Source organism: Archangium gephyra (assembly GCF_049060025.1).
GTDB classification, from domain to species: domain Bacteria; phylum Myxococcota; class Myxococcia; order Myxococcales; family Myxococcaceae; genus Archangium; species Archangium gephyra_A.
In genome coordinates this window covers 10753774-10940639 of record NZ_JBMEQQ010000002.1, presented here as the reverse complement: position 1 = coordinate 10940639, position 186866 = coordinate 10753774, and the positions used below count along the sequence as shown (strand labels likewise).

General features: G+C 68.9%; 147 protein-coding genes, 2 tRNA genes and 13 pseudogenes (1 of these 162 running past the window's edge). 68 read left to right on the top strand and 94 right to left on the bottom strand.

Translation table 11 applies throughout. The features are described 5' to 3' along the window. From ACN28I_RS47880 to ACN28I_RS47870, 3 genes are all read left to right on the top strand, one after another. Nucleotides 1–501: hypothetical protein (locus tag ACN28I_RS47880; RefSeq protein ID WP_420948526.1), on the top strand; the 501-nt coding region annotated here is incomplete at its 5' end. Further along, entirely contained in the window at nucleotides 491–1165 is a 675-nt protein-coding gene (locus tag ACN28I_RS47875; protein WP_420948525.1) for a hypothetical protein, read from the top strand. The genes ACN28I_RS47880 and ACN28I_RS47875, both read left to right, overlap by 11 nt. A gap of 284 nt (nucleotides 1166–1449) precedes the next feature. Next, nucleotides 1450–2037: a YfhO family protein gene (locus ACN28I_RS47870; RefSeq protein WP_420948524.1), complete on the top strand. Its 588-nt coding sequence runs from the start codon at nucleotides 1450–1452 to the stop codon at nucleotides 2035–2037. Here the strand turns inward: ACN28I_RS47870 and ACN28I_RS47865 are convergent. The 4 genes and pseudogenes from ACN28I_RS47865 to ACN28I_RS47850 all read right to left on the bottom strand — a co-directional run bounded on the left by ACN28I_RS47865 (nucleotide 2010) and on the right by ACN28I_RS47850 (nucleotide 7417). After that, nucleotides 2010–2474 (bottom strand): SRPBCC family protein, encoded by a 465-nt coding sequence (locus tag ACN28I_RS47865; protein ID WP_420948523.1) that lies wholly within the window; start codon nucleotides 2472–2474, stop codon nucleotides 2010–2012. The genes ACN28I_RS47870 and ACN28I_RS47865 overlap by 28 nt on opposite strands. Nucleotides 2475–2540: 66 nt before the next feature. Further along, a complete protein-coding gene (locus tag ACN28I_RS47860; protein WP_420948864.1) occupies nucleotides 2541–2792 on the bottom strand; it encodes a sigma factor-like helix-turn-helix DNA-binding protein in 252 nt (83 codons plus the stop codon). A 124-nt stretch (nucleotides 2793–2916) separates the two neighbouring features. Further along, nucleotides 2917–6564, bottom strand: a pseudogene (locus ACN28I_RS47855) (tetratricopeptide repeat protein); the annotation flags it as partial. 91 nt (nucleotides 6565–6655) lie between these two features. Beyond that, the gene (locus tag ACN28I_RS47850; protein ID WP_420948522.1) at nucleotides 6656–7417 is read right to left on the bottom strand and encodes a cytochrome P450; all 762 of its coding nucleotides are present in this window, start codon (nucleotides 7415–7417) and stop codon (nucleotides 6656–6658) included. A gap of 209 nt (nucleotides 7418–7626) precedes the next feature. Between ACN28I_RS47850 and ACN28I_RS47845 the strand changes: the two genes are divergently transcribed. Further along, a complete protein-coding gene (locus tag ACN28I_RS47845; protein WP_420948521.1) occupies nucleotides 7627–7782 on the top strand; it encodes a hypothetical protein in 156 nt (51 codons plus the stop codon). A gap of 274 nt (nucleotides 7783–8056) precedes the next feature. After that, nucleotides 8057–8554, top strand: coding sequence for a PilZ domain-containing protein (locus ACN28I_RS47840; RefSeq protein WP_420948520.1), 498 nt, complete (start codon nucleotides 8057–8059; stop codon nucleotides 8552–8554). Between the two features lie 22 nt (nucleotides 8555–8576). On the opposite strand, the gene ribD is transcribed toward ACN28I_RS47840, so the two are convergent. From ribD to plsX, 10 genes are all read right to left on the bottom strand, one after another. Next, a complete protein-coding gene (gene ribD, locus ACN28I_RS47835; protein ID WP_420948519.1) occupies nucleotides 8577–9749 on the bottom strand; it encodes a bifunctional diaminohydroxyphosphoribosylaminopyrimidine deaminase/5-amino-6-(5-phosphoribosylamino)uracil reductase RibD in 1173 nt (390 codons plus the stop codon). A gap of 6 nt (nucleotides 9750–9755) precedes the next feature. Beyond that, entirely contained in the window at nucleotides 9756–10253 is a 498-nt protein-coding gene (gene nrdR / locus ACN28I_RS47830; protein WP_047856817.1) for a transcriptional regulator NrdR, read from the bottom strand. 42 nt (nucleotides 10254–10295) lie between these two features. Beyond that, nucleotides 10296–11552 carry a serine hydroxymethyltransferase gene (gene glyA, locus ACN28I_RS47825; RefSeq protein ID WP_420948518.1) on the bottom strand — a complete coding sequence of 419 codons (1257 nt, stop codon included), beginning with the start codon at nucleotides 11550–11552 and terminating at the stop codon, nucleotides 10296–10298. Nucleotides 11553–11584: 32 nt separating this feature from the next. Next, nucleotides 11585–12034, bottom strand: coding sequence for a ribose 5-phosphate isomerase B (gene rpiB, locus ACN28I_RS47820; protein ID WP_420948517.1), 450 nt, complete (start codon nucleotides 12032–12034; stop codon nucleotides 11585–11587). Between the two features lie 99 nt (nucleotides 12035–12133). Continuing rightward, a complete protein-coding gene (fabF, locus tag ACN28I_RS47815; protein WP_420948516.1) occupies nucleotides 12134–13390 on the bottom strand; it encodes a beta-ketoacyl-ACP synthase II in 1257 nt (418 codons plus the stop codon). A 77-nt stretch (nucleotides 13391–13467) separates the two neighbouring features. Then, the gene (gene acpP, locus ACN28I_RS47810; RefSeq protein WP_375772602.1) at nucleotides 13468–13710 is read right to left on the bottom strand and encodes an acyl carrier protein; all 243 of its coding nucleotides are present in this window, start codon (nucleotides 13708–13710) and stop codon (nucleotides 13468–13470) included. A gap of 105 nt (nucleotides 13711–13815) precedes the next feature. After that, complete coding sequence (fabG, locus tag ACN28I_RS47805) at nucleotides 13816–14562, bottom strand: 3-oxoacyl-[acyl-carrier-protein] reductase (RefSeq protein WP_420948515.1); 747 nt, start codon at nucleotides 14560–14562, stop codon at nucleotides 13816–13818. 1 nt (nucleotide 14563) lies between these two features. Then, complete coding sequence (fabD, locus tag ACN28I_RS47800) at nucleotides 14564–15496, bottom strand: ACP S-malonyltransferase (protein WP_420948514.1); 933 nt, start codon at nucleotides 15494–15496, stop codon at nucleotides 14564–14566. A gap of 30 nt (nucleotides 15497–15526) precedes the next feature. Next, entirely contained in the window at nucleotides 15527–16510 is a 984-nt protein-coding gene (locus ACN28I_RS47795; protein WP_420948513.1) for a beta-ketoacyl-ACP synthase III, read from the bottom strand. A gap of 47 nt (nucleotides 16511–16557) precedes the next feature. Next, a complete protein-coding gene (plsX, locus tag ACN28I_RS47790) occupies nucleotides 16558–17622 on the bottom strand; it encodes a phosphate acyltransferase PlsX (RefSeq protein WP_420948512.1) in 1065 nt (354 codons plus the stop codon). A gap of 250 nt (nucleotides 17623–17872) precedes the next feature. On the opposite strand from plsX, the gene rpmF reads away from it, so the two are divergent. Both rpmF and ACN28I_RS47780 read left to right on the top strand, forming a co-directional pair. Beyond that, nucleotides 17873–18061, top strand: coding sequence for a 50S ribosomal protein L32 (gene rpmF / locus ACN28I_RS47785; RefSeq protein WP_047856808.1), 189 nt, complete (start codon nucleotides 17873–17875; stop codon nucleotides 18059–18061). 118 nt (nucleotides 18062–18179) lie between these two features. Beyond that, nucleotides 18180–18584, top strand: coding sequence for a DoxX family protein (locus ACN28I_RS47780; protein WP_420948511.1), 405 nt, complete (start codon nucleotides 18180–18182; stop codon nucleotides 18582–18584). 15 nt (nucleotides 18585–18599) lie between these two features. On the opposite strand, the gene ACN28I_RS47775 is transcribed toward ACN28I_RS47780, so the two are convergent. Then, complete coding sequence (locus tag ACN28I_RS47775; RefSeq protein WP_420948510.1) at nucleotides 18600–20543, bottom strand: glycoside hydrolase family 15 protein; 1944 nt, start codon at nucleotides 20541–20543, stop codon at nucleotides 18600–18602. A gap of 427 nt (nucleotides 20544–20970) precedes the next feature. Between ACN28I_RS47775 and ACN28I_RS47770 the strand changes: the two genes are divergently transcribed. Continuing rightward, nucleotides 20971–21792 (top strand): mechanosensitive ion channel family protein, encoded by an 822-nt coding sequence (locus ACN28I_RS47770; protein ID WP_420948509.1) that lies wholly within the window; start codon nucleotides 20971–20973, stop codon nucleotides 21790–21792. 303 nt (nucleotides 21793–22095) lie between these two features. On the opposite strand, the gene ACN28I_RS47765 is transcribed toward ACN28I_RS47770, so the two are convergent. Next, nucleotides 22096–22302, bottom strand: a complete 207-nt coding sequence (locus tag ACN28I_RS47765) for a hypothetical protein (protein ID WP_420948508.1) — start codon at nucleotides 22300–22302, stop codon at nucleotides 22096–22098. 194 nt (nucleotides 22303–22496) lie between these two features. Between ACN28I_RS47765 and ACN28I_RS47760 the strand changes: the two genes are divergently transcribed. From ACN28I_RS47760 to ACN28I_RS47750, 3 genes and pseudogenes are all read left to right on the top strand, one after another. Beyond that, on the top strand, nucleotides 22497–24533 hold the full coding sequence (locus ACN28I_RS47760; protein ID WP_420948507.1) for a heparinase II/III domain-containing protein: 2037 nt from the start codon (nucleotides 22497–22499) through the stop codon (nucleotides 24531–24533). Nucleotides 24534–24651: 118 nt separating this feature from the next. Further along, nucleotides 24652–26438 (top strand): annotated as a pseudogene (locus ACN28I_RS47755) (thiamine pyrophosphate-requiring protein). An 839-nt stretch (nucleotides 26439–27277) separates the two neighbouring features. Further along, nucleotides 27278–28228, top strand: coding sequence for a hypothetical protein (locus ACN28I_RS47750; RefSeq protein ID WP_420948506.1), 951 nt, complete (start codon nucleotides 27278–27280; stop codon nucleotides 28226–28228). A gap of 283 nt (nucleotides 28229–28511) precedes the next feature. Here the strand turns inward: ACN28I_RS47750 and ACN28I_RS47745 are convergent. Then, nucleotides 28512–28664: pseudogene (locus ACN28I_RS47745) on the bottom strand (DUF6891 domain-containing protein); the annotation flags it as partial. 756 nt (nucleotides 28665–29420) lie between these two features. Between ACN28I_RS47745 and ACN28I_RS47740 the strand changes: the two are divergent. Beyond that, entirely contained in the window at nucleotides 29421–30005 is a 585-nt protein-coding gene (locus tag ACN28I_RS47740) for a M57 family metalloprotease (RefSeq protein WP_420948505.1), read from the top strand. 1200 nt (nucleotides 30006–31205) lie between these two features. Here ACN28I_RS47740 and ACN28I_RS47735 read toward each other — a convergent pair. Then, nucleotides 31206–32093, bottom strand: a complete 888-nt coding sequence (locus ACN28I_RS47735) for a LysR family transcriptional regulator (RefSeq protein ID WP_420948504.1) — start codon at nucleotides 32091–32093, stop codon at nucleotides 31206–31208. A 127-nt stretch (nucleotides 32094–32220) separates the two neighbouring features. Between ACN28I_RS47735 and ACN28I_RS47730 the strand changes: the two genes are divergently transcribed. After that, nucleotides 32221–33291: an SDR family oxidoreductase gene (locus ACN28I_RS47730; protein WP_420948503.1), complete on the top strand. Its 1071-nt coding sequence runs from the start codon at nucleotides 32221–32223 to the stop codon at nucleotides 33289–33291. Between the two features lie 353 nt (nucleotides 33292–33644). Here the strand turns inward: ACN28I_RS47730 and ACN28I_RS47725 are convergent, their stop codons facing one another. Beyond that, complete coding sequence (locus ACN28I_RS47725; RefSeq protein ID WP_420948502.1) at nucleotides 33645–34127, bottom strand: hypothetical protein; 483 nt, start codon at nucleotides 34125–34127, stop codon at nucleotides 33645–33647. A 148-nt stretch (nucleotides 34128–34275) separates the two neighbouring features. After that, the gene (locus tag ACN28I_RS47720; protein ID WP_420948501.1) at nucleotides 34276–35568 is read right to left on the bottom strand and encodes a methyltransferase; all 1293 of its coding nucleotides are present in this window, start codon (nucleotides 35566–35568) and stop codon (nucleotides 34276–34278) included. Nucleotides 35569–35710: 142 nt separating this feature from the next. Here ACN28I_RS47720 and ACN28I_RS47715 point away from each other — a divergent pair, with 142 nt between their 5' ends. From ACN28I_RS47715 to ACN28I_RS47705, 3 genes are all read left to right on the top strand, one after another. Beyond that, a complete protein-coding gene (locus tag ACN28I_RS47715; RefSeq protein WP_420948500.1) occupies nucleotides 35711–36172 on the top strand; it encodes a carboxymuconolactone decarboxylase family protein in 462 nt (153 codons plus the stop codon). Beyond that, on the top strand, nucleotides 36162–37052 hold the full coding sequence (locus ACN28I_RS47710; protein WP_420948499.1) for a sigma-70 family RNA polymerase sigma factor: 891 nt from the start codon (nucleotides 36162–36164) through the stop codon (nucleotides 37050–37052). The genes ACN28I_RS47715 and ACN28I_RS47710 overlap by 11 nt, the downstream gene beginning before the upstream one ends. 77 nt (nucleotides 37053–37129) lie before the next feature. Beyond that, nucleotides 37130–39004, top strand: a complete 1875-nt coding sequence (locus ACN28I_RS47705; RefSeq protein WP_420948498.1) for a two-component system sensor histidine kinase NtrB — start codon at nucleotides 37130–37132, stop codon at nucleotides 39002–39004. Here the strand turns inward: ACN28I_RS47705 and ACN28I_RS47700 are convergent. The 3 genes from ACN28I_RS47700 to ACN28I_RS47690 form a co-directional block, all read right to left on the bottom strand. After that, nucleotides 39001–39297, bottom strand: a complete 297-nt coding sequence (locus ACN28I_RS47700) for a hypothetical protein (protein ID WP_420948497.1) — start codon at nucleotides 39295–39297, stop codon at nucleotides 39001–39003. The genes ACN28I_RS47705 and ACN28I_RS47700 overlap by 4 nt on opposite strands. Before the next feature lie 172 nt (nucleotides 39298–39469). Then, nucleotides 39470–39880, bottom strand: coding sequence for a PilZ domain-containing protein (locus tag ACN28I_RS47695; RefSeq protein WP_420948496.1), 411 nt, complete (start codon nucleotides 39878–39880; stop codon nucleotides 39470–39472). Between the two features lie 144 nt (nucleotides 39881–40024). After that, nucleotides 40025–40603: a YceD family protein gene (locus ACN28I_RS47690; protein WP_420948495.1), complete on the bottom strand. Its 579-nt coding sequence runs from the start codon at nucleotides 40601–40603 to the stop codon at nucleotides 40025–40027. Nucleotides 40604–40780: 177 nt separating this feature from the next. Between ACN28I_RS47690 and ACN28I_RS47685 the strand changes: the two genes are divergently transcribed. The 17 genes and pseudogenes from ACN28I_RS47685 to ACN28I_RS47605 all read left to right on the top strand — a co-directional run bounded on the left by ACN28I_RS47685 (nucleotide 40781) and on the right by ACN28I_RS47605 (nucleotide 55801). Further along, complete coding sequence (locus tag ACN28I_RS47685; RefSeq protein WP_420948494.1) at nucleotides 40781–41665, top strand: hypothetical protein; 885 nt, start codon at nucleotides 40781–40783, stop codon at nucleotides 41663–41665. Continuing rightward, nucleotides 41662–42162, top strand: coding sequence for a hypothetical protein (locus ACN28I_RS47680; protein ID WP_420948493.1), 501 nt, complete (start codon nucleotides 41662–41664; stop codon nucleotides 42160–42162). The genes ACN28I_RS47685 and ACN28I_RS47680 overlap by 4 nt, the downstream gene beginning before the upstream one ends. A gap of 115 nt (nucleotides 42163–42277) precedes the next feature. After that, nucleotides 42278–42964 (top strand): response regulator, encoded by a 687-nt coding sequence (locus tag ACN28I_RS47675; protein WP_420948492.1) that lies wholly within the window; start codon nucleotides 42278–42280, stop codon nucleotides 42962–42964. A 6-nt stretch (nucleotides 42965–42970) separates the two neighbouring features. Continuing rightward, nucleotides 42971–44335 carry a sensor histidine kinase gene (locus tag ACN28I_RS47670; RefSeq protein ID WP_420948491.1) on the top strand — a complete coding sequence of 455 codons (1365 nt, stop codon included), beginning with the start codon at nucleotides 42971–42973 and terminating at the stop codon, nucleotides 44333–44335. Between the two features lie 12 nt (nucleotides 44336–44347). Beyond that, complete coding sequence (locus ACN28I_RS47665; protein WP_420948490.1) at nucleotides 44348–45301, top strand: metallophosphoesterase family protein; 954 nt, start codon at nucleotides 44348–44350, stop codon at nucleotides 45299–45301. Nucleotides 45302–45478: 177 nt separating this feature from the next. Beyond that, nucleotides 45479–46168, top strand: a complete 690-nt coding sequence (locus ACN28I_RS47660; RefSeq protein WP_420948489.1) for a response regulator — start codon at nucleotides 45479–45481, stop codon at nucleotides 46166–46168. A 108-nt stretch (nucleotides 46169–46276) separates the two neighbouring features. Beyond that, a complete protein-coding gene (locus ACN28I_RS47655; protein WP_420948488.1) occupies nucleotides 46277–47098 on the top strand; it encodes a phosphate ABC transporter substrate-binding protein in 822 nt (273 codons plus the stop codon). Between the two features lie 78 nt (nucleotides 47099–47176). After that, nucleotides 47177–48175 carry a phosphate ABC transporter permease subunit PstC gene (pstC, locus tag ACN28I_RS47650; protein ID WP_420948487.1) on the top strand — a complete coding sequence of 333 codons (999 nt, stop codon included), beginning with the start codon at nucleotides 47177–47179 and terminating at the stop codon, nucleotides 48173–48175. After that, nucleotides 48172–49083: a phosphate ABC transporter permease PstA gene (gene pstA, locus ACN28I_RS47645; RefSeq protein ID WP_420948486.1), complete on the top strand. Its 912-nt coding sequence runs from the start codon at nucleotides 48172–48174 to the stop codon at nucleotides 49081–49083. Before pstC ends, pstA begins: the two co-directional genes overlap by 4 nt. A 45-nt stretch (nucleotides 49084–49128) precedes the next feature. Beyond that, nucleotides 49129–49874: pseudogene (gene pstB / locus ACN28I_RS47640) on the top strand (phosphate ABC transporter ATP-binding protein PstB). A 20-nt stretch (nucleotides 49875–49894) separates the two neighbouring features. Continuing rightward, entirely contained in the window at nucleotides 49895–50587 is a 693-nt protein-coding gene (gene phoU, locus ACN28I_RS47635) for a phosphate signaling complex protein PhoU (protein ID WP_420948485.1), read from the top strand. Nucleotides 50588–50748: 161 nt separating this feature from the next. Further along, the gene (locus ACN28I_RS47630; protein WP_420948484.1) at nucleotides 50749–52002 is read left to right on the top strand and encodes a ceramide glucosyltransferase; all 1254 of its coding nucleotides are present in this window, start codon (nucleotides 50749–50751) and stop codon (nucleotides 52000–52002) included. Nucleotides 52003–52092: 90 nt separating this feature from the next. After that, nucleotides 52093–52926: a metallophosphoesterase family protein gene (locus ACN28I_RS47625; protein WP_420948483.1), complete on the top strand. Its 834-nt coding sequence runs from the start codon at nucleotides 52093–52095 to the stop codon at nucleotides 52924–52926. Nucleotides 52927–53034: 108 nt separating this feature from the next. After that, on the top strand, nucleotides 53035–53415 hold the full coding sequence (locus ACN28I_RS47620; protein WP_420948482.1) for a response regulator: 381 nt from the start codon (nucleotides 53035–53037) through the stop codon (nucleotides 53413–53415). A 71-nt stretch (nucleotides 53416–53486) separates the two neighbouring features. Then, a complete protein-coding gene (locus ACN28I_RS47615; RefSeq protein WP_420948863.1) occupies nucleotides 53487–54764 on the top strand; it encodes a hemolysin family protein in 1278 nt (425 codons plus the stop codon). A 118-nt stretch (nucleotides 54765–54882) separates the two neighbouring features. Next, nucleotides 54883–55668 carry a TIGR00730 family Rossman fold protein gene (locus ACN28I_RS47610; protein WP_420948481.1) on the top strand — a complete coding sequence of 262 codons (786 nt, stop codon included), beginning with the start codon at nucleotides 54883–54885 and terminating at the stop codon, nucleotides 55666–55668. Then, nucleotides 55658–55801, top strand: coding sequence for a hypothetical protein (locus ACN28I_RS47605; protein WP_420948480.1), 144 nt, complete (start codon nucleotides 55658–55660; stop codon nucleotides 55799–55801). The genes ACN28I_RS47610 and ACN28I_RS47605 overlap by 11 nt, the downstream gene beginning before the upstream one ends. A gap of 75 nt (nucleotides 55802–55876) precedes the next feature. On the opposite strand, the gene ACN28I_RS47600 is transcribed toward ACN28I_RS47605, so the two are convergent. Next, nucleotides 55877–55950, bottom strand: a tRNA-Arg gene (locus tag ACN28I_RS47600). A gap of 246 nt (nucleotides 55951–56196) precedes the next feature. Here ACN28I_RS47600 and ACN28I_RS47595 point away from each other — a divergent pair. After that, nucleotides 56197–57627, top strand: coding sequence for an FAD-binding oxidoreductase (locus tag ACN28I_RS47595; RefSeq protein ID WP_420948479.1), 1431 nt, complete (start codon nucleotides 56197–56199; stop codon nucleotides 57625–57627). Between the two features lie 224 nt (nucleotides 57628–57851). Here ACN28I_RS47595 and ACN28I_RS47590 read toward each other — a convergent pair whose 3' ends face one another. From ACN28I_RS47590 to ACN28I_RS47540, 11 genes are all read right to left on the bottom strand, one after another. Next, nucleotides 57852–59525 (bottom strand): HesA/MoeB/ThiF family protein, encoded by a 1674-nt coding sequence (locus ACN28I_RS47590; protein ID WP_420948478.1) that lies wholly within the window; start codon nucleotides 59523–59525, stop codon nucleotides 57852–57854. Nucleotides 59526–59627: 102 nt separating this feature from the next. Further along, the gene (locus ACN28I_RS47585) at nucleotides 59628–60656 is read right to left on the bottom strand and encodes an SMODS domain-containing nucleotidyltransferase (RefSeq protein ID WP_420948477.1); all 1029 of its coding nucleotides are present in this window, start codon (nucleotides 60654–60656) and stop codon (nucleotides 59628–59630) included. Next, nucleotides 60653–61594 carry an SMODS domain-containing nucleotidyltransferase gene (locus tag ACN28I_RS47580; RefSeq protein ID WP_420948476.1) on the bottom strand — a complete coding sequence of 314 codons (942 nt, stop codon included), beginning with the start codon at nucleotides 61592–61594 and terminating at the stop codon, nucleotides 60653–60655. The genes ACN28I_RS47585 and ACN28I_RS47580 overlap by 4 nt, the downstream gene beginning before the upstream one ends. Nucleotides 61595–61631: 37 nt before the next feature. Next, nucleotides 61632–63359: an SAVED domain-containing protein gene (locus ACN28I_RS47575; RefSeq protein ID WP_420948475.1), complete on the bottom strand. Its 1728-nt coding sequence runs from the start codon at nucleotides 63357–63359 to the stop codon at nucleotides 61632–61634. Between the two features lie 38 nt (nucleotides 63360–63397). Continuing rightward, nucleotides 63398–64270 (bottom strand): serine/threonine-protein kinase, encoded by an 873-nt coding sequence (locus tag ACN28I_RS47570; protein WP_420948474.1) that lies wholly within the window; start codon nucleotides 64268–64270, stop codon nucleotides 63398–63400. Next, nucleotides 64267–65079 (bottom strand): RNA polymerase sigma factor, encoded by an 813-nt coding sequence (locus tag ACN28I_RS47565; protein WP_420948473.1) that lies wholly within the window; start codon nucleotides 65077–65079, stop codon nucleotides 64267–64269. The genes ACN28I_RS47570 and ACN28I_RS47565 overlap by 4 nt, the downstream gene beginning before the upstream one ends. Nucleotides 65080–65337: 258 nt before the next feature. Then, nucleotides 65338–66138 (bottom strand): hypothetical protein, encoded by an 801-nt coding sequence (locus ACN28I_RS47560; protein ID WP_420948472.1) that lies wholly within the window; start codon nucleotides 66136–66138, stop codon nucleotides 65338–65340. Next, on the bottom strand, nucleotides 66098–68707 hold the full coding sequence (locus ACN28I_RS47555; protein ID WP_420948471.1) for a protein kinase domain-containing protein: 2610 nt from the start codon (nucleotides 68705–68707) through the stop codon (nucleotides 66098–66100). The genes ACN28I_RS47560 and ACN28I_RS47555 overlap by 41 nt, the downstream gene beginning before the upstream one ends. A gap of 316 nt (nucleotides 68708–69023) precedes the next feature. Then, a complete protein-coding gene (locus ACN28I_RS47550) occupies nucleotides 69024–70322 on the bottom strand; it encodes a S8 family peptidase (protein WP_420948470.1) in 1299 nt (432 codons plus the stop codon). Nucleotides 70323–70468: 146 nt separating this feature from the next. Continuing rightward, nucleotides 70469–71179 carry a PKD domain-containing protein gene (locus ACN28I_RS47545; protein ID WP_420948469.1) on the bottom strand — a complete coding sequence of 237 codons (711 nt, stop codon included), beginning with the start codon at nucleotides 71177–71179 and terminating at the stop codon, nucleotides 70469–70471. A gap of 598 nt (nucleotides 71180–71777) precedes the next feature. Continuing rightward, the gene (locus ACN28I_RS47540) at nucleotides 71778–72584 is read right to left on the bottom strand and encodes a hypothetical protein (RefSeq protein WP_420948468.1); all 807 of its coding nucleotides are present in this window, start codon (nucleotides 72582–72584) and stop codon (nucleotides 71778–71780) included. A 50-nt stretch (nucleotides 72585–72634) separates the two neighbouring features. On the opposite strand from ACN28I_RS47540, the gene ACN28I_RS47535 reads away from it, so the two are divergent. Next, nucleotides 72635–72979 carry a DUF3703 domain-containing protein gene (locus ACN28I_RS47535; RefSeq protein WP_420948467.1) on the top strand — a complete coding sequence of 115 codons (345 nt, stop codon included), beginning with the start codon at nucleotides 72635–72637 and terminating at the stop codon, nucleotides 72977–72979. 30 nt (nucleotides 72980–73009) lie between these two features. On the opposite strand, the gene ACN28I_RS47530 is transcribed toward ACN28I_RS47535, so the two are convergent. Then, complete coding sequence (locus tag ACN28I_RS47530) at nucleotides 73010–74443, bottom strand: aldehyde dehydrogenase family protein (RefSeq protein WP_420948466.1); 1434 nt, start codon at nucleotides 74441–74443, stop codon at nucleotides 73010–73012. A 33-nt stretch (nucleotides 74444–74476) separates the two neighbouring features. Next, nucleotides 74477–76114, bottom strand: a complete 1638-nt coding sequence (locus ACN28I_RS47525) for an acetolactate synthase large subunit (RefSeq protein ID WP_420948465.1) — start codon at nucleotides 76112–76114, stop codon at nucleotides 74477–74479. 100 nt (nucleotides 76115–76214) lie between these two features. On the opposite strand from ACN28I_RS47525, the gene ACN28I_RS47520 reads away from it, so the two are divergent. Further along, nucleotides 76215–77099, top strand: a complete 885-nt coding sequence (locus ACN28I_RS47520) for a LysR substrate-binding domain-containing protein (RefSeq protein ID WP_420948464.1) — start codon at nucleotides 76215–76217, stop codon at nucleotides 77097–77099. A 6-nt stretch (nucleotides 77100–77105) separates the two neighbouring features. Here the strand turns inward: ACN28I_RS47520 and ACN28I_RS47515 are convergent, their stop codons facing one another. Then, nucleotides 77106–78626 (bottom strand): acetyl-CoA hydrolase/transferase C-terminal domain-containing protein, encoded by a 1521-nt coding sequence (locus tag ACN28I_RS47515; protein ID WP_420948463.1) that lies wholly within the window; start codon nucleotides 78624–78626, stop codon nucleotides 77106–77108. A gap of 302 nt (nucleotides 78627–78928) precedes the next feature. On the opposite strand from ACN28I_RS47515, the gene ACN28I_RS47510 reads away from it, so the two are divergent. Next, nucleotides 78929–79690 carry a class I SAM-dependent methyltransferase gene (locus ACN28I_RS47510; RefSeq protein WP_420948462.1) on the top strand — a complete coding sequence of 254 codons (762 nt, stop codon included), beginning with the start codon at nucleotides 78929–78931 and terminating at the stop codon, nucleotides 79688–79690. Nucleotides 79691–79948: 258 nt separating this feature from the next. Then, a pseudogene (locus ACN28I_RS47505) lies at nucleotides 79949–80521 on the top strand (transposase); the annotation flags it as partial. On the opposite strand, the gene tnpC reads toward ACN28I_RS47505, so the two are convergent. From tnpC to ACN28I_RS47490, 3 genes are all read right to left on the bottom strand, one after another. Then, nucleotides 80506–81834, bottom strand: a complete 1329-nt coding sequence (tnpC, locus tag ACN28I_RS47500) for an IS66 family transposase (protein ID WP_420948862.1) — start codon at nucleotides 81832–81834, stop codon at nucleotides 80506–80508. The pseudogene ACN28I_RS47505 and the gene tnpC overlap by 16 nt on opposite strands. A gap of 204 nt (nucleotides 81835–82038) precedes the next feature. Beyond that, the gene (gene tnpB, locus ACN28I_RS47495; RefSeq protein ID WP_420948461.1) at nucleotides 82039–82419 is read right to left on the bottom strand and encodes an IS66 family insertion sequence element accessory protein TnpB; all 381 of its coding nucleotides are present in this window, start codon (nucleotides 82417–82419) and stop codon (nucleotides 82039–82041) included. Beyond that, the gene (locus ACN28I_RS47490) at nucleotides 82413–82814 is read right to left on the bottom strand and encodes a hypothetical protein (protein ID WP_420948460.1); all 402 of its coding nucleotides are present in this window, start codon (nucleotides 82812–82814) and stop codon (nucleotides 82413–82415) included. Before ACN28I_RS47490 ends, tnpB begins: the two co-directional genes overlap by 7 nt. A 79-nt stretch (nucleotides 82815–82893) precedes the next feature. Here ACN28I_RS47490 and ACN28I_RS47485 point away from each other — a divergent pair. Continuing rightward, nucleotides 82894–83253, top strand: a pseudogene (locus tag ACN28I_RS47485) (DDE-type integrase/transposase/recombinase); the annotation flags it as partial. Between the two features lie 98 nt (nucleotides 83254–83351). Here ACN28I_RS47485 and istB read toward each other — a convergent pair. Beyond that, complete coding sequence (gene istB, locus ACN28I_RS47480) at nucleotides 83352–84110, bottom strand: IS21-like element helper ATPase IstB (protein WP_420948459.1); 759 nt, start codon at nucleotides 84108–84110, stop codon at nucleotides 83352–83354. A 146-nt stretch (nucleotides 84111–84256) separates the two neighbouring features. Continuing rightward, nucleotides 84257–85778, bottom strand: a pseudogene (gene istA / locus ACN28I_RS47475) (IS21 family transposase). A gap of 233 nt (nucleotides 85779–86011) precedes the next feature. Between istA and ACN28I_RS47470 the strand changes: the two are divergent. Next, nucleotides 86012–86353 (top strand): annotated as a pseudogene (locus ACN28I_RS47470) (IS3 family transposase); the annotation flags it as partial. Nucleotides 86354–86651: 298 nt separating this feature from the next. Here ACN28I_RS47470 and ACN28I_RS47465 read toward each other — a convergent pair. From ACN28I_RS47465 to ACN28I_RS47430, 8 genes are all read right to left on the bottom strand, one after another. Then, nucleotides 86652–89003: a DEAD/DEAH box helicase family protein gene (locus ACN28I_RS47465; RefSeq protein ID WP_420948458.1), complete on the bottom strand. Its 2352-nt coding sequence runs from the start codon at nucleotides 89001–89003 to the stop codon at nucleotides 86652–86654. After that, nucleotides 89000–91102, bottom strand: a complete 2103-nt coding sequence (locus ACN28I_RS47460; RefSeq protein ID WP_420948457.1) for a site-specific DNA-methyltransferase — start codon at nucleotides 91100–91102, stop codon at nucleotides 89000–89002. Before ACN28I_RS47460 ends, ACN28I_RS47465 begins: the two co-directional genes overlap by 4 nt. Nucleotides 91103–91815: 713 nt before the next feature. Next, a tRNA-Leu gene (locus ACN28I_RS47455) sits at nucleotides 91816–91897 on the bottom strand. Nucleotides 91898–92030: 133 nt separating this feature from the next. Then, complete coding sequence (gene secG, locus ACN28I_RS47450; protein WP_420948456.1) at nucleotides 92031–92513, bottom strand: preprotein translocase subunit SecG; 483 nt, start codon at nucleotides 92511–92513, stop codon at nucleotides 92031–92033. 82 nt (nucleotides 92514–92595) lie between these two features. After that, a complete protein-coding gene (gene tpiA, locus ACN28I_RS47445) occupies nucleotides 92596–93369 on the bottom strand; it encodes a triose-phosphate isomerase (RefSeq protein WP_420948455.1) in 774 nt (257 codons plus the stop codon). Nucleotides 93370–93402: 33 nt separating this feature from the next. Continuing rightward, nucleotides 93403–94590 (bottom strand): phosphoglycerate kinase, encoded by a 1188-nt coding sequence (locus ACN28I_RS47440; protein ID WP_420948454.1) that lies wholly within the window; start codon nucleotides 94588–94590, stop codon nucleotides 93403–93405. Nucleotides 94591–94625: 35 nt separating this feature from the next. After that, nucleotides 94626–95636 carry a type I glyceraldehyde-3-phosphate dehydrogenase gene (gene gap / locus ACN28I_RS47435; protein WP_420948453.1) on the bottom strand — a complete coding sequence of 337 codons (1011 nt, stop codon included), beginning with the start codon at nucleotides 95634–95636 and terminating at the stop codon, nucleotides 94626–94628. A gap of 121 nt (nucleotides 95637–95757) precedes the next feature. Further along, nucleotides 95758–98574: an N-acetylmuramoyl-L-alanine amidase gene (locus tag ACN28I_RS47430; protein ID WP_420948452.1), complete on the bottom strand. Its 2817-nt coding sequence runs from the start codon at nucleotides 98572–98574 to the stop codon at nucleotides 95758–95760. An 86-nt stretch (nucleotides 98575–98660) separates the two neighbouring features. Here ACN28I_RS47430 and ACN28I_RS47425 point away from each other — a divergent pair, with 86 nt between their 5' ends. Next, a complete protein-coding gene (locus ACN28I_RS47425) occupies nucleotides 98661–99341 on the top strand; it encodes a diacylglycerol kinase family protein (RefSeq protein ID WP_420948451.1) in 681 nt (226 codons plus the stop codon). A 134-nt stretch (nucleotides 99342–99475) separates the two neighbouring features. Here ACN28I_RS47425 and ACN28I_RS47420 read toward each other — a convergent pair whose 3' ends face one another. After that, the gene (locus ACN28I_RS47420; RefSeq protein ID WP_420948450.1) at nucleotides 99476–99670 is read right to left on the bottom strand and encodes a hypothetical protein; all 195 of its coding nucleotides are present in this window, start codon (nucleotides 99668–99670) and stop codon (nucleotides 99476–99478) included. Between the two features lie 314 nt (nucleotides 99671–99984). Between ACN28I_RS47420 and ACN28I_RS47415 the strand changes: the two genes are divergently transcribed. From ACN28I_RS47415 to ACN28I_RS47405, 3 genes are all read left to right on the top strand, one after another. Continuing rightward, nucleotides 99985–101580 (top strand): NAD(P)/FAD-dependent oxidoreductase, encoded by a 1596-nt coding sequence (locus tag ACN28I_RS47415; RefSeq protein WP_420948449.1) that lies wholly within the window; start codon nucleotides 99985–99987, stop codon nucleotides 101578–101580. A 16-nt stretch (nucleotides 101581–101596) separates the two neighbouring features. Further along, nucleotides 101597–101968 (top strand): hypothetical protein, encoded by a 372-nt coding sequence (locus ACN28I_RS47410; RefSeq protein WP_420948448.1) that lies wholly within the window; start codon nucleotides 101597–101599, stop codon nucleotides 101966–101968. A 150-nt stretch (nucleotides 101969–102118) separates the two neighbouring features. Continuing rightward, entirely contained in the window at nucleotides 102119–103258 is a 1140-nt protein-coding gene (locus tag ACN28I_RS47405; RefSeq protein ID WP_420948447.1) for a class I SAM-dependent rRNA methyltransferase, read from the top strand. Between the two features lie 16 nt (nucleotides 103259–103274). Here the strand turns inward: ACN28I_RS47405 and ACN28I_RS47400 are convergent, their stop codons facing one another. Continuing rightward, on the bottom strand, nucleotides 103275–103892 hold the full coding sequence (locus ACN28I_RS47400; protein ID WP_420948446.1) for an START domain-containing protein: 618 nt from the start codon (nucleotides 103890–103892) through the stop codon (nucleotides 103275–103277). Nucleotides 103893–103938: 46 nt separating this feature from the next. Between ACN28I_RS47400 and ACN28I_RS47395 the strand changes: the two genes are divergently transcribed. From ACN28I_RS47395 to ACN28I_RS47380, 4 genes and pseudogenes are all read left to right on the top strand, one after another. Further along, the gene (locus ACN28I_RS47395) at nucleotides 103939–105453 is read left to right on the top strand and encodes a 3'-5' exoribonuclease YhaM family protein (RefSeq protein WP_420948445.1); all 1515 of its coding nucleotides are present in this window, start codon (nucleotides 103939–103941) and stop codon (nucleotides 105451–105453) included. 1 nt (nucleotide 105454) lies between these two features. Next, a pseudogene (locus tag ACN28I_RS47390) lies at nucleotides 105455–106588 on the top strand (HD domain-containing phosphohydrolase); the annotation flags it as partial. Between the two features lie 400 nt (nucleotides 106589–106988). Further along, entirely contained in the window at nucleotides 106989–107420 is a 432-nt protein-coding gene (locus ACN28I_RS47385; RefSeq protein WP_420948861.1) for a DUF4388 domain-containing protein, read from the top strand. Between the two features lie 143 nt (nucleotides 107421–107563). Continuing rightward, a pseudogene (locus ACN28I_RS47380) lies at nucleotides 107564–108707 on the top strand (PepSY-associated TM helix domain-containing protein). 28 nt (nucleotides 108708–108735) lie between these two features. On the opposite strand, the gene ACN28I_RS47375 reads toward ACN28I_RS47380, so the two are convergent. From ACN28I_RS47375 to ACN28I_RS47325, 11 genes are all read right to left on the bottom strand, one after another. Beyond that, complete coding sequence (locus ACN28I_RS47375) at nucleotides 108736–109971, bottom strand: MxcI (RefSeq protein WP_420948444.1); 1236 nt, start codon at nucleotides 109969–109971, stop codon at nucleotides 108736–108738. 51 nt (nucleotides 109972–110022) lie between these two features. Further along, nucleotides 110023–110943 (bottom strand): energy transducer TonB, encoded by a 921-nt coding sequence (locus tag ACN28I_RS47370; RefSeq protein ID WP_420948443.1) that lies wholly within the window; start codon nucleotides 110941–110943, stop codon nucleotides 110023–110025. Continuing rightward, entirely contained in the window at nucleotides 110943–111374 is a 432-nt protein-coding gene (locus ACN28I_RS47365; protein WP_420948442.1) for an ExbD/TolR family protein, read from the bottom strand. The genes ACN28I_RS47370 and ACN28I_RS47365 overlap by 1 nt, the downstream gene beginning before the upstream one ends. Nucleotides 111375–111376: 2 nt before the next feature. After that, the gene (locus tag ACN28I_RS47360) at nucleotides 111377–112090 is read right to left on the bottom strand and encodes a MotA/TolQ/ExbB proton channel family protein (protein ID WP_420948441.1); all 714 of its coding nucleotides are present in this window, start codon (nucleotides 112088–112090) and stop codon (nucleotides 111377–111379) included. Beyond that, nucleotides 112087–114813, bottom strand: coding sequence for a TonB-dependent siderophore myxochelin receptor MxcH (mxcH, locus tag ACN28I_RS47355; protein WP_420948440.1), 2727 nt, complete (start codon nucleotides 114811–114813; stop codon nucleotides 112087–112089). The genes ACN28I_RS47360 and mxcH overlap by 4 nt, the downstream gene beginning before the upstream one ends. A gap of 122 nt (nucleotides 114814–114935) precedes the next feature. After that, on the bottom strand, nucleotides 114936–116840 hold the full coding sequence (locus ACN28I_RS47350; RefSeq protein ID WP_420948439.1) for an IucA/IucC family protein: 1905 nt from the start codon (nucleotides 116838–116840) through the stop codon (nucleotides 114936–114938). Nucleotides 116841–116877: 37 nt separating this feature from the next. Continuing rightward, on the bottom strand, nucleotides 116878–118434 hold the full coding sequence (locus ACN28I_RS47345; RefSeq protein ID WP_420948438.1) for an MFS transporter: 1557 nt from the start codon (nucleotides 118432–118434) through the stop codon (nucleotides 116878–116880). Then, the gene (locus ACN28I_RS47340; protein ID WP_420948437.1) at nucleotides 118431–119792 is read right to left on the bottom strand and encodes a lysine N(6)-hydroxylase/L-ornithine N(5)-oxygenase family protein; all 1362 of its coding nucleotides are present in this window, start codon (nucleotides 119790–119792) and stop codon (nucleotides 118431–118433) included. Before ACN28I_RS47340 ends, ACN28I_RS47345 begins: the two co-directional genes overlap by 4 nt. After that, nucleotides 119789–120379, bottom strand: coding sequence for a GNAT family N-acetyltransferase (locus ACN28I_RS47335; RefSeq protein ID WP_420948436.1), 591 nt, complete (start codon nucleotides 120377–120379; stop codon nucleotides 119789–119791). Before ACN28I_RS47335 ends, ACN28I_RS47340 begins: the two co-directional genes overlap by 4 nt. Then, the gene (locus ACN28I_RS47330) at nucleotides 120376–122163 is read right to left on the bottom strand and encodes an IucA/IucC family protein (RefSeq protein WP_420948435.1); all 1788 of its coding nucleotides are present in this window, start codon (nucleotides 122161–122163) and stop codon (nucleotides 120376–120378) included. Before ACN28I_RS47330 ends, ACN28I_RS47335 begins: the two co-directional genes overlap by 4 nt. Further along, nucleotides 122160–123722 (bottom strand): pyridoxal phosphate-dependent decarboxylase family protein, encoded by a 1563-nt coding sequence (locus ACN28I_RS47325; protein ID WP_420948434.1) that lies wholly within the window; start codon nucleotides 123720–123722, stop codon nucleotides 122160–122162. The genes ACN28I_RS47330 and ACN28I_RS47325 overlap by 4 nt, the downstream gene beginning before the upstream one ends. A 532-nt stretch (nucleotides 123723–124254) precedes the next feature. Between ACN28I_RS47325 and ACN28I_RS47320 the strand changes: the two genes are divergently transcribed. Further along, entirely contained in the window at nucleotides 124255–126516 is a 2262-nt protein-coding gene (locus ACN28I_RS47320) for a hypothetical protein (protein ID WP_420948433.1), read from the top strand. Continuing rightward, nucleotides 126513–127853, top strand: a complete 1341-nt coding sequence (locus tag ACN28I_RS47315) for a hypothetical protein (protein ID WP_420948432.1) — start codon at nucleotides 126513–126515, stop codon at nucleotides 127851–127853. The genes ACN28I_RS47320 and ACN28I_RS47315 overlap by 4 nt, the downstream gene beginning before the upstream one ends. Nucleotides 127854–127902: 49 nt before the next feature. Here the strand turns inward: ACN28I_RS47315 and ACN28I_RS47310 are convergent, their stop codons facing one another. The 3 genes and pseudogenes from ACN28I_RS47310 to metG all read right to left on the bottom strand — a co-directional run bounded on the left by ACN28I_RS47310 (nucleotide 127903) and on the right by metG (nucleotide 131784). Next, complete coding sequence (locus ACN28I_RS47310; RefSeq protein WP_420948860.1) at nucleotides 127903–128694, bottom strand: TatD family hydrolase; 792 nt, start codon at nucleotides 128692–128694, stop codon at nucleotides 127903–127905. A 165-nt stretch (nucleotides 128695–128859) separates the two neighbouring features. Further along, a pseudogene (locus tag ACN28I_RS47305) lies at nucleotides 128860–129462 on the bottom strand (HEAT repeat domain-containing protein); the annotation flags it as partial. Nucleotides 129463–129675: 213 nt separating this feature from the next. Beyond that, on the bottom strand, nucleotides 129676–131784 hold the full coding sequence (gene metG, locus ACN28I_RS47300) for a methionine--tRNA ligase (protein ID WP_420948431.1): 2109 nt from the start codon (nucleotides 131782–131784) through the stop codon (nucleotides 129676–129678). A 115-nt stretch (nucleotides 131785–131899) separates the two neighbouring features. Between metG and ACN28I_RS47295 the strand changes: the two genes are divergently transcribed. From ACN28I_RS47295 to ACN28I_RS47280, 4 genes are all read left to right on the top strand, one after another. Further along, nucleotides 131900–132697, top strand: a complete 798-nt coding sequence (locus tag ACN28I_RS47295) for an NRDE family protein (protein WP_420948430.1) — start codon at nucleotides 131900–131902, stop codon at nucleotides 132695–132697. A gap of 217 nt (nucleotides 132698–132914) precedes the next feature. After that, complete coding sequence (locus ACN28I_RS47290) at nucleotides 132915–133331, top strand: hypothetical protein (protein ID WP_420948429.1); 417 nt, start codon at nucleotides 132915–132917, stop codon at nucleotides 133329–133331. A 9-nt stretch (nucleotides 133332–133340) separates the two neighbouring features. Beyond that, entirely contained in the window at nucleotides 133341–134270 is a 930-nt protein-coding gene (locus tag ACN28I_RS47285) for a DUF2381 family protein (protein WP_420948428.1), read from the top strand. Nucleotides 134271–134281: 11 nt separating this feature from the next. Continuing rightward, entirely contained in the window at nucleotides 134282–134779 is a 498-nt protein-coding gene (locus ACN28I_RS47280) for a serine/threonine protein kinase (RefSeq protein ID WP_420948427.1), read from the top strand. Between the two features lie 340 nt (nucleotides 134780–135119). On the opposite strand, the gene ACN28I_RS47275 is transcribed toward ACN28I_RS47280, so the two are convergent. From ACN28I_RS47275 to ACN28I_RS47265, 3 genes are all read right to left on the bottom strand, one after another. Then, nucleotides 135120–136361 (bottom strand): trans-sulfuration enzyme family protein, encoded by a 1242-nt coding sequence (locus ACN28I_RS47275; protein WP_420948426.1) that lies wholly within the window; start codon nucleotides 136359–136361, stop codon nucleotides 135120–135122. 128 nt (nucleotides 136362–136489) lie between these two features. After that, nucleotides 136490–137677: a sensor histidine kinase gene (locus ACN28I_RS47270; RefSeq protein ID WP_420948425.1), complete on the bottom strand. Its 1188-nt coding sequence runs from the start codon at nucleotides 137675–137677 to the stop codon at nucleotides 136490–136492. Between the two features lie 19 nt (nucleotides 137678–137696). Further along, nucleotides 137697–138254, bottom strand: a complete 558-nt coding sequence (locus ACN28I_RS47265; protein WP_420948424.1) for an alpha/beta fold hydrolase — start codon at nucleotides 138252–138254, stop codon at nucleotides 137697–137699. A gap of 467 nt (nucleotides 138255–138721) precedes the next feature. Here ACN28I_RS47265 and ACN28I_RS47260 point away from each other — a divergent pair, with 467 nt between their 5' ends. Continuing rightward, entirely contained in the window at nucleotides 138722–139279 is a 558-nt protein-coding gene (locus ACN28I_RS47260) for an Lrp/AsnC family transcriptional regulator (protein WP_420948423.1), read from the top strand. On the opposite strand, the gene holA is transcribed toward ACN28I_RS47260, so the two are convergent. The 3 genes and pseudogenes from holA to ACN28I_RS47245 all read right to left on the bottom strand — a co-directional run bounded on the left by holA (nucleotide 139239) and on the right by ACN28I_RS47245 (nucleotide 142671). Continuing rightward, nucleotides 139239–140558 (bottom strand): DNA polymerase III subunit delta, encoded by a 1320-nt coding sequence (gene holA, locus ACN28I_RS47255; protein ID WP_420948422.1) that lies wholly within the window; start codon nucleotides 140556–140558, stop codon nucleotides 139239–139241. The genes ACN28I_RS47260 and holA overlap by 41 nt on opposite strands. Further along, entirely contained in the window at nucleotides 140555–141583 is a 1029-nt protein-coding gene (gene holB / locus ACN28I_RS47250) for a DNA polymerase III subunit delta' (RefSeq protein WP_420948421.1), read from the bottom strand. The genes holA and holB overlap by 4 nt, the downstream gene beginning before the upstream one ends. Nucleotides 141584–141737: 154 nt before the next feature. Next, nucleotides 141738–142671 (bottom strand): annotated as a pseudogene (locus ACN28I_RS47245) (TIGR02757 family protein). A 190-nt stretch (nucleotides 142672–142861) separates the two neighbouring features. Here ACN28I_RS47245 and ACN28I_RS47240 point away from each other — a divergent pair. Then, nucleotides 142862–143638: a hypothetical protein gene (locus ACN28I_RS47240; RefSeq protein WP_420948420.1), complete on the top strand. Its 777-nt coding sequence runs from the start codon at nucleotides 142862–142864 to the stop codon at nucleotides 143636–143638. Between the two features lie 138 nt (nucleotides 143639–143776). Further along, complete coding sequence (locus ACN28I_RS47235) at nucleotides 143777–146773, top strand: kelch repeat-containing protein (RefSeq protein WP_420948419.1); 2997 nt, start codon at nucleotides 143777–143779, stop codon at nucleotides 146771–146773. On the opposite strand, the gene ACN28I_RS47230 is transcribed toward ACN28I_RS47235, so the two are convergent. The 4 genes from ACN28I_RS47230 to ACN28I_RS47215 form a co-directional block, all read right to left on the bottom strand. Further along, complete coding sequence (locus ACN28I_RS47230) at nucleotides 146694–147488, bottom strand: hypothetical protein (RefSeq protein WP_420948418.1); 795 nt, start codon at nucleotides 147486–147488, stop codon at nucleotides 146694–146696. The two genes, ACN28I_RS47235 and ACN28I_RS47230, sit on opposite strands and share 80 nt — an antisense overlap. After that, nucleotides 147485–149299 carry a protein kinase domain-containing protein gene (locus ACN28I_RS47225; RefSeq protein WP_420948417.1) on the bottom strand — a complete coding sequence of 605 codons (1815 nt, stop codon included), beginning with the start codon at nucleotides 149297–149299 and terminating at the stop codon, nucleotides 147485–147487. Before ACN28I_RS47225 ends, ACN28I_RS47230 begins: the two co-directional genes overlap by 4 nt. A 128-nt stretch (nucleotides 149300–149427) precedes the next feature. Next, nucleotides 149428–150453, bottom strand: coding sequence for a hypothetical protein (locus tag ACN28I_RS47220; RefSeq protein ID WP_420948416.1), 1026 nt, complete (start codon nucleotides 150451–150453; stop codon nucleotides 149428–149430). A 35-nt stretch (nucleotides 150454–150488) separates the two neighbouring features. Beyond that, on the bottom strand, nucleotides 150489–150779 hold the full coding sequence (locus tag ACN28I_RS47215; RefSeq protein ID WP_420948415.1) for a hypothetical protein: 291 nt from the start codon (nucleotides 150777–150779) through the stop codon (nucleotides 150489–150491). A 341-nt stretch (nucleotides 150780–151120) separates the two neighbouring features. Here ACN28I_RS47215 and ACN28I_RS47210 point away from each other — a divergent pair, with 341 nt between their 5' ends. After that, the gene (locus ACN28I_RS47210) at nucleotides 151121–151969 is read left to right on the top strand and encodes a tetratricopeptide repeat protein (RefSeq protein WP_420948414.1); all 849 of its coding nucleotides are present in this window, start codon (nucleotides 151121–151123) and stop codon (nucleotides 151967–151969) included. A 283-nt stretch (nucleotides 151970–152252) separates the two neighbouring features. Here the strand turns inward: ACN28I_RS47210 and ACN28I_RS47205 are convergent, their stop codons facing one another. The 6 genes from ACN28I_RS47205 to ACN28I_RS47180 form a co-directional block, all read right to left on the bottom strand. After that, nucleotides 152253–154031 carry a serine/threonine protein kinase gene (locus tag ACN28I_RS47205; protein WP_420948413.1) on the bottom strand — a complete coding sequence of 593 codons (1779 nt, stop codon included), beginning with the start codon at nucleotides 154029–154031 and terminating at the stop codon, nucleotides 152253–152255. A 486-nt stretch (nucleotides 154032–154517) separates the two neighbouring features. Next, nucleotides 154518–155183 (bottom strand): hypothetical protein, encoded by a 666-nt coding sequence (locus ACN28I_RS47200; RefSeq protein ID WP_420948412.1) that lies wholly within the window; start codon nucleotides 155181–155183, stop codon nucleotides 154518–154520. A 661-nt stretch (nucleotides 155184–155844) separates the two neighbouring features. Further along, nucleotides 155845–157461, bottom strand: a complete 1617-nt coding sequence (locus ACN28I_RS47195; RefSeq protein WP_420948411.1) for a mucoidy inhibitor MuiA family protein — start codon at nucleotides 157459–157461, stop codon at nucleotides 155845–155847. Between the two features lies 1 nt (nucleotide 157462). After that, nucleotides 157463–159700: a DUF4139 domain-containing protein gene (locus ACN28I_RS47190; protein WP_420948410.1), complete on the bottom strand. Its 2238-nt coding sequence runs from the start codon at nucleotides 159698–159700 to the stop codon at nucleotides 157463–157465. A 155-nt stretch (nucleotides 159701–159855) separates the two neighbouring features. Then, nucleotides 159856–160323 (bottom strand): MogA/MoaB family molybdenum cofactor biosynthesis protein, encoded by a 468-nt coding sequence (locus ACN28I_RS47185; RefSeq protein ID WP_420948859.1) that lies wholly within the window; start codon nucleotides 160321–160323, stop codon nucleotides 159856–159858. Between the two features lie 239 nt (nucleotides 160324–160562). Then, a complete protein-coding gene (locus ACN28I_RS47180; protein WP_420948409.1) occupies nucleotides 160563–160880 on the bottom strand; it encodes a Rieske (2Fe-2S) protein in 318 nt (105 codons plus the stop codon). A 144-nt stretch (nucleotides 160881–161024) separates the two neighbouring features. Between ACN28I_RS47180 and polX the strand changes: the two genes are divergently transcribed. Genes polX through mrtX form a run of 3 tightly spaced genes read left to right on the top strand, consistent with a single transcriptional unit; the run spans nucleotide 161025 to nucleotide 164123 of the window. Continuing rightward, entirely contained in the window at nucleotides 161025–162767 is a 1743-nt protein-coding gene (polX, locus tag ACN28I_RS47175) for a DNA polymerase/3'-5' exonuclease PolX (protein WP_420948408.1), read from the top strand. Nucleotides 162768–162801: 34 nt separating this feature from the next. Continuing rightward, nucleotides 162802–163404, top strand: coding sequence for a S1 family peptidase (locus ACN28I_RS47170; protein WP_420948407.1), 603 nt, complete (start codon nucleotides 162802–162804; stop codon nucleotides 163402–163404). Then, complete coding sequence (gene mrtX / locus ACN28I_RS47165) at nucleotides 163401–164123, top strand: myxosortase MrtX (RefSeq protein WP_420948406.1); 723 nt, start codon at nucleotides 163401–163403, stop codon at nucleotides 164121–164123. The genes ACN28I_RS47170 and mrtX overlap by 4 nt, the downstream gene beginning before the upstream one ends. Nucleotide 164124: 1 nt before the next feature. On the opposite strand, the gene ACN28I_RS47160 is transcribed toward mrtX, so the two are convergent. Next, complete coding sequence (locus tag ACN28I_RS47160; protein WP_420948405.1) at nucleotides 164125–164958, bottom strand: class II glutamine amidotransferase; 834 nt, start codon at nucleotides 164956–164958, stop codon at nucleotides 164125–164127. A gap of 228 nt (nucleotides 164959–165186) precedes the next feature. On the opposite strand from ACN28I_RS47160, the gene dnaK reads away from it, so the two are divergent. From dnaK to ACN28I_RS47145, 3 genes are all read left to right on the top strand, one after another. Further along, the gene (gene dnaK, locus ACN28I_RS47155) at nucleotides 165187–166803 is read left to right on the top strand and encodes a molecular chaperone DnaK (protein WP_420948404.1); all 1617 of its coding nucleotides are present in this window, start codon (nucleotides 165187–165189) and stop codon (nucleotides 166801–166803) included. Nucleotides 166804–167331: 528 nt separating this feature from the next. Beyond that, nucleotides 167332–168333: a J domain-containing protein gene (locus ACN28I_RS47150; protein WP_420948403.1), complete on the top strand. Its 1002-nt coding sequence runs from the start codon at nucleotides 167332–167334 to the stop codon at nucleotides 168331–168333. Between the two features lie 20 nt (nucleotides 168334–168353). Next, nucleotides 168354–169109: a CvpA family protein gene (locus tag ACN28I_RS47145; RefSeq protein WP_420948402.1), complete on the top strand. Its 756-nt coding sequence runs from the start codon at nucleotides 168354–168356 to the stop codon at nucleotides 169107–169109. A gap of 12 nt (nucleotides 169110–169121) precedes the next feature. Here the strand turns inward: ACN28I_RS47145 and clpX are convergent, their stop codons facing one another. Then, nucleotides 169122–170195 (bottom strand): ATP-dependent Clp protease ATP-binding subunit ClpX, encoded by a 1074-nt coding sequence (gene clpX / locus ACN28I_RS47140; RefSeq protein ID WP_420948401.1) that lies wholly within the window; start codon nucleotides 170193–170195, stop codon nucleotides 169122–169124. 223 nt (nucleotides 170196–170418) lie between these two features. Here clpX and speA point away from each other — a divergent pair, with 223 nt between their 5' ends. Further along, complete coding sequence (gene speA / locus ACN28I_RS47135) at nucleotides 170419–172440, top strand: biosynthetic arginine decarboxylase (protein ID WP_420948400.1); 2022 nt, start codon at nucleotides 170419–170421, stop codon at nucleotides 172438–172440. Between the two features lie 131 nt (nucleotides 172441–172571). Next, nucleotides 172572–174440, top strand: a complete 1869-nt coding sequence (locus ACN28I_RS47130; RefSeq protein WP_420948399.1) for a penicillin-binding transpeptidase domain-containing protein — start codon at nucleotides 172572–172574, stop codon at nucleotides 174438–174440. A 22-nt stretch (nucleotides 174441–174462) separates the two neighbouring features. Here the strand turns inward: ACN28I_RS47130 and ACN28I_RS47125 are convergent, their stop codons facing one another. From ACN28I_RS47125 to ACN28I_RS47095, 7 genes are all read right to left on the bottom strand, one after another. Then, the gene (locus ACN28I_RS47125; protein ID WP_420948398.1) at nucleotides 174463–175254 is read right to left on the bottom strand and encodes a hypothetical protein; all 792 of its coding nucleotides are present in this window, start codon (nucleotides 175252–175254) and stop codon (nucleotides 174463–174465) included. Then, complete coding sequence (locus ACN28I_RS47120; RefSeq protein ID WP_420948397.1) at nucleotides 175251–175892, bottom strand: hypothetical protein; 642 nt, start codon at nucleotides 175890–175892, stop codon at nucleotides 175251–175253. Before ACN28I_RS47120 ends, ACN28I_RS47125 begins: the two co-directional genes overlap by 4 nt. Before the next feature lie 64 nt (nucleotides 175893–175956). Then, nucleotides 175957–177309, bottom strand: a complete 1353-nt coding sequence (locus tag ACN28I_RS47115; RefSeq protein ID WP_420948396.1) for a TAXI family TRAP transporter solute-binding subunit — start codon at nucleotides 177307–177309, stop codon at nucleotides 175957–175959. A 140-nt stretch (nucleotides 177310–177449) separates the two neighbouring features. Continuing rightward, a complete protein-coding gene (locus ACN28I_RS47110) occupies nucleotides 177450–178214 on the bottom strand; it encodes a hypothetical protein (protein ID WP_420948395.1) in 765 nt (254 codons plus the stop codon). 172 nt (nucleotides 178215–178386) lie between these two features. Next, nucleotides 178387–180099 carry a sodium:solute symporter family transporter gene (locus ACN28I_RS47105; protein WP_420948394.1) on the bottom strand — a complete coding sequence of 571 codons (1713 nt, stop codon included), beginning with the start codon at nucleotides 180097–180099 and terminating at the stop codon, nucleotides 178387–178389. Next, a complete protein-coding gene (locus tag ACN28I_RS47100; protein WP_420948393.1) occupies nucleotides 180096–180266 on the bottom strand; it encodes a hypothetical protein in 171 nt (56 codons plus the stop codon). The genes ACN28I_RS47105 and ACN28I_RS47100 overlap by 4 nt, the downstream gene beginning before the upstream one ends. Then, on the bottom strand, nucleotides 180263–182749 hold the full coding sequence (locus ACN28I_RS47095; RefSeq protein ID WP_420948392.1) for a PIG-L family deacetylase: 2487 nt from the start codon (nucleotides 182747–182749) through the stop codon (nucleotides 180263–180265). The genes ACN28I_RS47100 and ACN28I_RS47095 overlap by 4 nt, the downstream gene beginning before the upstream one ends. Before the next feature lie 51 nt (nucleotides 182750–182800). Here ACN28I_RS47095 and bshC point away from each other — a divergent pair, with 51 nt between their 5' ends. Next, entirely contained in the window at nucleotides 182801–184486 is a 1686-nt protein-coding gene (bshC, locus tag ACN28I_RS47090) for a bacillithiol biosynthesis cysteine-adding enzyme BshC (protein ID WP_420948391.1), read from the top strand. A 52-nt stretch (nucleotides 184487–184538) separates the two neighbouring features. Then, nucleotides 184539–185701, top strand: a pseudogene (gene bshA, locus ACN28I_RS47085) (N-acetyl-alpha-D-glucosaminyl L-malate synthase BshA). 29 nt (nucleotides 185702–185730) lie between these two features. On the opposite strand, the gene ACN28I_RS47080 reads toward bshA, so the two are convergent. Both ACN28I_RS47080 and ACN28I_RS47075 read right to left on the bottom strand, forming a co-directional pair. Beyond that, on the bottom strand, nucleotides 185731–186579 hold the full coding sequence (locus ACN28I_RS47080) for a DUF2911 domain-containing protein (protein ID WP_420948390.1): 849 nt from the start codon (nucleotides 186577–186579) through the stop codon (nucleotides 185731–185733). 83 nt (nucleotides 186580–186662) lie between these two features. Further along, on the bottom strand, nucleotides 186663–186866 hold the 3' portion of the coding sequence (locus ACN28I_RS47075; protein ID WP_420948389.1) for a metallophosphoesterase. It continues 969 nt past the right edge of the window; 204 of the gene's 1173 nt are visible here — the last part of the coding sequence; its start codon lies off the right edge, out of view; the stop codon is at nucleotides 186663–186665.

The following is a 186866-nucleotide window of genomic DNA, read 5'->3' as shown; positions in this document are numbered from 1 at the left end:
TGGGCGGCGCTGCTGGCGGGGCTCACCTACGCGCTGTGCGGCTACATGGTGGGCATCAGCAACAACCTGCTCTACCTCATGGCGGCCAGCACCTTCCCCTGGGCCCTCTGGGGCGCCGAGCGCTTCCTGCGCGCGCCCTTGGCGGGCCGTGCCGCCGCCGCCGCGCTGCCGCTGAGCCTCGTCCTCCTCAGCGGGGATGCCCAGAGCTTCGCCCTGTGCAACGGCCTGCTGCTGGTGCTCGTGCTGCTGCGCCCGGATCGCGCGGGCGCGCTGCGACCGCGCCCCGGGCCGGCCTGCTCATCGTGCTCGGCGCGCTGCTGTCCGCGGTGCAGATACCTCCCCGTCCTCACCACGGTGAAGAACGCCTGGCCCAGCGCCCCGACGCCCCAGTGGGCCACCTACTTCTCGTTCCATCCCCTGCGGCTGCTCGAGCTTCGCCCTCGGGGCGCTCTACCTCGACCCGGAGTCGGGGACGGCGGCCTCCAGCGTGATGGCCGATGAGCTGTTCAAGTCGGGCATGGGGGGCTTCTGGGTGTCCTCGGTGTACATGGGGCTCCCGGCCGTCCTGCTGCTGGGAGGCGCCCTGTGGATCTGGCGTCGCCACCCGCTGACGTGGAAGGTGTCCGGCGTCACGCTCGCCATCCTCGCCCTGACGATGGCGCACCAGGTGCCGCTCTACCGCTGGTTCTACGAGTGGATTCCCCTCTGGAACGCCTTCCGCTACCCGGAGAAGCTGCTGCCCTACATCCTGTTCCCGTGCGCCCTCGGCGCGGGGGCCGGACTGGAGGCCGTCCTGCGCGAGCCCTCCGTGGCACGGCGCCTCGCCCGGGCCGGGTTCGTCCTCGCGGGGGTCTGCGGGCTGCTCGCGCTGGGCGAGTGGCAACTGCGGCTGTTCTCCCGTGGGGTGCTCCATTCCCTCTGGAAGAGGGCGGATCCCACCATCCTGGAGGTGCTCCACGGCAACTTCATCCAGGCCGCCGGGGTGGGCGCCATCACGCTCGGCCTCATGGGCGTGGTGCTCGCGCGAGCCCTCCCCCCGGCCCGGTGCGCGGCGGCCATCCTCGGGCTCCAGTTCGCCGTCCTCTACCAGGCCAACGAGGGCACCTACCATGTGACCTTCACGGACGTGCTGGAGCAGCCCACCTCCTTCGTGGAGGCATCCTGAAGCGGGAGGCGGACGCGGGCCCGGTGCGGCCGCGTGTCTTCGGGGCGCGGATAATCTCTCGCCGCGCCACGTGCCCGAGGGACTCCATCCCGTGGACCTCATGTCCCTCAACTTCGCCGTGGGGCTCTCGCCGGACACGCCCGCCCTCTGGCACCTGGAGAGCGCCGGGCCCTACCTCCCCGCCGCCTCCCGGCGCATGGCCGGGCTGCTCTACACCCCCGACTCCGCCAGCCTCTGGGTGGGACGCCTCTCCGGCCTCTACCACGTGCGCTACCTGGCCCTGGATGCGCGGGCCTATCAGCAGAATCTCCGGCAACCGGGAGGTCATCCTCGCCAAGGAGCCCCGCGTGGGGGCGGGCGTGGTGCTGCTGCGCAATCCCAACACGCTGCCTCGTGCCTATCTGGCCACGCCCGTCTGCGTGCCGGACGAGCCCGCCGCGCGTGCCCTCGTGCTCTCGCGCTCCTTCCGCCCCGGCCAGCAGGCCGTGTTGGAGTGCCCGCCCGGCACGCCTCGCGACGAGTCACCTCCCGCCACGGGAGAGCCCGGCCAGGTGCGCATCGTCCACTACGCGCCGGAGTCCGTGGAGCTCGAGGTGGAGGCACGCACCCCGGCGGCCCTGGTGCTCAACGACGCCTTCTACGACGGGTGGAGCGCGACCCTGGACGGACAGCCCACGCCCATCCTGCCCGCCAACCTCGCGGTGCGCGGGGTGCGGGTGCCCGCGGGCACCCACCGCGTCTCCTTCACCTACCGCACTCCGCGGCTGGGGCTCGGGGCGCTCCTCTCCCTCGGCACCCTGGGGCTGCTCGGGCTCGCGGTGCTCGTGGAGCGCCGGAGGCGGGCTCAGGCCTTCTTCGGGCCCTCGAGGTAGCCCACCATCGCCTCCAGGTCCGAGACGATGGCCTTCTTGAAGCTGCCCAGCATGAGCCGGCCGAACAGCTCCAGGAGGAACCCCATCCCGCCGATCTCCGCCTCCATCGTCAGGGCCGTCTTCCCGCCCGCGGGCTCGAGCCGGTACCGGAAGCGGTAGTGCCCGCGCTTCGAGCTGCCCTGCGTCCCGTCCACGTACAGCTCGAGCGACTTGTTGGGCTCGAGGCCGGTGACCTCGAAGAACTCGCCGGCCTCCCTGCCGAACATGCGCCGCGTCTCGCGCCACTTCGTCCCCACCCCGAACTTCCCGGGCGAGAGCTTCTCGATGCCCACCAGGTTCGGCATCCACTTGCTCGCGGCATCCAGGTCCTTCAAGGCACTGAAGACCCGCTCCGGCGACGCGGCGATCTCCTTGCGCACGGTGAACTCGATGGGCATGTGTCCTCTCCGCCAACAGGGGCCGGGCACCCTACCGGCCCCGCGCGGACGGGCTCAAGTCCCGTCTCAATCCATCAACCGGTGGAGGCTGAGATCCAACCGGCTGCGCACCAGGCCCAGCAGGCTCTCCAGCTCGGAGCCCTCGAGCTTCAGCCGGGAGGCCAGCTCCCCCCGGGTGAGCTTCAGCAACCGCTCGCGGGCCTGCATCACCCGGCGCGCGATGCTGGAGCGGGGCTCGCCGTACATCGTCGCGAGCCGGTCCATGGTGAGGCCATGGATGTGGTGCAGGCGCAACAGGGCCCGCTCCCGCTCGGGCATGACGGCCAGGGCCGTGCGCAGCGCGGTGACGAGCGCCTGGCGTGAGTCCTCCTTGAGGAGGCTCCTTCTCCGGGTCGTCCGGCGCCAGCATCCGCGCGAGCGTCTCCGGCGGCTCGTCGAAGAGCTCCTGGCGCTCGTCCTGGCTCGCCAGCTCGCCCACGATGCGCACCCCGATGATGCGCACCCAGGCCAGCAGCGGTCCCCGGCCCGAGTAGTCGGCGATCCTCGGAGGCGTGTCGCCCCGGCCCAGCAGCAGCCGCTGGCGCATCACCTGCAGCACCTCGTCCACGGTGGACGCGGAGACCTGCCCCAGCCGCGCGGGCACCTTCTGGAGGACCTGCTGCTCGAAGGCGAGCAGGGCCTGGCGCTCCCCCACCGCGCAGGCGCACGCGAGGTACAAATCGGCCCCATGGAGCTGGCGCAGCACCTCGGTGACACCTTCCGCGGGCAGGTGCCGCGCCAGGTGCCGCACGAAGGTCTCCGCCGTGAGCGAGACGGCGGGCCACGCTCCCCTCCCCTTCTCCAGCAGCTCCCGCAGGAGCGTCTCCAGGCCCTCCGCCGCCTCCAGTCCGGCGCTCCGCTCGGGCGGCACCTGGGCCCGCAGCAGCGCCGCGAGGGAATCCGCTTCCCGGGGCTCGCTCATGGCGTCCCCGCCTTCTGGGCCACCGAGGACGGAGCCGGGTGCCGCTCCTGCCAGTCCATCACCTGCTTCAGCTCCAGGCGCGCCCGCGTGCCCAGGCGGGACATCTGCACCCGGGCCTCTTCCGCCAGCGCGGCGGCACGCGCGAAGCTCCACGGCGGGCTCCCGCTCTCCGAGGGCCCGGGCCAGCAGGAAGGAGCCCCAGGCCTCGTCGAGCGGATCCCTCGGGGCCCGCGCGTGGACCCGCCGGGCGCGCTCGAGCAACGGCACGGCCTGCTCCGCGTCACCGAGCGCCAGCCGGGCCTCGGCGATGCACGTGAGATCCACCGCCATGTCCGGCGTATCCGTCCCCTGCACCTGCTCATCGTTCCCCAGGGCGCGCTGGCAGTACTCGAGCGCCTTCTGGGGCGAACCCGCCGTCAGCTCGAGCCGGGCCAGGGGCAGCAGCGCGTTGTTGACCGTGGCGCTGTCCGGGCCGTTCTCCTTCTCCCACAGCCGCAGGGCGCGCAGCAGGTGGCGCCGCGCCTCGTCGAGCTGGCCCATCCGGTGCTGGACGAGCCCCAGGTACATCAGCGGCGCGGCGGTCCGCGGGGAGTCCGGACCCAGCGCGCGCTGGATGCGCTCCAGGGCCTGCCGCTGGTAGCCGAGCGCCTCCTCCAGATTCTGGGCGTCGTAGGCCACCATCCCGAGCGCGCAGAGCGCGGTGGCGGTGTTGGGGTGGTCCGGGCCCTTGCTGCGCTCGAAGATGGCGAGCGCCCGCTGGAGGTACTGCCGGGCCTCGTCCAGCCGGCCCTGAGCGCGCAAGGCCGCGCCGAGGTTGTTGAGCGGGGGGCCGAGGCTGGGATGGTCCGGGGAGCGCGACGTCTCCAGGAGCGCCAGGGAGCGGCGCCAGGCGGCGACCGCCTCCTCGCGCCGTCCCAGGGCCAGCAGCTCCGTGGCGAGGTTGCTGAGGTTGAGGGCGAGCGCGGGGTGCTCGGAGCCCCAGAGGCGCTCGCGCAGCTCCTGGGCCTGACGGTAGAGCGCGAGCGCCTCCGCGGGCCGTGCCTGGCGGGAGCGGACCCGGCCCAGGCTGGAAAAGAAATAGGAGGTGCGCAGGCTGTCGGGCCCGTACGTCTTGCGCGACAGCTCCAGGCCCTGGGAGAACTCCTCGTCCGCCTGCTCCAGCTTGCCCTGCACCAGCCGCACCCCTCCCAGCCGCAGGTGGAGATCCGTGGCGATGGCCGGGAAGCGCTCCCGCCCCAGCCGCTCCACCACGGCCCGGGCGTGCTGGACGAGCCGATCCGCCTCCCCCACCCGCGCCATCTGATCCCCCACAATCCACACGAGGAGGACCCACGCGCGCCACCGTCTCATCGTCGCGGCCGGCCTTGGCGGCCCAGAGGGCGCGGTAGAGGATGTCCTCGGCCTCCTTCGACTTGCCGGCGTGGCCGTGGAGCTGGCCGTGGAGCAGGAGCACCTCCGCCTCCAACGGACGGTAGTCGAGCGCGTCGATCTCCGAAGGAGGCCCGACGTCATCTCGATGCCCTTGGCGTGCCTGCCCGCTTCCATGCGGGCACGGGCCTCGGCCAGCTTGCGGCGAGCGGCATCCACGCGGGGGCGGAGCACCTCGGGCGGCTGGGGCCGGGTGGAGCTGGCCGGGGCGTCCCTGCACCCGGCGAGCCCCTCGAGGGAGGCCACGAGCTGCGGCACGTTCTGCACCGTCTGCGCGTCCGCCTTCTCCAGCACCTCGGTGACGGCGGCGAACTGCCACAGCCGGGCATCGAGACACGCGGCCGTCTGCCAGGCGAGGCCCGAGGAGTCCTTGTCCGCCAACACGCAGGACTCGGTCCGCAGCGAGCGCCAGAGGGAGGCGTGCGCATCCAGCGCGGAGGAGAGCTTCTCCCAGGCGGCCGCGGCGTAGGGCTTGTCCGTGGCGAGGAAGGCCGCGCGCACCCGCTCCCGCCGTTCGGGCCCCCAGGCCGCGTCGAGCTTCTCCGCCTCCTGGGCGCAGCGCGCCTCGCGCCGGTGCGCCACCACGTAGCCCATGGCCACGCCCACCAGACAGGCCGTGGCGGCGGACACGGCCACCCAGGTGCGCACGCGGCGGGGCCCCGGGGCGAGCGCCTCCAGCAGGGCCTCCATGGAGGGGAAGCGATCCTCGGGACGGGGCCTCAACCCGCGCAGCACCGCGTGCCGCACCCGCGCGGGGACCTTCGTGTCGCGCCCGGGCGCCTTCACCCTGCCCTCCCGCGCGGCCCGGCCGAGCTCCGCCAGGCTCAGGCCCTCGAAGGGACGCACCCCGTGGAGCGCCTCGTAGAGGGCCACGCAGAAGCTGAACTGATCCGAGAGTGCGTCCACCCCCTGGCCCTCGAGCTGCTCCGGAGCCATGTAGGCGGGCGTCCCCAGCAGCGCGCCCGTCCGGGTGAGCACCTCGAGGGAGTCCTCCTCCGGCACGGGCACCTGCGCGAGGGGCGTCTCCGGGAGCGCGCCCGCACGCCGGGCGGGACGGGCCAGCCCGAAGTCCGTCACCCGCGCCCGGCCATCCCGGCCCACCAGCACGTTGGCGGGTTTGAAGTCCCGGTGCACCAGTCCCGCCGCGTGCGCGGCCGCCAGCCCCCGCCCCGCGTCCAGGAAGACCCGCAGCACCTCGCGCCAGGGCCGCGGCTCCTTCAACCAGTCCGCCAGCGTGGTGCCGTCCACCAGCTCCAGCGCCAGGAAGACGCCGTCGCCGCACATCCCCACGTCGTGCACGGCGACGACATGGGGATGGGAGAGCCGGGCCAGCGCCTGGGCCTCGCGCAGCAGCCGCAGCCGCAGCTCCTCCACACGGCGGCCCTCGGGGCGCAGCAGCTTGAGGGCCACCTGCCGGTCCAGCTCGGGGTCATACGCCGCGTACACCACCCCCATGGCCCCGGAGCCGAGCCGCTCCAGCACCACGTACCGCGAGAGGGTGGCGCCCCGGGCCAGCGGCGCGTTGCTCTCCGCCGCGCACACCTCCGGGACACCGGCCGCCGGCGTGGAGTCACCGCCCGCCGCCAGCGCCCGCTGGCACCCGGGACAGCCCTCCACGTGCGCCAGCACCTCCTGCCTGCGCGCCTCCGGCAGCAGTCCCACCAGGAAGTCGCTCAGCGTCGTTTCGTCCGGGCACCCCATCCAAACCCCAAATTATCAGGGTCTTGGATTTCCGGGGTAACGGAACTAACCGATTGAGGGCACTGATAAGGAAAGTTTATTTTCCTATGGTTCACGGGGAGAGCTTGACTTCCAGGTCTCTCATCTGGCGGATGACGGGGTGGGGAGCGAACGAGGGGGGCTTGATCAGCCGCAGCTCCGGGAAGCGCTGGAGGAGCGAGCCCACGGCGATCTGCACCTCGAGCCGGGCCAGGCCCGCCCCGATGCAGTAGTGGGCGCCGTGGCCGAAGGCGAGACTCGCGTTGGTGTTGCGCCGCACGTCGAAGACCTTGGCCTTGTCGAAGGCGGTCTCGTCGCGCTGGATGCTGGTGAGCAGGATGAGGAGCATCTGCCCCTTGCGGATCTTCACCCCGCCCACCTCCACGTCCTCGAGCGGGTAGCGGGAGACGCCCACCTTGCCGAAGTGGTCGAAGCGGAGCACCTCCTCGATGGTGTTCTTGAGGAGCTCGGGCTCGGCCTTCACCTGCGCGAGCACCTCGGGCCGCTGCAGGAGGTGGAACACGGTGAAGGCGATCAGGTGCATGGTGGTCTCGAAGCCACCCACGATGAGGCTGGACACCAGCGAGAGGAGCTCCTGGGTGCTGAGCCTGTCGCCCTGCTCCTTGGTCTGGATGAGGGTGGTGAGGATGTCGTTCTCCAGGGGGTTGCGGCGCCGCTCCTCGATCGTCGCATGGAGCAGCCGGACGCCCTCGGCGAGGTCGGTGCGCAGCGCCGGCACCTCCTCGGGGCGAAGCAGGCTGGGGATGATGCTCTTGACCACCGCGTACGTGAAGCGCAGGAAGAGCGCCTCCTGGCCCTTGGGCATCTTCAGCATGGTGCCGATGACGCGGGACGGGACGTGCTCGGCGAGCTTCCGACACCACGTCGAGGCTGCCCTTGGCGGCCGCGGCGTCGAGGAGCTCATCGACGATGGCCTGGATCTCCGGCCGGAGCCGCTCGACGGCGCGCGGGGTGAGCGCGGGGCTGACGAACTTGCGCACCCGGGCATGATCCTGGCCGGACAGCGAGAGCAGCGAGTACTTGTTGAGCTCCACGAGCTCGGGAATCATCCCGGTGGAGCCCGCCATCGCGGCGAACTCCCAGTCCGCCCGGCTGGAGGAGAACCGCTTGTTGTCGCGGAGCACGGCGATGGCATCGTCGTACCGGGTGATGATCCAGCCACGGCCCTGCTCCCAGTAAAAGATCGGCGCCTCCGCCCGCAGCTTCGCGAGCGTGGGATGCGGATGGGCGTCGTACCCGGGCGCGTACGGGTTGAACTGCACCGCGGGGCGGGCCTCGGGGTTCGTCGGGGGGGTGGACATCGGGACACTCCTTGGGGGGAAACCCTGGGGGGACCGTCAATCTCCTGCGGCCGAGGAGAGACAGTCCAGGAGCCCGGGGTAACGGGGGCCTCCACTGCCCGGCGAGAGCCCCGGGTTCCGGAAATGTCCTGAAAAACGCTATAATGGATGGCATGGATCTGTCCGTCTGGCTGACGAACTTCCGGGAGCTGCACGAGCGGGCGCGCCGTCGGCTGCACACGAGCGATGAGCGCGCGCTCTACCTGGAGGCTCGCGAACAGCTCGCCCGCTCGCTGCTCGCGGCCCAGGGCCACAACCTGCAACCCGGGGCCAGCGCCCGGCGCAACTTCCGCGTGCCCAAGGGGATGCACGTGGACGTGAGCTTCCGCTCCGGCGCCCTGCGCAGCCGCACCCTGGACATCTCCTCCGGGGGCTTCTCGTGCCTGCTGACGGGCGCGCCCGGCGAGGGCGTGCTCGGCGGCTTCGTGCTGTGGATGCCCGGGCAGGAGGAGTCGCCCGTGGTGGGCCGGGCGCGCGTCGTCACGGCCGCCCCGCCTTCGGAGCAGGGCACCCAGCGCGTCTCCTTCTCCTTCTTGGACGTGAGCGACGAGGACCAGGAGCGGCTGGAGATGCTGATCTTCGATCTGGCGCTCGGCTACATCGTCGCCTGAGCGGCCGCGCGGGCCCGGGCCTTCACTTCGGCTCGGAGAGCCGGGCCCGGAGCAGCAGATCCTCGCCGACCTGCTCGAAGGAGAGCTTGCCCACCGTCAGGGCACGGCCCATCTGCTTGACGCCCAGCGAGCCCGACCAGGACAGGCCCTCGCTGCCGATGAGCTTGGGGGCGACGAAGAGCAGCAGCTCGTCCGCCAGCGACTCGCGCAGGAACGAGCCGTACATCTCCGCCCCACCCTCCACCAGCACGTGGTTGAGGCCCTCCTTGGCGAGGCGGCGCATCAACGCCTCGAGGTCCACGCGGCCGCGCTTGCCGGGCATCCGCCAGACCTCGGTGCCCGCGGCGAGGAAGCGCTTCGCCTTGCGGCTGGCGGGGTCCTCCAGCGTGGCCACCACGGTGCGGGCCGGGGAGCGCTGGGTGAAGACGGTCAGCTTCGGAGACAGGCGCAGGTGCGAGTCCACCACCACGCGCACCGGATCCTTCCCGCCGCCCTCGGCGAGCCGGGTGGTGAGCTGCGGATTGTCCCGCTCGACGGTGGTGGCGCCCACGAGGATGACGTCCACCTGGTTGCGCAGCCGGTGCACCCACGCCCGGGCCTGCTCTCCCGTCACCCAGCGCGAGTCACCGGTGGCGGTGGCGAGCTTGCCATCCAGCGTCACCGCCGCCTTGAGCGTGACGTAGGACAGGCCGGTGCTCATCGCCTTGAAGAAGGGCCGGTTGAGCGTGTCGGCCTCCTCCTTGAGGACGCCGGTGACCACCTCGACGCCCGCGCGCCGCAGCCGGGCCACGCCCTTGCCATTCACCTTGGGGTTGGGGTCGGACGAGCCGACGAAGACGCGGCGCACGCCGGCATCGAGCACGGCCTGGCTGCACGGCGGGGTGCGCCCGTAGTGGTCGCACGGCTCCAGCGTCGTGTAGAGATCCGCGCCGCGCGCCTTGGCGCCCGCGGCCTCCAGCGCCACCACCTCGGCGTGCGCCGTACCGGCCCGCCGGTGGTAGCCGCGCGCGATGATGCGGCCACCCTTCACCAGCACCGCGCCCACCACCGGGTTGGGGCTGGTGCGGCCGAGTCCCTTCGCGGCCTCCTCCAGCGCCAGGCGCATGAAGAACTCCGCCACTGCCCGGTCGAAGTCCGCCGCGCGCTTCGCCCTGGGAGTGCGCCGCTGCATCCGCGCTCGCGTCAAGAGCCGCATCGCCCGTCAACCGTCCTTGCCCGCGGGACGCGGTGGCTTGAGCTCCCGCGTCCGGTCCGACAGCAGATCCTTCAGCTCCTCCATGAACTCGGAGATGTCGCGGAAGCTCCGGTACACGGAGGCGAAGCGGACATAGGCCACCTCGTCCAGCCCGTGCAGCCGGCGCATCACCTCCTCGCCGATGACCGACGAGGGCACCTCCTTCTCCCCCATGCCCTGCAGCAGCCGCTCGATGGCGACCACCGTCTCCTCGAGCTGATCCGCCGACACCGGCCGCTTCTCACAGGCCTTCTTCAGCCCGGCCAGCAGCTTGTCCCGGTCGAACGTCTCGCGCCGCCCGTCCTTCTTCACGATGAGCGGGTAGAGCTCCTCCACCCGCTCGTACGTGGTGAAGCGCCGCTTGCACTGCAGGCACTCGCGGCGCCGGCGGATGACGGACCCCTCGTGAGACTCGCGCGAGTCGATGACCTTGTTCTCGGCGTCCTGGCAGAAGGGGCAACGCATGGTGGGGGGCCTCCCCCTCCCCGAGGGAGAGAGGGAGGAAGGTTACTTCAGCCGCGAGGCGTAGAGCGGGAAGCTCCGGGTGAACTCCTGGATGCGCCCGCGGATGCTGGCCAGCCGATTCTCGTCCGACGCGTGATCCAACGCCTCCACGAGGAAGGCGCCGATGGTGGCCATCTCCGCCTCCTTCATCCCGCGAGCCGAGACGGCCGGCGTGCCGACGCGCACGCCCGACGTCACCATGGGCTTCTCCGGGTCGAAGGGAATCATGTTCTTGTTCACCGTGATGCCGGCCTTGCCCAGGACCTCCTCGGCCACCTTGCCGGTGAGGTTCTTGGGGCGCAGGTCCACCAGCATCAGGTGGTTGTCCGTGCCGCCCGAGCACAGCCGCAGGCCGCCGCGCTGGAGCGCCTCGGCCAGGGCCTGGGCGTTGGCGACGATCTGCCGCTGGTAGGCCTTGAACTCGGGGGTGAGCGCCTCGCGGAAGGCCACGGCCTTGGCGGCGATGACGTGCATCAGCGGACCGCCCTGGATGCCCGGGAAGATCTGGCTGTTGAGCGTCTTGCCGTACTGCTCCTTGCTCAGCACGAGGCCGCCACGCGGGCCGCGCAGCGTCTTGTGCGTGGTGGAGGTGACGATGTCCGCCAGGGGCACCGGCGAGGGGTGCACGCCCGCGGCCACCAGGCCGGCGATGTGCGCCATGTCCACCATCATCGCCGCGCCCACGCTGTCGGCGATCTCGCGGAACTTCGCGAAGTCGATGGTGCGCGGGTACGCCGAGGCGCCCACCACCACCACCTTCGGCTTGTGCTCCTTGGCGAGCGCCGCGGCCTGCGCGTAGTCCAGCGTCTCGGTGTCCCGCGTCAGCCCGTAGTGGACGATCTTGTAGAGCTTGCCGGAGAAGTTGAACGCGGCGCCGTGGGTGAGGTGGCCTCCCGAGTTCAGGTCCAACGAGAGGAGGGTGTCACCGGGCTTCATCAGCGCCATGTAGGCGCCCATGTTGGCCTGGCTGCCCGAGTGCGGCTGGACGTTGACGTAGTCGGCGCCGAACAGCTCCTTGGCGCGGGAGATGGCGAGGTTCTCCGCCACGTCCACCACCTCGCAACCGCCGTAGTAGCGCTTGCCGGGGTAGCCCTCGGCGTACTTGTTCGTCAGCACCGAGCCCATCGCCTCCATCACGGCGGGGCTCACGAAGTTCTCCGAGGCGATCAGCTCCAGGCCTTCCTCCTGGCGGCGCGTCTCCTCGTGAACGACCTTGGCAATCTCCGGATCGACCTCGGCCAGCTTACGGATGTTCTCCATGGACACGCTCTCCTCGGGTGGGAACGAGGGCCTCAGCGTCCGCTCTCGGACTCGGCCTCGCGAATCTTGTCCAGGCGCTTCTGGTGCCGGCCGCCCTCGAAGGGCGTGGCCACGAAGGCCTCCACGATGCTGCGCGCCAGGCCCGCTCCGACGACGCGCTGGCCCAGGCACAGCACGTTGGCGTCGTTGTGGGCCCGCGTCATGCGCGCCTCGAATTCACTGGTGCACAGCGCCGCGCGGATGCCCCGGTACTTGTTGGCCGTGATGCTCATGCCAATCCCGGTTCCGCACACCAGCACGCCGTACGAGTACTCGCCCGCGGCCACGGCCTTGCAGACGGTCCTGGCGAAGTCCGGGTAGTCCACCGAGGCGTTCGTGGTGGGCCCCACGTCCTCGACCTCGACGCGCAACTCCTGGAGTGCGCTCACGAGCTCGCGGCGCAACTCCAGGCCCGCATGATCCGACGCGATGATGACCTTCACGTGAGCCACCCTCCTCCACGCGGACACGGGGGGCAACCCGGGAGCCGCCCTACCCTCACCCCGGCCCTCTCCCGGCGGGAGAGGGAGTGGCGGGGTGTTCTACTTGAAGCGCTTGAAGACGAGCACCGCGTTGGTGCCGCCGAAGCCGAACGAGTTGCTCATCACCGCGTCCACGCGCTGCTCCCGCGCCTGGTTGGGCACGTAGTCCAGATCGCAATCCGGATCCGGCGTGGTGTAGTTGATGGTCGGCGGGAGGACGCCGCGCAGCAGCGTCTGCACGGCCACCACGGCCTCGGCACCACCGGCCGCGCCCAGCATGTGGCCGGTCATGGACTTGGTGGAGGACACGGCCACCTTGCGGGCGTGCGCCCCGAAGACGGCCTTGATGGCCTTCGTCTCGTTGGCGTCGTTGAACGGCGTCGAGGTGCCGTGCGCGTTGATGTAGCCCACGTCCTCGGGGTTCATCCCCGCGGACTGGAGCGCCAGACGCATGCAGCGCGCCGCCCCCTCGCCCTCGGGGGCCGGCTGCGTCACGTGGTGCGCGTCCGAGTTGGCCCCGTAGCCCACCAGCTCCGCCAGGATGTTGGCACCGCGCTTCTTCGCGGCCTCCATCTCCTCGAGCACGATGATGCCCGCGCCCTCGCCCATCACGAAACCGTCGCGGTCCTTGTCGAACGGCCGGCTGGCCGCGGACGGGTCCCCGTTGCGGTTGGACAGCGCCTTCATCACCGAGAAGCCACCCATGCCCAGCGGGGTGATGGCGGCCTCGGAGCCTCCGGCGATGACCGCGTCCGTCTCACCCAGGCGGATGGACTTCCAGGCCTCGCCGATGGCGTGGGCGCTGGTGGCGCAGGCGGACACGGGCGCCCAGTTGGGCCCCTTGCAGCCATAGCGCATGGAGATGAGGCCAGGCGCCATGTTGATGATCATCTGGATGATGAAGAAGGGCGACAGACGGTCGAACCCCTTCTCCAGCCCCTTGCGGTGCTGCTCCTCGAGCGAGGACAGGCCACCAATGCCCGAGCCGACGATGACGCCCACCTTCTCGGGCGCATAGCCGTGGGGCGCGTCCGGCCCGACGGGCAGGCCGCTCTCCTTCACGGCCATGTCGGCCGCGGCGAGCGCGTACTGGGAGAACAGGTCCATCCGGCGCACTTCGCGCTTGTCGATGAACTCCTCGGGCTGGAAGTCCTTCACCTCACCAGCGAAGCTGGTGTCGATCTTCTTCGTATCGAAACGGGTGATGGTGCTGATTCCAGACTTGCCGGCGAGCATCGCCTGCCAGTTCTTCTCGGTACCGGTACCCAGGGCCGTGATGATTCCGGTGCCGGTGATGACGACTCGTCGGTTTGACACGTTGCTCTCCACTCAAATACGCGCTGCTGCCATGGAACGCTGGGCGGGACCAGCGCTCCCCGGCCCTACGGTGATGCCTACTTCTTGTGGGTGTTGATGTAGTTGATGGCGTCGCCGACGGTCTTGATGTTCTCGGCCTCCTCGTCGGGGATCTCGACCTCGAACTCCTCCTCCATCGCCATCACCAGCTCCACGATGTCGAGGCTGTCCGCGCCCAGGTCCTCGATGAAGGAGGACTCCGGCTTGATCTCGTCCTCCCCCACGCCCAGCTGATCGGCGATGATGTTCTTGACCTTGGCCTCGATAGCAGAAGTCGACATAGGTATTGAACCCTCCAGGAACCACGTGGCGGCCCGGCATACTCCCCGGACCTATGTAAAGGTGGGCGCGGTATAACCCACGACCGTCGCCGATCCAACCCTTGGCTACATGTACATGCCGCCGTTCACCTTCAGGACTTCTCCGGTGATGTAGGCGGCGGAATCGCTGGCGAGGAAGAGGACGGCGTTGGCCACGTCCTCCGGGGAGCCCAGGCGGCCGAGGGGAATGGCGGCCTCCATCTTCTCCCGCGTCTCCCCGCCGAGGTGCGAAGTCATGTCCGTGCCGATGAAACCCGGGGACACGGCGTTGACGCGGATGTTCCGGCTGGCCAGTTCGCGGGCCACGGACTTGGTCAGGCCGATGAGGCCCGCTTTGGAAGCCGAGTAGGCGGCCTGTCCGCCGTTCCCCATCTCCCCGACCACGGAGGTCAGGTTGATGATGGAGCCGCCCTTCTGCTTCATCATCGGCCGGCTGGCGGCGCGGATGAGGGCGAAGGCGCCCTTGAGGTTGGTGTCGAGCTGCTTGTCCCAGTCCTCGTCCTTCATGCGCATGACCAGGCCGTCCACGGCCACGCCCGCGTTGTTGACGAGCACGTCCAGGCGGCCGTGCGTCTTGACGACGTTCTCCACGGCGCTGGCGCAGGCGGTGGAGTCGGCCACGTCGAAGCGCACCGCCTCGGCCTTGGCCCCGGCCGCCTGGAGGAGGCCCAGGGTCTCCTGCGCCGCCGCCTCGTTGCCCGCGTAGCTGATGACCACCGTGGCGCCCTGCTTCGCGAAGCCCACCGCGATGGAGCGGCCGATGCCTCGCGAGCCGCCCGTCACCAGCACCACCTTGTCCTTGAACGCGCTCATCTCAGGCTCCCAGTGCCGCGAGGGTCTTCTCCAGGCTCGCGGAATCTTCCACGTTGAACGACTCGATGTCCTTGGTGATGCGCTTGATGAGTCCGCTGAGCACCTTTCCGGGGCCCAGCTCGATGACGCGCGTCACGCCCTGCGCCTGGAGGGCCTGGATGCTCTCCACCCAGCGAACCGAGGAGCTCACCTGCTCCAGCAGCAGCGGCACCACGCGGGCCGCGTCGCTGTTGGGGGCGGCCTCCACGTTCGTCACCACCGGGACGGAGGGGGCGGACACCTTCACCTTCGCCAGCACCTCGGCCAGCCGCGGCTTCACCGGCTCCATCAGCGCGCAGTGGAAGGGGGCGGACACCGGCAGCAGCTTCGCCTTGCCCCCCAGCTCCTTCGCCTTCGCGATGGCCCGCTCCACGGCCTGGGCATTGCCCGCGATGACCGTCTGCTCCGGCGAGTTGTAGTTGGCCGGGGACACCACCTGGCCCTCGCCCGCCGCGTCGCACGCCGCCTTCACCTTGGCCGGCTCCAGGCCCATCACCGCGGCCATGGCGCCCACGCCCTCGGGCACCGCCTCCTGCATGAAGGTGCCGCGGGCCCGCACCGCCCGGACCGCGTCCGCCAGGTCCAGCGCCCCCGCCGCCACCAGGGCCGAGTACTCCCCCAGCGAGTGTCCCGCCACGAAGGCCGGCACCGGTCCCCGCTTGGAGAAGACGGCATGGGCCGCCACCGACACCGTGAGGATGGCCGGCTGCGTGTTGGCCGTCTGCTTCAGCGAGGCCTCCGGTCCCTCGAACAGCATCTGGGAGAACTTCTCGCCCAGCGCCGCGTCGGCCGCCTCGAAGACGGCCCGGGCCTCGGGGAACTTCTCGTACAGGTCCTTCCCCATGCCGACAGCCTGGCTGCCCTGCCCGGGGAAGACGAACGCGATTTTCGACATGCTCCTGCTCCCTCCCTGATTACCAGCGCCTCACCAGCGCATCACCGCGCTGCCCCACGTCATCCCCGCGCCGATGGCCATCATCGCCACCACGTCCCCCTGCTTGAGCCGGCCGGCGCGGTTGGCCTCGTCCAGCGTCATGGGCAGCGACGCGGAGGACGTATTGCCGTATTCGTGCAGGTTGAGCCAGCACTTCTCCACCGGCAGCTCCAGCCGCTGGAGCACCGCCTCGAGGATGCGGATGTTGGCCTGGTGCGAAATGACGTGATCCACGTCCCGCACGTGCAGCCCGTTGGCCTTCAGGGCCGTGTGCGTCGAGTCCGCCAGCGCGCGCACCGCGAACTTGAAGACCTCGCGGCCATTCATGTGCAGCGTGTGCAGCTTCTCCTTCAGCACCGCCTCGCAGGTGGGCTTGCTCGTGCCACCCCCCGGGATGCAGAGGATGTCCGCGAAGGAGCCGTCCGTGTACAGGTGCGTGGAGAGCAACCCGCGCTCCGCGTCCTCGGTGGGCGCGAGCACCATGGCGCCCGCCGCGTCCCCGAAGAGCACGCACGTGTTCCGGTCCTCCCAGTTGACCGCCCGGCTGAGCATCTCGGCGCCGATGACCAGGGCCCGCTTCACCTGACCGTTCCGGATGAACTGGTCCGCCACGTTGAGGGCGTAGAGCGAGCCGGAGCAGGCCGCCGAGATGTCGAAGGCGAAGGCGTTCTTCGCGCCCAGCTTGGCCTGCACCACGGCCGCGCAGGAGGGCATGGGCATGTCCGGCGTCACGGTGCCCACCACGATGAGCCCCAGCTCTTCCGGCTGGACACCCGCCATCTCCAGCGCCCGCCGGGCCGCCTGCACGGCCATGTCACTGGTCGCCTCGCCCGGAGCCGCCACCCGGCGCTTGCGGATCCCGGTACGCGCGGTGATCCACTCGTCCGTCGTGTCGACGATCTTTTCGAGGTCGGCGTTGGTCAGGACCTTCTCCGGTGCGTACGAGCCGGTACCGATGATTTGCGTGCGTGCCAAGGTGCCCCCTGTGGGTGTACCGGACACGAACGCCTCGGGCGCGCTCTCTAATCGGAAAAGGCGTCGGCTGTCGCCCCCTTTCCCCGCTGCCGGGCAGGAAGCCAGGCGGCGGCGTCCGCGATGCAACGCGTCAACTCGGTGTGCAAACCGGCCTGGGCCGTCTGCAGAGCGGCCTCCAGGGCCTTCTGGAGCGCTCGGGGCGAGCTGCGGCCATGCGCCACGATGCCCACGCCTTCGATCCCCAGCAGGGGCGCACCGCCATACTCGGCGTAGTCCATCACCTTCTTCAGGCCGGCGAAGGTGGGCTGGAGCAACATCGCGCCCAGCTTCTCCGGGATGCCCCCGCGCCGCTCGATGGCCGAGCGCAAGAGCCCCGTGACGGCCGCCGCCACCCCCTCGGACGTCTTGAGGACCACGTTGCCGGTGAAGCCGTCGGTGACGACCACCTCCACGTCCCCGGAGAAGAGATCCTTCCCCTCCACGTAGCCGGTGAAGTCCAGATCCGAGGCCCGCAGCAGCTCGGAGGCCTCGCGGGTGAGGGAGGTGCCCTTGGAGGGCTCCTCTCCATTGGAGAGCACCGCCACCCGGGGACGGGGGATGCCCAGGCGGGCACGCACGTAGGCGGCCCCCAGCACCGCCCACTGGGCGAGGTGGACGGGCCGGCACTCCACATTGGCCCCGGCGTCCAGCAGCAGGCAGCGCCCGACCCCCTCCAGGGCCGGCAGCAGCGTGGCGATGGCCGGACGCTCCACCCCGGGGATACGGCCCAGCACCAGCAGCCCTCCCGCCATCACCGCCCCCGAGTGCCCCGCCGACACCAGCGCCTCCGCCTCCCCCCGGCGTACCAGCTCGAACCCCACCCGCAGGGAGGAGTCCTTCTTGCGGCGGATGGCGGAGATCGCGTGATCCTCCATCTCCACCACCTGGGAGGCGGGGTGGAGGCGGACGTTGGGCGGCAGTCCCCCGGCCCGGGCCAGGGGCTCGCGCAGGCGCGCCAGGTCCCCCACCAGCACCACTTCATGCGCCGGGTGCTCGCGCGCGAACAACAGGGCCCCCTCCACGGGGGCCGCGGGGGCATGGTCACCCCCCATCGCATCCAGGACGAGCCTCATCGCGGGCGCATCCTTCCATGGACGCCCGGGGGCTGGGAGCACGGAGAGCAGGCAGGTGGACACCTCCGGGCCCCGGGACATAAGAATGTGGGCGGCCAGGTCGGGGTTGGACAGGGCACGGCGAACCCCGCACAGGCGCGTTGACTCACACGCTTTGAGCGGCTAGGGTCCGCCGCCTTCCGAGTTTTTGCCGGTCGGGACTGGTGGGGAAGCCCCGGAGTCCAGGGCCGTGACGATATAGAGGTGAGCCGTGGGTGTTCCCAAGAAGCGTACGTCCAAGATGCGTCGTGACCGCCGCCGGGCGGCCAACAACAACCTGCGGAGCGCGGTGCAGGTGATCCAGTGCGCCAACTGCAAGGAGCCGGTGCTTCCGCACCGCGCCTGCGCGGCGTGCGGCCACTACAAGGGCCGCGAGACGGTGCCGGGCGCTCAGGCTTGATCACCTGACTCCAGTTGCACTGGAAGGCACGAAGGCCGCTCCCTCTCGCGAGGGGCGGCCTTTCTGCTTTGGAGCAAACGGCCCTAGTGTCCCGGCGCCACAGGGAGGCACACCACAGATGAAGCTGAAGATCTCGTACTGGGCCATCACGGGCCTGTTCTGCCTGATGATGACGTTCTCGGGATTCATGTCCGTCAGCGGCAACCCGCAGGCGTTGGAGGGAATGCGCCACCTCGGCTACCCGGCCTACTTCGGCACCCTGTTGGGCGCGGCGAAGCTGCTGGGCGTGGTGGCCCTGCTGGTGCCGCTGGTGCCGCGCACGCTGCGCGAGTGGGCCTACGCGGGTTTCGCCATCGACCTCGTGGCGGCCGCCGTGTCGCACGCGGCCGTGGGAGACCCGGCGAGCAATGTGGTGTCGCCGCTCGTCATCCTCGGCGTGCTGCTCACCTCGCACCAGCTCTGGCACCGGTGGGAGCGTGGCGCCACGGAGCCGCAGGCGGCAGCCCGTCCCGCGATGGGCTGAGAGACCCCGGCCCCCTCACAGCCCGGGCCAGGAGTCATGGCAGGAGCTGCCCGGGATGGCGGGCGGCTCGGTCTCGAGCAGATGCGGAGGCGCCAGCTCGCCCTCGTCCCGCATCCGCAGCGCCAGATCGATGCGCGCCGCGGCGTTGATGAGCCCCAGGTGGCTGAAGGCCTGGGGGAAGTTGCCCAGCTGCTCGCGCGTGAGGGGATGGACCTCCTCGGCGAGCAGCCCGAGGTGGTTGGCCGCCTCCGCGTGGTACATGAAGACCTTCTCGGCCTCCTCCAGCCGGTTGGACAGCGCCAGCGCCTCCACGAGCCAGAAGCCGCACAGGAGGAAGCCACCCTCCGGTCCCGCCACCCCATCGTCCATCCGGTAGCGGCGCAGGAAGCGGCCCGCGCCCAGCTCCGAGCGCAACCAGTCGATCGTCCCCTGCACGAGCGGCTCGCAGGCCCGGAAGCACCCCGCGATGGGCAGCAGCAGCAGCGAGGCATCCGGCTCGTTGCCGCCATAGAAGCCCACGAAGTGCCTGCCCGAGGGGTCCACGCCGTGGTGGAGGATGTCCTGGCGGATGAGCTCCGCCTCGCGGGCGCAGAAGGCCTGGAGGTCCGGCTCGGCGAAGAGCCGGGAGAGGTGCTGGCCCCGGTGGAGCGCCAACCAGCACATGAGCTTGGAGTGCACGTTGTGACGCTTCTCCCGGCGCGGCTCCCAGATGCCGTGATCCGGCTCGCGCCAGCGGCGGGCGGTGGTCTCGATGACACGCTTGAGCAGCGCCCAGGTACGCAGCGGCAGCCGGCCCCCGAACCGCTCGTAGAGGTAGGCCGCGTCGAGCAGCGCGCCGGCGGTGTCGAATTGGAGCTGATCCCGCGCGTCGTTGCCGATGCGCACCGGGCTCGAGCCCTGGAAGCCGGACAGGTGCTGGAGGATCCGCTCCTCGGGGACCGGGCCCCCATCCAGCGTGTACATCACCTGGAGGGGATCGCCGTGCTTCAACGTGTCGCGCACGAAGTGGAAGAACTCGCGGGACTCGTCCGGGTAGCCGATCAGGTTGGTGGCCCGCACCGCCATGGCCGCGTCACGCACCCAGCTATAGCGGTAGTCCCAGTTGCGAGGCCCTCCAATCCACTCGGGAAGCGAGGTGGTGGCCGCGGCCACCACGGCGCCGGTGGGGGCGTACATGAGCAGCTTCAGCGCCAGCGCCGAGCGCAGCACATGGTGCCGCCAGGGACCCTCGTACTGGAGCTGCCGGGACCAGTCCCGCCAGGCCTGGCGCGTGGCCCGGAGCAGCTCGTAGGGCCGGTACGCGGCGACGGGCTCCGGATGCTCCGAATCCCAGGCGAGGATCATCCAGCGCCGCTCTCCCCTGCCGAGCCGGATGCGCGCCCGCATGCCCGCCGTGCCCTCGGACTCCCAGCGCGCCTCTCCCTCGAGAACCGCGACCATCCGCTCGCCGAGGGAGCCGCGCGCGACCAGGCCATGCTCCTCGCGATCCAGCCGCGTCTCCGACTCGCCGTACCGGAACCGCGGCGCGAAGACGACATCCAGCTCCAGCGAGCCCTCCACGCACTCGATGCGCCGGTGCACCTCGTGGATGCTGGCCCGGGGATCATTCGTCCACGGCATGTAGTCGATGATCCGCACCACGCCCTGGCGCTCGACGCGGAAGAGCGTCTCCAGGACGTTGGTGTCCGGGTCGTAGCGCTGCAGGCTCTCGAAGGGCCAGACGGCCGGGGTGATGCCGGTGAAACCGCCCCGCTCGTCATCGAGGATCGCCGCGAAGACGCTCGGGCTGTCGAAGCGGGGGAAGCAGAGCCAGTCGATGACCCCATCGGGCCGGACCAGGGCGCACGAGATGCCGTCGCCAATCAGCCCCCGGCTGGCCAGGGAGATCTCCCGGTACGACGCCGGATTCGAGAACCGGAACGGCCGGTTCATCCGCTTGGCGGCACTGTAGAGGTCCATGCCCGCTGCCCTTTCCTATCCCCCAAGGGTAGGGACCCTCACGGGCAGTGAGACCAGCCCGGGCGGACACCAGCCGGGCGTCCACGCCGCGAGCGCACGAGGCTGGGGAATCAAATGCGAGCACCAGGCTCCCGGCCGCGCTGACGCGTCAGCCCGCGGACTGACATGTCAGCCGCCGTGTCAGCACGGCCTCCCGTTTCCACCGCCGGACCCGAAGCACGTGGCTTCGCGGGCTTACGGGCCGGGCGCGCTGGCCTGGCCCGTGCAGAAGTCACCGCGTGAGGAGCGCACGTCCTGCTTTTTGAGGACCTGGAAAACCCTGCCCCCTCCTATCTCGGAGAGGTCCGCTTCTATAGATTGCATAACGTTTTCTAAAAAACACTTTCACCCCAAACAATAATCAGACGCCGTCCTCCTCAGGAACGCCATGGAAGCCATCATCAATCAATTGAAGTCGCTGGCCCTCACGGAGGCCCTCCCCTTCATCCTCAAGGCCGTGGGCGCCTTGGTGCTGTGGTTCGTGGGCCGCACGATCATCACGGGCTTCCGGCGCGTGCTGAACCTCGGCCTGCAGAAGCGCCAGCTCGACGCCACGCTCATCCGCTACATCGAGTCGCTCTTCGCCGGCTCCCTCACCATCCTCCTGCTGCTCGCCATCCTGGGCATGATGGGGGTGGAGACCACCTCGTTCGCCGCGCTGCTGGCGGCCGCGGGCATCGCCATCGGCACGGCCTGGTCCGGCCTGCTGGCCAACTTCGCCGCGGGCGTCTTCCTGCTCGTGCTGCGCCCCTTCCGAGTGGGGGATGAGATCTCCGCGGGCGGCGCCACCGGCATCGTGCAGGAGATCGGCCTGTTCGCCACCACCATCGACACCGGCGACAACCTGCGCATCTCCGTCGGCAACAACCGGATGTTCGGCGACAACATCGTCAACTTCACCCACCACGCGCACCGCAAGGTCACCGTCAAGGTGCCGCTGCTGCACGGCGTGGACGTGCCCACGATGATGCGCGCCCTGCAGGAGCGCGTGGCGGTGGTGCCCGGGGTCCAGGAACAGCCCGCCCCCGGCGTCGAGGTGGTGGAGTTCACCCCGCTCGGGCCCGTGCTGGGCGTGGGCGCGTTCTGCAAGCCCACCCAGGCCGGGCCGACCCAGGCCGCCATCGCCCAGGCTGTCGCGGAGCTCCTCATGGCCTCCGGTTACGCCGTCCCCCAGCAGACCGCCCAGCAGCTCCTCGCCAAGGCGGGCTGAGTCTCCTGAGCACGGCCGGGGAGCACGTCCGGGCCCGAGGGACAACCCCCGGCCTGGCGGGCGGGCCCTCCACCGCCCCCGTGTGTGAAATGGACGGAATAAAGGGTGGCATCCACCCCGCATGAAGCACTTCCTCACGCGTGGGTGGGCTCCGCCCTGGCTGGTCCTGCTGGTGTCCCTTCCCGCGCTCGCGGGGCCACACCCGAGCCTCTTCTTCGGGGCCTCCCAGGTCGAGGCGCTGCGCCAGAAGGCCCAGACGACCCATCAGGCCATCTACCAGCCCCTGTTGAAGGGCGCGACGAGCTACCTGGACAGCACCGTCTCGCCCTCGGGGCTCGTTACCTGGAAGACGACGGGGAAGACGCTCCAGTTGGATCGCCGCGAGGTGGGCAACCTGCTGGTGGTGCTCGCCTTCGTGGGGCAGCTCTCCACCGACCCCCGCCACCTCGAGCTGGCCAGGAGCTGGCTGCTGACGGTCTCCTCCTGGGGGAACCTGGACCTCGACGGCACGCATGACCTCATCCAGGCGCACCTGCTCGGAGGCGTCGCGGTGGCCTACGATCTGGTGGCCCCGAAGCTCTCCGCCACCGAGGCCTCCCGCGTCCGCGCCACCCTCCAGCAGAACGCCAACGCCCTGATGCAGGCCTCCAAGGGCGGCGAGTGGTGGGCCGACGAGTACATGCAGAACCACAACTGGGTGAACCATGCCGCCCTCGGGCTCGCGGCGCTCGCCACCCGGGGAGACCTGCCGGACAGCACCACCCAGCCCTGGCTGGAGCTTCGCCACCGGCAACGCGCGCAAGGTGAAGCGGGTGTTGGACCTGGTCACCGATGGCCTCTGGCACGAGGGCTTCGGCTACGTCACATACGGGCTGAGCTGGCACCTGCCCTTCGTCAGCGCGCTCGAGCGCGTCACCGGCACGAACGTGGGCGACCTGGCCCTGGTGAAGGCGATGCCCCGCGCCCTGGCCGCCACCCAGCTCCCGGAGCGGCCCTACCAGTCCGTGCTCCTCCACGGGAACTTCTACGCCATCAGCAAGGACATGGGACTCATGCCCCTGCGCTACGCCGCGATGCGCTACCGGGATCCGGTGGCCCAGGCCGCGGCGGACACCTGGCTGCGCGGCACGACCTTCAGCAGCTACGCGCCCGAGCTCAACCAGCGCGTCTTCGAGTTCCTCTTCTACGACGCCTCCCTGCGTGCCTCGGACCCGCGCACGCTGCCGCTGGACTGGTACGGCGACAACCAGCAGGTGGCGGTGTTCCGCGGCGGATGGGACAAGGGCTCGCTCCTGTTCGCGCTCAAGAACGGCCCCTATGGCGGCATGGCCGGGTGGCAGTGGCTGAAGAGCGGCATGGAGCCTCGCGGCACCCTCAACATCAGCCACGACCACGCCGACGACAACGGCTTCTACCTGTACGGCCAGGGCTCCTGGCTGGCCCCCGAGGCCCCCGGTTACTACATCGGCCACTCGGGCTCGCCGGGGCCCGCCGCCAACCAGACCGTCTTCCACAACTCGCTGACCATCGACGGCGTGGGCCAGCTCGGCGAGGGCGTGCGCGACCGGAGCGACTCCGCCGCCTCCTATGGCTGGTACCTCGAGCGCAAGGGCGGCATCCCCTTCTTCGGCTCCAGCGAGCACTTCGGCTACACCATCGGCGACGGTGCCTCGCTCTACGCCTCCTCCTTCGGGCTGCGCCGCTGGGACCGCCATGCCCTCTTCCTCGACCGCAAGTGGGTGGTGCTGCGGGACGTGGTGCAGGCCTCGCGCCCCCACGTGTACCGGTGGTCCTGCCACTTCATGAATGGCGCGTCCCGGGAGGGCGGCTGGCTCCATGGGCGCGGCGAGAACGGGCAGGCGCTGGGCGTCGCGGTGGTGGCCCCCGAGGCCTTCGACGTCTCCTTCACCGAGCAGCGGCCCGTCCACATCCAGAAGTTCAACGCCACCGGCGCCGTCACGAACGCCGAGGTGAAGCCCACCACCGCCGCCGCCAACGTCACCTTCCTCACCGCCCTGGTGCCCACGCCGGAGTCGGCCTGGGCCTCGCGCCCGGTGGTGAAGGCGCTCGATGCCCGCACGCCCGATGCCGGATTGAAGGTGACCGAGGGCACCTCCACCGTCTACGCCCTCTTCAACGACCTTCCCGGGCAGAGCCGCGATGCGGGAGGCTTCCGGCTGACGGGCCTCGCCGGAGTCGTGCGCTACGAGGGCACCACGCCCACCCGCGCGCTGCTGGTCCAGGGCACGAGCCTCTCCGATGCCTCGCGCACGCTCATCAGCCATGCGGACGCCATCCGGGTGCTGGAAGCGGACGGGCTCGCAACCGAGACGGTACGGCTGTCCGGGAACGGCCAGGGCACGCCCCGCATCCATGCGCCCCGCGCCACCCGCGTCCTGTGGAACGGCGTGGAGGTCCCCTTCCATCGCGAGGGCGACGCCATCGTGGTGGGGAAGACCGACGCGCCGCTGCCCACCGGCGCCACGCCTCCGGCCCTCCCCGCGTCCCCCGCCCCGGCCATCCTCGAGCCCTCGTCTCCGCATGACGGCGAGCACGCGTTCCCGGAAGGCCCGGGCTCGGCGATGCCGCCCCTCGAGGAGCCCGAGGCCTCCCGCTTCCGGGTGGGCCCGTCCTGTGCCACCACGGGCGGAAGGCAGCTCCCCTTCACCTGGGGCCTGCTCGCCCTGGGCGGAGTGCTCTCCCGCTGCCGGCGTCGGCGGACACGCCCGCCCGCGCGCTGAGCCAGGGGACGGGCGAGGAGGCGCCCGGCGGGACGTCGGCTGCGCGCCTTTCACGGCCTCGCCGGGGATGTCCAGGTTGAACGGGGCAACACCACCGCTCGAAGGATGAGGAGCCCCGATGAGTGCCACCGTCAGCGACTACCTGCTCTATCGCCTCACGCAGTGGGGCGTCCGCCGCATCTACGGGTACCCGGGCGACGGCATCAACGGCATCCTCGGCGCGCTCGGGCGCAACTCGGAGCCTCCAGTTCATCCAGACGCGCCACGAGGAGATGGCGGCCTTCATGGCGTGCGCCCACGCCAAGTTCACCGGCGAGCCCGGCGTGTGCCTGGCCACCTCGGGCCCCGGGGCCATCCACCTGCTCAACGGCCTCTATGACGCGAAGCTGGACCACCAGCCCGTGGTGGCCATCGTGGGCCAGCAGAAGAGCATGGGGCTGGGCGGCCACTACCAGCAGGAGGTGGACCTGGTCTCGCTCTTCAAGGACGTGGCCTCCGAGTACGTCACCCAGGTCAGCCACCCCTCGGCCATCCGCCACGCGGTGGACCGGGCCCTGCGCATCGCCCGGGCCGAGCGCACCGTGACGTGCGTCATCATCCCCAACGACGTGCAGGAGGAGCCCTACCAGTCTCCCCCGCACAAGCACGGCTCCATCCACTCCAGCGTGGGCTACTGCGAGCCGCGGGTGATTCCCCAGGAGAAGGATCTCCGGCGCGCGGCGGACGTGCTCAACGCGGGCAAGAAGGTGGCGATGCTGGTGGGCGCGGGGGCGCTGGGGGCCGCGGAGGAGATCATCGAGGTGGCGGACCTGCTGGGCACGGGCGTGGCCAAGGCGCTGCTGGGCAAGGCGGTGCTGCCCGATGACCTGCCCTTCGTCACCGGCGCCATCGGCCTGCTGGGCACCCGGCCGAGCTGGGACATGATGATGGGCTGCGACACGCTCCTCATGGTGGGCACCAGCTTCCCCTACTCGGAGTTCCTCCCCCCGGATGGGCAGGCGCGCGGCGTGCAGATTGACCTGGACGGCCGCATGCTCGCCATCCGCTACCCCATGGAGGTGCCCCTCACGGGGGACTCCAAGGAGACGCTCCGGGCGCTGATTCCCCTGCTCAAGCGCAAGGAGGACCGGAGCTGGCGCGAGTCCCTGGAGAAAGGCATCCGCCAGTGGTGGAAGGCGATGGAAGGACAGGCGATGACGGCCGCGGACCCCATCAACCCGCAGCGTGTCTTCTGGGAGCTGTCTCCGAAGCTGCCCGACGAGGTCATCCTCACCGCGGACTCGGGCTCGGCGACGAACTGGTATGCGCGCGACCTCAAGGTGCGCAAGGGGATGATGGCGTCACTGTCGGGCAACCTGGCCACCATGGGCTGCGGCGTGCCGTATGCGATTGGCGCCAAGTTCGCGTTCCCGCACCGGCCCGTCATCGCCATGGTGGGCGACGGCGCCATGCAGATGAATGGCAACGCGGAAGCTCATCACCGTGGCCAAGTACTGGAAGGAGTGGACGGACCCGCGCTTCATCGTGCTGGTGCTCAACAACCGCGACCTCAACCAGGTGACGTGGGAGCAGCGCGTGCTGGCGGGCGATCCGAAGCTCCCGGCCACGCAGGACCTGCCCGACTTCCCCTATGCGCGGTACGCGGATTCACTGGGGCTCAAGGGCATCCGGGTGGACCGGCCCGAGCAGCTCGCCCGCGCGTGGGATGAGGCCCTGAGCGCGAACAAGCCCGTCGTCCTGGAGGCATACGTGGATCCGAACGTGCCGCCCCTTCCCCCGCATATCTCCCTCGAGCAGGCGAAGCACTTCGCCCAGTCCATGCTCAAGCGGGACGTGGACACCGGCGGCATCCTCAAGCAATCCATCAAGGGCATGATGGAGCAGCTCAAGCCCCGGAAGGATTAGCCTTGGGAATCACGATAGCCGAGAATGCAGTCACAGCCCAGCTGCCCCGCCAGCCCCTCCGGATTCCCGGAAGCTGGGCTGTCGATCACAACGAACTGAGGCAGTTGGAGCCCTCCCTGCTGGGCGCGGAGGATCCACTCTGGTGCTTTTTCACGGAGGATCTCCTCCAACTGCGTGAGCTCCACCGTGGACTCCTGCTGGACGTGGGGTGGTATCCAGACAGCAGACCTGAAGGAGGTTTCCGAGCGGTCTTGCTCCGGAACCAGGACTGGGCTCACCCACTCCGCACCTACGAGACGCGTACGTTGTCGGAATTGGTTCAGCAGGTCGAGGAGTGGCTGCTGAGGCGTGGCGACTGAGCGCCGGGAAGGTGTCAATCCAGCGCACGACCTTCTCCCCAACGGGTTCGAATCCGTCGGGGACAACCTGGGAAGCCTGGCAATCTCACACGCCTGCTCAGGCGGCACTCCCCTCAGGGGCGAGGCGGAGGGCTTGGGCCTGTACTCGCACTTCCGGTCACATCCAGGGGCTGTCCACTCCCTCCTGGATGGAGGAGTGCACCGATGGATGCCGCTGGCCCAGCTTCCGCCCAAGAGCCGTGCCCCCGCGTCCCGGAGTTCAGCAAGGGGGTGCTCCGGGCGAAAGTCGAGAGCCTGGAGTCCTCCCTGCGCTTCCTGCGAGCTCGACTGCGGGAAGTTCCGGAGGGAGTCCCGAGCGTCGATCAACTCCTCGCGCGTCTGGCACAAGCGAAGGCTTGCATCACTCAGGAAGGCAGGACACTGCGCCGCTCGAGGGACAACGCCCTGTTCTGGATGCATGTCCACGAGGTCGCCGCGGACATGCTGCTCCTCCTGCCCGTGGACATGCTCGCCGCCGAGGCCCTGTCGGTGGAGTCGCACTTCCGGCGCAACATCCACGAGCCCGTCGCGCGTGCGACCTGGCTGGGGGCGGACGAGCGGTCGGGCCCGCTCTGCCAGGCCGTCCTGCACGTCACCCGGCACGCCCAGCGAGATGACCTGAAGCCCGACAAGAAGCTGGAGCACGCCCGCGGCATCCTGCGGGGGGCGCTCCGCATGGTGAACAAGCAGGCGGACAGGTACTTACGGCAGCTCTCCTTGAACATGCTGCTTCGGAGCCTGAGCGGTGGCCTGCTCCTGTTGTCGTTTGGCTTGACGTACGTCTTCTCGCTGCCCAAGGCACTCATCGACTTCCTCCAGGAGAAGGAGCTGGTGTTCCCGGGGGTAGCCATCCTGGCCCTGGCCCTGCTCGGCGCGGGAGGAGCCATCGTGGCCAACATGCTCTCGGAACACCCGGTGCTCGACTTGAACGGTGCCAGGTGGCGGCAATTCGCCTACCAGCTCTTCATCAAGCCCTCCATCGGAGGCTTCGCCGCGTTCCTGTTCTACCTGCTGGCACAGTCGCAGATCCTCTTCCTGATGGAGTCCCCGGACTCCCCTTCGGCTCCTCCGTCCTCTTCGGCCCTCATGGCCCGAGTGGGGTCCGAAGCGAACACCGCGGCGCCCGTGGCCACCCCGGAGATACAGCCCCCCGTGCGCATCACGCTGGGCAGCGAGAAAGCCCTGGTCTGCGCCTACGTCCTCCTCTTCATCGCGGTGGGCTTCTCCGCCGAGAAATTCCTGGGACCCACCATGGACAAGGTGCTGAACAAGCTGTTCTACACGGCGGAGAAGAACGCGCGCTCGCCGGGCACGGACACGGGCACGGCGCCTCTGCCCGGTGCGCTCGGGCAGCGCCCCGGAGCGTTTCCCGAGGAGAACCGCGACGAGTGAGCCGCGACGAAGCCATGGTCCTGCCCGTGCAATGAAGACGCTGCAGCTCCAGGGCCCGGCAGGCCCGAGCCTCCTGGCATGGGGGTTGCTACCAGGTGAGGGAAGCCAGCCTGAGCGCCGGGCGGGTGTCGGCGCTCGAGCCGAAGCGGCGGCGCGGCTCGCTGCGCCAGCCTCGAGCCACCCTCTGGCTGGCCTGGCGGCGCGCGGCGGCTCCGACCGCACGACTCCTCGCGGTGCGTGACTGGCTGCTGGGAGCAGCCCGGCGTGAACCGCATCGCGCAGCTCAGCGGGTGCCGCTGGCGGGCACCCGGGTCCAGCGCCGCTTGCGCCACTCGAAGGGCGGAATCGCGATGCGCTCGTCGAGGGAACCATTCCATTCCGTCTTCACCCCATGGCGCGCGAGCGTCTCGCAGATGTCTCGCGAGACGGCGAGGCTCGCCGCCTCACGCTTGCTCTCGTCTGGTCGAAGTCGTCCTCGTCATAGTCGTCGCTCATATGCGGGCGACTCTATTCGGCCTCAGTTCCCCGGGCCGCCTCCCTCCTGCTCCACCTTCTTGAGAGAAAGACGCATACGCGACGCAACCCGGGTACGCGTCCGCCGATAATTCCCTCGAGGACCCAGAGGCTCCGGCGGAAGTACCCGGGGTGCGTGGTGGGCAATACCCACCGGACGAGGACTGTCATGAGCGCGAATCGCATCGTGGTGGAGCTCCTTCCTCGCAGCGGACCCAGCCTCGTGTGCAGCCGCGGGCCGAGACCGCCGCGCCAACGAACACCCCTCGGCCATCACCCGGCAGCAACGGGTAGAGGTGGGGCCGCTCCCTCTCCCGGAGCCGCCCACCCCCTGAGAGGGCCCCCGTACCGGGGCCAGCGCCGAAGTTCGCTTACAGCGGTCTCCTCCAATTCTTGGGAAACCCGATAATGGCTAGCTCCCTTGCACGAGTCGTCCAGGGCTTACTGCTCACTACCGCATGCGCGTGCAGCACGAGCTCGGACAATGAAAGCGATAGTGAGCTGTACGATCCACAGGAGGAATGGCAGGCGTTCAGGGCCAGCATGTACCGCGAGCCCTTCGAGCACGGCGTATTCATCGTCGAGGGGGACATCCCCATTTCTGACGAAGCTGAGCTTCCGGCGTTACTTCGATACCTACGTATCCCGAACTGCCCAACCACTCACCGTACTGACTGCCTTGGGTGCGGACGTTGTCTGGACAAGCACTGGCAAGTTCGACCTCACCTACTGCATCAGCAACGGGTTTGGGCTCCGCAAGACGGACGTCATCAACGGCATGGAGACTGCGGCCCGCTCGTGGAGCGACCGGGTGGGGATACGCTTCCGTTACGTGCCCGATCAGGATTCTGACTGCACCGCACTGAACACGAATGTCACCTTCGACGTGAACCCAGTGACAGCATCGTATTTCGCGCGGGCCTTCTTCCCCAATGATGAGCGGACACATCGGAACCTGCTCATCACCGACGCCGCCTTCACCAGCACGGTGGGTGGACGGGACTTTCAGGGTATTCTCCGCCACGAGTTGGGTCATGCGCTCGGCTTTCGCCACGAGCATATCTGGAGTGCAACGTGTGCCGGCGAGTCAACGAGCGATGCAAGGCAACTCACGGAGTATGATGTAAACTCCGTCATGCACTATCCGCAGTGCCGCCCCGTGGCCGCGGGAGGGTATCGTCAGACGGAAACGGATTACCAGGGGGCAGTGTCCCTCTACGGACTGGCGCCCGCGCTCATCATGTCGAGCATTTCAATTCTCTAGGGATGATCGCTCCGTGAGTTGCCATGAGTCCCCAGCTTTAGAGGAGAACATAAGATGAAGAAGCTCGCTTTGCTCAGTGGCCTGATGGCTCTACTCCCTGTCAGCACCGCCTATGCGGCTACGTGGAGCAGCGAAGTAAAACTCGCAAGCATAGAGGCGTCAGATACTGGCACGGGTGGTGGTGTCTCGCTCACGTTCACCACTGCTCCATTCGCCAGTCACACATGCCCGATCAGAAGCGGCCAGTATCGACTGGGTGGAACTGCAGACAGCATCAGGCAAATGAGTTCGCTTGCTGTTTCAGCGATGCTTGCCTCTCGCCCCGTCCGCGTACTTTGGAGCGATGGTTGCGACGGTGGCGGCTACCCCAAGCTTATCGGGGTCGAACTCCGATAAGCGTAGGTCGTATGGGACACATGAGGGTAACTGGTGCCGCCTTTTGAGAGGCGGCCCATCGTCTCTTTGCCCCACACTCGGACTCAGGAGGCTCCCATGTCGCCCTCGCGTCTCTCGGGGATGGTACTCGTCGCGCTGGTGTTTGGCTGTCACTCTGGAGCGCCAGGGAAGACGGAGACTCGAGCTGGAGGCGTGCCCGATTCGGGCACTCCGGCGGACACGCGCAACTCCGCTGCCAGGATATGGGACGAGGAGGGGCAACCGCTGCCGCTCCGCGATGCGGAAGCCCGGTCCAAGCCTCGCGGACCGGATGCCCCTTGCTGGGCCCCTGAAGAGCCGGGTTGTAATCCCTGCTGCGTGATCGCTCCCAATGGCTCCTGCACCGCCAGGAGCTGGGAGCCCGGCCCCGAGCTCCCACCGATGTCGCATGTGCAGCCCTGGTACAACGTCAGTGCGAGAGGCTGCCCGGCTCGCTGCCGTCCCTGTGCGCGGTGCACACGGCGCGACGAATGGGAATTCCGGCAGCTCCGTACGCGGACCGAGTGCGACTGCACCCAACCTCCGGGCATCGACCCCTGCATCAGTCCCAACTCCTGTGAGTGCTACTGCAAGGGGATGAACCACCTCGCTGAAATCTGCCCCGAGCTCATTGAGCACAGGAAGAGGGAGGAGCGGAAACAGTGATGGCCTCCATTTGATGACCCGACGGCTCCTGGACTCGGGAGCGCTCACAGCACCAGGACTGTGCGCCGGGCCGGTGGAGAAGCAGTGCAGCCCTCTTCAGGCACACGCACGGATAGGGTGTCAGCGCACGCCCAGCATGACGGAGCGGGACTCCTCGAAGCGTTCGGCGAGGAATCCCATCAACGCGCGCACCCGTGGCACCTTTCGGGCCTCGCGCGAGGCCACGAGCCACACGTCCTCCAGGGGCAGCTCCACCTCCGGGAGCACGGGCCGCAGCTCGGGGTAGAAACTGGCCAGCGCGCACGGCAGCGCCGCCACGCCCTGGTGGGCCGCCACCGCGCCCGCGACGGCCATGGCCGCGTTGCTGCGAAAGACGAAGCGCCCCGTCCCCCACTCCTCCAGCGCGCGGAACTGCGGCATCCGCGAGAGCACCGCGTCGAAGCCCACCAACGCATGGCCCCTCAGGTCCTCCGCCGAGCGCAGGGGCGCGGCGCGCTCCAGGTAGCGGGCGCTGGCGTAGAGCCTCCAGGCGAGTTGCCCCACCTTGCGCGCCACCAGCGAGTCCCCCTTGGGACGCACCGTGCGCACGCCCAGATCCGCCTCCTGGCGCGCCAGGTCCAGCACCCGCGCATCGGAGGACAGCTCCACGCGCACTCCCGGGTGCTGTTCCCGGAAGCGCGCCAGCCAGGGATTGAGGAACGCGACGAAGCCATCCCCCACCGTCACGCGCACCGGCCCCTCAAGCACCCCCTCCTCGCGCTTCAGCCCGCGCTCGGCGCTGTGGAGCTGGGATTCGATGGCCGCGGCCGTGCGCACCAGCGCGCGGCCCTCGGGCGTCAACCGGACTCCCTCGGGAACGCGGGCGAGCAGCCGCGTGCCCAGGCGCCGCTCCAGCGCCGTCATCCTCCGGCCCACCGTGGACGTGACGACGCCCAGCGCGCGCGCCGCCGCGGACAGGGAGCCGGAGCGCTCCACGGTGAGGAGGTAACGGAGGTCATCCCAGTTCATTCGAGGCCCCTTGCATGGATGCAACACCAGTTTGCCCGGGTGGCGACTGGCGCAACAGGGGGTGCATAACCCGGGGCATCAACGCGGACGGCCCCACCGGGCCCCCGCCTGCACGGAGGCACCTCTCATGAAGACCGCATTCGTCACCGGCTCCACCGGCCTGCTCGGCAACAACCTCGTCCGCCTGCTCGCGGCTCGCGGCGTGCGGGTGAAGGCCCTGGTCCGCTCGCCCGAGAGGGCCCGGAAGCTGCTGGCCGGCGTACCGGCGGAGCTCGTCCAGGGCGACCTGGAGAACGTGGCGTCCTTCGCTCCCGCCCTGAGGGACGCGGACGTGCTCTTCCACACCGCCGCCTATTTCCGGGACAGCTACAAGGGCGGCAGTCATGCCGCCGGGCTGATGCGCATCAACGTGGAGGGCACGCGCGAGCTGCTGGAGGCGGCGTACCAGCAGGGCGTGCGGCGGGTGGTCCACACCAGCTCCATCGCCGTGCTGGCGCCCCGCCCGGGCCAGCCGCTCACCGATGAGACGATGCGGCGTGACGCGGAGCGCGAGCAAGACGCCTATTACCGCTCGAAGATCCTCGCGGACCGCGAGGTGGACGCCGCCCTGGAGCGCCACCCGGACCTGCATGCCTCACTGGTGCTGCCGGGCTTCATGAATGGGCCGGGCGACGCGGGCCCCACGACGGCGGGACAGCTCGTCCTGGACTTCCTGCATGGCCGGCTGCCCGGCATCCTCGACACGCGCTTCGCCTACGTGGACGCCCGGGACGTGGCCGCCGCGCTGGTGGCCGCCGCCGACAAGGGCCTGCGCGGCGAGCGCTACCTGGCCGCGGGGAGGGACCTGCACGTGAGCGAGGCCCTCGCGGTGCTCTCGTCGGTGACGGGCCTGGCGGCGCCGGGCCGGCGGGTACCGGACGCGCTGCTGGGAACGCTGGCGCTGCTGAACGAGGCCTGGGCCCGGCTCTCCGGGCGCCCCGTGCTGGTGAGCTGGCAGGGCTTCCGCACGCTGCGCCGCGAGCGCACGAACACCGCCTTCGACTCGTCCAAGGCCGAGCGGGCGCTGGGCCTCCGCTTCCGGCCGCTCGAGGAGACCTTCCGGGATGCCGTGGAGTGGTTCGTCACGCACGGGTACGTGGACCGGGCGCGCCTGCCACGGACCGCGGGTTCCCTGGCCGCCCCGGCCATGCCGCGGTAGGGACAGCCGGCGGCTCACGCGCGACCCGCTCAAGGGGGAGGCGAGTCGAGGAAGATCGTCCCCACGTCCGTGTCCACCTCCTCGCGGACCGCCACGGAGTGCCGCACACTGGGGAGGACGCCTTCGTGGGCGTTCTCCGTATCGGTCAGCTGTAGTTGGAGCGTGCCCGTACACCAGCTCGAGCAGCTCACCACCCAGAGCGCGTTAGCGGCCCGCCTTCAGTCCCTCCAGCGAGAAGGATCCATCCTCCCCGGAGGTGGCCCGGGCGAGCTCATGTGCCTTCCACGGGGAGCGGTGCGCCAGCGGGGGAAGCATAGCGTGGCGCGACTGGAGACCCATGGTGGCCGTGTTCGTTACTGCGCCTCGAAGAAGTGCTTCAGGCTCCGCCGCGTGGCCGGAGAAGCCGGAGCCTCGAGCATCTTCTCGAGGCAGGCCCGGACGACGGGATCCTGACGGCCCGTGGCCTTGAAGTACTCGATGTACCTGTCGCGCATGTCCTCGTCATCGCCCAGGCGCATCAGGACTGTATCGCGCAGGCGCAGGTCTCCTGCGTCGGCGAAAGCATCCAGGATGGTGTTCTCCACCGACAAGAGCCGGTTCAGGCGCATGACGCCAGCCTCGAACGACTCCTGCTCGCCCGGAGGGGCCGTGGAAGAGAGGCGGCGACTCCGCTCCTTCAACTCCGGTGAGAGTACGTCCCGCTTCTGCTGCAATTCCTTCAACCGCGCCACCAGCATGTTCCGCCCCTCATCGCCACCCAGGAGGACAAGGTACTTGACCGCATTCAGGATGCCGCGCAATTGCTCCTTGTCCGTGGCAGCCTCAGTGCGCTGCATGGTGATCTGCGCCTCCAAGGCGGGGAGATAGGGCCTGGGATTCCGTTTCATCTCCTCCCAGGTATCGCGCAACTCCTTGCTCGCCATCTCGGAAACGCCATGGCGTGAATGGATGAGCCGCTCGACGGCCTCCTCGGGACTGCGGGAGTCAGCTCTCGAGAATGGAGCCACGAGCACCAGACTCACGATGACCATGACATGATTTCGCATGGCTTGGATTCCTCTCAGTGTCCGCCCTGGATGCGATGAGGGCGATGTTGCGGGGGGAGAGGCGCGGTTCGAAGACCTGCAGGAGCTCGACCTGAAAGCCCATCTCTTCGAGCAGTAGCGCGCGATCGAGCAGAATCACGACCTCCAGCGCCCTCGCGAAGCGATCCCTCAGCAGATGACAGTGGAAGATGCGCCTCGTCTCGGGGCGAACGGACACTTCAAAGGAATTCAGCCCGGCTTCCGTCATGCCGGCATCGAGTCGCAGGCGCTCCAGGCGATCACGCGCATAGCCAGCGAAACTCCCGGCATAGAGCGTCTTGGGTGCATCCCCCGCCGGCACGAAGCCGAGAGCGGGAAACTTCCGCCTCAGCAGGAGATCGAGCGCGAACCGCTGCTCGTTGACGCGTTTCATCAGCGCGAACTCAGCCTCGGTCTTGTGGTGCCGTCCACGCGTCGCCAGGAACAGGGCCCGCCGGGTGATGGGAGGCGCATGGGCCTTCCCGAAGCGGGAGACCGGGTAGTCCCGTGCGGCATCCATCTGGTCGTAGCAGCAGCCAAAGTTCAGGAGGAGCCCGGCCTTCTGGCTCTTGCGAATCTGCGTCAGCGCGAGCGGCCCGCAGGTGTGTAGACCCATCGAGACCCGGTCCTGACCGGAAAAGAGCGGATCAATCCCGCTCTGCGGCGTGTCTTCGACGGAGGCGTGGATGAAACACAGCTTTTCTCGCGGCAGGCTCCGGGCCCTTCGCAGCCAGTCCCGGCCCTTCTCCTGCAACGCCGCATCACGATCGATGCTGTGGAAGGTCCAATCGAAAGTCCTGACACAGAGACGAGCGAGATGTCCCATGCCGCCACCGATGTCGACCGCCTGGCGAATCGCCGTCGTTCTCGGCCCGAGCAGGGAGAGGACCCGCTCGATCTCATGGACTTTCTTGGCATTGAGTCCCTGCGCATCCGCGGTCGTCAGGCGTTGAACGCCTTCATGCCAGGGCAGCGCTGTCAGTTCACGAAGCCCGAGCACGAGCGAATGCAGCGACCGGGGAGGCTCACCTGGAAGCTCCCCAGCATCCAGCATCCGTTCGCCCTCTTCGTCGAGTGATTCAGCGTAGAGCAGCCAGGATTCGGGATAAGCGGCTCCGGATTCCGGCCAATTCTGGAGGATGGAACGTGACCAGAGCTCGGACCACGGCCCGAGCAGACAGGTGAGCGCTTTCAGCCGATCTTGAAGGTTCATCCCATTCCACCTCCCTCACCGCGGCGCTCCATGGCGTCGAGCTTCATTGGCAGCCGTACATCCATGAGGACGCCATGTCACACCCGGCCCGGGTATCTCGTCCTGGGGCGGGCAGGCGATTCTGCCCGGAATGGAGCCGCACATGAACCCGAGGTTGAATCCCTTCACGACCGAGCCGGAACTGATGAAGGCCATGATCACCCTGAGCGAGAAGGTCGAGAGCAGTGGGCTCGAGAAGAGCCTCCTGGAGCTGGTGAAGATCCGCGCCTCCCAGCTCAACGGGTGCGCCTTCTGCATCCACATGCACACCCGTGACGCCCGCGCCCACGGAGAGACCGAGGAGCGCATCTACCTGTTGGCGGCCTGGCGCGAGTCGCCCCTCTACACGGACCGCGAGCGGGCGGCCCTGGGCTGGACCGAGGCCCTGACGCTCGTCTCCCAGACCCACGCGCCGGACGCGGACTACGAGGCGCTTCGGGCGCACTTCTCCCAGGAGGAGGTGGTGAAGCTGACCCTGGCGATATCCACCATCAACGCCTGGAATCGGATCGCCATCGGCTTCCGGAGCATTCATCCGGTAGCCTCACGCAGTGATGCCGCCTGAAGACACCCCCACGAGTACCTTCGAGCCGTTCCGCCCGCGCCTGCTCCGCATCGCCTACCGGATGCTGGGAAGTGGCGCGGAGGCGGAGGACGTGGTGCAGGAAGCCTGGCTGCGCTGGCACCAGACGGACCGGGCCTCGGTCCGGGACACGGGCGCCGTGCTCGTGCGCACGGTGACGCGCCTGTGCCTGGACGTCCTCAAGTCCGCCCGCGTCCGGCGCGAGCAGTACACGGGCACGTGGCTGCCCGAGCCCATCGTCGAGCCCATGGAGGGTGATGACTTGACGCTGACCCTGATGATGGCCCTGGAGCGCTTGTCACCCCTGGAGCGGGCCGCGTTCCTGCTCCACGACGTGTTCGGCATGGACTTCGACGAGGTGGGCCGGGCCATCGACCGCGAGCCCGCCGCCTGCCGGCAGCTCGCCAGCCGGGCACGCAGCCACGTGCGCGAGGCCCGGCCCCGCTTTCCCGTGACGGAAGAGCAGGGCCGCGAGCTGGCCTCCGCGTTCTTCACCGCGACCCGGAGCGGAGACCTGGGGGCGCTCCAGGCGCTGCTCGCCCAGGACGTGGTCCTGTACTCCGACGGCGGTGGCAAGGCGAAGGCAGCCCTCCATCCCATCTACGGACGGGAAAAGAACCTGCGCTTCGTCGCGGGGCTGCTGCAGCGCACGGGCCCCCATGCCTCCCGCCTCGTGTACGAGGGGAAGATCGACGGGCTGCCCGGGTTCGTGACCGTCGAGGCCGATGGGGTGTGGCAGACCACGGCCCTCGCCATCGAGGAGGGCCGGATCGTCACCATCTACGTCACGCGCAACCCCGACAAGCTGCGCGCCATCCTCAGGACCTTGCGTGAGGACACGCCGCGGCCCCTTCCCCGGTAGCAGCCCTCAACGAGCCTTCCATCCTTATACTCCTCCGGGCACGCGGCGGATGTCGGCCCCCGCTCGCGTCCCCGGCCATGGAAACCCTTCCTTCTCCCCCGCCCCCCGTCTCTCGCTCCTGGCTCCTGGAGCGGCTGGACTCCCTGCTCTCGGAGTCCCTGCGCCAGGGGTCGCCCACGGAGCTCGTCCGCTACCGGCTCGTGGTGGGCACCGCCTGCTTCTTCGTCGCATTCAACCTGATCTACATGGTGGCGGCCGTCTTGTCGGGCCTGCCTCCCTACCCCAGCCTCGCCGCCGGCCTGGTCTACGCCGGCGTCCTGCTGCTCACGCGCCGCTCGGCCACCATCGAGCCGCCCACGGCGCTGCTGTTGATGGCCTTGTCGCTCGTGCTCATCGCCGCCGCCTTCGATGGCAATGCCCCCTATGTCAGCACCCACGCCATCTGCACCCTGATCCCCGTCATCGCCGTGTACCTGTCCGGCGCTCGCGTGGGGCTGTTCATCACCCTGTTCCTGCTCGTGACCCTCAGCCTGGGCTTCCCGCTCTACGTCACCTTCGCCCAACCCGCCCCTCCGCCGCCCTCCCCCTACCTGATGTGGATCGGGCACATCTCCGCCGGTCTGTCCCTGGTGGGAGCCTGGGGCGTGGGCTCGCTGCACAACGCCGCGCGGAACTCCGCCCAGGGCTCGCTCGAGCGGACGCTGAAGGCGCTCCGGCTGAGTGAGAACAAGCTCAGCAACCTCCTGGAGAGCACGGATGATCCGGTGCTCTCCCTGGACAAGAAGGGCCTGCTGCTGACCGCCAACTCCGCGGCGAGGCAGATGCACCTCCAGCGTTTCGGCCATGAGCCCGAGGTGGGCCAGCCCTTCTGGATGGAGCCGGAGCGCCGCGAGCGCTGGGCCCCGCACGTGGCCAGGGTGCACGCCGGCCAGCGCGAGCGGTTCGAGGACGAGTTCGAGGTGCAGGGCTCTCGCCGCCTCATGGACATCAGCCTCAGCCCCCTGCGGGATGGGGACGGAGAGGTCGTGGGGCTGACGCTCTTCGCGCGGGACATCACCCCCCGCAGGCAGGCCGAGACCCGGCTGGGAGAGCTGCACCGGACGCTGCTGGATGTGTCCCGGCAGGCGGGTATGGCGGAGATCGCCACCGGCGTGCTCCACAATGTGGGCAACACCCTCAACAGCGTGAACGTCTCCACCAGTCTCGTCATGGACCGGCTGCGCCTGTCGCGTGTCTCCAGCCTGGCCCGGGCCGCCCAGCTCCTGCGCGAGCACACCGTGGACCTGCCCACCTTCCTCACCCAGGATCCGCGGGGCCGGCAGTTCCCGGCCTTCCTCCTGGCCCTGTCCGAGCAACTGCTGGAGGAGCGCAACACCCTGCTCCAGGAGATGCGCTCCCTGAGCGAGGGGGTGGATCACATCAAGTCCATTGTCAGCATGCAGCAGCGGCATGCGAGCTCCGCGGGCGTGAGGGAGCAGGTGGCCATGCCCGTCCTCATCGACGAGGCGCTGCGCCTGCACGCCGCGTCCTTCGAGCAGCTCGGCATCCGCGTCGAGCGCGACTACGCCCCGGTGCCGCTGCTCTCCGTGGATCGGCACAAGCTGCTGCAGATCCTCGTCAACCTGCTGAGCAACGCGCGCCATGCGTTGATGGACAGCCCGCGCAAGGACAAGCGGCTGAGCATCGGCATCCAGCCGGCGCCTGACGGAGAGCGGGTGCTCATCGAGGTGAAGGACAACGGGGTGGGCATCGCCCCGGAGAATCTGCCGCGCCTGTTCACGCAGGGCTTCACCACCAAGAGGACAGGCCATGGCTTCGGCCTGCACATGAGCGCCCTGGCCGCCGAGGAGTTGCACGGGCGGCTCACCTGCGACAGCCCCGGCCCCGGCCAGGGCGCCACCTTCACCCTGGCGCTGCCGCTGGCGGAGGAGCCTGGGCCCGGGTTCAGCTAATGCGCGAGGTGCCGCTCCAGGGCGGCGAGCAGCGCCCCCTCCTCCACATCCTCGCCGCGGTCGCTCGTCGTGAAGTGGTCCGGCCCGGCGCCGGTGGGGACTTCACATTCGTAATCGTAGCGCCCGTTCTCCTTCTTGAACGTGCTCACGTAGACGAGACGGCGCACGTCGCTCGGATGGGCAATGCCAACCGCCATCAGGTCGGCATCCCAGTGATCCACGATGACCCAACCCCGCTCATTCATGGGGAGCCGCGCGAGCAGCGCCAGGATGCGCTTGTCCTTCTGAATCATGGGGCGAACCTACCGTCGCTCAGGCTCAATCCCCATCACCCAACTGGCAAGGCTCCCATGTCGCCAGCCGCGAGGCCTCGTCCCAGCTCGGGGGAAACTCGCTCCAGAAGAGGAAGACGATCCACTCCCATGGAGGCAAGGGACCCGAGCGGTCGGACGCGTAGGAGCGGTCCTACTCGTCCTGCGCCTGCTCGACGGCCTTGTTGATGCTCATGCGGACATCCACCGGCATCGCCTCGAACAGGACACCGAAGCCGTATTGACCCTGGGGCGAGGGCACGGTCGTGCGCCACATGACCAGCGCCGTCACATGCACGTACCGGTGCTCCTGGAAGTTGAACGCGAGGCTCACGCGCGAGAGCAGCGGCGGCTGCATCGTCGACGTCAAGCCGGCACCATTGAACGAGACGTCCACCATCTCGGCATCGAAGAACTCGCCCGCGCCCTCCGTGGAGAGCTTCACGCGCTCGATATTCTTTTCCGCGTCACTTTGAGTTACCGACGCGGGCACGTCGTCCATCACGCTGACCTGCACATCGATGTTGACCGCGATCCGTTTTGCCCGGCGATTGGCCTTGGACATGGAAGCTCCCCCTCAGAGGCGTTGATTCAGGATTCGCGGCATCAATGCACCTGGACCCTGGACCGTCAATGACGGCGGAAAGACGAAAGGCCGCCCCTCGCGGTGAGGTGGCGGCCTCCGTCCTTCCCGAGCCCCGGGCACGGACTAGCCCTGGATCTTGATGTTCTTGAGCGCCGCCAGCCGCGGGTCCACGAACGTCATGTCGCAGCCGCACTTCTTCTCGTTGAGGTTCTGGCCGCACTTCACGCACAGCCCGCTGCAGTCCTCACGGCACACGGCGTTCATCGGCAGCGCCAGCAGCACCTGCTCGCGGACGATCGGCTCCAGGTCGATCACCTTTCCGTCGAACAACTCCTCGTCCGCCCTTTCCAGCGCGAACGAGCCGCCGCTCTCGCCATGGCCCTTGTCGTCGTCCCCCTCCTTGTCCTTGTCCAACAGGCCCTCACCCCGGGCGAGCGACTCGGGAACGAGGTTGAGGGAGAAGGACACCGGCAGCTCCAGCTTCGACTCCGTGAGGCAGCGCTTGCACTCGGCCACCACGCGCGAGGTGAACTTGCCCTCGAGGAGTACGCCCCCGCTCACCTTGCGCAGGTTCGCCGAGACGATCAGGGGCTCGAGCGGCCGGAAGCCGGAGCCCTCCATGGCGGCTCCGAGCAACTCCAGGCTCATCTCCTTCTTCGTCTGGAGCCCTGCGTCGCGAATTTCTTCAATCTTTACGCGCATCTACCCGAGTTCCTATCCAAAAGGGGCGCGCATCATGGTGAGGGTCCCCCCCGCAGTCAACGCGCCCGAACCTCTATAGATGTCACTGGCCCTTCACCGTTGCGGGAGTGTCCTCGCGGTAGAGGGGTGCCTGGCCGTCTGCTAGGGTAGGTGCCAATGTACGACCGGCGGAAACGCGTGGTAGCCAGCATCGTGGTGGCGAGCCTGCTGTCCCCCGGCGCCTCGCTCGCCCGGCCTCTGTTCCCCGCGCCCCTGCTCTTCCAGGCGGCACCGGCCCGGCCGGAGATCGCCCGGGCCCAGGAGCAGATCAGCGACGGCGACTTCGAGGAGGCGGTGAAGACGCTGGAGGCGGGCCTCGACGCCCCCGACGTCACCGATGATCAGCTCGTGGAGCTCTACCGCCTGCTCGGGCTCACCTCGCTGTACCTGGGGGACGAGGCGCGGGCGCGCGAGGCCTACGAGATGCTCCTCCAGGCCCGGCCCGACTACGAGCTGCCGCGCACGGCGCCTCCGAAGATCCGCACGCTCTACGCGCGCATCAAGGAGGACATCAAGAACCGCCGGGTGCGGCCCGTCACCCTCCAGGTGGACCCCATCCCGGACCCCCAGGGCGGCACGCCGGTGCGGGTCGAGGCGCGCATCGAGGACATGGCGCTGGGCGCGCGGGCGCGGCTCTTCTACCGGCGCGCGGGCGCGCAGGCGTACAGCTCGGTGGACTTCACGCGCGAGGATCGGGCCCGCAAGGAGCACTTCACCGCCACCATCCCCGCCTACGAGCTGCCCGCGGCCGCCTCGGCCTACGAGGTGGAGTACTACTTCGAGGTGGCGGACGCGGCGCAGCGGCGGCTGGCGGGCCGGGGTGATGCCTTCAACCCGCTCGTCTTCCAGGTGACGCCCGAGCCGGGCACGGTGGCCACGCCCGGCGAGCGCCCCTGGTACAAGAGTCCGTGGCTCTGGGTGGCGGTGGGCGCGGTGGCCGTGGCGGGCACCGCCGGGGCCGTCGTCTACGCCACCTCCGAGGAGCGGGGCCGCGTCCCCATCACCATCCGCGTCAATCCATGAGCCCGCGACCCTCCCTTCTCCTCCTGCTGGGCACCACCCTCGCCGCCGGCTGCGGGGCGGAGCCGCCCTCGTCCGGAAACCGCCTCGGCCTGGAGCTGAGCATCTCTCGAGCCGTCGCCGAGGAGCTGGGCGCCTTCCAGGTGGTGGTCCTCCCCGAGGGCCAGTCGCGCCGGTGTGGCGACCTCCAACGCACCTGCCTCAACCAGCAGGTGGAGCAGCGGGAGGCCCTCGTCCTCCAGGGGCCGGATGGGACGATGGCGCGGGCCCTGCGCTTCCCCGCGGGGCTCCAGGGCGGGGCCCAGGAGCTGGCCGTGGACATCCCGGTGGGCCGCGACTACGTCGTCGTCATCGAGGCCCTCTCGCGCGCCAACCCGCCGCGCTTCCTGGGCAGCTCCTGCAACTACCTGGAATCCGTGAGCGCCGCCCGCAACGAGCCGCTCATCGCCGCCGCCATCACCCTGACGGCCGTGGAGTGCGATCCCACCTTCGCCCCCTGAACGCGGGGCGGGCGGACGGACGAGCCCTGTCACAGAGGCGTCACCTGCTCGTCATTCAACCGCCACCACCAATCTGGTACGCCACGGGTGTTCAACCAGGGGGCTGGGAGGGACGATGGCGCGCATCCTCATCATCGAAGACGAGCAGGACCTGTCCGGACTGGTGGAGTACAACCTGCGGGCGGCGGGATTCGAGGCGGAGGTCGCGGGCACCGGTGCCAACGGCCTGGCCCGGGCGCGCGCCCATACGCCGGACCTGGTGCTGCTGGACTTGATGCTGCCGGACCTCGCGGGCAGCGAGGTGCTGCGCATGCTCAAGAGCGACACCGAGCTGCGCAAGGTGCCGGTCATCATCGTCAGCGCCAAGGGCCAGGAGTCCGACCGCGTCCAGGGCCTGGAGCTGGGCGCGGATGACTACGTGGTGAAGCCCTTCTCGGTGCGCGAGCTGCTGCTGCGCGTCCGGGCGGTGCTGCGGCGCGCGGACGTGGACGAGAGCCCCGCCGCCCAGCTCTCCGTCGGGGACATCCAACTGGACACCTCGCGCCACCAGGTGCGCGTGAAGGGCCAGGAGGTGGTCCTCACCGCGCTGGAGTTCCGCCTGCTGCGCACCCTGCTGGAGCGCGCCGATCGCGTGCAGACGCGCGAGGTGCTCCTCTCGGACGTGTGGGGCATCCAGGCGGAGATCCACACCCGCACGGTGGACACGCACATCAAGCGCCTGCGCGAGAAGCTCGGCCCCGCGGGCGACATCATCGAGACGGTGCGCGGCGTGGGCTACAAGCTCAGCCCTCCGCCACGGTAGAAGCCCATGCCCCTGCGCCTCTTCCTGCTGCCCCTGCTCGCCCCCGCGCTCGCGGCGCTGCTCCTCTTCCTGCTGCTGGGCTGGAAGCTGGACGCGCTCTTCGTGGCGCTCGCCACGCTCTCGGGCTCCCTGCTGACGCTGTTGGCGGCCCGGGGCGCGCTCAAGCGGCAGCTCCTCACCCTGGCCCGCCAGGTGCGCACCCGCGCCGAGGGCTCCCCCGCCCCCGGCGGCCGCGAGGACGAGCGGGACAGGCTCGAGGAGGTGGCCAACCTCCAGGGCGCCATCGACTCGCTCCACCAGCAGCTCTCCGCGCGCAACGCCGGCCTCAACCAGGAGTCGCGCACCCTCACCGCCGTGCTGGACGGCATGACGGAGGGCATCTGGGTGACGGACGCCGAGGGCACCGTGGTGCGCCACAACGACGCCCTGCGCGGCATGCTGCAGACGGCCGGGAACATCACCGGCCAGCGGCCCCTGGCGCTGCTGCGCAACGACGTGCTCAACGAGGCCGTCATCCGCGCCTGCCGCGAGGGCGCCTCCACCCGCCTCGAGCTGACGCTGGAGGGCTTGTTCCCTCGCACGCTCGCCATCCGGGTGACGCCCCTGGGGAACGATCTGCCCGGCAGCGCCGCCGTCTTCCACGACGTCACCGAGCTGCGCCACCTGGAGAAGGTGCGCAAGGACTTCGTCGCCAACGTCTCCCACGAGCTGCGCACCCCCATCACCGCCATCCGCGGCTACGCCGAGACGCTCCAGGGCGGCGCCCTCCAGGACGCCGTCATGGCGCCCAAGATGGTGGACATCATCCACCGCCAGTCCGAGCGCCTCTCGGAGCTCGTCGAGGATCTGCTCGAACTGTCCCGGTTGGAGTCACGGGAAGTGAAGTTGACGGGGGTGGACGTGCCCCTGGCGGTGTCCGCCTCCCGGGCGGCCGAGGTGGTGCGGCACAAGGCCCAGGGCAAGAAGATTACGGTCGAGCTGAACATCCCCCCGGGGCTGATCGGCCGGGGAGACGAGCGGGGGCTGGAGCAGGTGCTGCTCAACCTGCTGGACAACGCGGTGAAGTACACGCCCGAGGGCGGCCGGGTGCTGGTGACGGGCGCTCTAGAGGAGGGACGGTGCGTGGTGCACGTCCGGGACACCGGGGTGGGCATCGAGCCCAGGCACCTGGCCCGCATCTTCGAGCGCTTCTACCGGGTGGACAAAGGGCGGAGCCGGGACATGGGGGGGACGGGCCTGGGCCTGTCCATCGTCAAGCACCTGATGGGCGCCATGGGGGGCGAGGTCCGGGTCGAGAGCCAACCAAACGAGGGCTCCACCTTCACGATTTTCCTTCCAGCAGCGGTGCCCTCGGCCTCGGCGACGGGTTAGGATGGGGCGGCCATGCGGGTTGCCATCCTCGCCGACATTCACGGGAACCTCCCCGCCTGCGAGGCCGTCCTCGAGGACATCGCCCGCGTTGCGCCCGACTACATCGTCGCCGCCGGGGACCTCGCCCTGCGCGGCGCGCACCCGAAGGAGACAGTGGAGCTGCTCTTCGATCGCTGCGATGCGATCCTCATGGGCAACACCGACTGCTACCTCGCCGGCCACTACCTGGGCGGGGCCTACCGCGAGCGCGACCACTGGAAGACGGAGCTCCTCCAGTGGACGAGGGATCAGCTCGGGGAGCCGTGGCTGAAGAAGCTGGGCGCCCTGCCCTTCTCCCAGCGCTACTCGCCGCGCAAGGGGCAGGATCTGTTCGTCTGCCACGCCAACCCGCGCAACCTCGAGGACTCGTTGGATCCGACGTTGGACGAGGCCACCGTCCGGCGCTACTTCCAGAACCTGGACGCGGCGGCGTGTGCCTTCGGCCACCTGCACTTCCCCTACCGCCGCCGCGTGGGCCGGCTGCTGATCGCCGACGTGGCCAGCGCCGGCATCCCCCGTGACGGCGACCTGCGCCCCGCCTACGGTGTCTTCACGTACACGCCCAAGGGCTGGCGCGTGCAGATCCGCCGCGTGCGCTACCCGGTGCGCAAGGCCACCCAGGCCCTCACCGCGAAGCGCGTGCCCGGCGGCCCGCTGCTCATCCACAAGCTCGTCGAGGCGCGCTACCGCCACCACAAGGCGCTGATGGAGGCCGCGCGCCGCCACTCGGGACTGCCTCCGCCGGGCCCGGTGTTGCGCCCGCCGCCGGGGGCCAACATCCCCCACTCGCCCATCCCGCTGGAGCTGCCGATGGTGGCCCCGCCCATGCTGCTCAAGCAGGCCGCGGGCGGCGAGGAGCACCACCACGCCGCCCCCGTCGAGGGTGAGCCGGTGCCGCTCTCCACCGTGACGGACCTGGACGGCTGACGCGGAAACGTTGGTCGAGGACGTCCCTCCTCTCGCACTTCTCCCTCCCGTGGCTGGCGGCCCCGGGCTGGACCCTTGTGCGTGACAACGATTCCCACGCTCAGTGACAGATGTTACACAGTTGTCGCAAGCACGACACCTCAGTGCAAACACCGGGGTCCAGAGTGCGCCGCCGCCATGCCCCACGTCCTCATCGTCGATGACGAGCGAGATCTCGCCGAGCTCATCGACTTCAATCTCCGCGCCGCCGGGTTCTCCACCCGCGTGGCCCCCACCGGTGAGTCGGCGCTGTCCGCCGCCCGGGATCAGCGCACGGACGTCGTCCTCCTGGATTTGATGTTGCCGGACATGTCCGGCGTGGAGGTCTGCCGCCAGCTCCGCGCCGCCGCCAACACCCGTGACGTGCTCATCGTCATGCTCACCGCCAAGGGCGAGGAGTCCGACCGCGTCCGCGGCTTCGAGGTGGGCGCCGACGACTACGTCACCAAGCCCTTCAGCGTCCGCGAGCTCGTCCTGCGGCTCAAGGCCATCCTCCGCCGCAGCGGCCCGGCCCGGGACGAGTCCGCGCCCGTCAAGATCGGCCCCCTCACGCTCGACACCTCCGCCCACCGCTTCCACGTGGATGGCAAGGAGGTGACGCTCACCGCGCTCGAGTTCCGCCTGCTCGAGTACCTGATGACGCGCGTGGGCAGGGTGCAGTCACGCGAGCAGTTGCTCGAAGAGGTGTGGGGCCTGTCCAGCAACCTGGAGACGCGCACCATCGACACGCACGTCATGCGCCTGCGCGACAAGCTGGGCCCGGCGCGCGCCTACCTGGAAACGGTGCGCGGCGTGGGCTACCGCATCGTCGAGCCGGGCATCGCCTGAGCTTCGTTGCGCAGTTGTCACGCCCCGTTCGTCAAACAGCCACGGACGCCGCATACAGGGTGCCTACCGTTGTTCCACACCGAGTGGAACATGCCGGGAGGCATCCATATGAAGACGTTCATCGCTTCGATCGCCGCGGTGCTGCTGCTGGCCCTGCCCGGCGCGGCGCGCGCGGGCACCGTCACCGTCAAGGGCTCCGACACCATGGTCATCCTCGGCCAGCGCTGGGCCGAGGATTTCATGAAGAAGAACCCCAACACCCGCCTGCAGGTGACGGGTGGCGGCTCGGGCACCGGCCTGGCGGCCCTCATCAACGGCACCACGGACGTGGCCATGTCCAGCCGCCCCATGAAGAAGGCCGAGGAGGACAAGCTGCGCGGCGTCACCAAGAACGCCCCCGCGCAGATCTCCGTGGCCAGGGACGGCGTCACCTTCTACGTCCACGAGTCCAACGCCGTGAGCGCCCTCACCCCCGAGCAGCTCAAGGGCATCTACCTGGGCGACATCACCAACTGGAAGGACGTGGGCGGCAAGGACGCCCCCATCGTCGTCTACTCGCGTGAGAACTCCTCGGGCACCTACGTGTTCGTGAAGGACAACGTGCTGGAGGGCGAGGACTACGTGGCCAGCGCCCAGACGCTGCCCGGCACCGCCGCGGTGGTGAACGCCGTCTCCAAGGAGAAGAACGGCATCGGCTACGGCGGCTCCGCCTACGCCAAGGGCATCAAGGAGCTGAAGGTCAAGAAGGGCAACGAGGAGATCGAGCCCAGCGAGGCGAACATCAAGAGTGGCAAGTACCCGCTCTCGCGCGACCTCTACTTCTACCTGCGCGGCGCGCCGGCCGGCGACGTGAAGGCCTTCATCGACTTCGCCCTGTCCCCCGAGGGCCAGGCCATCGTCACCAAGGTTGGCTACTTCCCGGTGAAGTAGCCCCCGAGGGTGAAGCCCCGCGCGCGTCACCAGATTGTCACACGAGGCTCGAGAACAATGATGGATAGACAGGCGGCCATGCAGAGTCAGGGTCTCGTGGAAACGGTCACCGCGGCACCGCGGCTCTCCTCCGCTGCCCGGCGCCGGCAGCTCCGGGAGAAGGTCATCGCCGGAGTCATCACGGCGGTGGCCTTCACCGGAATCGCCGCGCTGGTGCTCATCCTCGTCTTCATCGCGAAGGAGGCGCTGGCGCTCTTCCTGGACGCCCACGCCCGCGAGGAGGCGAGCCTCTCCAAGATGTTCCTGCCGCAGGTGGTGCGCCAGGGCCGCCCGGCCGCCTTCGTGTGGCAGCCGGTGTCCAATGTGCCCAAGGTGAGCATGATTCCGCTCTTCATCGGCACGCTGAAGACGACGCTGGTGTCCATGGCGGTGGCGGTGCCGGTGGGGGTGATGGGCGCGCTGTACGCAGCCGAGTTCGCGCCCCGGCGGCTGCGCGAGGTGCTCAAGCCCACCATCGAGCTGCTGGCGGGCATTCCCTCGGTGGTGCTGGGCTTCTTCGCGCTGATGGTGCTCGCCTCCTTCCTGCAGGACACCTTCGGCCTCACCACGCGGCTCAACGCGGTGGTGGCGGGCCTGGCCCTGGCCCTGGCCATCGTCCCCGTCATCTTCACGGTGTCCGAGGACGCGCTCACCGCGGTGCCGCGCAGCTACCGCGAGGCCTCGCTCGCGCTGGGGGCCACGCCCTGGGAGACGGCCTGGAAGGTGGTGCTGCCGGCGGCGGCCCCGGGCATCCTCGCCGCGTGCGTGCTGGGCTTCGGCCGCGCCATCGGCGAGACGATGATCGTCCTGATGGCCTCGGGCAACGCGGCCATCACGTCGTGGAACTTCACGGACTCGGTGCGCTCCATGTCCGCCACCATCGCCGCGGAGATGGGCGAGGTGGTGGTCGGCAGTCCGCACTACTCGCTCCTGTTCTTCATCGGAGTCGAGCTCTTCCTCTTCACCTTCATCCTCAACATGGTCGCCTCCACCTGGACGCGGAAGGTCCTCAAGCGGCTGACGGGAGCCGGAGCGTGAAACACACCATGCGCCGGGCCGTGGGCGGAGTGCTCACGTCCCTCACCGGCTTCGCCGCGCTGCTCATCGTGGCCATGCTGGCCCTCATCCTCTTCGACGTGGTCCGCGGGGGCCTGGGGCACGTCTCCTGGACGTTCCTCTCCCAGCCGCCCTCGGACGGAATGATGGCGGGCGGCATCTTCCCCGCGCTCTACGGCACGGCGGCGCTCACGCTGCTGATGACGCTGGCGGTGATGCCGGTGGGCGTGCTGACGGCGGTGTACCTGCACGAGTACGCCCCCGCGGGCTCCCGGCTGGCGGCCGCGGTGCGCATCGCCGTGGCCAACCTGGCCGGGGTGCCCTCCATCGTCTTCGGCCTCTTCGGCCTGGGCTTCTTCATCCACTTCGTCGGGGGGAACATGGACCGGCTGCTCGGCTACCAGGAGCTGAACTGGGGCCAGCCGGGCATCCTCTGGGCCTCGCTCACCCTGGCCGTGCTGACGCTGCCGGTGGTCATCGTCTCCACCGAGGAGGCGCTGCGCGCGGTGCCCATGGACCACCGCACGGCGAGCCTGGCGCTGGGAGCCACCCAGTCCCAGACGCTGGCCCGGGTGGTGCTGCCGGGTGCGCTGCCGGGCATCCTCACCGGCGCCGTGCTGGCGGTGTCGCGCGGCGCGGGCGAGGTGGCCCCCATCCTCTTCACGGGTGCCGCCTACTTCCTCCCCGACCTGCCCGACACGCTCAACTCCCAGTTCATGCACCTGGGCTACCACACCTACGTGCTGGCCACGCAGTCCCCGGACGTGGAGGCCAGCCGGCCCCTGTTGTACGCCACGGTGCTGGTGCTGCTCGCGCTCACCTTCGCCCTCAACCTCGTCGCGGTGCTCATCCGCGCCCGCACCCGCCGGCGCGCCTCCGCGTCCCACTGACACCGAGCCATGTCCCTCTCCCCCGCCGTCCCCGCGCGCATCAAGATGGAGGCGCGCCAGCTCACCCTCCTCTACGGCTCCAAGGTGGCCGTGAAGACGGTGAGCCTCACCCTGCCCGAGCACCAAGTCACCGCCCTCATCGGCCCCTCCGGCTGCGGCAAGTCCACCTTCCTGCGCTCGCTCAACCGGATGAACGATCTCATCCCGGGCTCCAGCCACCAGGGCACCGTGCTGCTGGACGGCACCAGCATCCACGACCGCCACGTGGACGTGGTGGATCTGCGCCGCCGCGTGGGCATGGTCTTCCAGAAGTCCAACCCCTTCCCGAAAACCATCTTCGAGAACGTGGCCTACGGCCTGCGCGTGGGCGGGATGAAGGACAAGACGGAGGCCTCGCCGCGCGCGTGGAGAAGTCCCTCAGGGGCGGAGCGCTCTGGGACGAGGTGAAGGACCGGCTCAACGACAGCGCCCTGAGCCTGTCCGGCGGCCAGCAGCAGCGCCTGTGCATCGCGCGCGCCCTGGCCGTGGAGCCCGAGGTGCTCCTCATGGACGAGCCCGCCAGCGCCCTGGATCCAATCGCCACGGCGAAGATCGAGGAGCTCATCCACGAGCTGAAGGAGCGCTACACCATCGCCATCGTCACCCACAACATGCAGCAGGCGGCGCGGGTGAGCGATCGGACGGCTTTCTTCTACATGGGAGAGCTGGTGGAATGCGGGCCCACCGAGCAGATCTTCACCAACCCGCGCGAGAAGCGCACCGAGGACTACGTCACCGGGAAGTTCGGGTAGGCGCGAGGGAGAGCGGGCACATGCCGTCAACGCATACGGACAAGGCATTCGAGGCGGACCTCAGGGATTTGCGCGAGAAGCTGCTGGCCATGGGCGCCAAGGTGGAGGCGCTCATCGCCGACAGCATGCGCGCGCTCACCGACCGGGACTCGCCCCTGGCCGAGCGCGTCATCCAGGCGGACAAGGAGGTCAACCGGCTGGAGGTGGAGATCGACGAGACGTGCCGCCGCATCCTCGCGCTGCGCCAGCCGGCCGCGAGCGACCTGCGCCTCATCACCACCGCGCTGAAGATCGTCACCGACCTGGAGCGCATCGGGGACCTGGCGGTGAACATCGCCGAGCGCGCCAAGGATCTCAACGAGGCCCCGCCGCTCAAGCCCTACGTGGACACGCCCCGGCTGGCCGAGCTGGCCCAGCAGCAGGTGAAGAAGGCGCTGGATGCCTTCGTGTCCTCGGACGTGGCCAAGGCCGAGGCGGTGCTCAAGGAGGACGAGCACCTGGACATCCTCTACCTGAAGATCTTCAACGAGCTGCTCAGCTACATGATGGAGGACTCGAAGAACATCCGCCGCGCCACGGCGCTCATGTTCATCGCCAAGCACCTCGAGCGCATTGGCGACCACGCCACCAACGTGGCGGAGATGGTCGTCTATATGGTGCGCGGCACCGACATCCGCCACCCGCGCAGCCGCAACCTGACGACCACGTCCTGACGCCCGGGTCCTGACGCAGGAGGTCATGTCCTGGCGCTGTCACTGGAATTTCTCCCGGCTGCCGAGCGAGCGTCACAGGGGGGACTTGGGGCTTCGCGAACGCAGCGGGTAGGATGCGCGTCCGAACGCGCCCCCCCCGCTTCAGGAGACAGCCCGCGCCCATGACCCACGCGCTCAGCCTCACCCTCCTCACCCTCGCTGGTATCGGAGCCTTCGTCCTCTTCGTCCAGCTCTTCTTCGTGCTGAGACGGCAGTGGACCCTGGCCCGGACCCCCGTTCCCGAGGCCAGCGGAGGGACGCCCGCGGGCATCTCCATCCTCAAGCCCCTGTGCGGCGTGGACGACGACCTGGAGGCGAACCTGGCGTGCTTCGCCACGCTCGGCTACCCGGCCTATGAGGTGATCCTCGGGGTCAAGGACACGCGCGACCCGGCCTATCAGGTAGCCCAGGCGGCCGTGGCCCGCTGGCCCCAGGTGATGAAGCTGGAGCTGCAGCACGGCGAGCCCGGCCTCAACCCCAAGGTGAACCAGCTCATCACCCTGGCCGGCGTGGCCCGCTACGACATCCTGCTCATCAGCGACTCCAACACGCGCGTGGAGCCGGACTACCTGCAGGAGATCTCCCGCACCTTCGAGGATCCGGAAGTCGGCTGCATGTCGCACCCGGTGAGCGGCATTGGCGAGCAGACGCTCGGCTCGCTGATGGACAACCTGTACCAGAGCACCACCACGGGCGCGGGGCAGATCGCCGCGAAGCAGGCCGCGGACCAGGACATCGTCGTGGGCAAGTCCATGGCGCTGCGCCGCGAGGTGCTGGAGGCGCTGGGCGGCTTCTACTCGGTGCGCAACGTGCTGGCCGAGGACTTCGTCATCGGCCGGTGGGTGACGCGCGGCCTGGGCAAGCGGGCCGTGGTGGCGCGCGCGCCGGTGTACAACGTGTCGCAGAAGAAGAGCGTCAGCGCCTTCTTCAAGCGCTACCTGCGCTGGTGCATCATCCACCACTCCTGCATCCCCACGCCGGTGTACCTGGCGCAGTCGCTGCTCAACCCGCTGCCGTATGCGCTGCTGGGCGCGATGCTGGAGCCCTCGCTCCGGGCGCTCGGGGTGGTGGCCGGGGTGACGGCGGCCAAGCTCATCCACGACGTGTCCGTCTTCCGCGCGCTGCGGCCCGGGCAGCCCACCCCGGCCATGGCGGTGCCGGCGGTGCTGCTCAAGGACATGCTGCTCTTCGTGGCCTGGGTAAACGGGCTCTTCGCCCGCTCGGTGGACTGGCGCGGCAACAAGCTGCGCGTGATGGCCGGCTCGCGGCTGGTGCCGCCCACGTCCGCCCCGGTGCAGTCGCTGCCCACCGCCGAGGCCACCCCCGGCGCCAAGTCCGAGTCCGAGTCGGACTCCAACGAGCTGCTCGCGGGCTGACGGTTTCACCGCGAAGTCACCTGGCTCCCCCGGAAGGTTCACCGGGGAGCCATCTCCGTGTTTCAGCGGCTGGGTACTCATGAAGTACCCATGCTCATCCGCAAGCTGGCACACCTGTCGGACCTGCATCTGGACCTCACCCGCGAGAGCGACGCGACGGCCACCGCGCTCGTGGAGACCCTCCTCGCCGAGCGCGTGGACCACGTGGTGGTGACGGGAGACCTCACCCACCAGGGCAGCCGGAGCGAGTACCGGCGTTTCCGGGAGCTCTTCGCCCCGCTGCTCGAGGCCGGACGGCTCACCTTCATCCCCGGCAACCACGACCGCACCGGCGAGGACGCCGGCGGCCAGTGGATGAATGGCCGGAAGGTGCGGGTGGAGCGGCACGAGGATCTCTTCCTCGTGTGCGTGGACTCCACGGGCCCGCACAACCGCAACTACTTCGCCTGCCATGGCGAGCTGAGCCGGACCGTGCTGGACGAGGTGGACTCGGCCCTGAGCGCCGCACCGACGGGTGCGCTCACCGCCGTGCTGCTGCACCACCACGTGCTGCCCCTGCCCGAGGAGAGCCTCCCGGAGCGCTTCGCCACCCGCATGGGCTGGCCGCATGCCTCGGAGCTGGCGCTGGGCGCCGAGCTGGTCCGCCGCGTCCAGGGCCGGTGCGATCTGATCCTCCACGGGCACCGCCACGTGCCGCGCGAGTTCGACCTGGGCCCCGTCCGGGGCCGCGGGCTGCGCATCTACAACTCGGGCAGCTCCATTGAGCTCGGCCGCTTCCGCCTCTTCCAGCACGCGGCCGGTCGGCTGGTGGGCGAGCCTGGCTGGCAGCGGACGGCGCTGCCCCCGGTGCGCAAGCGCTCGGTCCCCAACGTCATGCCCGCCCTGCAGTATCTCGCCAGCCAGTTGACGGTGTCCCTCCTCTGAAGGGCCTGCTTCCGCTCTGCCCCCTCCCCTGCCCTCCAGCCGGCCCTGTTGCTTTCATGAAATGCCGCGTTGCCGTCAGCGCGTTGTCCCCACGGACCAGGAGGCGACTTGGGGAGAAGGGCATCCGAGGACGACGGACGCAAGGTGCTTGTCGTTGACGACGACGCGGACTGGCGGGAGTTCCTGAAGCTGTGTCTCGAGGATCTCGGCTACGAGGCCATCGAGGCCGCCAACGGCCAGGAGGCCCTCGACTCGCTGGCGAGGCAACGCTACGGCGTGATGCTGCTGGACCTGAACATGCCCGGCATGAATGGCTTCGAAGTGGTGGAGCGGATGCCCCGCAGCGGCACCCCGCCCCGGGTGGTGTTCCTCACCGCCGCGGCGGCGCAGGAGGTGGGCGGCGCCCTCCGGACGGGGCCGCACTACTACCTGCCCAAAGGCGCCAGCCGGGATCAACTCTCGCTCCTGCTCCAATCTCTGGACGCCTGAGGCGCCCCTGCTGCTATAGGTCGATGCCCGGAGGTTGAACGGCCATCGCAACGGAATTCGCCATCATCTTGGTGCTGATCCTCGCCAACGGCATTTTCGCCGGGGCGGAGCTCGCGCTGCTGTCGGTGCGCAAGACACGCCTGAGCGAGCTGCTCGAGGAGGGCAACCGCGCCGCCCTGGCGGTGAAGGCGCTGCGCGAAAACCCCGAGCGCTTCCTGGCCACGGTGCAGATCGGCATCACCGTGGTGGGGGCCTCCGCCGCGGCCTTCGGTGGCGCATCCATCGCCCAGCGGCTGGTGGGTCCGCTCACGGAGCTGGGGTTGAAGGCGGAGACGGCCGAGAGCCTCGCCTTCGCGGGGGTGGTGGGACTGGTATCCTATCTGTCGCTCGTGCTGGGCGAGCTGGTGCCCAAGTCCCTGGCCCTGCGCTTCTCCGAGGGCTACGCGCTGTTCATCGCCCGCCCGCTCCTGGGTGTCTCCTGGGTGGTGCAGCCGATGGTGTGGCTCCTCACCGCCAGCTCCAACCTCATCCTTCGCTTCTTCGGCGACAAGACCAACTTCACCGAGTCGCGCCTGTCCCCGGACGAGCTGCAACAGTTGGTGGAGGAGGCGGCGAAATCGGGCTCGTTGGATCCCCGGGCCGGGGAGATCGCCTCGCGGGCCTTCGATCTGGGCAACATCCCCCTGTCGGCGGTGATGGTGCCCCGCAGCCGCATGGTGGCGCTGCGCCGGCACGCGAGCCCGGAGGAGATCAAACAGGTGCTGCTGGAGCACGGGCACTCGCGGATGCCGGTGTACGAGGGCTCGCTCGACAACATCGTGGGCTATGTCATCGCGAAGGATCTGCTGGGGGTGGCGTGGGAGGGTCCGCTCATCGTGCTGGAGGACGTGATGCGGCCGGCCTGGTTCGCCTTCGAGTCGATGAGGGCCATCGACGCGCTGAAGGAGCTGCAGCAGCGGCGGATGCAGTTGGCCATCGTGGTGGACGAGCGCGGAGGCGTGGCGGGGCTGGTGACGGTGGAGGACATGGTCGAGGAGCTGGTGGGGGAGATCGCCAGCGAGTTCGAGAAGCCCGAGGAGCTCATCCGGCGAGAGAGCCCCACCTCGGTGGTGGTGCAAGGCACGGCGGCCCTCCGGGACGTGAACCGGGCGCTGGGGTTGGAGCTGGAGGAGGGCCAGGGCTGGTCCACGGTGGGAGGGCTGTGCTCGGCCCAGGCGGGGACCATCCCCGGGCCGGGCACGAAGCTGACGCTGGAGGACGGGACGGTGCTGGAGGTGCTGGACGCGAGCCCCCGCCGGGTGCGCACGGTGCGCATCCACCTGCCGCCCCCGGAGTCCGCCAAGGTCTGACAGCCAGCAACAGCCCAGGAGAGGAGCGCGAGATGAACCTCGCCGCCGCGGTCCTCGAGAAGGCCAGGCGTCCCCAAGAGCCCTCCCATGTGAGGGAACCCGGACTACACTCGTCGCCGTGCCAGCGGATGACGACCAGAGACCGGAGCCCACAGCGCCACCCGACACGCACTGGGGAAAGGGAGCGCGGACCCACGAGGAGCGCAACTTCCTGGAAGGAGCGCGGCCTCGTGGCTCGGAGCTGGGCCGGGCGTTGCGCATCTTCGGCGAGTGCATCAAGGGCTTCCGGGCGCTGCACTTCGTGGGCCCGTGCGTGACGGTGTTCGGCTCGGCACGCTTCGGCCCGGAGCATCGCTATTACGAACAGGCGCGGCGCCTGGGGGCGGAGCTTGCCCGGCTGGGCTTCACGGTGATGACGGGCGGCGGACCCGGCATCATGGAGGCGGCGAACCGGGGCGCACGTGAAGCGGGAGGCCGCTCGGTGGGGTGCAACATCCAGCTTCCCCATGAGCAGAAGCCCAACGCGTACCTCGATACCTTCGTCGAGTTCCGTTACTTCTTCGTCCGCAAGCTGATGCTGGTGAAGTACTCGTACGCGTTCGTGGCACTCCCGGGTGGCTTCGGGACGATGGATGAGCTCTTCGAGACGGCGGTGCTCATCCAGACGGGGAAGATCCGGAGCTTCCCACTGGTGCTGATGGGCAGGGACTACTGGGAGCCCCTGGTGGACTTCCTGCGCGGGACGATGCTGGCGGCGGGGACCATCGACGCGGCGGACGTGGAGCGGCTGGTCATCACGGACTCGGTGGAGGAAGCGGCCGAGTGCATCCGCGGATGCATGGAGGGGAGGCCGGAACTGCTGCGCCCCAGGCCCACGCGAAGCAAGATGCTCGGTGAGCGCTGATCTCTGGGCGAGCACCCTCACCACCCAGCAGCACTACGTGGTGGACGGGGTCGCGGGGCTGCTGCTGGCCGTGGGCGTGTGGGCCCTCTTCTACGCCCGGCCCGCCGCGGTGAAGCGGCTGACAAGTGCCTGACGGCAGCGGCCCGGAAAGGCGAAGGGCCTGGAACCCACGGGGGATTTCCCCAAGGATTCCAGGCCCTTCACGGTGCGCGCGATGCAGGATTCGAACCTGCGGCCTTTGGCTCCGGAGGCCAACGCTCTATCCAGCTGAGCTAATCGCGCAGACGGCGACAGCGGGTGGGTAAGTAACTGACTTCCCCCGCCGACGCAAGCACGCTTTCTTGGAACAGCACCGGGCGAGGACATCCTCCCCGGAGGAGCCGGTTCCACTGTTGGATACCCACCTGACTGGCTGCTGGGGAGGCGGGAGTCACCCGCTGGCCACGAGGAACAGGCCAGGAGGCACCAGAGCGGGGTATGCACCGGGAGCCTGGCGAGTGGAGTGCCAGCCCAGACGAAGAGCGGACGATGCACGAGAACGAGGAGCTTCGAGGTTGGGGGGAGTCCATGACGAGCCACAGCCTCGTCCACCGGGTGGAAGGCTCGGCGCAGCTGGCCGAGCTGATGGTGACGGCGGGTGGGCGCGGGGAGACGGTGGCCTTCCGGGGCGGAGGGCGGAGCTACGGCGACGCGGCCCTGAACACCGGAGGCGCCATCGTCGAGCTGGGCCGGCTCGATCGCATCCTGGAATTCGACAGCACGGAAGGCATCGCGCGGGTGGAGCCCGGCGTCACCATCGCGGCCCTGTGGCGCATGAGCATCGCCCACGGCTTCTGGCCGTACGTGGTGCCCGGCACCATGCACGTCACCATCGGTGGCGCGCTGTCGATGAACATCCATGGGAAGAACCAGTACAAGGTCGGCTCGTTTGGCGAGTACGTCCGCTCCTTCCGCCTGCTGACGCCCTCGGGAGAGGAGCTGCGTTGCAGCCGCACCGAGAACGCCGAGCTCTTCCACGCCGCCATTGGAGGCATGGGGCTGCTCGGGTGCATCCTCGAGGTCGAGCTCCAGCTCAAGCGAGTCTCCTCCGGACGGCTCCTCGTGCACGCGCGCAGCACGAGGGATCTCGGGGAGGCGATGCAGGCGCTCGACACCTCCCAGGCCGACTCCGACTACATGGTGGGCTGGATTGATGGCTACGCGAGCGGCTCGCGCCTGGGGCGAGGGATCCTGCACCTGGCGCGGCACGTCCCGGCCCAGGAGAACCCGGATCCCTTCCTCGCCCCCGCCCGGCAGGACGTGCCTGGACGAGCCTTCGGCGTGGTTCCGCTGGGCTGGCTGTGGCCCGGATTGTGGCTGACGGTGCACGGCCGGGCGATGCGCTGGGTCAACATGGCGAAGTTCTACGCCGGCATCCACGAGGCGAGCCGCCCGGCGTACCTGCAGACCCATGGCGCGTTCCACTTCCTGCTCGACTACGTGCCGGGCTGGAAGCGCGCCCTGCTGCCGGGAGGGCTGCTGCAGTTCCAGCCGTTCGTGCCCAAGGAGCAGGCCCACGCCGTCTATACGCACATCCTGGAGCGCTGCCAGCGCGAGGGGCTCATCCCCTACCTCGGGGTGCTCAAGCGCCACCGGCCAGCCCCGTTCCTGATGAGCTACTACGTCGACGGCTACTCGCTGGCGCTCGACTTCTCGGTAACGGGTTCCAACCGGGAGCGCCTGTGGAAGCTCTGCCGGGAGCTGGCGGATCACGTGCTGGCCCACGGTGGGCGCTTCTATTACGCGAAGGACTCCGTCCTCACGGCGGAGCAGTTCCGGGCCAACCACGCGCCGGGAGCCATCGAGCAGTTCCTGGCGCTCAAGGCGAGGGTGGACCCGAAGAACGTCCTGCAGACGGACCAGTGGCGGCGGCTGACGACGCCCGGGAAGGGCTCGTCCCTGCTCGCGCGGGCGGGTTGAGAGGAATGCACGAGCCGGGGATCGAACCCTGGGCAGGGCGGTAGAAAACCTCAAGCAGGACGCGCAGTTACCCGCTACCGCCTTGATTTTACTGGGGTCGTCATCCCGTCTCGTGCCGTGTCGTTCCCTCTGGTTCCCCCTGAATCCACGCTGGAGGGGCACATACGGGGCACATGAGAGTGCCCCATGGCACAGAGTCGCAGAGAGGGGGCCTGCTCCACTGATCAAGACCTCTTCAAACGGTCCACTTGCAGGGCAGACAACTCTTCTTCCTCCTCCGAGGCCAGGGGGAGCTCATCCCCAATCCCACATACGGGGCATGCACGATCTCGTGGGATGCGCTCCACCCTCGCCTGGAGCGGACCATCGACTGCCCATCCTCCGTGATTGGACCAGATCAGGTGATCCCCGTGAGCCTTCGGGTAATCGAGCCCACCGTCGATCCGCTCTCCGAGAGTCTGCAACGTCATCCGCGCGGTGATCAGCGCGACTTGTTCAACGTCCATCCCGAGCCCGGGGAGCCCTGGTTGCTGATAGGCAGGGACGCCCATGTCAACGCGGTCGAAGCGCGGAAATCGACCGGGCTCCGCGTTTTGAGCGTTCAGCACACACTGGTAGCAGGGTGTTACACCCGGCAGGACCCTGAATACCCGTCCGTGCTCCGCGCGTCCCAATACGGCGGCGAAGATCCCGGGGCATGCGCCGGTCACACACAGATGGTTGACCACGCTTTCCGCCTCGGTCGTGGCGGTGGCGCAGACGACGATGCCCAGCGGGTTATGCGTCACCTCGATGAGGTGCTGCGTCGGATCCATCCCCCAGCCAACCGGATCCAACGAGAGCGCGGCTTGAACTTGGACCACTTCCGCGGCGGGGTTGATCCGGCGGATCGCTCTGCTCACGACCTCCACCTTGGGCAAACAGATCTCGTCCACGCCGCCCACGTGCCGAGCCACGTTTTCCGGGTCGAGGAACTCCGGGTCGAGGAGCACGAACCTCCCCACGCCGGCCTTCGCAAGCGCGACCGCGACACTGCTACCAATGCTGCCTACCCCGACGATCGCGACCTGCGCGCGCTGGAGCCCCCTGCCGCTCCCCAGGCGATCGTCAACGCGCCGGAATATGCGCTCCTCGAGATTCTCTTCAAAGGGTTTTACATAGACCAACCTCTCTTCAGCATTCGTGTCCGGAGAGGCCCCGGTCCTCATGAGGACGAATCTCAACCCATCGTTCAACACCACCAGGATCAGCGCCTGCTCCATGAACAACTGTCGTGCTTGTTCGTTCGGGAGTTGCTGTCGAATCCACCCTTCGAGCGTGTGCCGCGACGAAGGGAGCTGATCCACGGTCTTGTTGATCCTACACCACAATCCCTGCCGCGAATGGTTCAACCCCAGCGCGGCGACCCACGGCGTTCCCAGGCCGGCCTCGAGAGGTCTGGTGATGATCGACGAGGGCGAGGTTCCATCCACGCTCATCACGCGGAGGAGTCGCCCGTCCTCCCGACCAAGCGCCATCAACATTCCCCAGCTCCCCCCCTGACGCAGCGCCGCCGCGATGCTCAGCGGCACGGAGACCCGGATGGAGTGCGTCGTCAGGGGGATGTCCTCGACTCGAGGGAACTCGTCGCGAGCCTCCTGCTCCAAGTACATCACGAGCCGATCGAGTGCCTCTCCCGCTGTGTACTCCGGTCGCCATCCGCGTCGCGGGTCATGCGCGAACAAGCACAGACTCAGATCCCGGAACGTGTACCCATGGGCGCGATGATCAATGGCGCCCGCGCCATCGTCCGACAACTCCCAGGTAACAGGCGGGCGCAAGGGAAACTCCGGCGGCCATACGAGCCGGTACCGCCGAGGTCCGACTGCGGTATCGACCGTGCCTTCGACGAAGGTCACCGGACGCTCCTGAATCCGCAGGATGTTGGGGTGCCGTTGGTGGAGGACACGCAGTTCCTCCAACCACCGCCGCCGGTCACTGTGGGGGAATGGCACGGGCGTCTACCCGAACCTGGAGCCGTGACCATCCGGAGCGGACGGCAGGGATGCCGGAACGGCGGTGACGCTCGAGCGCCCCTCCTTTCCCTTCTCCGGGTAGGGAGCCCCAAAAAGCCCGTACAGGAGGTAATGGGCCCGCTCCGTGTGGCCAGCTTGCGCGAGTTCCCTCGCCTCCTTCAGCGTCGTGGCCGCCTGACTCAACCGTGTCTTCGCGGCGGTCTTCTCCGCGTCGGTCATGCCCTGGTTGATGTGTGGCCCCAGGGCCGCTGGATCCAGCGTATCGAGGAGCACTCGAGACGCCAGTCCCTCGAAGATCTGGATGAGACCATCGAGCCGGTTCTCCGGCTTCGCCACGAGCACATCCCAGATCATTACCTCGATGTGGAACGACCGCAGTCGCGCCCCGTCCGGCTGCCGCCGGTTCCAGTGCTTCACCGCCTTCGTGAGGGGCTTGAGCTCCTTGCCCGCGGCCTCGTTCGCGTCCACTGACATGCGTTCGTGGATACGTGGGTTGGAACGGATCCAGGTCTTCGCTTGGAGGTCCGGAATCCAGAAGATCTCGCTGTCGCCCTCGTCGAGGAACGCGGGGACGACATCGTAGGCGATCCCGGTGGTGGAGAATGAGATGTTCACCGAGCGGTTCTGGGGATCGGCAGTCTTGCCCGGGTACTGCTCCTCGAGCGCGCGTCGCACCGTCTTCAGCGCGTCCATCGGGCTGCTGATGTCCGGGGCGAGCGAGGGCGTGCGCTTCAACACGCAGAACAGGTCGATGTCCTTGAGCGGACGGATGGCCGTGCTCCGCGCGTAGGAACCGGTGAGAAATGGGTAATGGTCGGGCTCGATCTCCAGTCGGCTGGCGAGTCCATCGCGCAGGAACTTGTGCTGGTCGCTGGCGGCCGTCCTCTCGGCGGTGGTGAGTTCGAGTGCGGAAATGAAGTCATGAACTGCTTGTCGAACCTGCATGGTGTCCTCCTGAGAGAGTAGATGCCGTTGGCGCGAAAATCGCGCGCACGAGAGCGTCCCGTGGGTCACCAACCCAGCTCTCGCAGATGGCTTCCAAACGCCTTCTCAATTTTGATCTCGGCGCTATTCCAAGTTCTGGCCCGTTCCGCTTGCAGGATCCAGTCCCGGCTGGTCGCGGCCCGGCGCATGAAACACTCGCGACCTTGCCTCGTGACACTGGCCGCCACGTTCATGCCCTCGGCCGTATCTGGCACCACGCAATTCCCGAGGCGGAGTGACATGCCGCGATCATCATTCCATGGGAATTCACATGGGTCACCACCGATGTAGCAGACGAAATCGAAGAACTGAACGAGGCCGGTCTGAAGAGAGCGTAGCTTGGCTGAAGCGAACAGCCTCGCAGCAATCGTCTCGACACAGAACGACTTGAAGCGCAGTTCCTCGGGCGCGCCCAGATTCCAGGTCTTGAGCAGCTTCACCAACGGCTTGAATAATTCTCCCTGCCTCTGGTTGATCTCCGTCGCCAGTGCACCATGTATTTTGGGCGCGGAGCGGATCCACCCATCATTTTTCGTGTCCGGGATGAGAAGCCGCTCGCTGCCCCTTCCGTCCGCGCTGACCGCGGGGACCACGTCCACATTCAGGTGCCACATCTGGAGCCGAATGGATCGACGTTGAACCCGGAGCTCCGTCTCCGGATACTCCCGCTCCAATGCCCGTTTGAAGGTCTGAAGCACCGCGCCAGGGGCTGGGAGAACGCCGACACTCGGCATCTTCCAATGGCCAGGATCCACGACGAAGATGACGTCCACGTCATCGAGCGGACGAATGGCGGTGGCTCGTGGGTAGCTACCGCTCAGGAAGTGATCCAGGATGACTGACTCCATGTTTCCGGTCTGCAGGATCTCCCGGAGGTAGCGGTGGCTGCGCTGCGCGCCCGCCTTCTCCTCCGGCGAGGGCTCGACGCGGCTAAGTATCCTGCGCAGTGACTCGGTCAGATCCATCATGTGAGTTTCACCGTGACTCATGGCCCGTCCATCCCCGTCAAACCCACGGGGTCAGAACCGCGCGCTCCTTCTCCACCACGTACTCCATCGTCGTACGGAGCAAGCTCTGCTCGAACGTCCGCACGACGTCCACGAGGTCAGCGGGCTCGAACCCGGCTCGTCGCTGCAGTCTCATCAGGCGTTTCCCCCAGACGATGAACATCTCGGTATCGGGAAGCGCCTCGACGACGACCTTGTCGTGCACGTTGTCGAAGCTTCCGCGGAGAGGGGCCAACTCGACAATCAGACGTTCACCGAGCACCTTCCAGATGCCCGTATCGGGTCGAATCGTCTTGGCGCGTGCAAGCTGGAGCGCCCAGATGAGGTAGCGCCGCAAACGCCGCTCCAGCAATTCCCCTATGCGATCGCCGCTCTCCATGCGATCGAAGGTCTCGATGCCCTGAAGGCTCACGTCGATCTCTTCGGCGAGAACCCTTCCAGGCTCGCGCTGGAGCTGCGGGCCGCCCTCTCTCATCCGCCAGCTCACCAGCGTGCCGATCGCCAGGATGTCCGCCCAATAATCCACTTCTTCCAAGGCGAAACCCCCGCGTCCGACGCCACGGTAGTTCTGGGAGGTCAGATCCTGGTCGAAGTGGAAGAGTTCATGCAGCAGATACTGCAGGGCCAAGGGTTCCCGGTAGCGCTCGTCCAGTCGGCGCATGCCTTCGAGCAGCCCGCGCCCGAAAGTCAGCCGCCGCTGCCCGACGCTCAGGCGAGTCTCATCACCCTCCGGCTCATCGGCGATCGTCAGCTCGTGGAGACGCGTCAGGAGCATGTCCCCCTCTGACGGCGCGAGGAACTGCGGGAGATCTTCACGCTTGAGGGTCTCTTTCAATCTCCGGACGCCCGCCAACACCGCCAGCAGGACCTTCTGACGCGCCTGTTCCTGCTTCGGTCCACGGCGCAACTCCACCCGCGATACGGGCTTCCATGGCAAGATGAACGCCAGCTCGTATCCGGGCGGTGCATAGCTGGCCACCCAAGCGCTCCCTATCGCCCTCGGGTTGAAGGCCCGACCCGCCATGAACGCGAGCGACGCCGGTCCCGAGACGAAGAGCGCCAGGCCCGAGTGATTGGGATACGCACGCCGGGTGGCGGCCAGCACCCGCACCAACTCCTCCGCGATCGCGGGTGCATGAGCGGCATCGACCGGCGTACCGGAGCTGTTCCGGCATTCGACCACGCCGGCGATCCCATTCCCCTGCGCCCTCAAGAAGTCACGTACGGCGTCGCGCGGCAGCGCGGCATGGGTTGAGATGAAGACCCCCACCAGGCCATTCGCCTCCGAAGGCACATCACCCAGCCCGCTCACCGTGTCAAAGTAGCGAACCCCATCCGGGGGCTTGTCATCCAACCTCAGGACATCCCACGTGGTATCCTTTCGAACGTTGAGGAACGTCTGAGGTTTCGCCCACGCAGAGAGCTCGGCCCCCAGGAGAACGAAGAGCGGCAACGGCGCCAAGCCCACGATGAAGAACTCCACGGGCGTGGAGGAGGAGTCCCTGAGTGAGCGCGCCTCGCTCGCCAGCCGAGAGACGGCGTTCGCGAGGGCGATCCAGTCCACAGGGCTGGACGTTGGTCGCTTTCCTTTCGGCCCCTGGGTAGTGAAGGTGCTCAGGCGCAGGAATTTCAGCTCCCTCCGTGCCGGAGGAAGAAGGGGCAGGATGTCGTCGTCCGCGACGGAAGCATCCACATCGAGGCAAAGCACGGCATGTATCGTGTTCATGTCATCCAGGTTGAAGTGTGGAGACCCGAGGAGTCCGGCTACATGAGAGGTGTGTCCGCCAGCCGCCGAGCGACCTCGCCCATCGCCGGTCGCTCCAGCGGTTTCTTGTGCAGCATTCCTGCAATCAGGTCGCGGGTAGCCTGTGGAGCCAGGCCCTCCAGCAGCTCGAGTGGGGGCTTCTCCAGGAGGTGCAGATACATCAGATCCTTCTGCTGCTCGGCGACGAATGGCAGCCTGCCCGCCAACATCTGGAACAGGAGAATGCCGAGCGCGTACACATCCGCGGGTCCACCCGCGGTCTTGGATTGCACCCACTGCTCCGGGGCCATGTAGTCCCACGTTCCCAGGAGGGCGCGCTTGGCCGTCGAGATGGCAGAGGCCGCGAGCCCCGACCCCCCTTCATGCCCCTCCTCGCGCGGGATCTTGGCCAATCCGAGATCCGCGAGCTTGACCTCGATGAGAGCGAGGTTATCGGTGGCCACCAGGATGTTGGCCGGCTTCAGGTCGCGGTGGAAGATCCGGGAGTCATGCAAGAACGCGAGCGCGGCGCCGAGCTGCGCGGCGACACGAGTGGCGGCCTGGACCGGGAGCTGGCCTCCGGCGCGCTTGAACAGTCGATGCAGATCTCCGGGAAGCCACTCCAAGACCAGGAAGGGCTGTCCCGTAGGTAAAACTCCCGAGGTGACGGCATGGACTAGGTGCTCGTGACGCAGCTGCTGGAGCGCCTGCGCTTCATTGAGGAAGCGCCCACCCACCTCCTCGTCCGAGCAGAGACTGGGGGAGAGCATCTTCACCGCCACGGCTTGCCCGGTGACCGCGTGGTATCCCTGATACACATCGCACGTGGCTCCGGACGCCACCCTGCGGGCAAGGACATATTCTCCGACACGCATCGCCGCGCTCCCCATCATGTCTTCTTCGTCCGTTGACCCGCCCGCGCCGCCGGGGGTTGCTTCGGACGCAGATCGCGGATGCGGCCCAGCAACTCCAGCTTCGCCCGCAACTCGTCGGCGCAGTCCGGGTAGGCCGCGATGAAAGCATCCTGGTCCACCTTCTCCCCGGCATCGCGCTTCTGCAGGTACGTCAGCAGCGCGGCCCGCGTTGCGTCCGAGCTGGCGCCGGCAGCGCCTTCCTGCATTCGAGCCCTCAAGGTCCGCAGGCCCCGCAGGAGCAACCCCGCCACCGACGCTTGCGTCTTCCCCATCCGGCGCGCCACCTCTGCGACCGGGAGTTCGTCCAGGTGACAGAGCTTGATGGCCTCCTGCTGCTCCTCGGGGAGCTCATAGAGGTAGATGAGGAGCTGGCGCCATGCTTCCCGCTCAAAAACGACCTGACTCGGACTCTTCCCGCGGGAAGGGGTTGCCTCGGCCTCGGCGCTGTCCAGCGGCACGGTGCTCCCAGCGGAGCGCTTCTTCCGCCGCGCTCCCCGGGCCAACTGCGCGGCCTGGTTGGCGAGGATGCGCTTGAGCCACGCCAGCAGCTCGGCCTCCGTCGTGCCACTAAACGTGGAGAACTTGTCGAATGCGCGCAGCGCCGTGTCCTGGGCGATGTCCGAGGCGCGCGCCCCACCCGGTGGCGGCTGAGGAGCGCTCCGCGAGGCCCAGGTCTCCAACTTGCGTTGGTAGCGCCGGAAGAGTTCCTCCAGCGCGGCCTTGTGCCCCCCTCGGGCTCGGCGGATCAACTCCTCTACAGCAACCTTCGACCACACAGTGCGGCTCATCCCCAGGCGACCCTTCCACAGCGCCCTTCGCGCGGGCAACCGCGGTGCACGCGGTGTCTCCTCGCGAGCAATCAGGTGGGCGTCGATCATGTCCGTGTTCATCCGTTGGGATTCCGGCTCCATTCCCTAGGACGCCATTCGCGGACGGATCGCGCGCGGGGTCGGACTTTTTTCGCGAGCGCCAGCTCAACGACACGCCAGGGGGTTGAACGGGGTATCCCCAGGGTTCCAGCGCACAAAGCCCCCCATGGACTCACATCACTGTCCGGTTCCTTGGGGGACAGGGGGCCCGGGGCAGACGAACCGGTCAAACCGGTGGTCCTCGCCATCCATCCCCACGAATGCGCTGACCAACCCACAGCGTTCGTCGTGCAGTGAACGGGCCTGAGCGGCCGCTCCCCGACCACTCAGCAACGCCTCGTGCTCCAACAGACTCTGCGCCAGGACGAGGCCATAGCGCTTGTTGGTTCGCTCGCCGCGGACGAGACCCCGCCCCAGCTCCTCCGCCGCACGATATCGGTCGTCCGCCTGAGGCCCACCACGGGCCGCCTCCACCGAGGCCGACCCGAGGTAAGCGCGAGCGAGGATCCACCGGATGAACTCGTTTCCCGCCTCCACTTCGTTCAGCCTGCGAGCAACACCGAGCGCACGCTCGAGATCGGCCGCGGCCTCCGGGAGTCTTCCTGCACGATGGAGTGCCTCCGCGCGCCAGCACAGCGCATCGGCGAGGAGTGCTTGCTCGTACGCATCACCACTCCGGGCATTTTCTTCGAACAGAGCGACGGCTCGGTCGTACCGCTCGACAGCTTCGGCAGCTCCGGACGCCAGGTCGAGCTCGCCTTGCTCCGAATAGCTCGTCGCCAGGGTCCGCCGATAGTCATCGTCGACGTGGTCCGGCGGCCGATCCAGGAATGCGAGCGCATCAGCGAAATGGCCGCGAGCCTCGTCGAGCCGGCCCCGAGCCAGCACGATCTTCCCGAGCTTGGAGTGGTTCAGCGCCCGGAGCAGCTTGAGCTCCTCATCCTCCGGTCGAGCGTCCAGCCCCTTCTGGATCTCCACGGCTGCGGCATCCAGGAAGCCTTCGGCCCGAGCGAGCGATTCGTTCTGAAAGGCGAAATCCCCGAGTCGATGCTTCGTTGCGATGATTGCCTCGCGAACCTCGGGGAGTTGACGGTCCGCGTGCGGGAGAGACGCCAGGTTCTCGTCGATCTTGTGCAGCATGGCCCGCCGCACCTCGAGCGTATGAGCGACCCTGCCAAGCTTCCAGTCGGCGTCGGAGACGAACTGGTGCGTGGCGAGAACGATGCGCTGGAGATTTTCTTGCAGCTCGCCGCCACTCGCGGTAGGCGCTGAGCGCGCTGAAGGAGATGGCCAGCACCGCGGCCATCGCCGCGAGCGCCAGTCCCTGCCTGAGCCGGACACGACGGCGATCAAGACCTCTCGCGGCGGTGAGGAAGAGGGAGGCACGCTCGCTCACCCTGCGGCCCGGGGAACCGCTTCGGGTGGATAGGCCCGCCGCATCCTCGTAGTGCGCGAGCAGCGAGCCGGAAGGCAACCCTTCCGTCGGGCACCCTGCGTGCTCCCACGATTGCGCGGCGATTTCCAGAGCCGACTGCCGCTCAAGCAAGACGCGCTCGCTCCCGATCCAATCCGCGAGTGACGGAACCTGCTGCAGGAGCGACTCGTGTATCAAGTCCACACGCTGCTCCGCGGGCTCATCTCCGGCAGAGAGCATGATGAGACGAAGCCCCTCCTCCGCGTCGCCCCGAGTCCCGGTCCGCATGCCGGAGAGCCGCATCAAAACCTCCAGCGACAACGCATCTCCCCCTCCGGCCTCGAGTACCTCCCGCCGGGTGCGGGGCCGCCGCGTGTCTGGGACACCGCGGCCGACCTGCACGAGGTCCAGGAGAATCCACTTCGCGCGTTCGCGTCCCTGGGAGCCGAGCCCGTCGAGTAACCGTTCCGCCTGCTGCGCCAGCGCTCCGCCGACTCCACCGAGCTGCTCGTATCGCTCATGGGTCAGCTGGGCGCCGCTGCGCAGGGACCACAGCGCGTGGAGAGCCTGGCCAAGCAGCAGGAGCTGACTTCCTTCGCTCCTCGCGTCACGAACCATCCGCACCGACAGCCCCTCGGAGAGCCGCAGTCCGACGCGCTGGGCCATTCCTTCGATGACCTGCGTCAGCGCCTCCTCCTCCATCGGTCGGAGGTGATAACGCGCAGCCTGGTTGAGCCGCGCCGCCATTCGCGGCATCTGCTCCAGCCGGTGGATGAAGTCGCTCCGAATTGTCGTGAGCAACCGCAGGGGTGAACCAGGCGCGGCGAGTGCTGCCTCCACCCACCCATCAATCTCCGAACAATCCGCGCCCCCCAGCGTGACGAGCTCCTCCATCTGCTCGATCACCAGCAGGAAATGACCCTGCGGAGGCGTGTGCGCGCTCACTATCTCCGAGAGCACGCGAGCATTCGCACGCAGCGCGCGCTCCAACTCCCGAGCCGAGAGGGTGAAGTCGCTTCCGGCGAGTGCATCACGCACGGCCACGGCAAGTTGATGCACCGGATCGTACGACGGGCGAAGGACCGCGACCCTCCAGGCGGGAGCGAGCTGCAAGGAGCGCTCCTTCAAGCGCGGAAGGACGCCAGCCTGTACCAACGACGATTTCCCTACCCCGCTCGGTCCCTCGACTTGCACCCATCGGCGCTCGCCGGACCGCACCTCATCCAGAAGGCTCAGGACGGTGGAGATCTCCGTCTTACGGCCGAAGAACAGCTCGGCATGCGCTTCGGTGAAGGACGCGAGCCCTGGCACTGGACACTCATCCCGTTCGCTCGGCCAGGGTCGCCGTCCGAGCATATCCCGGCAGCGGAGCATCGTCGGACGGGATGCCGGCTCCTTGGCCAGCATGGAGGCGACCAATGCGGACAGCGCGCCCGGAACGGCCGGAGCCAGCTCGCGCAACGGCGGCGGCTCAGCGCGGATGTGCATCGAAATCAGATCGACCGCGTCGTCGGAGACGAACGGCGGCCGACCGGCGAGGAGTTCGAAGAGCAGTACCCCCAGGGCGTAGACGTCCGCGCCACCATCCACCTCCGCCGCGTTCCGGCACTGCTCAGGGGCCATGTACATGGCCGTCCCCAGGAAAACGGGCGCTGCGGTGTGCACCTGCGTGTCGCCCCGGGCATTCGCCTCCGGTGGCACCTTCGCGATGCCGAAGTCCAGCAGTTTGACGCGGTACCCCGGTGTGACCTCGGCATCGGGGCACAGGAACACGTTCTCCGGCTTCAGGTCCCGGTGAACAATGCCCTTGGCGTGGATGTCGGCCATCACTGCGGCGATCTGTTGGCACAGCGAAAGCGCGGCTTCGCTCGGCGGTGGACCCTGCTGGTGCCGCATCCACTCGCGCAGCGACAGCCCCTCGAGGTGTTCCATTGCCAGGAAGGCCGTGCCATCTTCCGTGCGGTCGCAATGAAGGATGCGGACCACGCCCGGGTGCTGAAACTGCGCGAGGGCCCGCGCCTCCTGGACGAACCGAGCCACGAGCTGCGGATCAACGGCCGCAGCCGGAGATAGGAGCTTGAGGGCAACCACCTGGTTCATGCGCTCGTGGAGCGCGGTGAAGACCTCGCCCATGCCGCCCTTGCCCAGCGGCCGCACCAACCTGTATGGACCAACGTGATCGCCTGTTTGCCTCATGCGCGCACGCCGATCATGACCTGAAACGCAGGTCGACGTCTCCTGTTCCCCGGAGTCACACCGAGGAGAGTCCGTGTCCCCCAAGCGGGAGCGGAGGAGGCGAGCGTGGCACCTGATGCAGCAGCGCGGCAGGAGTCGAAGAAGAAGCGCACACCTCGGCTGGATTGGGCCGAGCTGCTGGGCAGGAGCTTCGCGCTGGACGCGTTCGCCAGCCCCGAGTGTGGAGGCAGCAAGCGGGTGGGCTTGCCCCCGGCTACTTCGCGTCCTCGGCCGTCCGGTTCTTCATCAGGGTGGGGTCGCCGATGAAGCCGGAGAACATGAGCCGGTTGGGCGAGCACCTGCCCGCGTCGGCCACCTTGCCGGGCGTGGCGTTGTCCACGAGCACGGAGGTCACCATGGCGGGAGCGGCGGTGGGGTTGCGCTCCAGCAGGAGCGCGGCGAGCCCCGCGACGTGCGGCGCGGCCATCGACGTTCCACTGAGGGGACGGGTGGCGGTGTCATCGGAGATCCACGCCGAGGTGATCTTGTCGCCCGGAGCGAAGACATCCACGCAGGTGCCCCAGTTGGAGAAGGAGGCGCGCTTGTCGCCGTCGGTGGTGGCGCCCACGGTGATGGCGTTGGGGCTGCGGGCCGGAGAGCGCGAGCAGGCATTCAGGTTCTCGTTGCCCGCCGCGACGACGAAGGTGATTCCCGAGGCGATGGCCCTGTCCACCGCGGCATCGATCGACTCGCTCTTGCCGCCGCCCAGGCTCATGTTGGCCACGGCGGGGAGCTGCTTGTTGTTGGCCACCCAGTCCACGCCGGCGATCACCCCCGCGGTGGAACCCGAGCCGCTGCAGTTGAGCACGCGGACGGCATGGAGCTGGACGTTCTTGGCGACGCCGTAGACCTGGCCTCCCACGGTGGCGGCCACGTGCGTGCCATGCCCATTGCAATCATTGCCCTTCTGCCCATCCGAGAAGGAGTCGAAGTCGGCCTGCGCCCGCCCCCCGAACTCGGCGTGCGAGATGCGGATGCCGGTGTCGATGATGTAGGCGTGCACGCCCTTGCCACTGGCGCTGTAGAGGTAGGTCTTGTCCAGGGGCAGGTCGCGCTGATCGACCCGGTCGATGCCCCAGGTGGCCTCGGGCTGGCGCTCACCGATGGCGCGCACCACGCCGTTCTCCTCCACGTACGCCACCAGGGGATCGGCGGACATGGCCCGGGCCTGCTCCGGGGTCATCCGGCTGGCGAACCCGCGCAGCGCATGCTCGTAGGTGAAGAAGGTGCTGCCGCCGTAGCGCGCCGAGAGGCTCTCCGCGGCCACGGAGGGGGCGAGCTGCTTCTCCCCCGGACGCGGCGCCTGGAGGACGACGATGTACTCGCCCTGCACCGGCTGGGCCGCGGCAATGAACTTCCCCTCGCGGGCCATGGGCTCCAGGGTGGAGGCCGTGGGGCACGGCTCCTCGGGAGGCAGCGTGGGCGGTTTCGGAAGGGTCCTGGCCGGGCACCCCAGCAGCAAGGACACGGACACAGCGGACACGGCCATCCACGACACCGTACGGAGACGCATCGCTTCCCCCTGTTGCCAGTTAATAGAAGACTACCTGTTTCAGTTTAATGTGACGTCTGACGCCCCCATTTCCTGTCCATGCCATCCGCACGCCTGTTCAAAAACAGACAGACGGCCGATGCGGGATGGATGTCTTCCATTGTCCGCTACTTCCGGGGCGGCGGCTCCACCCTGCCGGGTTGCTCCGGAGCGGGCTCGCGCTTGAAGGGGCTCCAGGAGACCACCACCTCCTGGCCCGCTGCGTCATGGCCATACAGGGAGTCGAGGATCTGTTTGATGCCGGGCGAAGCCTCGGAGGCGCTCACCGTCACGTAGCCGCGGAAGCCTCCGTTGCCGAGCGCCTCCTCCACCTGGAGCACCTCGCGCCAGGGCCGCATGGAGGTGTCCGCCTGACCGTCCCAGTGGAGGGAAATGCGCTCGAGACGCTCCCAGGTGACGGCGGTGCCCTCCGGGACGCGGACCACCACGTCACTGCGCCAGCCACCCTCGGGGAGTGGGCGCCAGCGGGAGACCCGCAGATCCACGGGAGGAGGCGTGTCCGAGGGGGGCTGTCCGCGGATGAGCGCGAACGCCGTGGCCTCCAGGGGCCCACCCCGGTCGAGGCGGGCCTGGAGCCGCACGGTGAAGCTCTTCACCTCCTGGGGGCCGAGGCCCTGGAGGTCCGTCGCATAGGAGTACTCGACGCGGGGCTCGGAGGTGGTGGAGACGGCGCCATTGCCGAAATCCCACGCGTACGCCACGACGCGCGCACTGCCCTGGTAGAGGGCCTGGAACGTGAAACTCGCCTGCCCTCCCTGGGTGGCCGCGATGCGGAGGGGCTCGTTGCGCTGGGTCTCCTGCTCGCCGCACCGGCGCACGTCGAGGCTCGATCTCGCGTTCGGCCAGCACGCCGACGCGCCGCCCACCGAGATCCGTGCAGACCTGGAAGCGCACCCGGTACCTGCCCGCCGTCTCGGGCGCCCGCCACTGGAGCGTCGAGCCGGGATGCAGCTCGGCGCCGCTCCCGGCCACGGGCCAGACCCACCGGTAGACGGCGCCCGGCTCGGGCTCTCCGCCGAGCCGGGCGGACAGGCCCATCACTTCGCCCGCGCACACCCACGGACGATCCGTGTCGAGGCCCTCGACCACGACACTGGACGTCAGCGACACCCGCTCCTCGTTGAGGGCCGCGGAGAGCGCCTCCCCGGTGGCCGCCAGCGAAGCGGACACGGGGGGCGCGGGGCGAGGCGGCGGAGCAACGGAAGGCACCGGAGGCGGGCTCTCCGCGACGGGCGGACGGCGCTCGGTGGCGGGGGGCACGCGGGGCGGCTGCTCGCCCTCGGGCCGGGGCCACCACGAGACTGCGAGCGCGAGGAGCAGCGCCGTGGCGGCGAGCCCCACGGCGGTGCGAGCACGCGTCCTTGCGGCAGGACGCTCCGGGGTTCCAGGAGGCACGGGGGCGTTGAGCACGGAGGACTAGAAGCCGAAGTCGTTCAGGTGGCGGCGGTAGCCCTGCGAGTTGGGCCGGTACCACTGATCATCCCAGCCCTTGAACTCCACATCGTCGAGCAGCCGCTCGGTCTTGCCGTTGAGGATGACGGAGTTGATGAGCTGCACCGTGGTGGAGCCCACGTTCCGGGAGACGAGCCGGTTGGTGGTGGCGGTATCGAGATATTGATAGGTGGTGCGGCTGCAGTAGTCCTGGGCGAAGCAGCCCTTGTCACAGGTGCTCAGGTTGTTGTAGCTGGCGTGTTTGTCTTCAGCCATGTAGAGCGTGGGCCAGCCGCGAGAGGCATTGCGGGAGTCGATCGCGGTGTCGTATTCGAGCTGCCCATACGAGTACCAGGCCGACGAGTCACAGCTGCTCTTGCGGTGGGCGGACAGGTAGGCCCAGTCGAGGTACCACCTGCCGGCGGAGTAATGGACCTCGAGGATCTGGAACTCGGGATCTCCGTCGTGGCCGGTGGTGACGCCGGTGTCCTCGAAGAAGGTGTCCATGTAGAAGATCTGGAGGGTGCGGGTGGAGAAGCTGGTGCTCTTCACCGCGAAGTAGGGGCGCCGGGCATGGCCGCTCTCGCCGCTGTCGAACCAGAAGAGGGGCATGAACCAGAAGGCGACCTGGTACTCACAGTCGTCGTTGAGCCCATCGCGATCGGCATCGGTGCCGGTGCCCCAGCAGTTGTCGCCGTAGGGGATGGTGCCGAGTCCATCGGCGCGGGCCGTCCCCTGCATGGCGAGTAACAGCCCTAGCGACACCACAGCGATCCTGGCGAAGCGGTTCATTCGAGTCTCCCGGGGAAATAAGGGATGCGCATGCTATACGCCCCGGGACCATGAAGCCCAGACTGCGACACCATTTCGAGCACGAGCTGCAACAGTTCCGGGAGGCCGAGACCCGTGGAGACCTGGCCTCCGCGTGGACGAGCCTCGAGCGCGCGCACATCCTGAGTCAGGCCCATGCCGGACCGCACATCCGGGTGCACTGCGCGATGTTCACCTTCGCCTGGCGCACGAGAAATCCGCGTGAGCTCCTGGGACAGATTCCACGGCTGCTGCTCGCCGGTCCTGGCTCCCTGCTGGGACGTGCGCCCCTGGGAAACACGGGCGGCGCGAACGTGGGCATCTTCACCCCCATGCCCATCCCCGAGGATCTCCAGGCCCTGCTCCGCGACGCCTGAACGCGGAGGGCTCCTGGCCGTGCGCGAAGCTCACCCCTGGCGCAGCACGAGCAGCCGCAGCTCGGTCATGTCCTCGATGGCGTACTTCACGCCCTCGCGGCCCAGTCCCGAGCCCTTCACGCCGCCGTAGGGCATCGTGTCGACGCGGAAGCTCGGCACGTCGCCCACGACGACGCCGCCCACCTCCAGCTCGTCCCACGCCCGCATCGCCCGCGACAGGTCGTTGGTGAAGAGGCCCGCCTGCAGCCCGTAGCGCCCGGCGTTCACTTCGCGCAGCGCGTCCTCGAAGGAGCGGAAGGGCTGGAGCAGCACGACCGGCCCGAAGGCCTCTTCCGCGCACAGGGGCTCGTCGGCGGGCACGCCCTCCAGCACGGTGGCCTCGAGCAGTGCGCCGCGCCGCCCTCCCCCGGCCAGCACGCGCGCACCACGCCCCACCGCGCGCTCGATCCAGCCCTCCAGCCGCCGCGCGGCGGCCTCGTCGATCATCGGGCCGAGCGTGGTGGCCTCGTCCCTGGGGTCTCCCGCGCGCAGCGCCCGCGCCCGAGCGACGAGCCGCTCACGCAGCGCGCCGTACAGTTCCTCGTGCACGAGCACACGCTGCACCGAGATGCAGCTCTGCCCCGCCTGGAAGAAGGCACCGTGGGCCACGCGGTCCGCGACGAAGTCCAGACGCTCACCCTGATCGCGGTCCACCACGCAGGCCGCGTTGCCGCCGAGCTCCAGGACCACCTTCTTGCGTCCGGCGCGTGCCTTGAGCTCCCACCCCACCTTCTCCGAGCCGGTGAACGAGAGCAGCTTCAGCCGGTCATCCTCGATGAACGGCCCGATGTCCTCGAGGCGTGTCGTGAGGACGGAGAAGGCCCCCTCGGGGAGGTCTGTTTCGGCGAGTACCTCGGCCATGATCGCCGCGCTCACGGGCGTGCGGTCCGAGGGCTTGAGCACGAACGGACAGCCCGCGGCAATGGCGGGCGCCACCTTGTGCGCCACCAGGTTGAGCGGGAAGTTGAACGGCGTGATGAACGAGCACGGGCCCACGGGCACCCGCTGGGTGAAGCCGCGGTAACCGTCCGCGCGCCGTGAGACCTCCAGGTTCAGCACCTCGCCCCCGCCACGAACGGACTCCTCGGCGGCGGCCTTGAAGGTGTCGATCAGCCGGGAGACTTCGCCCCGTGCGTCACGGAGGGGCTTGCCCGCTTCGATGCAGAGCGCGAGTGCGAGCTCCTCGGCCCGCTCGCGGAAGCGGCGCACGCAGTGCTCGAGCACCTCCTGCCGTGCGTACGGAGCCAGCCGCCGCATCGGGCCCGCCGCGCGCACCGCCGCGGCAATGGCCTCCTCCACGGCGCGCGCGTCCGCGAGCGCGACACGCGTCACGACCTCGCCAGAGTATTTATCGGTCACGGCCAGCTCCGCGTTGGGCTGCCTCGGGCGGTTGGCCAGGTAATACGGGTAACGTTCAGCCAGCATGGCGCTCCTCACTTTCTCTCTCTTGTCCGTGGCTCAGCGTGCGGCGCCGTCCTCGTCACCGGCACCGAGCGCACGAGCGTTGTCCGAGTAATCGATGGGCAGATCGATGACGTGCACGCCACCCGAGTCCAGGCCGCGCGCGAGCGTGGAGCCGAACTCCGAGGCGCTCGACGGGCGGTGTCCACGCGCGCCGTACGCCTCGGCGTAGCGGACGAAGTCCGGGTTGCCCAGCTCCATCCCGAAGTCGGGGAGCCCCATCTCGCCCTGCTTCCATCGAATCATCCCGTAGCCGTCGTCGCGCACCACGACCACGGTCAGATCCAGCTTCAGGCGCACCGCCGTCTCGAGTTCCTGCGAGTTCATCATGAACCCGCCGTCACCGCAGACGGCGAGCACCTTGCGCCGGGGGTGGACCAGCTTCGCGGCGATGGCGGAGGGGAGCCCCGCCCCCATGGTCGCGAGCGCGTTGTCGAGCAGCAGCGTGTTGGGCCGGCGGCAGCGGTAGTAGCGAGCGAACCAGAGCTTGTACATGCCGTTGTCCAGACACACGATTCCGTCGTCCGGCATGGCGCGCCGCACCTCGGCGACGAGCCGCGCGGGGTAGATGGGGAAGCGGTCGTCGCCGGTGCCGTGCGCGAGCTGCGCATCGAGCCCCGCGCGGGCGCGCTCGAAGGGAGCGAAGTCCCAGTGCGAGCGCGGGCCGACGCACTCGGCGATGCGCCACACCGCGTTGGCGATGTCGCCGGTCACCTGGACCTGCGGGAAGTAGACGGGGTCCACCTCGGCCGGCGAGAAGTTCAAGTGGACCACCGTGCGGCGGTTGTCGCGCATGACGAACGGCGGCTTCTCGATGACATCGTGGCCGACGTTGATGATGCAGTCCGAGGCCTCGATGGCGCGGTGGACGAAGTCCCCATCGGAGAGCGCGGCCGTGCCCATCCAGAGCGGGTGCGTCTCATCCACCACGCCCTTGCCCATCTGGGTGCTGAAGAAGGGAATCCCCACGCGCTCCACGAAGACGCGGAGCATCTCCGAGGTGAGCTTGCGGTTGGCGCCCGCGCCGATCATGAGCAGCGGGCGGCGGGCGGACGCGATGGTCTCGACTGCCAGGGCGATGGAGGCCTCGTCGGCCACGGGCCGGCGGTGAACGCTGGCCGCGAGGGGCGCAGTGTCCGTGGACTCACGCGCCACGTCCTCGGGCAGCTCCAGGTGGGTGGCGCCGGGACGCTCCTCCTCCGCGCGGCGGAAGGCCTCGCGCACCGCCGAGGGGACATGCTCCGCGGAGACGAGCGTGCGGGTGGACTTGGTGAGCGGCCGCATCATTCCCACGACGTCGACGATCTGGAAGTGGCCCTGCTTGCTGGCCTTGATGGGCTTCTGGCCGGTGAGCATCACCATGGGCATGGCGCCGAGCTGGGCGTACGCCGCGGCCGTGACGAGGTTGGTCGCACCAGGCCCGAGCGTCGCGAGGCACACGCCCGCGCGGCCGGTGAGCCGTCCCCACGTGGCGGCCATGAAACCCGCGGCCTGCTCGTGGCGCGTGACGACGAGGCGCATGCCCGAGGCGCGCATCGACTCGAGCAGGTCCAGGTTCTCCTCACCGGGAAGTCCAAAGACGCAGCGCACACCCTCGGCTTCGAGTGCTTTGACGAACAGGTCTGATGCCTTCATGGGCTCTCTCCTCTGGGACACGGAGAGAATCAAGCGCGGCGGCCGATTCGTACATTCGTTTGTTCCCATGGTCTCGATAGGCAATGCCTATGATGGTGGAATGGAGCTCCGCCACCTCCGCTACTTCTCCGCCGTCGCCGAGACCCTGCATTTCGGACGGGCCGCGCGGCGCATCCACGTCTCGCAGCCCACGCTGTCGCAGCAGATCCGGCAGCTTGAGGAGGAGCTCGGCTCGCTCCTCTTCGAGCGCGCGCGCAGCGGCGTGCGGCTGACGCAGGCGGGGGAACTGTTCCGCACGTACGCCTCGCGTGCGCTGGAGGACGTGGACGCGGGCCGGGTGGCGGTGAGTGCACTGCGCGGACTGACGACGGGTGCACTGCGCGTGGGCTACCCGCCCAGCATGCGAGGGGTCGTGGTCCCAGCTTTGGCCGCCGTGCTGCGCCGACACCCGGGCCTGGCGCTGAGCGCCGAGGAGGCAGTCGTGCGCCGGCTGGAGCGGCGGCTCTCGGATGGCAAGCTGGATGTGGGGCTGGGGTATGCGCCCGCGCGCTCACCGGACCTCGACACGGAACCCGTCTTCGACAGCAGGCTCGCGCTCTTCGTCGCGAAGGGGCACCCGTTGGCGGGAGCGGCGTCCGTGGCACTGCGGCAGCTCGAGGACGAGCCGTTCGCGCTGCTCTCCCGGGGGCTGCGCGTACGCGCGCGCGTGGACACCTGGTTCGATGCCATGCGGTTCACGCCGCACATCGCGCTCGAGTCCAACGCGGTGGCCACCGTGCTCGCCATCGTGCGCGCGGGCCTCGCCGTCACGGTGCTCCCCGAGCCTCGGATGGCCGACGCCGAGCGGCTGGTGGTGAAGCGGCTCTCCCCTGCCCCGCGCTCCGAGCTCGCGGCGATCCTGTGGCGCAAGGGCGCGCCACGCACGCCCGCCGCGGAGTTGTTCGCGGCGGAAGTGCGCGAGCGTGCGAAGGAGGTCGGAGCCTGAGCGGCCTCAGCCGCCCTTCGGGAAGTTGCGGCAGGCCGTGTCGTAGTCCCGCCACCAGCCCTCCAGGGCCTTCATGTCGGTGGGCCGGGGCTCGTCCCCTGCCCCCGCCATGTCCAGGTAGGCGTGCAGCAACGGGCGGAAGTGCGGGTGCGCGCACCGCTCGATGATGTCCACCGCGCGCCGCTTGGGCGAGCGGATGTCCATGTTGAGCGCGTAGCCGTGCTCGGTGACGACGCACTTGATGTCGTGCTCGGTGTGGTCGATGTGCCGCACGTACGGCATCACGCAGCTCACCGTGCGCCCGTCCTTCAGCGGCCGGGTGGACGGCGTGTGCACGATGCTCAGGTAGGCGTTGCGGAAGAAGTCCCCCGAGCCTCCCAGCCCGTTGACGATGCGCGAGCCGTCGATGTGCGTGGAGTTGACGTGCCCGTAGATGTCCACCTCGATGGGGGTGTTCATCGCGATGACGAACAGCCGCGAGATGATCTCCGGGTTGTTGGACAGCCACATGGGCCGCAGCACCAGCTTGTCCCGGCAGCGCTCGAACAGCTCCATGAAGCGCCGGCGCCCCTCGGCCGAGAAGGACACGGCGGTGGCCGAGGCGGTCTCGAACTTCGCGTCATCCTCCACGTAGCGCAGCATTCCGTCCTGGAAGACCTCGGTCCAGAATCGGATCTTCTGGAAGGGGGACGCGTAGAGCTCGCCGATGATGGCGTTGGCCACGTTGCCCACCCCGGACTGGATGGGGGGCAGGCGCTTGCCCCAGTCGAACTGCTGACGGCACTGCAGGAGGAAGTCGATGACGTTCTGCGCGATGCGGCGGTCCGTCTCGCTCGCGGCCTTGAAGGGCACTGGGTGGTCGGGCGTGCGGGACTCGACAACGGCCACCACCTTGCTGCGATCGAACTCGACGTAGGGGGTGCCGATGCGGTCGCGCACGTTCACCACCGGCAGCGGCCAGCCCACCTTGGGGTGGACGGTCGGCAGGACGATGTCATGGAAGCCGGTGTAGTCCGGCACCTCGGTGTTCACCTCGAGGATGACCTTGCGCGCCCGGGCGAGCGCCTCGGCGGAGATGCCCACCGAGGAGGAGAGGACGAGGCTGCCGTCCGGGCGGATGCGGGACACCTCGACGACGGCGACGTCGATCTCCCCGTAGAACCCGTACATCAGGTTGCGCGCGAAAGCGGACAGGTGGACGTCGGTGAAGTCCATCTCCCCCGAGTGGATGAGCTTGCGCGACACGGCCGAGGACATGTACGGCCCGCGCTTGCGGATGAAGGGGGCCATGGGCCCTTCCACATCGTCCGAGAGCGAGGCACCACTCAACAGGGTGATGCGGGCCTGGGGTGCCGTCTCGGTGAAGTGCCGGGCGAGCGCCGGGAAGAAGGTCTTCGGCTCACCCGACTTGGTGAAGCCGCTGATGGCCACGGTGCTGCCATCGGTGACGTGCTTCACCGCCTCCTCGACTGGAACGACCTTGGCCAGCAGCTCAGCGTTCTCGATGCGGTCCCGCAGTGTGCTCATGGAAATCCTGGTCGAATGCGGCGGAGTGCCGCCTTGATGCAGTGTCCTGCTGCCGCCCATGCAACCAGGGCCGCCTCATCCCGGGAAACGAAAAAAAACCCTCACGTCACCTGGAGCTGGAACTCCACGCGCCGCTGTCTCCGGCGAATCAGCTCGCGAACGCATCCGGACCTGAAACCGTCATGGGGTGATCGTTCCCACCAAACCCGAAAGCCCGGCGCACTGGCACTTCCAGGTTCGAAGCCCTACCCCCTGGAGGCATGGGCACATCACTCCCTCAAGCCGGTCATGACCTCGCCGGGATGGCAAGCTGGCTCCAGCAGGGCACCCTGAAGCTGGTGAATCTGGCCAGGACGCAGGGCCTGCAAACAGCCTTCTTGCATGCGACGAACGCCGTCGCCTGGCACGTCGTGCCGTCCCGCCGCGCCTTCGCGCGCAACCTCGCGCACGAGAGCGCGCTCGCCCGGGAGTTCGACCAGGCCCATGGAGTCGAGACCGCGGGCGAGTCTCCCCTGACGGAGGTAGGGGTGCCTCCCGAGAAGGCGGGGCGGGGCAACGGCCTCTACCGGGGCATCTGGGCCGGCGTCTTCCACGAAACGCTGCGCGAGACCGGCCTGCCCCTCGAGCACTTCACCTTCGTGGACTACGGCTCCGGCAAGGGCAAGGCGCTCATGCTCGCCTCGGAGTACCCCTTCCAGCGCATCGTCGGCGTGGAGTTCGCGCCCGGGCTGCATGAGGTGGCCGTCAACAACCTGGGCGTCTTCCGGAGCCCCGGGCAGCGCTGCCAGATGTTGGAGGCGGTCTGCGCGGACGCGCTCGAATGGGAGCCACCGGTCGAGCCCCTGGTGTGCTTCTTCTTCAATCCCTTCGATGACCCGACGATGGAGCGCGTCATCACCCGGGTGGCCCGCTCGTGGCGGCACGCTCCACGCGACCTCTACCTGCTGTACGTCAACGTCCGCGACGTGAGTGAGCAGGCGCACGTCTTCGAACGGCACCCCGCGCTGACCCGTGTGAACCGCAGCCAGCACGCCCTCTTCATGAAAGTGACGGCGGGCACCTGACGGGCCGGAGTGGCGGCAGCACCAGCCCGGAGCTACCGCCGCTCCTACTACGCCACGGGCTTCCTTCTGAGACGCGACAGGTGCTCCTTGAGCCTGCCCCGGTTTTGTGGCTCTCCCGCGCTTCGTGTGGTTCATGAGCGGCGAGCAGGAGGTCCCCAGTCGTGAAGTCTCCCGCCTGCACCCAGGATTCACACAAACTGCGGGAGAGCCGGTTTTGTGGACACACCTCATAAGTCGGCTACACGGGAGGTAGTGTTCATGGAGCGAAGGAAGAGGCGGAGTTTCACTTCGGAGTTCAGGGCCGATGCGGTCCGGCTGGTGCGCGAGGGCAGCAAGAGCCTGCCCCAGGTCGCCAACGACATCGACCTGACCGAGTCGGCTCTGCGCAACTGGGTGCGCGAGGCCGACGGGGGCAAGAACAAGGAGCCAGCAGGCGCACTCTCCGCAACCGAGCGGGAGGAGTTGGTCCGGCTGCGCAAGGAGGTGCGTCATCTGGAGATGGAGCGCGATTTCCTAAAAAAAGCGGCGGCCTTCTTCGCGAAGGAGACCTCGAGGTGAAGTTCGAGTTCATCGACGCGGAGAAGGCCCACTTCCCTGTGGACTTCATGTGCCAGCAGCTGGGCGTGTCGCGCTCGGGCTACTACGCCTGGAAGGAGCGCCCGGGAGTCCGAGCGGCACAAGGCGGACCAGGCCCTGGCCGAAGTGGTGACGGAGGTGCATCAGGAGAGCCGCGGCACGTACGTAACAACTCGCCGCGCCCCGTCTGGACGGGGCAGAGATGAGCCCGCCGGGCATCGAGGCAGGGCGCGGCTGCGTCAGTCGGAGCTGGCCGGGAGCGTGACGGTGCCGGGAGTCTCGATGGCGGCGAGCGCGGCGCGCAGCAGGTAGCGCCCCGGGTCCTCACCGCGTAGGCGGGCCGTCTCAATCAGCGAGTAGAAGAGGGCCGCCACCTCGGTGCCACGCAGCGACTTGGAGCCGTAGTGATTCTTTCGGCCCACCACCATGTCGCGCAGCTGCCGCTCCACCAGGTTGTTGTCCAGTGGCACCCAGGCATTGGAGAGGAAGACGGTCAGCCCGCTCCACAGCTCCAGCATGTACTCGAGCGCCTTGCGCAAGCTGCTGCCCGGCAGCGAGCGCTGGGCCAGCGCCCACTCGCGGATTGCAGCCACCAGCGGGGCGGACTTCTCCCGTCGCACCGCCAGACGGTGCGTGAGTGCCGCGGCCTGTTGCTCCCCCGCCAGCACGTGGGGGTTGGGCAGGTCGGCCTCAATGGCATACAGCTGGCCAATGAGAGACAGCACCTCGGCGCACGCGGGGGCCACCTTCTCGGCCTCCACGAATTTGCGTCGCACGTGAGCCCAGCAAAAAACCAGGGAGCAGGAGGCTGGCCCGTCCGCACCGGACTTCGTCGCCGTCTGGTAGGCGGCATAGCCGTCCACCATGGCTATGCCCTTGTAGTCGCCCAGCACCTGCCTGGCGGTGGCCCCGGAGCGACTGGGCAGAATCCGGTGGTACACCGCCTCGGGACAAGCCACCGTCCACGCGTACCACTTCTTCCCCGGCCCCTTGTCCAGCATGTACCAGTGCGTCTCATCGGCGTGGATGAGGGGCGAGGAGAAAACAACAGCAGGCAGCGCCTCGTAGCTGGGCCGCAGGTGGTGGGCCAGCGCGTTGAGCTGGTCCCAGAGCGTCTGGCTGTCCACCACCAGGCCCTCGCGCAAAAACATGCGCTCCTGGCGCGCCAGCGGCAGGTGGAAGCAATACTTTTGGAGGGCGACGTGGACGGCGAAGTCCACCGAATAGCGGCCGCCCTCAATGAGGCGCGGCGGGGCCGGCGCGGTGACGGGCGCGCACCCGCAGGGGCAGCGGTACTTCTGCCGGCGGTAGCGCTTGAGGACGAAGTGGCGCTCCACCACGCTCACCTCCTGGCTGTCCTCCGTCTGTCCCGTCCACTCCTTCAACGCCCCGCCGCACAGGCCGCACACCTTGTCAGCCTCGTCCAGGGGCAGCACCACCTCCTGCACGGGCAGCTCCGGTTGGGCTCGCGGCCCGTGTCCGCGCTGCTTGCGTGCACTCGCCGGCGGCGTCGCCTCCGCGGCTGGCTTGCGCTTCTCGCTGGAGGCGCCGAACAGGCGCTGCTGCATGAGGGCCAGCTGCTCCTTGAGCTGCGTCAGCTCCAGTTGCAACCGCTCCTGGGCGTCCTCGCCCTTGAGCCGCGCATTCTCCTGCACCAGCACCTCCAGCCGCTGGTGCAGCCGCGCATTCTCCGCCTCGAGCAGCGCGGCCATCTGCTTGGCCGTCTCCAGGTCCGTCACGTGCTCGAGGCGCACCATACTTGCGCGGTAGTGCTACGCCGCGTGCGCCACCGCAAGCTCTTTCTCTTCGAAGGCGGGGGGTGACAGCTTCCAGCGCCCAGCCAGCTCGCAGCCCTCCAAAAACAGTGACAGCTCGGCCACCGTCAGCTCCACGCTCGGCGCACCCGCCTGTACCCAGGGCCTGGCGAAGCGTCCCTTGAAGAGGCGTTTGGTGAGCAGCAAAAGCCCCGTGCCGTCGAAGTACAGCACCTTGGCGCGGCGGCGGCACCGTCCGACGAAGAGGAAGACATCGCCCTTGAGAAGCTGCCCTCCCAGCTGCTGCTCCACCACGGCGCTCAGTCCGTCGAATCCCTTGCGCATGTCCACCGGCTGCGCGCAGGCGAACACCCGCACCGCCCGCGTGAGCGTCAGCACGCCAGCCTCCGCAGCAACTGCGCCGCTTCCTCCAGGCCCAGCCCTTCCACGCGCCAGCCCTGGGGCGACACTACCGCGAAGGTAGTCGCCACTGGCGAGGGTGCGTGCTCCTTCGGCGCGTGCGCCACCACGGGCAGCAGCGGCGCGGCCCTCGGCTCACTGCTCTGCGTCTTCTTGCCGCCGGGCGTCTGCCCCCGCCTCCACGCCTGCAACGTCGGCTCCGACACCCCCAGCCTCTCCACCACCGCCTTCAGCGTGTCGCCCTTCTCCTGCGCGTACGCCAGGTAGCGCACCGCGAACGCGCGCAGCGGCTCCGGGAATGGGCCCGAGCCTGCTTTGCGCCCCGCTCGCAGTCGCTCCACTTCCTGCCGGAACTGCTCCAACTCCTTCTCCATGTGCACCTCCAGGTTTGTGGCCCGGAGGTCTCACGCCACGGCCCCTCTCGTCATGACGGGGTCCGGCGAGCAGTTACGCACGTACGGCAGTCCTCGCGTCCACGCGGAGCTGCGTGCCCGCGGGCAGCGCGTGAGTCGCAAGCGAGTGGCCCGCCTCATGAACGAGCAGGGCCTGGCTGCGCGCAAGAGACGTCGCTTCGTGCGCACGACGGACTCACGCCACAACCAGCCCGTGGCTCCCAACATCCTCGAGCGCAACTTCTCCCCCGGCCAGCCCAATAGCACCTGGGCCACGGACATTACCTACGTGGGGACGAGGCAGGGCTGGCTCTACCTGGCCGTCGTCATGGACCTCTTCTCTCGCAAGGTGGTGGGCTGGTCCATGAGCGAGCACATTGACAGGCATCTGGTGCTCAACGCCCTGGACATGGCGCTCAAATGCGTATTCCGGCGAAGTGGAACACTCGTTCCGGGCGAAGTGGAACACCCGTTCCGGCCATGTGGAACAGTCGGAGCGTCAGCGACGCTGGCCGGGGTTCACTTCGCCCCCTTCTTGGACCGGGTCAAATTCCTTTCCGGGTCGCGCACCGAGTCGCCCGTGAGCTTGAGCCGATGGGCGTTGTGCACCAGCCGGTCGAGGATGGCGTCGGCGAGGGTGGCCTCGCCAATCACCGCGTGCCAGTCCTTGGGGTCGAGTTGGGACGTCACCACGGTGGCGCCGGAGCCATACCTGTCCTCCAACACCTCGAGCAGTTCCTTGCGCTCGCTGGTGCCCAGGGGCTCCAGGCCGAAGTCGTCCAGAATCAGCACCTGGGCCTTGGCGAGCCTGCGCAGCAGGTGCGGGTAGGTGCCGTCGGCGCGAGCCTGCGCCAGCTCGTCGAAGAGACGCGAGGCACGGCGGTACACCACGCCGTAGCCGTCGCGGCACGCCTTCTGTCCGAGCGCGCACGCCAGGAAGCTCTTGCCCACGCCGGTGGGGCCCGTCACCAGCACGTTCTGCGCCTGCGCCACCCAGCGCGAGGTGGACAGCTCCATTACCTGCGCCTTCGTCAGCCCGCGCGCCAGGCTGTAGTCGATGTCCTCCAGGCACGCCGTCTGGCGCAGCCGCGCGTTGCGCAGGCGCGAGGTGAGCTTCTTGTTCTCCCGGTGCACCCACTCGGCGTCCGCCAGCAGGCCCACCAGCTCCGTCGGGCCCAGCTGCGTGTCCGCTGGCCGCTCCATCCAGGTGCGCAGGTAGTTGGCCATGCCGTACAGCTTCATCGCGTTGAGCTTCTCCAGCGTCTGCTCCGTCAGCATCGTCTCGTCTCTTCGTTGGGGGTTGTTGGGTGTTGAGCCGCCGGAGCGCGCCCGAAGGGCGCGCGCAGGCGTCCTGCGTGGTAGCGGGCCGCGAGGGCCAGCACCGCGGAGAGTTGTCCGCGCACCGTGGCCGGGCGCGGGAGGCTTCAGTGGTAGTAGCTGGCGCCTCGCACGTTCTCGTGCTGTGGCAGCGCTCCCTTGTCCTCGTGCGCCGCCTCCGCGTCCTCGAGGTGGTGTTGGAGGATGGCGGCCACGGACTTGTAACTGTAGGCGCGGTGGCGCACGGCCCTGGCGCACGCCTTCTCCACGCGCTGCTGCCCGTGGCGCTGCGCCAGGCGGATGACACCCAGGGCCGAGCGGAAGCCCTGCTCGGGGTGGGGGCGGCGCTTCATCACCTCCTCCACCAGTGCCGCCGTGCTGGGGCCCACCGTGGCGGCCCAGGAGAGAATCCGGCTCGGCGTCCACTCCGCATGCGCGCGGTGGCTCTTGGGCATGTGCTCGGCCTGGGTGGTGAAGCGTCCGCGCTCCTCACTGCGCACGTGGCTGGCCACGCGCCGGCCTCCCTGCAACACCTCCACGCACGAGGCTGTGTAGCGCACCTCCACCTGCTGCCCCACCAGCCCGTAGGGCACGCTGTAACAGTGCCCCTCCACCTCCACGTGGTAGTCCACGTTGACGCGCGCCTTCTTCCAGTGCGCCAACTCGTAGGGCTTGTCCGGCAGCGGCTTGAGGGCCGCCTTCTCTACCTCCTCGAAGAGTTGCCGGCGGCTCTTGCTCAGCTTGCGCATGGGCCGCGTGTTCAACTTCTCCAGCAGCACCGCCACCGCCTCGCGCACCTCGCCAAGCGACGTGAAGCGCCGGTTGCGCAGCGCCGCCAGAATCCACCTCTCGGCCAGCAGCACCCCGTTCTCCGCCTTCGCCTTGTCCCGCGGCTTGCGCGGCCGCGCAGGCACCACCGCGAAGCCGTAGTGCCTCGCCATGTCCGCGTAGCTGGGATTGATGTCCGGCTCGTACCGGTTGGTGCGCGTCACCGCTGCCTTCAGGTTGTCGGGCACCGCCATCTCCGACACGCCTCCGAAGTACGCGAACGCCCTCTGGTTGCACCCCACCCACGTGCCCACGTCCTCGCTGAAGACGGGCTCCACGTACGTGTAGTTGCTGGCCCCCAGTACCGCCACGTACAGCTTCGCCACACGCACCTCGCCGCTCACCGCGTCGTGGACTTGCAGCCCATCGCCGCTGAAGTCCATGAAGCACTTCTCCCCGGCACGGTGCTCCTGGCGCATGGTGACGCTCACGCTCTTGGCCCACCGCGCGTAGCGCTCGCAGAACTGGCTGTACTGGTAGCCCTCCGGGTGCGTCTCCCGGTACTCCTGCCACAGCAGCGACTTGGTGACGCCCTTCTTCCTGAGCTTCCGCGTGCACGTGCGCCCAGTCCGGCTCGGGCCGGCTCGCTACCACCTTCCCCTCGTCCGCGAACAGCAGCGCCGTGAGCGCCGCGTCGTCGTCCAGCTCCGGCGCCAGCGGCCAACTCGTCAGCTTCGCCGCCTGCGCCCGGTACAGGTAGCGGTTGACCGTGCCCACGCCGATTCCCAGGCTCCGGGCTATCTCCCGCACCGACAGCTTCAGCTCCAACCTCTGCCTCAACAACTCTCTCAGCTTGCGCATGGACAGCCTCTCTGCCGCCATCAAGACCTCCTTCTTCGGGGAGATCAGAGGCGGCGGCTCGTCCAGCACCGTCAACGCTCCACTGTGTCGCCCATCCCTCGGCCTACCTGCCGGGTGCGTTCCACTTGCCCGGAATCGGTGTTCCACATGGTCGGAATGGGCGTTCCACTTGCTCCGGAATCAGTGTTCCACTTGCCCCGGAATCGGTGTTCCACATGGCCCGGTGCACGCAGCTCAAGGGACGTCAGCCACCGCGAGGACTGCTGCACCACTCGGACCGGGGCAGCCAGTACGCCAGCATCGACTACCAGCAGGCGCTGGCCGCGCGAGGAATTGAGTGCAGCATGTCGCGCAAGGGCAACTGCTGGGACAACGCCGTGGTGGAGAGCTTCTTCAGCAGCTTGAAGTTGGAGCTCGTCTACACCACCGCCTTCGCCACGCACGAGCAGGCCCGGCTGGCCCTCTTCGAATACATCGAGGTCTTCTACAACCGCCTGCGGCGGCACTCTTCGTTGGGCTACGTCAGCCCAGTGGATTTTGAGCTTGCAGCCTTACCGCAGAAGTTGGCATCTTAACCCTACTGTCCACGTAACCGGGGCAAGCCCAACATGTCGGGCAGTATCTTGGCGAGCCTCCTGTCGGACCGAGGCAGTGCCTGCACCGGTTTCAGCGGCCCACCTCTGCCGTCATCTTCTCCAACATGACCTTTAATGTCCTGCCCACGCGCTCTCCAGCTTCGCTCCCTGTGCGATCTTCAGGCAAGCTGGAAGGCGCCACCGGGAGCGTGGGCTACCAGCCCACCAGCGCATCCGCCGCTCGCTCCTTCAGGTCGCCCGAAACTGCGAAACTCGAACTTAGATCGTAAGCGTTGGTTTAGAGCTTCAGGCATACCTCGACAGCGGCAGTCAATGTTTCACAGTGGCGTGCCCTGATCTTACCGCCCTTTCCGAGGGACCAAACAGTCATGCCGGTAGATCCGAGCTTCTTTCTTGTCTCCTCCTGCCACTTGCCAGGAGTGATGAGCCGAACCACAACCTTCCGCGCACCCTTTTCATCCCTGATGTCCATCAACTTCAAACACGCATCACGGTGGATGAGGTGCTCCCCCTTTGGATCTAGAGCAAACACAACATCGGCCCGCCACACCAGAAAGTCTGGAAAGAAATTACGGACCTCTCCCTTCTCTAGCAGAGGAATCGAAAATCCACCGTTTGCCGGGTTTCTGACCCAAGAGAGGCCGACATTATCAAGCGCTCTCGCAAATGCGAGTTCATCCGCGTTCAAATCGCTATAACCCTCATGAAGCGAGTTCTCAAATCGCTCCATCTTCGCGGGATTCACAAGCACAGGCGCCACTTGGTATAGATTCTCTTCCTCAAAGGCCAGATCACTATTATCCAGATAAATCTGAACGAGGCGTTCGGCCTCCGCGCGCAGATTGGCAGCCGCAGAACTCGTAACTTCCACGCGGGCATCAAATCGCCCATCTGACCAATCAATCGTCTTCACAACTTCCGGGAAAAGCGCCTGGACAGCGCGACGCATTATCCATCTAGCCATGACGCGATTCGAATGTGGCGTCTCCTTCGATGACACCTCCGCTTTCGCTCCGTGTCCAATCAACTGCACTGCTCGCAAATGCTCACCTTTGCCAGCCGTATTTATGGTATCACGCCGGTAATCATTCAACATGCGAACCGCTGAATCCAAGGGCTCTGCGGCGCCATCAGAATCTATATGAATTTCTGGCACATGCAGGACATCCTTGGGCAGCAACCGCATACGTTGTCGGTCACCAGCACCAGCGTAGCTATCAAGACGAATCTCAGGCAACTCGGCTGCAATCTTCCTACGGACAGTTTCGAGGATTTTTGGAAACTCCTGCTTGTCATCAACTCTAATATAAAAATTCGCAGTATTGAGTTCAGGATCTGGATAGTGTCTTGCCCCCGGCTGACGTAGGACGCGACCGATCACTTGCTCAATTTGGAGTCCCGAGCCCATCGACTTATCGATGTATGCAAAGCAACAGGAGGGATCGTCCCATCCCTCCTGCAAGCTCAGATTGAAGATGATGTGTTGGAAATTTCCTGCGCGAAATGAGGCAAAATCTTCCTCTCCGCCAGAAAACAGGACAAAGTCGCTCGGTGGCGGATGATCCCTTCGCTCAAATTTCAAGTCACAATAGACAGCGATCGTAGAAGGATCAATGCCCTTCTGCTCCGTCAGATACCGCCAGATTAAGATTGGCGGTGCTCTACGATCCTTGAATGGACGTGATGGGTTATCTGAAGCACCGTCATCCTGACTGATATTTGTTCTGCAAACGTAGATTGCCTTGGGTGTGAATCCGGCCCCCAGCGTCTCGGCTTTTGCAGCCGTGTCTGCCATTTGCACGAGCATGTCATCCAACACGGATTCCATGAGTGCTGAGTAGCCACCAAGCACGAGTTGCCTCTTTACCAATCCACTCTCGACCACCTCTCGCGTATTGACGGCAGTGATGAGGCTTGGTCGAACTTCATCTTCGGGGTTCTGCAGTTCGTTGGACCAGCCATGCTCACGAAGGCGCTCAACCAGTCGTGCAATTCGAGCTGGAGTTTTCATGGTAGCACTCGCCACCAAGATCACATCAGGCTCTAGTTCCAGGAGAAGCTCTGATTGCTGGTCTGAGAGGTTGTGACCCTCGTCATAGACAACAAACAGTGGGCGTCTCTGGCCAAAGGAGTTCTTCCGGTCTCTCAACAAATCCCAAAGCGAATCGTTGGCTCGATCCTGTTCAATCTTGTGAACACGCAGCGTTCCATCAGCCCTGTCCTTCTGATTGAAGCTACCAACCGTAGCAAGCGCAAGACGAGGAACTGACGTATCGGCGATACGGTCAGGTGTGAGCCCCAGAAGGTTCTCGACTTGAAAGCCTTCAATCAGTCCCTCGTATTTACCGCCAGGCTCAAAGTTCCCAAAAGTCTGTTCCACAACTGCTCTACTCTTCGAGATCCAAAGGACGAGAGGCTCCACTGACACGGCCGCACGAATCTGCGCTATCGCGTCAGCCAAAATGGGAGTCTTGCCAGCTCCCGTCAAAGCTGAAAGCGCTTGATAGAACGGGACATCCCAGTTGCGATGTACGGTTGGACGTCGGGGATCGTCACGGAGCAAGAGAAAGCGCTGAGCAATCTGGTCGGATGCTCGGACCTGAAATGGCAAGAGATCAAACGCACTCACTCCGCATCACCACCTTCAGCAGACTCGCCGCTTGAAAAAGGCTGCACAGCCTCATTGAATCCAAGCTTCTCAAGAATCCGATTGGGAATTTGATAGAATTCAATGTTTGGACCACTATATGTGGAGATTCTTGCATAGACGTGAAAAGGAGGCTTCAGACCGCCAGTTTTTGCCTCTGCGGCAATGGCTCTAAATGCGTCCCGGTTCAAAACGGAAGCCTTGTTTGGCCCGTTCCAAACCAAGAAGTATCCTTCTCCTCGACTGTTAGTCGCAAAAAGGTAACGATGCGCCCCAGCTGGCAGCCGCCGAAGGTGCGAACCTGATCGCTCGCTTTGGTCCCAATGGCTTGTTATCAGTAGATCGAGCATTTCTTCTCTTTCCAGAGCAAGAACCGCATCCGCATCTACTGCTTTCGATAGTTGCGTAAAACGAAAACCCCCCGCCAATGGGGGTCTGGCGCCAGATGCCCAATCACCACTAATTACCCGCCGGACGCGTTCAGCAGTCAAACCGCGGGCATACGGGTCGCCCCGCTCCGGACGGCCCTGCTCAACTAGGATAAACCGCCGTTGAGCATCGCTTTCCTGATTCAAGTCGAGAACGGCATGCGCAACTGTGCCCGACCCAGCAAAAGGATCCATAACAATGCCATTTGGCTGGCACCAGATCTGAATGATCTTCTTCATCAACTTGAGGGGTTTGACCGTCTCAAAACCATGCCCCCTTCCGACAATGGCGTCGAGTTCATTGATTCCTGTCTGACTATGTCCGGATTCCGCATGGGCCCATGATGTAGAGCCAATTTCAAACGGGAGTTCGTACTCGTCCTCCGCCCAATACGTCGTAGGCACAATTCCCTGCTTTACTTCTTCGAGATACTTCTTGATTCCAAAAGTGCCCTGACCTTGGTCTCGCCAGTGCGCTTCGGGCCAAAATCCAGCATCGCGGATCTTCTCGGCCTTTTGGCGTGCCTTCTTAAGAACAGGATGGTCCGGCGAAAAATCTTCGTCTCCTGGTTTGGGCGCCCCATCAATTAGCAACGCCTTCGCACGGCTGTCTTTGATATCGACTTCGATATACGTGGAGCCCCACGCCTCAAGTAGCTTCTTGAGACGCTGCTTCCCTGGTGTCCAGCATCGCCCCGGCGATGGATATTCCAACTTCCCAGTGAACGGCGATTGAACCCCGTAAACCATCGGTGGGTTCTTTGCAGCCCCCGGCGCGGTCAGATCTCCCGGCTTCCACTTTCGAGAATCGCCATCTGGAGATCCATAGCGCGCATTCATCGCCTCAGTTCGTGGAAGCAGACCCGTTTTTGAACGATCAACCGCCTTTGCATAGACAAGGATGTATTCCGTGGCTGTGGACAGTCGCTTATGATCGTTCCGGGGCGCATATGACTTCTGCCAATTGATGATGCCCAGGCGATTGTCCTCTCCAAAAATCTGGTCGAGCAACATCCCCAGTCGGAACAATTCGCGGTAATCGATGCAGATTGCGAGAATGCCTGAGGGCTTGAGCATCTCCCTCATCATCCAGAGTCGCGGCGTCATGAACCGCAGCCACTTGCTGTGACGTGAGCCATCATCCGCAGGAACTAGGCGTCCTAAATCTGGATCGTTCGGGTCCTCATCCCAGCGGTCGTTATACCTGAAGTCCTCTCCAGTGTTGTAGGGAGGATCTGTCAGAACGAGGTCAACCTGTCCCCTGTATTTGTACAAGGACACCATCGCTTGAAGGTTTTCGCCTTCTACGAGGAGATTTCCAGACTGTTGCTCCTCGCTTCCGACTGAAAGACGTGCCTCGATCTTCTGACGGCGAGGCTGAACGCGGCGGATGATCTGCCAAGGGGGAGTCTGTCCCTTGTAGCTCATCCGGATCCCTCCGGACTCCTCAGCATCGCGTTGGACGAGGAGTTGAATCAATTCTTCTCGTCGGAAAATCTCGTACTGTACCTGCTTCGCCTTTTTCTCCGTTTCCGCCTTTATCACCCGTCCCCCCTCCATCACCCGCTTGTGCAGCTCCTTGGAAGTCATCGCAGCTTGCAGGAGCACGCCCTTCGCCTGCTCCATTTTTTCCCGATTCCGACCGGACGGCATCGATGCAGTTCCTTGCTTAGTGGGCAACCGCCCTGGTCATATGTTCAGTATACCTGAGGTCTGACACTCTCCCACGGTGAACAGCGGAAGCTCAAGGTAGAGGAGAGTCAGCTCGCTCTCCTCAGCGAGGCAGCGCCAGAAGAGTGGGCGGAGGGTAGGCCGCCTCTGAGCTTGAGGCAAAGAACAAGCGCGCCAGCAGCTTGGATGAAGCGACTGCTGCGGCACACACGCGCAGGGTGGACGTCTTCAAGAGCCCCTGCGTGGGGGCCAGTAGCAGCAACTGGCGTACCTAACAGCGCCGCGAGCCGACAGGCCATACATACGGGAGCACTTGAGACTACCCATGTTCCCAATGGGCAACCCCTGGTCTGCGCCCCTCATGAGCGGGCGACAAGGGCCGGCGTTTGCCTCCAGCGGAATTGCCAGTCTGGGCACGCGGCCGACGAACGCTCCCGTAGGAGCCCAGTTCGGCCCTGTTCTCTACCCAAGTCGCCCCCGCAACAAGGGACTCTGTCTTGCCTATCTCCTTCGCCAGCCACCTAGTCATGCACGGGTACCGCACAAGGCCGTCCAGGTGATGGCGGGGGTACGCCCACCACCGACATGGAGATATGACCATGCGCTACGCCCATCTCAGCCCGAACCTGAATGATGCTTGGCCCGGAAACGAAAAAAGCCCCCGAGTCGCTTGGACTCGGAGGCTTCTTTCGGAGTGCCCAGGGCGGGATTCGAACCCGCACACCTTTCGGCGCCACCCCCTCAAGATGGTGTGTCTACCAGTTCCACCACCTGGGCATTTCCGGCGCGGTCTCGACTGAGTGAGTCGCCCCGGAAACAACGCGGCCTCTAGTACCACGAACCGCGCTGTCTGCAACAACGATTTTTAACGACTCCGCCACCCGCTTTCTTCCGCCGGGTGGCCGCCCGCCTACTGCCCGGGCGCCGGAGCCGGAGCGTCGGCCGGACGCGGCTGCTCCACGCTGCCCGGAGCGGCCGGAGCCTGCTGCGCGGGAGCGGGAGGCGCACCCGAGCCCGGCGCCGGAGGAGCCGCCTCCTGAGGATTCGCCGGAGGCACCTGGCCCGCCGGAGGAGCCCCAGCACCCGGCTGCCCCATGCCCTGCTGCGGCGCCTGAGCCGGCTGCGTCGCCGCCGGCTTGTTCACCAGCGAGCCCGCCACCGACGTGCGCATGCCCACGAAGGACAGGCCCAGCGACGTCAGGAAGAACAGCGCCGCGCAGACGCCGGTGATCTTGGTCAGGAAGGTCGTCGCACCGCGGCCACCGAAGGCGCTCGTCGCGGCACCGCCACCCAGGGCCGAACCCATGCCGGCGTCCTTCCCGGGCTGCAACAGGATGACGAAGATCATGAACACGCACAGCACGACGTGCACGATCGTCACGAAGGTCAACATGCTTTAAGCTCTTCTTTCCGGTCCTGGATGAAAGGCCGCGCAGCCTAACCGAACGGGCCGGGCCGTGACAATCTTCCTGCGATCACACCCCGCCCTTCGCGATCGCCGCGAAGTCGCCCGCCTTCAGGCTCGCCCCACCCACCAGCGCCCCGTCCACGTCCGGCTGGCCCAGCAATTCCGCCGCGTTGTCCGGCTTCACGCTCCCTCCGTACTGGAGGAGCACCCGGTTCGCCGTCCCCTGGTCGTACAGCCGCCCGAGCTGCTCGCGGATGGCCCGGTGGACCTCCTGGGCCTGGGCGCTGGTGGCCGTCCGGCCCGTCCCAATCGCCCACACCGGCTCGTAGGCCAGGACGAAACCCGCCACCTCGGCCGCCTGGAAGCCCTTCAGCGCACCCGCCACCTGCCGCTCCACCACCTCCAGGGTGCGGTTGGCCTCGCGCTCGGCCAGCGTCTCGCCCACGCAGATGATGGGCGTCATCCCCGCCCCCACCACCGCCCGGGTCCGCTTGTTCACCGTCTCGTCCGTCTCGCCGAAGTACTGCCGGCGCTCGGAGTGGCCCACGATGACGTAGGCGCACCCCACGTCCTTCAGCATCTGCGCGGACACCTCGCCCGTGTACGCCCCGCTGGCCTCCCAGTGGCAGTTCTGGGCGGCCAGCTTCACGGCAGAGCCCTCGAGCTCCTTCGCCACCGCCTGCAGCGCGAGGAACGGCGGCGCCACGGCGAGCTGCACCCGGTCTCCCGGAAGGGAGGCCACCAGCCCCTTGAGCTCGCGCACCAGTGCGAGCCCCTCGGAGATGGTCTTGTTCATCTTCCAGTTACCGGCGATGAGCTTCCGTCGCGCCTGTGCCGCCATGAGGACTGTCTCCGTGGTGTTGGGTACGGCCGACTACTTCGTCTCCAGCGCCTTCACGCCCGGCAGGTCGCGGCCCTCGAGGAACTCCAGCGAGGCCCCACCGCCGGTGGACACGTGGCTGAGCTTGGGCGCCAGCCCCATCTGCGTCACCGCCGCGGCGCTGTCTCCGCCGCCGACGATCGTGATGGCGTCCTTGTTGATGGCCATGGACTCGGCCACCGTGCGCGTGCCCGCGGCGTACTTCTCGATCTCGAACATGCCCATGGGGCCGTTCCACACCACCGTCTTGGCGCTGCGGATGTGCTCGGAGTACATGGCCCGCGTCTTGGGGCCGATGTCCAGGCCCATCAGGTCCGCGGGGATGGCGCGGTCGGCCACCTCGCGCACAGGGCCCTTGTCCGTGGGCTCGGTGCTGCAGACGTGGTCCACGGGCAGCACCAGCGACGTCTTCAGCCGCTGCGCCGCCTCGAGCATGCGCGTGGCCAGCGACAGCTTGTCCTCCTCCACGCGGCTCTTGCCCACTTCAATCCCCTGCGCCTTGAGGAAGGTGTAGGCCATGGCGCCGCCGATGAGCAGCGCGTCCACCTTGGGCAGCAGGCTTTCGATCACCTTGATCTTGTCGCTCACCTTGGAGCCGCCCAGGATGGCCACGAAGGGCTTGGTGGGGTTCTTCAGCGCCCCGCCCAGGTACTCCAGCTCCTTGCGCATCAGGAGGCCGGCGCCCTTCTCCTTCACGTGGGGCACCATGCCCGCGGTGGAGGCATGGGCGCGGTGCGCGGTACCGAAGGCGTCGTTGATGTAGACGTCGGCGAAGGTGGCCAGCTCGCGCGCGAAGGCGTCGTCGTTGGCCTCCTCCTCCTTGTGGAAGCGCAGGTTCTCGAGCATGAGCACCTGGCCGTCCTTCAGGTCCTTCACCAGCTTGCGCACGCCGTCACCCACGCAGTCGTCGGCGAGGATGACCTCGTGCTTGGCGCCGAGCAGCTCGCTGAGGCGGCTCGCGGCCGGCTCCAGCGAGAGCTTCGGATCCGGTCCCTTGGGACGCCCGAGGTGGGAGGCCAGAATCACCTTGCCGCCCAGCTCCAGGGCGCGCCGGATGGTCGGCAGCGCCTCGCGGATGCGGGTGTCGTCGGTGATGCGCTTGCCTTCCAGGGGAACGTTGAAGTCCACCCGGATGAAGACGCGCTTGCCGGTGAGCTGCATGTCGTCGATGTAGCGGATCATCTCGGTCCTCCCACTCGGAACGCCCGTTGAACTGCTTACAGCCCCTTGGAGGCGAGGAACTTCGCCGTATCCACCATGCGGTTGGAGAAGCCCCACTCGTTGTCGTACCAGGCCATCACCTTGAGCAGGTTGTCGCCCATGACCATGGTGTTGGTGGAGTCGAAGATGGAGGAGTGCGGGTTGCCGTTGTAGTCGACGGAGACGGTCAGCTCGTCGCTGTACTGGAGGATGCCCTTGAGCGGGCCCTCGGCGGCGGCCTTGAAGGCGGCGTTGACGGCGTCGACGGTGACGGACTTGCTGGTCACGACGGTCAGGTCCACCAGGGACACGTTCGGGGTGGGCACGCGCACCGCCTGGCCGTTCATCTTGCCCTTGAGCGCCGGGAGCACCTCACCGATGGCCTTCGCGGCGCCGGTGGAGGCGGGAATCATCGACAGCGCGGCGGCGCGGGCGCGGCGCAGATCCTTGTGCGTGAGATCCAGGATGCGCTGGTCGTTGGTGTAGCTGTGGATGGTGGTCATCACGCCCTTCTCGATGCCGAAGTTCTCCAGCAGCACCTTGCCCAGCGGCGCCAGGCAGTTGGTGGTGCACGAGGCGTTGGAGAGGATGTGGTGCTTCTTCGGATCGTACTGGTCGTGGTTGATGCCGTAGGCGAGGGTCAGGTCCGGGCCCTTGGCCGGCGCGGAGATGATGACCTTCCTGGCGCCCGCGCCCATGTGCTTGGCGGCGTCATCGCGCTCGGTGAAGCGGCCGGTGCACTCGAGCACGATGTCGGCGCCCAGGGACTTCCAGGGCAGCGCGCTCGGGTCCTTCTGGGCGGTGACGGCGATCTCCTTGCCGTCGATGACGATGCCCTTGTCCGTGGCCTTCACGGTGCCCGGCCACATGCCGTGCACGGAGTCGTACTTGAAGAGGTGGGCCAGCGCGGCCGGCTCGTCCAGGTCGTTGATGGCGACGAAGTCGAGGTCCTCCTTGCGGCTCAGGGCGGCGCGAAGCACGCAGCGGCCGATACGACCGAACCCGTTGATGGCAATCTTGGTGGCCATGTCTCAGTCTCCTTAGAGGAAGTGGAAAGACGAGGTTGGAAAGCTCACAGGCACACGACGGGCCGTACGTCCCCCCGCCGTGGGAAAGGGCGGCCGACCGTAGGCATGTGACGCACGCGAGTCAACGCTCTGTGAAGAGAGAACGACGACGCGTACGCCGTAGCTGAACAGTGGACAGGAGCAACAGCCACGCAACGGACGCGGATCCGCCGCCTGCCCGGCAGCCGCAGCCCGTCTCCGCGTTCTCATAGGACTCGGGAATCCGGTCCACTGAGCAGGGGGCAAGGCTCGACGGGCCCCGCGCGACGGCGTCCGGCGGCAGGACCTCTTCCCCAGCGGGTGGCACCGGGGGAGCGGCCAGCACTCCCGCCCGGGCCAGGAAGGCCCCCATGAGCCAGGCGCGGCGCTCGGGATTGACGATGCCCTCGAAGGGCACGCCCAGGAAGAGCACCTGTCCACCCGGCGCCGAGGCCACACCCGCGGCCGAGTCCGTTCCGGCATAGCCCAGCACGGGGGAGCCGCCCTCCAGCGGAAGGAGCACGTCCGTCACCCCCACGGGGAAGGAGCCCCGCAGCCCGTCGTCCAGCATCGAGTTGGAGAGACCCGGGAGCCAACCCTCCGAGAGCCCATTCACCAGGAGGGCCGACGAGCCGCAACCGGGCAGGGCATGGAGGATGTCGGTCAGGAAGGCCCGCTCGTCCGAGCCCCCCAGCGCGAGCGCCGAGGCCACATGGCTGCCCGAGAGCAGCAGGTGGCCGCCCCCCATGACGAAGGTGCGCATCAGCGCCTGCTCGGCCGCGGTGGGGCCTTGCCCCCCTGCCCTTCCCCGGCCGATGAACCAGTCCAGCACCCGGTATCCCACGGGGGTGAGAAGACCCGCGGAGATCGCCTCGCTGGTCGCTCCGTCGAAGGCCACCGCGTGCTGAGCCACCGCCTCCCCGTGACGCCGCAGGGCCGTGCCGTCATTCATGGACTCCAGGAGCGCGCGCAGCGGGACGCCCAGCCCGTACGCCGAGAGGTCCTCGGCACGCGCCAGTTCCGCGTCCAGGCGGCGGAAGGCGTTGACCACGAGCACCTCCGGGCCCCTGCCCGCCTCCGGTACGCGCACGCCCACCACGTCCGAGGGGAAGGACTCGCCTCCGGCATTGAGGGAGGCCACTCGGAAGTAGCGCGTGGTGCCCGGCGCCAGGGTGACGGAGAAGGTGGTGGAATCCCGCTCCGTCCCGTCGTCCCAGGCCAGCCCGTCCGCGCTCTGGTAGACGCGGTAGCCGGTGGCCTCATGCCCGCCCAGGTCGAGCGTGTCCGTGGACGGCTTCGCCCACTTCACTTCCACCGCCCCACTGCCGGCGTTGCGAGCCACCAGCGCGGTGGGCGGCTCGGGCGGCAGGTGCGCCGTCTGGCTGTCTCGCGCGGCGAAGTACTTGATGAGGCCCTGCAGCATGGCGCGCGCGGCCACCCGGCGGAACTCCGGCTGCTTCAGGTGCGCGGCGTCCGCGGGATGGTCGTGGTAGGCCAACTCCATGAGAACCGCCGGCGTCTCCGGGTTGTGGGCCGGGTTCACCTCGCCCAGGTTGGCCGAGCGCAACGAGCGGACCCTCCAGTTCGGGTCGATCGCATTGCGGATGTCCTGCCTCAGCTCGTCCAGCAGCGCCCGGGCGAGCACGTCGCTGCCCGGCACCCCCGTGAAGTTCAGCGTGCCATCCACGGGGTTGGGCCCGTAGACGTACGCCTCGGTGCCGCGGAACCTGTCGTCGGGCTTCGAGAGCCCCGAGGCATTCGTGTGCCAGGCGACGTAGACGGCGTCTTCCCCCTCCTCGTGCAGCCAGGCGGCGAAGCGCGGGCGCGAGGAGACGTCGTCGTTGCGCTCGTTGGAGAGCGCGTTGATGCCCGAAGGCGCGAACACCGAGGGCGGCGCTCCACTGAACTGGGTGTGGTAGCGCGCGCACTCCTCGAAACGGGGACGCGGCAGGGGCGCGAGCGCCCCATCACCGATGGCACCACTGCCACCTCCGAAGCGCACCGCGTCCAGCGACAGGGTGCCCGGCTCCGCCGAGTCGTTGAGCGCCAGCACCGAGGCCGTTTCGGGATGCAGACCCGCCCGGAAGTAGAAGCGGCCCAGCAACACCCACGTTCCACCGTGGCGGCGCTGGTTCACCCGGAAGTGGCTCTCGCCGCCCGCGTGCCGCACCACGTAGTGCGCATCCGAGACGCGGCCCGGGTCCGCTCCATACGAGACGTACACGTGATAGGCACCGTCGGCCGGAATCGAGGGGGTCCAGGCGGCCTGCGCCGTGGCCGTGGACGCGGCCGTCATCAGCCGGGTGTCCCCGAGCAGGAAGGGCTGCACCGCGTTCCCCATCGGCACCGGAGGCGAACCCCAGCCGGGCGTGGCGGAAGTGAAGAGGTCCCCGGAGCCGGTCTCCGAATAGCCCGCGCCTCCGTTGTCGAGGATGACCATACGCGGGTTGAGATCCGACTCGCGCACGGGAATCACCGTGGCCCCCGCCCCCGTCAGCATCGGCAGCAGGTACTGGTTGAGCGTCTCGATGGAGACCAGGTCCTCGACGACGTCGTTGGTGTTGCCCCGCTGGGTGGCCCACCGGCCCAGGGGCGAGCTGCGGAAGAAGCCGTGCCCCGGGCTCAGGTAGATCGTCTTTCCCGACAGGGCGCCGGTGCGGATGCGCGTCTGCGGCATGCCCGAGAGCGCCGAGACGGAGCCCGCCGGGTCCTCGCGGCGCACCAGGGGCGGCTCGGAGGGCAGCCAGCGAGTCTCGTGGGGCCTCGGGCCGGGGAGCGGCACATAGACGGCACCCGGCGGCTCCAGGCCGCAGTCTTCTTGAGGAATGACGCCATCCTCCTGGGCCTGACTCGTGCCCGGCAGGCAGAGCAGCGAGAACAGCACCCAGGCGGTGGCACGTACGTGAGCAGGAAGGGCCATGAGGGGGCGGACGTTAGGCCCCGGCGCGAGGACACGGCAATCAAACCGTGGGTGCCTGCCTGCTCTCCCGCTAACCTGCTTCCGCGATGAGCTCTCCAGCCCTATCACCCCAGCTTCCACCTACTCCCGAGAAGCAGCCGCCGCCTCATCCCCCTCGGGGCGGCTCCGGCATGCTCGCCTCCTTCCTCCATGCGTGGAACGGGCTCATCCACACCGTCGTCCACCAGCGCAACATGCGCGTCCACCTCGTCTCCGCGCTCCTCGTGGGCCTGGTGGGCAGCGGCATCGAGCTCGGGCTCGCCGAGAAGGTGACGCTCATCTTCTGCGTCCTCCTCATCTTCTTCGCGGAGATCCTCAACAGCGCGCTCGAGCACCTGGTGGACCTCGCCACCCGCCACTTCGACGAGAAGGCCCGCCTCACCAAGGACGCGGCCGCCGCGGGTGTGCTCGTGCTCGCCACCGGCACCGTCGTCATCTTCGCCGCCATCCTCGTGCACAACTGGCAGACGGTGCTCCGCAGCGGGCCTCAAATCGCCCGGCAGGTGGTGCTCGGCCTGCCCCTGGCCCTGTGCGTGCTCGTGCTGGTGCTCCCGCGGCCGCGCTCCGTCTGGGTGGATCGGCTGGCCGTCGTCGTGGGCGCCGTCCTGCTCGCCGCGCTCGCGCCCCGCACCGCCAGCTCCGTCTTCACCGCCATGAATGCCGGCCTGCTCATCGTCGCCGGGGCCGCCGCCCGCCAGCGCCGCCTCGAGCGCGAGCGCCACCGGTAGGGCTCGCCGCCGGAACGCGGACACAAAAAAACCGGCACCAGGCCGGTTTCTTCTTCGCCACCTGGGGGGGCGCTCAAGCCCCGGGACCTGCCCGGAGCCCGGCTACCCGCCAGGGACAGCGCCAGTCTAGCCGCTCAGGCTTCCTTGCGGAACTCCGCCCGGGGCTCGGGCGTCGGCTGGGCAACGTTCTCGCCCTTGATGTCCTCCGTCACCAGGTCCAGCAGCTCCGTGGCGATGCCGATGATCTGCATGGGGGTGTAGCCGCTCGCGCGCAGCTGGGTGAAGAAGGTACGGGCGAGAATCCGGGTGCCCTGCTTGTCTGTACTCAAGGACGTGTCCTCCGAGATGCGGTGGGACCGCGTAATCACTGGCGGTTCCTTCTTCAACCCGCGTGCCAGCAGTCGCGTTCCTGACGAATTCTCCATGCACTTCAAGCGGTTGAGAGAATCCGGGGGCTGGTGCGGTGGTCCCCAGATGCGAAGGGGCCTTCGCACCCTTCCGGCCGCCCAGGGGGAGGGCATGCGAGGGGTGCATCGTCAAGTTCGCACCCGCTCGCCCCTCGGGTGTTCAATAGCTTGCATTCGGGGCCTCGGGTGACGCACATACGCCCCCCCTTTCCCCGGCTTCAGGAGAAGAGCAGCGCATGGCGTATCGGGTGAACAACATCGGGCTGTGGTTGGACGAGCCGGAAGAGCTGCTCGGCCAGCGGGCAGCCGAGAAGCTCGGAGTAACGCGCGCGGACCTGGCGTCCGTGCGCGTCGTGCGCGCGGTGCTGGATGCTCGCAAGAAGGGCAGCCCCCGCTACATCTATACGCTGGAGGTGGAACTGGCCCCCGGCCGGGCGCCCAAGCGGCTGCCGCCGGACGTCGGGGAGACGCCGCCTCCTCCCGAGGCTCCGCAGCGCGTGAAGGAGCCGGAGCGCATGCCGCTCATCATCGGCACCGGGCCCGCGGGACTCTTCGCCGCCCTGGGCCTGCTGGAACGCGGCGTTCGCACCATCCTCATCGAGCGCGGCCGCGAAGTGGTGGCCCGGCGGAAAGATGTGGCGAAGCTGATGCGGGATGGCTCGCTGGACCCGGAGAGCAACATGAACTTCGGGGAGGGTGGGGCCGGCGCTTATACCGACGGCAAGCTGTCCACGCGCATCAACCACCCCATGGTGCGCAAGGTGATCGAAACCTTCGCCCGCTGCGGCGCGCCGGACCACATCCTCATCGAGGGCAAGCCGCACATCGGCTCGGACCTGCTGCCGGGCGCGGTGGCCAAGCTGCGCGATGATCTCATCGCCGGCGGCTGCCAGGTGCTCTTCGAGCACAGGGTGGAGGAAGTGCTCTACCGGGATGGCCGCGTGTCGGGCGTGCGGCTGGCGGACGGGCGCACGCTGGAGAGCGACCGGGTGGTGCTCGCCCCGGGCAACTCGGCGCGCGAGCTGTATGAGCGCTTCGCCGCGGACGGGCGCGTGGTCGTCGAGCCCAAGCCCTTCGCGCTCGGCTTCCGGGCCGAGCACCCGCAGGGGCTCATCAACTCCATCCAGTACGGGAGCGCGGCGAAGAACCCGCGGCTGCCTCCGGCCGACTACAAGCTGGCGGAGAACCTGGACGTGGACGGGGAGGTGCGCGGCGTCTACTCGTTCTGCATGTGCCCCGGCGGCATCGTGGTGCCCACGCCCACCCAGGAGGGGCTGCAGTGCACCAACGGCATGAGCAACTCGCGCCGCAACGCGAAGTACGCCAACGCGGGCATCGTCGTCACCGTGTCCGTGCAGGACTTCGAGCGCGAGGGCTTCCGCGGCCCGCTCGCCGGCCTGGAGTTCCAGCGCCACTGGGAGGCCAAGGCCTATGAGCTGGGCGGTGGGAAGTTCTACGCCCCCGCGCAGACCATCCCCGACTACCTCGCCGGGCGCGTGAAGAAGGATCCGGGCGGCACCAGCTACCGGCCGGGGCTGGCGCACACGGACCTCAACAAGCTCTTCCCGGAGCGCCTCACGGTGTCGCTCAAGCAGGCGCTCAAGGCGTTCGACCGGAAGATGCGCGGCTTCCTCAGCGAGGAGGGCAAGCTCATCGGCATCGAGAGCCGCACCAGCTCGCCGGTACGGATCACCCGCGGCGAGGACATGCAGTCCGTTTCCATGCGGGGGCTCTACCCCGCGGGCGAGGGCTGCGGTTACGCTGGCGGTATCGTCTCCTCGGCCATTGATGGGTTGCGAGTGGCTGAGCAGATTGCGAGCGAGCTCGCCTGAGCCACGGGAGGGAGCCATGGGCTACCGCGTACGCACACCGGATGGAGAGCTGGCCTACCCCACGCTGAGGGATGTGGAGGTGGCGTACACCCAGGGGCTGGTGGACCCCACCGATGAAGTGCTCGAGGATGGACACACCACCTGGCGCAAGGCCTCGAGCATCCCGGCGCTCGCCCGGGCGAGGCCCTCCGCCACGGGGCGCATGGGATGGGCCCAGAAGGCGGGGGCCGTCACCGCGGTGGTGCTGGGCGCCATGGCGCTGAAGCTCATCCTGAGCGACGAGTGGGGCCTGCGAGGTGCGGGCATCGTCCTGGCGCTGGTGATGAGCGGGGTGCTCATGTGGCTCACCGCCAGTGCCGCCAGACGGCCCGCCTCTCCGAAGGACTGATCAGCAACCCTGGAAGCAGGCCGCTCCCCTGCTCCACGAGCGGGCACTCCCGCCCTCCCCGCACCCGTTCCCCGCCCGCCGCATGTTTCCCCCCATTGAGGACTCATGGCGCGCGGACGGCACGGCGTCCGCGCAGAGGGGAGGACGGCTTTGTTCAACACCTACCTGTCCCGCGAGGCGGCTCGACGGCTCAAGCACGGAGCCCCCTGGGTCCGCCGCGAGGACATCGTCTCCATGGAAGGCACCCCCTCCGCCGGCGAGGCCGTGCAACTCCGGGACGAGGACGGGCATGTGCTGGGGCTCGCCGACGTGGACCTCGAGGCCTCCTATGCCGTGCGCCGGCTCGGCCTGCCCGACGAGTCCGCCGAGGGCATCATCCCCCGCCACGTGCGCCACGCCTTCGAGCGCCGCGCCCGCATGGTGGATGACCCGCGCTTCTGCCGCTCCATCAACGACGACGGCGACGCCCTCCCCGGCCTCATCGTGGACCGTTACGACACGCACCTCGTCGTCCAGACGCTCACGCGCGCCATGGACGCCCGGCTGCAGGAAATCACCCGCGCCCTGGTGGAGGTCGCCGGCGCCGAGTCCGTGCTGCTGCGCAACGACACCGCCCGGCGCCGCCAGCTCGGCCTGCCCATCCAACGGCCCCACGCCCTCTACGGCAACCCGCCCCGCTGGAGCCGCGTGCTGGAGCTCGGCGCCCGCTTCACCGTGGACCTCACCTACGGCCCGGGCGTGGGCTACCCCTATGACCAGCGCGAGCTGCGCCGCTTCCTCGCCCGCCTCGCCCAGGGCGCCCGGGTGCTCGACCCGAGCTGCCACGTGGGCGGCCTCTTCGTCCACGCCGGACGCCATGGCGCCCGCTCCATCCTCGCCTTCGACAGCGACGCGGACACGGCGGACCTCGCCCGCGAGAATGGCGAGGCCAACGGGCTGCTGGGGCGCCTCCGGGTGGAGCGCGGCGAGGCCCTCGCCGTGCTGCACAGCATCCACGACACCTTCGACCTGGTGCTCCTGGACACCCCGGAGGCCACCTCCCCGGAGACCTTCATCGAGCAGGTGCGCCTGGGCCTGCGCGTCACCCGCCACGGCGGCACCCTGCTCGTCGTCGGCTACCACCCGCCCCTGCCCACCGGCGGCTTCGACGAGCTCATCGCCGAGGCCTGCGAGCAGGAGGGGCGCATGGGCTTCCGCTTCGCCCGGCTCGGCCTGCCCCCGGACCACCCCACCCTCGTGGGCTTCCCGGGCACCGACTACCTCTCGGGCATCGTCATCGAAGCGAGCTGAGAGGCCGGCCTGACGCCTACTTCTTCGCGGCGGTGGCGTGCTTGCGCACCGCCCGGAGCACGTCCGGCACCGACGTCTTGTTCGCCTTGTCCGCGATCCACTTCGGCAGCGAGCCGCCCGGGTCCGTGTAGAGGTAGTAGGTGACGAACGTCTTCTTCCCCTCCTCGCGCGGCTCCAGCAGCCAGTAGCCCGTGTTGAGTTTCACCCGCACCACGCCCTCGCGCTCGGGGGGGACCCCCTCCGTGGCCGCCGTCCAGGCCGTCTTCAGGAAGCCCTTGCCCTCCTTCCAGTCCGACTCGTCCCGGATGCGGATGATGAAGTCCCGCTTGTCCACCAGCGGGGCGTTCACCAGGCAATAGAAGACGGTGACCTTCCCGTCCTGCTCCGAGGCCAGCACCCGGCTCTCCTGGGTGTAGGGCATGGTCTTCGTGTAGTTCGTGTAGTCACGGATGACCCGCCACACGTCGTGGGGAGGGGCGTCCACGAGGGTGGTGGCCTTCACCTCGGAGACGGAGCCCCCCTCGGGAGTCCGGGCCAGCACGGAGATGCCGTCGTCACGGGCCACCTGCTGCCAGGCCGGTTCACCAGCGCCAGTCAACAACACCAGCAGGGAGAGAGCGGGAAGAAGGGACATGAATCCATCCTAACCGCCTGGGTGGTGCTAGTGTCGCCGCCCGCGTATGACGACCGATAACCCGTCCGACAATTCCCCCACTTCCTCTCCCACCGACGCCTCCGTGGAGCAGGTGCGCAAGGTGTATGCGAAGGACCTGCGCGAGAAGGATGCCGTCAACACCGTCTTCCGCGTCACGAAGAAGGAGCGCGTCACCGCGCGCAGCGGCAAGGTGTTCCTCTCCGTGGTGCTCGTCGACAAGAGCGGAGAGATCGACGCCCGCATCTTCGACAAGGTCGATGCTCTCGAGCCCACCTTCTCCACCGGCGACTTCGTGCTCGTGCGTGGCAGCGTCATCGGCTTCCACGGCAAGTCGCAGGTGGTCATCGAGGCCCTCGAGAAGCTGGACCCCGAGCCGCTCGACCCCAAGGAGTTCGAGCCGCCCGCCCGCGAGGAGCAGCCCGCCCCCAAGGCCGCCGCCCCGGCCCGTGAGGAGCAGGCCGCGCCCAAGGCCCGTGAGGAGCAGCCCGCGCCCGCGCCGAAGCCCGGCGGTGACGGCCACGGTGGCGCCCGCGCCGTGGGACAGATCCGCGAGATCCTCACCGAGCGCGTGAACGATCCGAACGTGAAGGCGCTGCTGCTGGCCTTCATGGATGACGCGCAGATCGCCGCGGGCCTGCCGCACGCGCCGGCCGCCAAGGGCGTCCACCACGCCTACCGTGGCGGGCTGGCCGACCACCTGCTGTCCGTGATGCGGCTCACCCTCCGGGTGGCGGACCACTACCCCATGGCGGACAGAGACCTGCTGCTCGCCGGCGCCTTCCTCCACGACGTGATGAAGGTCGCGGAGATCTCCCCGGACAAGGGCTTCGAGTACACCGACGAGGGCAAGCTGGTGGGCCACCTCGTCATGACGGCGCAGAAGATCCGCGAGAAGTCGCTGGCCATTCCGAACTTCCCGCCGCTGCTGGAGCAGCACCTCACCCACCTCGTCCTCGCGCACCACGGGCGGCTGGAGTACGGCTCGCCCAAGCTGCCGATGACGATCGAGGCCCACATCGTCCACGCCCTGGACTCGCTGGACTCGCGCATCGCCTCGTGGGTGGAGGCCATGCAGCGCGACCCCAACGACCGGTGGACGGAGAACCTCAAGCTCTACGATCGCCAGATCTGGAAGGGCCCGGTGCCCACGTCGCGGGGCCGTGCGCCGGTGGAGGGCGGTGGCCGCAGGAAGGGCAAGGACGGCAAGAAGCCCAAGGAGCGGCCGGAGAGGGCCGCGGGCGCTGCCGCTCCCGCGAGCGAGGGCCAGCAGGCGCCGCGCGCCGAGCGTCCCGAGAGACCCGAGCGTCCCGAACGGCAGGAGAAGCGCGAGCCGAGGCCGCCGCGTGAGCCGCGCGAGGGGCGGGAGCAGCGCGAGGGACGGGAGCCTCGGGAGGCCCGCGAGCCGCGTGAGCCCAAGCCGCCGCGCGATCCGGTGAACGTTCCCAAGGAGCTGACGTTCAAGCCGTTCAGCGTGCTGACGGCGCCGAAGACGGAGCCCGCCGACAAGTCCGGCGGGGGGGGCTCGGACACGGAAGGCTGACATGGCGAAGAAACTGGGTGAGCGCCTCGTCGAGGCGGGGCTCGTCACCAGCGAGTCCATCCAGAAGGCGCTGGAGCACCAGAAGCACACCGGCCACCGGCTGGGGGACTGCCTGGTGGAGATCGGCCTGCTCCAGGAGGCGGCACTGCTGCGCTTCCTGGCGGCCGAGTTCCAGACGCGCTTCGTCTCCGCGGAGAAGCTGGCCAAGGCCCGCATTCCCACGGAGGTGCTGGACAAGGTGCCGGTGCGGCTGGCGGAGGCGCAGAACGTGCTTCCGCTGGCGATCGATCCGGAGCGCCAGCTGCTGTCGGTGGTGGCGGCCGAGCCGCAGAACAAGAAGCTGCTGGACGAGATCGCCCTGGTGACGGGGATGTCCGAGGTCTACGCGTACGTGGGCCTGCGCAGCACCATCGCCGCCGCCATCCGCAAGCACTACTACGGCGACACCACGGCCTTCGCCTCGCTGGAGGTGGTGACCGCTCAGACTCGAGCGGACGTCTCCACCATGGCCAGCGCCTACGAGAGCACCGCGGGGCAGGCCCCGAAGTTGAGCATCCAGCTCCGGCTCGAGACGGACAACCGGCTGCGGCCGCCGCCGCGTCCGGGCACGCAGGGGCGGGGCAAGACGTCCAGCGGCGACACCTTCCCGGGCTCGCGCGGGACGGTGAGCGACAAGGACTACATCGAGACGCTGAACATCCTGGTGACGATGCAGGAGCGGGATCGCAAGCATCACCGGGGGCACTCGGCGCAACTGGCGCGCCAGGCCGCGGTGGTGGCGCGGCGCCTGGGAATGCCACCCCGGGACGTGGCGGCGGTGGCCATCGCGGGCTACCTGCACGACCTGGGCAAGCCGGCCGAGCGTCACTTCTGCCTGGCGAGCAACGCGGTGAATCCGGAGTGGATGGCCGACGCCAAGCGCTACTGCCGGGTGCCCACGAAGCTCTTCGAGTCGGTGAACCTGCCGGTGCAGGTGAACACCATGCTCGCGCAGCTCTACGAGGCCTATGACGGCTCGGGGACGCCGCAGGGAGCCAAGGGCGATGACATCACCCTGGGCGCGCGCATCCTCGCGGCGGTGGACAGCTACCTGGAGCTGACGAAGAACCCGGCCAACGCGCACGGGAAGCTGCTGACGAAGGACCAGGCGCTGGAGCACCTGCGGGAGAACTCGGGTAAGCTGTATGACCCGCTGGTGGCGGACATCGTCATGCAGGTGCAGACCGGCGAGCTGCTGCGCCAGCGCATCGTCAATGACGGGCGGCAGATCCTCATCGTGGAGCCGGAAGAAGGCACGCGCACGGACCTGCTGGAGTCCGCCCAGAAGCAGGGGCTGGTGGTGCACGCCCTGTCCTCACTGGATGGCGCGTACGACGCCCTGGGGTACCAGGACTGCGACGTGCTGGTGGTGGGACTGAAGTTCGGGCTGGACGAGGTGCTGGGGCTGCTGCAAGCGACCCGCTCCTCGCCGGAGGCTCGCGGGCCTGCCGGTGGTGGTGCTCGGGGACCCGGACTCGGGCACGCGCGAGCGGCTGATGATGGGCGGAGCCTCGGCGGTGCTGCCTCCCACGCAGCCGGGCGAAGCGGCGAAGACGATCCGCTCGCTGTACGACGATCGCATCCAGCACAACGGCCCGGCCCGGGTGGTGCGCGGCAGCCTGGACGAGCTGCCCGCGGCCCAACTGCTCAAGCTGCTGGGAGCGGGCAAGAAGTCGGGGCGGCTGTACCTGAAGCAGAACGCGCACGAGGGCTACCTGCACCTGGAGCAGGGAAAGCTCGTCTACGCGACGGTGGCGACGCAGAACGGCGAGCAGGCCATGCAGACGCTGCTGAGCTTCTTCCAGGCGGACTTCCGCTACGACCCGGACTCGCTGCTCCTGGATACGCCGCAGATGGACAAGGACCTGGAAGTGCTCGCCCAACAGGTGGCGATGCGCCGGCCGACGACGTCCATGCCCGCCGTGTAGCGCCCCCTCGCGGGTACTCCACCCCCCTGCCACGGAACTGGAGCCGGGATGACTCCTTGACAGGCACGGCGGGGGGAGACTACTCCTGCCCGGGACCTGACTTTGAGACTCATTATCAACTTCAGGACCACCGAGGAGACCCCATGACACCGAGGCATTGGCCAGCGCGCTTCCACCGTGCCGTCTACCAGGCGCACCTGTGGCTGGGCCTCGTGAGCGGCCTGCTGTTGCTGCTGATGAGCCTCACCGGTGCGGTGCTCGTCTTCGTGGAGGAGCTCGAAGCGGCGCTGTATCCGCACCTGCTGCGCGTGGAGCCCGGGCCGGAGCGCGCCAGCTTCGATGAGATGCTCGCCACGGTGAGGGCCGCGTACCCGGAGGCCACCCTGTACGGCTTCCGGATGCTGCCGGAGGAGCCCGGACACTCGTACACCGTCAACATGAAGCTGGAGGGGCGTTACTGGTTCACCTACGTGAACCCGTACGACGGGACGCTCCTGGGCGGCCATGACGCGGACCAGGGGAACTTCACGCGCGCCCTGCTCAACCTGCACTTCAGGCTGCTGTCGGGCAAGCCCGGGGAGGTGCTCGTCTTCCTCCTGGGACTGACGCTGGTGGGCGCGGTGCTCACCGGGACCTGGGTGTACCGCAAGTCCCTGCTGCGCGTGTTCCGCGGCCCGGTGCGCTGGCGGGCCGGAACGCGGGTGGTGGCCGGAGAGCTGCACCACAAGGTGGGCGTCGCCGCGCTCCTCTTCAACCTGATCATCGCCGTCTCGGGGGCCGTCATGCTCTGGCCTTCCGTGTCCGGGCTGCTGCGAGGCGCGGGCGCGGCGTCCACGCCCGCCGTGCCCGGGCTCCACGCCTCGCTGGATGCGATGGTGGCGCGGGCCCCGTCCGAGCTTCCCCGGCTTCGTGCTCAAGGGCCTCGTGCTGCCCCTGGCCCCCGGCGGGCCGGTGGCCCTCTACGGTTACGTGCCGGGAGGCAATCCGCTGCTCGGCACCTACAACACCCGGGTGGAGTTCGAGCCGGACACCGGCGCCCTGCGCGCCGTGAAGGACGCACGCGCGGCCCCCCTCCTGGAGAAGCTCCGGCTGATGGCGGGACCCATCCACTTCGGCCACTGGGGCGGGCTGCCCATCAAGCTGCTCTACACGCTGCTCGGCCTCTCGCCGGGTGCGCTGTCCGTGACGGGCTTCCTCATGTGGTGGGTGAAGCGCAGACGGAAGAGCCCGGCCGCCGTACCGGAGGGCCGGGCCGCGGCGCCCCACGTCCCCGCGGCGGCGCCCTGAGGCCCTTGTTGGAGGTCTCCGCCCGGCCTCAGCGGATGCGGGCCACGTCCATGACGAAGCCCGGGAAGGACACGCCGGCCTTCGGCGTGCCGGAGCTCAGCTCCAGCAGGGCCGACTCGGAGTAGTCCGCCGCCGTCTGGCTGATGAAGAAGTGGGGCCCGGACGCGAGCGTGAAGCCGCTGTACCCGCCGGGCTCCCCCTGCACCCGGACCGGGCCGGAGAGCGTCTCCAGGGGCAGGTGCCACCAGCTCCAGCCCTTGCTGTACCACTGGCTGTAGCTCGTGCCGGGCGAGCTCGGGGTGAGGGTGGTGTCCGCGGCCTGCACCCAGGCCTTGCCATCCTCGGTCACCGAGATGACGGTGCCGACATGGCCCTCCCCCAGCGCCGTGGCCACGCTGCCCACATAGTCCGTGTCGAACGTCTGCCTGCCCGGCGAGATGCGCAGGATGCAGTCGCGCTGGCCGCCATCCTCGTTGCCGTAGGCCGCGTACCCCAGGCCGTTGATGACGCTGCTGAAGAAGTAGAGCGTGTCCTCGTACCGGGCCGTCTTCAGGATGCCGCGGCAGCGCTCGTCGGGCGCCGTCGTCATCGCATCCGTCGCCGTGTCGATGCGCACCAGCACGCTGCCCGGCAGGACGCGATCATACTCCCGGGTGTTCCAGCCCACCGTGAAGTAGGCCTCGCCGTCGCGGCTGGCCCACTGGCTCAGCGCGGTGATGTAGCCCGTCTTGACGAGCTCGCGCGGGAGCGGGAGCGTCTTCTCGACGGCCATCTCCGCCGGGTTCCACACGATGACCTGCGCCTGCGCGTCATCCTTGTAGTAGGCCTTCGTCTCGCTGACGAAGTGCACCGACTGGGCGCCCAGGCTCGTCACGCCGAACGGCTGCAGCGACAGGCTGTTGCCCTCCACCAGCCGGCCCTCCCGCACCTCGTAGCGCGTGATGGTGGGTGACTCGCCAGCGCCGATCGCGAAGAAGCCCACTCCCTGCGCCGCGTAGAGCCGCGGACGGCCCGCCAGCTCGAGCGACCGCGCGTAATCCAGCTTGCCGGCCTCCTCCAGCGAGCTGGCCAGCGTGAAGTAGTTCATCCGGGTGTCACCCGTCTGCACCGCCGAGTGGATCAGGTACAGCGGGCCCTCGCCACCGGGCTCCGGCTCGCCCCCGCCCCCCTCCCGCTCGCACGCGGACACGAGCAGCGTGGCGCAAGCCAGCAGCCCCCGGGAAACACGGCTCCTCCCCATCTTCATCACTCCCTTGCTCATCATCCCTACCTCATCCCGGCCGGGGTCCCTGGCCGGCGCAGTGCTGTCATCGTCTCAGCGGGTGAACCGCACGTGGATCGGCGGCGACGTGGCGGTGTAGGCCTCGCCATCCTCATCGGCCGCGGGGGCGAAGCGCGCCTGCCTGGCACAGGCCAGGGCCGCCTCGCCGAAGCCGTGGCCCGGGTCGGCGAGGAGTTGGACCGCCGAGGCCGTGCCATCCGGACGCACCACGGCCTGGAGCACCACCACCTGCTCGTCGAGCCCCAGCCCGCCAGCCTCCCGCGGCCAGGGGCAGTGCCAGTTGCTGGCCGGCAGGCTCACCGGGCGCGCCCTGCCGCCCGTGCCGTCCGGCACTCCATCGGCGGCCACCTCGCGCGAGTGCACGGCCTGGGTGCTCGTCCCGGCCGAGGAGGTGCTCCCCCCCACGAACCGCGGACCGCCGCCGGTGACGATGTCGAAGCCCGTCAGGTCCAGCGGCTCGGCGGGCCCTTGCGCCGCGACGACCTGGCCCGCCATGGCCGGCGCGGGCGGCGGCGCCACGGCGTGCTCCCGGGGCGCGGCCCGCGGCGCGGAAGCAACGGCGCTCGTCCGCACACGCACGGCGGGCGGTGGCGCGGGCGCTGGCGCGGGAGGCGCGGCGGGGGCTGGGGGCGGCGTCAGCTCGACGAGGTGCTCGAACGCCAGCACCGGGCGGCGCGGCGGAGCGGCCGGCGCTTCCACGAAGGCCCGGGAGGCGGCCCACACCGGCAGCGCATGGCCCATGACGGCGAGCGCGAGCGCGCCCAGCAGCAGCACGGGCCGGGAACCGCCCATCCGGCCGCCCAGCACGATGGAGGCGATGCTCCCGGGGGGAGGCTCGGGGTGGCCGGCCACCGCCGCCCGGGCCGGCGTCCGGCGTGCTCCCGGCGGCGGCCCGAACACCACCTGCGCGATGCTCCCGGCCGGCGCTTCCGCACCCATTGCATGCCGTGTCATCACTTCCCTCCTTCCGCGGGCTCATCCGCTCCGGGCGGGAGGGCACCGAAGGCGACGCGCTCGACGCCCGAGGCCTTGAGCCCGTCCAGCACGGCCATCACCCGGCGGTGCGGCACGGCGCCGTCGGCGTGGAGCACCGCGCGCAACCCCTCGTCGCGCCCCAGCGCCTCCCGCGCCTTCTCCCGCAGCTCCTCGTCCGTGCACACCACGCCGTCGACGAGCAGCCCGCCATCCGGCTGGATGGTCACCGCCAGGAGGGTCTGCACCTCCTCGCTCTGGGACGCTCGCGGCAGATCCACCGGCACCGCGGGCGTCACCACCATCTTCGCCGTGACCATGAAGATGATGAGCAGCACCAGGACGATGTCCACGAGCGGCGTCACGTTGATGCCCTCGATGATCCCACCCCGGGGTTGCGATCCACCGGCCATGGCTATTGCCCTCCCGCCGCGGCGGACCGCGGCATGGGGGACACGGGCGCCTCCACCCGCGCCGTCGTGTCCGAGAGGTAGGCCAGCACGAGGCTGGAGAGCGCCTCCGCGTCCAGGAGGATGACGGCGATGCGCCGCTGGAACCAGTTGTAGAGCGCCACGGCCGGCAGGGCCACGGCGATGCCCGCCGCGGTCGCCACCAGGGCCTCGGCGATGGCCCCCATGACCGCTTGCGAGGCCGCCTGCGTGGCGGTGCCGGCCGCCGTCTGGGCCTTGCCCAGCTCCTCGAAGGCCAGGATGACGCCGATGACGGTGCCGAACAGGCCGATGAAGGGCGCGTTGTTGCCGAGCGTCCCGAGGAACACGAGCCGCGCCTCGAGCGACTTGCGCTCGATGGCCATCGCGCTCGCCATCGCCTTCTCCGCCGCCGCCGGGCCCCGGTCCGCCAGCCGCAGCCCCGCCAGCGCCACCGCGGCCCCGGCCGAGCGCAGGGCCCCCAGCGCGGAGATGGCCTCCTGCCGCGAGCCCGCGCGCAGGTGCGCGTCCAGCATCGCCGCCAGCCCCCGCAGATCATCGCTCCTGGCGCGGAAGTAGAGGAAGCGCTCCACGGCGAGCGCCAGGCTCACCGCGGACAGCAGCATCAGCAGCCATAGCACCCAGGCCGCGCCGGTCTGCACCAGCAGGTTCTTCAGGGTCTCGACGGTATCCATCGTCATCGTCCTCCCAGGGGCGCCGGGGCGTCCGGAGTCGCGCCACGCCCGCCCTCCAGGCTCAACGTGGTCTTGAAGTAGAAGGCCCGTCCGGGCCGCTGCACGCCGAAGAAGTCGTAGGCCTTCTCATCCATGAGGTTCTGCACCTCGGCGGTGAAACCCAGGGTGACGGGGTTGCCCCGCGCCACGTAGGTGAGCGCCAGGAAGTGCTGCGTCTGCGAGGGCACCCCCTGCTTGGAGTCCCGCAGCCCGACGCTCTCCCAGCCGCGGAAGAAGGCGTGCACGTACCGGAGGTTCCATACCAGCGAGAGCTCGTCGCCCGGGGAGACCAGCGCCTCCCGCCGCAGCCGCGCCGACGCATTGGCGAAGAAGTACGGCCGGTTGGGGATGCGGTCGCCGAGGAAACCGCCAAAGGCCCCCTCCCCCGAGGTGTTGCGGAAGTCCTGCCAGGTGGCGTTGCCCTCCAGCGACAGGAAGTCCCCGGGCAGCGTCCAGCCGCCGGACGCCTCGAGGCCCACCGAGCGCGCCGCGTAGACGTTCCGGTAGGCGAAGGCGTTGTCGCTGCCCAGCAGGACGATGAGCTGATCCGTGAGGCGCAGGAAGCCCTGGAGCTCCCCACGGAAGGCGCCCGCGGCCGTGCCGGGCAGCTCGGCGGCCAGCCCCACGTTGAGGTTGTGGCTCGTCTCGGGCTGGAGCTCCGGGTTGGGCGCGACGAGCACCCCATCCCCGAACGCCTCGTCCGCTCGCGGCAGCCGGGTGGCCCACTCGTAGGAGGCCTTGGCCTGGAGCCCGTCCGACAGGCGCAGCCGCAGCGCGTCTCCCAGGCCGAGCCGGTGCGTCCTCCGCTCCTGCGCCAGCGCCAACCCCCCCGGCAGGGACTCCCGGGAGCGGGCGAGCTGGAGGTAGTCCTTGAGGAAGAGCAGGTTCTCCAGCCGGCCGCCGAGCAGCTCCCACTCGTGCTCCACTCCCGTCACCAGGGTGAGCAGCTCGTGCACGGCCGACAGCGGCTCCCTGCTTCCGGGCGGGGTGGGGGCGCGCTCGTCACCGGTCCGGCGCACGTACGTCGGCGCGGCGGAGAACCGGAGCTCCTGCCCCGGGTGCGGCCGCCAGCCGAGGTGGAGGCGCGCGAGGCCGCCGTGCTGCCACGTCACCTGATCCCTCGGCCGAGCCTCGAGCTCACCGGGCTGCACGCGCTGGAGCAGGCACTGGCCAAACCAGTTGTAGACGCAGGTGCCCACGTCCAGGAACCGGGTCTCCCCGTAGCTGTAGCCCCCCACCAGACCGAGCGAGACGCCGGAGGCGAGCACCTGCTCATAGCGCAGGGTCGCGCCCGCCGCGTCGCGGTCATACCCGGCCTCTCCGTACGGCACGGTCATGACGGGGTTGTGCTGCAGTTCCTTGGAGGAGCGCGTCAGGAAGCCGCGCAGCAGCAGGCGCCGGGCCCAGGGACGATCGACGAAGCCCGCCTCGGCGTGGAGGCCCGAGGCCCGGTAGCCATCATGGAAGCGGTGCACGCGCGCGGGCGACAGCCGCCCCTTCGCATCCGCCACCTCGACGTCGATGGGGTAGTCGTTGTCCGCCCGGTCCAGGAAGCCGCCCACCCGCGCGAAGAAGCCGCCCGGCGCGTACAGGTGCCGCGCGTGCAGCGTCAGCCGGTGCGTGCCGAACGCGCCCCCCTGGTAGGACACCGCGCCGAGCGTGCCCCGGATGTCCTCGTCCGTGACGAGGTTCACCGCGCCGCCCAGGGCGTCGGCGCCGAAGCGGATCGGCACCACGCCCCGGTAGATTTCCACGCGCTCGATGAGGTTGACGGGCACGTTGGCGATGCCGGAGGGGTAGCCCGAGAGCTCCAGTGGCAGCCCGTCGAGCAGGAAGCGGATCTGATCATCCGACAGGCCGTTGAGCGTGAAGCGGGCGCCGGAGCCGAGGCCGCCTCCGCGCTGCACCCCGACGCCCTCGGAGCGCGCCAGCACCTCGCCCAGGTCCGCCGTCTGCCGCCGGGCCTGCTCCGTCTCCACCACCCGCACCGCCTGCGCGGAACGGCGCAGCCGCTCGGCCGCGGACTCGCCCTGGACCGTCACCTGGAGCGGCTTCTGGTCCGCGCCGGGCAGCAGCCGGAGCGACGTCCCGGTCGTCTCTCCCGCCACCACGGCCACGCGCAGCTCCGCCCGGCCCAGGCCCGGGGCCGCCACGCGCAGCGCGTACACCCCCGCGGGCAGCCCCTCGAGCCGGAAGCGCCCCTCCTCGTCCGTGCGCGCCCGGTGCGTGTGCTCCGCCTCGTCCGTGAGCAGCACCTCGGCGCCCACGGCCGGAGCCCCGCCCGCCCCGGGCAGCAGCACCTGGCCGGCCAGCGCCCCCTCCAGCACGGGCGGGTGGAACTCGTAGGCGTAGAGGATTCGCGCCGCGATGGGCGTGCCCCCCCGGCGCGCCGGGGTGAAGCGCGAGTGCAGCGCGGCCTCGCGGGCGGCCTCGTCGAAGCCAGGGCCGGCGGACTCGGCCACCTCCGCCCCGGTGACCTGGCCGGCCGCGTCCACCGTCAGCCTCAGCACCACCCGCGCGGACCTCCGCTCCGCGAGCGCCTCGGGCGGATACACGGCCTCGGCGAGCTCGTGCGGCGCGGGTGGCTCCACCGCCACGTCCGCCTCCCCCGCATGGGCCGGGGCCCCCACCACCACCGGCAGCAGGAGCCCCAACCACAGCACGGCGATGAGGACGCGGGGACGGCTCACGGCGCTCGACTACCTCGCGGGACAACATCCCCGATGACAATGAATTTGAGAGACATTCTCAATTTCCCCCCCGCTCTCTAGCCGTCCAGGCGGGACCAGTCAAGCCACCGGGGCCCGCCGGCTCACTCCTCCGCGAGCGGGTTGGGCAGGGTGCCGTTGGGGTAGAGCGCGTGGCGCAGGGCCCTGTCGGTGTAGCGGGTGACGACGAGCCGGTCCCGGTTGAGCGCATACCGGGGAATCTGCGGGGTGAGCAGATCGTACTCGGCGAAGCGCTCGCGCAGCTCGGGGAAGCGCTGGTGGAAGTCCAGGATGGTCCGCCGCACCAGGCGCCAGAAGGTCCGCTGGGGCACGCCGAGCTGCTCGGCGCACAGCGGCGCGAGGTAGCGGAAGTGGCCGACGAAGACCTGGTCCACCACGTGCTGGCGGATGACCATCGGGTGCTTGCGGGGCAGCACGTGATCGTGCCCGTCGGGCTCCGGGCCGCGCTCGGGCACGCTGGTGAAGGACACGCACACGTCGTCGACGAAGTCCTTGAGGTACAGGCGGTGGGGGACGTCGCGCTCGTCGAAGCCCAGCAGCGTGTTCTGCCCGTGCGGGTTGAAGGTGATGCCGTAGCGGTAGAGCACGTGCATGATGGGCACGAGCAGCGTCTCGAAGAGCCGCCGCAGCCACTGCTCCGGCGCCAGCCCCGAGGCGCGGACGAGCTCGGTGACGAACGCCACGCCCGAGCTGTCCACGTGCAGCAGCGAGGCGAAGGTGCGCACCCGCTCGGAGGCGTCCTTGCGGGACGACACGGACTCGCGCCAGATGCAGCCGAGCGTCTCCAGGTGCTGGTAGGGCACCTCCGGCAGCTTCGCGAGGTACGGGTGCTGAACGGTCACCGAGGCAACCTCCCCGAGGAACACCGTGCGGCACTCCTCCGCCAGGAAGGGATCCTTCTGGAGCAGGCCATGCAGCCACTGGGTGACGACGGGGGCGCCCTGGGTGCAGTGCGGAGGGATGCCCCGCCACACCAGGGTGTTGAGGATCCTCAGCGGCAGCTTGACGTCGAAGCGGCGCTCGGTGGAGACGTTGGCCATGGTGCGGATGGACTGGCCCGGCAGGTAGGCGTCGGGGCTCTCCCCCAGCGGGACGATGCGCCGCTGGGCCACGTCCGCGGCATGCAGCACCTGGACGGCATGGTCCCACTGCCAGGGGTGCACGGGCATCCACACGTAGGCATCGGGCTCGAGGCCCGAGGCGCGCAGCCCCCGGGCGAAGCGGGCCCGGGTTTCCTCGTCCAGTTCGCGCAGGAGCACGTCCCGCTCGGACAGCTCCGAGGTGCCCCGGAACTCCGCGAGCCCCCGGTGCACGGCGATCCACTGCAGCCGGACGGGCTGGCGGGACTCGGGGGCGTAGCGGCGCACGTCGGAGGCGGAGAAGTTGACGCGGCCCTTGTTGGCCACCAGCCAGTTGTGCCCCGTCATGTGGCACTCCAGCTCGGTGTGGCCGAGGGCACGCAGCCCGGCGGCGCTCGTGCCGCCATGGGTGAGCCGCGCGGCATCCACCGCCAGGGTGGCCGACAGCTCCGTGAAGTAGGTGGCCAGCGTCGAGGCATCCGTCCCCAGGGTGGTGGAGACGTCGGAGAGGAAGCGCAGCGCGTCCCAGGCGGGCTCGGCGATGCTGTTGCCGAGCATGCTGGTGGCCGTGCGGGTGATGGAGCGGGGATCCACCCGCATCCACCCGAAGGCGCCGGGCTCCGCGGCGAACACGTAGGACGTGCCGCTCTGGAGGTCCACCCGGAAGCGGCCCTCCCCGGAGGGGATGGGCTTGAGCATGTCCTCGAAGCACCACTCCCCGAGGGCCTTGGCCAGGAGCTGCCTGTTGGCCTCGCGCCAGGCCTCGGGCGTCACCGCGGGCAGTTCCGGCACCGGGTGCCCGGATACGTCGGTGGAGGGCTCGGCGGAGGGCTCGGCGGCGGCGCTGGCCGTGGCCTGGGGGAGGACAACCAGGACGCTCGGGGTCCGATCTTCGGCTTGGGTCTGCATGGTGACTCCTTCAGAAGCGGGATTTCAGAAGTGGGATTCAGGAAGCGTGACGGGTGAGCGCGGCCGGGCCGGTGGCCTGGCGCGTGGGGACGGAGAGGACGCGGAGGGCGAGCACGGCACCGAGGAGGCACACCCCCGCGGCGGCCACGCAGACGGCCTGGTAGGCGTCGGCGAAGGCCGGCAGGACGAGCGGCCGCAGCGCGGGCTCGATGAGCTCGAGCTGTCCCGTCTCGAGGGCCGAGCGGACGTGCCGGGCCGCCTCCCCGGACAAGGCGGTGGCGTCGAGCCGGGAGCCGAGCCGGGCGGAGAACACGGCGCCGAAGAGCGCGACGCCCGTAGCGGTGCCGAGCGGGTAGCAGGCGTTGGTCAGGCCCGAGGCCATGCCCGTGCGGTGGGGTGGCACCACGCTCACCGCCACCCCCATCAGCGGCGGAAAGAGGATGGCCCCTCCCGCGCCGAGCAGCACCAGGCCGGTGAACGTCACCGCCTCCCCTCCCCCGGCCCCGGCCCCGGCGAGGCAGAGCAGCCCCAGGCCCTGGAGGGCGAAGCCGCCCGAGACCACCGCGGCGCCGGAGAACCGCGCCTGCAGCCGCGCCGTGAACAGCCCCACGGCGAGGAGGCTGCCGGTCAGCGGCAACAGACGCAGCCCCACCCGCAGCGCGGAGGCCTCGCCGGTGCTCTGCAGCCACAAGGTGGTGAAGACGAGGACGCCCAGGCTCGACATGCGGGCGAGGAAGCCGAGCACCGCGGCTCCGGAGAACGCGGGGATGCGCAGCAGCTCCAGGTCGAGCATGCTGTCCGGACGCCGCTGGCTCACGGCGAGCGCCACGAGGAGCACGGCGCCGGAGCACGCCAGGACGAGCACCCGGGACGACAGCCAGCCGGCCTCCGGCCCCACCATGAGGAGGGAGTGCAGCGACAGCAGCACGCCGATGGCGAGCAGCGCCCCCAGCGGATCCACCCGGCGGCTCGAGTCCACGGGCGTGAGGGCGGGCATCCGCATCAGCGCGCCGAGGATGATCCCCACACCGATGGGGAGGTTGACGAGGAAGATCCACCGCCAGCCGAGCGTCTCGACGAGCAGCCCACCCACCACCGGGCCGAGCGCGCCCGCGGCGGAGGCGATGACGGCGTAGGTGGCGATGGCCCTGCGGCGCCGTTCCCCCTCGTACACGGCGGCGAGGAGGGCGAGCGAGGGCGCGAAGACCATGGCCCCGCCCAGGCCCTGCGCCACCCGGGCGGCGATCAGCGTGCGCGCATCCGGCGCCAGACCACACAGAGCCGACGCCAGGGTGAAGAGGGAGATGCCCGTGACGAACACGGCCCTGCGTCCGAGCCGGTCCGAGAGCGCCCCCGCGGTGAGCAGCAGCGCGCCGAAGGCCAGCGAGTACGCGGAGACCGTCCACTGGACCTGGTGCAGCCCGGCCTCCAGGTCCCTCGCGATGGCCGACAGCGCGACATTCACCACCGTCACATCGAGCGTCATCACCACGCCACCGGCGCTGACGAGCGCGAACGTCCACCCCGCGGTGCCACCCCGGGGAGAGGCCGCGGGGGCCTGGACGGCTCCAGCCGTTGGAGTGAGCGCGCTCATCGCACCACCTCCGGAAGCCCGAAGCTGGAATAGGCGGTGTGCCTGGGCAGCCGGAAGACCTCGCGTCCGGCCACCGTGTTGAGGATGGTGGCGTTGCGGTACGCGCTGATGCCCAGGTCCGGCGCGGCCACGCCATGGCTGTGCAGGTCCGCGTGGACCACGAAGATGCGCCCACTCACCTGCTCGGCCAGCTCGATCGAGTAGTCCAGCCGGATGCGGTAGCGCCCCTGCTCGTCCCGGCGCAGCAGCCCTTCGATGGGACGCAGGAACCCCGGCCGGCGCTGCCGGTAGCCCGTCGCCGCGACCACGAGCTCCGTCGTGTGCTCGAAGGTGCCTCCGGTGTCCGCGTGGCGGCAACGCAGCACCACCCGCCCCTCGGCGTCCACGCCGGAGGACTCCACGGCAATACCGCTGCGCAGCTCCACGTCGGCCAGCCCCTGCTCCAGCTCGCGCCGGTACAGCAGATCATGGAGCTGCTCCAGGGTGTCCGTGGAGATGCCCTTGTAGTGGCGCCACTGCTCGGCCACCAGCCGGTCCTTGGTCGGCTGGGGCAGCGCATGGAAGTACCGGACGTAGGCCGGCGTGGTCATCTCCAGGACGAGCTTGGTGTAGTCCAGCGGCGCGAAGGACGCCGTCCGGGTCAGCCAGCTCACCGCCGGCCCGCCCGCGAGGTTGCGCTGGAGGAGATCCAACGTGACCTCGGCGCCGGACTGGCCGGAGCCCACCACCGTCACCCGCCGCGCGGCCTTCACGTCGTCCTGACGGAACAGGTAGTGCCCCGTGTGCACCAGCTTCTCCCGGGGCAGCTCCGCCAGCGGCTCCGGCACCGACGGCTCGGTCCCGATACCGATGACCACATCCCTGGCGGCCATGCACAGCCGCGCTCCGTCCCCGCGCACCACGTGCACGGTGAAGCGCTGGCGGCCCTCGTCCCAGCGGACGGACTCGACCTTGTGCGAGAACCGCACCGAGGGCAGCTTCGCCACCGCCCAGCGCAGGTAGTCCTCGTACTCGCGGCGGGTCGGGTGGAAGCGCTCGCGGATGTAGAACGGGTAGAGCCGGTCCTTGTCCCGCAGGTAGGCCAGGAAGGACAGCGGGTGGGTGGGATCCACCAGGGTGACCAGATCGGCGAGGAAGCTGAGCTGGAGCTGGGCCTCGTCGAACATCAGCCCGGAGTGCCAGCGCAGCTCCGGCAGGGACTCCAGCACCACCAGCTCGAGCCCCTCCACCCGGGAGGCGAGAGCCGCCAGGCCGAGGTTGAAGGGCCCGCAGCCGATGGCCACCAGGTCGTGCTCGGAGTGGAGGATGTTGTCGTGCGAGGAAGTGTCGTGCGAGGCAGTGTCGGGTGGGGTGCTCATGGCATGTCCTCCTCGGAGCGGGGGTAGACCAGCAGCGCCGCGGTCTTGTCGGGCAGGGAGATGTCGCCCACGGTCCGGAAGCCGGCGGCGGTGAACGCCCGGAGTGACGGGGCGTTGCGGATGTCGGGCTCGGCGACGACGCGGGTGCACCGGGGCTCAGCGGCGAGCAGCCCCTCGGCCACCGCGCGCAGCAGTGCCCGGCCGAGGCCCTGGCCGGTGCGGCCGGTCTCGCCGATGGCCACGTGCACGCCCAGGTCATACGGCCGCTGCGGGTAGTGCCCCGCCAGCCGATCCCTCACCACCCGGTACACCTCCAGGAAGGCCACCGGCTCGCCCTCGTGGTGCACCAGGCAGGGCAGCGAGTGGATTCCTCCAAGCTGCCGCAGCAGCTCCTCCCGCCAGCGCTCGAGGGGCCAGTCCTGCTTCCAGAAGGCCGCCACGTGGGGGGCCTGCATCCAGCGGTGCACCAGCTCCAGGTCTCCCTGGGTGTGCGCGGCCCGCGCCGACCAGGGCGCCAGCAGCCGCGGCACCGGAGGCGCCGGAATCGCCTCCACGAGCGCCTCGTCCATGGGCTGAGCGGCGATCATCGCGCCACCTCGCGCAGCGGGTTGGGGGCGTCGAGGTACACCGACTGCGCGTCCAGCGGTGCGAGCACCTCGTCAATCCCATGCAGCCGGGTGAACAGGTTGCCCTTGGCCGGGAGCGTGTCCGCCTCCAGCCACCGGCGGGCCAGCCTGTCGCCTCGCGGTCCCGCCGAGGCCAGCGCGGGCAGCGCCGCCCTCAGCCGCGCCGCCATGACGGCCAGCAGCGCACGCTCCTCCCCCAGCCCATCCACCGCGAGGCACCCCACGACGGAGAGGGCCTGGTTGCGCAGGAGGTAGTAGGAGAGCCGCTCGTCGACGATGGCGTCGGCGACCACGGCCAGCGTCGAGGCCCCTACTCCGAGCCGCTCGAGCAGCGTGGGCAGGTGGGACGAGGCGAGGTAGTAGCCCTGGTTGTCCCGGAAGGCCGCGCCCGTGACCTGGCCCGCCGCATCCAGACGGACGAGCGTGTTCTGCTGGTGGGCCTCCAGACCAATCCCCGTGGCCGCGTACAGGTGCAGCATCGGCACCAGCACGCGATCGGTGTAGCCGGCCACCCACCGCTCGGCGGCCTGCGCCCCGAGGCCGGCCACCAGCTCGCCCAACCGGCTGCGTCCCGCGCCCGGGCGCGGCGCCACCAGCCCGGCCAGGCAGCGCAGCCCGGAGACACCCGGCGGCACCTCTCGCACGGCCACGTCCAGTCCGGTGATGTCCGGCCCCTGCGGCCGTCCGGGCTCGTCCACGGCCAGCCACGCCGGATCCCGGACGATGGAGAATCCGGGGTGCACGTCGAAGGTGCTCCGGGCGTACCCCGCGTCCAGCAGCCGGTTGATCTCCAACCCGCGGCGCAGCTCGGTGCGGGTGGACTCGCGGCGGGAGTTGGTCAGCCGCAGCCCCAGCGAGAGCTTCAGCATCACCCGCGCGTCCGGCCGGTAGACCGTGCGCACGCTGGAGGTGGCCCACCACCGCGACCCCAGCTCGCCCAGCGGCTCCAGCAGCCCGGCGTCGATCAACGCGGCGATACGCGGCCGGTGCAGCAGCTCCCGCGCCTGCCAGGGATGCGCCGGCACCAGCACCCGGCCATCCCCGAGGGTGTGCCCGGCCAGCTCCTCCATCAACCCCACCGCGTCCCGGCCCGCCAGCGACGGGGCCCCGGCGACGGCGTCGTGCGAGACCACCGACGGGTCCGCGGCGAACCAGTGCAGCCGGAACGAGCCCCTCAGCTCCGGGGAGAAGTCCACGGCCTCCGCGGCGGAGATACCGTCGCGGCTCTTCGGCGCGGGGTGGTGCAGGTGCCCCAGCAGCAGCGCCTGCTCCGCCTCGAGGAAGCCATCCACGCCGGGAGGAGGCCGCGGATGCTGGCGGCGGTGCGCCACGAAGTCCGTCACCCGGCGCACCGACTCCGCCGTGCGCTCCACCAGATCCGCCACCGCGTCCGAGGGGACTCCACCCGCGCGGGCGCCCCCCTTCGCGGCGGCCTCACTGGCCACCAGCGCGATGGCGAGGACCGGATCCGCGAAGGCGCCGAGCCGGCCCTTGGGGCCTTCCACGCGCACCGGGCCGAAGCGGTGCCAGCCGGTGGGCGAGCAGTGACGCACCTCGGTGACCAGGGCCAGCCCGGTGGCCGGCAGCGCGAGGCGCAGCGGCCCCGCGGCCACGGGCGTGCGGGTCTCCGCCAGCCAGCATCTCAGCAGCGCCTCCAGGTGCGCGTGCTCCGAGACGCGGCGGGCGTCCACGTCATCCAAGACATCCGTCCGCGGTGCTTCCAGGGAAAGGGCGAGGGCATTCATGCGGCACCTCTCTCGATGCGGGGCGAGCAGGCCCGTCCGGCCTCCAGCACCGCGTCCACGAGCCCGTCGAGGTCCTCGGGCGTGGAGGTGGGGTTGAGCAGCGTGAACTTCAGGCAGACCCGCTCCGGCGAGCCGGGTCCGGCCAGGCGCACCGCGGTGCGGCCGATCAGCGCCGTCCCGGTCTCCAGCAAGCGCCTGCGCAGCGCGCCATTGAGCTCGTCCTCGAAGACGGGGTCCGCGCCGACGCGATAGCGGAACACCACCGTGGTCAGCTCGGCCGGAGCCACCAGCTCCAGCTCGGGCTCGGTGGAGATGCGCTGCTGGGCGTACCGGGCCAGCTCGTGGCAGCGGTCCACCATCTCCCCCAACCCCCGGCGGCCGTAGGCCAGCAGCGTGGCGGCGATCTTCACCGCGTCCGGCCGGCGGGTCGTCTGCAGGCTGCGGCCGAGCAGGCCGTCATACCCCTCGGCCGAGTCGTCGCTCGGGTTGAGGTAGGCGACCTGCCGGTCCAGCGCGCGGAACGCCTTGGCGTCGGAGACCAGCAGCACGCTGGCCGCGGCGGGCTGCCAGCCCAGCTTGTGCAGGTCCACCGTCACCGAGTCCGCCCGCTCCAGGCCCGCCAGCCGGCCCGCGAGCCGCTCGGAGAACAACGCGCCGAAGCCGTAGGCCGCATCCACGTGCAGCCAGACGCCATGCTCGGCGGCGAGCTCCGCGAGCTGCGGCAGCGGATCAATGGAGCCGAAGTCCGTCGTCCCCGCGGTGGCGACGATGGCCAGCGGCGTGCGCTCCGGCCCAAGCCCGCGCAGCAGCTCGGCCAGCGCCTCGGGCCGCATCCGCCGGCGCGCGTCGGTGGGCACGGGCAACACCGCCTCCTCGCCCAGCCCCAGCGCGGCGCAGGCGCGGTGCACCGAGAAGTGCGCCAGCTCCGAGCACAGCACCACCGGCCCGGACAGCGCGGCCACGCCCTGCCGGCGGGCATCGACGCCCCGGCGCAGCGCGGCCGCGTCCCTCGCCAGCAGCAGCCCCAGCAGATTGGACAGCGAGCCGCCCGGGGTGAGCACCCCGTCGGCCCGCGCGCCAAACCCCGCCAGCCGCGTCAGCCCGTCGATCAACCAGCGCTCCACGGCGATCGCCGCCGGCCCGGAGTCGTAGGTGTCCAGCGAGGCATTGCTCGCGCTGGCCAGGGCATCCGCGGCCACCGCCACCGAGAGCGGAGGCGGCTGCAGGTGCGCCACGGCCCGCGGGTGGGACAGGTGCAGGCCCTGCTCCACCAGCACCCGCGCCAGCCGGCTCAGCGCCGCTTGCGTGCCCATGCCCTCGGCCGGGATGCCGGGCTCCGACAGCGCCCGCGTGGCCGTGGCCAGGACGTCGGCCGGGGTGCCCGCCCGCAGCGGCCCCTCTGGCCACCGGGCCCGGAGGGCACTGCCCACCGCTCCCACCAGCGACGCGGAAACCTCGGCGAGCCCCTCGGGGGACCCCGCCAACAAGGACGGCGAGAAGCGGAGCCGGCCTGGAACCACCCCAGCCTCCAGCTCCCTGTCTTCAGATGGTGCCTGCATGATCTCTCCTTGATTTAGACTTTGATAATCATTCTCAACACCATCTCAGACGGAGGGCCTGGTCCGGCCCGGGCAAAAGACGCCCCTTCCCGTCTGGGATGGCACTCACGGCGCGACTGCCCCCGAACCGGGGGTGCGCTCTGAGAATGACATTGCAAATCACTCTCAATTGCGGGCGGCTTGTAGTCGAAGCAGATCGCCATTGTCAAGCAGGTCCGGGAATGCCGTGCTTCCCGGAGAGGCCGTGACCTGGTCGCATCACACCGTGAAGCCGAACAGCGCTCGAGTTCATGGATGCGGCTCACTCCAGTGGCAACAGTCCGGCATCGCTGCCCCCGCAGACGAAAACGCGTTATCAAGTCGGGTTTCCGAGAGCGACTCCCCGCGTAGATTTCCCCCGGTTTCCCTGGCTTCTCCTGACTTTTCGACATCCCTTGCTAAAATGAGAGTCCTCTGTTGGGGGGGGCACTGATGACCTCCGCACTGCTGATGCGCCCGGGCGCCTACGCCTCCCTGGGCCTGGAGGTGGACCATGCGCGGTGAGGCCCTGTCGCACAGTTGGGCGGCACTGCTGTTGGGGGCTGCGCTGCTCACCACCGGCTGCGTGACGCTGGCCCCGCGGCCCGGAGGGAGGACCTCCGAGGGCCCGCGCTCCCTCGCCACGTTGCGAGAGACGTGGGCCAGCACCTCACTCGAGGCCCCCTCCCCTCCTGCGTCCACCGAGCCGGGCGAGCAGGAGCGGCTGCACCGCCGCCGGAGCGCCCGTGGGCCGGGCCCGGATGCCGCCCTGGCGAGCACGGGCGAGGCGCCCACACGTGAGGTGGCCAGCGCGGGGACTGCCCCCCAGGGCCCTGCCTCCTGCGGAGGTAAGGCCGTGCCCCCAGGCTGGCCCGACTTCTCCTCCGGCGACAGCGAAGCACTCCTCGCCCCCTTTCTCACCTGCAGCTCGCCCGCGGAGTTTCTCGCGCTGCAGGAGCGCGTGGCCATGCCCCGCCTGGTGGAAGCCCTGGATGACTGGCGCGCCGTGCGCCTGGGCGCCCAGGGCACACCGCGCGAGGACGCCGCCCGCCTCCTCAATCGCAAGCGCACCTCGTTTCTGGTGAAGGCCACCGAGCGCCATGGAACCGTCAGAGCCGAGGTGCTCGCCGTCTTCATCGTCAACTCGGCCCATGACGACGACTTGAGGGAGATTCTCTTCCTGTTGGCCCAGGACAAGCGGCTGGAGGAGATGCTCGGACTCCTGCCGGCCTTCCAGGTGGCACTGGAGAAGAGAGGGATAAAACCCACGGCCTGGCCCGATAGGGACTTTGAATGGAAGGACGTGGGCCGAGGCCTTTCCCGCGCTGGCAGGGACGCACTCTCCAGCTCACCCATGAGCGGTGACGGGGCAGCCTTCACCTTCTCCATCGTACGAAGCCACCTGCCGCCGGAGTACCAGGAGGCCCTCGACGAGGCTGAAAAGAGGTGGGCGGAGCAGCACTTCTCGGGCGGCAACGTGGTGCTGGGCGGATTCGATCACCTCACCTTTGGCGTACCGCTGGGCTTTTACGGGCTGCTGGCCAGCACGGGCCATGGCGTGCAGTCGCTGGCACAGGGCAAGTACGAGCAGGCCACGCGCGAGTTGGCGCCGGCGGCGCTGCTGGTGGCCCTCTACGCGGGTGGCAAGGGCGTGCGCCACCTCTCCGAGGCCCGAGGCGCACCGGGTATGAGGCTGCGCCTCCTCACCGGGCTCGAGGCAATGGAGCCGCGGCTACGAGCCCTCCAGGAGACGGCGCGGCAGTTGGAAGGGCTGCTGGGTGTCGACGGCCTGCGGGAGCTGGGCCGATACCTCCAAGCCAGCCGGGAAGCGGGCCGTTTCGTCGCCCTGGGCGGGGCGGACGCCGCCCTGGCACTGTACGAGGCCCGGGGGGATGTGGCGAAGGCGCGGCCGTTGATGTCCAGGGCCAGGCCCGGAGCCTCGAGCTCCTCGCCCGGGAAGAGCGGTGCGGCGACAGGCACTGCTGAGGCCGCCACCCTGGCCTCGCTGGTCGACGATGGGGCGGGCCACACGCGGGAGGTGGTGGAAGCAAAGCTCGCGGCGGTGGAACTCGAGTCGCCGGGTCCGCGCCTGCCCAAGGACGTGAGCGTGCTGGAGAAGCAGCGTCCCGCCCTCGACGCCCCGCCGCCCGAGGCCGGGGGCAACCCACGCTGGCGCGAGTACGTCGACTACTACGAAAAGCGCCTGGGCGAGGTGAAGGAGGGCAAGGCCGCCAAGGGCCCCCTGCCGTGGGGAGCCTACGGGCAGATGCGGGCGTGGTTTGCCCGGGGACTGGCCTTCGAGCGCGTCATGGTGGCACTGCTGGAGGCCGATGCGCAGCTGCCCCGGGCGCGGCGCCGCTTCCTCGGGGACTTCGACAAGCCCCGCGTTGAAACGAATGTGGGCGTGAAGAAACAGGGCCCAGGCCTGCGCTTCGTGGATGTGCTCGTCATCGAAACGGGCGAGCTCGCCGGACGGCCACGCCGCGTGGAGACGTTCAGCTTCAAGAGCCGCGATCTCTCGGGGTTGAGGAGAGAAGCCTTGATGGCCCAGATGATTGAGGACGCGAATGAAGCTTCGCGGAAATACGGCGAGAGCCTGAACGTCCGCCGTGACTCCCTCCAGCCCCTTCTCCACGCGGGCAGCGAGGTGCCGGTCTCGAGGGTTCGCCTCATCTACGAAGGGGGCGACCTCAAGCCCAAGGATGTAGACGTGTTGAATGCAGCCGTGGGGGCGACCAAGGCAGCCGTTCCGGGGGTGGAGGTGTCGTTCCAATGAAGGTGCTGGATTTTCACGGCGTGACGCCGGAGGACAGCCTCAAACTCATATTTGATGGTGCCTTCAACCCCCATGCGGCACTGGAGCGCGAGTTGGAGCCGCTTCTCCAGGCGCTTGATGACCACGCCGGCGAGTGGATGCCGGATGTCGTGAGTGGCAAGCGGCAGCGGAAATACTCACGCACCGCCATCAGGAAGGCCCTGGAAGAGCGGGGCAGCGAAAGATACACACACTGTGGACTCTATCGCACGACGTGGCCCTCGCTGGACATGTCGCTCGGTCTCTATCTACCGCCACTGCCGCCCAGGCTGGACATCCTGCTCAAGGCGGAGCCACTCTCCTTCTTCGCGGAGCCAAAGCGCTGTCACCCATTCGTGGAGATGGTGCGTGCATGGGCCACCCACTATCCGGTCACTTATGCCGCAGCCCACAGCACCCATGACAGGGCGTTGGCGGGCGCTCCCGACTTCGGCCGCGATCAGCAGACCTCCATTCGAGACGGCTTCGACAAGATCTACGAGGTGTGCTGGCTCAACGTCTTCGGCCCCAAGCTGGTGGAAGCGGTTGGCCGCGAGCGCATGCTATCCACCCCAGCCCACCGGGTGGAGGAGCTGCCCAACGGCTCCGTCCTCCTGATGACGTGGCCCACTGTGGCGGATTTCGCCAGCCAGGAGGCACGGCGCGCCCAGGCCCGCGCCCACGTCCACCTCCGGCCGGAACTCGACTTCGACACCGTGCTGCGCACCTTGAATGAGCGCAGTGCCATGCTCACCCCCGTGGAGCCCCGCTTCCACCCGGACCTGGCCCCGCTCCTCTCGCGTGTGGTGGACCGCGCCACCGGTCACGAGCGCCAGCGGAGGATTGCCGAGCTCAACGCGTGGCAACCACCCGAACCTCAGGAGTGGCGCCCCGCCGACTCCGCCCTGCCTCCAGACGTGGACAACCCGGAGCGCGCTCGCGAGCACTACAGCACCCTTGCCGAGCACCTCGTGGCGCTGCTGCACTCGGAGGTGCCCTCCGTCTTCGAGGCCACACCCGCGTCGCTCACGGACGCCGACTTCTACTTCTGGCGAGAGGAATTCCCAACGAGTCGCCTCCGGGAAGCCATCGACGAGCACGCAGTGCCCACCATTGGCGCGTACCTGGGTGAGGTGCTGGTGCGCAACCTCGGTGGCCGGTGGATACCGCGCCAGAAGCTCGAGGAAGCCCAGGTGCTCGTGGGCAACCGCGCCTGGTTGCCCTTCGTTCGGGCGCACCACTACATGACCTCGCGACAGGCGCTTCTGGACTACTCCCTCACCCAACTCTTCCGCGTGGCTGAACGACACCGCTGCTGACGAGCACCTGAACCGGTGCGGCACCGCTCATCATCCCCGCGACGTCCGGTCACACCGTGAAGCCGAACAGCGCCGCCGCGTTGGCGGTGGTGACTTCGGCCACCCGCTCGAGCGTCACGCCCTTCAGCTCCGCGACCTTCTTCGCCGTCTCGACGACGTACGAGGGCTCGTTCTTCTTGCCGCGGTACGGGATGGGCGCCAGGTACGGGCTGTCCGTCTCCACCATCAGCCTGTCCAGCGGCGCGAAGCGCACGGCGTCCTGGAGCGCCTCGGTCTTCTTGTAGGTGACGACACCCGACAGCGACAGCAGGAAGCCCAAATCCAGGTAGCGCCGGGCCGCCTCGGTGTCTCCCGTGAAGCAGTGGATGACGCCCTTGCTGAGACCCTCCTCCTTCAGGATGGCCTCGCACTCGGGATGCGCATCCCCGCCCTTCGTCGACTCGCGCACGTGCACCACGAGCGGCTTGCCCAGGCGCTTCGCCAGCGCGCACTGCTTGCGGAACACCTGCCGCTGCACCTCCCGGGGCGAGTGCTCGTAGTAGTAGTCGAGCCCGGCCTCACCCACCGCGTGGATCTCCGGGCGGGCGCAGGTGCGCTCCAGGTGCTCCAGGTCCGCCTCGGTGGCCCGCTCCGCCTCGTGCGGATGGATGCCGAGCGTGGCCGTGAGGAACTCCGGATGCGCGGCGGCGACCTCCAGCGCGATGCCCCAGTCTCCCGGGCCCTGGAACTGGCCCACGATGACGGCATGCACCAGCCCGGCGGCACGCGCGCGCTCCAGCGCGGCCTCCACGTACGCGGAGTCGGCACGGTCGAAGTGGCAGTGGGAATCAACGAGCCTCATGGCATCTCCTGGATGAGCTCGGAGAAGCTCGGCACGGGACTCCTGCGACAACGAGGGCAGCACCGCGCGGACGCGGTCCCGGCCCTCGGGGACGCCGAGCAGCCACAGGCCCTCGGCGGCATCGAGCCGGTAGTCCTCGGGGACTCCGGGCTCATCGAGCAGGGCGAGCAGCCACGGCAGGGCCTTCGGGTCCGCCAGGCGACCCAGTCCCCGCGCCGCCGCGCCCCGGCAGTCGTCCTTCTTGTTGGTGATGATGGTCTGCAGCCGCTCGAGCGCGCCCGGGGCCTTCACCTCGCCACACAGCTCCACGGCGAGGGCCCGGTCCTGGGCCCAGCTCCACCGCCGCCGCTGCGTCCGCTTGAGGAGCCACGCGGCCCCCTCGGCATCGCCCAGCTTCGCGAGCACCCCGGCCGCCTGCGTGCGATCAAAGGCCGGCAACATGAAACGGCGGAACAGGCGCTGCACGGCCGGCAGCGCACGCGCATCCCCCAGCTCGGCGAGCGCCCCGAGCGCACGGAAGCGGAGCAGATCCTCCTCGAGCGCCTCCACGAGCACCTCCAGCCCCGCGGGGTGCTTGAGGGCGGCCATGCCCCGGGCGGCCTCGAAACGGACCTCGAAGATGGGATCCTCGAGGGCCCGGGCCAACAACCCGCGGCAGTCGGACCGGGTGAGGTCCGCGAGGCGCCCCGCTGCCTCCAGCCGCACGAGGCTCTCCTCATCCGCGAGCTGCGTGGCGAAGAAGCCGGGAAGCTCCTCGGCGGGGAGCATCGCGGTGGCCATGCCCACGCCCAGGCGGCGCACGGCCACCTGCTTGTCCGCGAGCAGCCGCTGGAACGACGCGGAGAAGCTCGGGCGCGCGAGAGGCGTCCTCCGCGGCGAGATGGAAGAGCAGCTCCGCCGCCTCGATGCGCAAACCCGGGTGCTTCTCGCGCTCGAGGGCGAGGAGCGCCCGGTCCCGTTCGGCCCGCCAGTCCGTCACGCTCACTTCACCTCGGAGCCGGGAGGCATGTCCCCCGGATCCAGCAAGGAGAGCTCCTTCCCGCCAGGTCCGGCGGTGAGGATCATCCCGCGCGACTCGATGCCCCGCAGCATGCGCGGCTTGAGGTTGGCCACCACCACCACGTTGCGGCCCTGCACCTGCTCGGGCTGGAAGGCCTCGGCGATGCCGGAGCAGATGGTGCGTGGCTGTCCCTCGCCCAGGTCCACCGTGAGCTTCAGCAGCTTGTCGGCCTTGGGCACGCGCTCGGCGGCGAGCACCTTGCCCACCTTGAGCACCACCTTGCCGAAGTCACCGATCTCGATCTCCCCCGGAGCGGCCTCGGCGGCGGGCGCGGCGGCCTTGGCCTCGGCGGGCTTCGGCTCGGCGGCCTTCTTCTCGCCCTTGTCACCCTTGCCCTTCTTCTCCTCCTTGGCCGGCTCGGCGGCGGCGGGAGGCTGGCCGAGGATGGCGTTGACGCGCTCCTCCTCCAGACGCGGCAGGAGCGGCTCGGGGGTGCCCACGGGCCGGCTGCGATCGAGCAGCGGGTAGCGCGCGGTGGCGAGCGCCTCGAAGGTGAGCGCCGGCGCGTTGAGCTGCGCGAAGAGCTTCTCCGTCACGCGCGGAATCACCGGCGAGAGCAGCGCGCCCAGCAGGTAGGCCACCTCGGCGGCGTCGCTCAGGTCGGCGCGAGCGGCCTCGGGGTCCGTCTTCACCTTGGCCCAGGGGGCCGCGGTCTGGAGGAAGCCGTTCGCCGACTGGGAGATCTCCGTGATGATGCGGATGGCGTTGCGGTACTCGAGCTTCTCGTACGCCTCGCGCACCTCGGGGACACGGGCGAGCGCGGCCTCCACCAGCGCCTTGCCAGCCCCCTCCTTCGTGGCGGGAGCCAGCCGCTTCTCCAGCGCGGCACCCGCCAGCATGGACAGGCTGCGGTTGGCCAGGTTGCCGATGTTGTTCACCAGCTCGCCGTTCACGCGCAGGCGGAAGTCCTTGAGGCTCAGGTCGAGGTCCTCGACTCCGGGGCCCAGCATGGCCGCGTAGAAGTAGCGCAGGTAGCTCGGATCGAGCTGCTCCAGGTAGGCGCGCGCCGCGATGAGCGTGCCGCGGCTCTTGCTCATCTTCTCGCCGTTGACGGTGAGGTGGCCGTGCACCTTGATGGCATCGGGCCGCTTGAGGCCGGCCACCTTGAGCACGGCGGGCCAGAAGAGGGCGTGGAAGTAGACGATGTCCTTGCCGATGAAGTGGACGATGCGCGCGTCACTGCCCTCGGCCCAGTAGTCCAGGGCGCTCTTCGCCTTGCCCGTCGTCTGGGCCCACTTCTCCGTGGTGGCGATGTAGCCGATGGGAGCGTCCAGCCAGACGTAGAAGTACTTGTCCGTCTCACCCGGGATGGGGAAGCCGAAGTACGGGCCGTCGCGGCTGATGTCCCAGTCCGCCAGACCCTGCTCGAAGAAGCCCTGGAGCTGGGTGGCGAGACCCTGGTGGAGGAACCCGGGCTTGCGCAGCGTCTCCTGCAGGAAGTCCCCGTGACGCGATAGCTTGAAGAAGAGGTGCGGGGACTTGCGGCGCACCGGAGGCGTGCCGCACAGGGCACACCGCGGCTCGATCAGATCCGTGGGGGCGTAGGCCTTGCCGCACTTCTCACAGGCGTCGCCGTACTGCTCGGGCGCCTTGCAGTTGGGACAGGTGCCCTTGATGAAGCGGTCCGGGAGGAAGCGCTTGTCGGTCTCGCAGTAGGCCTGCTCGACATCGCGCTTCTCGATGTCCCCGTGCTCCTTCAGCCGCCCGTAGATCAGCTCGGCGTAGTGCTTGTTCTCGGGCGAGTTGGTGGAGTGGAAGTAGTCGAACTGGACCCCGAACTCGCGGAAGTCCGCCTGATGCGCCTCGTAGAAGCGCGCGATGAACTCCTCGGGTTTGAGGCCGTGCTTGGCGGCGTTCAGCTCGATGGGCGTGCCGTGGGTGTCGTCGGCACAGAAGTAGACGACGTCCTTGCCGCAGGAGCGCTGGAAGCGCACGTAGATGTCGGTCTGGACGTACTCGACCATGTGGCCCAGATGGATGGGGCCATTGGCGTACGGCAGCGCGCTGGTGACGAGGATTCTCTCCGCCATGGGTTCTCCTGAAGGGCGGCGGACATTAGCCGCTCGGAGGGCTCCGGTCATCGGGAAGTAATGAAAGAACGTGCCGGATGCACCGGGGCCCCGGAGCTGTTATCGACCCCACACGATGTGCACCATCGTCATCCTCCGCCACATCCACCCCGAGTGGCCGCTCGTGCTGGCCGCCAACCGCGATGAGCTGTACGCCCGCCCGGCCGCCGGTCCCCAGGTCCTGTCCCTCTCTCCCCGGGTCGTCGGAGGCCGCGACCTGGAGCGTCAGGGGACGTGGATGGGAGTGACGGACGGCGGCTTCTTCGTGGGTCTGACGAACCAACGGGGCTCCGCGAACCTGACGCGGGCCCCTCGCTCCCGGGGCGAGGTGGTGATGCGCGCGCTCGAAGCCGGGAGCGTGGAAGGGGTCGACCGCTACCTCGCGGGGCTGGATGCCCGGGAGTACAACCCCTTCAACCTCCTCTACGGGAACGCGGAGCTGCTCCGGGTGGCGTACGCCCGCCCGGACGCCGAGCGGATACACGCGGAGGACGTCCCGCCGGGCGTCCACGTGCTGCCCAACGACGTGCTCGACACCCCGGTCCTGCCCAAGGTGGCGAGGGCCCGGAAGCTGGCCGGGAAGGCCGCCCGGAAGCCCTGGACCGAGGCCGTCCGGGATCTCCAGGCGCTGCTCTCGGACCACCTGCTGCCCGAGCGCGTGCCGGAGCTGCTCCTCGAGGAGGACTACCCCCGGAAGCTCCACGAGCGCATCCGCCAGTACCAGGCGCTCTGCATCCACACACCCGGGTATGGGACGCGCTCGTCGGCCATCGTCGCGCTGGCGCCCGGACGGGTGGCCCACTACCTCGCCGCCGACGTGACGCCATGCCAGGGGCCGTACCAGGACGTCACGCCCCTGCTCTACCCGCGGTGACGGCCCAGGTCACACACGGGACCCGACCAAAGAGGTCTCGACTTCCCACGGGAGAAGTTGCATCCTCGCCTCGACCTTGGAGGTAGAGGCATGGACTTGAAGGTGAGGCAGGAGTTGGAGCGTGCGGGGCTCGTGCTGGACTGGCCCGAGCGGCTCCAGGTGGCCATCGAGGCTCACGGAGGACGGGCAGGCGATACCGCAGGGTGAAGAGGTGCCGGTGGTGGACGAGTCGTGGACGATGGCTCATGTGAAGCTCGCGCCCATCTCGCGGCTCTGGACGGCCACGGACATGACGCCGTTCCTGCTACAGACGCCCCCGCATCACGAGTCCTTCCTGCGCCTGCTGGAGTCGACGGCGGGCATCTACTGCACGTCGATGAACCAGCCCGAGACGGATGCCGAGTTCGAGCGGCTCTACCGCCTGCTGCGCCGGAACCCGGATGGACAGGACGCCCACCCGCTCTTCTCGTACCTGCGAGCGGCGGCGCGCCTGTACATGTCGCTGCGCAGCGTGAGCCGGGGCGAGTACGAGGCCCTGACCTACCGGCTCGCCAGGATGGCCCGGCGCTTCCGCTCGCACGAGGGCAGCACCAACTACCACCGCAAGGTGGTCTTCTCCGTGCTCGGGCCCTGAGCGTCAGCCATGCGAACCCGCACATTCATCTGGGCTGTCCCCGTGCTGGCCCTCCTGGCGTTCGTGGCGATGGCCCGGGAGCCCGACGTAAAGACCGAGATCAGGACCCTGTTGATGTCGGACCACCCCGGCCAGGCGACCCCCCACATCTACGTCTCCGGGCAGGTCTCCACCGTGCTGCGCTTCGAGCAGGAATGCGATCCGGCCAACACGAAGCTCGAGGGGTGGGAGGGCCGGTTCGAGCGCCCGCTCGTGGGGAGCAAGAAGGTGGTGCTGGAGCCACTGCGTGACCTCGACGAGGACGAGCGGATTCCCCTGCGCGTGACGCTCGCGGACGGGACCGAGTATGCGTTCCTCGTGAGGCCACCCCGCGGTGAGAAGTGGGCGTGGACGGATCATCAGGTGCGCGTGTTCAAGGATCGCGAGAGCTACAACGCGATGCACGCGGCCCTCAACGACGCCCTCAAGAGAGAGCGCAAGCTGCGTGAGGAGAACGAGCGCCTCACGAGGGAAGAGAACTCGGTGGACCACGCCTTCGCCACGCTGCTCGTCAATGGGGAGGTGGAGAAGACGCCCTTTCGGAGGAAACGAGTGGCGGCCCTCAAGATCGAGGACATGGACATCCAGGTCGAGGCCTTCGAAGGGCCAGGGAAGGCTGCGGCCGTGATTCACCTGACCAACACGTACAACGACGAGCCGTGGAGATTCAGGGAGGCCCGGCTGACCACCGACCTCATGTCCCACACGACTCGCCCCTTCGCGCTCCGCATGGAACGGGCCGAGATCGCCCCCGGTCAGTCAGGAAGGATCGCGGTGGTGGCGGACCAGAGTGCGTTCGAATCGAAGGAGGGCCTCGTTGATCTGGCCCTGGCGATCTTCCGCGAAGACGGGCAGTTGCAGGTGGTTGTGAACCTGGATCAGACGCTGATTCGGAAGTAGAGGTGTCGTTCATGCCCATGACCAAAGCGCTCTTCATCGGCTCTGTCCTTCTCCTCTGTACGTCCGCTGGCTGCACCACGACCAGTGGCGGTGTGGTGGCACTGCGCCCGGATGGAACCCCGGGCCCTCAGGAATGCCCGGAGGAGTCCAAGAAGGCGATGCGCTATATGAAGCTGCGCGTCGGGGATGGAGCGTGGGTGGAACTCGACGCGAACCAGATCAAATCAAGGCCCATCACGCTCTACGACGGTCCCATTGAGAGCATGCTCCAGGGCGGACTCGGTACGCTCGAATCCACCACCCGTCTGTACGGGCAGGTCTGGACGGGCGGCCCCCAGGTCGTCATCCGGTACTACGAGGCCCACCCACCCGAGAGTGAGAAGGTGCCCATCTGCGCGGTGGCCCGACTGAGTGAGAATCAACTCCGGAAGCGGCCCGAATCGCTGCCTGGAACCGCCATCCTCGACTTGTCCGTCGCCGGGGTCGACATCGTGGATTCGTTCCGCTGAGCGCGTGTTTCAGCAGGACGCCATCTGAAGGCCGCGGGCTTGAAACACCTGCCGGACGAGTCACTCGTTGACGTCAACGAGCGATGTAGGCACATATGCCACACCACTCATTGACGTCAACGAGTGAGTGGCACTGCCTCCCCTGCCCGCGCCCCCGGATGCCACGCCCGTTGTCAGGATTTCCCGCGGCATTTCGTCCCTATGTGTAGCTGCCCGGCCGGAGATGCCGAACACGCACTGGATAATCGTCTGAAAAACGATCGCGGTTCGACTCCGCCCATGACCTGGAATGGTCAGCCAACCCAACGGCATCTCCACTCGGGCAGCGACTCCTTCCTTCTCAGCCCTGGAGCCTGAGGTCTCCACCTCGGCCCAGTCCGGCGCCCTCCTCCACCCCGTGGCCGAGCGGCTGCACCGCGTCCAGCGCGCGCTGCAGGTCCGCCCAGAGATCCTCGGGGCACTCCAGGCCCACGCTGACCCGGAGCATCCCCGCGGTGATGCCGCCGGCCTCGCGGTTCTTCTCGTCCACCACGCGGTGCGTGAGGCTCGCCGGATGCTGGATGAGCGTGTCCACCGAGCCGAGGCTCACCGCCGGGGTGAGCAGCTCCACCCGCTCCATCACCTGCGCCGCGGCCTTCGCGCCACCCGCCACCTCGAAGGACAGGAGGCATCCGGGCCCCCGCATCTGCCGCCCGAGGAGCCCCTCGGGGTCTCCCCCCGCGAGCCCCGGGTACCACGTGCGGGCCACGGCGGGGTGCGAGGCCAGCTTCTGGGCGAGGAACATGGCTCCGCGCTGCGACTCGCGGACGCGGACGGGCAGCGTCGCGAGGCCGCGGTGCAGCATGTAACCCGCCTCGGGGTGGAGCACGCCGCCCGTGGCGATGCGCACCTGGCGCAGCCGCGCCGCCCAGGCCGGGCTCGTGGCCACCACGCCGCCCATGACGTCCCCGTGCCCCCCGAGGAACTTGGTCGCGCTGTGCAGCACCAGCGAGGCCCCGAGCGCGAGCGGGTTCTGCAGCACGGGCGTGGCGAAGGTGGAGTCCACCAGCACCGGCACCTCGCCGGCCTGGGCCACCACCCGGGCGATGTCGATGAGCGCCAGCGTGGGGTTGGCCGGCGTCTCCACGACGACGAGCACCGTGTCCGGACGCAGCGCCTTGCGCACGTGGTGCGGATGCGTCCAGGTGACCTCCACCCCCAGCAGGCCGCTGTCCAGCAGGTGATCCGTGCCGCCGTAGACGGGACGGCAGGCCACCACGTGCTTGCCTCCCTGGCGCGCCGCGAGCAGCACCGCCGTCAGCGCGGCCATGCCCGAGCCAAACGCCACCGCCTCCTCGGCCCCCTCCAGCGCGGCCAGCGCCTTCTCGAAGCGCACCACGGTGGGGTTGTGCAGCCGGGCGTAGATGGGGTTGTCGCGCAGGGGACCGCCCTGGGCGAGCGCGTCGAAGCACTCGCCAATGCCTCCCATGCTGCCCACGGGATAGGTGGTGGAGAGATCGATCGGCGGCGCATGGACGCCGAGGTCCGCCAGATCCTCACGGCCGGAGTGGACCGCACGCGTTTCGAAACCGAGCTTCCTCATCCGAATTTCCTCCCGTTAGAAGGCCACGGGAAGAAATTACGCATTCATGGGCCGGAGAGACATCGAATAGGTTGCGGAACCACCCGGTGGAACCAGGGCGGGACCGAATTGGCTTCGGCCGGGCCCCGTCACTGCCGCAATGGCAGCAGGAGGGTGAACCGGGTTCCGCGGCCCGGCTCCGACTCCACCGAGATGGAGCCGTTGTGGTTCTCCACCACCTTGCGGCCGATGGCCAGCCCGATGCCCTGTCCCGGGCTGTCCGGATCCAACTTCCGCAGTGCCTCGAACACGTAGTCGCTGTAGCGGTTGTCGAATCCCTTCCCGTTGTCCGCGAAGACGATCCGCGCGAAGTCGGTGTAGTGGTACTTGCCCGTGTTCGCCCGGTAGCTGTTGTGCTGGATGAGGTAGCTCTCGATGTCGATCCGCGGGAGTTCCTCGGGTCTGCGGAACTTCACCGCGTTGTCGATGAGCTGGAAGAACAGCATCATCAGTTGCCTGCGCCGTCCCTGGAGCACGGGGAGCGGCCCGCTGTGCAGCTCGAACCCCATCCCGGTTCTCTCGGCCACCAGTTGCCGGGCGTTGCCCATGACGTCGCTCAGGTCCACCTCCTCGAGCGGCTCGTGGGTTTCATCCAGTGACACGAACTCCTGGAGCGCCAACACCAACTGCTCCATCCGCGCGCTCTGGACCTTGATCCGATCCAACGAGCGCTGGCCCGTCACCGACAGCCCCTCCCGGTCCTGCTGGGTGAAGAGACTCGAGAACATGGAGAGCTTGCGAATGGGCTCTCGCAGGTCATGGGCCAGGATGGTGCTGAGGCGGGTGAGCTCCTGGTTCTTCTGCTCCAACCGGAGGAGCTTCCGGTCGAGCTCCCGCGCATGCAGCTCCAGCTCCTGCCGGGCCCGGATCAGCTCCTCGTTGCTGCGCAGCGCCTCTTCCGCCACCCGCTTCGCCGCCAGCAGCTCGTCCTCGTACTTCCCCCGGTTGCGCACCGGGATGAGCGCGCATTGATTGACGGCCGCCCCCTCGCGCTCCTTCCGGACGGCGTTGAGGAGCACGGGGATGCTCTCCCCGTTCCTGGAGCGCAGCGAGAGGAAGATCTCCTCCGCCTTGCCGTGCATGCGGATCAGCGGGAAGAGGTGGGTCTGGTAGAACATGCGGCTCGCCAGCGTCAGGAGCGACTCGACGCGGCTGCCCACCAGCTCTCCGGAGGCGTACCCCAGCATTCCCGCCAGTGTGTCATTGGCGGCAACGAGGGCTCCGTCATCGGTGAACGAGAAGAAGCCACAGGGCGCGGTGTTCAGCAGTTCGTCCACGAGGTGCGTGCACGAGGCGTCAGGACAGGGAGGACTGACCCAGGTAGTCCTTGATGAGGGAGATGGTCTCCTCGGGAGCGCTCATGTGCGGGCAGTGCCCCGTGGCCCGGGTGATCCGCAGCGTGCTGTGCGCCAGGTTCCGGTGAAGGTACTCGCCCACCTGCACGGGGGCGATCAGATCCTCCGAGCACTGGATGATGAGCGAGGGGACCGTCAACTTGGGGAGATCCTTCCGGTTGTCGGAGAAGAACGTCACCTCCGCGAACCGGCGGGCGATGGTCGGATCCGTGGAGCAGAAGCTCTCCGTCAACTCCTGGTTCAGCTCCGGCCGGTCCGGCCGGTTCATGACCATGGGCGCCAGGAAGTTCGCCCAGCCGATGTAGTTCTTGTCCATCGTATCCAGCAGCTCCTCGATGTCCTGCCGCTCGAACCCGCCCACGTAGCCGGGAGCCTCGTTGATGTAGCGGGGAGAGGGGCCCACGAAGACGAGCCGCCGGAAGCGCTCGGGCTCGCGGATGGCGGCCAGCAGGCCGATCATGCTGCTGACGGAGTGGCCCACGAAGATGACGTCCTTCAAATCGAGGGCCTGGCAGATGTCGAGGATGTCCTCCGCGTAGCCGTTCAGGCTGGAGTACCGCTCGCGGTTGTACGCGCGGAGCTTCCGATCTGCCCGAGCCGACGTAGTCGAACAGGATGACCCGGTAGTCCGCCTCGAAGGCGGGGGCCACGAAGCGCCACATGTGCTGATCGCAGCCGAAGCCGTGCGCGAAGAGGATCGCCCGGGTTCCCCTGCCCGTCACCTGGACGTTGTTCCGGGTGAGGATGTTCTGGGCCGGGGGCTTCGAAAGCCGGAGAGACGTGTCTTCGCGGTGGAGCATGACTTCATGCGTTACCGCTTGAGCGCGGTCCCCACCAGCACCGAGGACCGCTCCAGCGGACCCGCCCCGGCTTTCTGTTCGGTGGTCCGGGTTTCAGTCCGAAGCGGGTTCGAAGTTCGACACTTCGACCGGGTGAATCCACGCCGGCCAGAATACGCTTCCATACATGGAAGGAACCGCGAACCTGGACGCCATCGACTACGCCATCCTGGAGGCGCTGCAGAAGAACGCGCGGCTGTCGAACAAGGAGCTGGCCGCCGAGGTGGGGCTCGCGCAGTCGAGCTGCCTGGCGCGGGTGACGCGGCTGCGCGAGACGGGCGTGCTGAAGTCCTTTCACGCCGAGGTGGACGCGCGAGCGGTGGGCATCGGACTGCAGGCGATGATCGCCGTGCGGCTGAGGCAGCACTCGAGGGAGCTGGTGGAGGAGTTCCGCCGCCACGCGCTGTCGCTGCCGCAGGTGCTGGCCGTCTACCACGTGGCGGGGGCCAACGACTTCCTCGTGCACGTGGCGGTGCGGGACGCGGACCACCTGAGGGACCTGGGCATGGACGCCTTCACCACCCGGCCCGAGGTGGCCCACCTGGAGACGTCGCTCATCTTCGAGTACGTCCGCAGCCCCGGGCTCCCGCTCTACGGGCCGAAGGGAGCCGCCCAGCGCCTGGCGGCCCCGAGCGCCGAGCCCGTCAAGCGGCCCCGCAAACGGTCCAGAGCAGCCGCTCGATGACGAGCTTGCCGCTGGCGGAGGACTTGAGGGCCAGGTCCGCATCGGCGCAGGCCACCAGCGCGTCGAGCAGCTCGCGCCGCTTGTAGCGCGCCGCTCCCTGCATGGCGAGGAACGCCGCATACGGGTGCGGAGCCTTGCCCTTGGCCGCCTTGGCCTCCTCCTCGACCCTCGGGAACACGCGCGACTTGAAGTCCGGGTACGAGCGCGGCAGCGAGCCGTTCGCGTACTTCTCCAGCCGCTCGTGGTTCTCCAGCATGCCGCGCGTGATGGAGGCCACCGCGCCCAGCAGTTGCAGCCCGTGCACGCCCTGCCCCATCGCGTCCATCGTGTAGTCCAGCGCCGCCTTGAAGTTGCGGTTCTGCAGCGCCTCGGACAGCTCGAAGAACTCCTCCTCGCGCGTGTGCGCCACCAGCAGCGCCACGTCCTGGGCCTCGATCGTCGCGCCCTGCGCGTACACCGCCAGCTTCTCCAGCTCCGACTGCAAGAGCCGCACGTTGCCGCCGATGCGCTCCTTGAGCTGCTCCGCCGCGCCCTTGCCCAGCTTCTTCTTGAAGGGCCGGAGGAACTCCTCGGCGAGCGGCTCGAGCTCGAAGTCCTTGTGGCGCGCCGCCACCTTGCGCTCGACGACGCGGCCCTTGTCCGCCGCCAGCTTCACCAGCGGGTTCTTCGCATCCACCTCCGAGGCCGCCAGCACCAGCGCGTGCCCCGGCGGCACGCCCTTCTGGAACAGCTCCAGCAGCGCGCTCGCGTCCCCCTCGGGCGCGGTGATGCGCTCCTCGCGGCAGAACGCGGCCACCTCCTTGAGGAAGACCAGGTCCGCCTCGGCGAGATCCACGTTCAGCTCGTCCTTCCACTGCTCCACCGACGGCGCCCCCGAGGCCCCCGGATCCAACTGGTCCGCGCCCCACCCCGCCCGCGCCGCCAGCGCCAGCAGCCGCCGCGCGCCCTCCTTGCGCTTGCCCGCCTTCCACGCCTCGCGCGCCTTGCCCAGCGCGTCTCCGCGGCCCTTCTTCGGCGCGAGGAACTCCGGGTCTCGCACCAGCACCACCTTGCGCCCCGGGAAGAGCGGCAACGTGGCCAGCTCCTGCGCCACCTCGCGCGGCGAGCCCGCGTCCAGCACCGCGAAGTTCAGCCCCGCCGAGGCGTCCGGCAGCAGCACCTTCACCAGCTCGTCCGCGCCCCGGCGCACCAGGTACTCCTCGCCCCACAGCAGGTAGAGCGGAGCCACCTTGCCGGCCTTCGCCTCGTCCAGCACGTCCTCGATGTCCGCCGCGCTCATCGCCCCTCCAGCAGCTCGATGAGCATCCGCTCGAGCTGCAACCTCGGCGCCGCATTGCGCTCCAGGATGGTGTTCTTCGTCTTCTCCAGCAGCGCATGCCGGCGGTGCAGCACCGTCTCGTGCGTGCGCGCCGCCACCTCTTGCGCGAGCGGCAACAGGTCCTGGTTGGCCAGCCGCTCCACGCCCGCCTTGGCCAGGGTCACATCCCGCGTCCACATGGAGAGGATGGAGAGCGCCTGCTCGGCCTCCTCGCGCGAGGCACCGAACGTCTCGGCCCAGCGCAGCATCGCGCCCACCTGGCCGGGCTGGAGGGCCTCGAAGCCGCTGATGATGTCCTTGCGCGCCGCGAGCGCGTCGAGATCCAACGCCAGGGCCCGGCCCAGACTGCCGCCCGCCATCACCGCCGCGAGCTGCGCCGTCTGGGGGTCCAGCTTGCGCTCCTTCTGGAGACGCTCGGCGACGAGCTCCACGGGCAGCGGGCCGAAGTACACCTTGCTGCAGCGGCTGCGGATGGTGGGCAGCATCTTGTCCGGCGCCGAGGCCAGCAGGATGAGCGTGGTCTCCGAGGGCGGCTCCTCGAGCGTCTTGAGGAAGGCGTTCTGCGCCTGCGGGTTCATCATGTGCGCATCCACGACGATGGCCACCTTGCGCTTGGACTCGAGCCCGCGCAGGGTGATGCGCTCCAGGAGCCCACGGATCTGCTCCACGCGGATTTCGCGGCTGGGGGTGCCCTGGATGTCCGAGCGCCCCGCGAGCCCGCGCTCGACGCGCTGGGCATCGGGCATGAGCCAGGAGACGTCCGGGTGGGCGCCCTTGCCGATGCGGGTGCAGCTCGAACAGGAGCCACACCCTTCGTTGGGTTTCTCCGGGCACGTGAGGGCCTGGGCGAGCCCCACGGCGGCGAGTTCCTTGCCGACGCCCTCGGGCCCGGCGAAGAGATAGGCGTGATGAACGGAGCCGCCGCGCAGAGCCGCGAGGAGGGCATCAATGGCGCGAGGCTGTCCGACGACCGAGGCCAACGTCATGGCGCGTGTATCCCCGCTCGCGGAGCACCCGTCAACCACTCATGGGGTAGACCTCCCCTCTCCCGCCGGGAGAGGGTCGGGGTGAGGGTATCGAACCCCATGGGTTGACCCCGTGTACGCCCCCTCTCCCGCTGGGAGAGGGCTGGGGTGAGGGTCATCCCTTCGCCCGGCTCCGGGTCTTCAGGGTCTTCTGTCCCACGGAGCAAGCGGGGAGCAACTTGCACCGGGCACAGTTCTCCGGAATGGGCTTCGTGGGGCACACACCGCTCATGCCGTAGTGACACAGCGCGAAGTCGAAGCGCACGGGGTCCGCGGCATCCAGGGCGCGCAGGGAGGCCGTCACCTCCTCGGCGGTGCGCCAGCTCAGGTCGTTGCGGCGAGTCAGCCCCAGGTGTTTCGAAATCCGCCCGATGTGCGTATCCAGCGGGATGAGCAGCGCCGAGGGACTCACCCGCTTCCAGATGCCGAGGTCCACACCATCCGGCCCGCGAACCATCCACCGGAGGAACAGGTTGAGCCGCTTGGCCGCTCCGGCCCCGAGGGGTGAGGGCAACAGGTGCTGCAACCCGCGCTCGGGCCCGAGCACCTCGCGCAACCGTCCCATGGGCACGTCCCGCAGGGCGGAGGTGAAGGCATCCAGCGCGCCGTGCCAGGAGCCGCGGGCCTCCAGCCCCTGGACGAAGAGCGCCTCCAGGCTCCCGAGCTTCGCGCAGGGCCCGGCCCATGCCCAGCAGCAGCACCGCCACGTCCGTGCCCACGTTGAAGCGGTAGACGAAGCCCGAGAGCAGCTCGCGCGCCCCGGCCACGTCCAGTGCGCGCACGAAGGCGGCCGGAGACGGTCCCATGCGCTTGAGCAACGCATCCACCTTGGGCCGGAACAGGTCCGCGCGCCCGTACGCCAGCGCGGCGGCCAGCAGCGCGCTCACCTCGATGTCCCTCGGGTCGCGGTAGCGGTGCGGAAACTCCAGCGGGTCGAACGCGATGCGGGCCTGGCTGTCCGTCGATGCCAGGAAGGCGTCCAGACAGGGGCGCAGGCGCTCGGCGTCGCGCGGGCTCAGCCCGGTATGTCCTCGAGCTCTCGGGGGCATGGTTCAGACACTCCGTAGCCTGGAGCAACGCGCTCCGCCACGGAGTTCATCCTCGGCCGCCCCCCGGCTGCCCCGAGGAGGTTTTTTGGTGGGATTCCCCTCCCCCGCGTGCAAGCTGCGCACGTGCAGGCACGACTCAGTGAGACCCTTCAAGCGTGGATGCCTCCCGCCGGCAGTGCGGAGGCGGCGTATGCGGCCAGCTTCCAGCGCATGGCCGAGCTGCTGCTCAACACCGCCACCTGCTACGTCGGCGGACAGCCCCACCGCTTCACCGAGGCTCGAGTTCTACTTCACCAGCCCCTCCCATCCAGACCCCTTCACCCATGGCGACCCGATGCAGTGCGAGCGGGGACGCTGGTACTTCCACCGCACGGGCAGCCAGTACCGCGGAGGCAGCTACAAGGGACTGGACATCGCCATCGGTGAACCGGGCGCTCCCGGGGGCATCCTGATTCGCGGAATGGAGCAGCTCGGAGACACCCACAGGCTGCTCGATGGTCCGTCCCTGTGCGTCGACCACATCCTCGCGCTCACCGGCCAGGCCTCCATCGCTTCGCTGGTCTCGGCCTTCGGCCGTGGCGTGGACCCGGAGCCGCCGGGCACTTCGCCCCTCTACGTGCTGCTGGACGCCGCACCGGTCCCCGCGCGGAGGGTCTACGCCTCGGCCCGAGTAGGGCTCACCCTCAAGCGAGGCACCTCCGACGAGCGGGTCCGTTTCCTCTCCCGCCCCTACCGGTTCCTGACGGAGCCGGCACGCATCAAGAAGGGACGGCTGCATGTCGCCGTTGCACTCCACGCCCAGGGCCACCCGGCGGAGGAAGTGGCACGGCTGACGGGCTCCACCGTGTCGCAAGTGCGCCGGTACACCGCCCAATACGAAGCGGGCAGAGGCCGTGCTCCCGCGGAGTTCGCCCGGGATCTGTCCACGGACGAAACCTGCCAGTTACTCGGCGCCTGCGCGCGTTGAAGAGCGGCGCGACGTCGAGCTCCACGTCCGGTCTTCGCCATGAGGGTAGACTCCAACCCGTCGCGAGCCTGCCTGCTCGCGCGTAGCCGTCAGATGGAGCGAGCATTGAAGCGTTCGTCATGGGGAAGAGCCTGGAAGTTGCTGCCGCTGGTCTGCGTGTGGCTGGGTTGCGGCGTGCCTGGAGGGAAGGAGACACACGGGCGGCACCAGGCCCCGCTGGCGGCCGGGCCGGTATCGACGCTGCGCGCCCCCCACTCCTTCCACACGGCGACGCTGCTGCCCTCGGGCAAGGTGCTGGTGGCCGGAGGGGACCAGAACGTCGCCGAGGAGTACGACCCGGCCACGGGCACCTGGAGCCTGACGGGCCCGATGAGCAAAGGCCGCTACACCGCCACGGCGACGCTGCTGCCCTCGGGCAAGGTGCTGGTGGCCGGTGACTTCCTGGACCCCGTCGGCTCCACCTCCGCGGAGGTGTACGACCCGGCCACGCGCACCTGGAGCCTGACGGGCCCGATGAAGAACGAACGGCTCTTCAACACCGCGACGCTGCTGCCCTCGGGCAGGGTGCTGGTGGTGGGCCGGGGAGAACCGGAGGAGTACGACCCGGACACCAACACCTGGCGCTCGATGCGGGCGATGGCCCAGGACCGCGCCGACCATACGGCGACGCTGCTGCCCTCGGGCCGGGTGCTGATCGCCGCGGGCGCCGCGTGGGGCGTCCCGCTGGCCAGTGCCGAGGTGTACGACCCGGTCACGCTCACCTGGCACACCGGGGCGCCCTTGAACCAGGCCCGCTACCGGCACACGGCGACGCTGCTGCCCTCGGGCAAGGTGCTGGTCACCGGGGGGCTCGGGGAGAGCGACTCCTCGCTGACGAGCTGCGAGCTGTACGACCCGGCCACGGACACCTGGAGCATGACCGGCTCGCTCGCCACGGCCCGCGCCGACCACACGGCGACGCTGCTGCCCTCGGGCCACGTGCTGGTCGCGGGGGGCGACCCCGACAACCTGTTCCCCACCGTGGAGGTGTACGACCCCCTCACGGGCACCTGGAGCACGACGGCTCCGCTCGCGGTGGAGCATGGCTATCACACGGCGACGCTGCTGCCCTCGGGCCACGTGCTGATGGTCCAGGGCCTCCAGGGGGAGGTGTACGTGCCTCCCGCCACGAACACCTGGAGCCCCGTGGCCATGCCGGCCCTGTTCCATCGTGGCCACACGGCGACGCTGCTGCCCTCGGGCCAGGTGCTGGTGGCCGCGGGCGAGGGGACGGCCCGCGCGGAGGTGTACGAACCGGCCACGGACACCTGGCGCGAGACGGGGGCGCTGGCCCACCCCCGCTCCGGCCATACGGCGACGCTGCTGCCCTCGGGCAAGGTGCTGGCCACCGGAGGGGGGACGGCCAGCACGGAGGAGTACGACCCGGCCACGGGCACCTGGCACGAGACGGGCGCGATGAAGACGAGCCACTCCGGCCACACGGCGACGCTGTTGCCCTCGGGCAAGGTGCTGGTGGTCAGCGGGACGGAAGCCGAGGAGTACGAGCCGGGGACGGGCACCTGGAGCGAGACGGGCCCGCTGGCCACGGCCCACACCCACCACACGGCGACGCTGCTGCCCTCGGGCCACGTGCTGGTCGCCGGAGGAGGGACGGCCAGCGCGGAGCTCTACGACCCGCTCCAGCGCACCTGGCGCACGACGACGGGGATGAGCCAGGCCCGTGCCCGTCACACGGCCACGCTGTTGCCCTCGGGCCTGGTGCTGGTCTCCGGGGGGCAGGAGGACGCGGCGGGCCCCCTGGCCAGCGCCGAGGTGTACGACCCGGACACGGGCATCTGGCGCACGACGAGCGCCCTGGCCCACGCCCGCTCCGGCCACACGGCGACGCTGCGGCCCTCGGGCAAGGTGCTGGTCTCCGGCGGCGTGACCGGCGGCCTCGGCACGGAGGAGTACGACCCGGCCACGGGCCTCTGGAGCGGGACGATTCCCCTGCCCGGCGCCCGCTCCGGCCACACGGCGACCCTGCTCCCCACGGGACAGGTGCTGGTGGTCGGCGGCACGAGCACCCTGACGGCCTCCCACGCGGCGCTGTACACGGACCCGCGGGTGCTCGCGGCGTGGCGCCCGGCCGTGGACGTGCTGTCCGTGAAGAAGCCGGGAGCGGCATTCCCACTCACCGGGCGCGGCTTCCGGGGCCTGTCCGAGGCCAGCGGCGGCATCACCCAGGGCTCCGCGACCAACTTCCCCCTGGTGGGGCTGATGGCGCTGGAGGGGAACACGCTCCTCCGCCTCCCGGGGAGCGGCTTCTCGGACACGGCCGTCTCCGTCTCACTGCCCGCGGTGAGGGATGGGTACTACCTGCTGTCCGTGATGGCGAACGGCATCACCGGCGGGCAGCTCCTCCGGGTGGATGGCACCGCGCCGGCCGCGCCCCAGGTGAAGACTCCGGGCAGCGGAGCCTGGCTCAACACCTCCCGGCCCACCTTCTCCGGCACCGCCGAGCCGGGCAGCACGGTACGGCTGGGATTCTCCGGAGGGGAGACCTGGACGCTCACGGCCGACGCGCGAGGCGACTGGAGCCATACCCCGGACACGGCACTGGCCGAGGGGCCCTTCTCGTTCTCGGCCACGGCCCTCGACGAAGCGGGCAACGAGAGCCCGGCCTCCGCGGCGCTCGGCTTCACCGTGGACACGCGGGCCCCCGATGCGCCGGTGGTGCTGGCCCCCACCGAGGGCAGCGCCTTCTACACCACCCAGAAGCCGGACATCATGGGCAAGGCCGAGCCGGGCAGCACGGTGCGGCTGTGGCTGGATGAGGGCGAGCCCGTGACGCTCGAGACCGATGGCACGGGCTTCTGGAGGTTCACGCCCTCCCAGCCCCTGCCGTACGGGCGCCATGGCATCTCGGCCACCGCGACGGACCGGGCGGGCAACACCGGCGCGCCCGGCACCGCCACCTTCACCCTCTCCGCTCCCGGCAGCTATTACGGCTGGAGCTGCGCCACCTCGCCTTCCCTCCCGCTGCTCTGGGCGGGGGGACTGGTGGCCCTGTGGTTCAGTCGGAAAGGCGCACGTCGAAGCCGAGCCCAGCCTGGGCCGTCAGCGCGAAGCGCTGGTAGGCCTCATCGCCGATGAAGAAGTAGTCCGCCCCCACGTCCAGCAGCGCGACGAGGCCCCCGGGCAGCGTGAGCCTGCCGCCCACCACCACCCCCCCGGCATAGCCTCCCGCGCCGGGGTTGAGGGTGGCGCGCAGGCCCACGAAGGGCCGCAGCCCTCCCCTGCCCGGCACCAGTCCTCCCTGGAGGTGGAAGGCCGGGGGGGCGCCGAGCCACACCCGGGCGCCGCCTTCCAGCGGGCCCCGGGTGAAGGAGACCCCCGCCCCCGGCCTCCACACGCGGTGGAGGGGCTCGACGAGCGCGTAGACCTCGGGCCGCAGGCGCGGCGCGTTGCGGGCCTTCTCCAGCGCCTGGCGCTCGCGCGAGGCCGCCTGCTCCGCCGCGGACCGCTTCTCGGCTTCCACCCGCTCCCGGATGCTCTCCGCGAGGGCGACCAGCTCGGGCAGGAAGCGGATGGGATCCACGCGCATCCCCGGGTGCTCGCGCGCGAGCAGCTCGAGCTGTTCCTGGGCCCGGCTCGAATACAGGAGCACATGCAGCGAGGCGGCCAGGTAGATGCGCGCCCTCCCCCGCTCCCCGGAGGAAAGCTCCGGGCGGGCCAGCATCTGTTCGCAGGCCTGGATCGCCGCCGCGTACTGACCATCCTCGTAGAGCTGAACGCACAGCGGCGTGTCCGCGCGGGCAGCCAGGGGGAGGAGCAACAGCACCACGGCGGCGAGGAGGATCGGGCTCATGGAAGGGGGGAGGCCTGCTCGGCGGGTTCGAGCCGGGTGGTGTACGTCACGAACTCGCCCGGGGGGATGACGAGCTTCGTGCGATGGGGACCGAGGCCGGGATTGCGCAGCTCGAGCACATGCTCGCCCGCGGGCAGGACGTAGCGGTGCAGGGGGGGCACCCTCCCGAGCATCTCTCCATCCACCCACACATCGGCCCAGGCGCCCTTGACGATGAGGTGCAACGTTCCCGTCGCGTTGGTGACCGCGGACGGCGGAGAGGCCTCGGGTGTGGCGGGCGGCGTGGCGGCCCGCGGGGTGGAGGCTGCTTCGGTGGGACCCGACCCGGACGCCTCGGGCTTCACGGGCGGGGGCTCCGCCGCGGGCGCGGGGGGCTGGCGGGGCGTCCTCTTCGGCGCGATGGACGCGGCTCTCCCGAGAGAAGAGGCCGGGGTGGACGGGGGCCCGGAAGCGGACGTGACAGCGGAGGGAGGAGAGACCGGCGGCGCCGGGGCGGGCCGCTGCCCGGCGACAGCGGGCACCTCCCCCCCGGGCGCGCCAGGAGAAGCTTCGCGGCCCAGGCCCCAGAGTCCCCCGAGCGCGAGGACCAGCAGACCGGCCCCGGCCGCGCCTTGCCGCCAACGCGGGCCGCGCACCGGGAGCGGAGGAGACGCCGGGAGCGGCGAGGGCTCGGGCGACGCCACGGTCGGAGTGATCGCGGCGGACGCCTGTCCTTCCCGGGCGTGGGACCCGGCCGCGGCCGAGGGCCGCTGGAGGGTCGATTGATCCAGGAAGGCGAGCGTGGGGGCGAGCTTCGCCCCGGAGAGGAAGGCAGGAGGCGGGCTCCCGGGTCCCTCCGGCGCCTGGAGCAAGGCCCTGAGCACCCGGGCCACTTCGCTGGCCGAGCCGGGGCGCGGCCCGGCATCCTTGGACAGCAACCGGAGGACGAGCGCATCGAGCGCGGGAGGCAACTCCACGTAGGAGGAGAGACTGGGGGGCGGGCTCTTCAGGTGATGGGCCACGATCTCCATGGCCGAGCGGCCCGGGAAGGGCCGGCGCCCGGTGAACAGCTCGAAGGCGATGACGCCCACCGCGTACAGATCGGTCCGGGGCCCCACCGCTTCGCCCAGGGCCTGCTCGGGAGCCATGTAGTGGGGCGTGCCGACGATCATGTCCGGGCGCGTCTGGAGCGCGGTGCCATCGGGCCCGGTGCAGCGCTTGGCGAGCCCGAAGTCGAGCAGCTTGATGGACTCGGTGCCGTCCAGCTCCCTCACGACGAAGATGTTGCTCGGCTTGAGGTCGCGGTGGATGACCCCCCGGGCATGGGCGGCCGAGAGCGCATCGAGCACCTCGCCCAGCAGCTTCAGGGCCAGGGAGGGCACCAGCGGGACACCCGGTTCGAGGAGCTCGTTGAGCGGCTGGCCCTCGAGGTACTCCATGACGAGGTACTGGCCGATGCCCGGCTCCTGGCCGAAGCCGAAGACGTCGATGATGCCGCGGTGCTGGATGGCGCCCGCGGCGCGGGCCTCGCTCAGCAGCTCCCGCGCGTAGGGGCTCCGGGCGTGCTCCTCGCGCAGCACCTTGACGGCCACGCGGCGGCCGATCGCCACATGCTCGGCCTCATAGACGACGCCCATGCCTCCGCGGCCGATGCACCGGAGCACCAGGCAGTCGCCGATCCGCCGGCCCACCAGCGCGTTCTCCTCCGCCGGGGGCTGCGCCTGGAGGCTGTCAGCCGGTGACTCCGAGAGGAGGCCGTGCAGGGGACACGCCGCGCCCGAGGACAGGGAATCGCCACAGCTCGGGCAGGAACGAGGGGCAGGCAGGCTCATGCGGGTAGCGACTCGCCCCGCTGGTCTACCACATAAGGGAGACCCCTCGGCTACCCCCCACTGGGGGGGCAACGCTCCCCCCCTTCCTGGAGCCCCCCTCCACTCCAGGCGAGGGGTCCATCTTCAACCTAGGCACCGGGCAGCACGAAAATCCGTACGCGCCCGTAGTTGTCGCCGTAGGGCTTGTCGAGGATGCGCACCTGCAGCGCGTTGCCATCCCCCATCAGCTCATAGGTGTACTTGTGGTCCGTCGCGTTGAAGGACGCCGTGCTGGACGGGTGCTTCCACGTCTTCCCTCCGTCCAGGCTGACCTCGATGTTGCTCCCTCTGTGGGGAGCGGGCGCCGTGCTCTTCTCGAAGCCGGAGCCCTTGGGCCACGCGAAGACGAACTCGGGGTCGATGCCGACTTGCTGATTCGCTCCCTTCGGGCTCGGGAACATGGGCGCGGGCTCCGTCTTGCCCGACCTCGCGCCGGGGTTGGACATGCCCCCCCACGCGCTATAGGTCCCCTGCATCGTGAGGCGATACGGCTTGCCCCGCTCGAGCACCAGCTCGCTGCGGATGGGGGTGGGGCTCCGGGAATCGAGCCAGAGCTCCTCGGCGGACTGCACGAAGATCCGCACGCGGCCGTAGTTGTCGCCGTGGGGCTTGTCGAGGATGCGCACCTGCAGCGCGCTGTCATCTCCAGCCAGCTCGTAGTGGTACTGGTGGTCCGTCGCGTTGAAGGGCGCCGTGCTGGACGGGTGCTTCCAGGTCTTCCCTCCGTCCAGGCTGACCTCGAGGGAGCTCGCTCTCAGGGGAGCGGGCGCCGGGCTCTTCTCCAAGCTGGAGTCGTTGGGCCACGCGAAGACGAACTCGGGGTCGATGCCGACCTGCTGGTTCGCTCCCTTCGGGCTCGGAAACATGGGCGCGGGATCCGGCTTGCCTGACTTCGTGCCGGGATTGGCGAGGGACCGCCACGCGCTATAGGTCCCCTGCATCGTGACGAGATAGGGCCAGCCTCGCTTGAGCACCATCTCGCTGTGGATGGGGGTGCCGCTCTGGGAGTCGAGCCAGAGCTCCTCCTTCTGCGCCCACGCGGGGGCCGCCGCCAGCAGCAGCATGCCGGTGCAAAGCGTGAGGGAATTCGAAAGACGTCTCATGTTCTTCATCATGACTGGGGTTGGCTCCTGTTCGTGCAACGACGACCTCATGCGGACTTTGTCTCGGGGGAGTGGAAGAGCCGCTGGCCCAGACGGATCTTCTCGGGATCGGCCCACTCGGGCCAGACACTCGTCTGGTTCAGGTAGTCCTCCACCCCGTCTGGCATCTCCGCCGGAACGATGTGCTCATTGGCCTCGATGCTCCGAAGCATCCGGTTGACGGTCTCCGCCTCGTTATTGGCGAAGACCGCTGTGATGACCGGATCCGCCACGGGGCCGCCGATGAGACGGGAGGGCTCGAGTGGCGCATCGGTCCAGCGGCCATGCGCTACAGACATGGTTTCTCCTTGGGCATGGCGTCCCTCGCAGTGAGCAAACGGCAGGCCAGACAGGAGCGCTCGATCTTTCCACTCCGTGTGCCGCCTCTTCCGAGCGAAGACGCACGCGCGGCGTTGCTCGACGTGGGGAAGGACGCGTCAACGCGGGCGGCTGACGCGTCAATGAGGACGGTTGACGCGTCCATGCGAAGTCTGGCCGCGGCCACGCAAAACCCGGTGAAGCTGGAGGCAGGCACCGGGTGCTGGCGTACCTGATGGCCCCGGCGGGGGTGCGCGCCCTATGGGTTGAGGACGAAGAGGACGTGGCCCTCAATCCGGGATAGAAGCCAGTCCTCGCCCATATGCGCCATCACCTGTGTGCCATGTTCCACAAGAGAATCATCCCCGTCCTACTCCTCGCCTGCTGGACGCCGTTCCCTTCCGCGCACGCGGAGGGAGAAGGGACTGTCGACGTCACCAAGCAAGGCGCTGGCGACGGCAAGAAGGAGGTCACGACGGAGGCCGCCATCGTCCTCAAGAACCCGATTGCCATGATCGGCCATGCCCATAGGAAGGGCGAATACGAGCAGGCCCTCAAGTTCATCGAGCTCGCGCGTCAACGCCCGTTGGGGACGTCCGAGCTGGTGACCCTGTCTCTATACGAGGGAATCAACTTGTATGAATTGGGAAGGTTCGTGGAGTCCGGGGATGCCTTCGAGATGGCGCTGCTGATCGACCCCGATGCGAAGCTTCCCGGGCCGCTTTCGCCCAAGATCGAAAGCCACTTCGAGACCGTCCGGAAAAAGGTTCAGCAGGAGCCGGGCACCACCCCCTCCGGCAAGCAGAGGCCTTCTCCGCAGGCTACGTCGAACTGCCCTTCCGGGCTCATCATGACCAATGGCAGGACCTTGAAAGCACAGCAGTTGTGGCGCCTGGCCATGATGGAGCAGATGCTGTGCGTGCGAGAGATACGTGGTGGCGAGGTGGGCAGGAGCTTGTCGGCATTCAAGGTCCAGGTTTCGCAAGCGGGCTCGCCCACCGAATGGATCCGCGTCATTCAAGAGATCGACCAATTCGCCAAGGAATACGCCGTCTACCCGCACAACGCGGACTGGCGTCACGTGAAGTCCCTCGTGCCAGAAGATCGCTGGGAAGCTCGGGGACGAGGACCAGGACGTCATGCTCCCCGACGCCCCCGACTCACCCGATGAAGAGCCGGCGAGTCTCTTCGGGTGTCAGGCGGCCGTTGCTCCCGACTGCGAGCGGCTCATGCGGCGCCTGATTCTGCTCCAGAATCAACTCTCCGGGGTGGGGTCCGCGGACAGGTTCACCGCGAGGACGGAGCTGCTGCGCCTGGGCAGAAAGGTTCGGGAGGCCAGCACCAGCGAGAAATTGAAAGCCGCCTCGCGCGACATCGAGGACTGGCAAAGCAGGTGGCATTGACGCCCCTCCCTCCACGGTTCCAGGGATGGACCCGTGGAGGGGACGCGCTCCTCAGTCCTTGAACATGTCGATTTTGAGGAGGATGTCCTGCCCGGCGCCGACGTCGACTTCGCGCTCGATCGTCCTTGCCGGGTGGACGAACTTCACGATGTGGAGCCCCGCGGGCAACTGCAGGGGCTTCATGGGGGTGTGTCCCTGATTCAGGCCATTCACGAAAACGGCGGCGAAGGGATAGACGCGCAGTTCCAGGGTTCCCTTGCCCCTGACCTTGGGCGCAGGCGTGCGGCCCACGACAGGGCGCGGGCGCGGTGTGCCGCTCCCTGTGCCCGGCACGGATGGCTGGGGTGGCGCCTGCACCACCTGCTGGGGTGGCGCCTGCACCACCTGCTCGGGTGGCGCCTGCACCACCTGCTCGGGTGGCGCCTGCACCACCTGCTCGGGTGGCGCCTGCACCACCTGCTCGGGTGACTTCGTCGGCCCCTCGACGTTCCGCGGGACCACCACGCCGATTCCCGCGACGATAGGCAGGGGCGCCAACAAGGCCAGTGCCCACGGCATCAAACGCTGGCGCTTCGACTTCTGCATGCCGGGGCGCGACATGCCGGGCTCATCACCAGGGGAGCTCAGAACCTGCTGCTGAGGACCTCTATGATTGGAGGTCGGGATCGCGATGGGCCCGGATGGCCTCCGGAGCCGCCCCGGGGCCGTCTTCGGCTCGGACATGGGGCGCTGGGGTGAAGGCGTGACGGCGGCCCTTTGCTCCTCCTGTTTCGAGACCTGGGGACCGCGGTGATTCGCCGTCCCCCCCTCATCCGGGGGCGAGGAGGAACGCTTCCTGGTGAGGCCCGGGGGCGCAGGTGGGGGCGTCTTGAGCGGCCCCTTGGCAATGGGGATGTTGTCCCCCGGGTCCGTGGTGGCCCGGTTGATGAGATGCGCCACCTGCTGCATCGTCACGGGAGCACCGACGGAGACAATGAACTTCTCCAGGTCAGCCTGGAAGGCGTGGCAATCCGCATAGCGTTGATCGCGGTCCTTCGAGAGCACCTTGTTGAGGATACGCCGCAGCGGAAAGGGAATATCCTCACGGATTTCCGCCGCCGGGGTGTGCGGCTCGAAGAGGATGGCCTGCATCAGCCCTGCCTCCGACTCCGAGGCGTACGGCCGCTGGCCCGTGAGCAGCTCGTAGAGCACCACGCCAAGCGCGTACACGTCCGCGCGCCGATCCAACGGCTTCGCGCGCAGCTGTTCGGGCGGCATGTAGGGGAGCTTGCCCTTGACGACACCGCTCTCCGTCTTGTGGCTCTGCCCGGTGGCCTTGGCGATGCCGAAGTCCACCACCTTCACCGCGCCCTGCCGGGACAGCAGGATGTTGTCCGGGCTGACGTCGCGGTGGATGAGGCCTTGCGCTTCGCCCGTTTCGGGGTCGGTGAAGTCGTGGGCGAAGGCCAGCCCCTCGCAGGCGAAGGAGATGATCCGGGCGCACACCGCGGGGGGCAGGGGCTGTCCCTGGGCCGCGGCGCGCTTGATGAGCGTGCGCAGGCTGGGCCCGTCGATGTACTCCATGGCCAGGAAGTAGGTGCCCTCGGACTCGCCGAAGTCGAACATCTGCACGATGTTCGGGTGCGTGAGCCGGGCGGCGAGCTTGGCCTCGAACAGGAACATCTGGACGAAGTCGGATTCCGCGGCCAGTTCGGGCAGGATGCGCTTGACGACCAGGGTCTTCTCGAAGCCCATGGGCCCGGCGGCCTTGGCGAGGAACACCTCGGCCATGCCCCCCGCGGCGAGCTTACGCACCAATTCGTATTTTCCCAGCCGTTGCTGTTGTGTCACGGGTCCCCTCTTTACCCAGCGGATCCGGCGGTTCCAGGCCGGATTCTCGCGGGGACGCACCCTCATGTTCAGCCGGCGCCTAAATATCAGGCGGCATTCAACTTGTCGTGCCCTTGTCTGGACGCGAGTCGCTCGCGATACGTTTTAAATCAATACAGCCCTGGAGGTCGGGCAAGCGCTGTCTGAATCAACCAGACTTCAGCAGCTCACGAGGATGTCAGGGTTTCAGTGCCACGGGAGTAAGTTGCCCTCGTTGTTTCCATCCTGTTCCGCGGGTGCTGCTCGCACCTCGCGCCTGGGCCGAACGCGCGGCGGTGCTGCCCGAATACCGCGCTACTGGCGCGAAGCACTCGGCATCAGCATGCTCGGACCCCTCGGCTACGTCCTCCTCTCCGTGCGCCTCCTCTTCCGAGCAAAGACGCACGCACAGCCATGCTCGACGTGAGGAAGAGGACGATTCTCACATCGGAGCAAAAGACTGACGCGTCAACCGCTGAAACCGCGGGCTGGCGGCGAGTCAGGGGAGCTGGATGCGGCGGAGAGGACACCCGTCGCGCGCCCCATGGGAATCGCCATCTGGCCGCCTTCGCAGAACCCCGGGTCAGGGCTCCCATCCTCCAGCAGGTGCAGAATGGCCTGCTGCGCCACCACGGCCACCTTCCCATTCGGACGCCCCAACAAGCCGACGACGTTCCCCACGGTCTCCGGCAGCGTGAACACCCCTTCAGCGCCGAAGGAGGTGTCGAGCGTCCCCTCCGGATTGAGCCGCAGCAGGGACTTCCCCGCGAGCGCCTCGATCGCCACGAGCCAACGGCCATCCTTCAAGGGCACCACCGCGAGAGCCGAGCCTCGCCCCGAGAGCTCGTAGGTGACGAAACCGCCCGAGAAGGTGGAGTCCAACTGCCCGTCCGGCAGGAGCCGCGCCACGAACGGCGTGCCCATGGAAGCGCTGCCCTCCACGCTGCCGGCCAGGAGGAATCCACCTTCCGGGAGGCTGGTCATGCGCACGTCCCGCACACTCCAACCCGCGAACGTGACGCTCGCGACCCCCTCGGTGCCGAAGCTCGAGTCCGGTGCCCCCGCCGGTTGGTACCCGCGCAGCTCCACATACGCGGGGCTGGAGTCATTGACTCTCCGGATGCTCCCCACCACGACGGTTCCTGACGCGGTCTGAGCCAGACGGCCGAAGATCCGTCCCCCGAGGTCCAGGCCTCGTAGGAGCCATCCTGGAAGACCCGCCACAGCCGATATTCCGTCCAGTTCTGCTGCGGTGCTCCACTCGCATAGGCCGCGGTGATGAAGCTGCCGTCCCGCAGGCGGAGGAGCTCGAACAGGGATTTGCCCAGCGCGCCGGCGCTCATGACACCGGAAGCACCAAACGCGGTGTTCGGGGAGTCATCGGGGAGCAGGGACACAAGGATTCCTTGGGGGAAAGGCTCTGACGACGGCGGGCTCTCGGAGCCCACCATGAAGAGGGAGCCATCAGGCTGGAGTGCGATGGCTCCAGGCCGCTCGATTATCGGCCGCCGCAGGACCGTGAACGACGTGGTCAGCTCGGGACACACCGTGACCAGGTCCCTATCGCTCCCTGCATCCACACCTGCATCCGCCTCCACGCCTGCATCCGCCTCCACGCCTGCATCGGGAGCATCCGGTTGCGGCCTGCAAGCGGGTGCCACCCACAAGAGCAGCAGGGCCATCGTCACACCACCAAGACACTTGCGTTCCCCCCTCTTCATGTCCGCTCTCCTGTTTTGGAACAGGAGACCATCCTTGCCCTATCATCCCCAGGAGTCGAGCTGAGCCTGCCCCCTCAGGCGCTCTGCACTCCCGGCGCCGTCAACATCTTGTACGCCAGGAACAGGCGGCCATGCCCGTTGGCGGGCAGCTCCACCTTCCACGTGCAGAACCCGTTCTCGTCGAGCACCGGAGCACCGGTGGTCTTCTCGCGATCCAGCTCGATCTTCACGTGCTCGATCTCCGAGACGGGCAGCCGCTCGGTGACGGCCACGGTGCGCGCCGTGCCCGAGAGGTTGGAGAGGTAGAGGGTGAGCCGCGCGGTGGCCTCGTTCCACTTGCTCACCGGGTTGAGCTGGCCCTCCCGCTTCTCCTCGCGCTGGATGCGGATGGACTCCTCCGGGCCGAAGCTCAGCTCGAACTTCTCCTGGGGCGCCACGAACAGCGTCTGGGTCCAGCCCACGAAGCCGTTCTCCTGCAGCAGCTCCACCGGCCCCGCCAGCACCGGGTGGGGCGAGGTGTTGCGCGCCACCGCCCGCAGGAACACCTTGTTCTCCAGCTCCGGGAAGGCCACGAGCGACGACTCCGCCTCGGCCTCGAAGGTGAAGAGCGGAATGATGTTGGGCCGCCCATCCGAGGGGATGGTGTTGCGGCCCGGGGCCTTCAGGTTGCGCGTCTCACCGCCATCATCCACGCCGGGCAACTCCACACTGGACGGCGTGGGAGCGGCCGCCCCGGAGGCCGGCGCACTGCCCAGCCCCGCCTTCTGCACCTGGACCTGCCGGGCCTGGACCACCACCGTCTCGCTCTTCTTCTTCACGGTGAGCAGGTCCGCGCGCAGCAGGGGCGGCTCGATGCCCAGCGAGGAGCGTGCCGTGGAGAAGCGCAGCTCCGCCTCCTTCCAGTCCTCGCCGGTGTCCTGCCAGACCGCCGCCGAGGAGGCCACATGGACGCGGTTGCCCGCCAGCAGGCGCGCCGAGTGCAGCGGCCGCCACAGCGCGTTGGGCACGACATAATGGATGCGGACCTCCACCTCGCCCTCGGCCTCCGCGAGCAGGTCCACCTCCAGCCAGCCCACCACCTGGTGCTGCACGACATCCATCGCCTGACGCTGGCGCATCACGGCGGCGATCTCCTCCTCCAGCCGCTCCGCGGTGAAGGAGGCCTTCAGCGCCGACTCGCGGAGCTGCCGGGACTTGCGGAACAGGGCGTCGAACGTGTCCTGCCACTGGGCCGCGGCCCCCATCCCCCACCCCGCGTCCTCGGGGATCTCCGAGGCGCCGAGCATCAGCATCTGATGGACGCGCTCGTAGCGCTGACGGGCCCGGGCCTGGTCCTCCAGCACCTGCTCGCGCTCGCGCCGCAGCGCCTCGATGCGCTCCTCGAGCACCCGCGCCGCTTCCGGCTTGTCCGCCGTCCGGATGCGCAGGCTGCGGCGGATGCGGACGTCCGCCACCCGCGCCTGGCCGGAGACGATCTCGGCGCGCAGGGACACATCCTGCAGCACCGGCGCCACGCCGCGGACCACGACCCGGTTCTGTCCGGCGCGCACGCGCACCGTGCCCCCGCGGATGACCTGGGCCCGATCTTCCAACAGCGTCACGACACGCACCGGAGCATCCAGGACTGGAGCCGCCTCGGGGAGCGCGGGCTCGTAACGCTCCACGCCCGTGGGTTGGATCGCCGTGCTCATGTCAGGCCTCCCGGCGGTTGCCGCCGCCGAGCTCGTTGTTGGCATACAGCTTCACCACGTACTGGGCGGACAGCTTGCTCGTCCCATTGGCGGGCACGGTGAGGCGCCAGCGGCGTCCCCCCTCGAGGACACTGCCCCGCTCGTCCTGCGCATAGAACTCCCACGCGGGGGTGACGGGGCCCTCCTCGACCACCACCTCCGCGTTGGGCGCGGGCTGGGGGATGCGCTCGCGGACCTCACAGACGATCTCGCGGTCCAGGTTGTTGACGACGTCGATGAGGATGTCGTGCCACAGCTCCGTCGTCGCGACGATCTTCTCGCCGCTGCGGGCCTCGCGGAAGTGGGTGTTGCGCGCGCAGCGGATGGCCTGCTCCACCCCCAGGCCCAGCTTGAACTCGCCGCGAGGCGGCACCGAGGGCAGCGTGGTCGAGAGCACGTACTCGCCTCCGACGTAGACCTCGGCCGGGCCCGGCAACATGGGCGCGGCCAGCGGGTTCTTCACCTGGGCCTGCCGGTAGACGTTGCTGTCCTCGCGCGGGACGGTGACGTAGAGGACGCTGGCCTCGCCGGTGCGCGTGCCCAGCGCCACGGAGTGGAAGGCGTTGTCGGACGGGACGTCCACCGTGGCATCGGCCGTGTAGCTGAAGTCGAAATGACCACTGGCCGCCCGGACATCCGCCGTGCCACCCGGCAGGGGCAGATGGGCCACGGAGTTGGCACGCAGCTCCGCCTCGGCCACCACGGCCATGACATCGAACTTCACCTCCACCTGGAAGCGCGACAGCGACTCCAGGTAGAAGCGCCGCGCGTCGACGGGCTGGAGACGGTTGCGCATGCCGTCGGTCGCCGCGGAGAGCCGCAGGTGGGTGAAGACCACCGCCTCCAGGCCCACCCGCGAGGGGGCCGCGCCACCGCCTCCCGGGCCCCCGCGCGACACGGACTTGGAGCGCATGGGGCTAGCCGAGGCGGGAGCGCCAACGGCCATCGCAGGGCGTGCCATGACGGGAGCCGGAGGGGGTGGAGCCATCGGCGCCGGGGCAGCGGCCATGAAGGTCTCCATCGGACTCACCGCCTCGTCCTCCGACTCCGAGTACATGGCGGACCCGTCGGACTGGTAGCCATCGCCGGCGGGGCTCCCGAGCTCGAGGCTCTCGCTCCCCTGGTACCGCCGATCCTCGTGACGCTCGAGAGCGTCAGACACTCCACCGAAGACAGGCGCATCCTCCCGCTCCAGGTCCGCGGGAGCCGGCAGCGCGGGGAGCGTGTACGGCTCCGGAGCCCACGACCCGCGCAGCAGTGTCTTGCGGTCGCGGTCATAGTCGGAGAAGAGCGCGGTGGCCCCCTTCGGTGGCGGACGGAAACCCGCCCGGGCGGGCGGCGGTGGCTGCGCGCGGCCGATGCGGATGGAGGCCAGCTCCGGCAGCTCCGTCCAGCTCATGGGAGCGGCGGTGGAGAGCACCAGCTTCACGCCGCGCCAGTCCTCTCCGGAGTACTGGCAGATGATGGCCCGCGTCACCAGCTCCACCTGCCGGCAATCCCGCGACAGACGGCACTGGTAGCTGGGCGCCCAGCGCGCTCCGGGGACGAAATACTCCACGGAGAGTTCCACGCGCCGGAGCGCGCCTCCGCCGTGGCGCAACTGCACGTGCACGGACTTGTAGAGGTCCTCCGCGGTCACCTCACGCGCGGTGGAGGCCCTCGCCATCTTCTCCTCGAGGACGGCCACCTCCTCGTTCAGCTTGCGCCACTGCTCGCGCAGGGTGCGCGCCTCCAGGATGCGGGACTGCATGCCATCCTGGGAGAACTGCTCCAGGGCGATGCGTGCGCCCATGGGAGCGGGCGGCGGCGGCTTTCCCTCCTCCGGCCGCGGACGCGCCGGCACGGGGATGCCGCCGAGGATGGACATCTCCCAGCCGAGCTGCCGCAACTGGCTGTCCACGGTCCGCACCTGCTGGCGCAGCGAGCGCAGCGCCGCCTCGTCCACCGTGTCCAGGGGGGCGTCCCTTGGAGGAATCCACAACCCCACGCGCACGTGGGTGGCGGAGAGGTCCGCCTGGGGGTTGTCCGTGGACAGCACGCGCACGCGCACCGTGGCGTCGAACAACGACAGGGGCAGCCGGGGGATTTCCAACTCCGTGGGAGGCTTCCCCTCGGAGCAGTCCAGCGAGAGCAACCGGGTTACCCGCGCGCCCTGATGGTAGAGCGTCACGGTGTCGAGGCGGGACTCCACGATGGGCATGCACCCTCCCGAAATGCGTTGCGCGGCACGCTAGAACGCGGCTTCGCAACCGGGCAAGGGACTCCCTCGGATTCCCACGGGCCGCACCGGGCCCCGGGCCGGCCAGACCTCGCGGGGCGATGGACGCCCACGAGGCCCGGCCGCACATCCGTGGCTCAGCGCGTCAGCTCCCGCACCGCGTGACCCAGCTCGGGAAGAATGAGCTTGCGCAGCGCGAGCCGCACCGCCTTGGGCGAGCCCGGGAGCGAGAAGAGGATCATCCCCTGGTACGTCCCCGCGGTGGCTCGCGACATCATCGCCGCGCTGCCGATCTCCTGGAAGGACAGCATCCGGAACAGCTCGCCGAAGCCGGGCAGCGTCTTCTCGAAGAGGCCCTGCAGCGTCTCCACCGTGCTGTCCCGGCGGCCGATGCCCGTCCCACCGTTGAAGATCACCGCCCGCGCGCCCACCTCCTGGGCCTCCTTCAGCATGGCGCGGATGGACTCGGGCTCGTCCTTGATGACGCGGTAGCCGCTCACCGAGTGCCCCTCGGCCTCCAGCAGCTCGCGCAGCACCCGCCCGCTCTCGTCCTTCGACTCGTCGCGGCTGTCCGAGCACGTCACCACGAACGCACTCACGTGCACCGGCGCGTGCGCCTTGTGCTCCGCCACCGGCCCGGAGCCGTGCTCATGCCCGTGGTGGTGGTCATGCCCGTGCCCATGGTCATGGCCGTGGCCGTGGCCATGGTCATGGCCATGCTCGTGGTGGTGGTCATGGCCGTGGTCGTGGCCATGCTCGTGCCCGTGGTGGTGGTGGTGCCCGTGACCCTGCTTGGGGTCATGGTCATCGTCGTGATCGTGTCCGTCGTGTCCCATCGCGCCTCCTACACGTCCTTGTCGGGCAGCTCGACGACCAGCTCGCCGTCGGCGACCTCGACCATCACAGTGGGCTGGTCATCACACACGCCCGGAGAGGTCTCGTTCTTCCCCGTGTCCATGTCGAAGCCGACCTCGTGGCAGGGGCAGACGACCATGTTCCCCTCCAGGCGGCCCCCGGACAGCAGGCACCCGGCGTGGTTGCACCAGTCATCGAGCCCCTTGTAGCGCCCGTTGATCCTGGCCACGCACAGACTGCGCTTGCCCACCTCGTAGCCCCGCATCTCCTTTTCGGCGAAGTCCGCCGGTCCGAGCTTGATCTTCATCGACGCTGTCTCTCGTGGCTCACTGGAATGAACAACCCGGGCCCTTCTATCCCGGCGAGGCCCGGTGGGGGGAGGTCTTCTATTATGTGAACCTCATGTTTCCGCTCGCCTGCACCCCCGCTCCGAGGGCATTACATTCCCCCCGTGACGCCTCCCGATAAAACCGCCGTGGTCCAGGTCCTCCGGGACATCTCGCTCCTCCTGCAGATGAAGGGGGAGAACCCGTTCCGCAGCCGCGCGTACGACACCGCCGCCGACCGCATCGCCGGGCTCTCCGAGGACCTGGGGGTGCTGGTCCGCGAGGGCCGCCTGAAGGAGCTGCCGGGGATCGGCCAGGCGATCGCCGACAAGGTGTCCGAGCTGCTCACCACCGGGAAGCTCGCCTACTACGACACGCTGAAGGCCGAGTTCCCCCCGGGCGTCCTGGAGCTCGTCCAGGTGCCCGACCTGGGTCCGAAGAAGGCCCTGGTCCTTGCCCGCCAGCTCGGCGTGGATGGGGTCGAGGCACTGGAGAAGGCCTGCCGCGAGGGCCTCGTGCGCACGCTGCCGGGCTTCGGGGAGAAGAGCGAGGCGAAGATCCTCGCGGGCGTCGAGCTGTACCGGCGCACCCGGACGACCCGGCGGCTGCTCGGGGAGGTGCTGCCCGTGGCCGAGCGGCTGCTCGAGTCCATCCGGGCCACGCCCGGTGTCATCCGCGCGAGCGTCGGAGGCAGCCTGCGCCGGCGCGCGGAGACGGTCGGGGACGTGGATCTCATCGCCTCGGGGCCGGATGCCGACGCGGTGTTCGACGCCTTCTCCCGCGCGCCCGAGGTCGCCACCGTCATCGGCCGGGGCGAGAGCAAGTGCTCGGTGCGCCTGCACGAGAAGGATCTCCAGGTGGACCTGCGCGTCCTGCCGGACGAGGACTTCGCCACCGCGCTGCACCACTTCACCGGCTCCAAGGCCCACCACGTGCGGCTGCGGGGCCTTGCCCACGACAAGGGGCTCAAGATCTCCGAGTGGGGCGTCCACCGCGCCGATGGCACCAAGCTGCACGTGCCCGACGAGGCCGCGCTCTACGCGCTGCTCGGCATGCAGTACGTCCCGCCCGAGCTGCGCGAGGACACCGGGGAGATCGAGGCCGCGCTCGAGGGCCGGCTGCCCACGAACCTGGTCTCCTTCGAGGACCTCCAGGGCGCCGTGCACGCGCACAGCACCTGGTCCGATGGGAAGAACTCGCTGGAGGAGATGGCGCGCGCGGCCCAGGCGCTGGGGCTGAAGTTCCTCACCGTCACCGAGCACAGCCAGGCGTCCATCTACGCCGGCGGCCTCAAGGAAGACGACCTGCGCCGCCAGTGGGACGAGATCGACCAGGTCAACGAGACCGTCAAGGGCATCCGGCTCCTCAAGGGCATCGAGGTGGACATCCTGGAGAGTGGCGCCCTCGACTACTCGGACGGCGTGCTCGAGAAGCTGGAGGTGGTCATCGGCTCCGTCCACATCCGGCACAACATGGACGAGGAGCAGATGACGCGCCGGCTGCTGGCGGCCTTCGACAACCCGCACCTGCACATCCTCGGGCACCCCACCGGGCGGCTCATCCACAGCCGCGAGCCCTACCCCGTGCGCATGGAGGCGGTGCTCGACAAGGCCGCCGAGCGCGGCGTGGTGGTGGAGGTCAACGGCAAGCCGGAGCGGTTGGACCTGAAGACGGAGCACGTGCGCCTGGCGCTCCAGCGCGGGGTGAAACTGGTGGTGAGTTGTGATGCACACAAGGTCTCGGACCTGGGCAACCTGGCCTTCGCCGTGGCCACCGCGCGCCGGGGCTGGGCCCGGAAGGAGGACGTCCTCAACACCCTCCCCGCCGAGCAGTTCATCTCCACCCTCCGCAAGCTGCGAGCCGCCTGACGCGGGCCGTCACCGGTGCTAGGCTCGCCGGGCCTTGCTTCGCCGACTGCTCCCGCTCGTCCTCGTCCTGCTCGCCACCCAGGTCTCCGCCTCGGAGCCGGAGCGCCCCTCGCGCGCCGATCTCCAGCGAGCGCTCTCCCTGTACGAACAATCCGTGGTGCGGGTGCGCGGCTCCCGGGCCGCCGGCCCCGGCATCATCGTGGGCACCGAGGGCCAGGTGCTCACCTCCGTGAGCCACGTCAACCTGGAGGCCGCGCAGGTGGAGTACGGCGGGCGGACGCTGCCGGCCACGGTGGTGCTCGCCAACGCGTACCTGAAGGTGGCCGTCGTCGCCGCCCCCGCGGGCACCTACCCCGCCGCGGCGGTGAAGCCCAACACCGGCAACCTCCCCGGGCAGTGGCTCATCGGCATCATCCCCGGCAAGGGCAAGCGCAAGAACACCCCGGCCTCGGCCCTGGCGCGCAAGGCACCCGCCCCCTTCTTCGACGTGGACCTGGCGCTGCCTCCGGGCAGTCCCCTCTACGATGAGACGGGCCGGTTGGTGGCGGTGTCCGTGCAGCGCAAGGGACGCGGCTGCCGGGCCCTGCCGCTGGACGTCGTCCGCCAGCAGCTCGCCACGAGGGTGGCCACCCCGTGAGCGCCTCCGTGGCCACGCCCTGGCGCCCCAATGCCGTGCAGGAGGTGCTGATCCTCTGGAGCCTCGGCTTCCTGGGCATCATCGGCGCCTTCCTCTTCTTCGGAGGCTCCGCCGTCCCCAAGCTGGTGGCCACGGTGGGCTTCCTCTACCTGCCGCTCATCACCATGCGCTGGCGTGGCGAGGACTACCGCGACTACGGGCTCTCCCTGCGCACCTGGCGCCAGGACGTGCGCCTCTTCCTCGTCATGAGCGCGGTGGTGTTCCCCCTCTTCTTCGGGGCCTTCTTCGCGTGGACGGAGCTGCTGCAGCACCTGCCCCCGGAGCTGGCGCGCCTGCTGGCCCCCTTCCGGGGCCCGGCGCACTTCACCCCGCGGCTGCCGCCCCGCTTCGCCGAGTGGGTGGTGGATCAGCTTTTCGTCGTGGCCCTGCCCGAGGAGTTCTTCTACCGGGGCTACATGCAGGCCCGCCTGCGCGACGCCTGGCCCCAGGGGCGGCGCTTCCTCGGTGTGCGGCTGGGCCCCGCCTTCTGGCTGACGGCGCTGCTCTTCGCGCTGGGCCACCTGGCCATCTTCCAGGTGTGGCGCCTGTCCGTCTTCTTCCCCGCCCTGCTCTTCGGCTGGATGCGCGAGCGCACCGGCAGCGTGGTGGGCGCCGCCCTCTTCCACGCCGCCGCCAACCTCTTCGTGCGCTTCCTCGAGGTGTCCTTCTTCGGCGTCTGAGCTAGGGCGTCAGGTGGCGCACCTGCAGGTCCGCCCCCACCGTCAGCACGGAGCCCTCGGCCAGCTCCACCCAGCCCGCCGGGCGCTTGAGGTGCGAGGCCACCACCACCGAGCGCCGCCGCCGGTGCGCCGCCACGCCCGGCTGCGTCTCGGGCGTCTCGGGCTGAAGCCCGCACACCTCGCAGCGGTCCGTGCCCTCCAGGCGCGTGTAGTACAGCGGCTGGCCTCCCAGGCGCGTGGCCACCAGGATGTAGCCGTTGGTGGCGAGCAGGTTCACCGTGGAGGTGAGCGCGGCCCCCGCCCGGGCCGAGGCCTGCGACAGGCTCTTCGCCGTCTCTGCCAGCAGCCGGCCGGCCACCTCCGCCGGGAGCCTCGGGTCATCCGCGTGCCCCGTCTCCCACAGCCGCTTGAGGAAGAGCGCGAAGGCCACCTCGCTGTCCGTCTCCCCGCGGATCTGCCGCTTGAGGAAGTCCGGCACCTCGTCCAGCAGCCCGGCCCGGATGTCGGCGAAGTCCTCCAGGCGGCCCTGGTGGGCGAACAGCCAGCGCCGCGAGCGGAACGGCTGGGTGTTCTCCTCCAGCGACAGCCCCACCGGCAGCCGCCGGCCGTGGAAGAGCAGCGCCTCCGTCTCGTGCGGCGGGGCGAGCGATTCCAGGGTCAGGTCCGCGTCCCGGGGGAAGCGCCGCAGCAGGACGTCATCCTGGGCGTAGGCCCCGATGCCCACGGCGTTGGAACGCCCATCCTCTCCCTGGAGGGCCACCTGCCCTTCCAGCCGATGCAGCTCGCACCGCACCAGGTTCGGATCGGACGTCAGGACGGCCAGCGCGACGGACATTCGGGATACCCCCTTGTTGTATCTATAGATGTTGTATCTATAGATAATGATGCGCCCCCGCCCCCTCAACCCGGGTTTCCCCCGGCCGCTACCCCAGCCAACCCCTTGAAACGACTGGGTTTTAACCATACGGAACGTTTGACAGCCCGAGTGCGAGGTGCCTAACATCTCCGCGCCTTCCCGAGGGTTGGAGATCCAACGGCCCTCCCTGGCTACACCGGAGACGTAATGTCGGACGACATCGCGATCGGCATCGACCTGGGCACCTCCACCTCGTGTGTTTCCGTGGTGCAGGACGGTCAGCCGTTCGTCATCCCCAACGAGTGGGGTGAGACGACCCATGCCTCGTGCGTGTCCTTTCTCGAGGACGGCTCGGTGCTGGTGGGCAACGCGGCCAAGCGCAACATCATCACCAACCCCGAGTGCACGGTGTACTCGGCCAAGCGCCTCATCGGGCGCTACTTCTTCTCCGACGAGGTGAAGAAGGCCCAGGCGGTGATGCCGTACCAGATCGTCGAGGGCGACAATAACGCGGTGCGTATCGCCGTCCGGGGGCGCGACTACTCGCTGCCGGAGATCTCCGCGCTGGTGCTCAAGGAGATGAAGGCGGTCGCCGAGGGGTACCTGGGCCGGGAGATCACGAAGGCGGCCATCACCGTGCCCGCCTACTTCAACGACAACCAGCGCCAGGCCACCAAGGACGCGGGCCGCATCGCCGGGCTGGAGGTGCTGCGCATCCTCAACGAGCCCACCGCGGCGGCGCTCGCCTACGGCTTCGGCCGCGAGGTGAGCCAGCGCGTGGTGGTGTACGACCTGGGCGGCGGCACCTTCGACGTCTCCATCCTGGAGATCGGCAAGGACGTCTTCGAGGTGCTGTCCACCGCCGGTGACACGTACCTGGGCGGTGACGACTTCGACGACCGCATCATGACGTGGCTGGCCGACGACTTCATGAAGCGCACGCGGCTGGACTTGAGGCAGAACAAGTACTGCCTGCAGATGCTCAAGGACGCGGCCGAGCGGGCGAAGATCGACGTGGGCACCACGGGGCTGGCGGAGGTGAACTGCCAGGGCATCTGTCAGGACGCCAACGGCAACGTGTTGGACCTGACGGGCCGGCTCACCCAGGACCAGTTCAACCGGATGGTGATGGACCTGGTGCAGCGCACCTTCAAGGTGTGCGACGAGGCCCTGCAGTCCGCGCGCATGACGGCGGCGGACATCGACGCGGTCATCCTGGTGGGAGGCCCCACGCGCCTGCCCATCATCCGCAACTCGGTGCGCCACTACTTCCAGAAGGAGCCCAAGGAAGGCATCAATCCGGATCAGGTGGTGGCCATGGGCGCGGCCCTCCAGGCCAATGCGCTGCTGGACGCGGCCACGGAGACCTTCCTGGTGGACGTGACGCCGCTGTCGCTGCGGATTGGCACGGTGGGCGGCTACACGGAGAAGGTCATCGACAAGAACACGCCGGTGCCCATCGACCGCTCGAAGACGTTCACCACCAGCCGCGACGGCCAGGAGAAGGTGAAGATCCGCGTCTACCAGGGTGAGTCCAACCGCGCCGACGAGTGCGAGATGCTGGGCGAGTTCGAGTTCTCGGGCTTCCGCATCGGCTACCGGGGCGAGGTGAAGATCGACGTGACGTTCGAGATCAACACCGACGGCCTGGTGAACGTGTCGGCGACGGACCAGGAGACGGGGCAGAAGACGTCCACCACGCTGACCATGTCCTCGGGCATGACGGAGGCGGACATCCAGGCGTCCATCCAGGCCAACAAGCAGATTCATCTCGCGGGGCATGGGGCGGATCTGCCCGCCGTGGCCACCAGTCGAGGGAGATAGACGAGCGCGATGTCCCAGCCTCCCCAGAACGGCGCCGGTAAACCCCCCGCCCCTCCGGCCACCAGCCAGCCCGCGGCGCCGGGTTCGAGGACGGGTCCGGCCGCGGCCCCCGCGCCGGCCTCCCCCGCCCGTCCGCCACCGCCCCCGGGCTCCACGCCCGCCGCGGCCCCCGTGCGGCCTCCCGTGAGCGGAGCGCCGGCCCAGCCTCCGGCCCGCCCGACCGCGACGGTTCCCGCCGTGCCCTCCGGCGTCCGCCCGGCCGCGCCTGGTGCGCCCGCGGGAGCCCGGCCCCCCTCCTCCCCCGGTGCGCCCGCCGTTCCCCCGGGAACGCGTCCGCCCCCGCCACCGGGAGTTGCCGCCCCCATGGGAGTGCGTCCGCCCCCGCCGCCCGGAGTTGCCGCCCCCTCGGGAGCCCGTCCGGCCGTGCCTCCGGGTGCGCCCGCCGCCCCGGGTGTGCCCCCGGCCACTCCGCCGCGCCCGCCCGGGACGCCCTCGGCCACGCGCCCCTCGGCCACCGGGATTCCGAGCGTGGCGTCCGTCCGGCCGCCGCCGCCGCCCGGGACGCCTCCCGCGCCACCGGCCCCCGGCGTCCCCCCGCCTCCCCCGGTGGCGGCCCAGGCGCCCCGCGCGCAGCCGCCCACGCTCGCGCCCGGAGCCGTGCCGCCTCCCGTGAGCACCGCGCCCGGCTCGGGGCCCCGTCCCGCCATCCGGCCCACCACCTCCCTGCCGGCCGTGGCGCCCGCGGGGAGCACACCCGCGCGGCCTCCGTCCGGGGCCGGCCCGGCGCGTCCACCGCCGCCGCCTCCCGCCGCGCTCCAGCCCCCTCCCCCGCCGCCCATGGCGCCGTCCATCGCGCCGCTCGTGCCCCCGGTGGCTCCGGCCGTCCCGCCCCCGCCGCCCACCGCCGCGCTCCAGCCCCCTCCCCCGCCGCCCGCCGCGGCCGGGAAGGCCACCATGGATCTCGACCCGAACCAGATGGCCGAACTCTGGGATCGCTGCTCCCGGCTCGACCAGATGGACTACTTCGAGGTCCTCATGGTGGAACGGACAGCGGCCCCCGCGGACATCAAGAATGCCTTCTACCGGGAGAGCCGCACCTACCACCCGGACCGCTTCTTCCACCTGGACAACAAGGAGCTGAAGGACCGGGTCCACGATCTCTACAAGCGCGTCACCGAGGCCTATTACGTGCTCCGGGACGACGCGAAGCGCCGGCAGTACACGGCGAACATCTCGGGACCGGAGCGGGCCCAGAAGCTGCGCTTCACCGAGTCCTCCGAGGCCGAGACGCGTGCCGCGTCCAAGCGCCAGGTGGAGGAGCAGATCGGCGTGCACCCCAAGGGGCGGCAGTTCTACCAGACGGGCGCGGCGGACGCCGACGCGGGCCGCTGGGCCTCGGCCGAGCGCAACCTGAAGATGGCGCTCACCTATGAGCCAGCCAACACCCGGTACAAGGAGAAGCTCGCCGAGGTGCAGAAAGTGCTACTGGAAGAGTCACGCAAGCAGGGCGACACCTTCAAGATCCGCTGACGCTCGAGAAGGGGGACCGCGTGACGATCGATCTGATCATCCTGGGGCTGGTGCTGCTCTTCGCCGTGGTGGGTGCCATCACCGGAGGGGCGAAGCAGATCGCCAGCCTGGTGGCGCTCGCGGTGGCCTGGTACGTCTCGCGCAAGCTGGGCACGTACGTGGGGCCGAGGATGGCGGCCGCCCTGGGTGGCGCACCGCTGCTCGTCGGCACCATCGCCGGCACGCTGGTGCTGTTCATCACCGTGATGGTGGCGGTCCGCTACTCGCTCACCTACTTCCTGAAGCGGCTCTTCGGCGCCAAGGACCCGGAGAAGCAGGGCACGGACAACGCCATCGGCTTCGTGCTCGGCGGGGCGAAGGTGGTGCTCATCGCCTACGTGATGCTCAGCGCGCTCGTCTTCGCCGAGCAGTACATCATCGTCGCGGGCAAGCGCATGGGCGTGTCGCCCAAGGACTCGGTGTCCTTCGACATGGCGCGCCGCTACAACCTCTTCGAGATGACGCAGTTCTCCGGGGTGAAGGACTTCGTCGCGGTGGCCCGGGTGGCGGGCAACCCGGAGAAGGCCCGGCGCCTGGCGGAGAACCCGGCCTACAAGTCGTTGAAGCAGGACCCGCGCTTCCAGCGGGCCCTCTCCGACAAGCAGCTCCGCGCGGCGCTGGAGCGAGGTGACACGCAGGCGGCGCTGCGCAGCAACCTCGTCCTCCAGCTCCTGCAGGATCCGCAGTTCGCGGCCCGGTTGGGGGCCGCGGCGCGGGCCTCCGAGCGCGGCGAGTAGCCCGTCAGGGCCTCACGCCCCGAGCCCGGCGCTCGCCTCCAATCCACCCAGGCGGGCGCGGACGAAGTCCTGGTCCACGGTGATCTGGCGGCGGCGGTGCTCGGGGGCCTCGAACATCACGTCGGACATGACGTGCTCGAGGATGGAGCGCAGGCCGCGCGCGCCCAGGCCCTTCTCGATGGAGAAGCGCACCACCTCGCGCAGGGCGTCGTCGGTCAACTCCAGCTCGATGCCATCCAACCCCAGCAGCTCGCGGTACTCGCGGACGATGGAGTCCGGGGGCTCGGTGAGCACGCGCAGCAGCTCCGGCTCGCCGAGCAGATCGAGCTGCACCACCACCGGCAGGCGGCCGAGGAACTCGGCGAGGATGCCGAAGTCCACGAGCTGCTTGGTGGTGATGCGCCGGCGCACCTTCCGGAGATCCTGGGCGCCGAAGCCCAGGGGCCGGGAGTCGACGTTGCCGCCGTACTCGTGCAGGTCCGAGAAGGTGCCCGCGCAGATGAACAGGATGTCCCGGGTGTCGATGGGCACGAAGTCGCCCCGGTTGAACGTCTGCGTGACGTTCATCGGCACGAAGACCTCGCGGCCCTCCAGCAGCTTGAGCAGGGCCTGCTGCACGCCCTCGCCGCCGATGTCCCGGCTGCCCGCTCCGTTGCGCGCCCCCTGCGAGCGCCGGGCGATCTTGTCCACCTCGTCGATGAAGATGATGCCCCGCTGGGTGTCCTCCACCGAGTGGTTGGCCTTGAAGAGCAGGTCGGCCACCATCACCTCCACGTCCTTCCCGTAGTAGCCCGCCTCCGTGTACTCGGTGGCGTCCACGGTGGTGAACGGGACGGAGAGGATCTCCGCGAGATTCCGGGCAATGTGCGTCTTCCCGCTTCCGGTGGGCCCGATGAGCAGGATGTTGCTCTTCTTGAGCAGCGAGGTGCGCCGCAACCGGCGCGCCTGAATGCGCTTCAGGTGATTGTGGGCGGCGATGGCCACGGCCCGCTTGGCCGCCTCCTGGCCGATGACGAACCTGTCCAAACGCTCGTAGATTTCCCGTGGGGTCATCAACGGCGAGTCCCTGCGTGCGGACGACTCCATGTACCCTCCCCTTGGTTCCATGCGGGCTCCCGGACCTCCTCCGGGGAAGGGTAGGAATCCGATGGAGGACAGCCCACTCATTGCGGTGGGAAGGGGGGCCGCTCCCGAGGCTGGCCGGTTGCCCCTCAACCAGGAGTTGAACGGCGGGGAGATTCCCGATACTTCCCGCGCTGTCTCTTGTTGGACACCGTCCCACCCCTAGACCGGGAGATCAGGAACGCCGATGCCGCCCATCACTCCTCAGCACCGCTGGACCCTCGCTGATGCCCAGGACACCTATGGCATCCGCAACTGGGGCGCCCCCTACTTCGGCGTCAACGAGAAGGGGCACGTGTGTGTCCATCCGGACGGCCCCACGGCCCCGAACATGGACCTGAAGGAGCTGGTGGATGAGGTCCGCCGCCGTGGCATCGGACTGCCGTTGTTGATCCGTTTCACGGACGTGCTGCGTCACCGGGTCGTCCACCTGAACCAGGCGTTCCGCAAGGCCATCGCCGAGCACAACTACAAGGGCCTGTACCAGGGCGTCTACCCCATCAAGGTGAACCAGCACCGGTACGTGGCGGAGACCATCGTCGAGACGGGCAAGCAGTTCGGCTACGGCCTGGAGGCCGGAAGCAAGCCGGAGCTGCTCGCGGTGATGGCGCTGCTGGACCAGGAGGACGCGCTCGTCATCTGCAACGGCTACAAGGACGAGGAGTACGTCGAGACGGCGCTGCGCTTCAGCCGCCTGGGCCGCAAGGTGATTCTGGTGGTGGAGAAGCCCTCGGAGCTGCCCCTCATCGCCGAGGTGGCGCGCAAGACGGGGATTGCGCCGCGCATCGGCATGCGGGTGAAGCTGTCCTCGCGAGGCGCGGGCAAGTGGGAAGCCTCGGGCGGAGACCGCTCGAAGTTCGGCCTGTCCTCCTCGGAGCTGATGAGCGCCATCGGCTTCCTGAAGGAGACGGGGCTGCTGCCCTCCTTCGAGCTGCTGCACTTCCACCTGGGAAGCCAGATCTCCAACATCCGCAACGTGAAGAACGCGCTGCGCGAGGTGGGCCGCTTCTTCGTGGAGGTGGCGCGCCAGGGAGCTCCGCTGAAGTACCTGGACGTGGGCGGCGGCCTGGGCGTGGACTACGACGGCTCGCAGACGAACTTCACCTCGTCGATGAACTACACGACGGAGGAGTACGCCAACGACGTGGTGTTCTCGGTGATGGAGGCGTGCGACTCGGCGGGCGTGCAGCACCCCATCCTGGTGTCCGAGTCGGGCCGCGCCATCGTGGCGCACCACGCGGTGCTGGTGGTGGACGTGCTGGGCACCAGCGAGTTCGATCCGGTGAGCGTGCCGGAGAAGACGGACGACAAGGCGCCCTCGGTGGTGCGCAACCTGCTGTCCACCTTCAAGGACGTGACGAACAAGAACCTGCTCGAGGCCTACCACGACGCCCAGGACTACAAGGAGGAGACGCTCACGCTCTTCTCCCTGGGCCACCTGTCGCTCGAGCAGCGGGTGATGGCCGAGAACATCTTCTGGGCCCTCTGCCACAAGATCATGCGCATCGCCGGCGAGTCGGGAGAGATTCCCGAGGAGCTCGAGGCGCTGGAGAAGCAGCTCTCGGACACCTACTTCTGCAACTTCTCGGTGTTCCAGTCGCTGCCGGACTCGTGGGCGATTGATCAGCTCTTCCCGATCATGCCCATCCACCGGCTGAACGAGCGGCCGTCGCGGCGCGCGGTACTGGCGGACATCACGTGCGACTCGGACGGGAAGATCGATCACTTCATCGACAAGCGCGAGGTGAAGGACGCGCTCGAGCTGCACTCGCTCAACAACGACGACTACTACCTGGGCATCTTCCTGGTGGGCGCGTACCAGGAGATTCTCGGCGACCTGCACAACCTCTTCGGTGACACGCACGCGGTGCAGGTGTCGCTGGGGCCCAACGGCGGCTACCTGATCGACCACGTGGTGGAGGGCGATACGGTGACCGAGGTGCTCAACTACGTGAGCTACAACAAGGACGACCTCGTGGCGAAGCTGCGCAAGTCCACCGAGGTGGCGCTGCGCAGCGGGAAGCTGACGCTGGACGAGTCGCGCCAGCTCCTGCGCATGTACGAGGAAGGCCTGTCCGGCTACACGTACCTGGAGCGCGAGGTGGACGCCTCCTTCGTCGCCGGGCACGGGCAGCAACTGCGCCTGGTGGTCCAGGACAGCGGCACGGCCGGCAAGGCCCCCGTCCCGCCCACGGGCACGGGGACCTGAGCCACACGGTAGAGCCAGGAATGTAACGAAGCCCCGCGAGCACTCCCAGGTGCCGCGGGGTCTTCTTTTTTCCGCGGCCTGCGCAGGCACCACCTGCCGGATTCCTTGACTCGCCGCCCGCCCGCATCACAGTGCGCCGCGTGTCACGGCGAGGGTTGAGGTTTGGAGTCAGTGCCGCGGCTGCCCTGTTCCTGGCGGCCTGCGTCTCGGTGCGGGGACGGCCCGCGGACGGCGCGCTCGATGCGGCCCAGGTCTATCTGGAGACCTGGAGCAGAGGCGACCCTGCCGCCATGGGACGCATGGTGGCCGAGCCGCCCGCCCGCTTCGCGGAGCAGCACCAGCGCTTCCGCGATGACCTGCGCATCCTCTCGTCCCGCTTCGAGCCCGGCCGCGTCGAGCGCGAGGAGGAGAGCGCGGTGGTCAGATTCCGCGCCATCCACGTGCTGCGCGGACTGGGCGAGTGGGAAGTGGACGGCGCGCTGAGCCTCGTGCGCCGCGAGGGGCGCTGGTGGGTGAGCTGGACTCCGGCGGTGCTGCACCCCGAGGCGCGCGAGGGCGACCGCTTCTCCCGCGCGAGGACACGCCTGGAGCGGGCCGCCATCCTCGACGGAGACAGCCTGTCCCTCACCCGCCAGGGCGAGGTCATCACCATCGGCGTCGAGCCCCGGCGCATCCAGAATCGTGCCGCCGTCGCCTCGGCGCTCCAGGCACAACTGGGTGTGGACCCGGCGAGGCTGGAGAAGCTGCTGAACGCGCCCAACGTGGCGCCCGAGCACTTCGTGCCCATCATCGACGTGCGGCCCGAGCGCTACCAGTGGGTGCGTCCGGCGCTGGCGCCCGTGCCTGGCATCTTCTTCCGCCGCAAGAGTGCCCGGCTGTCCCCGGCGGAGGGCTACGCGGCCCACACCCTGGGCCGGGTGGGCGAGGTGACGGCCGAGCTGCTTCCGCAACTGGGCCCGACCTACCAGCCGGGAGACATCGTGGGCCTGTCCGGGCTGGAGCTGGCCTATGAGCATCAGCTCGGGGGAAGACCCTCTGGAGAGGTGCGCCTCACCCGCCCGTCCGGCGAGGTCCGCGTCCTCGGCCGCTTCGAGGGGACGCCGGGGACGCCGCTGCACACCACGCTGCGCCAGGAGGTGCAGTCCGCCGCGGAGGCCGCGCTCGAGGGCGTGACGCAACCCGCGGCGCTCGTCGCGGTGGACACGGGCACGGGCGCCATCCTGGCCATCGCCAGCCGGCCACTCGAGCAGCCCTTGCACCGGGCCCTCACCGGCCGCTACCCGCCCGGCTCGACGTTCAAGGTCATCACGGCGGAAGCACTGCTCGCCGCGGGCATGAACCCGGAGTCACCGGCGCCGTGTCCGCCGGTGGCGACCGTGAGCGGCAAGTCGTTTCGCAACTTCGAGGGCGAGGCCTTCGGGAACACCCGCCTGCGCGTGGCCTTCGCCCACTCGTGCAACACCGCTTTCGTGCTGCTGGCCGCCGGACTCGAGTCAGGTGCGCTCGGGGAGGCGGCCCGCCGCTTCGGCTTCGACGTGGCATACGACCCGGGACTCCCCTCCCCTGGCGCTTCGTTTCCCACGCCCCGGGACGAGGCCGAGCGGGCGGCGGCCGCCATCGGGCAGGGACGCGTGCTGGCCACGCCCCTGCACATGGCCTCCGTGGCCGCGGCGGCCGAGTCGGGCAGGTGGCGCGCGCCCTATCTCGTGGCGGAGCTCGAGGACGGTCCGCGCGCCTCGCTGGCGGCCGGTACCCGTGTGCCCCTGCGGACGCTGATGCGTGCCGTCGTCACCGAGGGCTCGGGCCGGGCGGCGGTGGGCGTGACGGGGCTTGCCGGCAAGACGGGCACCGCCGAGTTCGGAACCGGCACGCCGCTGCCCACACATGCGTGGTTCATCGGCTTTCACAAGGGCATCGGCTTCGCCGTGCTGGTCGAGGGCGGCGGCGTGGGCGGCCGTGTCGCCGTGCCCATCGCCGCGAAGTTCGCCGCGGCCCTGTGAGGCTCGCCGAGGGGTTGCCCTGTCACTCCGGGAGGGGCTTCCGCTGAACCTCCCCATGGCCGTTGGCCAGGGAAAGGGGGAACAGGGCCCGGTGCTGGATGTTGGGGTAATAGGCCGCGAGGTAAAGCTCGTCCCCCACCCTCACCCATGCCCGTCTGGCAGGCCCGGACTGTGCCCTCCACCAAGCGTCCGCCTCCTCACGGGTCCCAAAAGAGGCCACGGGAACGGGCTGCTCTTTCTCCACCAATTCTTCGAGATACCACTCGAGCGCACGGTTGTACGGCAAGCGGCGGATGTTCATCTCTCGATTGTGAAAGACATCGTGGTACTCGTTCGAGATGAGTACGTTCGCGGGATCGGGTGGATGGGGATGGTTCGCGAGCCAGGCTTCCGCCTCCTCCCGTGTGTCAAACGATGCCACGACGAAGGGAGGGTCGTTGGACTCGACGTACTTCAGAAAGGCAGCGAACGCCCCCTGCTGGCCGGTTGATTCAATGTATTGAATCGCATCGAGGATGGCCTGACTCTGCGCCACCTCCTCAGCGGATTCCGGCTCATCGCGAATCTTCTCGAAGAAGCGCTTCGTCGCATCCATGCGCTCGCTCAGTTCCGCGCTGACTTCTCGAGGAAGGAGGCTGCGGGAGCCAGGCGTCTTGAAGAAATCTTCGAAGTCGTGCCGCTGGCCGGTGGCGAAGATGAAATCCAGAGCGTCTCGCGCCAGGGTAAGAATCCGCTCTTGCTCGGGGGCTTGGTCCTGACTCCAACGCCTCCCAATCACAGGGTGCGCTTCCGCAAGATCAGAAAGGGTCGTCATGGCACCACCTGCACGAAGAAGGACGAGGGAGAAACACCGGATGAGGTCAGCAAAATGGCTGGCGCAAGCACCAGTATTCCCGCCGTACTGCCAACGACCACGAAAACAACACCTGCGATGACGACGACAGTACCCGACACAAGCTCGCGATTGTGCTGCTTCAGCCAATCAATGGCGCTACCAACGACAGGGAAGCTGATTCGAAGCTTGCTGCCCTCAGCCATCTCCCTGAGCTTGCAACAATCCTGATATGCGGGCATGCACCTTTCACGGCATATGGCATCTTTGGAGCCACCGCTTGCGTGAGTCCAATGACGGCCTTTCAAGCTGGCTTTGCACATCTCTTCGCATCTATCGCGCTCGGCCTCGCAGTCGCGATTGAAGGAAGCATGAAGGACAGGTGCTTCGAGACGAGCCGGACTCGCGAGTTCCGGATAGCTGAACAAGTCAAAATCACTGAGGCGCCGCCAGGCATGAGACACCCGGCCATCCGGAGCCTCCTGGATGATGAGCACGTAGCGGGACAAATCCGCGGAGCCTGATGGACCGGGCGGCGCGTACATCGTGGCACTACAAGAAAGAATGAGCAGGCTGAGGCTCGACGCCATGAGCCGTTGGCAAGCCGTGCGGATATCCATCCGGCCCCTCTTACACGAGCGTTCCACCGGGTCAACGCCCATCCAGAGCGCTACCCGGACGCCATCAGCCGTGCTTCAGGGCGACCTCGGTGCGAGGCGCGCCCGCCACCGTGAGCCGATCCTCCAGCCGGCCGCGGATGTAGCCCACGTGCAGGCGCAAAGCATAGAACTCGTCCATGTAGCTCAGCGGCACCTTCAAGTCGCCAATCTCATGCTCGAGTTGCTCGAGCAGCAGCAACTCCTTGCGTACCTGCTCGGCGTCCAGTGCGCCCCGCAACCGCTCGTCAATGATTCGCAGCCGCGCATACCAGCGATAGATGCGCGAGCGGATGCTCCAGCGGTACACCGGCGGAGTGAGCCGCAGCAGCGGCACCAGCACCACGAAGAGCGGGATGAGCAGGACGACGAACCGGTGGATGAACGCCGCGAGCCAGAAAGGCAGCATGCGCCGCAGGAAGTCCGGGCCGTGCGTCAGGTAGTACCGCGCCTGCTCGTTGACGGGCAGCTCGGTGAGCGTGTCATTCGGAAACTTCCCGGGCTCGCTGAGCAGATCTCCTCCCCGGTGCGTCCGGACCGCGGCCTCCGTCAGCAGCGCGACCACCGCGGGGTGCACGTCCTTGCGCGCCACCAGCACCGCCGCGGGCGCCACCAACTGCACCTCCCGCTCCGGCAGATCCTGCACCAGGTCCAGCGAGCCCCGGTGCAGCGTGACGGGTGACAGGTACCGGAACCGGCGCGCATAGGCATGGGCCTGCTCGAAGCTCATCAGCCGCACCCCGGGCATGTGCATCAGCTCGGAGATCACCGGCGCGGTGGGCCCCATGACGAACAGGGCCGCGTCGACCGAACCCTCACGCAGCGCCGCCACGGCCTTGTCCCCACCGAGGTCGACAAACGTGGTGCCGGACTGCCCGCTCACCACTCCGCCCGCGGCCAGCAGATCCAGCGACAGCGCCCGCACGCCGCTGCCCTCCGCCCCCACCGCGATGCGTCTGCCCTCCAACTGGCCGAGCCGATCGAGCTGCGCCTCGCCCCGGTAGAACACCCACACCGGCTCCAGGTACAGGCTCGCCAGCGCGACCAGTTCCTTCCGCCGCTCCTTCTCGGCCGGGGCCGTACCACCCTGGACGATGGCGACATCGACGCCGGAGTCCGGAGTGCCCAGCAGCGCGTAGTTCTCGATGGAGCCGGCCGTCTCCCGGACGACGAGCTCGAGCCCCGCCGCTTCGAAGTGCTCGGCGTAGTGCCTGGCCACCGAGTGGTACGCCCCGCTCGCGGAACCCGTGGCGATGACGATCGTGTGCGGCGGAGCCGGCTCGACGAATTGCCACGCCACGGCCATCAGCGCCGCCACCACCACGGCCACCACCGCGGCCGCGCGCATCATCTCCAGACGCGACAATGTCCGAGGATTCACGTTCTGCGCTCCCTGCACGCCAGGCCTCCTTCGGCTCCGGCCATCCTAGCGCGCGGGACCTCCTCCGCTCGTGCCCGGTTGCCTGATTGCTCCGGAGGCAACTTCCCAGGTGTCGAGCAGCAGCCCCCCGCGGGGCCGCGCTACTCGATCTTCCAGTCGTCCAGGTACACGTCCATGTAGTCGGTGCGCAGGCCCGTCGTCCCCCAGGTCAGGCTGGAGTCATGGGCCGTGAGCTGAAGCACGCCGTCGACGGAGAACTGCAGCGTGTCACCGCTCACCGAGAGCTTCACCGTGTGCCACATCCGCGTGGCCGGAGCCCCGAGCGCCTTCTGCGCGAGCGTGGTGTAGATGCCGCCCAGCTTCTTCTTGATCGTGACCAGGCCGTCCTTCCGGTAGGACGCCACGTACAGATCGTTCTCGGTCTGGTAGCGGGCGAAGACATGCAACCCCGCCCACTCGGGCGCACCCGCCTGCCACTCATAGATGTGGGCGCGGTAGCTCGGCGCCGCGGTCTTCCAGCCGACCTTCTTGCCATCCACGTACTTCCGCGAGAGCGCCCGGAAGTTGTACGTGCTCGTCCACCCGCGACGGTACGTGCCCGCGTACTTCGAGAAGAGGCAGCCGGACGTCACCTCGAGATGGCCCCGCTGGGCCGGTTCGCTCGAGCACTCGATGAGCGAACCCTCCGCATAGGCCTCGAAGTTCTCACCCACCCAGGGGCAACTGCTCGCGGAGGTGCAGATGATGTAGTTGGAGTCGGGATAGAAGTCATAGACGCTCGCCCCGGTGGCCGCGGACTCCTCGGTCTCCAGCGCATCGAGCTCTTCCGGCGCGTCCGTCCCGCAGGCGCCCGCCAGCACCATCAGCCAGGCAGCCAACCCCAGAACGATTGCACGACCCTTCATGGTGGACTCTCCCTCTCCTCCACGAGGACGGCTCGAATCAGCCTCCATCCCAGAAAATCGGATTAACGGGTAGAAAAGTAAGCCCCGCAAGTTCTTGGGAGGAGCCCAACCATGGGTACTGCCCCATTGTTCAGGGCCGGGTCACGCCCGCGCCAGCGCCCGGCCCGCTGTCCTAGGCCGGCGACGGCTGGGCCGGTGCCCCCCGGGGTAGGACGGCCTGGAGAATCAGCGCCAGGGCGATCACCAGCACGCAGCCAATCACGTTGAACCAGAGGTAGCCGATCGCACTGAACATGAAGAGGGCGATCACCGTCGTCTGCGAGATGACCGCGGCGAAGAAGACGGCATGACCCCGGACGTGCTTGAAGAAGAAGGCCACCAGGAAGATGCCGAGCACCGTCCCGTAGAAGATGGACCCGAGGATGTTGACCGCCTGGATGAGGTTGTCGAGCAGCGACGCGAAGCTCGCGAAGGACACCGCGACGAGGCCCCAGAAGACGGTGAACAGCTTGGAGGCCACGAGGACGTGGCGGTCGGAGGCGTCGCGCCGGACGAGCCGCCGGTAGAAGTCGACCGTGGTCGTCGCGCCCAGGGCGGTGAGCTCGCTGGCGATGGAGCTCATGGCCGCCGCCAGGATGACGGTGATGAGCAGCCCCACGAGGCCGCTGGGCATCCAGTCCTTCACGAACGAGATGAAGATGTAGTCCGAGTCCTTGGTCTCGGTGCCCGGCAGCGCGCGGGCCACCACGGCCTTGGCCTCCTTGCGGACCGAGTCGGCCGTCTTCGCGGCGGCCTGGAGGCGCTCGCGCGCGCTGGCTTCCGCGGCGCCATCCCCGGCCTCCCGTGCGGCCAGGTAGCGCTCGGCCTCGGCGCGCTTGTCGGACTGCACCTGGGCCCACTTCTGCTCGAGCGTGGCGAACTCGCCCGCCTGCGCGGTCGCCTGGACCTTCGCGCGCAGGGGCTGGTTGAAGAGCAGCGGCGGCGCGTTGAACTGGTAGAACACGAAGACGAGGAGCCCGACGAAGAGGATGAGGAACTGCATCGGGATCTTCAGCACGCCGTTGAACAGCAGCCCGAGACGGCTCTCGGTGATGGAGCGGCCCGTCAGATAGCGGCCCACCTGGGACTGATCGGTGCCGAAGTACGACAGCGCCAGGAAGAACCCGCCGGTGAGCCCGGACCAGATGTTGTAGCGGTCCTGGACATCGAGATCGAAGCTGACCACGTTCATGCGGCCGAGCGCTCCGGCGACATCCACGGCCTGCCCGAAGGACACGTTCCCGGGCAGCCGCCAGACGATGACGAGGGCGGCCACGACCATGCCCCCGAGCATCACCACCATCTGCTGCTTCTGCGTCTGGCTGACCATCTTGGAGCCACCCGTCACCGTATAGAGGATGACGAGTGCACCGATGCCCACGATGGTCGGCTCGAGCGGCCAGCCAAGGACAGCCGAGAGGATGATGGCGGGCGCGTAGATGGTGATGCCGGAAGCCAGCCCGCGTTGGATGAGGAAGAGGAACGCGCCGAAGAGGCGGGTCTTCAGATCGAAACGCGACTCCAGGTACTCGTAGGCGGTGAGGACGTTCAGCCGGTAGTAGATGGGGATGAAGACCGCGCTGATGAGCACCATCGCGATCGGCATGCCGAAGTAGAACTGCACGAAGCGCATCCCGTCCTCGTAGGCCTGGCCCGGGACGGAGAGGAAGGTGATGGCGCTCGCCTGCGTAGCCATGACCGACAGGCCGATGGTGGGCCAGCGGAGATCCTGGCTCCCGCGCAGGAAGCCCTCGGCGGTCTTGCTCTCGCCGCGCGTGCGCCAGAACCCCCACCCCACGATGAATGCCGTCGTCCCGATGAGGACCAGCCAGTCGAGCAGTGTCACGAATAGGCCCGGGTCAGTGCCCAGAACAGGGCGATGAAGGTGGCGAGGGTGCCCAGCACGAAGAGGTAGATGTTGCGCCAGGAGCCGAGCAGGGGTGGCGCGTCATCGAGCTCGGGCCGCGGCGCGGGGGCCGGGGCCGGTTCAGGAGATTTCGAGGTGTCGGTCATTGGGCGAGGAGGTTCGCGAGCAGGCGGTAGGCACCGGGCACGCCCGCGGGGAGCTGACGGAAGAACGCGATGCCCGTGTAGACGAAGGTTCCCTTGCCGTGACGGGCGACGAGCAGCCCACCCCGGAGCGGCTCCTCCCCCGCGTCGTTCATGGCGAACACGGGCTTGTAGCGCTCGTCCCACTTCGAGGCGAAGTAGAGCCCCCGCTCCTGGACCCAGCCCTCGAAGTCAGCGGCCGTGAGGCGGTTGGGTCCCTTCAGCAGCGGGAGGTTGGGCTCCACGGGCGTCATCGCCGCGGTCTCGTCCGTCACGCGGTCACGGCCGATCTCCAGCGGATACGGCCCGATGGAGGCGTTGAGCGGGCCCACGCGGCTGTTGGTGTTGTACTGCACGATGAGCCGCCCACCCTGCTCGACGTAGCGCATGAGCCGCTCGTGGTGGATGGCGAGCCGCTGATTGGCGTTGAAGGCACGCACCCCGACCACGATGGCCTCGAACCGCTCGAGCTTCTCGGAGGCCAGGCGCTCCTCTGGCAGCAGCGTCACCTCGTACCCGACGGCCGCGAGGCTCTCGGCCACACGGTCTCCCGGGCCCGGGATGTAGCCAATCCGCCGCACCTTCGTGGCGAGCGTGAAGGGCACCAGGGCCGCCTCGGAGGGCTGGCGCACGGTCTGCGGCGGGATGTGCTCATACGTCACCCTGCGGACCCGCCACGACTCGGAGCGGCCTCCACTCTCGACGACGACCCGCAGCCGGCCCCGCTCGCTCGCGCCCCTGGGCGGAGTCACCTGGAAGCGCACCGTGCGCTCATCGCCGCGCGAGGCGAGCTTGAAGGGCACCTCGGCGGGTTCGGCACGCCAGCCCGCCGGAAGCTCGAGCCGGACCTTCCCCTCCGCATCGGCCCGGCCCGCGGCCAGCACCACCGACACGGACTGCGCGGTGCCGTTGGGGAACATCAGCACCTCCCGGTCGAGCGTCGCCGTGATGGCCGGTGCGATCTCGAAGGCGCGGTAGAGCTCGCCGCGCACCGGATCCGTCCACACGTAGACCACCGGCCGGACCACGGAGAAGCGCTTGCCGCCCACCTCGTAGAGGAACGTCACCGACAGGGCGGGCTCGCCCTCGGGCCTGCCCACGAGCGCGCGGTCCTGCTCGTCCAGGCTGTAGAGGCCACCCGCGACGGGCTTGCGCAGCCAGTAGGGCGTGGAAATGCGCGCCGCCTCCGGAATCGCCACCGTCTTGGAGAGCTTGAAGGGCTTGTTGTCCGCCAGCTCGGCACCGGCCGCCACGGACTCGCCGCCCGGCAGCGTCACGCCCACCAGCCGGAGCGCCGCGGGCGAGCGGTTCAGCGCCACCAGGTTCAACGCCACCGGGCTGCCCGGCACGGCCATCGCCTCCGCCGCGCGCACCTCGAGGAACAGGCCCGTGCATGCGGCCACCAGGTCCTCGGTCTCCCGCAGCTTGAGGGCCTTCCACGGGTTGCTGTCCGGCAGGGCCGAGAGCGCCTCGTGGATGCGCAGGAGGGCCGGAACACTCTTGTGGGGCGCGCGCGCATCGAAGCCATTCACCGCCTCGTCGATGGTCCGGACGACCTGCTCGGTGCCGCTCCACCGCCGCCACGTGAGCTCGAGTCCCTCGAACACCTCGGACTTCGGCTGCGTTCCGGCCAGGTGCTTGAAGTGCTCCAGTTGCGTCCCGCGATCGGCCGGCACGCCGAAGCCCTGGCTCTTGTGCTGGCTGCGGCTCTCCGCGGAAATCTCCCCCCAGGAGCGGCCCAGGAGCGGGTCATAGCCGCCCACGTCGAGCTTGAGGAAGGCGGACAGGTCCGCATCCGGCTTCAGGTTCCAGGTCGAGACGTTGTTCAACAGCCTGCTCGCCTTCCACGGCTTCAGCTCCCCGAGCTGCTCGGGGAAGCGCGACGGGTCGGCCGCCGCGGTGAAGGCCTCCTCCGCCAGGAGGGCCGAGGCCGTGTGCTGGCCGTGGTTGGGCGGCTGGGTGGTGAAGCGCGTGATGATCACATCCGGCTGGAAGCGGCGGATGGCGAGCACGACATCGGCCAGCACCTGCTCACGGCCCCAGATGCGCAGCGTCTCGTCGGCGCTCTTCGAATAGCCGAAGTCCCTCGCCCGCGTGAAGAGCTGCTCGGCGCCGTCGATGCGGCGCGCCGCGAGCAGCTCGTTCGTGCGGATGAGCCCGAGCAGCTCATCCTGCTCGGTGCCGATGAGGTTCTGTCCGCCGTCCCCGCGGGTCAGCGAGAGATAGCCCGTGCGAAAGCCACGCCCACCGGCGAGGTAGGCCAGCAGCCGCGTGTTCTCGTCGTCGGGGTGGGCCGCCACGTAGAGCACACTCCCCGTGACACCGAGGCGCCGGAGGTCCGCCGCGAGCTCGCCCGCGTGGGGTTGCCGGGGAGCTTGCGCCAGTGACGTCGATGAGAGTCCGAGGCTCATGGCCACTGCCATTCCGAAGAGGACCAGGGTTCGCATTCGGGGCGGACCCTAACAAGGAACGAAGCCGCCCGGTTGCGAGGAATCCTTATGCCGGCCCGGTTCCATTCCTCGTCGCCCCGGTGCGCCGGAGTTGTTATCAAGCGGCCCGTGGCCTCTTCCTTCTCCGCCTCCTGGCTGCGCGGCGATCCCCGCGCCCTCGAATTTCTTTCCGACCGCTTCCGGCACCGGGCCGCCCGCGCCGAGGCCGTGGCCGCCGCGGCCTCGCGTCCACTCGCTCCGGCGCTGCATGAGGTGCTGGTGGCTCGCAACGCGCGCCTCGCACCGAGCCCCGCCCGCGAGAGGAACCTGGAGCTGCTCGCCCGCCCCGGCACGACCGCCGTGGTGACCGGTCAGCAGGTCGGACTGTTCCTGGGCCCGCTCTTCACGGTCTACAAGGCAGCCTCCGCCATCGCCGCCGCCCGCTCGCTCGCCGAGGAGACCGGCCGCCCCTGTGTCCCCGTCTTCTGGCTGCAGACCGAGGACCACGATCTTCCCGAGATCGATCATTGCTTCGTTCCGCGCTCCGCCGGTGGGCCGCTGCGTCTGGCCCTGGAGCTGCCCGGCGCGGCCACCTCGCGCGTCCCCGTGGCCCACCACCACCTGGGTCCGGGCGTCACCGGTGCGCTCGCCGCGTTGCGCGCCGAGCTGGGCGGCAATCCCCATGCGGACGAGCACCTGGCGCTGCTCGAGCGCGCCTACCGTCCGGAGGCGACACTGGCGGACGCCTTCGCCGACGTGCTGTCGGCCCTGTTCGCGGACGAGGGGCTCGTGTTCCTCGACCCGCGCGACCCGCGCCTCGCGCCCCTCGCCGCGCCCATCCACCGCCGGGCCATCGAGGAGGCCGCGGCCATCTCCGGCAAGCTCGCCGAGCGGGGCCAGGCCCTCGCCCAGGCGGGCTTCTCCGAGCAGGTGCACATCCGCCCGGGCTCGCCGCTGAACTTCTTCTCGCCCGATGGGCCCGAGGGTGCGCGCTACCGCCTCGACCCCGCCGCTCCCGGGACCTGGACCCTCGTGGGCCATCCCGAGGGCGCCTCGGTGACGACGGCCGAGCTCCTCTCCTGGTTGGAGCGCGAGCCGCTCCGCTTCACGACCTCGGCCCTGTTGCGGCCGATCCTCCAGGACTCCTGGCTGCCCACGGCGGCCTACGTCGGCGGACCGGGAGAGATCGCCTACTTCGCGCAGCTCTCGCCCCTGCACGCGCATGTCGGCCTGCCCATGCCGCTCATCGTGCCGCGCGCCCGCTTCCGGGTGATCGACGACCGTGTGCGCCGGCTGCTCGACACGCTCGGCCTCTCGCCGGATGACGCGAACGCCCCGCGTGACGAGCTGCTGGCCCGCCTCGCCGCCCGCGACGCCGGGGAAGCCTTCGAGCCGCCCGAGGCCGTCGAGGCCCGCCTCGTGAGTGCCTTCGCCGCCGAGCTCGCCCGCCTCGGTGAGCGCATGGCCGCCATCGACCCGGCCTTCGCCCAGGGCATCTCCCGCACCGACAAGACCGTGCGCCGGGGTGTCTCCCGCCTCGTGGCCCGGTATGGCCGCTCCATCACCCGGCGAGACCAGACCACCCTCGAGCGCGTGGAGCGCCTGCGGGCCTGGCTCGCTCCCGAGGGCGCGCCCCAGGAGCGCATCTACAGCCTGCCGTACTACGCGAGCCGTCTCGGCTCCCACGCCTTCGTGCGCCTCGTGCTGGAGGCCTGTGAACCCTTCTCGGGCAACCTGAAGGACCTGAAGCCGTGACCCCGGCCGGTGGGAATACCTTCGCGCGGCCCCTGTTCCGGCTCGAATTCCGATGAGCGACCGTCTCAATCTGGCCATCACCTGCTTTCCCACCTTTGGAGGCAGCGGCCTGGTCGCGACCGAGATCGGCTTGGCGATGGCGGAGCGCGGCCACCGCGTCCACTTCATCGCGCGCGACCTGCCGGTGCGGCTCCATGGCATGACGCGGAAGGTGGTCTTCCACGAGGTGACGGAGAGCAACTACCCGGCGCTCGCCCAGTCGGGGACGTATGCCCTGGCGCTCGCCTCGAAGATGATCGAGGTCTCCCACTACGAGCACCTGGACATCCTGCACGTCCACTACGCGGTGCCCCATGCCACGGCGGCCTGGATGGCCCGGGAGGTGCTGGGTGACAAGGCGCCGCGCATCGTGACGACGCTCCACGGCACCGACACCACGCTCGTCGGCATCGACCCCACCTACCTGCCCATCACGCGCTTCTCCATCCTGCGCAGCGACGCGGTGACCACGCCCTCGGAGTCCCTGCGGCGCGCCACCTGGGACGGCTTCGGCATCCCGGAGAGCTTCCCCATCGACGTCATCCCCAACTTCGTCGACACGAGTCGCTACTGGCCCGCCCGCGACCGGGCCCACCTGCGCCAGCTCTTCCCCGGCCTGGAGGAAGGCGAGCCCGTGCTCATCCACGTCTCGAACTTCCGGCCCGTCAAACGCATCGGCGACGTGGTGTCCGTCTTCGCGGCGGTCCAGGGCAGGCGTCCCTGCCGGCTGGTGATGATCGGGGACGGCCCCGAGCGCTCTCCCGCCGAACGCAGGGTGCGGAGCTCGGGCTCGAGGACCGCGTGGCCTTCCTGGGCAAGCAGGAGAGCTTCGTGGAGATCCTCGCGGCGGCCGATGTCTTCCTCCTGCCGAGTGAGCAGGAGAGCTTCGGCCTCGCGGCGCTGGAGGCCTTGAGCTGCGGCATCCCGGTGGTGGCGAGCAACATCGGCGGCATCCCGGAGCAGGTCGAGCACGGGACGACGGGTTACCTCGCGCCGGTGGGCGACGTGGAGGGCATGGCGGGCCACGTGCTCGAGATCGTCCGCGACCCGGAGCGCTGGCGGCTCTTCTCACGCCGCGCCCGCGAGAACGTCCTGCAACGCTTCCAGCTCGAGCCGGCCATCGACCGCTACGAGGCGCTCTACCGCCGGCTGCTGGAAGGAACCTCCCGCCGCTGATGGCCGGGAGGCCCGTACCTCAGGGGTGACTACTTCTTGCCCTTCCAGTCCTGGAGGGCCTTGGCGACCTGCTCCTTGAAGAAGAAGCCCGGGTCCTTCTGGCCCAGGTCCCAGGACGTCTGCGCGAACTTGCGGGCCTCGGCGATCTTGCCCGCGCGCGCCAGGATGTCGGCCTTGATCCAGTTGTTGTACCAGTGCGACTGGATGGCCAGCGAGTCGTCCGCGTAGGCCAGCGCGGTGTTGTAGTCCTTGGACGTGTCGGCCACGTAGCGGGCCGCGTTGGCCAGCGAGCGCCACGCGCCGTTCACCGAGGACTGGATGGCGGCCTGGGCGTGCGTGGCCGTGTCGGTCTTCACCGGCACCGAAACCCGCGTCGTCCCCCACTCGAGGTCGAGCGAGGTCTGGTCATCGGTGGTGTTGGAGAAGAGGAACGTCAGGCGCTCGCGGTTGGGAATCCCGGTGGGCGTGGCGGTGACGCGCACGACGTCGTCCTTCTGGTCGTACGCCTTGCCGCCGCCGAACAGGCCGAGCTCCTTGTTCAGCACCACCGTCCACTCCTTCTCGGTGGGGATGGTGACGAGGGAGTAGGTACCCGCGGGGACGGGCTTGCCGCCGAAGGTCACATCCCGGCTGAAGGTGATCTTCGTGGCCATGTTGGCGCCGGTGCGCCACACCTGACCCATGGGCACCAGCTCGCCCCACAGCTTGCGCCCCTTGACCGCGGGGCTGGAATAGTCGACCGAGACCTGGGTCAGGCCCACGTCCTGCGTCACCTTCGCCGCCGGGCTGGCGGCGGGCAACTGGAGCTGCTGCGCCGAGGCGGGCAGCGAGGTGAAGGCCACCACAACAGCGACAACGCACCCAAGAAGCTTCTTCATCGTCCTCACCTGGTCCTTTCGCTCGAGGAAAGCGAATGAGCGGCCGGCATCTATAGACCGGCATTCGACGGAGCGCGAGAACCTCACGCGGTCAGCACGAGTTTGACGAGCTCGGGCGGGCTGCCCACGCGCATGGGCGGGCCCCAGAAGCCGCAGCCGCGGCTCACGTAGAGGTGCGAGCCGCCATGCTGATAGAGCCCCGCGGAGTGCTCCCAGGCCAGACCGATGAGGAAGGTCATGGGGACGATCTGACCGCCGTGGGTGTGGCCGGAGATCTGCACGTCCAC

Coding starts and splice junctions, on each gene's coding strand:
- ACN28I_RS47875 (WP_420948525.1), top strand. CDS start 491: ATGGCCGATGAGCTGTTCAAGTCGGGCATGGGGGGCTTCTGGGTGTCC.
- ACN28I_RS47870 (WP_420948524.1), top strand. CDS start 1,450: ATGCGCGGGCCTATCAGCAGAATCTCCGGCAACCGGGAGGTCATCCTC.
- ACN28I_RS47865 (WP_420948523.1), bottom strand. CDS start 2,474: ATGCCCATCGAGTTCACCGTGCGCAAGGAGATCGCCGCGTCGCCGGAG.
- ACN28I_RS47860 (WP_420948864.1), bottom strand. CDS start 2,792: ATGCCCGAGCGGGAGCGGGCCCTGTTGCGCCTGCACCACATCCATGGC.
- ACN28I_RS47850 (WP_420948522.1), bottom strand. CDS start 7,417: ATGCTGAAGATGCCCAAGGGCCAGGAGGCGCTCTTCCTGCGCTTCACG.
- ACN28I_RS47840 (WP_420948520.1), top strand. CDS start 8,057: ATGGATCTGTCCGTCTGGCTGACGAACTTCCGGGAGCTGCACGAGCGG.
- ribD (WP_420948519.1), bottom strand. CDS start 9,749: ATGCGGCTCTTGACGCGAGCGCGGATGCAGCGGCGCACTCCCAGGGCG.
- nrdR (WP_047856817.1), bottom strand. CDS start 10,253: ATGCGTTGCCCCTTCTGCCAGGACGCCGAGAACAAGGTCATCGACTCG.
- glyA (WP_420948518.1), bottom strand. CDS start 11,552: ATGGAGAACATCCGTAAGCTGGCCGAGGTCGATCCGGAGATTGCCAAG.
- acpP (WP_375772602.1), bottom strand. CDS start 13,710: ATGTCGACTTCTGCTATCGAGGCCAAGGTCAAGAACATCATCGCCGAT.
- fabG (WP_420948515.1), bottom strand. CDS start 14,562: ATGAGCGCGTTCAAGGACAAGGTGGTGCTGGTGACGGGCGGCTCGCGA.
- fabD (WP_420948514.1), bottom strand. CDS start 15,496: ATGTCGAAAATCGCGTTCGTCTTCCCCGGGCAGGGCAGCCAGGCTGTC.
- plsX (WP_420948512.1), bottom strand. CDS start 17,622: ATGAGGCTCGTCCTGGATGCGATGGGGGGTGACCATGCCCCCGCGGCC.
- ACN28I_RS47780 (WP_420948511.1), top strand. CDS start 18,180: ATGAAGCTGAAGATCTCGTACTGGGCCATCACGGGCCTGTTCTGCCTG.
- ACN28I_RS47775 (WP_420948510.1), bottom strand. CDS start 20,543: ATGGACCTCTACAGTGCCGCCAAGCGGATGAACCGGCCGTTCCGGTTC.
- ACN28I_RS47770 (WP_420948509.1), top strand. CDS start 20,971: ATGGAAGCCATCATCAATCAATTGAAGTCGCTGGCCCTCACGGAGGCC.
- ACN28I_RS47760 (WP_420948507.1), top strand. CDS start 22,497: ATGCCGCCCTCGGGCTCGCGGCGCTCGCCACCCGGGGAGACCTGCCGG.
- ACN28I_RS47750 (WP_420948506.1), top strand. CDS start 27,278: ATGCTGCTCCTCCTGCCCGTGGACATGCTCGCCGCCGAGGCCCTGTCG.
- ACN28I_RS47735 (WP_420948504.1), bottom strand. CDS start 32,093: ATGAACTGGGATGACCTCCGTTACCTCCTCACCGTGGAGCGCTCCGGC.
- ACN28I_RS47730 (WP_420948503.1), top strand. CDS start 32,221: ATGAAGACCGCATTCGTCACCGGCTCCACCGGCCTGCTCGGCAACAAC.
- ACN28I_RS47725 (WP_420948502.1), bottom strand. CDS start 34,127: ATGCAGCGCACTGAGGCTGCCACGGACAAGGAGCAATTGCGCGGCATC.
- ACN28I_RS47720 (WP_420948501.1), bottom strand. CDS start 35,568: ATGAACCTTCAAGATCGGCTGAAAGCGCTCACCTGTCTGCTCGGGCCG.
- ACN28I_RS47715 (WP_420948500.1), top strand. CDS start 35,711: ATGAACCCGAGGTTGAATCCCTTCACGACCGAGCCGGAACTGATGAAG.
- ACN28I_RS47710 (WP_420948499.1), top strand. CDS start 36,162: ATGCCGCCTGAAGACACCCCCACGAGTACCTTCGAGCCGTTCCGCCCG.
- ACN28I_RS47705 (WP_420948498.1), top strand. CDS start 37,130: ATGGAAACCCTTCCTTCTCCCCCGCCCCCCGTCTCTCGCTCCTGGCTC.
- ACN28I_RS47700 (WP_420948497.1), bottom strand. CDS start 39,297: ATGATTCAGAAGGACAAGCGCATCCTGGCGCTGCTCGCGCGGCTCCCC.
- ACN28I_RS47695 (WP_420948496.1), bottom strand. CDS start 39,880: ATGTCCAAGGCCAATCGCCGGGCAAAACGGATCGCGGTCAACATCGAT.
- ACN28I_RS47690 (WP_420948495.1), bottom strand. CDS start 40,603: ATGCGCGTAAAGATTGAAGAAATTCGCGACGCAGGGCTCCAGACGAAG.
- ACN28I_RS47680 (WP_420948493.1), top strand. CDS start 41,662: ATGAGCCCGCGACCCTCCCTTCTCCTCCTGCTGGGCACCACCCTCGCC.
- ACN28I_RS47675 (WP_420948492.1), top strand. CDS start 42,278: ATGGCGCGCATCCTCATCATCGAAGACGAGCAGGACCTGTCCGGACTG.
- ACN28I_RS47670 (WP_420948491.1), top strand. CDS start 42,971: ATGCCCCTGCGCCTCTTCCTGCTGCCCCTGCTCGCCCCCGCGCTCGCG.
- ACN28I_RS47665 (WP_420948490.1), top strand. CDS start 44,348: ATGCGGGTTGCCATCCTCGCCGACATTCACGGGAACCTCCCCGCCTGC.
- ACN28I_RS47660 (WP_420948489.1), top strand. CDS start 45,479: ATGCCCCACGTCCTCATCGTCGATGACGAGCGAGATCTCGCCGAGCTC.
- ACN28I_RS47655 (WP_420948488.1), top strand. CDS start 46,277: ATGAAGACGTTCATCGCTTCGATCGCCGCGGTGCTGCTGCTGGCCCTG.
- pstC (WP_420948487.1), top strand. CDS start 47,177: ATGCAGAGTCAGGGTCTCGTGGAAACGGTCACCGCGGCACCGCGGCTC.
- phoU (WP_420948485.1), top strand. CDS start 49,895: ATGCCGTCAACGCATACGGACAAGGCATTCGAGGCGGACCTCAGGGAT.
- ACN28I_RS47630 (WP_420948484.1), top strand. CDS start 50,749: ATGACCCACGCGCTCAGCCTCACCCTCCTCACCCTCGCTGGTATCGGA.
- ACN28I_RS47625 (WP_420948483.1), top strand. CDS start 52,093: ATGCTCATCCGCAAGCTGGCACACCTGTCGGACCTGCATCTGGACCTC.
- ACN28I_RS47595 (WP_420948479.1), top strand. CDS start 56,197: ATGCACGAGAACGAGGAGCTTCGAGGTTGGGGGGAGTCCATGACGAGC.
- ACN28I_RS47580 (WP_420948476.1), bottom strand. CDS start 61,594: ATGATGGATCTGACCGAGTCACTGCGCAGGATACTTAGCCGCGTCGAG.
- ACN28I_RS47575 (WP_420948475.1), bottom strand. CDS start 63,359: ATGAACACGATACATGCCGTGCTTTGCCTCGATGTGGATGCTTCCGTC.
- ACN28I_RS47570 (WP_420948474.1), bottom strand. CDS start 64,270: ATGATGGGGAGCGCGGCGATGCGTGTCGGAGAATATGTCCTTGCCCGC.
- ACN28I_RS47565 (WP_420948473.1), bottom strand. CDS start 65,079: ATGAGCCGCACTGTGTGGTCGAAGGTTGCTGTAGAGGAGTTGATCCGC.
- ACN28I_RS47555 (WP_420948471.1), bottom strand. CDS start 68,707: ATGGGCGAGGTCTTCACCGCGCTCCACGAGCGCATGAACCAGGTGGTT.
- ACN28I_RS47550 (WP_420948470.1), bottom strand. CDS start 70,322: ATGCGTCTCCGTACGGTGTCGTGGATGGCCGTGTCCGCTGTGTCCGTG.
- ACN28I_RS47540 (WP_420948468.1), bottom strand. CDS start 72,584: ATGAACCGCTTCGCCAGGATCGCTGTGGTGTCGCTAGGGCTGTTACTC.
- ACN28I_RS47535 (WP_420948467.1), top strand. CDS start 72,635: ATGAAGCCCAGACTGCGACACCATTTCGAGCACGAGCTGCAACAGTTC.
- ACN28I_RS47530 (WP_420948466.1), bottom strand. CDS start 74,443: ATGCTGGCTGAACGTTACCCGTATTACCTGGCCAACCGCCCGAGGCAG.
- ACN28I_RS47525 (WP_420948465.1), bottom strand. CDS start 76,114: ATGAAGGCATCAGACCTGTTCGTCAAAGCACTCGAAGCCGAGGGTGTG.
- ACN28I_RS47520 (WP_420948464.1), top strand. CDS start 76,215: ATGGAGCTCCGCCACCTCCGCTACTTCTCCGCCGTCGCCGAGACCCTG.
- ACN28I_RS47515 (WP_420948463.1), bottom strand. CDS start 78,626: ATGAGCACACTGCGGGACCGCATCGAGAACGCTGAGCTGCTGGCCAAG.
- ACN28I_RS47510 (WP_420948462.1), top strand. CDS start 78,929: ATGGCAAGCTGGCTCCAGCAGGGCACCCTGAAGCTGGTGAATCTGGCC.
- tnpC (WP_420948862.1), bottom strand. CDS start 81,834: ATGCAGCAGCGCCTGTTCGGCGCCTCCAGCGAGAAGCGCAAGCCAGCC.
- ACN28I_RS47490 (WP_420948460.1), bottom strand. CDS start 82,814: ATGGAGAAGGAGTTGGAGCAGTTCCGGCAGGAAGTGGAGCGACTGCGA.
- istB (WP_420948459.1), bottom strand. CDS start 84,110: ATGCTGACGGAGCAGACGCTGGAGAAGCTCAACGCGATGAAGCTGTAC.
- ACN28I_RS47460 (WP_420948457.1), bottom strand. CDS start 91,102: ATGCCGTCCGGTCGGAATCGGGAAAAAATGGAGCAGGCGAAGGGCGTG.
- secG (WP_420948456.1), bottom strand. CDS start 92,513: ATGTTGACCTTCGTGACGATCGTGCACGTCGTGCTGTGCGTGTTCATG.
- tpiA (WP_420948455.1), bottom strand. CDS start 93,369: ATGGCGGCACAGGCGCGACGGAAGCTCATCGCCGGTAACTGGAAGATG.
- ACN28I_RS47440 (WP_420948454.1), bottom strand. CDS start 94,590: ATGATCCGCTACATCGACGACATGCAGCTCACCGGCAAGCGCGTCTTC.
- gap (WP_420948453.1), bottom strand. CDS start 95,636: ATGGCCACCAAGATTGCCATCAACGGGTTCGGTCGTATCGGCCGCTGC.
- ACN28I_RS47430 (WP_420948452.1), bottom strand. CDS start 98,574: ATGGCCCTTCCTGCTCACGTACGTGCCACCGCCTGGGTGCTGTTCTCG.
- ACN28I_RS47425 (WP_420948451.1), top strand. CDS start 98,661: ATGAGCTCTCCAGCCCTATCACCCCAGCTTCCACCTACTCCCGAGAAG.
- ACN28I_RS47415 (WP_420948449.1), top strand. CDS start 99,985: ATGGCGTATCGGGTGAACAACATCGGGCTGTGGTTGGACGAGCCGGAA.
- ACN28I_RS47410 (WP_420948448.1), top strand. CDS start 101,597: ATGGGCTACCGCGTACGCACACCGGATGGAGAGCTGGCCTACCCCACG.
- ACN28I_RS47400 (WP_420948446.1), bottom strand. CDS start 103,892: ATGTCCCTTCTTCCCGCTCTCTCCCTGCTGGTGTTGTTGACTGGCGCT.
- ACN28I_RS47395 (WP_420948445.1), top strand. CDS start 103,939: ATGACGACCGATAACCCGTCCGACAATTCCCCCACTTCCTCTCCCACC.
- ACN28I_RS47385 (WP_420948861.1), top strand. CDS start 106,989: ATGATGGGCGGAGCCTCGGCGGTGCTGCCTCCCACGCAGCCGGGCGAA.
- ACN28I_RS47375 (WP_420948444.1), bottom strand. CDS start 109,971: ATGATGAGCAAGGGAGTGATGAAGATGGGGAGGAGCCGTGTTTCCCGG.
- ACN28I_RS47370 (WP_420948443.1), bottom strand. CDS start 110,943: ATGACACGGCATGCAATGGGTGCGGAAGCGCCGGCCGGGAGCATCGCG.
- ACN28I_RS47365 (WP_420948442.1), bottom strand. CDS start 111,374: ATGGCCGGTGGATCGCAACCCCGGGGTGGGATCATCGAGGGCATCAAC.
- ACN28I_RS47360 (WP_420948441.1), bottom strand. CDS start 112,090: ATGACGATGGATACCGTCGAGACCCTGAAGAACCTGCTGGTGCAGACC.
- ACN28I_RS47350 (WP_420948439.1), bottom strand. CDS start 116,840: ATGCAGACCCAAGCCGAAGATCGGACCCCGAGCGTCCTGGTTGTCCTC.
- ACN28I_RS47345 (WP_420948438.1), bottom strand. CDS start 118,434: ATGAGCGCGCTCACTCCAACGGCTGGAGCCGTCCAGGCCCCCGCGGCC.
- ACN28I_RS47340 (WP_420948437.1), bottom strand. CDS start 119,792: ATGAGCACCCCACCCGACACTGCCTCGCACGACACTTCCTCGCACGAC.
- ACN28I_RS47335 (WP_420948436.1), bottom strand. CDS start 120,379: ATGATCGCCGCTCAGCCCATGGACGAGGCGCTCGTGGAGGCGATTCCG.
- ACN28I_RS47330 (WP_420948435.1), bottom strand. CDS start 122,163: ATGAATGCCCTCGCCCTTTCCCTGGAAGCACCGCGGACGGATGTCTTG.
- ACN28I_RS47325 (WP_420948434.1), bottom strand. CDS start 123,722: ATGCAGGCACCATCTGAAGACAGGGAGCTGGAGGCTGGGGTGGTTCCA.
- ACN28I_RS47320 (WP_420948433.1), top strand. CDS start 124,255: ATGCGCGGTGAGGCCCTGTCGCACAGTTGGGCGGCACTGCTGTTGGGG.
- ACN28I_RS47315 (WP_420948432.1), top strand. CDS start 126,513: ATGAAGGTGCTGGATTTTCACGGCGTGACGCCGGAGGACAGCCTCAAA.
- ACN28I_RS47310 (WP_420948860.1), bottom strand. CDS start 128,694: ATGAGGCTCGTTGATTCCCACTGCCACTTCGACCGTGCCGACTCCGCG.
- metG (WP_420948431.1), bottom strand. CDS start 131,784: ATGGCGGAGAGAATCCTCGTCACCAGCGCGCTGCCGTACGCCAATGGC.
- ACN28I_RS47295 (WP_420948430.1), top strand. CDS start 131,900: ATGTGCACCATCGTCATCCTCCGCCACATCCACCCCGAGTGGCCGCTC.
- ACN28I_RS47285 (WP_420948428.1), top strand. CDS start 133,341: ATGCGAACCCGCACATTCATCTGGGCTGTCCCCGTGCTGGCCCTCCTG.
- ACN28I_RS47280 (WP_420948427.1), top strand. CDS start 134,282: ATGCCCATGACCAAAGCGCTCTTCATCGGCTCTGTCCTTCTCCTCTGT.
- ACN28I_RS47275 (WP_420948426.1), bottom strand. CDS start 136,361: ATGAGGAAGCTCGGTTTCGAAACGCGTGCGGTCCACTCCGGCCGTGAG.
- ACN28I_RS47260 (WP_420948423.1), top strand. CDS start 138,722: ATGGAAGGAACCGCGAACCTGGACGCCATCGACTACGCCATCCTGGAG.
- holA (WP_420948422.1), bottom strand. CDS start 140,558: ATGAGCGCGGCGGACATCGAGGACGTGCTGGACGAGGCGAAGGCCGGC.
- holB (WP_420948421.1), bottom strand. CDS start 141,583: ATGACGTTGGCCTCGGTCGTCGGACAGCCTCGCGCCATTGATGCCCTC.
- ACN28I_RS47240 (WP_420948420.1), top strand. CDS start 142,862: ATGCGGCCAGCTTCCAGCGCATGGCCGAGCTGCTGCTCAACACCGCCA.
- ACN28I_RS47230 (WP_420948418.1), bottom strand. CDS start 147,488: ATGAGCCCGATCCTCCTCGCCGCCGTGGTGCTGTTGCTCCTCCCCCTG.
- ACN28I_RS47225 (WP_420948417.1), bottom strand. CDS start 149,299: ATGAGCCTGCCTGCCCCTCGTTCCTGCCCGAGCTGTGGCGATTCCCTG.
- ACN28I_RS47220 (WP_420948416.1), bottom strand. CDS start 150,453: ATGATGAAGAACATGAGACGTCTTTCGAATTCCCTCACGCTTTGCACC.
- ACN28I_RS47215 (WP_420948415.1), bottom strand. CDS start 150,779: ATGTCTGTAGCGCATGGCCGCTGGACCGATGCGCCACTCGAGCCCTCC.
- ACN28I_RS47210 (WP_420948414.1), top strand. CDS start 151,121: ATGCGCCATCACCTGTGTGCCATGTTCCACAAGAGAATCATCCCCGTC.
- ACN28I_RS47195 (WP_420948411.1), bottom strand. CDS start 157,461: ATGAGCACGGCGATCCAACCCACGGGCGTGGAGCGTTACGAGCCCGCG.
- ACN28I_RS47190 (WP_420948410.1), bottom strand. CDS start 159,700: ATGCCCATCGTGGAGTCCCGCCTCGACACCGTGACGCTCTACCATCAG.
- ACN28I_RS47180 (WP_420948409.1), bottom strand. CDS start 160,880: ATGAAGATCAAGCTCGGACCGGCGGACTTCGCCGAAAAGGAGATGCGG.
- ACN28I_RS47160 (WP_420948405.1), bottom strand. CDS start 164,958: ATGTCCGTCGCGCTGGCCGTCCTGACGTCCGATCCGAACCTGGTGCGG.
- dnaK (WP_420948404.1), top strand. CDS start 165,187: ATGTCGGACGACATCGCGATCGGCATCGACCTGGGCACCTCCACCTCG.
- clpX (WP_420948401.1), bottom strand. CDS start 170,195: ATGGAGTCGTCCGCACGCAGGGACTCGCCGTTGATGACCCCACGGGAA.
- speA (WP_420948400.1), top strand. CDS start 170,419: ATGCCGCCCATCACTCCTCAGCACCGCTGGACCCTCGCTGATGCCCAG.
- ACN28I_RS47125 (WP_420948398.1), bottom strand. CDS start 175,254: ATGACGACCCTTTCTGATCTTGCGGAAGCGCACCCTGTGATTGGGAGG.
- ACN28I_RS47120 (WP_420948397.1), bottom strand. CDS start 175,892: ATGGATATCCGCACGGCTTGCCAACGGCTCATGGCGTCGAGCCTCAGC.
- ACN28I_RS47110 (WP_420948395.1), bottom strand. CDS start 178,214: ATGAAGGGTCGTGCAATCGTTCTGGGGTTGGCTGCCTGGCTGATGGTG.
- ACN28I_RS47100 (WP_420948393.1), bottom strand. CDS start 180,266: ATGACCGACACCTCGAAATCTCCTGAACCGGCCCCGGCCCCCGCGCCG.
- ACN28I_RS47095 (WP_420948392.1), bottom strand. CDS start 182,749: ATGCGAACCCTGGTCCTCTTCGGAATGGCAGTGGCCATGAGCCTCGGA.
- bshC (WP_420948391.1), top strand. CDS start 182,801: ATGCCGGCCCGGTTCCATTCCTCGTCGCCCCGGTGCGCCGGAGTTGTT.
- ACN28I_RS47080 (WP_420948390.1), bottom strand. CDS start 186,579: ATGAAGAAGCTTCTTGGGTGCGTTGTCGCTGTTGTGGTGGCCTTCACC.